The organism is Enterobacter sp. 22499, from assembly GCF_052044815.1.
In the GTDB taxonomy this organism is placed as follows: Bacteria; Pseudomonadota; Gammaproteobacteria; order Enterobacterales; family Enterobacteriaceae; genus Enterobacter; species Enterobacter bugandensis.
Genome location: NZ_JBQENR010000001.1, coordinates 57,028 through 287,713, shown reverse-complemented (window position 1 = coordinate 287,713; position 230,686 = coordinate 57,028). Strand labels below are relative to the sequence as shown.

204 protein-coding genes and 2 pseudogenes (2 of these 206 running past the window's edge) are annotated in these 230,686 nt (G+C 57.0%); 116 read left to right on the top strand and 90 right to left on the bottom strand.

Annotated features, from left to right (window positions below; translation table 11 throughout):
- Positions 1–298: the final stretch of a LysR family transcriptional regulator gene (locus ACTJI7_RS01285; protein WP_063153997.1), read on the top strand. Its footprint begins 635 nt before the window's first position; 298 of the gene's 933 nt are visible here — the last part of the coding sequence; its start codon lies off the left edge, out of view; its stop codon occupies positions 296–298.
- Positions 299–303: 5 nt separating this feature from the next.
- On the opposite strand, the gene ACTJI7_RS01280 is transcribed toward ACTJI7_RS01285, so the two are convergent.
- From ACTJI7_RS01280 to ACTJI7_RS01260, 5 genes and pseudogenes are all read right to left on the bottom strand, one after another.
- Entirely contained in the window at positions 304–1,332 is a 1,029-nt protein-coding gene (locus ACTJI7_RS01280; protein ID WP_041910105.1) for a methionine synthase, read from the bottom strand.
- Between the two features lie 23 nt (positions 1,333–1,355).
- The gene (locus ACTJI7_RS01275) at positions 1,356–2,330 is read right to left on the bottom strand and encodes a DUF1852 domain-containing protein (RefSeq protein WP_048956426.1); all 975 of its coding nucleotides are present in this window, start codon (positions 2,328–2,330) and stop codon (positions 1,356–1,358) included.
- A gap of 196 nt (positions 2,331–2,526) precedes the next feature.
- Positions 2,527–2,625, bottom strand: a pseudogene (locus ACTJI7_RS01270) (type VI secretion system tube protein Hcp); the annotation flags it as partial.
- 18 nt (positions 2,626–2,643) lie between these two features.
- Positions 2,644–2,868 (bottom strand): annotated as a pseudogene (locus ACTJI7_RS01265) (DUF4926 domain-containing protein); the annotation flags it as partial.
- Between the two features lie 10 nt (positions 2,869–2,878).
- On the bottom strand, positions 2,879–3,994 hold the full coding sequence (locus ACTJI7_RS01260; RefSeq protein ID WP_048998486.1) for a DUF6883 domain-containing protein: 1,116 nt from the start codon (positions 3,992–3,994) through the stop codon (positions 2,879–2,881).
- Positions 3,995–4,302: 308 nt separating this feature from the next.
- On the opposite strand from ACTJI7_RS01260, the gene ACTJI7_RS01255 reads away from it, so the two are divergent.
- The gene (locus tag ACTJI7_RS01255) at positions 4,303–4,842 is read left to right on the top strand and encodes a DUF2058 domain-containing protein (protein WP_028013071.1); all 540 of its coding nucleotides are present in this window, start codon (positions 4,303–4,305) and stop codon (positions 4,840–4,842) included.
- A 7-nt stretch (positions 4,843–4,849) separates the two neighbouring features.
- Here the strand turns inward: ACTJI7_RS01255 and ACTJI7_RS01250 are convergent, their stop codons facing one another.
- A complete protein-coding gene (locus ACTJI7_RS01250) occupies positions 4,850–5,536 on the bottom strand; it encodes an RluA family pseudouridine synthase (RefSeq protein ID WP_440669538.1) in 687 nt (228 codons plus the stop codon).
- A gap of 89 nt (positions 5,537–5,625) precedes the next feature.
- Positions 5,626–6,231: an FMN-dependent NADH-azoreductase gene (azoR, locus tag ACTJI7_RS01245; protein ID WP_008502313.1), complete on the bottom strand. Its 606-nt coding sequence runs from the start codon at positions 6,229–6,231 to the stop codon at positions 5,626–5,628.
- Between the two features lie 205 nt (positions 6,232–6,436).
- On the opposite strand from azoR, the gene hrpA reads away from it, so the two are divergent.
- Positions 6,437–10,339: an ATP-dependent RNA helicase HrpA gene (hrpA, locus tag ACTJI7_RS01240; protein ID WP_440669536.1), complete on the top strand. Its 3,903-nt coding sequence runs from the start codon at positions 6,437–6,439 to the stop codon at positions 10,337–10,339.
- 54 nt (positions 10,340–10,393) lie between these two features.
- Here the strand turns inward: hrpA and ACTJI7_RS01235 are convergent, their stop codons facing one another.
- The 4 genes from ACTJI7_RS01235 to ACTJI7_RS01220 all read right to left on the bottom strand — a co-directional run bounded on the left by ACTJI7_RS01235 (position 10,394) and on the right by ACTJI7_RS01220 (position 15,289).
- Positions 10,394–11,053, bottom strand: coding sequence for an O-methyltransferase (locus tag ACTJI7_RS01235; RefSeq protein ID WP_047368505.1), 660 nt, complete (start codon positions 11,051–11,053; stop codon positions 10,394–10,396).
- A 102-nt stretch (positions 11,054–11,155) separates the two neighbouring features.
- Positions 11,156–12,535, bottom strand: coding sequence for an efflux transporter outer membrane subunit (locus ACTJI7_RS01230; protein ID WP_440669534.1), 1,380 nt, complete (start codon positions 12,533–12,535; stop codon positions 11,156–11,158).
- Positions 12,532–13,614, bottom strand: coding sequence for an HlyD family secretion protein (locus ACTJI7_RS01225; RefSeq protein WP_047368507.1), 1,083 nt, complete (start codon positions 13,612–13,614; stop codon positions 12,532–12,534). Before ACTJI7_RS01225 ends, ACTJI7_RS01230 begins: the two co-directional genes overlap by 4 nt.
- A gap of 22 nt (positions 13,615–13,636) precedes the next feature.
- The gene (locus tag ACTJI7_RS01220) at positions 13,637–15,289 is read right to left on the bottom strand and encodes an MFS transporter (RefSeq protein ID WP_048959898.1); all 1,653 of its coding nucleotides are present in this window, start codon (positions 15,287–15,289) and stop codon (positions 13,637–13,639) included.
- A 202-nt stretch (positions 15,290–15,491) separates the two neighbouring features.
- On the opposite strand from ACTJI7_RS01220, the gene ACTJI7_RS01215 reads away from it, so the two are divergent.
- Positions 15,492–16,286: a YdcF family protein gene (locus ACTJI7_RS01215; protein WP_063154009.1), complete on the top strand. Its 795-nt coding sequence runs from the start codon at positions 15,492–15,494 to the stop codon at positions 16,284–16,286.
- 42 nt (positions 16,287–16,328) lie between these two features.
- Here the strand turns inward: ACTJI7_RS01215 and gap are convergent, their stop codons facing one another.
- Complete coding sequence (gap, locus tag ACTJI7_RS01210; protein WP_028013079.1) at positions 16,329–17,330, bottom strand: type I glyceraldehyde-3-phosphate dehydrogenase; 1,002 nt, start codon at positions 17,328–17,330, stop codon at positions 16,329–16,331.
- Positions 17,331–17,519: 189 nt separating this feature from the next.
- On the opposite strand from gap, the gene cybB reads away from it, so the two are divergent.
- On the top strand, positions 17,520–18,050 hold the full coding sequence (gene cybB / locus ACTJI7_RS01205) for a cytochrome b561 (RefSeq protein WP_032644876.1): 531 nt from the start codon (positions 17,520–17,522) through the stop codon (positions 18,048–18,050).
- Positions 18,051–18,094: 44 nt separating this feature from the next.
- Here cybB and ACTJI7_RS01200 read toward each other — a convergent pair whose 3' ends face one another.
- Both ACTJI7_RS01200 and ACTJI7_RS01195 read right to left on the bottom strand, forming a co-directional pair.
- On the bottom strand, positions 18,095–19,162 hold the full coding sequence (locus ACTJI7_RS01200; RefSeq protein ID WP_192979035.1) for an oxidoreductase: 1,068 nt from the start codon (positions 19,160–19,162) through the stop codon (positions 18,095–18,097).
- 13 nt (positions 19,163–19,175) lie between these two features.
- Positions 19,176–19,919, bottom strand: coding sequence for a DeoR/GlpR family DNA-binding transcription regulator (locus ACTJI7_RS01195; protein ID WP_047368512.1), 744 nt, complete (start codon positions 19,917–19,919; stop codon positions 19,176–19,178).
- A gap of 716 nt (positions 19,920–20,635) precedes the next feature.
- Here ACTJI7_RS01195 and ACTJI7_RS01190 point away from each other — a divergent pair.
- From ACTJI7_RS01190 to ACTJI7_RS01170, 5 genes are all read left to right on the top strand, one after another.
- A complete protein-coding gene (locus tag ACTJI7_RS01190; protein ID WP_063154010.1) occupies positions 20,636–21,973 on the top strand; it encodes a TolC family outer membrane protein in 1,338 nt (445 codons plus the stop codon).
- Positions 21,974–22,094: 121 nt separating this feature from the next.
- The gene (locus ACTJI7_RS01185) at positions 22,095–38,960 is read left to right on the top strand and encodes an Ig-like domain-containing protein (protein WP_440669530.1); all 16,866 of its coding nucleotides are present in this window, start codon (positions 22,095–22,097) and stop codon (positions 38,958–38,960) included.
- Between the two features lie 18 nt (positions 38,961–38,978).
- The gene (locus ACTJI7_RS01180; RefSeq protein WP_440669528.1) at positions 38,979–40,100 is read left to right on the top strand and encodes a type I secretion C-terminal target domain-containing protein; all 1,122 of its coding nucleotides are present in this window, start codon (positions 38,979–38,981) and stop codon (positions 40,098–40,100) included.
- 72 nt (positions 40,101–40,172) lie between these two features.
- On the top strand, positions 40,173–42,350 hold the full coding sequence (locus ACTJI7_RS01175; RefSeq protein WP_047368514.1) for a type I secretion system permease/ATPase: 2,178 nt from the start codon (positions 40,173–40,175) through the stop codon (positions 42,348–42,350).
- Positions 42,347–43,522 (top strand): HlyD family type I secretion periplasmic adaptor subunit, encoded by a 1,176-nt coding sequence (locus ACTJI7_RS01170; protein ID WP_440669526.1) that lies wholly within the window; start codon positions 42,347–42,349, stop codon positions 43,520–43,522. The genes ACTJI7_RS01175 and ACTJI7_RS01170 overlap by 4 nt, the downstream gene beginning before the upstream one ends.
- Positions 43,523–43,556: 34 nt before the next feature.
- On the opposite strand, the gene ACTJI7_RS01165 is transcribed toward ACTJI7_RS01170, so the two are convergent.
- A complete protein-coding gene (locus ACTJI7_RS01165) occupies positions 43,557–44,441 on the bottom strand; it encodes a hypothetical protein (protein ID WP_028013087.1) in 885 nt (294 codons plus the stop codon).
- A 281-nt stretch (positions 44,442–44,722) separates the two neighbouring features.
- Between ACTJI7_RS01165 and ACTJI7_RS01160 the strand changes: the two genes are divergently transcribed.
- Complete coding sequence (locus ACTJI7_RS01160) at positions 44,723–46,186, top strand: EAL domain-containing protein (RefSeq protein WP_063154018.1); 1,464 nt, start codon at positions 44,723–44,725, stop codon at positions 46,184–46,186.
- A 25-nt stretch (positions 46,187–46,211) separates the two neighbouring features.
- Here the strand turns inward: ACTJI7_RS01160 and ACTJI7_RS01155 are convergent, their stop codons facing one another.
- The 3 genes from ACTJI7_RS01155 to ACTJI7_RS01145 form a co-directional block, all read right to left on the bottom strand.
- Positions 46,212–46,484, bottom strand: coding sequence for a DUF883 family protein (locus ACTJI7_RS01155; protein WP_028013089.1), 273 nt, complete (start codon positions 46,482–46,484; stop codon positions 46,212–46,214).
- Between the two features lie 119 nt (positions 46,485–46,603).
- Positions 46,604–47,272, bottom strand: a complete 669-nt coding sequence (locus ACTJI7_RS01150) for an epoxyqueuosine reductase QueH (RefSeq protein WP_063154021.1) — start codon at positions 47,270–47,272, stop codon at positions 46,604–46,606.
- A gap of 253 nt (positions 47,273–47,525) precedes the next feature.
- A complete protein-coding gene (locus tag ACTJI7_RS01145) occupies positions 47,526–49,316 on the bottom strand; it encodes an LTA synthase family protein (RefSeq protein WP_063154023.1) in 1,791 nt (596 codons plus the stop codon).
- 204 nt (positions 49,317–49,520) lie between these two features.
- On the opposite strand from ACTJI7_RS01145, the gene ACTJI7_RS01140 reads away from it, so the two are divergent.
- From ACTJI7_RS01140 to ACTJI7_RS01130, 3 genes are all read left to right on the top strand, one after another.
- A complete protein-coding gene (locus ACTJI7_RS01140; protein ID WP_028013093.1) occupies positions 49,521–49,796 on the top strand; it encodes a metal/formaldehyde-sensitive transcriptional repressor in 276 nt (91 codons plus the stop codon).
- Positions 49,797–49,827: 31 nt separating this feature from the next.
- Positions 49,828–50,946, top strand: coding sequence for an S-(hydroxymethyl)glutathione dehydrogenase/class III alcohol dehydrogenase (locus ACTJI7_RS01135; protein ID WP_440670031.1), 1,119 nt, complete (start codon positions 49,828–49,830; stop codon positions 50,944–50,946).
- Positions 50,947–51,106: 160 nt separating this feature from the next.
- Positions 51,107–52,801, top strand: a complete 1,695-nt coding sequence (locus tag ACTJI7_RS01130; RefSeq protein ID WP_192979226.1) for a methyl-accepting chemotaxis protein — start codon at positions 51,107–51,109, stop codon at positions 52,799–52,801.
- Positions 52,802–52,877: 76 nt separating this feature from the next.
- Here the strand turns inward: ACTJI7_RS01130 and ACTJI7_RS01125 are convergent, their stop codons facing one another.
- The 4 genes from ACTJI7_RS01125 to ACTJI7_RS01110 form a co-directional block, all read right to left on the bottom strand.
- The gene (locus ACTJI7_RS01125) at positions 52,878–55,259 is read right to left on the bottom strand and encodes a glucose/quinate/shikimate family membrane-bound PQQ-dependent dehydrogenase (protein WP_440669522.1); all 2,382 of its coding nucleotides are present in this window, start codon (positions 55,257–55,259) and stop codon (positions 52,878–52,880) included.
- 255 nt (positions 55,260–55,514) lie between these two features.
- Entirely contained in the window at positions 55,515–56,438 is a 924-nt protein-coding gene (locus ACTJI7_RS01120) for a LysR substrate-binding domain-containing protein (protein WP_041910066.1), read from the bottom strand.
- A gap of 182 nt (positions 56,439–56,620) precedes the next feature.
- Positions 56,621–57,505 carry an SDR family oxidoreductase gene (locus ACTJI7_RS01115; protein ID WP_063942489.1) on the bottom strand — a complete coding sequence of 295 codons (885 nt, stop codon included), beginning with the start codon at positions 57,503–57,505 and terminating at the stop codon, positions 56,621–56,623.
- A 64-nt stretch (positions 57,506–57,569) separates the two neighbouring features.
- Positions 57,570–57,959 (bottom strand): YdeI family stress tolerance OB fold protein, encoded by a 390-nt coding sequence (locus ACTJI7_RS01110; RefSeq protein WP_008502282.1) that lies wholly within the window; start codon positions 57,957–57,959, stop codon positions 57,570–57,572.
- Between the two features lie 139 nt (positions 57,960–58,098).
- Between ACTJI7_RS01110 and ACTJI7_RS01105 the strand changes: the two genes are divergently transcribed.
- Genes ACTJI7_RS01105 through ACTJI7_RS01090 form a run of 4 tightly spaced genes read left to right on the top strand, consistent with a single transcriptional unit; the run spans position 58,099 to position 60,592 of the window.
- Positions 58,099–58,602, top strand: coding sequence for a hypothetical protein (locus tag ACTJI7_RS01105; RefSeq protein ID WP_041912012.1), 504 nt, complete (start codon positions 58,099–58,101; stop codon positions 58,600–58,602).
- Between the two features lie 9 nt (positions 58,603–58,611).
- Positions 58,612–59,058 (top strand): DUF421 domain-containing protein, encoded by a 447-nt coding sequence (locus tag ACTJI7_RS01100; protein ID WP_028013100.1) that lies wholly within the window; start codon positions 58,612–58,614, stop codon positions 59,056–59,058.
- Between the two features lie 11 nt (positions 59,059–59,069).
- A complete protein-coding gene (locus tag ACTJI7_RS01095) occupies positions 59,070–59,588 on the top strand; it encodes a 2-oxo-tetronate isomerase (RefSeq protein ID WP_047368522.1) in 519 nt (172 codons plus the stop codon).
- Positions 59,589–59,605: 17 nt separating this feature from the next.
- Positions 59,606–60,592: an SDR family oxidoreductase gene (locus tag ACTJI7_RS01090; RefSeq protein ID WP_048999539.1), complete on the top strand. Its 987-nt coding sequence runs from the start codon at positions 59,606–59,608 to the stop codon at positions 60,590–60,592.
- On the opposite strand, the gene ACTJI7_RS01085 is transcribed toward ACTJI7_RS01090, so the two are convergent.
- The 8 genes from ACTJI7_RS01085 to ACTJI7_RS01050 form a co-directional block, all read right to left on the bottom strand.
- Positions 60,593–62,218, bottom strand: coding sequence for an alpha-amylase family protein (locus ACTJI7_RS01085; RefSeq protein WP_182035571.1), 1,626 nt, complete (start codon positions 62,216–62,218; stop codon positions 60,593–60,595).
- Between the two features lie 8 nt (positions 62,219–62,226).
- Positions 62,227–63,237 (bottom strand): cytochrome d ubiquinol oxidase subunit II, encoded by a 1,011-nt coding sequence (cydB, locus tag ACTJI7_RS01080; protein WP_028013104.1) that lies wholly within the window; start codon positions 63,235–63,237, stop codon positions 62,227–62,229.
- On the bottom strand, positions 63,237–64,640 hold the full coding sequence (locus tag ACTJI7_RS01075; protein ID WP_028013105.1) for a cytochrome ubiquinol oxidase subunit I: 1,404 nt from the start codon (positions 64,638–64,640) through the stop codon (positions 63,237–63,239). Before ACTJI7_RS01075 ends, cydB begins: the two co-directional genes overlap by 1 nt.
- 67 nt (positions 64,641–64,707) lie before the next feature.
- Positions 64,708–65,580, bottom strand: coding sequence for a manganese catalase family protein (locus ACTJI7_RS01070; RefSeq protein WP_028013106.1), 873 nt, complete (start codon positions 65,578–65,580; stop codon positions 64,708–64,710).
- Between the two features lie 17 nt (positions 65,581–65,597).
- Entirely contained in the window at positions 65,598–66,104 is a 507-nt protein-coding gene (locus ACTJI7_RS01065; protein ID WP_028013107.1) for a ferritin-like domain-containing protein, read from the bottom strand.
- 25 nt (positions 66,105–66,129) lie between these two features.
- On the bottom strand, positions 66,130–66,333 hold the full coding sequence (locus tag ACTJI7_RS01060) for a hypothetical protein (RefSeq protein WP_008502273.1): 204 nt from the start codon (positions 66,331–66,333) through the stop codon (positions 66,130–66,132).
- A gap of 23 nt (positions 66,334–66,356) precedes the next feature.
- Complete coding sequence (locus tag ACTJI7_RS01055; protein ID WP_008502272.1) at positions 66,357–66,851, bottom strand: YciE/YciF ferroxidase family protein; 495 nt, start codon at positions 66,849–66,851, stop codon at positions 66,357–66,359.
- Between the two features lie 94 nt (positions 66,852–66,945).
- Positions 66,946–67,131, bottom strand: a complete 186-nt coding sequence (locus ACTJI7_RS01050) for a general stress protein (protein WP_004150795.1) — start codon at positions 67,129–67,131, stop codon at positions 66,946–66,948.
- Between the two features lie 506 nt (positions 67,132–67,637).
- Between ACTJI7_RS01050 and hglS the strand changes: the two genes are divergently transcribed.
- Both hglS and ACTJI7_RS01040 read left to right on the top strand, forming a co-directional pair.
- Complete coding sequence (gene hglS / locus ACTJI7_RS01045) at positions 67,638–68,981, top strand: 2-oxoadipate dioxygenase/decarboxylase HglS (protein WP_440669519.1); 1,344 nt, start codon at positions 67,638–67,640, stop codon at positions 68,979–68,981.
- A 43-nt stretch (positions 68,982–69,024) separates the two neighbouring features.
- Positions 69,025–70,530 (top strand): carboxylesterase/lipase family protein, encoded by a 1,506-nt coding sequence (locus ACTJI7_RS01040; RefSeq protein ID WP_100170316.1) that lies wholly within the window; start codon positions 69,025–69,027, stop codon positions 70,528–70,530.
- On the opposite strand, the gene ACTJI7_RS01035 is transcribed toward ACTJI7_RS01040, so the two are convergent.
- Positions 70,517–71,359 (bottom strand): LysR family transcriptional regulator, encoded by an 843-nt coding sequence (locus tag ACTJI7_RS01035; protein WP_063154040.1) that lies wholly within the window; start codon positions 71,357–71,359, stop codon positions 70,517–70,519. The genes ACTJI7_RS01040 and ACTJI7_RS01035 overlap by 14 nt on opposite strands.
- Positions 71,360–71,473: 114 nt before the next feature.
- On the opposite strand from ACTJI7_RS01035, the gene ACTJI7_RS01030 reads away from it, so the two are divergent.
- From ACTJI7_RS01030 to rimL, 4 genes are all read left to right on the top strand, one after another.
- Positions 71,474–72,643, top strand: coding sequence for a pyridoxal phosphate-dependent aminotransferase (locus tag ACTJI7_RS01030; protein ID WP_047368528.1), 1,170 nt, complete (start codon positions 71,474–71,476; stop codon positions 72,641–72,643).
- 10 nt (positions 72,644–72,653) lie between these two features.
- The gene (locus tag ACTJI7_RS01025) at positions 72,654–73,427 is read left to right on the top strand and encodes a transporter substrate-binding domain-containing protein (protein WP_025756391.1); all 774 of its coding nucleotides are present in this window, start codon (positions 72,654–72,656) and stop codon (positions 73,425–73,427) included.
- A gap of 242 nt (positions 73,428–73,669) precedes the next feature.
- Positions 73,670–75,325, top strand: coding sequence for a glucan biosynthesis protein D (locus ACTJI7_RS01020; RefSeq protein ID WP_045260490.1), 1,656 nt, complete (start codon positions 73,670–73,672; stop codon positions 75,323–75,325).
- 45 nt (positions 75,326–75,370) lie between these two features.
- A complete protein-coding gene (gene rimL, locus ACTJI7_RS01015; protein WP_063154044.1) occupies positions 75,371–75,919 on the top strand; it encodes a 50S ribosomal protein L7/L12-serine acetyltransferase in 549 nt (182 codons plus the stop codon).
- Here rimL and ydcK read toward each other — a convergent pair.
- Positions 75,914–76,894 (bottom strand): YdcK family protein, encoded by a 981-nt coding sequence (ydcK, locus tag ACTJI7_RS01010; protein WP_048958177.1) that lies wholly within the window; start codon positions 76,892–76,894, stop codon positions 75,914–75,916. The genes rimL and ydcK overlap by 6 nt on opposite strands.
- Before the next feature lie 122 nt (positions 76,895–77,016).
- On the opposite strand from ydcK, the gene tehA reads away from it, so the two are divergent.
- Both tehA and tehB read left to right on the top strand, forming a co-directional pair.
- Positions 77,017–78,018, top strand: a complete 1,002-nt coding sequence (gene tehA / locus ACTJI7_RS01005; RefSeq protein WP_041910036.1) for a dicarboxylate transporter/tellurite-resistance protein TehA — start codon at positions 77,017–77,019, stop codon at positions 78,016–78,018.
- Entirely contained in the window at positions 78,018–78,611 is a 594-nt protein-coding gene (tehB, locus tag ACTJI7_RS01000; RefSeq protein ID WP_028013116.1) for a tellurite resistance methyltransferase TehB, read from the top strand. The genes tehA and tehB overlap by 1 nt, the downstream gene beginning before the upstream one ends.
- On the opposite strand, the gene pepT is transcribed toward tehB, so the two are convergent.
- Positions 78,608–79,837, bottom strand: a complete 1,230-nt coding sequence (gene pepT / locus ACTJI7_RS00995) for a peptidase T (protein ID WP_088205423.1) — start codon at positions 79,835–79,837, stop codon at positions 78,608–78,610. The two genes, tehB and pepT, sit on opposite strands and share 4 nt — an antisense overlap.
- 111 nt (positions 79,838–79,948) lie before the next feature.
- Between pepT and ACTJI7_RS00990 the strand changes: the two genes are divergently transcribed.
- On the top strand, positions 79,949–81,544 hold the full coding sequence (locus ACTJI7_RS00990) for an ABC transporter substrate-binding protein (RefSeq protein ID WP_236307675.1): 1,596 nt from the start codon (positions 79,949–79,951) through the stop codon (positions 81,542–81,544).
- Between the two features lie 134 nt (positions 81,545–81,678).
- A complete protein-coding gene (locus ACTJI7_RS00985) occupies positions 81,679–82,353 on the top strand; it encodes a DUF3313 domain-containing protein (protein ID WP_028013119.1) in 675 nt (224 codons plus the stop codon).
- A gap of 34 nt (positions 82,354–82,387) precedes the next feature.
- Here the strand turns inward: ACTJI7_RS00985 and ACTJI7_RS00980 are convergent, their stop codons facing one another.
- On the bottom strand, positions 82,388–83,284 hold the full coding sequence (locus ACTJI7_RS00980; protein WP_047365193.1) for a DMT family transporter: 897 nt from the start codon (positions 83,282–83,284) through the stop codon (positions 82,388–82,390).
- 174 nt (positions 83,285–83,458) lie between these two features.
- Here ACTJI7_RS00980 and ACTJI7_RS00975 point away from each other — a divergent pair, with 174 nt between their 5' ends.
- On the top strand, positions 83,459–84,331 hold the full coding sequence (locus tag ACTJI7_RS00975) for a helix-turn-helix transcriptional regulator (RefSeq protein ID WP_047365191.1): 873 nt from the start codon (positions 83,459–83,461) through the stop codon (positions 84,329–84,331).
- Here the strand turns inward: ACTJI7_RS00975 and ACTJI7_RS00970 are convergent.
- A complete protein-coding gene (locus tag ACTJI7_RS00970; RefSeq protein ID WP_236307663.1) occupies positions 84,305–85,477 on the bottom strand; it encodes a benzoate/H(+) symporter BenE family transporter in 1,173 nt (390 codons plus the stop codon). The two genes, ACTJI7_RS00975 and ACTJI7_RS00970, sit on opposite strands and share 27 nt — an antisense overlap.
- Positions 85,478–85,569: 92 nt before the next feature.
- Between ACTJI7_RS00970 and ACTJI7_RS00965 the strand changes: the two genes are divergently transcribed.
- Together ACTJI7_RS00965 and ACTJI7_RS00960 are read left to right on the top strand one after the other, a co-directional pair.
- Positions 85,570–86,097 (top strand): helix-turn-helix domain-containing protein, encoded by a 528-nt coding sequence (locus tag ACTJI7_RS00965; protein ID WP_045260498.1) that lies wholly within the window; start codon positions 85,570–85,572, stop codon positions 86,095–86,097.
- Positions 86,098–86,177: 80 nt separating this feature from the next.
- A complete protein-coding gene (locus tag ACTJI7_RS00960; protein WP_048958188.1) occupies positions 86,178–88,142 on the top strand; it encodes a peptidase U32 family protein in 1,965 nt (654 codons plus the stop codon).
- Here ACTJI7_RS00960 and ACTJI7_RS00955 read toward each other — a convergent pair whose 3' ends face one another.
- Positions 88,143–88,373, bottom strand: coding sequence for a DUF2554 family protein (locus ACTJI7_RS00955; protein WP_047368536.1), 231 nt, complete (start codon positions 88,371–88,373; stop codon positions 88,143–88,145).
- A gap of 246 nt (positions 88,374–88,619) precedes the next feature.
- Here ACTJI7_RS00955 and ACTJI7_RS00950 point away from each other — a divergent pair, with 246 nt between their 5' ends.
- Complete coding sequence (locus ACTJI7_RS00950; RefSeq protein WP_045260501.1) at positions 88,620–88,982, top strand: hypothetical protein; 363 nt, start codon at positions 88,620–88,622, stop codon at positions 88,980–88,982.
- A gap of 155 nt (positions 88,983–89,137) precedes the next feature.
- On the opposite strand, the gene ftrA is transcribed toward ACTJI7_RS00950, so the two are convergent.
- Positions 89,138–90,145, bottom strand: a complete 1,008-nt coding sequence (gene ftrA, locus ACTJI7_RS00945) for a transcriptional regulator FtrA (RefSeq protein WP_063154049.1) — start codon at positions 90,143–90,145, stop codon at positions 89,138–89,140.
- 73 nt (positions 90,146–90,218) lie between these two features.
- Between ftrA and ACTJI7_RS00940 the strand changes: the two genes are divergently transcribed.
- The 8 genes from ACTJI7_RS00940 (at position 90,219) to zinT (ending at position 98,237) form a co-directional block, all read left to right on the top strand.
- Positions 90,219–90,632, top strand: coding sequence for a rhodanese-like domain-containing protein (locus ACTJI7_RS00940; protein ID WP_041910013.1), 414 nt, complete (start codon positions 90,219–90,221; stop codon positions 90,630–90,632).
- Between the two features lie 156 nt (positions 90,633–90,788).
- Positions 90,789–91,892: a cobalamin-independent methionine synthase II family protein gene (locus ACTJI7_RS00935; RefSeq protein WP_063154050.1), complete on the top strand. Its 1,104-nt coding sequence runs from the start codon at positions 90,789–90,791 to the stop codon at positions 91,890–91,892.
- Between the two features lie 202 nt (positions 91,893–92,094).
- Complete coding sequence (gene urtA, locus ACTJI7_RS00930; protein WP_028013130.1) at positions 92,095–93,366, top strand: urea ABC transporter substrate-binding protein; 1,272 nt, start codon at positions 92,095–92,097, stop codon at positions 93,364–93,366.
- Between the two features lie 24 nt (positions 93,367–93,390).
- Positions 93,391–94,965 (top strand): urea ABC transporter permease subunit UrtB, encoded by a 1,575-nt coding sequence (gene urtB, locus ACTJI7_RS00925; protein WP_440669513.1) that lies wholly within the window; start codon positions 93,391–93,393, stop codon positions 94,963–94,965.
- Entirely contained in the window at positions 94,965–96,038 is a 1,074-nt protein-coding gene (gene urtC, locus ACTJI7_RS00920) for an urea ABC transporter permease subunit UrtC (RefSeq protein ID WP_045630411.1), read from the top strand. The genes urtB and urtC overlap by 1 nt, the downstream gene beginning before the upstream one ends.
- Positions 96,038–96,835, top strand: coding sequence for an urea ABC transporter ATP-binding protein UrtD (gene urtD, locus ACTJI7_RS00915; protein ID WP_041910005.1), 798 nt, complete (start codon positions 96,038–96,040; stop codon positions 96,833–96,835). The genes urtC and urtD overlap by 1 nt, the downstream gene beginning before the upstream one ends.
- Before the next feature lie 9 nt (positions 96,836–96,844).
- Positions 96,845–97,543 (top strand): urea ABC transporter ATP-binding subunit UrtE, encoded by a 699-nt coding sequence (gene urtE, locus ACTJI7_RS00910; protein WP_028013134.1) that lies wholly within the window; start codon positions 96,845–96,847, stop codon positions 97,541–97,543.
- Positions 97,544–97,595: 52 nt separating this feature from the next.
- On the top strand, positions 97,596–98,237 hold the full coding sequence (gene zinT, locus ACTJI7_RS00905; protein WP_028013135.1) for a metal-binding protein ZinT: 642 nt from the start codon (positions 97,596–97,598) through the stop codon (positions 98,235–98,237).
- Positions 98,238–98,283: 46 nt separating this feature from the next.
- Here the strand turns inward: zinT and ydeE are convergent, their stop codons facing one another.
- Positions 98,284–99,477, bottom strand: a complete 1,194-nt coding sequence (gene ydeE / locus ACTJI7_RS00900; protein ID WP_028013136.1) for an efflux MFS transporter YdeE — start codon at positions 99,475–99,477, stop codon at positions 98,284–98,286.
- 194 nt (positions 99,478–99,671) lie between these two features.
- Between ydeE and eamA the strand changes: the two genes are divergently transcribed.
- Positions 99,672–100,571, top strand: a complete 900-nt coding sequence (eamA, locus tag ACTJI7_RS00895) for an O-acetylserine/cysteine exporter (RefSeq protein ID WP_028013137.1) — start codon at positions 99,672–99,674, stop codon at positions 100,569–100,571.
- 38 nt (positions 100,572–100,609) lie between these two features.
- On the opposite strand, the gene marB is transcribed toward eamA, so the two are convergent.
- The 3 genes from marB to marR are packed head-to-tail and all read right to left on the bottom strand — an operon-like array spanning position 100,610 to position 101,697.
- Positions 100,610–100,828 carry a multiple antibiotic resistance protein MarB gene (marB, locus tag ACTJI7_RS00890; RefSeq protein WP_028013138.1) on the bottom strand — a complete coding sequence of 73 codons (219 nt, stop codon included), beginning with the start codon at positions 100,826–100,828 and terminating at the stop codon, positions 100,610–100,612.
- 33 nt (positions 100,829–100,861) lie between these two features.
- Positions 100,862–101,242: an MDR efflux pump AcrAB transcriptional activator MarA gene (gene marA / locus ACTJI7_RS00885; protein WP_008502237.1), complete on the bottom strand. Its 381-nt coding sequence runs from the start codon at positions 101,240–101,242 to the stop codon at positions 100,862–100,864.
- Positions 101,243–101,262: 20 nt separating this feature from the next.
- The gene (gene marR, locus ACTJI7_RS00880) at positions 101,263–101,697 is read right to left on the bottom strand and encodes a multiple antibiotic resistance transcriptional regulator MarR (protein WP_063154054.1); all 435 of its coding nucleotides are present in this window, start codon (positions 101,695–101,697) and stop codon (positions 101,263–101,265) included.
- A 256-nt stretch (positions 101,698–101,953) separates the two neighbouring features.
- Here marR and ACTJI7_RS00875 point away from each other — a divergent pair, with 256 nt between their 5' ends.
- Complete coding sequence (locus tag ACTJI7_RS00875) at positions 101,954–102,619, top strand: MarC family NAAT transporter (protein ID WP_323307185.1); 666 nt, start codon at positions 101,954–101,956, stop codon at positions 102,617–102,619.
- 46 nt (positions 102,620–102,665) lie between these two features.
- Here ACTJI7_RS00875 and ACTJI7_RS00870 read toward each other — a convergent pair whose 3' ends face one another.
- Positions 102,666–103,862: a sugar transporter gene (locus tag ACTJI7_RS00870; protein ID WP_192979211.1), complete on the bottom strand. Its 1,197-nt coding sequence runs from the start codon at positions 103,860–103,862 to the stop codon at positions 102,666–102,668.
- 177 nt (positions 103,863–104,039) lie between these two features.
- Here ACTJI7_RS00870 and ACTJI7_RS00865 point away from each other — a divergent pair, with 177 nt between their 5' ends.
- The 3 genes from ACTJI7_RS00865 (at position 104,040) to ACTJI7_RS00855 (ending at position 106,222) form a co-directional block, all read left to right on the top strand.
- The gene (locus ACTJI7_RS00865) at positions 104,040–104,828 is read left to right on the top strand and encodes a PhzF family phenazine biosynthesis protein (RefSeq protein WP_126345557.1); all 789 of its coding nucleotides are present in this window, start codon (positions 104,040–104,042) and stop codon (positions 104,826–104,828) included.
- Positions 104,829–104,854: 26 nt separating this feature from the next.
- On the top strand, positions 104,855–105,649 hold the full coding sequence (locus ACTJI7_RS00860; protein WP_048999560.1) for a PhzF family phenazine biosynthesis protein: 795 nt from the start codon (positions 104,855–104,857) through the stop codon (positions 105,647–105,649).
- A gap of 90 nt (positions 105,650–105,739) precedes the next feature.
- Positions 105,740–106,222, top strand: a complete 483-nt coding sequence (locus ACTJI7_RS00855; RefSeq protein WP_063154056.1) for a GNAT family N-acetyltransferase — start codon at positions 105,740–105,742, stop codon at positions 106,220–106,222.
- Here ACTJI7_RS00855 and ptrR read toward each other — a convergent pair.
- Complete coding sequence (gene ptrR / locus ACTJI7_RS00850; RefSeq protein ID WP_063154058.1) at positions 106,176–107,054, bottom strand: putrescine utilization regulator PtrR; 879 nt, start codon at positions 107,052–107,054, stop codon at positions 106,176–106,178. The genes ACTJI7_RS00855 and ptrR overlap by 47 nt on opposite strands.
- Before the next feature lie 98 nt (positions 107,055–107,152).
- Between ptrR and sad the strand changes: the two genes are divergently transcribed.
- The 8 genes from sad to ACTJI7_RS00810 all read left to right on the top strand — a co-directional run bounded on the left by sad (position 107,153) and on the right by ACTJI7_RS00810 (position 116,018).
- Complete coding sequence (gene sad, locus ACTJI7_RS00845) at positions 107,153–108,541, top strand: succinate-semialdehyde dehydrogenase (protein ID WP_063154060.1); 1,389 nt, start codon at positions 107,153–107,155, stop codon at positions 108,539–108,541.
- Between the two features lie 107 nt (positions 108,542–108,648).
- A complete protein-coding gene (locus ACTJI7_RS00840; protein ID WP_440669507.1) occupies positions 108,649–110,238 on the top strand; it encodes a methyl-accepting chemotaxis protein in 1,590 nt (529 codons plus the stop codon).
- Positions 110,239–110,300: 62 nt separating this feature from the next.
- Positions 110,301–111,227, top strand: coding sequence for a glutaminase B (glsB, locus tag ACTJI7_RS00835; protein WP_028013148.1), 927 nt, complete (start codon positions 110,301–110,303; stop codon positions 111,225–111,227).
- Positions 111,227–111,589 (top strand): DUF4186 domain-containing protein, encoded by a 363-nt coding sequence (locus ACTJI7_RS00830; protein ID WP_045260515.1) that lies wholly within the window; start codon positions 111,227–111,229, stop codon positions 111,587–111,589. Before glsB ends, ACTJI7_RS00830 begins: the two co-directional genes overlap by 1 nt.
- A 170-nt stretch (positions 111,590–111,759) precedes the next feature.
- Positions 111,760–112,725, top strand: a complete 966-nt coding sequence (locus ACTJI7_RS00825; protein ID WP_028013150.1) for a sensor domain-containing diguanylate cyclase — start codon at positions 111,760–111,762, stop codon at positions 112,723–112,725.
- Positions 112,726–112,807: 82 nt separating this feature from the next.
- On the top strand, positions 112,808–113,335 hold the full coding sequence (locus ACTJI7_RS00820) for a GNAT family N-acetyltransferase (RefSeq protein ID WP_045260516.1): 528 nt from the start codon (positions 112,808–112,810) through the stop codon (positions 113,333–113,335).
- Positions 113,336–113,451: 116 nt separating this feature from the next.
- A complete protein-coding gene (locus ACTJI7_RS00815) occupies positions 113,452–114,903 on the top strand; it encodes a tagaturonate reductase (RefSeq protein ID WP_063154066.1) in 1,452 nt (483 codons plus the stop codon).
- Positions 114,904–115,103: 200 nt separating this feature from the next.
- Entirely contained in the window at positions 115,104–116,018 is a 915-nt protein-coding gene (locus ACTJI7_RS00810) for a bestrophin family protein (protein WP_192979209.1), read from the top strand.
- On the opposite strand, the gene ACTJI7_RS00805 is transcribed toward ACTJI7_RS00810, so the two are convergent.
- The gene (locus ACTJI7_RS00805; RefSeq protein WP_028013154.1) at positions 116,006–116,554 is read right to left on the bottom strand and encodes a GNAT family N-acetyltransferase; all 549 of its coding nucleotides are present in this window, start codon (positions 116,552–116,554) and stop codon (positions 116,006–116,008) included. The genes ACTJI7_RS00810 and ACTJI7_RS00805 overlap by 13 nt on opposite strands.
- Positions 116,555–116,698: 144 nt before the next feature.
- Between ACTJI7_RS00805 and ACTJI7_RS00800 the strand changes: the two genes are divergently transcribed.
- The 6 genes from ACTJI7_RS00800 (at position 116,699) to ACTJI7_RS00775 (ending at position 122,170) form a co-directional block, all read left to right on the top strand.
- Positions 116,699–117,169 (top strand): GNAT family N-acetyltransferase, encoded by a 471-nt coding sequence (locus tag ACTJI7_RS00800; RefSeq protein WP_193540215.1) that lies wholly within the window; start codon positions 116,699–116,701, stop codon positions 117,167–117,169.
- A gap of 12 nt (positions 117,170–117,181) precedes the next feature.
- Positions 117,182–117,622 carry a GNAT family N-acetyltransferase gene (locus ACTJI7_RS00795; RefSeq protein WP_192979207.1) on the top strand — a complete coding sequence of 147 codons (441 nt, stop codon included), beginning with the start codon at positions 117,182–117,184 and terminating at the stop codon, positions 117,620–117,622.
- Between the two features lie 145 nt (positions 117,623–117,767).
- Positions 117,768–118,763 carry an alpha/beta fold hydrolase gene (locus ACTJI7_RS00790; protein WP_192979206.1) on the top strand — a complete coding sequence of 332 codons (996 nt, stop codon included), beginning with the start codon at positions 117,768–117,770 and terminating at the stop codon, positions 118,761–118,763.
- A gap of 44 nt (positions 118,764–118,807) precedes the next feature.
- Positions 118,808–119,548, top strand: coding sequence for a response regulator (locus tag ACTJI7_RS00785; protein WP_049137820.1), 741 nt, complete (start codon positions 118,808–118,810; stop codon positions 119,546–119,548).
- Positions 119,545–120,843: an ATP-binding protein gene (locus ACTJI7_RS00780; RefSeq protein WP_440669502.1), complete on the top strand. Its 1,299-nt coding sequence runs from the start codon at positions 119,545–119,547 to the stop codon at positions 120,841–120,843. The genes ACTJI7_RS00785 and ACTJI7_RS00780 overlap by 4 nt, the downstream gene beginning before the upstream one ends.
- Before the next feature lie 136 nt (positions 120,844–120,979).
- Complete coding sequence (locus ACTJI7_RS00775) at positions 120,980–122,170, top strand: cytochrome c biogenesis protein/redoxin (RefSeq protein ID WP_192979203.1); 1,191 nt, start codon at positions 120,980–120,982, stop codon at positions 122,168–122,170.
- 6 nt (positions 122,171–122,176) lie between these two features.
- Here the strand turns inward: ACTJI7_RS00775 and tam are convergent, their stop codons facing one another.
- Positions 122,177–122,935 (bottom strand): trans-aconitate 2-methyltransferase, encoded by a 759-nt coding sequence (gene tam / locus ACTJI7_RS00770; protein ID WP_045260523.1) that lies wholly within the window; start codon positions 122,933–122,935, stop codon positions 122,177–122,179.
- Between the two features lie 83 nt (positions 122,936–123,018).
- The gene (locus ACTJI7_RS00765; RefSeq protein ID WP_192979202.1) at positions 123,019–123,603 is read right to left on the bottom strand and encodes an NUDIX domain-containing protein; all 585 of its coding nucleotides are present in this window, start codon (positions 123,601–123,603) and stop codon (positions 123,019–123,021) included.
- 86 nt (positions 123,604–123,689) lie between these two features.
- Between ACTJI7_RS00765 and ACTJI7_RS00760 the strand changes: the two genes are divergently transcribed.
- A complete protein-coding gene (locus tag ACTJI7_RS00760; RefSeq protein ID WP_192979227.1) occupies positions 123,690–124,445 on the top strand; it encodes a DeoR/GlpR family DNA-binding transcription regulator in 756 nt (251 codons plus the stop codon).
- A 57-nt stretch (positions 124,446–124,502) separates the two neighbouring features.
- Here the strand turns inward: ACTJI7_RS00760 and ACTJI7_RS00755 are convergent, their stop codons facing one another.
- Both ACTJI7_RS00755 and ACTJI7_RS00750 read right to left on the bottom strand, forming a co-directional pair.
- Positions 124,503–124,874, bottom strand: a complete 372-nt coding sequence (locus ACTJI7_RS00755; protein ID WP_028013164.1) for a VOC family protein — start codon at positions 124,872–124,874, stop codon at positions 124,503–124,505.
- 99 nt (positions 124,875–124,973) lie between these two features.
- Entirely contained in the window at positions 124,974–125,417 is a 444-nt protein-coding gene (locus ACTJI7_RS00750; RefSeq protein ID WP_059357553.1) for a PACE efflux transporter, read from the bottom strand.
- A gap of 382 nt (positions 125,418–125,799) precedes the next feature.
- On the opposite strand from ACTJI7_RS00750, the gene ACTJI7_RS00745 reads away from it, so the two are divergent.
- Positions 125,800–126,837, top strand: coding sequence for an aldo/keto reductase (locus ACTJI7_RS00745; protein ID WP_045260527.1), 1,038 nt, complete (start codon positions 125,800–125,802; stop codon positions 126,835–126,837).
- Positions 126,838–126,978: 141 nt separating this feature from the next.
- On the opposite strand, the gene ACTJI7_RS00740 is transcribed toward ACTJI7_RS00745, so the two are convergent.
- Positions 126,979–128,160 carry an aldo/keto reductase gene (locus ACTJI7_RS00740; protein ID WP_045260683.1) on the bottom strand — a complete coding sequence of 394 codons (1,182 nt, stop codon included), beginning with the start codon at positions 128,158–128,160 and terminating at the stop codon, positions 126,979–126,981.
- Positions 128,161–128,206: 46 nt separating this feature from the next.
- A complete protein-coding gene (locus ACTJI7_RS00735) occupies positions 128,207–129,193 on the bottom strand; it encodes an aldo/keto reductase (RefSeq protein ID WP_192979201.1) in 987 nt (328 codons plus the stop codon).
- Positions 129,194–129,405: 212 nt separating this feature from the next.
- Here ACTJI7_RS00735 and ACTJI7_RS00730 point away from each other — a divergent pair, with 212 nt between their 5' ends.
- A complete protein-coding gene (locus tag ACTJI7_RS00730) occupies positions 129,406–130,314 on the top strand; it encodes a LysR family transcriptional regulator (RefSeq protein ID WP_063154086.1) in 909 nt (302 codons plus the stop codon).
- A gap of 36 nt (positions 130,315–130,350) precedes the next feature.
- Here the strand turns inward: ACTJI7_RS00730 and ACTJI7_RS00725 are convergent, their stop codons facing one another.
- Together ACTJI7_RS00725 and ACTJI7_RS00720 are read right to left on the bottom strand one after the other, a co-directional pair.
- Complete coding sequence (locus ACTJI7_RS00725; protein WP_063154088.1) at positions 130,351–131,250, bottom strand: LysR family transcriptional regulator; 900 nt, start codon at positions 131,248–131,250, stop codon at positions 130,351–130,353.
- 204 nt (positions 131,251–131,454) lie between these two features.
- Positions 131,455–132,558 (bottom strand): alkene reductase, encoded by a 1,104-nt coding sequence (locus tag ACTJI7_RS00720; protein ID WP_063154090.1) that lies wholly within the window; start codon positions 132,556–132,558, stop codon positions 131,455–131,457.
- Between the two features lie 97 nt (positions 132,559–132,655).
- Between ACTJI7_RS00720 and ACTJI7_RS00715 the strand changes: the two genes are divergently transcribed.
- From ACTJI7_RS00715 to ACTJI7_RS00675, 9 genes are all read left to right on the top strand, one after another.
- Positions 132,656–133,039, top strand: a complete 384-nt coding sequence (locus ACTJI7_RS00715; RefSeq protein ID WP_072050288.1) for a winged helix-turn-helix transcriptional regulator — start codon at positions 132,656–132,658, stop codon at positions 133,037–133,039.
- Between the two features lie 184 nt (positions 133,040–133,223).
- Entirely contained in the window at positions 133,224–133,532 is a 309-nt protein-coding gene (locus tag ACTJI7_RS00710; RefSeq protein ID WP_014831950.1) for a hypothetical protein, read from the top strand.
- 8 nt (positions 133,533–133,540) lie between these two features.
- Entirely contained in the window at positions 133,541–134,230 is a 690-nt protein-coding gene (locus ACTJI7_RS00705) for a type 1 glutamine amidotransferase domain-containing protein (protein ID WP_047368563.1), read from the top strand.
- Positions 134,231–134,313: 83 nt separating this feature from the next.
- Positions 134,314–135,261 carry an aldo/keto reductase gene (locus ACTJI7_RS00700; RefSeq protein ID WP_048958796.1) on the top strand — a complete coding sequence of 316 codons (948 nt, stop codon included), beginning with the start codon at positions 134,314–134,316 and terminating at the stop codon, positions 135,259–135,261.
- 102 nt (positions 135,262–135,363) lie between these two features.
- A complete protein-coding gene (locus ACTJI7_RS00695) occupies positions 135,364–136,398 on the top strand; it encodes an amidohydrolase family protein (RefSeq protein WP_063154092.1) in 1,035 nt (344 codons plus the stop codon).
- A 150-nt stretch (positions 136,399–136,548) separates the two neighbouring features.
- On the top strand, positions 136,549–137,121 hold the full coding sequence (locus tag ACTJI7_RS00690; RefSeq protein ID WP_063154093.1) for an NAD(P)H-dependent oxidoreductase: 573 nt from the start codon (positions 136,549–136,551) through the stop codon (positions 137,119–137,121).
- A 2-nt stretch (positions 137,122–137,123) separates the two neighbouring features.
- Complete coding sequence (locus ACTJI7_RS00685) at positions 137,124–138,143, top strand: aldo/keto reductase (RefSeq protein WP_440669495.1); 1,020 nt, start codon at positions 137,124–137,126, stop codon at positions 138,141–138,143.
- 59 nt (positions 138,144–138,202) lie between these two features.
- A complete protein-coding gene (locus ACTJI7_RS00680) occupies positions 138,203–138,898 on the top strand; it encodes a putative quinol monooxygenase (RefSeq protein WP_193531922.1) in 696 nt (231 codons plus the stop codon).
- Positions 138,899–138,913: 15 nt separating this feature from the next.
- Positions 138,914–139,717, top strand: coding sequence for a carboxymuconolactone decarboxylase family protein (locus ACTJI7_RS00675; RefSeq protein ID WP_440669493.1), 804 nt, complete (start codon positions 138,914–138,916; stop codon positions 139,715–139,717).
- A 119-nt stretch (positions 139,718–139,836) separates the two neighbouring features.
- Here ACTJI7_RS00675 and ACTJI7_RS00670 read toward each other — a convergent pair whose 3' ends face one another.
- Positions 139,837–140,742, bottom strand: a complete 906-nt coding sequence (locus ACTJI7_RS00670; RefSeq protein WP_045260531.1) for a LysR family transcriptional regulator — start codon at positions 140,740–140,742, stop codon at positions 139,837–139,839.
- A gap of 117 nt (positions 140,743–140,859) precedes the next feature.
- Here ACTJI7_RS00670 and ACTJI7_RS00665 point away from each other — a divergent pair, with 117 nt between their 5' ends.
- Positions 140,860–142,260 carry an MFS transporter gene (locus ACTJI7_RS00665; RefSeq protein WP_440669490.1) on the top strand — a complete coding sequence of 467 codons (1,401 nt, stop codon included), beginning with the start codon at positions 140,860–140,862 and terminating at the stop codon, positions 142,258–142,260.
- 39 nt (positions 142,261–142,299) lie between these two features.
- Here the strand turns inward: ACTJI7_RS00665 and ACTJI7_RS00660 are convergent, their stop codons facing one another.
- The 6 genes from ACTJI7_RS00660 to ACTJI7_RS00635 form a co-directional block, all read right to left on the bottom strand.
- Positions 142,300–142,785 carry an Hcp family type VI secretion system effector gene (locus tag ACTJI7_RS00660; RefSeq protein ID WP_048999579.1) on the bottom strand — a complete coding sequence of 162 codons (486 nt, stop codon included), beginning with the start codon at positions 142,783–142,785 and terminating at the stop codon, positions 142,300–142,302.
- 21 nt (positions 142,786–142,806) lie between these two features.
- Entirely contained in the window at positions 142,807–143,241 is a 435-nt protein-coding gene (locus ACTJI7_RS00655) for a hypothetical protein (RefSeq protein ID WP_048958788.1), read from the bottom strand.
- Positions 143,219–143,611, bottom strand: coding sequence for a polymorphic toxin type 44 domain-containing protein (locus tag ACTJI7_RS00650; protein ID WP_032623152.1), 393 nt, complete (start codon positions 143,609–143,611; stop codon positions 143,219–143,221). Before ACTJI7_RS00650 ends, ACTJI7_RS00655 begins: the two co-directional genes overlap by 23 nt.
- Before the next feature lie 236 nt (positions 143,612–143,847).
- Positions 143,848–144,843 (bottom strand): DUF2891 domain-containing protein, encoded by a 996-nt coding sequence (locus tag ACTJI7_RS00645; protein ID WP_440669488.1) that lies wholly within the window; start codon positions 144,841–144,843, stop codon positions 143,848–143,850.
- Between the two features lie 9 nt (positions 144,844–144,852).
- Complete coding sequence (locus tag ACTJI7_RS00640; protein ID WP_041909955.1) at positions 144,853–145,839, bottom strand: DUF979 domain-containing protein; 987 nt, start codon at positions 145,837–145,839, stop codon at positions 144,853–144,855.
- The gene (locus tag ACTJI7_RS00635) at positions 145,836–146,558 is read right to left on the bottom strand and encodes a DUF969 domain-containing protein (RefSeq protein ID WP_028013182.1); all 723 of its coding nucleotides are present in this window, start codon (positions 146,556–146,558) and stop codon (positions 145,836–145,838) included. Before ACTJI7_RS00635 ends, ACTJI7_RS00640 begins: the two co-directional genes overlap by 4 nt.
- A 199-nt stretch (positions 146,559–146,757) precedes the next feature.
- Between ACTJI7_RS00635 and ACTJI7_RS00630 the strand changes: the two genes are divergently transcribed.
- Positions 146,758–147,303 (top strand): winged helix DNA-binding protein, encoded by a 546-nt coding sequence (locus tag ACTJI7_RS00630; protein ID WP_041909953.1) that lies wholly within the window; start codon positions 146,758–146,760, stop codon positions 147,301–147,303.
- 1 nt (position 147,304) lies between these two features.
- Here ACTJI7_RS00630 and glgX read toward each other — a convergent pair whose 3' ends face one another.
- From glgX to treZ, 3 genes are read right to left on the bottom strand one after another with little or no spacing between them, the layout of a single operon-like run.
- A complete protein-coding gene (gene glgX / locus ACTJI7_RS00625; protein WP_028013184.1) occupies positions 147,305–149,380 on the bottom strand; it encodes a glycogen debranching protein GlgX in 2,076 nt (691 codons plus the stop codon).
- Between the two features lie 15 nt (positions 149,381–149,395).
- The gene (gene treY / locus ACTJI7_RS00620) at positions 149,396–151,864 is read right to left on the bottom strand and encodes a malto-oligosyltrehalose synthase (protein ID WP_440669486.1); all 2,469 of its coding nucleotides are present in this window, start codon (positions 151,862–151,864) and stop codon (positions 149,396–149,398) included.
- Positions 151,861–153,648 carry a malto-oligosyltrehalose trehalohydrolase gene (gene treZ, locus ACTJI7_RS00615; RefSeq protein WP_063154107.1) on the bottom strand — a complete coding sequence of 596 codons (1,788 nt, stop codon included), beginning with the start codon at positions 153,646–153,648 and terminating at the stop codon, positions 151,861–151,863. Before treZ ends, treY begins: the two co-directional genes overlap by 4 nt.
- 132 nt (positions 153,649–153,780) lie before the next feature.
- Between treZ and ACTJI7_RS00610 the strand changes: the two genes are divergently transcribed.
- The 4 genes from ACTJI7_RS00610 to ACTJI7_RS00595 all read left to right on the top strand — a co-directional run bounded on the left by ACTJI7_RS00610 (position 153,781) and on the right by ACTJI7_RS00595 (position 157,182).
- Positions 153,781–154,308, top strand: a complete 528-nt coding sequence (locus tag ACTJI7_RS00610; RefSeq protein WP_041909946.1) for a GNAT family N-acetyltransferase — start codon at positions 153,781–153,783, stop codon at positions 154,306–154,308.
- 86 nt (positions 154,309–154,394) lie between these two features.
- Positions 154,395–155,138 (top strand): 5'-nucleotidase, lipoprotein e(P4) family, encoded by a 744-nt coding sequence (locus tag ACTJI7_RS00605; protein WP_226859191.1) that lies wholly within the window; start codon positions 154,395–154,397, stop codon positions 155,136–155,138.
- 141 nt (positions 155,139–155,279) lie between these two features.
- Positions 155,280–156,266 carry an MBL fold metallo-hydrolase gene (locus ACTJI7_RS00600; RefSeq protein ID WP_063154111.1) on the top strand — a complete coding sequence of 329 codons (987 nt, stop codon included), beginning with the start codon at positions 155,280–155,282 and terminating at the stop codon, positions 156,264–156,266.
- A 4-nt stretch (positions 156,267–156,270) separates the two neighbouring features.
- Complete coding sequence (locus ACTJI7_RS00595; protein WP_047368576.1) at positions 156,271–157,182, top strand: LysR family transcriptional regulator; 912 nt, start codon at positions 156,271–156,273, stop codon at positions 157,180–157,182.
- Here the strand turns inward: ACTJI7_RS00595 and ACTJI7_RS00590 are convergent.
- Positions 157,173–158,057, bottom strand: a complete 885-nt coding sequence (locus ACTJI7_RS00590) for a LysR substrate-binding domain-containing protein (protein WP_063154113.1) — start codon at positions 158,055–158,057, stop codon at positions 157,173–157,175. The genes ACTJI7_RS00595 and ACTJI7_RS00590 overlap by 10 nt on opposite strands.
- Before the next feature lie 113 nt (positions 158,058–158,170).
- On the opposite strand from ACTJI7_RS00590, the gene ACTJI7_RS00585 reads away from it, so the two are divergent.
- Entirely contained in the window at positions 158,171–159,658 is a 1,488-nt protein-coding gene (locus tag ACTJI7_RS00585) for a UbiD family decarboxylase (RefSeq protein WP_063154115.1), read from the top strand.
- Positions 159,659–159,682: 24 nt separating this feature from the next.
- Here ACTJI7_RS00585 and ACTJI7_RS00580 read toward each other — a convergent pair whose 3' ends face one another.
- The 5 genes from ACTJI7_RS00580 to opgC are packed head-to-tail and all read right to left on the bottom strand — an operon-like array spanning position 159,683 to position 163,789.
- Positions 159,683–160,108 carry an ATP-binding protein gene (locus ACTJI7_RS00580; RefSeq protein WP_041909935.1) on the bottom strand — a complete coding sequence of 142 codons (426 nt, stop codon included), beginning with the start codon at positions 160,106–160,108 and terminating at the stop codon, positions 159,683–159,685.
- On the bottom strand, positions 160,109–160,447 hold the full coding sequence (locus ACTJI7_RS00575; protein WP_028013194.1) for an STAS domain-containing protein: 339 nt from the start codon (positions 160,445–160,447) through the stop codon (positions 160,109–160,111).
- On the bottom strand, positions 160,437–161,651 hold the full coding sequence (locus ACTJI7_RS00570) for a PP2C family protein-serine/threonine phosphatase (protein ID WP_048958240.1): 1,215 nt from the start codon (positions 161,649–161,651) through the stop codon (positions 160,437–160,439). The genes ACTJI7_RS00575 and ACTJI7_RS00570 overlap by 11 nt, the downstream gene beginning before the upstream one ends.
- Before the next feature lie 9 nt (positions 161,652–161,660).
- Positions 161,661–162,560 (bottom strand): hypothetical protein, encoded by a 900-nt coding sequence (locus ACTJI7_RS00565; protein ID WP_028013196.1) that lies wholly within the window; start codon positions 162,558–162,560, stop codon positions 161,661–161,663.
- Positions 162,561–162,571: 11 nt separating this feature from the next.
- A complete protein-coding gene (opgC, locus tag ACTJI7_RS00560; protein WP_440669481.1) occupies positions 162,572–163,789 on the bottom strand; it encodes an OpgC domain-containing protein in 1,218 nt (405 codons plus the stop codon).
- A 280-nt stretch (positions 163,790–164,069) separates the two neighbouring features.
- On the opposite strand from opgC, the gene ACTJI7_RS00555 reads away from it, so the two are divergent.
- The 9 genes from ACTJI7_RS00555 (at position 164,070) to ACTJI7_RS00515 (ending at position 177,079) form a co-directional block, all read left to right on the top strand.
- A complete protein-coding gene (locus ACTJI7_RS00555; RefSeq protein WP_063154119.1) occupies positions 164,070–165,887 on the top strand; it encodes a glycosyltransferase family 2 protein in 1,818 nt (605 codons plus the stop codon).
- On the top strand, positions 165,884–167,203 hold the full coding sequence (locus ACTJI7_RS00550) for a DUF3131 domain-containing protein (protein WP_063154121.1): 1,320 nt from the start codon (positions 165,884–165,886) through the stop codon (positions 167,201–167,203). Before ACTJI7_RS00555 ends, ACTJI7_RS00550 begins: the two co-directional genes overlap by 4 nt.
- Positions 167,200–168,747 carry a DUF3131 domain-containing protein gene (locus tag ACTJI7_RS00545; RefSeq protein ID WP_045630442.1) on the top strand — a complete coding sequence of 516 codons (1,548 nt, stop codon included), beginning with the start codon at positions 167,200–167,202 and terminating at the stop codon, positions 168,745–168,747. Before ACTJI7_RS00550 ends, ACTJI7_RS00545 begins: the two co-directional genes overlap by 4 nt.
- Entirely contained in the window at positions 168,732–170,126 is a 1,395-nt protein-coding gene (locus ACTJI7_RS00540; RefSeq protein ID WP_063154123.1) for a DUF3131 domain-containing protein, read from the top strand. Before ACTJI7_RS00545 ends, ACTJI7_RS00540 begins: the two co-directional genes overlap by 16 nt.
- Positions 170,123–170,548: a hypothetical protein gene (locus tag ACTJI7_RS00535; protein ID WP_028013202.1), complete on the top strand. Its 426-nt coding sequence runs from the start codon at positions 170,123–170,125 to the stop codon at positions 170,546–170,548. The genes ACTJI7_RS00540 and ACTJI7_RS00535 overlap by 4 nt, the downstream gene beginning before the upstream one ends.
- A gap of 11 nt (positions 170,549–170,559) precedes the next feature.
- The gene (locus tag ACTJI7_RS00530; protein WP_192979196.1) at positions 170,560–173,226 is read left to right on the top strand and encodes a hybrid sensor histidine kinase/response regulator; all 2,667 of its coding nucleotides are present in this window, start codon (positions 170,560–170,562) and stop codon (positions 173,224–173,226) included.
- On the top strand, positions 173,223–175,397 hold the full coding sequence (locus ACTJI7_RS00525) for a glycoside hydrolase family 2 protein (protein ID WP_192979195.1): 2,175 nt from the start codon (positions 173,223–173,225) through the stop codon (positions 175,395–175,397). Before ACTJI7_RS00530 ends, ACTJI7_RS00525 begins: the two co-directional genes overlap by 4 nt.
- 94 nt (positions 175,398–175,491) lie before the next feature.
- Positions 175,492–175,779 (top strand): VF530 family DNA-binding protein, encoded by a 288-nt coding sequence (locus ACTJI7_RS00520; RefSeq protein WP_041909918.1) that lies wholly within the window; start codon positions 175,492–175,494, stop codon positions 175,777–175,779.
- Positions 175,780–175,786: 7 nt separating this feature from the next.
- Positions 175,787–177,079: a glycoside hydrolase family 10 protein gene (locus ACTJI7_RS00515; protein WP_063154129.1), complete on the top strand. Its 1,293-nt coding sequence runs from the start codon at positions 175,787–175,789 to the stop codon at positions 177,077–177,079.
- Positions 177,080–177,121: 42 nt separating this feature from the next.
- Here ACTJI7_RS00515 and dsbG read toward each other — a convergent pair whose 3' ends face one another.
- The 6 genes from dsbG to ACTJI7_RS00485 all read right to left on the bottom strand — a co-directional run bounded on the left by dsbG (position 177,122) and on the right by ACTJI7_RS00485 (position 182,054).
- Entirely contained in the window at positions 177,122–177,880 is a 759-nt protein-coding gene (dsbG, locus tag ACTJI7_RS00510) for a thiol:disulfide interchange protein DsbG (protein ID WP_063154131.1), read from the bottom strand.
- A 41-nt stretch (positions 177,881–177,921) separates the two neighbouring features.
- Positions 177,922–178,533, bottom strand: coding sequence for a DsbA family protein (locus ACTJI7_RS00505; protein WP_048958256.1), 612 nt, complete (start codon positions 178,531–178,533; stop codon positions 177,922–177,924).
- A gap of 6 nt (positions 178,534–178,539) precedes the next feature.
- A complete protein-coding gene (locus ACTJI7_RS00500; protein WP_063154133.1) occupies positions 178,540–180,564 on the bottom strand; it encodes a protein-disulfide reductase DsbD family protein in 2,025 nt (674 codons plus the stop codon).
- Between the two features lie 48 nt (positions 180,565–180,612).
- Complete coding sequence (locus ACTJI7_RS00495) at positions 180,613–180,981, bottom strand: hypothetical protein (RefSeq protein ID WP_028013210.1); 369 nt, start codon at positions 180,979–180,981, stop codon at positions 180,613–180,615.
- Positions 180,982–181,068: 87 nt separating this feature from the next.
- Positions 181,069–181,629, bottom strand: coding sequence for an RNA polymerase sigma factor (locus ACTJI7_RS00490; RefSeq protein WP_063154475.1), 561 nt, complete (start codon positions 181,627–181,629; stop codon positions 181,069–181,071).
- Between the two features lie 5 nt (positions 181,630–181,634).
- Complete coding sequence (locus ACTJI7_RS00485; RefSeq protein ID WP_047365118.1) at positions 181,635–182,054, bottom strand: hypothetical protein; 420 nt, start codon at positions 182,052–182,054, stop codon at positions 181,635–181,637.
- 388 nt (positions 182,055–182,442) lie between these two features.
- Between ACTJI7_RS00485 and ACTJI7_RS00480 the strand changes: the two genes are divergently transcribed.
- Together ACTJI7_RS00480 and ACTJI7_RS00475 are read left to right on the top strand one after the other, a co-directional pair.
- The gene (locus ACTJI7_RS00480; RefSeq protein ID WP_063154135.1) at positions 182,443–183,681 is read left to right on the top strand and encodes an AAA family ATPase; all 1,239 of its coding nucleotides are present in this window, start codon (positions 182,443–182,445) and stop codon (positions 183,679–183,681) included.
- Positions 183,681–184,337 carry an HNH endonuclease gene (locus ACTJI7_RS00475; protein ID WP_063154137.1) on the top strand — a complete coding sequence of 219 codons (657 nt, stop codon included), beginning with the start codon at positions 183,681–183,683 and terminating at the stop codon, positions 184,335–184,337. Before ACTJI7_RS00480 ends, ACTJI7_RS00475 begins: the two co-directional genes overlap by 1 nt.
- A gap of 76 nt (positions 184,338–184,413) precedes the next feature.
- On the opposite strand, the gene ACTJI7_RS00470 is transcribed toward ACTJI7_RS00475, so the two are convergent.
- The 8 genes from ACTJI7_RS00470 to ACTJI7_RS00435 all read right to left on the bottom strand — a co-directional run bounded on the left by ACTJI7_RS00470 (position 184,414) and on the right by ACTJI7_RS00435 (position 195,399).
- Positions 184,414–185,964 carry a methyl-accepting chemotaxis protein gene (locus tag ACTJI7_RS00470; protein ID WP_063154138.1) on the bottom strand — a complete coding sequence of 517 codons (1,551 nt, stop codon included), beginning with the start codon at positions 185,962–185,964 and terminating at the stop codon, positions 184,414–184,416.
- Positions 185,965–186,053: 89 nt separating this feature from the next.
- Positions 186,054–187,070 carry a LacI family DNA-binding transcriptional regulator gene (locus ACTJI7_RS00465; protein ID WP_063154139.1) on the bottom strand — a complete coding sequence of 339 codons (1,017 nt, stop codon included), beginning with the start codon at positions 187,068–187,070 and terminating at the stop codon, positions 186,054–186,056.
- A 28-nt stretch (positions 187,071–187,098) separates the two neighbouring features.
- Entirely contained in the window at positions 187,099–188,505 is a 1,407-nt protein-coding gene (locus tag ACTJI7_RS00460) for a sucrose-6-phosphate hydrolase (protein WP_440669474.1), read from the bottom strand.
- Positions 188,505–189,875, bottom strand: coding sequence for a sucrose-specific PTS transporter subunit IIBC (locus tag ACTJI7_RS00455; protein ID WP_028013216.1), 1,371 nt, complete (start codon positions 189,873–189,875; stop codon positions 188,505–188,507). Before ACTJI7_RS00455 ends, ACTJI7_RS00460 begins: the two co-directional genes overlap by 1 nt.
- A gap of 66 nt (positions 189,876–189,941) precedes the next feature.
- Positions 189,942–191,459: a carbohydrate porin gene (locus tag ACTJI7_RS00450; RefSeq protein ID WP_063437974.1), complete on the bottom strand. Its 1,518-nt coding sequence runs from the start codon at positions 191,457–191,459 to the stop codon at positions 189,942–189,944.
- Positions 191,460–191,631: 172 nt separating this feature from the next.
- The gene (locus ACTJI7_RS00445; RefSeq protein ID WP_214573932.1) at positions 191,632–192,522 is read right to left on the bottom strand and encodes an aminoimidazole riboside kinase; all 891 of its coding nucleotides are present in this window, start codon (positions 192,520–192,522) and stop codon (positions 191,632–191,634) included.
- Between the two features lie 88 nt (positions 192,523–192,610).
- The gene (locus tag ACTJI7_RS00440) at positions 192,611–193,822 is read right to left on the bottom strand and encodes a diguanylate phosphodiesterase (RefSeq protein WP_440669471.1); all 1,212 of its coding nucleotides are present in this window, start codon (positions 193,820–193,822) and stop codon (positions 192,611–192,613) included.
- 95 nt (positions 193,823–193,917) lie between these two features.
- Positions 193,918–195,399, bottom strand: a complete 1,482-nt coding sequence (locus ACTJI7_RS00435; protein WP_126345514.1) for an alpha/beta hydrolase — start codon at positions 195,397–195,399, stop codon at positions 193,918–193,920.
- 266 nt (positions 195,400–195,665) lie between these two features.
- On the opposite strand from ACTJI7_RS00435, the gene ACTJI7_RS00430 reads away from it, so the two are divergent.
- From ACTJI7_RS00430 to ACTJI7_RS00400, 7 genes are read left to right on the top strand one after another with little or no spacing between them, the layout of a single operon-like run.
- Positions 195,666–196,520: a MurR/RpiR family transcriptional regulator gene (locus ACTJI7_RS00430; RefSeq protein WP_126345513.1), complete on the top strand. Its 855-nt coding sequence runs from the start codon at positions 195,666–195,668 to the stop codon at positions 196,518–196,520.
- Between the two features lie 12 nt (positions 196,521–196,532).
- Positions 196,533–197,108 (top strand): D-alanyl-D-alanine dipeptidase, encoded by a 576-nt coding sequence (gene ddpX / locus ACTJI7_RS00425; protein ID WP_126345512.1) that lies wholly within the window; start codon positions 196,533–196,535, stop codon positions 197,106–197,108.
- Between the two features lie 14 nt (positions 197,109–197,122).
- On the top strand, positions 197,123–198,655 hold the full coding sequence (locus tag ACTJI7_RS00420) for an ABC transporter substrate-binding protein (RefSeq protein WP_041909887.1): 1,533 nt from the start codon (positions 197,123–197,125) through the stop codon (positions 198,653–198,655).
- Positions 198,656–198,678: 23 nt separating this feature from the next.
- Positions 198,679–199,701, top strand: a complete 1,023-nt coding sequence (locus ACTJI7_RS00415; protein WP_041909885.1) for an ABC transporter permease — start codon at positions 198,679–198,681, stop codon at positions 199,699–199,701.
- A complete protein-coding gene (gene ddpC, locus ACTJI7_RS00410; protein ID WP_041909883.1) occupies positions 199,698–200,591 on the top strand; it encodes a D,D-dipeptide ABC transporter permease in 894 nt (297 codons plus the stop codon). The genes ACTJI7_RS00415 and ddpC overlap by 4 nt, the downstream gene beginning before the upstream one ends.
- The gene (locus tag ACTJI7_RS00405; RefSeq protein WP_440669467.1) at positions 200,591–201,577 is read left to right on the top strand and encodes an ABC transporter ATP-binding protein; all 987 of its coding nucleotides are present in this window, start codon (positions 200,591–200,593) and stop codon (positions 201,575–201,577) included. The genes ddpC and ACTJI7_RS00405 overlap by 1 nt, the downstream gene beginning before the upstream one ends.
- Positions 201,570–202,499: an oligopeptide/dipeptide ABC transporter ATP-binding protein gene (locus ACTJI7_RS00400; RefSeq protein ID WP_047368600.1), complete on the top strand. Its 930-nt coding sequence runs from the start codon at positions 201,570–201,572 to the stop codon at positions 202,497–202,499. Before ACTJI7_RS00405 ends, ACTJI7_RS00400 begins: the two co-directional genes overlap by 8 nt.
- Here the strand turns inward: ACTJI7_RS00400 and ACTJI7_RS00395 are convergent.
- Positions 202,496–203,245: an SDR family NAD(P)-dependent oxidoreductase gene (locus tag ACTJI7_RS00395; RefSeq protein WP_047368601.1), complete on the bottom strand. Its 750-nt coding sequence runs from the start codon at positions 203,243–203,245 to the stop codon at positions 202,496–202,498. The genes ACTJI7_RS00400 and ACTJI7_RS00395 overlap by 4 nt on opposite strands.
- Positions 203,246–203,357: 112 nt before the next feature.
- Between ACTJI7_RS00395 and ACTJI7_RS00390 the strand changes: the two genes are divergently transcribed.
- A complete protein-coding gene (locus tag ACTJI7_RS00390) occupies positions 203,358–204,263 on the top strand; it encodes a LysR substrate-binding domain-containing protein (RefSeq protein WP_440669464.1) in 906 nt (301 codons plus the stop codon).
- 23 nt (positions 204,264–204,286) lie between these two features.
- On the opposite strand, the gene ACTJI7_RS00385 is transcribed toward ACTJI7_RS00390, so the two are convergent.
- Positions 204,287–204,715 carry an OsmC family protein gene (locus tag ACTJI7_RS00385; RefSeq protein WP_028013230.1) on the bottom strand — a complete coding sequence of 143 codons (429 nt, stop codon included), beginning with the start codon at positions 204,713–204,715 and terminating at the stop codon, positions 204,287–204,289.
- Positions 204,716–204,830: 115 nt separating this feature from the next.
- On the opposite strand from ACTJI7_RS00385, the gene ACTJI7_RS00380 reads away from it, so the two are divergent.
- Entirely contained in the window at positions 204,831–205,790 is a 960-nt protein-coding gene (locus tag ACTJI7_RS00380; protein WP_193030707.1) for a hypothetical protein, read from the top strand.
- A gap of 7 nt (positions 205,791–205,797) precedes the next feature.
- Here the strand turns inward: ACTJI7_RS00380 and ACTJI7_RS00375 are convergent, their stop codons facing one another.
- Complete coding sequence (locus ACTJI7_RS00375) at positions 205,798–206,673, bottom strand: LysR family transcriptional regulator (RefSeq protein WP_047365094.1); 876 nt, start codon at positions 206,671–206,673, stop codon at positions 205,798–205,800.
- Between the two features lie 110 nt (positions 206,674–206,783).
- Between ACTJI7_RS00375 and ACTJI7_RS00370 the strand changes: the two genes are divergently transcribed.
- The 8 genes from ACTJI7_RS00370 (at position 206,784) to adhP (ending at position 214,846) form a co-directional block, all read left to right on the top strand.
- On the top strand, positions 206,784–207,635 hold the full coding sequence (locus ACTJI7_RS00370) for a Vmh family MBL fold metallo-hydrolase (protein WP_193051996.1): 852 nt from the start codon (positions 206,784–206,786) through the stop codon (positions 207,633–207,635).
- Between the two features lie 232 nt (positions 207,636–207,867).
- A complete protein-coding gene (gene bdm / locus ACTJI7_RS00365) occupies positions 207,868–208,083 on the top strand; it encodes a biofilm-dependent modulation protein (protein ID WP_023335793.1) in 216 nt (71 codons plus the stop codon).
- 95 nt (positions 208,084–208,178) lie between these two features.
- Positions 208,179–208,316 (top strand): stationary-phase-induced ribosome-associated protein, encoded by a 138-nt coding sequence (gene sra / locus ACTJI7_RS00360; RefSeq protein ID WP_008501714.1) that lies wholly within the window; start codon positions 208,179–208,181, stop codon positions 208,314–208,316.
- A 176-nt stretch (positions 208,317–208,492) separates the two neighbouring features.
- On the top strand, positions 208,493–210,190 hold the full coding sequence (locus ACTJI7_RS00355; RefSeq protein WP_028013235.1) for an NAD-dependent malic enzyme: 1,698 nt from the start codon (positions 208,493–208,495) through the stop codon (positions 210,188–210,190).
- A gap of 248 nt (positions 210,191–210,438) precedes the next feature.
- Positions 210,439–210,924 (top strand): Hcp family type VI secretion system effector, encoded by a 486-nt coding sequence (locus tag ACTJI7_RS00350; protein WP_041909869.1) that lies wholly within the window; start codon positions 210,439–210,441, stop codon positions 210,922–210,924.
- On the top strand, positions 210,921–211,403 hold the full coding sequence (locus ACTJI7_RS00345) for a DUF2778 domain-containing protein (RefSeq protein WP_071993720.1): 483 nt from the start codon (positions 210,921–210,923) through the stop codon (positions 211,401–211,403). The genes ACTJI7_RS00350 and ACTJI7_RS00345 overlap by 4 nt, the downstream gene beginning before the upstream one ends.
- Positions 211,404–211,926: 523 nt before the next feature.
- Positions 211,927–213,639 (top strand): ATP-binding cassette domain-containing protein, encoded by a 1,713-nt coding sequence (locus ACTJI7_RS00340; protein WP_440669461.1) that lies wholly within the window; start codon positions 211,927–211,929, stop codon positions 213,637–213,639.
- A 196-nt stretch (positions 213,640–213,835) separates the two neighbouring features.
- Positions 213,836–214,846 (top strand): alcohol dehydrogenase AdhP, encoded by a 1,011-nt coding sequence (gene adhP / locus ACTJI7_RS00335; RefSeq protein ID WP_063154169.1) that lies wholly within the window; start codon positions 213,836–213,838, stop codon positions 214,844–214,846.
- A 43-nt stretch (positions 214,847–214,889) separates the two neighbouring features.
- Here the strand turns inward: adhP and ACTJI7_RS00330 are convergent, their stop codons facing one another.
- On the bottom strand, positions 214,890–215,396 hold the full coding sequence (locus ACTJI7_RS00330) for an RrF2 family transcriptional regulator (protein WP_028013240.1): 507 nt from the start codon (positions 215,394–215,396) through the stop codon (positions 214,890–214,892).
- A 130-nt stretch (positions 215,397–215,526) separates the two neighbouring features.
- On the opposite strand from ACTJI7_RS00330, the gene ACTJI7_RS00325 reads away from it, so the two are divergent.
- The 7 genes from ACTJI7_RS00325 (at position 215,527) to ACTJI7_RS00295 (ending at position 223,984) form a co-directional block, all read left to right on the top strand.
- Complete coding sequence (locus tag ACTJI7_RS00325) at positions 215,527–216,729, top strand: NAD(P)/FAD-dependent oxidoreductase (RefSeq protein WP_048960008.1); 1,203 nt, start codon at positions 215,527–215,529, stop codon at positions 216,727–216,729.
- 140 nt (positions 216,730–216,869) lie between these two features.
- The gene (locus tag ACTJI7_RS00320; protein WP_063154171.1) at positions 216,870–218,489 is read left to right on the top strand and encodes a TIGR04028 family ABC transporter substrate-binding protein; all 1,620 of its coding nucleotides are present in this window, start codon (positions 216,870–216,872) and stop codon (positions 218,487–218,489) included.
- A 10-nt stretch (positions 218,490–218,499) separates the two neighbouring features.
- On the top strand, positions 218,500–219,444 hold the full coding sequence (locus ACTJI7_RS00315) for an ABC transporter permease (RefSeq protein WP_045260582.1): 945 nt from the start codon (positions 218,500–218,502) through the stop codon (positions 219,442–219,444).
- Complete coding sequence (locus ACTJI7_RS00310; RefSeq protein WP_248222608.1) at positions 219,441–220,292, top strand: ABC transporter permease; 852 nt, start codon at positions 219,441–219,443, stop codon at positions 220,290–220,292. The genes ACTJI7_RS00315 and ACTJI7_RS00310 overlap by 4 nt, the downstream gene beginning before the upstream one ends.
- The gene (locus tag ACTJI7_RS00305; protein WP_063154175.1) at positions 220,289–221,896 is read left to right on the top strand and encodes a dipeptide ABC transporter ATP-binding protein; all 1,608 of its coding nucleotides are present in this window, start codon (positions 220,289–220,291) and stop codon (positions 221,894–221,896) included. The genes ACTJI7_RS00310 and ACTJI7_RS00305 overlap by 4 nt, the downstream gene beginning before the upstream one ends.
- On the top strand, positions 221,893–222,882 hold the full coding sequence (locus ACTJI7_RS00300; RefSeq protein WP_248222606.1) for a putative FMN-dependent luciferase-like monooxygenase: 990 nt from the start codon (positions 221,893–221,895) through the stop codon (positions 222,880–222,882). Before ACTJI7_RS00305 ends, ACTJI7_RS00300 begins: the two co-directional genes overlap by 4 nt.
- 10 nt (positions 222,883–222,892) lie before the next feature.
- On the top strand, positions 222,893–223,984 hold the full coding sequence (locus ACTJI7_RS00295; protein ID WP_063154180.1) for an alkylhydroperoxidase domain protein: 1,092 nt from the start codon (positions 222,893–222,895) through the stop codon (positions 223,982–223,984).
- 6 nt (positions 223,985–223,990) lie between these two features.
- On the opposite strand, the gene araJ is transcribed toward ACTJI7_RS00295, so the two are convergent.
- Entirely contained in the window at positions 223,991–225,166 is a 1,176-nt protein-coding gene (gene araJ, locus ACTJI7_RS00290; protein WP_041909850.1) for an MFS transporter AraJ, read from the bottom strand.
- A 164-nt stretch (positions 225,167–225,330) separates the two neighbouring features.
- On the opposite strand from araJ, the gene ppk2 reads away from it, so the two are divergent.
- From ppk2 to ACTJI7_RS00275, 3 genes are all read left to right on the top strand, one after another.
- Positions 225,331–226,149: a polyphosphate kinase 2 gene (gene ppk2, locus ACTJI7_RS00285; RefSeq protein ID WP_045630464.1), complete on the top strand. Its 819-nt coding sequence runs from the start codon at positions 225,331–225,333 to the stop codon at positions 226,147–226,149.
- A gap of 102 nt (positions 226,150–226,251) precedes the next feature.
- Positions 226,252–226,440, top strand: coding sequence for a hypothetical protein (locus ACTJI7_RS00280; RefSeq protein WP_048960001.1), 189 nt, complete (start codon positions 226,252–226,254; stop codon positions 226,438–226,440).
- Positions 226,441–226,505: 65 nt separating this feature from the next.
- Complete coding sequence (locus ACTJI7_RS00275) at positions 226,506–226,763, top strand: CcdB family protein (RefSeq protein ID WP_237764626.1); 258 nt, start codon at positions 226,506–226,508, stop codon at positions 226,761–226,763.
- 51 nt (positions 226,764–226,814) lie between these two features.
- On the opposite strand, the gene fdnI is transcribed toward ACTJI7_RS00275, so the two are convergent.
- The 3 genes in view from fdnI to fdnG are tightly spaced (at most 11 nt apart) and all read right to left on the bottom strand, a layout consistent with a single transcriptional unit that may run on beyond the window.
- Positions 226,815–227,471: a formate dehydrogenase-N subunit gamma gene (fdnI, locus tag ACTJI7_RS00270; RefSeq protein ID WP_063154182.1), complete on the bottom strand. Its 657-nt coding sequence runs from the start codon at positions 227,469–227,471 to the stop codon at positions 226,815–226,817.
- Positions 227,464–228,348, bottom strand: a complete 885-nt coding sequence (gene fdxH, locus ACTJI7_RS00265) for a formate dehydrogenase subunit beta (RefSeq protein WP_047368615.1) — start codon at positions 228,346–228,348, stop codon at positions 227,464–227,466. Before fdxH ends, fdnI begins: the two co-directional genes overlap by 8 nt.
- A gap of 11 nt (positions 228,349–228,359) precedes the next feature.
- On the bottom strand, positions 228,360–230,686 hold the 3' portion of the coding sequence (fdnG, locus tag ACTJI7_RS00260) for a formate dehydrogenase-N subunit alpha (RefSeq protein ID WP_440669454.1). The gene runs 721 nt beyond the window's last position; the window shows 2,327 of its 3,048 coding nt (coding positions 722–3,048); the start codon falls outside the window, past its right edge; its stop codon occupies positions 228,360–228,362.

Below are 230,686 nucleotides of genomic sequence, written 5' to 3'. Positions count from 1 at the left end.
GGAAAATTGGGTGCACTATCCCGTCGCGCCGCTGATGACGTCCAATAATGCGGAATCGCTGCTCATTGCCGCGCTGGGTGGAATGGGGATCGTCCTGTTTCCGGACTGGCTGATTGGCGACAGGCTGCAGCGGGGGGAGCTGGTCGCTCTTATGCCGGAAATGGCGTGCGCTATCAATACGGAGCCGCTGAATATTGCGGCGATCTATCCTCACGCACGTCATCCGCCCCTGAACGTCAGGGCGGTGATTGATTATTACGTGGCGTTTTTCGGCTCGCCGCCGTACTGGCAAACGTAAGGCAATTACGCGCCGAGTTCCTTGCGGATAATTTCTGCGCCGGCGCTGAGCGCTTTCAGCTTACCGTTAGCCACCTGACGGGAAAGGGGAGCCATGCCGCAGTTGGTTGAGGGGTAAAGCTTGTCGGCGTCGACGAACTGCAGCGCTTTACGCAGGGTGTCGGCGACCTCTTCTGGCGTTTCGACGGTGTTGGTTGCCACGTCAATCGCCCCAACCATCACCTTTTTACCGCGAATCAGCTCCAGCAGATCCATCGGTACGCGGGAGTTGTGGCACTCCAGGGAGATGATGTCGATGTTAGAGGTTTGCAGCTTAGGGAAGGCCTCTTCATACTGGCGCCATTCTGAGCCGAGCGTCTTTTTCCAGTCGGTATTGGCCTTGATGCCGTAGCCGTAGCAGATGTGTACCGCGGTTTCGCATTTCAGACCCTCAATGGCGCGCTCGAGCGCGGCGATACCCCAGTCGTTGACCTCATCAAAAAAGACGTTAAACGCCGGCTCGTCGAACTGGATAATATCCACGCCCGCGGCTTCTAATTCACGCGCTTCCTGGTTGAGGATTTTGGCGAATTCCCAGGCCAGCTTTTCGCGGCTTTTATAATGCGCGTCGTAAAGGGTGTCGATCATGGTCATTGGCCCAGGCAGGGCCCATTTGATCGGCTTGTCCGTGAGCTGGCGCAGGTATTTTGCATCGTCCACGAATACCGGCTTCTGACGCGCAACGGCAGAAACCACGGTCGGCACGCTGGCGTCGTAGCGGTTACGAATGCGCACGGTTTGGCGATTTTCAAAATCGACGCCGCTCAGGTGTTCAATAAAGGTGGTGACGAAGTGCTGACGGGTCTGTTCCCCGTCGCTGACAATATCGATTCCCGCACGGATCTGCTCGTCAAGGGACAGGCGCAGTGCATCCTGTTTACCTGCCAGTAATTCCTGATCCTGCAATTTCCACGGAGACCAGAGCGTTTCAGGTTGCGCAAGCCAGGTCGGCTTAGGCAGGCTGCCAGCCGTAGACGTCGGGAGCAATGTTTTCATAATAAAAGACCTTTTTTGATGAATTAAAGCGTGTAGTTATCAGACCACTGCTCGAGAATGTGTTTATAAGGCTTAATGAAATATTCTTCGGTAAATCGACCCTGTTCAATCGCCAACCGGCTTCGCTCTTCGCGGTCATAAACAATTTTGGTTAATGAATGATCCTGCTGGTTCAGGTCCGGGCGATAAAACAGTCCCGCCGCCGAGTTCGCGTTATAAATTTCCGGGCGATAGATTTTCTGGAACGTTTCCATCGTGCTGATGGTGCCGATCAGTTCCAGATCGGTGTAATCGCTCAGCAAGTCTCCGGTAAAGAAGAACGCGAAAGGCGCCACGCTGTTCTCAGGCATGAAGTAGCGGACCTTCAGGCCCATTTTGGCGAAGTACAGTTCCGTTAAAGATTCGCCATCCGGCGCGTACTCAATACCCAGAACAGGGTGCTGGTTACCGGTGCGGCGATAGGTGTCTTTGCTCGAGACGCTCAGGCAGATCACCGGGCCCTTTCTGAAGTTCTCTTTGTATTCCGGCGAGTTCACAAAATGGCGGAAAATATTGCCGTGCAGTTCGCCAAACTTTTCCGGAATACTGAAGTGCTGCTGGTTCTTGTTGTGCTCCAGCAGCAGGACGCTGAAATCATAATCCCGCACGTAAGAGGAGAAGTTATTCCCGACAATGCCTGCGATACGCTGGTTATTTTTTTTGTCGACAATATACGTCTGCAAAATCTCGATGGCCGGGAACGGCTTTTCCGCGCCAATGTTCAAATCGACAGAGATGATTTCAAGCTCAACCGCGTAGCGATCGGCGGTCGGGTTATCCCAACGCGCCAGGGCGTTAAAGCGGTTGTTGATCATCACCAGCGTATTGCGCAGGTTTTCCTGACGTTTTTCCCCACGCGCCAGGTTGGCAAAGTTGGTGGTCGTACGCGTATTTTCTGACGGATTGTAATTCTCATCGAAGCAACTGCGCTTAAGGGTATATGTGAAAGCTTTGCTCATTGTGGTTATGCATCCTAAGTTCATGTTGCTAAGAAGTTACTAATGCATAATTTATGCCTGAGCCCGCGGCGCAGGGGAAGTGACTTAATTTCAATGCAACATGAGGGAAGTTCATGAACAGGGAGACGCTGAGTGGAAACTTCAGATTGCTTCAGGCAGGGAAGTGAAAGAGTAAGGGGCATCGGGCCCCTTTGGGCTATGCTGTAGGACGTTCGTCCCAGGCGTCGCTGTGCATGATGTTCCCAGCGGCGATGCGCCAGGTAATTTTTTCATACTGCAGGCTTACGCTTTCAACCACGCTTTATTCGGGGCGAACCAACCGCGTTTTGAGGGTGCCAGGAATGAAATAACTCTTTAGCTGAGCGGGTAGCAAAGCAGGCATTGCTATTGTTCTTCCTTCCTCGTCGCAAAATTCGACAAGATAGCCCAGTGTCGGGGTATCGAAAACCATAACAATCGTACCAACAGCCCCTTTTACCAGTCCTTCATCAGGTAAATCCTCGTCTAAAACCACAACGTCTAATTCGGCTCTTTTCATTTTTGTTTTCTCATTTAACGAATAGGGTTGTCAGGCGAGGAACTAGCGCGTCAGTTTCATACATCCAGCCTGTACGCACGATCGCTGTTTCACCGTTGACGCCTAAAATGGGCATATCGACAGCCATTGTTTGACCGTAATTGTTGGCCTGCAACACTTTTGCTGGGACCGATAATACGCCTTCCTGAATTCTTGCTGCTAAAACATCTGCATTAGTTGGGTTGTATCCCAGCGCTGACTCAAACACCCTGGCTTTGTGCCCACCTGTAGGATGTGTTGAATCTAAAGCATAGGTGGCGAGCTTTTTCGGATCGATAATGGCGTGTTCAGCGTTCACTAACGTACCGCTTTCAGATGTGAAACCTTTTACATATGGGCTTTCAAACGTTGGTATTTTACTGAGACCCGATATTTCATCTATCTCGCTTAGAGGATTCAACCTGCCCATTGTTAATCCTGCTGCAATAGAGGCACCCGTAATAATTAACCCTTTGTTATTCATCACTTGATCGTAACCCGCTGGAGCATCCCCGCCAAGCTGCTGCGCGGTTTCATGAAACCCTTCAATGTTGCCGTTATATACACCGCCAGCGGCCAGCAGGCGGCCAACGGTTTTACTGTTCAGCGTTTTCCCCGATCGTGCAGTTGTTGGTCCGTAATAATCATAATGTATCCGTTGAGTGGGGGCAGGCTTCCTGCCTTGCCGATCGGCAATAACGTGCCGGTAGGCACTCATGATTTCGTCCTTATACCATGCATGCCAGGATGAGGCTGTTGGAGTAAACATCAGATCGCCGTTGTCGTCGATGTAAAATGGATTCCGGTCGCTGCTCCAGCGCCTGGAGGTATCTACACCAACAAGCCAGCCAATTTGCAGCTCTTGCTCAACTTCATCATAAATCGGATCTGCGTAGCCGCGACCTTTTCGCTCATACGGCCTTTTATATGGGAACACGCTGTATATTTTTTTGGGAAGACCAAAAGAGAGGCTTTGACCGTTCGCTTCATAAGACAGATCATAATGTATACATGCCTCTTTCAGCGAACCTGCTGGCGTGAGAATGTATTGAAAATCTCCAGGGCTTAATTGCCGTGTTAAATCATGTGACCGGTAGAGTCGGAACATGCCGAATCCTTATCGTTAAGCAACATTGTTTCTTTCAAGGGCATATTTTTTCATTCTTTAATAAGAAAAAGCAGCCTACGCCTGAAGCGAACACAGATATTCAACCCACATCATATTTATGAACTGCTCATTTTTTTTAAGAAAATAACCTGGCAATTTTTAACCATTTTTTTAGGCGTTAGCGTGAGTATATGTTGAATCAATAATGAACCAGATTCAGGCAGCTAAACGCCATATCTGCTTCTCTGGTACACCATCCCCAATTCCCGCTATAATCCCCAAAATTTCCAACCGGTTTAGAAACGATCATGACAAAACTCACCTTACAAGAGCAGATGCTGAAAGCGGGCCTGGTCAGCAGCAAGAAAGCGGCGAAAGTGCAGCGCACGGCAAAGAAATCACGCGTTCAGGCACGTGAGGCTCGGGAAGCGGTAGAAGAGAACAAGAAGGCGCAGATCGAGCGTGACAAGCTGCTGAGCGAGCAGCAGAAGCAGGCCGTACTCGCTAAAGAGTTTAAAGCGCAGGTGAAGCAGCTGATCGAGATGAACCGCATCACCGTGGCGAAGGGCAACATCACCTTTAACTTCACCGACGGTAATCTGATCAAAAAAATTGAGGTCGACAAGCAGACGCAAACCCAGCTGATCAACGGCCGTCTGGCCATTGCGCGCCTGGTGCTCAATGCAAACGGCGACTGTGAATACGCGATCATTCCGGCGGTGGTGGCTGATAAAATTGCCCAGCGCGATGCCGACAGCATCGTGTTAAACAGCGCGCTCAGTCAGGAAGAGCAGGACGAAGACGATCCGTACGCGGACTTCAAAATTCCTGACGATTTGATGTGGTAAACCGCGTTCAAAACGGGGCGGCGTGGCGGGCGTTAACCGGCTCTCCGCTCACGGGATGAATAAAATTCAGCTCGCTGGCATGCAGCATCAGCCGGGGCGTTTCCTTAGCCCCCGGCGCGTCAAGACCGCCATACAGATCGCAGCCCAGAATAGGGTGCCCCAGCTGTTGGCAGTGGATGCGCAGCTGGTGGGTTCGCCCGGTTTCCGGCGTCAGTTCCACCCGCGTTAACGGCACTCCTGTCCCCCGAAAAAAACGTTTCACCACCCGATAACGGGAACGGGCGGGTTTACCGTTGATGGCGCAGATCGACATCAGCGGGAACAGCGCCGGGTCTTTGGCAATGGGCGCGTCTATTATTCCCTCGTCGTTTCCCAGATGTCCATAAAGCAGGGCGCTGTAGACTTTCTCCACGCTGCGCTGGCTGAACTGCTGGCAAAGCGCCGCATTGATGGCCTTATTGCGCGCAACCACCATCAGCCCGGACGTGCCGAAATCCAGACGGTGTACCAGCGTGCAGCCGGGGAACGTCTGCACCAGACGATAATGGACAGAATCGAGGTTTTGCGGGTTTTTGCCCGAGAGGCTGAGCAGGCCGGAAGGCTTATTAATCAGCAGCAGATGTTCATCCTGCCAGAGGATCTCAATGTCGTCGTGACACGGTGGGGCAATAAAAGAATCGATAATCGCAGACATCAGGCCGCCCGGCTGGAGAGTGGATGCGGATGATAGCGAAATGCGGGGAAAAGAAAAACCCTCCCACCGGGCGGTGAGAGGGGGAAATCTTACGCGGCTACCAGGCTGTCGATGGCGGCTTTCGCGTCGGTCTGCGCTTTGGTCGCCACTTCCGGACCGTAAGCGATGCCTTCCGCGAACACGAAGTTCACGTCAGTGATGCCGATGAAGCCGAGGAACAGGCTCAGGTACGGCGCAACCAGGTCAGTTGGGGTATCTTTATGGATACCGCCACGGCTGGTCAGGACGATCGCACGCTTGCCTTTTACCAGACCTTCCGGGCCGTTCTCGGTGTAGCGGAAGGTTACGCCAGCGCGCGCCACCAGGTCGAAGTAGTTCTTCAGCTGGGTAGGAATGTTGAAGTTGTACATTGGAGCGTTGATGACGATAACGTCGTGCGCCTGCAGCTCAGCAATCAGCTCGTCGGACAGGGCCAGGGCTTCCTGCTGACGCGGGGACAGCGGCGCATCGCTTGGGCGCAGTGCGCCAACCAGCTCGCCGTCCAGGACAGGAATAGGGTTTGCTGCCAGGTCACGCACGGTGATTTCGTCCGCAGAATGCTGTTCACGCCACTGTTCAACGAAGTAATCAGACAGCTGACCAGACTGAGAGTACCCTGCCAGAATACTGGATTTCAAAACTAATACTTTGCTCATGGGTGATTCCTGTTGTTGCATTTGATTGAAGGGGGGTGCCCCGTTGCTTGTTGACACTTTATTCACAATCCTGCCACAGAGATAGCGCAATATATCGAAGCCTATGTTCGAATTTTTTGAATAAGGCGCTAAAAGCGTCAATGTGGTACTCTATAGCAATCATTAAAAAGAGATTTTATCCGGCAGAGCACTGCCCGTTAACGCTATGACAGAACAACCCAAAATCACCTTCCCGATGCTCCTGCAACAGCTTGATTCCCTGATGCTGCGCGATAAACAGCGGTTTTCCCGCCGGCTGCACGGCGTGAAGAAGGTTAAAAATCCTGATGCACAACAGGCCATTTACCAGGAGATGGCCAAAGAGATTGAACAGGCGGCAGGGAAGGTTGTGCTGCGCGAAGCCGCGCGTCCGGCGATCACCTACCCGGAAAACCTGCCTGTCAGCCAGAAGAAACAGGACATCCTTGAGGCCGTCCGCGACCACCAGGTGGTGATTGTCGCCGGGGAAACCGGTTCAGGCAAAACCACCCAACTGCCGAAAATCTGTATGGAGCTGGGCCGCGGGGTGAAGGGGCTGATTGGCCACACCCAGCCGCGTCGTCTGGCGGCGCGCACCGTGGCGAACCGTATTGCCGAAGAGCTGCAGACGGAGCCGGGCGGCTGCATCGGCTACAAGGTGCGATTCAGCGACCATGTCAGCGACAACACCATGGTCAAGCTGATGACGGACGGTATCCTGCTGGCGGAAATACAGCAGGACCGCCTGCTGATGCAGTACGACACCATCATCATCGATGAAGCGCACGAGCGCAGCCTGAACATCGACTTCCTGCTTGGCTATCTTAAAGAGCTGCTGCCGCGTCGCCCTGATCTGAAAATCATCATTACCTCCGCGACCATCGACCCGGAGCGCTTCTCAAAACACTTCAACAATGCGCCGATTATTGAAGTGTCGGGCCGCACCTATCCGGTGGAAGTGCGCTATCGCCCGATTGTGGAAGAGGCGGACGATACCGAGCGCGACCAGCTGCAGGCCATCTTCGACGCTGTTGACGAGCTGGGCAACGAGAGCGCGGGCGACATCCTGATCTTCATGAGCGGCGAGCGCGAAATTCGCGATACCGCCGATGCGCTCAGCAAGCGCGACCTGCGCCACACCGAGATCCTGCCGCTGTATGCGCGCCTGTCCAACAGCGAACAGAACCGCGTCTTCCAGCCACACAGCGGACGCCGCATCGTGCTGGCGACCAACGTGGCGGAGACCTCGCTGACCGTACCGGGGATTAAATACGTTATCGACCCGGGCACGGCGCGCATCAGCCGCTACAGCTACCGCACCAAGGTTCAGCGCCTGCCGATTGAGCCGGTCTCCCAGGCTTCCGCTAACCAGCGTAAGGGCCGCTGCGGCCGCGTGTCGGAAGGGATCTGTATTCGTCTTTATTCCGAAGACGATTTCCTGTCTCGCCCGGAGTTTACCGACCCGGAAATTCTGCGCACCAACCTGGCATCCGTTATCCTGCAGATGACCGCGCTGGGGCTGGGCGACATCGCGGCATTCCCGTTTGTGGAAGCGCCGGACAAGCGCAACATTCAGGACGGCGTGCGTCTGCTGGAAGAACTCGGGGCGATTACCACCGACGAGCAGGCGAGCATCTATAAGCTGACACCGCTGGGCCGCCAGCTCAGCCAGCTGCCGGTCGACCCGCGCCTGGCGCGCATGGTGCTGGAAGCGCAAAAGCACGGTTGCGTGCGCGAGGCGATGATCATCACCTCGGCGCTCTCCATTCAGGACCCACGCGAGCGTCCGATGGACAAACAGCAGGCGTCGGACGAAAAGCACCGCCGCTTCCACGACAAAGAGTCCGATTTCCTCGCCTTTGTGAACCTGTGGAACTACCTCGGCGAGCAGCAGAAAGCGCTCTCCTCGAACCAGTTCCGCCGCCAGTGCCGCGTGGATTTCCTTAACTACCTGCGCGTGCGTGAATGGCAGGATATCTACACCCAGCTGCGCCAGGTGGTGAAAGAGCTGGGCATTCCGGTGAACAGTGAACCGGCGGAGTACCGCGAAATTCACATCGCGTTGCTGACCGGCCTGCTGTCCCATATCGGGATGAAGGATGCGGATAAGCAGGAATATACCGGCGCGCGTAACGCGCGTTTCTCCATCTTCCCGGGTTCCGGCTTGTTCAAGAAGCCGCCGAAGTGGACCATGGTCGCGGAGCTTGTGGAAACCAGCCGCCTGTGGGGGCGCATTGCCGCGCGCATCGACCCGGAATGGGTTGAGCCGGTGGCTCAGCACCTGCTGAAACGCTCGTACAGCGAGCCGCACTGGGAGCGCGCGCAGGGCGCGGTGATGGCGACCGAAAAAGTGACCGTTTACGGCCTGCCGGTGGTCGCCGCGCGTAAGGTCAACTACAGCCAGATCGATCCGGCGCTCAGCCGCGAGCTGTTTATCCGCCACGCGCTGGTGGAGGGGGACTGGCAGACGCGCCACGCGTTCTTCCGTGAAAACCTGAAGCTGCGCGCCGAGGTGGAAGAGCTTGAGCACAAGTCCCGACGCCGCGACATTCTGGTGGACGATGAGGCGCTGTTTGAGTTTTACGACCAGCGCATCAACCATGATGTGATCTCCGCCCGCCACTTTGACAGCTGGTGGAAGAAGGCCAGCAAAGCGACGCCGGACCTGCTCAACTTCGAAAAGAGCATGCTGATTAAAGAGGGGGCGGAGTCGGTCAGCAAGCTCGACTACCCGAACTTCTGGCATCAGGGCAACCTCAAGTTGCGTCTGACCTACCAGTTTGAACCGGGCACCGACGCGGACGGCGTAACCGTCCACATTCCGCTGCCGCTGTTAAACCAGGTCGACGAGAGCGGGTTTGAGTGGCAAATTCCCGGCCTGCGCCGCGAGCTGGTGATTGCGCTGATCAAATCCCTGCCGAAACCGGTGCGGCGCAATTTTGTGCCAGCGCCAAATTATGCGGAAGCGTTTCTGGGCCGCGTCACGCCGCTGGAACTGCCGCTACTGGACGCGCTGGAGCGTGAGTTCCGCCGCATGACCGGCACCACCATCGACCGCGAAGACTGGAACTGGGATCAGGTGCCCGATCACCTGAAAATCAGCTTCCGCGTGGTGGATGATAAAAACAAAAAGCTGCTGGAAGGGCGTTCCCTCAGCGAGCTGAAAGAGGCGCTGAAAGGCAAAGTTCAGGAGACGCTTTCTGCGGTGGCGGACGACGGCATCGAGCAGAGCGGGCTGCATATCTGGAGCTTTGGCCAGCTTCCGGAAAGCTACGAGCAGAAGCGCGGCAACTATAAGGTCAAAGCCTGGCCGGCGCTGGTGGACGAACGTGACAGCGTGGCGATCAAACTGTTTGATAACCCGCAGGAACAGCAGCAGATGATGTGGCGCGGGCTGCGCCGCCTGCTGCTGCTCAACATCCCGTCGCCGATCAAGTATCTGCACGAGAAGCTGCCGAACAAAGCCAAGCTGGGGCTCTACTTTAACCCGTACGGCAAGGTGCTGGATCTGATTGACGACTGCATCTCCTGCGGCGTGGACAAGCTGATCCACGAGGCGGGCGGCCCGGTCTGGACGGAAGAAGGTTTTGCGAAGCTGCATGACAAGGTTCGCGCCGAGCTGAACGACACAGTGGTGGAGATAGCCAAACAAGTCGAGCAGATCCTCACCGCCGTGTTCAATATCAACAAGCGCCTGAAGGGGCGCGTGGATATGACCATGGCGCTGGGGCTGTCGGACGTGAAGGCGCAGATGGCGGGGCTGGTGTACCGCGGCTTTGTCACAGGCAACGGCTTTAAGCGTCTGGGAGATACGCTGCGCTATCTGCAGGCGATTGAAAAACGTCTGGAGAAAATGGCGATCGATCCGCACCGCGATCGCGCGCAGATGCTGAAGGTCGAAAGCGTGCAGCAGGCGTGGCAGCAGTGGTTAAACAAGCTGCCGCCGGCGCGCCGCGACGATGAAGATGTGCAGGAGATCCGCTGGATGATCGAGGAGCTGCGTGTCAGCTTCTTTGCTCAACAGCTCGGTACGCCGTATCCGATTTCGGATAAGCGTATATTGCAGGCGATGGAGCAGATTTCCGCTTAACGTCCTTGCCCGGTTTTCTCCCTCTCCCACAGGGAGAGGGTCGGGCTGATGCCTTCACCCATTCACAATCGCCAGCGTAAACCCATCCCATCCCTTAACCCCCACCGTTTGCAGCGCGGTGGCGGTTAAGCGCGGGTTATCCCCCGTCATCTCGATAAAACGCCGCACGCCCAGCACGCGCGCGTCGTCGCTTTGCCCGTTAATGACCTCGCCGTCGCGGACCACGTTATCGCCGATGATCACCGTGCCGGGACGGGAATAGTGCAGCGCCCACTCCAGATAGCCGGGATTGTTTGGCTTATCGGCATCAATAAAGATCAGGTCGAACGGCGGAACGTCACCGAAATTCTCCAGCGAGTTCAGCGCCGGGCCTTCTATTAATTCAATACGATCGTTCAGCCCCGCGAGGCGAATATTCTGGCGGGCAACATCGGCATGCGTTGGGTCCGCCTCGAGCGTAATCAGCTTTCCGTCCGGCGGCAGGGCGCGCGCCATCCAGATAGAGCTATAGGCACCCAGCGTACCGATCTCAAGAATGCGTCTTGCCTGCGTCATGCGCACGAACAGCGCCAGCAGCTGTCCCTGATTGGCCGCAACATCGTGTTCGGGTAGCCCGGCGCGTTTGTTGTTTTCAAGAACCTTCTGAAGAACCTCATCCTCAGGGATAAGCGAAGAAATCATGTAATTATCTACTGCAGACCATTGTTGTTGCATAGATTGACTCCTTAAGAGGGATTGCCGGGTGGCGGCTACGCCTTACCCGGCCTACGGGTGCGAAATGCAGGTCCGGTAAGCAAAGCGCCACCGGGCAGGTTTTCAGGCACTGACCCATCCTCCGCCCAGTGCTTTATACAAATCAATCTGCGCCAGCAGCAGGTTATTTTTGACCTGCACCACGTTGGTCTGGACCGAGTACAGCGTGCGCTGCGCGTCCAGCACGTCAAGATAGGATGAATAACCGTTGCGATAGCGGTTCTGCGCAATGCGCAGCGTCTCCCGGGCCACATCCTGCTGGGCAAGCAGTTCCGTCAGCTGTTCCTGATAGCGCGTAATGGCATCAAGGCTGTTGTTCACTTCGGCAAACGCGTTACGCACGGTTTTTTCATACGCATACAGCGCCTGGTTACGCTGGGACTGGGAAATATCCACCTGCGCGTTCAGCGCCTGGCGGTTCAGCAGCGGGGCGAGAATACTGCCGCCTGCGCTCCAGAGCTGGAGCGGGTTATCCAGCAGGCCGGAAAGGGTGCGATCCTGGATCGATCCGGTTGCGGTCAGGTTGATCGACGGCAACAGGCTGGCGCGTGACGCGGCAAGCGAGGCATCAGCCGCGACCAGCTGTCGCTCGGCCTGCACGATATCCGGCCGACGATTCAGGAGCGTGGAGGGCAGCTGTGACGGCAGCGTGAGCGGCGTCAGCGCCGCAAAGCTTTCGCTACGCGCTACCGCACCGGGATTGCTTCCCAGCAGCAGGCTCAGGGCATTCTCCTGCTGCGCAATCTGATGCCGCAGCACGGGCACCTGCGCTCGCGTTGAGCGAAGCTCGGAATCAGACTGCATCAGCTCCAGGCGCGAACTGTAGCCCGTCTCAAGCTGGCGTTTGGCAAGATTAAACGCCTCTTCGCGTGATTTCAGCGTGGATTCGGTCACGCGCAGCTGTTCATCAAGCGAGAGCAGGGTGACGTACCCGGAGGCAACGGACGAGGCGACGGTGAGATCCGCAGCCGCGGCGGCGGCTTTTTGCGCCTCCAGCGAGGCTTCGGCGGCATTGGCCGTGCTGCGGTTGACGCCCCAGATATCAACATCATAGCTCGCCGTCAGGCTGCCTCTGTACAGCGTGCTGTAGACCGGCAACCCGGTGGCGGCGGATTGCGAACGGGCGCGCGTCCCGGTTACGCCCGCGTCGAGCGAAGGAAACAGGCTGCCGTCGGCGGCAAAGACCCGCGCCTGATATTCGTTAATTCGTTCCCGCGCGATCAGCACGTCGCTGTTGTTTTTTAGCGCCTGGTCCACATTGCGGTTGAGGTTGTTGTCATGAAAATTGCGCCACCAGAGCTGTTCCGTCGGGCTGGTTGGCCCTGAGACGGCGCGCCATTGAGCCGGAATTTGCAGGGTCGGCTGCGCCGGCTTGACGTCAACGGACTGGCATCCGGCCAGCATGAGCGCCCCCACCAGCGCGGCTATCGGGCGAAGGATCATGGCTTCGCCTCCCGCGTATCAATCGTCACCTGGACCGACATACCCGGACGCAGCAGCGCAGACTCTTCAGGCTTACCGAGCACCTCAATGCGCACCGGAATACGCTGGGCGATTTTGACAAAGTTGCCGGTGGCGTTGTCCGGCGTGATAGCGCTGAATTCAACCCCGGTCGCCGGCGAGATGCTCTCTACGCGGCCCTGATACGCTTTGTTGTTTAAGGCATCGACGGTAAACTTCACCGGCTGACCGACGCGCAGCTCCGCCAGCTGGGTCTCTTTGATGTTGGCAATCACCCAGTGCTGCGGCGGTACCAGCGTAGTGAGGTGCGTTCCGGCGGTCACGTACGCGCCGAGACGCACGGCAATCTGGCCGAGCTGGCCGTCGCGCGGGGCGATAATGCGGGTGTTTTGCAGGTCAATCTGCGCCAGCTCCAGCGCCGCTTTGGCGTTTTCAACATCTGCCTCCAGCGCGCCGCGGTTCACAATCACCGTCTGCAGATCCTGACGCGACATCTCAAGCGTGGCTTTCGCCTGGTCGATATCCGCGCTGCCCTGAGCCGCACTGGCCAGCGCGGCATCGCGCTCGCGAATGGAAAGCGACCCATCCGCCGTCAGATCCTTCACGCGCTTTAAATCCGCCTGGGTTTTCAGGCTCTGGGCGCGGGCATTTTTCAGCGCGGCTTCATTTTTGGCAATGGTCGCTTCGGCGCTTTTCCGCTGCTGCAGGTTGTTATTCAGCGCGGCAATTTTCATCGCCAGCTGCGCCTCGGCCTGATGCACGCGCTGACGATAGATGCGGTCATCGATCTGCAACAGCAGATCGCCTTTTTTGACCTGCACAAAGTCCTGAACCTTCACCTCGGTGATATAGCCGTTAACCTGGGGGCTGATGAACGTCGTCTGGCCGCGCACGTAGGCGTTGTCGGTAAACTGCGCGTGGCGGGTAAACGGCGGCAGCTGCCAGGCGTAAAGAATGACCAGCACGCCGACAATACCGATGGCAGCGGCGGTGAAAACGGAAACAATGCGCACATTTTTGCGGGTGTTGGCCTGCTCTTTGGCGGCATCCTGCTGACTCATAAACTCTCCAGAAATATTACAATTATTTGTTGCCGGTGGCGTTCTTCAGCGCCATACGGGCAGTAATGCGCAGGCGCAGCAAGCGCCATAAAATCCAGACCAGCGTGGCGGCAGCGATGCTTGCCGTCAGCAGATAAGTATCGTTGTAGGCCAGAATATTTGCCTCAAGGGTGGTCACCGTCTGTAGCTGGGTAATGGCCTGCGTTCCCAGCAGCGTACTGTCGCCAATCAGGCTTTTATACATCTGGGTATAAAGCTGAATCCGCTCGTTGACCAGCGGGTTAAGCGTGGTGAGCTGATCCGCCAGCAGGCTGGAGTGGTATTTCTCGCGCCAGGTCTGGAAGGTGCCGAGAATCGCCGATCCCAGCAGGCCGCCGAGGTTCTGGCTCATGCCAAACATGACCGAAAAGCTGACCAGGTTACGCGGGTCGGCAATTACCCCGCCAATGGCGGCCAGCATGGCGGGCGCCAGGAAGAAGGCGCTGCCGAAGCCCAGCAGGAACTGGCTGACCATCAGCTGATCCGGGCGGGTCAGGTTATTGGACTGGCTGTCCAGCAGCGAGGCAACAATCATCAGCGCCAGAGAGGTGATAATCGGCCACGCCAGCTTTGTGGGCTTGATGGTGAGGCAACTGGTGACGATCCCGCAGACGATCCCGGCGAAAATGGACCACGCCAGATGGGTCATCTGCTCATTCTGTAACCCCACGTACTGCAGCCAGCCGATGACGCCGGTATTTTGCTCCGCCAGCACGATGCGGATCAGCAGCATGATCAGCCCCAGGCGAACGATGCTGCCGCTCGACAGCCAGCGGGTGTTCAGCAGCGGGTTGGCGCGGTTATGTTCAAACACGATGGCGGAAACAATCAGCACCAGCGATAGCGCCAGCGACCAGCCGATCCACGGCGCCTCAAACCACCAGTCAAGACGGCCTAAAGAGAGCACGGCGCAGAGCAGGGCCATTCCGGGAGCCAGTAAAAAGAAGGTGACAAAGTCTTTCTTCTCGAAGACCTTGCGTCGGTCACCCGGCGGCAGTTTTAAGGCGATTACGCAGGCCAGGGAGATCAGCGCCAGCCCCAGTTCAAAGAAATAGAGCCCGCGCCACTCGTCCAGCTGGAGAAGCTCAGTGGAAAACAGACGCGCCAGCGGAATAGCGAGTGACGATCCGGTGATCCCGATGGTAAGCGCCTTCAGGCGATGCTTCGCAGGCCAGGCCTGGATTTGGTAGTAAATCCCCAGCGAGCTGAGCGCGGCGGCCACCATCCCGTGCGCGGCGCGTACCATCAGCGCGGAGCTGAGGTCGTTAACGAACAGGTGGAAAAAGGTGACCAGCACGTACAGTACCAGAAAACCTTCCGTAAAGGCGCGCAGGCCGTACTGTTGACGAAATTTGACCAGCAGCAGGTTAATGGAGATGTTGGTCATCACATAGACTGCGGGCAGCCAGGCGATTTCGGTCGACCAGGCCCCGAAGGTCCCCTGCAGGTTTTGCAGGTTGGCGGTGACCACCGCATTGCCCAGTGCCCCCGTCAGGCAAACCAGCAGCCCAACGACGCCATAGGCGACGCGTTTTGGCGTACTGTGCTCGGGAGTGGAAGGCGAACCCAGCAGGGCGGGTTTCTCATGTGGCTGCCACTCGCGAGGAGCATAAGGGTCGCGTTCGGGCAGGCGCATAACGTCATTACCTTAGAAATAATTGAATAATTAGCGGGCTAGCGATTCTACGTCTGCCGCAAATGATAATTCAAGTGAATATGATTTGCGCATGTTAATCAAATGTACGAGAGAAATTTAAGGAAAAAGAGCGGCCCGATGTCGCCGTTGTGTTGAGAACCTGAACTCGCTACCCTGAAGGGATAGCGAGAAGGAGTTCATCATGGAACAGACCCATTTTCCCATCCTGCCGGATGCCACGCTGGCGGCCATTAATACTGTCGGTGAATGGCTGGCGCAGGACGACCTGAGCGGCAGCCGCCAGCCCCCGGACGTCGATGCGGTAATTCTGGCAGGGAACGCGGTGATCCCGACCATTGAGGCAGCCTGCCGTATTGCCGCGCAGCGAGAAATCCCGCTCCTGATTAGCGGCGGTATTGGTCATTCAACCGCGTTTTTATATTCAGCTATCGGCAATCATCCGCGTTATCACACCTTACAAGTCGAAGGGCGGGCCGAAGCGAGCATTCTCGCCGACATTGCGCGGGCGTTCTGGCAGATCCCCGAGGCGCGCGTGTGGGTTGAAGATCGCTCCACCAACTGCGGTGAAAACGCGCGCTTTAGCTGGAACATGCTAAAAGAGCGTCAGCGGACAAGCGGGCGCGTGCTGGTGGTGCAGGACCCAACGATGCAGCGCCGCACGATGGCGACGTTTGCCCGCGTGTGCTGCGATGAACCCGCATCACCGCAGTGGATCAGCCATCCCGGGTTTACGCCAGCGCTGCAAAACGGCACAGAGGGCGTGGAGTTTAGTGGGGTCAACGCCGGGCTGTGGCCCGTTGACCGTTATCTTTCACTGGTTATGGGGGAACTGCCGCGTCTGTATGATGACGCCAACGGCTATGGCCCGGCCGGGCGGGATTTTATCGCCCACGTTGAATTCCCTGAAACCGTCACCGCCGCATGGAGACAGCTTCAACAGGACCCAGTCCTGAAGGTGGCGCGTAAAATCATCTAATCCCCTCGCCCCATTGGGGAGAGGGTTAGGGTGAGGGGAGAATCACAGCGCCGCAAACTTATCCAGCGTCCGCACCAGCTGCGTCACAAACCCATACTCGTTGTCATACCAGGCAACGGCTTTCACCAGCTGCAGGTCTCCCGCTTCTGACACCTCCGTCTGCGTGGCGTCAAACACCGAACCATAGTGCGAGCCAATCACATCTGACGACACAATCTCGTCATCGGTATACCCGAACGATTTATTCCCCTGGGTCGCCTTTTTCAACGCGGCGTTGATCTCCTCGACCGTCACCTTTTTACCCAGAATCGCTACCAGCTCGGTTACCGATCCGGTTTTCACCGGCACGCGCTGGGCGTGACCCTTTAGTTTGCCGCTGAGCGCGGGGATCACCAGGCCGATGGCTTTCGCCGCACCGGTGGTATGCGGAATAATATTTTCTGCCGCCGCCCGCGAGGCACGCAGATCTTTCCCGCGCGGGCCATCCACCAGCGCCTGGGTGCCGGTATAGGCATGAATGGTGGTCATGGTGCCCACTTTAATTTCAAACGCGTCGTTCAGGGCTTTTGCCAGCGGGGCGAGGCAGTTGGTGGTGCAGGACGCGACGGAAATAATGGTATCACTGGCGTCAATGGTATCGTCATTCACGCTATAGACGATGGTCTTCATCTCACCCGCGGGCGCCGAAATCAGAACTTTCTTCGCACCGGCGTCCAGGTGCGCCCGCGATTTTTCTTCTGAGGTATAAAAGCCGGTGCACTCCACGACGATATCCACGCCCGCGGCTTTCCACGGAATGTGCTTTGCCTCTTTTTCGGCGTACACCGCGATGGTTTTACCGTCGACAATCAGCGCATCCTCGGTGAAGTCCACGCTCCAGGGGAAGCCACCGTAGTTGGAATCATGCCTGAGCAGGTAGGCCAGGACTTTCGGGGAGGTGAGGTCGTTGATGGCGACGACGGTATTACTGTCCTGGGTTTCAAGAAGGCGGCGCAGCACAAGGCGTCCAATGCGTCCAAATCCGTTAATGCCAATTTTACTCATGGTGTTCTCCTGTGAACGTGTCGATACGACAGTTTGAACTCATCCAGGCTTAGACCATCACGGGCAGGGCAGCAATTGAAGATGCTTCATGCGAGGGGAAGTATTTGAAAAACCATACAGAAAAGTTAATGAATTTTTAAGGAAAGGAGATTATGTTGGCGCGGTGACTGTTTTTTTTCAGGAAATCCCATGCGCACTAAATATACAAGCCTGCAAATCACGATTCACTGGCTGGTGTTTTTGTTAATCGTCGTCGCCTACTGCGCGATGGAATTCAGAGGCTTTTTCCCGCGTTCCGATCGACCGCTTATTAACATGATCCACGTCTCCTGCGGCATCTCGGTTCTGGTGCTAATGGTGGCGAGATTGCTGATCCGCCTGAAGTTTCCCGCACCGCCCATTCAGCCTAAACCCAAAGCGATGATTACCGGTATGTCCCACCTTGGGCATCTGATCGTCTATCTGCTGTTTATTGCGCTGCCGCTGATTGGCATTGTAATGATGTATAACCGTGGAAACGACTGGTTCGCCTTTGGTCTGGCGATGCCTCACGCGGCGGAGGGGAATTTTGACCTGGTGGATGTGCTGAAGGAGTGGCACGTTACGCTGGCAAACCTGGGCTATTTCGTGATTGGTCTGCACGCCTTTGCGGCGCTGATGCACCACTATTTCTGGAAAGATAATACTCTTTTGCGCATGATGCCGAATAAGCGTCAGTAGTCTTTAACGCGTGCCGGGCGGCGCAGCGCCACCCGGCTTGTTTTTTAACCCAGAAGAACACGCTCTTCATCAGTTAACGCCAGCGTCTGCGTTGACCCCGTCTCTGACGATTTCACCGCCGCTTCCAGAACAGCCATGACCGCTAACGCCTCGACAGGATGAACGAGATTGGCGATCTTCCCGAGCATCGCATCCCGCACGTTGATGTAGTACTGCCGCTGATCGCCCTTTGGCGTGGCAATCGTTTGGGGTTCACCATCAGCTCCGAAGAACACCATGCTGTCGTCGTCTTCGCCCCAGGCGTCGCTGCCGGGGATTACGCCAGCCAGCAGCTGCGCTTCCTGCTGATCGATTCTGGCTTTCACCACGCTGCCTTTGTCCCCGTGAACGGTAAAGCGCGCCGTACCGCCAGCCACCAGCATGCTGGCGTGCAGAACCACCTTATGAGCCGGGTAATTGAGGACCACGTGCGCCCAGTCGTTAACCTCTGCGCCGTCGCGCAGCGTGGCGATATTTCCCTGAACAGACTCTGGCAGGCCAAACAGCTGAAGCGTCTGGTCGATCAGGTGAGGGCCCAGGTCAAACCACAGACCGCTGCCGGGGACGTTCTGCTCGCGCCAGCGCACGCGCACTTCCGGGCGGAAGCGGTCAATATGCGACTCCAGATGCTTAACCTTGCCAACCGTGCCTTGCTCAATAATCTGCTTAATGCCGAGGAAATCGCTGTCCCAGCGGCGGTTGTGGAAAACGGAGAGCAGAAGCTGCTTTTCATCCGCCAGGGCAATCAGGTCCCGGGCTTCCTGCATATCCAGAGTGAAAGGCTTATCCACGACTACGTGTTTTCCCGAGTTCAGGGCCAGCGTCGCCAGCGGCGCGTGGGTGGCGTTAGGGGAGGCAATGACCACCAGGTCGACATCAGGATGTTGAATGGCTTCTTCGGGCGTGGCTACCACCAGCACATCCGGAAGATCGCGCTTCACTTTTTCTTCATCACGGGAAGAGACCACCGCCAGCTTGAGCCCGTCCACGGACTGGATCAGCGGGGCATGGAAGGTTTTACCGACAAAACCATACCCGATCAGCGCAATGTTGATTGTTTGAACTTTACTCATGACCTTCTCCACGTTATTGCGCGCACACCGTGACCCGTAATGCGCCAGGGTCCCCAAGCTCAGGCCAGGGACGATCTAAAAAGAGTTGATGAATATCGGTTAGCCCGGAGACCAGATACGGCTCGCAGCGGTTAACTTTCAGGTGATCGGCAACAATCCAGTGCGCATGGCTTGCGGCGAGCATCGCGCGTTTCACCTCGGCATCCGCTTCTTTACCGGCACTCAAACCGAGTTCGGCATGAAGGGCGCACGCACCGAGAATGGCGATATCGGCCCGATAGCGTGACAGCAGGGACAACGTGGCGCTGCCGGCAAACAGGCGCTGCTTCGGGTCCCATTTTCCACCGAGCAGAATAAGCTCAATGTCTTCCCGGTCGCTAAAATGCTGGGCGATATCCAGCGAGGTAGTGATCACGGTGTGAGGTCCCTGCAGATAAGTGGCGACGGCCATCACCGTACTGCCGGCATCCAGAAACAGGGTGGAACCCGGCGGAACCGCCTGCGCAACCTGTTTCCCCAGGCGCTGCTTGGTTTCCGGCAGCAGGGTATTGCGGCCCTGACGATTCATGGCCGAAAGATTCAGAGCAATAGCCCCGCCGTGATTCTTCTGGGCAAGCCCCTGATTTTCCAGATCGGTCAGATCCCGACGAACGGTATCCGCCGAAACCTGCAGCTTTTCTGCCAGTTCGGTGATGCTGGCCTGACCTTGTTCACTGAGAATATCAAGGACATAGCGTTGACGTGCGGTTTTGTGCATGGGCAGCAATCCTGCAAAATGTCGCAATAAATCGCATAATACAGCATTTTGACGCAGAAGGAAGGGGCATCATAAACCAGGTTGATGTTTGATTATTGGAATTATATTAAGCGGATATCATTAAGCCGTTCTGAATGTTAACCACAGTGTTAATGTTATGTTTTAATCAACGATTTGGGTTATGTAACCAACGCATTGTCATTAATTGGTGGAATGTGCTGGTATGAAATTAAAATAAAGCATTTAATGTCTGATTTATGTTTTTTATTAGAATTATTTTTCAACAAATCGATGGCTCTTACTTAAGTTGACACTTCTTTGAAAATCTTTGTGTCTGACCCGCTCAGAAATTAACGCAAAAATGTGCGCAGAGGAGATTAAGAATTTTCCTTAAATTACAGTGTGTTTTGATGTTTCATCTGAAAGGCTACTTTCGGAGTTTTGTCCAGAAACCCCATGTTTTTTCTTATATGTAACACCGCATTAACATTGCGGGTGTAGTGGCCTATACCACATTTTGTTATGCTGCAAATCAACTTATGAAATAAGTAATTTCTTAAATTTAATAAGACAAAGGCGGATCTCATCTCCATCGGAAATGGGTATGGGGAGCTTTACCTGAAATTTAGCGAGGAAGCTAAATAAGATATTTGTCTAATTATCTGTACCTCTTTTTGGGTAATTGCTTGAGTATCACTCAGAGTCAGGGAGATAAAATGACGATATTACGCAAGCCTGTTTCACGCCAATTTATAGCTACGCTGGCGTTAATTTCATTAGCCCTAAATACGGCTTATGCCAATAGTGGCGCGGTAGGTATTGCCCCGATGGCAACGACGACCTTAAAGGAAAGTATTCTTTTCGCTATCGATCGCGATCCGTCAATTAGCCAGCAGGCCGCGCAGTTAGGTATTGGTCAGGCGCAAATAGACGAGGCGCGCAGCGGCTGGATGCCGCAAATAGCGTTGAACGGGAGTACGGGGCATAGCCAGACTACCGATTCCAGCGGTTCGCTGAAGAACTCTGCGGCCTGGGGAGTGAGCCTGACCCAGCTGATATACGATTTTGGCAAGACCAACAATAGCATCAGTCAGTCTTCCGCCCAGCGCGATAGCTACCGCTACCAGCTGATGAGCACGCTTTCTGACGTGGCGGAAAAAACGGCGCTCGGCTACGTGGAGGTCAAACGTTATTCCGACCTGCTACAGGCGGCAAAAGAGAATGTTCAGGCACTGAAAAGCGTGGAGCAGCTGGCCAAGCTGCGCGCCGATGCGGGCGTGAGTTCCACCTCCGATGAACTCCAGACCCGCACGCGTATTGCCGGCATGCAGGCGACGGTGGCGCAGTATAACGCCGCATTGAACAGCGCCCGCGCAAGGCTCGCGGTATTAACCGGAATGCAGGCAGATCATTATTCGCCGGTACCCGCAAACCTCGCCGTTGAGCCGGATTCGCTTAACCGCATTGATTATTCGTTAATACCGGCGGTAATGGCCGCGCAGAATATGGAACGTTCGGCCCAGTATGGCGTTGAAACGGCGAAGTCCCAGCACTGGCCAACCCTGAGCCTGAAGGGGGGACGCACGCGTTACGAGTCGGACAACCGCTCATACTGGGACGACCAGATCCAGCTCAATATTGACGCACCGCTTTATCAGGGCGGCGCGGTATCCGCACGCGTGCGTCAGGCTGAGGGTGCACGGGCGATGGCGTCCTCTCAGGTCGATCAGGCGCGTTTCGACGTGCTGCAAAAGGCCTCCGTCGCGCAAGCTGACTGGACCGGCGCACGGGGAAGAATGGAGGCCGGGAAGCGGCAGCTGGAAAATGCGCTGCGGGCCCGCGAGGTTTATAAAAATGAATACACCCTGAGCAAGCGGAGCATTAATGATTTGCTCAGCGTTGAGCAGGATGTCTGGCAGGCCACGTCGGCGAAAATAATCGCCGAGTATGATGGCTGGAGTTCGGCAATTAATTATGCTTCCGCGGTTGATAATTTAATGCCGCTTATTGGAATAGAGAAAAACGCTGCCGCAAAATTACCCGATTTGAGTTAACAAAAGCCACGCATAGCTGCACGAAATAAGTCTGAAAATAATGGGTGTTTTTTCCCAGGGATAGCTACATCCGTCTGGTGGATATATCCACAGGGATCCGTACACCTGCAAGGAGAGGAATATGAGTAACGTAAAGGTTGTTGATGTCATCATTCGCAAAACGGCGGAGAAAACGAAATTAACCGGCGAAGGAAATCTGTCGGTCTCTATTTCATCGCCGAGCGTGATTGAAATTCAGGGCTCTGCTCAGGACGTGGTGCGTTATGTCCGCCAGGGTAAAGACCTTCTCATTTATATGAAGGACGGCAGCGTTATTCGCTGCAATAACTATTTTGTTGAAGATCCTGAAACCCAACATCAGTCAGAGCTGGTGTTCAACGACGGGCAGGAACTGACTCATCTCTCTTTTGCCGATGCCGGGGAAGCGTCAGGCGTTGCCGCTACTGAATTAACCGCGCAGGCCACACCCATTAGCAGCATTGAACCTTTCCTGGAGCAGGGAAGCGTCTTAAGCGATGCCCCGTGGGGCTGGATTGCAGGGGCGGCGTTAGGCGGCGGTGCTATCGGCGCACTGCTGGCCCACGGCGGTGACGGCGAAACCAAAACGAAAGTCATTGATAACACCAAAGAAGTGGAAAGCGCCACGCCGACCTTCCTGCTGTCGGACAAGGTTGGCGACAAGCAGGGAGTGCTGAGCGCAAACGCCCTCACGGACGATAACGCGCCGACCTTCAGTGGTACCGGTCAGCCGGGCGCGACCATCCAGATTAAAGACGGCAGCGGCAGCACCATCGCCAGCGCGATGGTCGGTAAAGACGGCACCTGGACGGTAAAACTCCCGACCCAGGCCGACGGAGAGCACACCTGGTCGGTGGTGCAGATCGACGGCAGTAAAACCACGTCAGCGGGCAACATCACCGTGACCGTTTCTACGTCCGAGGCCACGCTTACGCTGGTGACAACGGCGGGTGACAACGTGATTAACGCCAGCGAACAGTCCGCAGGCTTTACGCTGTCCGGCAGCAGCCAGCATCTGGCGCAGGGAACCGACGTTTCCGTAACGCTGAACGGCAAAGCCTACACCGCTCAGGTGGGAGCAGACGGCGCGTGGAGCGTTAACGTGCCTGCGGCAGACGCGCAGGCGCTCAGCGACGGTACCTGGACCGTCAGCGTCAGCGGCAAAGACGCGGCGGGTAACACCGTGAGCGGAAGCCAGACGATTGGCGTGGATACCGCTGCGCCAACGCTCTCCGTCGATACGCTCGCGCAGGACAACATCATTAATGCCGCTGAGCACAACCAGCCGCTGACGCTGAGTGGTAAAACCAACGCGGAAGCCGGGCAGATTGTGACGGTGACGCTGAACGGCAAAAATTATAACGCCACGGTGGGCAGCGACGGCACCTGGTCCGTCACGCTGGCGGCCAGCGAGGTGCAGGCCCTTAATGAGGGTCACCACACCCTGACGGTGAACGTCAGCGACAAAGCAGGCAACGGCTCGTCCGTAACCGCGGATTTCACGGTAGATACCAACGCGCCGGTCGTCACCATCAACACCGTCGCGGGCGACGATATCCTCAACACCAGCGAGCAGGGACAGGCGCAGATTATTTCCGGGCAGGCGAGCGGCGCGGCGGCAGGCGATGTCGTCACCGTGACCGTTGGCGGCCAGACCTTCACCGGCGTCGTACAGGCAGACGGCAGCTGGAGCGTGGGCGTTCCTGCCTCCGTCGTCGGCGCGCTGGGTGAGGGCAACCACACCCTTGCCGTCTCCGTCACCGACGCAGCGGGGAACACCGGTAGCGCCACGCACGGCATTGCGCTGAGCGGCAACCCGCCGGAATTTACGATTGACGCCATCAGCCAGGACAACGTGCTGAATGCACGGGAGGCGATGCAGCCGCTGAGCCTGAGCGGCACCAGCAACCTGACGGACGGCAGCGCCGTTACCGTGACGCTGAATAACGTCAGCTATCAGGCGACCGTCGAAAACGGTATCTGGGCGGTTCAGGTGCCGGTATCCGACGTCCTGAATCTGGCGAACACCCTTTATAGCGTCAGCGTCAGCGGCACCGACAGCGTGGGTAACAGCGGCTCCGCAGAGGCGAATCTGCTGGTCGATACCGTGCTGCCGAAGGTGATCATTAACACCTTTGCGGGAGATAACCTGGTTAATAACGCCGAAGCGGGCGTTGACCAAACCCTCAGTGGCCGCGTTACCGGCGCGGCGGCGGGCGATACGGTGTCTGTTACCGTTGGCGGTAAGAGTTACAGCGCCACGGTGGGCAGCGATCTGACCTGGAACGTCACAATCCCTTCAGCGGATCTTCAGGCGTTTGGCGACGGGGATTTGACCTTTACCGCCTCCGTGACCAACGGGCACGGTAATACCGGCACCGGCGAGCGCGATATCAATATCAACGCGGAACTGCCGGGTCTGCGCGTAAACACCATTTCCGGCGATGACGTAATCAACGCCATCGAGCAACAGCAGGATCTGACCGTCACCGGCGCCAGCACCCATCTGGCCGCAGGTACGCCGATTGTCGTCACCATTAACAGCGTCGACTATCACGCCGTGGTGACCGCCAGCGGCGGCTGGAGCATTGGCGTTCCTGCTGCGGATCTGCAGGCCTGGACGGCCGGAGGTATGACGGTCAGCGTCAGCGCGGAAGATGCCTGGGGCAACACCGTTGCGGCTGAACACCCGATTGAACTCGATCTCAACGCCGTGGCGGTCACCATTGATACCGTCTCCGGCGATGACCTGCTGAACGCGGCAGAAAAAGGGAGCGATTTAACCCTTTCCGGCCAGACGCAGGGCGTGGAGGCGGGGCAAACCGTGGTGGTGAAATTTGCCGACCAGACTTTTACCGCGCAGGTGCAGCAGGACGGTTCCTGGAGCCTGACCGTGCCTGCCAGCGCTATGGAAACGCTGATTGACGGGCGGGCGCAGGTAAGCGTCAGCGTGACCAACGTCAGCGGCAACAGCGCGGACGCCTCACGCGTGGTGGCCGTCGATACGCAGCCGCCAGCCATTACGCTCGATAATCTGACCGACAACAACATCATCAATGCGGCAGAAGCGCAGCAGGATCTGGTGCTCAGCGGCAGCACAACCGCTGAAGCGGGCCAGACGGTCACCGTGACGCTGAACGGCAAAAACTATCAAACTACCGTGCAAGCTGACGGCACCTGGACGCTGAACGTGCCTGCCGCCGACGTTGGCGCGCTGGCAGACGGCACTGTCACCGTGACGGCCTCCGTCAGCGACGTGGCAGGTAACAGCAGCAGTGCGGACCGCGTTGGTCTGGTGGATGCCACCGTGCCGCAGGTGACCATTAATGACTTTGTCACCGACACCAACACCGTTAACCAGCTGGCCCATTCTCAGGCGCAGATCCTGAGCGGCTCCGTCACTGGCGCTGCGGCGGGCGATTTGGTCACCATCACTATTAATAACGTGGACTACACCACCGCGGTGGACGCGGCGGGCAACTGGAGCCTCGGCCTGCCTGCATCCGTCGTTCAGGGGCTGACGGACGGCACATGGACCATTAACGTCTCCGTGACCGATCGGTCCGGCAACACCGGCAGCAGTTCTCTGGATGTGGTGGTGAATACCGTGACGCCTGTTATCGGTATTAACACCCTGGCCGTAGATGACGTGATCAATGCGGCAGAGAAGGGCAAAGATCTGCTGCTTTCCGGTACCAGCAACCAGCCGGAAGGGACCACCATCACCGTAAACCTGAACGGTATCAACTACACCACCACCACTAACGCCAGCGGCAGCTGGAGCGTCACCGTGCCCGCCTCTGCGGTGAGCGCGCTGGGCGAAGCCAATTACACCGTGACGGCGAGCGTTACCGATAATGTGGGCAACAGCGCCTCAACCTCGCACGATGTGCTGGTGGACAGCGCGTTGCCGGTCGTCACTATCAACACTTTCGCGACAGACAATATCGTCAACGCGGCGGAAGTCACCGCAGGGCAAACCCTGACCGGGAAGGTCTCTAACGCGGCATCGGGCGATACCGTCACGATTATCCTCGGCGGGCAGACATACACCGCTACCGTGCAGGACGATCTCTCATGGAGCCTGCCGTTAACCGAGAGCCAGTTAACCGCGCTCGGCAACGGCGAACTGACCGTATCGGCCAGCGTTACCAACGCGCACGGTAATACCGGTTCGTCTTCGCTGGACTTCACCATCGACGCCCAACTGCCGGGCCTGCGTATTGATACCGTGGCGGGTGATGACGTCATTAACGTCATTGAGCACGCTCAGAACCTGATTGTTTCCGGTTCAAGCACCGATCTGGCAGCGGGCAGCACCGTCACGGTGACCATTAACGGCAAGATCTATTCCGCAACCGTACTGGCGGACGGTACCTGGCAGGCGGCGGTTCCGGCAGCGGACGTGTCCCAGTGGGCGGACGGTTCGCTGGATATCAAGGCAAGCGCGCAGGATCCTTCCGGCAACCCGGTGACTATCGGCACCATCGTGGACGTCGATCTCGCGCCGGTCGCCGTCAGCATCAACAGCGTGACCGCGGACAACGTGCTCAACGCGGCAGAAAAAGGTCAGGATCTGGTGCTTTCCGGCTCCTCCGCGAACGTAGAAGCGGGCCAGACCGTCACCATCACCTTTGCGGGTAAAACCTACACCACGACGGTGAACGCCAACGGCGACTGGACGTACACCGTACCGGCAGCCGATTTGAGCGGCCTGAAGGACGGCGACGCCAGCGTGAAGGTCAGCGTGAGCAATCTGAACGGCAACGCGGCGTCGTCTGCGCAGGAGTTCAGCGTCGATACCGCCGCGCCAACGGTGACCATCAATACCATCAGCGGCGACAACATGCTGAATGCGGCTGAGGCAGCGCAGGATCTGACCCTGAGCGGGACGTCCACTGCCGAAGCAGGCCAGACGGTCAGCGTAACCTTCAACGGCAACCAGTACACCGCGCAGGTGCAGGCTGACGGTAGCTGGACGCTGGACGTGCCGGCAGCCGATCTGGCGGGCATTACCGACGGTAACGCCACGGTCACGGCTTCCGTATCCGACAAAGCCGGCAACCCGGCCAGCGCGGATGCCTCCGTGCTGGTGGATACCACCGTGCCGCAGATTAGTTTTAACATCGTTGCGGGCGACGACATCGTGAATATTGCCGAGCACGGCCAGGCGCTGATCGTCTCCGGCAAGGTCACGGGCGCGCAGGCGGGTGACGTCATTACCGTCACCCTGAACGGCAAAGACTACACCGCGATGCTGGACGCGTCCGGAAGCTGGAGCGTGGGCGTTCCGGCGGCAGACGTGGGCGCGCTGGCTAACGGCGAGCAGACGATTTCCGCGACCCTCACCGACAAAGCGGGTAACAGCACCACCGCCACGCATGAATTTGACGTCTCCCTGGCTGCGCCGGAGATTGCCATCAATACCCTGGCGCTTGACGACGTGATTAACGCGGTCGAGAAAGGCCAGGACCTGCTGATTTCGGGCACCAGCAACCAGCCGGAAGGTACAGCCATTACGGTGATCCTGAACGGCATCAGCTACGCCGCGAACACCAACGCCAGCGGCGGCTGGAGCGTGACCGTTCCGGCGGCGAACGTCTCTGCGCTGGGCGAAGCGAGCTATACCGTCACGGCAAGCGTGACCGATAGCGCAGGCAACGGCGCGAACGCCAGCCATAGCGTGCTGGTCGACAGCGCGTTGCCGCAGGTCACCATTAACGCAATCGCCATCGATGACGTGATTAACGCGGCGGAAGTCGCTTCCGGACAAACCCTGAGCGGGAAGGTGAGCGGCGCGGCGAGCGGTGACACTGTCACCCTTTCAATCGGCGGCAATACGTATACCGCGACGGTTCAGGACGATCTGAGTTGGTCGGTCAACGTGCCGTCCACGGTCTTAACCGCCATCGGTAACGGCGAACTGACGGTGTCAGCCAGCGTCACCAACGGCCACGGCAACACCGGAACCGGCGAGCGCGAAATCGTTATAGACGCCAACCTGCCGGGCCTGCGCGTCGATGCCGTGGCGGGCGACGATGTGATCAACAGCATTGAGCACGCGCAAAACCTGATTATTACCGGCTCCAGCGACGGCCTGGCAGCGGGCGCGGCGCTGAGCGTGATCGTCAACGGCAAAACCTACGCGGCCACTGTGCTGGCAGACGGTACCTGGACGGCGGCCATTCCGGCGGCAGACGTCAGCGCGCTCGGCGCAGGCACGGTCACCGTGAAGGTCGAGGGAAATAGCGCGGCAGGCAACCCGGTCTCCATCAGCCACGACGTGAAGGTCGATCTGGCGACGGTTGCTATCAGCATTGACGCGATTGCGACCGACGACGTGATTAATGCGGCAGAAAAAGGCGCAGATCTGGTGCTTTCAGGTTCCACCAGCAACGTGGAAGAGAACCAGACGGTTTACATCACGTTCGGCGGCAAGTCCTACACGGCGAAAGTGGATGCCAGCGGCAACTGGACGGCGACCGTGCCGTCGGCAGATCTGGCTGGCCTGAAGGATGGCGACGCCAGCGTGCAGGTGAGCGTCACCAACGTGAACGGCAACAGCGCCTCGGCGGGACGCGAGTACGGCGTGGACGCCACCGCGCCGACGGTCTCCATCGAAATCGTCAGCGACAACAACATCATCAATGCCGCCGAAGCGCAGCAGGATCTGGTCGTCAACGGCGTCTCTAACGCCGAAGCGGGCCAGACCGTGACCGTCACGCTGAACGGCGTGGATTACACCACCACCGTGCAGGCAAACGGCAGCTGGAGCGTGACCGTGCCTTCTGCGGATCTGGGCGCGATTACCGACGGGAACTATACCATCAGCGCCGCCGTGTCGGACAAAGCGGGCAACCCGGCCTCTGCGGCTCGCGATGTGCTGGTCGATACCACCGTGCCACAGCTGACCATCAACACCGTTTCCGATGACGACGTGATCAACAGCGCCGAGCACGGGCAGGCTCTGATCGTTACCGGCTCAGTGACCGGCGCGGCGGCGGGCGACGTGGTGACCGTCACCATCAATAACAAAGATTACACGGCGACGCTGGATGCTTCCGGCAACTGGAGCGTGGGCGTGCCTGCGGCGGACGTCGGTGCCCTGACCGCCGGGGATTACACCATCACCGCGGCGCTGACCGACAAAGCCGGAAACAGCAACAGCGCGACGCGCGAGGTGGAAGTCAACCTGAGCGCGCCGGTGCTGACCATTGACACCGTCTCCGGTGACGATGTGATCAACAGCAGCGAGAAAACGCAGGATCTGACCATCAACGGTACGGCTTCCGGACTGGCGGCGGGCGCGGTGGTGACCGTGATGCTCAACGGCAAAGCCTACAGCGCCACGGTTGAGGCCAACGGTAAATGGTCCACGACCGTTCCGGCGAGCGAAGTAGGTCAACTGGGTGAAGCGCTTTACACCGTCACTGCCTCCGCAACGGACAGCGTCGGCAACAGCACCAGCACCTCGCACACCGTCAACGTGGAGTCCGTTCTGCCGGGCGTCACGATCAACACCGTGGCAGGCGATGACGTCATCAACGCGGCAGAAGTGGCCGCAGGCCAGACTATTAGCGGCACCGTGGTGAATGCCGAAGCGGGCAACACCGTGACCGTAACGATTGGCGGCAACAGCTACACCGCAACGGTACAGAGCGATCTGACCTGGTCCGTCGATGTACCGGAATCGGTCCTGACGGCGCTGGGCAACGGCGATCTGACTGTAACCGCCAGCGTGACGAACGGCGTAGGCAACAGCGGCAGCGGCGAGCGTGAGATCGCGATAGACGCCAGCCTGCCGGGTCTGCGCGTGGACACCGTGGCGGGCGACGACGTGATCAACAGCATCGAGCACGGACAGAACCTGATTATTACCGGTTCCAGCAATGGCCTGAGCGCAGGCACGGCGCTGACCGTTACCGTCAACGGCAAAACCTATCCCGCGACGGTACTGGCGGACGGTACATGGAGCGCGGCTCTCCCTTCTGCGGACGTAAGTGCCCTGGCAGCGGGCACGGTCACCGTGACCGTTGAAGGCCAGAGCAGCGCGGGCAATCCGGTTTCCATCAGCCACGATGTGACGGTGGATCTGGCGAACGTCGCTATCAGCATCGACGCCATTGCCACCGACGACGTGATTAACGCGGCGGAGAAAGGGGCGGATCTGGTGCTCTCCGGCACCACCTCAAACGTGGAGGAAAATCAAACCGTCACCATCACCTTCGGCGGCAAGAACTACACCGCCACGGTGGACGCTGAGGGTAAATGGACCGCCACGGTGCCAGCGGCAGATCTGGCGGGCCTGAAGGACGGTGACGCCAGCGTGCAGGTAAGCGTCACCAACGTGAACGGCAACAGCGCCTCGGCGGGCCGCGAGTACAGCGTGGATGCCACCGCGCCATCCGTCACCATTAATACGATTGCGACTGACGACATCCTGAACGCCACGGAAGCGCAGTCTGACCTGACGATTTCCGGCAGCAGCACCGCCGAAGCGGGCCAGACCGTGACCGTGTCGCTGAACGGCAAAGACTACACCACAACCGTCAGCGCGGACGGCAGCTGGACGCTGAACGTTCCGGCGGCGGATCTGGCGGCGCTCAGCGACGGCAGCGTGACCGTAACCGCGAGCGTGAGCGACAAGGCGGGCAACCCGGCATCCGTAAACCATAACCTGACGGTGGACGTGACCGTCCCTGCGGTCACCATCAACACCGTGGCGGGCGACGACGTGATTAACGTCGCCGAGCACGGTCAGGCGCAGATTATCAGCGGCACCGCCACCGGCGCGGCAGCGGGCGATAAGGTCACCGTTACCATCGGCGGCCAGACTTACACCACCGTGCTGGACGCGGCAGGTAACTGGAGCGTGGGCGTCCCGGCCAGCGTGATTTCCGGCCTCAGCGACGGCACCGTGACCGTCACTGCGTCTGTTACCGACGCGGCGGGCAACACCGGCAGCGGCACCCATAACGTGACCGTTGATACCGGGCTGCCGTCCGTGGGCTTTAACGCCATCAGCGGCGATAACGTTCTGAATGCGGTGGAAAAAGGTCAGGATCTGAGCGTCAGCGGCACCAGCGCCAACCTGGCGGAAGGCACCGTGGTAACCGTGACCCTCAACGGTAAAAACTACACCGCAACGACCGCTGCGGACGGCACCTGGAGCCTGACGGTTCCGGCTGCGGATCTGGCCGGTCTCGGTCAGGCCAGTTACACCCTCAATGTGGCCGCCACCAACGGCGTGGGCAACAGCGTGAGCAGCGCTGCGAACCTGCTGGTCGACACCGCGCTGCCGACCGTCACCATCAACACCGTGGCGGGCGATAACGTTATCAACGCGGCGGAAGTGGCGGCAGGCCAGACCCTGAGCGGTACCGTGGCGAATGCCGAAGCGGGCAACACCGTAACCGTGACCATTGGCGGCAACAGCTATACCGCAACGGTGCAGAACGATCTGAGCTGGTCCGTGAACGTGCCGTCTGATGTGCTGACCGCACTCGGCAACGGCAGCCTGAGCGTGACGGCAACCGTCACCAACGGCCACGGCAACACCGGCAGCGGCGAGCGTGAGATCGCGATCGACGCTAACCTGCCGGGCCTGCGCGTGAACACCGTGGCGGGCGACGACGTGGTCAACAGCATTGAGCATGCGCAGAACCTGATCGTTTCCGGCTCCAGCGACGGGCTGGCGGCGGGCACGGCGCTGACCGTTACCGTGAACGGCAAAGACTATGCGGCGACGGTGCTGGCGGACGGCACCTGGAGCGCGGCGGTTCCGTCTGCGGACGTGAGCGCGTGGCCGGAAGGCACAGTAAAAATCAGCGTCACCGGCGACAGCGCGGCGGGTAATGCGATTACCATCAGCCACGACGTGACCGTGGATCTGGCTACCGTTGCCATCAGCATCAACGCCATTGCCACCGACGACGTGATCAACGCGGCGGAGAAAGGGGCGGATCTGGTGCTGTCCGGCGCGACCACCAACGTGGAAGCCGGGCAGACCGTCACCCTGAGCCTGAACGGTAAAATCTACACCACTACCGTAGAAGCAGACGGCAACTGGACCTATACCGTGCCGGCTGCGGATCTGGCGAGCCTCAAGGACGGCGACGCCCGCCTGCAGGTGAGCGTCACCAACGTGAACGGCAACAGCGCTTCGGCGGGCCGCGAGTACAGCGTGGATGCCACTGCGCCGTCCGTCACCATCAATACGATGGCGACTGACGACATCCTGAACGCCACGGAAGCGCAGTCTGACCTGACGGTTTCCGGCACCAGCACCGCCGAAGCGGGCCAGACCGTGACCGTGTCGCTGAACGGCAAGGACTACACCACAACCGTCAGCGCTAACGGCAGCTGGACGCTGGACGTTCCGGCGGCGGATCTGGCGTCGCTCAGCGACGGCAGCGTCGCCGTGACCGCGAGCGTAAGCGACAAGGCGGGCAACCCGGCATCCGTAAACCATAACCTGACGGTGGACGTGACCGTGCCTGCGGTGACCATCAACACCGTGGCGGGCGACGACGTGATTAACCTCGCTGAGCACGCGCAGGCGCAAATCATTAGCGGCACCGCCACCGGCGCAGCAGCGGGCGATAAGGTCACCGTGACCATCGGCGGCCAGACTTACACCACCGTGCTGGACGCGGCGGGGAACTGGAGCGTGGGCGTTCCGGCGAGCGTGATTTCCGGCCTCAGCGACGGCACCGTGACCGTCATTGCGTCTGTTACCGACGCGGCGGGCAACACCGGCAGCGGCAGCCATAACGTCACCGTGGACACCGGGCTGCCGTCCGTGGGCTTTAACGCCATCAGCGGCGATAATGTCCTGAACGCGGTGGAAAAAGGTCAGGATCTGAGCGTCAGCGGCACCAGCGCCAACCTCGCGGAAGGCACCCTGGTGACCGTGACCCTCAACGGAAAAAACTACACTGCAACTACCGCCGCAGACGGCACCTGGAGCCTGACGGTTCCGGCGGTGGATCTGGCGGGTCTGGGCGAAGCGAATTACACCCTGAGCGCAGCCGCGACCAACGGCGTGGGCAATAGCGTCAGCAATACGGCGAACCTGCTGGTCGACACCGCGCTGCCGACCGTCACCATCAACACCGTGGCGGGTGATAACGTCATCAACGCGGCAGAAGTGGCGGCAGGCCAGACCATCACCGGTAAGGTGGCGAACGCGGAAGCCGGTAACACGGTGACGGTGAACATCGGCGGCAACAGCTACACCGCGACGGTGCAGAGCGATCTGACCTGGTCCGTGAGCGTGCCGGAGTCCGTCCTGACGGCCTTGGGCAACGGCGATTTGACCGTGTCGGCGACCGTCACCAACGGCCACGGCAATACCGGCGCGGGCGAGCGCGAAATCGTTATAGACGCCAGCCTGCCGGGTCTGCGTATCAATACCGTGGCGGGCGATGATGTGATCAACAGCATCGAGCACGGACAGAACCTGATCGTCACCGGCTCCAGCGACGGGCTGGCGGCGGGCACCACGCTCACCGTGACCGTTAACGGCAAAACCTATGCGGCCTCCGTGCTGGCGAACGGTACCTGGAGCGCGGCGATCCCGGCCGCAGACGTGGGTGCCCTGGCAGCAGGCGCGGTGACCGTCACCGTGGCAGGCCAGAGCAGCGCGGGCAACCCGGTCTCCATCAGTCACGACGTCACCGTCGATCTGGCGGCTGTGGCTATCAGCATCGATGCGATCGCCACCGACGACGTGATTAACGCGGCGGAGAAAGGCGCGGATCTGGTGCTCTCGGGCAGCACCTCGAACGTGGAGGAAAACCAGACCGTCACAATCGCCTTCGGCGGAAAAACCTACACCGCGAAAGTGGATGCCGACGGCAACTGGACGGCCACCGTGCCTTCCGCGGATCTCGCGGGCCTGAAGGACGGCGACGCCAGCGTGCAGGTGAGCGTCACCAACGTGCACGGCAACAGCGCGACGGCAGGCCGCGAGTACAGCGTGGATGCGACCGCGCCGACCGTGACGATTGATACGGTGGCAGGTGATAACGTGATTAACGGCAGCGAAGCGGCTGCGGGCGTGACCATCTCCGGCACCACCACAGCGGAAGCCGGGCAGACGGTCACCGTGACGCTGGGCGGCAAGAGCTATAGCGCTCAGGTGCAGCAGGGCGGTATCTGGAGCGTCAACGTGCCGGGCACTGACCTCTCCGCACTGGCCGATAACGGCTACACCGTGCAGGTCAGCGTGAGCGACGCCGCGGGTAACCCGGGCAGCGCGGGCAAAGCGATTACGCTTGATACCACACCGCCGTCCGTCAGCTTTAAGGCTGTGGCGGGCGATGACGTCATCAACAGCGTGGAGCACGGGCAGGCGCAGATCGTGAGCGGCACGGCAACCGGCGCGAGCGTCGGCGATAAGCTGGTCATCACCATCGGTTCAAACCAGTACACCACCACCGTTGACGCCAGCGGCAACTGGAGCGTGGGCGTTCCGGCCAGCGTGATTTCTGCCCTGACCGACGGCACCGTGACCATTAGCGCGACCATTACCGACAGCGCGGGCAACAGCAGCACCCAGACTCACGATGTGGTGGTGAATACGGCTTCCGTGGCGCTGACGGTGAACACCCTCAGCGGTGACGACGTCATCAACGCGGCAGAAGCGGGTAGTTCGCTGGTGATTAACGGCTCCAGCGCCCAGTTCGCCAGCGGGACGCAGGTCACCGTGACGCTGAACGGCAAGACCTATACGGCCACCATCCAGAACGACGGCAGCTGGACGACCACCGTTCCGGCCGCAGACGTGGGTGCCCTGGCCGATGGCGCGAGCTATCAGGTATCCGTGTCGGCGCAGGACAGCGCGGGCAACAGCGCCTCGGCGACGCACGGCATCAGCGTGGATACCACCGCGCCTGTCGTGAGCATTGCGACACTGTCGGGTGACGACATGCTGAACGCGCTGGAAGCGCAGCAGCCGCTGACGGTACACGGATCGTCCAGCGCGGAGGCGGGCCAGACCGTCACCGTGACGCTGGGCGGCAAAACCTACACTGCGCTTGTGGGCAGCGACGGCACCTGGACGCTCGATGTGCCGGCGGCAGATCTGGCTACTCTGAGCCAGGGGGCGCTGACGGTCACCGCGTCGGTCAACGACAAAGCCGGTAACGGCGGCCAGACCACGCACACCTTAACGGTGGATACCGCTGCGCCGACCGTGACCATCAGCACCGTGGCGGATGACGATATCGTCAACAACGCGGAGCAGCTGGCGGGTCAGACCATCCGCGGCACCACCACGGCAGAACAGGGCCAGACGGTAACCGTTTCCTTCAGCGGGCACAGCTATCAGGCGACCGTCGGGGCGGACGGAACGTGGTCGGTCTTCGTGCCGGGGCGTGATTTCCTCGGCCTGAGCGACGGGGATTACACCATTACCGCGTCGGTAAGCGACAGGGCGGGCAACCCGGGTAGCGCAACCCATGACGTGACGCTGAACGGCGATGTCCCAACCATCACCATTAACACCTTTGCGCAGGACGATATCGTCAATGCGGCCGAACACGGCACGCCGCTGGTTGTCAGCGGCACCACCGACGCGCCTGCGGGCCAGACGGTGACCATCACCCTGAACGGCAAAACCTACGCGGCGACCGTGCAGAATGACGGCACCTGGAGCTACACGGTGGGCAGCGCAGACGTCACCGCGCTGGCAGACGGCGGTTCGTACGTGATTAAGGCGCAGGTCAGCAACGCCATCGGCAACAGCGCCAGCGATAACCACACCGTCACCGTCGATCTCACCGCGCCGTCGATGGGCATCAGCATTGATTCGCTGCAAAACGACACCGGCCTGAGCGCGACGGATTTCATCACCAACGATAAGCAGGTAGTGGTCAACGGCTCCCTGACCGCGCAGCTCGGCAATAACGAGAAGGCGCAGATCAGCCTCGACGGCGGCACCACCTGGATTGACCTGACGGTGACCGGCACCACGTGGCGCTACACCGATGGTCGCACCCTGACGGACGGTACGTATCAGTACCAGGTGCGGGTGATCGATAGCGCGGGCAACGTGGGGGCAACGGACAGCCAGGACGTGGTGATTGACCTGACGAAGCCTGCGGCAACGACCATTACCGTGGATTCCGTTACCCAGGATACCGGCCTGTCCGGCAGCGACTTTATCACCAGCGACAACCAGATCAGCCTGAAAGGGACGCTCGGCGCGGCGCTGGGCAGCGGCGACCACGCGCAGATCAGCCTCGACGGCGGCGTCACCTGGACCGACGTCAGCGTGAGCGGCCTGACCTGGACCTACGTGGACGGTCGTACGCTGGCCGACGGGGATTACAACTACCAGCTGCGCGTGATTGACGACGCAGGCAACATCAGCGCCACCGCCAGCCAGGTCGTGACGATTGATACGGTTGCGCCGGACGCCAGCAAAACGATCGCTATCGACAGCATCAGCGACGATACCGGCCTGAGCAGCAGCGACTTTATCACCAACGATACGTCCCTGACGCTGCACGGCTCGCTCGGCGCGACGCTGGCCGACGGCGAGTATGCCCAGATCAGCATCGACGGCGGCGTCACCTGGCAGAACGTGATTGTCACCGGCAACAGCTGGTACTACGTGGACGGACGTACGCTGGGTAACCAGACCTATGACTACTACGTGCGCGTGGTGGATGCGGCGGGCAACGTGGGCGCCAGCGCCCATCAGCAGGTGACCGTCGATACGGTCGCCCCGGATGCGGCGATTACGGTGACGGTGGATAACATCACCGTGGATACCGGCTTCGACAATAACGACTTCCTGACCAGTTCGACCTCGTACACCCTGCATGGCACGCTTGGCGCAGAGTTAGGGGCGGGTGAGTACGTGCAGGTGAGCATGGACGGCGGCAGCACCTGGGTGTATGCCACGGTAAGCGGTACCCAGTGGCGCTATAACGACACGCGCACCCTGGCCGACGGCGATTACAGCTATCAGGTGCGGGTAGTCGATCAGGCGGGCAACGTCGGTGCCACTACCACCCAGACCGTGACGGTGGATACCCAGGCGCCGCAGTACGGCATCACCATCGACAGCATCAGCGATGATACCGGGCAGTCCGGGAGTGATTTCATCACTATGGACACCACCCTGACCATCAACGGCTCGCTGGGCAGCGCGCTGGCGAGCGACGAACGGGTGCAGATCAGCCTCGACGGCGGAAACACCTGGGTTGATGCCACGGTCATCAACCAGCGCTGGAGCTACACCGATACCCGTGTTCTGCCTGACGGAGACTACACCTGGCAGGTGCGGATTATCGACCAGGCGGGCAACGTCGGCTCCACCGCCTCTCAGGTGGTGACGGTGGACACCACGCCGCCAGCTACGGTAGGCACGGTAGTGAGCTATACCGACGGTGAAGGCGAGCGTCAGGGCACCTTTGGCAGTGCGGTAGCCACGGACGATAACGCGCCGCTGATCAACGGTACGCTCAACCGCGCTCCTGAAGACGGCGAGATCGTCCAGCTATACCGCGACGGCGTTCTGCTCGGTCAGGTGACCATGAACGGCAGCGCAAGCTGGTCCTTCCAGGATAACGGCCTGAGCGATGGCAACCACACGTACATCGTGCGCGTGACCGACAAAGCCGGTAACTACACGGAATCGGACGGCTTCGTGCTGAACGTTGATACCAGTATCCCGACCACCACGGCGGCGATTACCGCCCAGACCACGTCGGATACCACCCCAATCGTCAGCGGTACCGTCTCCGCCGACCTGGTGAACGGTGAATACCTGGTGGTGACGGTGAACGGGAAAACCTACACCTCCCAGACGGGTGGTGCCGTGGTAGTCGACCCGGATCACAATACCTGGTACCTGCAGATCCCGGACGGCGATGCCCTGAGCGTGGCGGGCTACAGCGTGACGGCGCAGGTGAAGAGCAGCGCGGGGAACGGCAATACCACCGGTACGGCGACCGGCAGCCTGGTGATTGATACCACCACGGTGAATACCGACTGGGCGACCACGGCGGGGAACAGCAACAACTCCACCATGACCTTCGGCATGAACAGCAGCGGTCTGTGGAATATCATTGCGAACACTCAGGCTTACTCCAGCAGCGATAGCTCGACCTATGCCGGCAATACGCTGACCAACACCCGCGGCTACTACGTGGTGAGCCAGACTGCCGCCGACTTTGACCGTAACGGCACGCAGGATATCTTCGCGACCGAGAATACCTACGCCGGGTCTACTCAGGTGATGTGGACCTACGATGGCAGCACCTATAACGCCAGCCAGCTGGCGATGGGGACCACCATCTGGTACGGCGGCGTGATTGCGTACGATAAAACCGGCGATGGCTATCTGGATCTGGCGTACGGCGATGCCGGTATGGACTCACTGACCTACCTGGTGAACAACAACGGCGTTCTGTCGCCGGACGGCACCGGCGGGGAGGGCGGTTTCTACGGTCAGTTCGATTCCGGACGTGAAATCTCCGGCGTCGACCTGAACAACGACGGTACGGTGGATATCGTTCAGCACACCAACCGCAGTGGCGCGTACTCGTTAACCGTGATCAACAACAACGGCAACGGCACGCTCTCCATCGGCCAGAACCTGACCAACGTGTTTGTGGTAAACGCCGCGAATACCACCACGGCGGCGTCTATGACGTGGGCGGATTTCAACGGTGATGGCTACATGGATCTGTACCTGGGCAGCAGCTACAACAACAACGGCGGGGTGATCTACTACAACGACGGTACCGGGAAGCTCTCGACCACCAAGAGCGCGGTGGAAGCCTCTAACGCCACGGCGGGGTATCTCTCGGTGGCGGTGGACTGGAACGGGGACGGGCAGATGGACATCATCAAGCTCAGCACCTACGGCGGTTCACAGACGGCGACGCTGTTCACCAACAACGGTTACGGTTCCAGCTGGACCGCCAGCCAGCTTAAGACTGGTCTGGCCTAAGCCACCGGCGTGGCGGCAGTGGACTACAACTGGGACGGCGCGAAGGATCTGCTGGTGTCGCAGCAGAACGGCAAGGTGGTGCTGGTGCAAAACAGCGCCAAAATTGCTGACGGTACCGCGATGCACCTGCACATTGTCGACAGCGAGGGCATCAACGCCTTCTACGGCAACACGGTCAATCTGTACAACGCCGCGGGCGTGTTGGTGGCTTCGCAGATCATCAACGCCCAGTCTGGTATTGGTTCGAACGATACCTCTGCGCTGGTGAGCTTCTACGGGCTGGATCCGAATGAAACCTATTCGGCCGAGATCCTGAAGATCACCAACGGCGTGTCGGATAACGTCACCTGGAGCGGTCTGGAGGCGGGCAACGGCAAAGAGGGCTACGTCCTGACGGCCGAAGCAGCTACAGGCGGCCACAGCGGGACCCTCACCGGGACCGGGTATAACGACACCTTTATCGCAGAGGATGGCACCTATACCTACAACGGCTCCGGCGGCTGGAATACCCATTCCGACTACGACACCTGGAGCAACACCGGCGGGATGGACGTGGTGGATTACCGCAATGCGACCTCCGGCGTAACCGTTGATTTGCGTCTCTCTACCGCGCAGGACACCGGGTTCGGTACGTCACGACTGCTCAACATTGAGGGCATCAACGGCTCGAACTTCGACGACGTCATTACCGGCAACAGCGGTGATAACCAGTTCGAAGGCCGCGGCGGGAACGACACCTTCAACATCGGCAGCGGCGGTCACGATACGTTGCTCTACAAGCTGATCAACGCGTCGGACGCGACGGGCGGTAACGGTCACGACGTGGTGAACGGCTTCACCGTCGGCACCTGGGAAGGGACTGCGGACACGGATCGTATTGACCTGCGCGATCTGCTCTCTGGCAGCGGCTATACCGGCACGGGCTCGGCGAGCTACGTGAACGGCGTGGCCACGCTGGACAGCAGCGCGGGCAACATCACCGATTACGTCCGCGTGGTGCAGAACGGCAGCAATACCGAAATCCAGGTGGATCTGGACGGTACCGGCGGCCAGTTCTCGCCAACCACCCTGGTGACGCTGAACGGCGTGCAGACGGACCTGGCGACGCTGCTGGCGAATCATCAGCTGTTAATTGCGTAAACCAACGCCGCGGGGAGCAATCCTCGCGGCCTTTTGGCGTTTCTTTACACGAATGGCGTTAACCCGGAGATTATGAAGACACATCCACAGTACGAACCCTGGCTGCAGGGCATGCTCATCATCGCGAAGCACTACCGGCTGGACTTTTCGGTGGAGCACGTTCGGGTCACGATTAACCATGAAAGTCAGTCTCCGCGCCAGCTGGTGCTGGAGGAGATGGCGCGCCAGCTAGGGCTGGGAATGCGCGTGGCGACGGATGCAACATCTCTCGATCCGTGGCGCCTGCCGCTGCTGGCGGAATTCACTGGCGGTCAAATCGCGGTCATTAACCGCATGGACAACGAAGGCAACGTCAGCCTGCAGTTCAGCGGCGACGGCGGGCTGGAGACGACGCTAACGCGGGACGCGCTCGGCTCACGGTTGAAAACGCTGCTGGTGCTGCGCCCGCTTGAGTCTACGCCGGATGCCCGCGTGGACGACTACATCAAACCGTATGAGAAAAACTGGTTCTGGCAGCTGGCGCTGAAGGACTGGCGCCGCTACAGCGACATCATGCTGGTGGCGCTGGTCGCTAACGTGCTGGCGCTCTCCGGCATGGTCTTCTCCATGCAGGTGTACGACAGGGTGGTACCGTCGCAGTCGGAGGCCACGCTGTGGGTGCTGTTTGGCGGCGTCATGCTCGCCATCGTGTTTGAATTCATCATGCGCATGCTGCGCGTGCATATTTCGGACGTGGTGGGGAAACGCGCCGACCTGCGCATCTCAGAACGCGTCTTTGCCCACGCGCTGCGAATTAAAAACGGGGCGCGCTCCAAATCAACCGGATCGTTTATCGCCCAGATCCGCGAGCTGGAGTCGGTGCGCGAGCTCATCACCTCGACCACCATTGCGGCGATCTCCGACCTGCCGTTCTTCCTTCTGTTCGTCTTTATTCTGTGGATGATTGGCGGCCCACTGGTGCTGGTAGTCCTGCTCGCCGTGCCGCTGCTGCTTATTCCGGGCCTGCTGGTGCAGCGCCCGCTGGGGAAACTCTCCAGCGAAGGGATGCGTGAATCCGCCATTCGTAACGCGACGCTGGTGGAGGCGGTGCAGGGCATTGAAGACATCAAGCTGATGCGCGCCGAGCAGCGTTTCCAGAACCAGTGGAACAACACCAACGACGTGGCCGCCAGCGTCGGCATGAAGCAGCGCTGGCTGACGGGGCTGCTGTTGACCTGGACCCAGGAGGTGCAGTCCATCGTCTATGCGGTGGTCCTGCTGGTGGGCTGTTACCTGGTCATCAGCGGCGACATGACCACCGGTGCGCTGGTGGGAACCTCGATTCTGGCATCGCGTACCATCGCGCCGCTGTCGCAGATCTCTGGCGTGCTCTCGCGCTGGCAGTCGGCAAAAGTGGCCCGCAAGGGGCTGGACGACCTGATGCAGCGCCCGATTGACGATCCGCAGCACGGCAAGAAGGTGCACAAAGCGCACCTGCGCGGGGATTACCGGCTGGAAGACGTCGGCTTCTACTATGACGAGGAAGAGAAACTCACCGTGCTGAACATCAGCAAACTGCAGATTCGCGCCGGTGAGCGCGTGGCGGTGCTCGGGCGTAACGGCTCCGGTAAAAGCACGCTGCTGCAGCTTCTGGCGGGCATGCAGGAGCCGCAGCAGGGGAGCATTCTGCTGGACGATATTGCTCTCAATCATCTGGACCCGGCCGACCTGCGTCGCGACATGCAGCTGCTTAGCCAGCAGGCGCGGCTGTTCTTTGGCTCCGTGCGGGACAATATCCTGATGGGGAACCCGCTCGCCACCGACGATGAAATTCATCAGGCGCTGGTCAATAGCGGCGCGCTGGAGTACGTGCGTAAGCAGAAAATGGGGCTGAACACCATCATCAACGAGGGCGGAACGGGCCTCTCCGGCGGACAGCGTCAGGCGCTGCTGCTGGCGCGCGCGCTGATCACTGCCCCGAATATCCTGCTGCTGGATGAGCCTACCGCCTGGCTGGACGAGATGAGCGAGAAGCAGTTTATTCAGCATCTTCACAAATGGCTGGGCAAGCGCCGGACGCTGGTGGTAGCAACCCATCGCCTGCCGATTCTGGATTTGGTCGACCGCATTATTGTACTGGAAAACGGCAAGGTGGTGATGGACGGTCCGCGCGACGCGATCCTGCATCAGCACGGGCTGGCGCCGCAAAAGGCGGCACAGCGCACCGTGACCATGAAGCCGGCGGCTGTAGCAGAGGAGGGTGCGGCATGAACGATTTCTCCCGTTATAACAGCCGTCTGAAAGAGCCGCGCCTGCCGCGATCCTCGCTGGTGGCATGGTCGCTGTTCGCCCTGCTGGCGGTGTTTATCGCATGGGCGAGCCTGTTCCAGCTGGACGAAGTCACGACCGGCAGCGGCAAGGTGATACCGTCCTCCCATGAGCAGGTGATTCAGTCCCTGGAAGGGGGGATTATCCACAGCCTGCTGGTTCGCGAAGGCGATATCGTTGAGCGCGGTCAGCAGTTGGCACAGCTTGACCGGACTAAAACCGAGTCCAGCGTGCTGGAGAGCGAGTCTCGTCTGAACGCGGCGCTGGCAACGGCTGCGCGACTGAAGGCCGAAGTTAACGACACGGAACTCGCGTTTCCCGAGGAACTGGACGATGACGTTGAGCTGGTCAAACAGGAAACGGCGCTCTATCAGTCCCATCGCGAGAGCCTTGAAAAAGGGCTGGCCGGCTTACGTCAGGGCGCCGAGCTGGTGCAGCGCGAGCTGTCGTTGACCCGTCCGCTGGTGACCCAAGGGGCGGCCAGCAAGGTTGAGGTGTTACGTCTTGAGCGTCAAAAAAATGAGCTTGAGAATAAAATCACCGAGATGAAAAATCAGTATTACGTCCGCGCCCGTGAAGAGCTGGCGAAAGCCAACGCGGAGATTGAAGCCCAGCGTTCGGTGATGAAAGGGCGTGAGGACTCCCTGACCCGGCTGACCTTCAACGCGCCGGTGCGTGGGATTGTGAAGGATATTGACGTGACGACCGTGGGCGGCGTTATTCCCCCGAACGGCAAGCTGATGAGCCTGGTCCCGCTGGACGACCAGATGGTGGTTGAGGCGAAAATCTCGCCGCGCGATGTCGCGTTTATCCACCCCGGCCAGAAAGCGCTGGTGAAAATTACGGCCTATGACTACTCCATCTATGGCGGGCTGGAGGGCGAGGTGACCATGATTTCGCCGGACACCCTGCAGGACGAGGTGAAAAGAGATGTCTACTACTACCGCGTCTATATCCGCACCGACAGTAACCACCTGACCAATAAGCAGGGCAAAGACTTTCCGGTCTTTCCAGGGATGATTGCAACGGTAGATATTAAAACCGGCAGCAAAACCATCCTGGATTATCTGTTGAAACCGCTGAACAAGGCAAAAGAGGCGCTGCGCGAAAGATAAAGATTGGCGTTCGGGATACCGAACGCCATTTGTATTATACCGTTGACGTTACGTTGTTTGGGTGGCGTCGCTCCTTCGGCACCACGTTAATGTAATGAGTAACATAGGCGAAATATAATCCGGCATAGTTTTCGACCAGTTCGAAAAACGCCGGATACACCGACAGACGACCGTCACCGCGATCTTTAAGATAACCTGCCTCATGCGCTGATTTGATAATCCGGTTGACGTGGATCCGGGAGACAAAGAATTCTTTAGCGAGCGTGCTGGCGGAATATTGAATAACCGCGCCATGGGCGGATTTGTTTTTTATGGCCTGCAGGTAAAGATACAGCATAATCATGCGGCCTCCATCCTTATCAATAAATAACCCTACTTCCGGTAAAACTTTTCTGAACGTTAATCCCCGGAAAAGATATTCTGCCGCGCGGCGGAAGAAATTATTTCTCAATGTGTCATTATCCAGCAGATTTACATCAATATTAAACGTCGGGTAAAGAATGCTGACGGGTAAAAATGCACCGGACATATAGCGTTTGAGTTCATTCAATCCTTTTTCGGTTGGGGCAATTCTCGTTTTTCGCCGGTCTTCCGTACAGCGCCAGGTCCTGATGCGTCCCGTGGTTCTGAGTAACGTAATGATCGCAATAACGCTGTTGGGGCTGGCTATTTTATAGCGGGAACATAACTCTTTTATCTCTGAGACGGATTCGGCCTGATTGCCAAATATAAAACAACACATGGAAAGAATAATGTTAAACCGTGATTCCTGAAGCATTGTCTTGTAGAACAAAGGTTGTTTTTTGTAGATGGCGTCATTGATTGTGTAGTGCTCTAATATTGCCTCACTAAACCGCGGGTTGCTTTTTATAACATCCCTTCGATGTAGCAAGGCCCTGGATGAGATGTGATTATCCATAGCATTTTTCTCGTATTTGATGAGCCGATAGATGAAGTATCCAGCCTTCTTTTTCGGAATTTTCATTATACCTGAGAAAAAGTGGCTTGCGGTCGGTATTTTAAAAGAAATATAGAGTTATATTTATGCATGGGAAAAGGGTGATTAACGCAAAGATGTTACAGTGCATGGCGTTGATAACAGTATCTTAACCTGATGGTGTATAGTAAAATTATTATAGACACCGCTGTTGGTTTACATACTCATAATAATAATGGCGCTTTCGTGCCCAGGAGCAGGTTATGACCCACCCAATTTCTCTCAGGAATGATGCGCGCAACGAGCAAAGATTTGTTATTTCAACCTGCGGCTTTACGTTTCAGGGATATCACCTGCTGCTCAAAAAGTACGGCATAGAGACTGCGCATATTCACTTTGATGGAGATGAGTTATCTGATCCTGACAAGGAAAATATCCTTATTCATCAAAACGCTCACATCGTAGTGTTCCTGGGAAAAGGTACGGTAGCTCTCCTGGAGAGCCTGACGCGACTGGCATCCGTACTCAATTCACTTCCTGTTATTCGTCGTGTTACCCTGTATGGTGATATACCGGACAGCTGGCTGTATCGAACCCTGGGTAGTCTTCTAAATAATAGTCATCAATTATCATTGATTCGCATAGCCAGCGTATCTGATGTAATAACCTGTTTCCACACCCACAATAATGGCTTTAAAGACCGCTCGCGCTTATTACGCGATTACTATCTGGACTGTTCTTCGTCAGAAAAGCTCAAATGGCTGACAAGAAGAGAAGTTGATGTTTTATTGAACTTCTATCGCGGCATGTCTATAAAAGACCAGTGCGACAAACTGAGGCTTTCTAATAAAACGGTTTACACCCATCGTAAAGAAGGTCTGCAGAAATTACATTGTATCAAGCGATGGTTGAATGAACCGCGCAATGTAAAAGTGGAAAGGCGGATTAAAAGCCAAAATCAAAGAGTGGACTTCACGGATAAAGAAGCGGAAGTTTTTAATGCGCTGGTGAAAAGGGAGATATTTCCCGCCTACCAGATCATTACCGATCGTGATAAGAAAGGGGTGGGGTTTGAGATACTTATTCGCTGGAATAAGAACGGTAAAATAGTAAAGCCAGCGCGTTTTCTGAATGATATCGCTAATTATGAAGTATGGCTAAAGATTACGGCTATGGTGATCCACGCCGCCGTGTCCGGGATTAATAAATATAACGGTAAATTCTATTTTTCCGTTAATATTCCGCCTCGCCTGGCGTCCGGGAACGCGCTGCCAGAGATGGCCAGGAAAGCCATCGGCATGCTGCTTAACCCCCAGTGGGCGGAAAAGCTGGTCTTTGAATTCGCGGAAGATATTGATGTAACGAAAGATAAAAGCATCCCAGAAACCATGCGGCACCTGCGTAATACGGGGTGCAAACTGTTTCTTGACGACTGCTTCTCAAGCCATCATGCCATGTTCCCCGTGAGGCAGGTGCATTTTGATGGGCTGAAACTGGATCGGGACATCGTCGATCATTTTGTGGCGAACGACAACGATTATAATCTGATTAAAGCGATACAGATTTACAGCGACATGACCGGAACAGCTTGTATTGCAGAGGGCGTTGACAGTGAGGAGAAGTTTGAAAAATTAGTCGAGCTGGGTGTGAAAAACTTTCAGGGATATTATCTCTCGCGCGCCGTGAAAGAGGAGGAATTAGACCGCATGGTGAGATTGTTCAGCTAAAAAATAAAGCCCCGAAGGGCCTTGTTTATTTGCGTCCCAGCAACAGGCCAAGCACAATACCAACCGCACCCGCGGCGATAAGACCGGTGAGCGGGTTATTTCTGACCGCTTCAGTCACGTCAGAGACAGCATCGCTGGCCTGTGCGGCATATTTTTTCGCAGCACCTTTTACCTGATGCTTCGGTGAATCAACGAATTCACCGAACTGCTGCTGGGCTGAACCTGAAAGTTCATCAAATTTATTTTTTGCTTTGTCTTCAGCAAACTGGGTGTTTTTATCAGTACCGAAATCAGACATTTTTGCCTCCTTTTGTTGATAGTTAAAGGATAGCCTCTCTTTGAAAAGATGAGAGGCGGAACGCTAAATTTCGGAGAGAATTGGCCGGTTTTCAGATATATCTACACCAGAAGAGGGCGTTATTTTTCGTTCTCATCCTGGCCGTAATACAGTTTGCCAATGCGGATAAGCGGGCGGCCCTGAGACTTGCGGTGCAGGTTGCTGTCCCGAAGGGAATACACGCAGCCGCAATATTCCTGCTGGTAAAACTGTTCCCGCTTGCTGATCTCAATCATGCGTGATGAGCCGCCCTGTTTGCGCCAGTTGTAGTCCCAGTAGACCATCCCCGGATAGCGCGCTGCCGCACGCTGGCCGCAGTCATTGATCTGCTGCATATTCTTCCAGCGAGAGATCCCCAGCGAGCTGCTGATAACGCTGAAACCATTTTCCGCCGCGAAGAGCGCCGTACGCTCGAAGCGCATATCGAAGCACATGGTGCAGCGGACGCCGCGCTCGGGCTCCCACTCCATGCCTTTGGCACGCTCGAACCAGTTATCAGTGTCGTAATCGGCATCAACAAACGGCACGCCGTGTTTTTCTGCAAAACGAATGTTTTCTTCCTTACGGATGAGGTATTCCTTTTGCGGATGGATGTTGGGGTTATAGAAGAAAATGGTGTAGTCAATGCCCGAGGCCTGGATAGCTTCCATGACTTCACCGGAGCAGGGGGCGCAGCAGGAGTGGAGCAGAAGTTTATCGGCGCCGTTTGGCAGGGTGAGCTGCGGGCGGATGAAGGGGGTTGTACTCATGTTGTTCTACAATATGTTAATGAAATTTATATGATTGTAACACAACTTTTAACGCGCTTCAGACGGTACTGGCGGGAACGGGGGTTAGCGCGCGGGCTTGACTTCGTACTGAGTGGCGCCGTTAATCAGTAAGTTGCTGTGCAGTAATAGCCCGATGGAACTGAGTGAATTCCACCGGGACGTTGCTGAGAAGCTAAGGCTGTAAAACCTGTTTGATATCAGTATGCCGGTATATTCATTGCCACTTTAAACATCATTTTTCATCGCCTTCGAATAGTGCCATCGAATATACCCATGATGGCATCGCATTGATTTTTTCTTCATACGAATGACTTGTGTCAAAACAACGATTTTTAACGTTATATCTGAAGCTTGTTAGTCCGGAATTAATTAAATATTTATCAATAAGAGATGAAACGCAAAAATAGGGTTGATTATTCGCTTCCTGAGCAAGTTTTTCTAAGTTTTTATCATTGCCCGCAGCGACAAACACCGGGACATCGCCGTAATCTGTCGGTTTGATATCCCATTTAAATACAAAATCATTGTCATTTTCACCTGTTTTGCTGAAAAGATTGGGTGGCAGAACATTCCTGTTCATGAAAAATTTATTCAGTGCAGGCTTATGATCGCCATAAACAACAACAACGGCATTCGGATCTATTTCTTTTACTTCCTTGTAGAAGTCAACAAAGCGGTCAACTGCTTGTTTCAATTCGAAGGTATAGATGTACTCGCCTGAGTCGTTCTCATGAGGGTACGGGCCATGTGTTGACATGGTAATTAAATTCATGAAAATGTTCTTTCCGTCAGCTTTTTTTAAATGTTCAATGGCTGACTTGTAAAGCAGGTAATCATCGGGTTGCCATTGCCATTTTTTTCTGCCTGCCACAATTTGGTCAGGCAGGCTTATAGTCGACATTTCATAAAGGCCATCGAAGCGTTCAAAGCCAAATTTTTTATAAACAGTATCCCTGTGCCAAAACTCTTTTAAATAATTGTGTGCGGCATAGGTGATAAAGCCTTTATCGCCCAGAGCGCTGGCAATGGAATCGGTATGCGATTTGAACTGTGTCGCATATTCTTGATAAATTATGCCAGATAATACCCTTGAATTACTGGGGAAGCCGGTGAGCATTTCAAATTCAACATTCGCAGTACCTCCGCCATAAACGGGTGAAGTTGCTCGAAACGTAACAAAACCTTCATTTAATATTGGGGTGATAATTTCTTTGAAGTTGGCATTGTCATACCAGCATGATTCGCACAGGACGTAAATAACTGTTTTATGTTTTGGTAATTCCGCACTCCCTGCGCGCTTTTCAAGATTGTACGTATCTTTATTGTTTTTACTGGCTAAAGGTGCAGATTTTCGAGAACTGGTCATCACGACATGCATTGCCATTCCATTATCCTGCAGGTTTTCAGGCCAATTCCAGGATTTATAAGTGACATTCATTTCCTTAGCTAATAATATCATTTTCCGGGAGAAAATGCTATCTTCGCCAAAGAGAGAGCTGAAGTGAGTATAAAAGGAAAATGGTAATATGATGATAAAACTGATGGCAAGTACAATGGTGTTTTTCTTTGTTGTGTAAAATGTCCTACTGATAAAATATAAAATAACACACAATGAAATTGCGAGGAAAAGCAAGAGTACTGGCCAGGCTGTCAGGTAATGTTTTGCAATGGTTATGTTGGATTGAGAAAACAAATCATTCCAGGACAGCACTTCACCCGTGAGTGATAGCTTGATGCCACTGATGTATTCAAGCAGTTTTAAGAGTAAAAAAACAACATAGGCTGAAACGAATGATGGTAGTTTTACCAATCGGAGAAAGATATAGGCTAAAGGCAGTGGACTGGCAAGCCATAGATAATGTATTAAAGAATATAAATAATTTGGTAATGGTGCGGGGTTTTTAATTTCAGCGATAGCTAATATGAAAAAAACAATAATGAAAAAGAAATCGAGTAATGATGACGTGAATTTTTTGCGATAGTTATTTGAGATGAGAGACGTAGTTTTAAAGAGCACGTTCATGCTGGGGCCTTAAAATGAATAATTCTGATTATATCATGCAATTCTTAGATGTGTCATTACCTGGCGGGGGGGACCGTATGGGGAGTTAACGTCGCTTTATGTCCAACACAGCCTGTTGAACATGTTTATCACCCTTGTAAACATAATGTTTACAGATTAAGAATAAAAATGTTACTATACCCCCCTACAGTATCAGGAGGGCATATGCCGCACTCACCCGAAGATAAAAAACGTATTCTGACGCGCGTCCGCCGCATTCGGGGCCAGGTTGATGCCCTTGAACGCGCGCTGGAGTCGGGCGACCCCTGTCTGGCCATCCTGCAGCAAATTGCCGCCGTGCGCGGCGCTGCCAATGGCCTGATGGGCGAAATGGTTGAAATACATCTCAAAGACGAGCTGGTGACGGGAGACACAACGCCGGATCAGCGAGCCGTACGCATGGCGGAAGTCGGCCATTTGCTGCGCTCTTATCTAAAATAAATCCACACACCTGACAAAAAGGGAAGACATGATGAAATCTCGCGCAGCTGTTGCATTTGGCCCCGGCCAGCCGCTGAAAATCGTCGACATCGACGTCGCACCGCCGAAAAAAGGCGAAGTGCTGATCAAAATCACCCATACCGGCGTGTGCCATACCGATGCATTTACTCTCTCCGGTGACGATCCGGAAGGCGTCTTCCCGGCGGTGCTGGGTCATGAAGGCGGCGGGATTGTGGTGGAAGTGGGCGAGGGCGTGACCAGCCTGAAGCCAGGCGATCACGTTATCCCGCTGTACACGGCGGAATGCGGCGAGTGTAAGTTCTGTAAATCCGGCAAAACTAACCTCTGCCAGGCCGTGCGCGCCACTCAGGGGAAAGGGCTGATGCCGGACGGCACCACCCGTTTCTCCTACAACGGTGAGCCAATCTATCACTACATGGGTACCAGTACCTTCAGCGAATACACCGTTTGCGCGGAGATCTCGCTGGCGAAGGTCAACCCGCAGGCGCCGCTGGATAAAGTCTGCCTGCTGGGCTGCGGCGTAACCACCGGCATTGGCGCGGTGCATAACACGGCAAAAGTCAAAGAGGGCGACACCGTGGCGGTGTTTGGTCTCGGCGGCATTGGTCTGGCAGTGATTCAGGGTGCGGTGCAGGCGAAGGCCGGGCGTATCATCGCGGTCGATACCAACCCGGAAAAATTCAAGCTGGCGGGTGAAATGGGCGTGACCGATTTCGTGAACCCGAAAGATCACGAGAAACCGATTCAGGACGTCATCGTTGAGATGACCGACGGCGGCGTGGACTTCAGCTTCGAGTGTATCGGCAACGTCAACGTAATGCGTTCTGCGCTGGAATGCTGCCACAAGGGCTGGGGTGAGAGCATCATCATCGGCGTGGCCGGGGCAGGACAGGAGATCAAAACCCGTCCATTCCAGCTGGTGACCGGACGCGTCTGGCGCGGCTCCGCGTTTGGCGGCGTGAAGGGGCGTACCCAGCTTCCCGGCATGGTGGAAGACGCGATGGTCGGTAAAATACAGCTCGACCCGTTCATTACCCACCGTTTGCCACTGGAGCAGATCAACGAGGCGTTCGATCTGATGCACGAAGGAAAATCCATCCGCACCGTCATTCATTTCGGCGACAAGTAACTCTTCTGCCAGCGGTTTTTAGCCGCTGGCATTTCTTTAATAATCTTCTCTAAAGTGTGACCAGTGCGGCGTTTTTAGCCGTAATCTAAATCTCTGCCGTGCCGATGACTATCTAACAGGCGTGTTTTTGCGCATCTTACCTATAAGAGAGTCGACGGTCATGGACAACACTTCTTCGATGCAGGCGCAGCGCAAGCTGAGCTTCCTGCATCACATCAGGCTGGTTCCGCTGTTTTCCTCCATTCTCGGTGGCATTATTCTGCTGTTTGCCTTGAGTTCGGGTCTGGCGGGGTATTTCCTGCTACAGGCCGACAACGATCAGCAGGACGTTACGTCCGAAATTCAGGTGCGTATGGGGCTGTCGAACAGCTCAAACCATCTGCGCACCGCGCGTATAAATATGATCCACGCCGGCGCGGCAAGCCGTATCGCGGAGATGGAGGCCATGAAGCAGAACATCCGTGAGGCGGAAACGCGCATTAAGCAGTCCCAGGATAGCTTTACCGCCTATATGCATCGTTCCGTCCGTAGCGCTGCGGACGAAGCGCTGGATGCAGACCTGAAGGCACGCTACGACGCCTATATCGCGGGCCTCCAGCCGATGGTCAAATTTGCCAAAAACGGCATGTTCGAGGCGATCATCAACCACGAAAATGAGACCGCGCGCCCGCTGGACGACGCTTACAACACCGTTCTGCTGAAGGCGATTAAGATCCGCACCGACCGCGCCAATGCGCTGACGGCGCAGGCGCACAGCCGCACGCAGCTGGGCCTGATGTTTATGGTGGGCGCGTTTGCGCTGGCGCTGGTGCTGACCGCGATGACCTTCGTCGTGCTCCGCCGCACGGTCATTAATCCGCTGCAGCGTGCAGCGAAACGTATCGAGAATATCGCCAAAGGCGACCTGACGATGCCGGACGACTTGGCCGGACGCAGCGAAATTGGCCGCCTGACGCGCGATCTGCAAACCATGCAGCACTCCCTTGAAACAACGGTCGGCACCGTCCGTCAGGGAGCGGAGGAGATCTACCGGGGTACAAGCGAGATCTCTGCCGGTAACACCGATCTCTCATCACGCACCGAGCAGCAGGCCGCGGCGATTGAGCAGACTGCCGCCAGCATGGAGCAGCTGACCGCGACGGTGAAGCAGAACGCCGATAACGCCCATCATGCCAGCAAGCTGGCGGAAGATGCCTCCGGGAAAGCCAGCCGCGGCGGCCAGATGGTCTCCGGTGTGGTCAAAACTATGGGCAATATCTCAAGCAGTTCGAAGAAAATCTCTGAGATTACCGCGGTGATCAACAGCATCGCCTTCCAGACCAACATCCTGGCGCTTAACGCGGCGGTAGAAGCGGCGCGGGCGGGCGAGCAGGGACGCGGGTTCGCCGTGGTGGCCAGTGAAGTTCGTACCCTTGCAAGCCGCAGCGCCAACGCCGCAAAAGAGATCGAAAGCCTGATCAACGAATCGGTCTCGCTGATAGACCAGGGTTCCGGTGAAGTCGTTGCCGCAGGCAATACCATGAATGAGATCGTCGAGGCGGTGAAGCGCGTCACCGACATTATGCTGGAGATTGCCGCTGCGTCTGACGAGCAGAGCCGCGGTATCGTGCAGGTCAGCCAGGCTATTTCGGAGATGGATAAAGTGACCCAGCAGAACGCCTCGCTGGTGGAAGAGGCCTCCGCGGCGGCCGCGTCGCTGGAGGAACAGGGCGCGCGTCTGACAGAGGCGGTCGGGGCGTTTCGTCTGAGCGGTAAGGCTCAGGGGCGTACTCAACAGCAGAACTCTGCGGCAGTAAAACCTGCTGCACTACGTCCGGCGGTAGCGAATAACGGTGATAACTGGGAAACGTTCTGAGTCGCCGGCCGTGTCGGGTGGCGCTTCGCTTACCCGACCGACAAAAAAGGGACCTTTCGGTCCCTTTTTTCATCCGTTACTGCTTATCGGGTAACGCGTACGCGATAACGTAATCACCGCGATCCGGCGACTGGCGAGCGCCCCCGGCGTTAATGACGATGTACTGCTTACCGGTTTTCGGCGAGACGTAGGTCATCGGGCCGGACTGGCTGCCGACCGGCAGGCGGTCCTTCCAGATCTCTTTCCCGGTGGCGGTATCATACGCGCGCAGGTAGAAATCCTGGGTGCCGGCGAAGAACAGCAGGCCGGACTGGGTTGACAACGACGCGCCCAGCGTTGGCATCCCGATTGGGATTGGCATGTGCATGCGAATGCCCAGCGGGCCGGTATCTTCCACGGTACCAACCGGTACCTGCCACACCAGCTTGCCGGTTTTCAGGTCAACGGCCGACATGGTTCCGAACGGCGGCTTCTGGCACGGAATGCCCAGCGGCGACAGGAAGCGCTCGCGCATTGCGCCGAACGGCGTGCCGTCCATCGGGACAATCCCCATCTCAATGCCGCTGGCGTTTTTCGCGACGTTCGCGCGCGGCACCATGTAGTTTGCCAGCCCCAGACGCATATCGTTGACGAACATCAGGCTGTTGTTCGGGTCAACGGAGACGCTGCCCCAGTTCATCCCGCCGAGCGAGCCGGGGAACTGCAGGGAACGGTCGAGACCCGGCGGGGTGAAGACGCCCTGATGACGCATCTCTTTAAACTGAATGCGGCACAGAAGCAGGTCGACAGGCGTCGCCCCCCACATGTCGGACTCGGTTAACGTCTGGTTGCCAATCATCGGCATGCCCACGGAGTACGGCTGGGTCGGAGAGTAGCGTTCACCTTCAACGTTACCCGCCGGAACTGGACGTTCCTCGACCTTCGCCACCGGCTTGCCGGTTTCACGGTTGAGCATAAAGATCATGCCCTGCTTGCTGGTCTGCACCAGTACAGGCGTGGTGCCGCCTTTGCCGTCCGGCAGGTCGTACAGCAGTGGCTGGGAAGGCAGGTCGAAGTCCCACAGGTCGTGGTGGGTGGTCTGGAAATGCCAGCGCACCTGTCCGGTGGCGGCGTCGACGGCGACGATGGAGGAGCTGTATTTATCGTCCAGTAGGGTACGCTCGCCCGCCCAGAAGTCGGGGGTGGCGTTGCCGGTTGGCAGGTAGATCAGGTTCAGCTTAGCGTCGTAAGACATCGCAGACCAGACGTTCGGCGTGCCGCGCGTGTAGGTCTGACCTTCCGGCGGCAGGCCGGTCAGGTTCGGGTTACCCGGATCCCACGCCCAGGCGAGCTTACCGGTATGAACGTCGTAGGCGCGCACCACGCCCGGCGGCTCGCCGGTAGAGTAGTTATCCGCGACGCGACCGCCGACGACAACAACGTTTCCGGCCACCAGCGGCGTGGAGGTCTGCTGATAATAGCCCGGCTTGATCTCACCCATGCCGATGCTCAGGTCAACGGTGCCATGGTCGCCAAAGTCGTCGCAGAGCTTGCCATTATCCGCATTAATGGCAATCAGACGGGCATCGGTGGTCGGCAGGAACAGGCGGCGAGGGCATGCCGCTGGCGACGTCCCGGTCTGTGACGCTGTCACGTTTGCATGATCTTCAAAGTAGCCCAGACCACGGCAACGCTGCCAGTTCGGGGCGGTGGCTTTCGAATCATAACGCCATTTTTCTTTCCCGGAATCCACGTCCAGCGCCAGCACTTTACTGTACGGCGTGCAGACATAGAGCGTGTCGCCAATCTGCAATGGCGTGTTCTGATCTTCTGCACCGGAGCCATTGCTCTGCGGAATATCCCCGGTGTGCGCCACCCAGGCGACTTTCAGATCGCTGATGTTTTGCTTGTTAATCTGGTCCAGCGCGGCGAAGCGGTCGCCGTGGGTGGTGTTGCCCCAGTGTTCCCAGTTTTTCTGCTGTTCGCCGGGAGCAACGGGTTTCACCGGAACGGGCTCGTTCGCCGCCACGAGGGTTTGCGGCTTAAACATCCAGCCGAGGCTGACCAGCATCGCCAGTGCGAGAACCGCCGCAACGCCATAAGCCGGGGCTTTATTCGCTGCGCCGCGGTTGGCCGCGCGCAGGAACGGCCAGACGATGGCGCAGAGGAAGGCCAGTACGGCAAAGGTGAACAGGCGCGAGAAGAGCGGCCAGAAATCCCAGCCCGCATCGCTTACCGCCCAGAACAGCGAGGCAATAAACGCGATGCCGTAAAGCACGATCCCGCTGCTGCGATTGAGGAAAATCAGTAGCGCGGCAATGACCATCACCACGCCCATTATCACGAAGTAAAAACTTCCGCCTACGGCGGCGAGCTTGAAGCCCAACCCGCCGACCGCCAGACCGATGAGCAACATCAGTCCGGCAAGGAGCCACTGCAAAATACGAGGTATCCCGCGCGGCGCGCTGCCAAATGCCATTTCTGTCTCCTTTGAATCTCTCCGCATTGCCGGGTGTGTACCATCTGGATAATAAATGCGGGGAGAGCAATGATTAAAACGAGTGAATTCTTGTTTATATAACGATTCGCGAACCAAATGGTGAATCCGCCGTTATGATAAAACTGTTAATTTGTTTTACGCAATTGTTAATGGATCATTCCGCATTATTTGATTAACGCACAGCCCAGTTCCCTCTCCCACAGGGAGAGGGAACTGGGTGAGGGTTGAAGGGAATCAGACAGGCATAGATTTACGGATAGCGCTCAGCAGCGTTTGTGCGCCCGTGGAAAGGGGAGTATCTACCCGGGTCAAAATACCGATGGGTTCACCCGCCCCCGGGGAGGCGATCGGCAGGGCGGTCAGCGTGCCCTGACGCAAATCATCTTTTACCGCACCGGAGGGGACGAACCAGACGTAGTCATAATCCAGGGTAAGCTGGCGCGAAAGAGAAGCCGAAAGCGTTTCGATGCACCCTGAGGGTAGCGTACACCCCTGCATCTGCAGCAAGGTTTCGGCGGCCTGGCGCGGGACGGTCCCTTTCGGGCAAACCACCACCGGCCACTCCATCACCCGGCTTAACGTCACCGTGTCCTGCAGCAGGGGATGATCGGGTCGAACCACCAGCTTCAGGGATTCCAGGAACAGCAGTTCATAATTGAGACCGCCCATCAGCTCGGGGTCGGACATTCGACCGATACCGAGATCAAGCTCACCCGATTTCAGCCCCGCGAGCAGCATGGTGTTATTCATGGTGGCAACCTGAATAGTGGTATTTCGCTGCTGCTTGTGGAACTGACCAATAACGGGCGGTAGGATCCCCAGCGCCGCGGTTGGCAGGGCGCCGACGCGCACCACCTCGCTGGTGTGCTCTTCTTTTCGGTGCAGGGACTGGCCTGCGGTGTTGAGCGCATCAAGAACCTTCACGGCGTGCGTCAGGAACTGTTCGCCCACCAGAGTCAGCTGTGCCCCCAGCCGACCGCGGTCAAATAGACGGGCGCCGGTCAGCTGTTCCAGCTCGTTAAGGGTTTTTGAGAGCGCGGGCTGGCTCAGGTTAAGAGTTTCAGCCGCGCGCCCCAGCGTTCCCTGTTGAGCGACGGCCACAAATGTATGCAAATGGCGCAAGCGTATGCGCTGACTGAACAGACCATTTTTTTCCATAGGCGATGTTAAAAACAGAGCGATGCGGGTGACAAGTTAAGTTGTTTAATTTTGATAACTTGATAGCAAAATATTTTTAACATTTGATCTGTTTGAGTTACAACATGTTTTTCAGGCGAGGTGGGTGATGAACGTCCTTGTTCATTTATTGCTCACTGCGGAGGGATAAACTTCAAACCGGTTTAGATCACGCCGTCGCCGCCGTCAGAACACCATACCTGACCGGAGGTAAAGGAACACTCATTCGAGGCCAGCGTGACGTACAGCGGGGCAATCTCGACGGGCTGTCCCGGACGACCCAGCGGGGTATCCCCCCCGAACTCCTTCACTTTCTCCATCGGCTGGCCGCCGCTGGACTGGAGTACCGTCCAGTACGGGCCGGGGGCGACCGCGTTGACGCGAATGCCTTTCGGACCCAACTGTTTGGCTAAGGATTTGGTAAACACCGCCAGACAGGCCTTCGTCTGGGCGTAGTCCAGCAGTACGGGGCTGGGCTTCACCGCCTGAACGGAGGAAGTGTTAATGATCACGGACGACGCTTTCAGGTGGCGCAGGGCGGCCTTGGTGATCCAGAAGGGGGCGTAAACGTTGGTTTTAAACGTCGCGTCAAAATCTTCGGTGGTCAGCTCTTCAAGGGATTCCCGGAACTGCTGACGGCCTGCGTTGTTGACCAGAATATCCAGTCCGCCCAGCTTCGAAACGGCTTCTTCGACCAGATTCTGGCAAAAGGTTTCGTCCCGGACGTCTCCGGGCAGCGCGATGGCCTTGCGGCCTTCCGCTTTGATCAGGTCGATGACCTCGGCGGCATCTTTCTCTTCTTCAGGCAGATAGTTGATGGCGACGTCTGCCCCTTCACGGGCGTAGGCGATAGCCACTGCGCGACCAATCCCGGAGTCACCACCGGTGATCAGCGCTTTTTTGCCGGCAAGGCGGCCATGCCCTTTATAGCTTGTTTCACCGTGGTCGGGTACAGGCTGCATTTCAGACGCCAGTCCCGGCGGCGTTTGCGGCTGTTCCGGGAACGGAGGTTTCGGGTAAGCGTTCGTACGTTGTGTAGTATCACTCATAGCTGACTCCTTAAGCCAAGGGGTGAGATTTGATGGATAGTTGCAGCGTTAACGCTTCGCTGAATTATTTCTGCAAACGATCAACACGAACGACGGCAGGCGATGATTTTTTATCAAGCGAACCGTTGATACTGATCATCTGATCGGGTTTTACCGTTCTGCCGTCGAAGACTGCCTGGGGAATAATAACGTCGATTTTTCCGGTTTTATCCTGGAATACAAACTTATCGCCGCTACCGTCAATAAGATTACCGCGCAATGAAATTGTCGCGCCATCGTGCAATTGTTTTGCCTGATCGATGGTCATAATACGCGCGTCGTCGGTTCCACGATATCCGCTGTCCAGCGCGTGGGGCGGTGGCGGTGCTTCACCTTTTTGTAACCCGCCGTTATTATCTGCCCATGCAGCTGGAACCAGAAATATCAAAAAAGCGGAAATAAGTGATAATTTCATCTGATATCCTTCATTTTGGAGTGTCTTGACATATTAAGTATTGTTGCTATTCCTTTATGTGGCAAATGTGATAAGTCTTAAAAACATTCTCTTTGGAAATCAAAACTATCTTGAAATAAGCGAAACGGTGACAACGACTATGAAGCATGAAAATGAAAAGTTACCCGGGATAGATGAGAGTTATCGCTTGTTGAGGTTTGAATATTCATTTCGCCAGGTGGGTTTTGTGGTCCTCCTGGCTATTATCATCGCAGCGGTTGCTGGTCTGTTTTCCAGCGGGATGGTGAGCGATACGGCCAAAACCAATTCCGCTAACTCATTGAGCATAAACTATGAACGCTTCGGCCGGCGGGAGACGGAGTCAAGAATGCAGGTCACCTTCCCGGTGAAGACGGAGGGCAGCTATACCCTCAGCCTGACCACCGACAGCAGCGACGTGTACGAGCCCGGCAGCGTCTGGCCGCAGCCAGACAAAATGTATAGCCACGGCAAAACCCTCTATTTGGTCTATGACGACCTGCAAAAATCAGACAACTTCTCTGTTTTATACTTCACGACACCTTCCAGAGCCGGTAAATGGAACACCGTCATCCGCGTCAACAACGAGCCGGAGATTAACCTTTGGCAATTTATTTATCCCTAGGAGGCTGATATGGATATGGTCTTTCGCGCGCTGGCGATTTATCTGTTTCTCGTGGTGGTATTTAAAGTGGCAGGGCGACGGGCGCTGCTGCAGATGACCAGCTTTGATCTCATCCTCCTCTTAATTATTAGTGAGGCGACGCAACAGGCGCTTTTGGGGCAGGATTTCTCCGTTACCGGTGCAATGATTACCATTACCACGCTGGTGGTCGTTGACATTATATTTGGCCTGATGAAGAAATATTTTTCCCCGGTGGAGAATATTCTTGATGGGACCCCTGTGATTCTGGTTGAGAATGGCGTTCCATTAGCGGATAAGCTAAAAAAAGTCGACGTATCTTGTGATGATATTCTGGTGTCAGCGCGTCAAAATAATGGCATTACAGAACTTAGCGAAATTAAATATGCCATACTTGAGCGCAATGGACATATTTCAATCATTCCTGTTGAAAAATAAGAGGCGGCAAGATGAGCAATCTTTTACACGACAGTCATTATACCGTGAGTGAACTCACCAAAAAGCTGGCGAGTAAATTAACCGATGCCGGGCTGCGCTTAACCACCGCGGAATCCTGCACGGGAGGAAAGCTCTCGGTGGCGCTGTGTGCAGAGGAAAACACGGCCGATTTTTATGACGTCGGGCTGGTTGTGTTCAGCGATGAAGCCAAATCGCGGATCCTCGGCGTGCGTCAGGAGACGCTGGCGCGCTATACCGCCGTCAGTGAACAGACGGTGACCGAGATGGCCGCCAGCATCCGCGACATTGCCCAGGCGGATATCAGCATCGCCATCAGCGGCTACGCGGGCCCGGAAGGAGGCGATGACGGCACGGCGGCGGGAACGGTCTGCTTTGCCTGGAATATCTGCGGTGAGACGAAAACCCGCACCGTCCTTTTCTCCGGCGACTGCCAGGATGTGGTGGAAAAAGCGGTGCAATTTTCGCTCGCTGAACTGGTGACAACATTGTCGGACGGCAATAACGGCTAAATTCACGCGGAGGTTCTATGGCGGTCATAGTGATTACCGGCGGGACGGCGGGCGTGGGAAAAGCCACGGCGCTGAAATTTGCAAAGGCAGGTTACGATGTGGGGCTTATCGCCCGCGATGAAGCCAGCCTGCACTCCACCCAGGAAGAGCTGCGCCGCTTCGGCGTTAATGCCCACGCGGTGCAGGCGGACGTCGCCGACAGCCAGGCGGTGGTGGATGCGGCTAACGAGATCGAGTATCGCCTCGGGGCGATTGATGTCTGGGTCAACAATGCGATGGGGGCCGTGCTGGCGCCGTTTCGTACCCTGACGCCGGATGAGTTTCGTCGCGTGACAGATGTTACCTATCTCGGATTTGTTAACGGCACCCGCGCCGCGCTGGAGCTGATGGTACCCCGCGACAGGGGGGTGATTATTCAGGTGGGGTCCGCACTGGCCTACCGTTCCATCCCTTTGCAGTCGGCCTACTGCGGGGCCAAAGCGGCGATCCGCGGATTCACCGATGCGGTGCGCACGGAGCTGATGCACGAGAACAGCCGGGTTCAGCTTTCCATGGTGCAGATGCCGGGACTCAATACGCCGCAGTTCGAATGGGCAAGGAATAAGTTCGCCTGGGCGATGCGACCGGTGCCGCCGGTCTTTGAGCCTGAAGTGGCCGCCAGCGCCATCTTTAAGGTTGCGCAGAAACCGGTGCGCGAGCTGTGGGTGGGCAGCAGCACTATCCAGTCCATCGTTGGGCAATTCTTCTTTCCGGGCTACCTTGACCGTCTGATGGTAAAAAAAGCCTGGGAAGGCCAGATGACCGACGATCTGAACGCAGCGGATCGGCGGGACTATCTCGACCAGCCGATTGACGACCTGCACAAAATCCATGGTCGTTTTACCGACGAAGCGAAGAACCGCGCTACTTCCGTCACCTCAGGTATGCCGGGCAAGGTGGCGCTGGGGGCCCTCGCGGTGGCGGGGATTATGCTGACGCGTCTGATAACCTGCCGGAAACGCTAATCAGCGCAGCGCGCTGCGGTGCGTCCAGAACCAGCGGTAGCCGTAGGCGCCAATACTGAGTTCGACGGTTTTGCCGCAAACCAGCGCGTCGTCGTAGCGTTTGTCCGCGAGGCAGGCGGTCCAGGTGGCGTTGCGGATCCCTCTGGCGGTGAACTGCACCGGCTGGTCGCTGAAGTTTACGAAGGTCAGAATGCTGCGCTCGTCGGTCTCGTAATAGATCCCCAGCACCGCGTCATGATTGAGGGTGATGAGGCGAAAGGGCGCCACGGCAATTTCGGGGAACTCCGAGCGGGTATTGGCAATATCAATAATCCGGTGCAGGAGTGAGTTGCGGTGGAGCAGCGAATCGGCGACGTTGATTTTCTGATAGCGGTAGGGCCCGTGGTCGATTATCGGCGCAATAAATTTTTCAGGATCGGCCGCCGAAAAACCACCGCCCTGTGAACCCGCCCACTGCATTGGGGTGCGAACGGCGTAGCGCTCCTCCAGTTCAAGGTCATCACCCATGCCGATCTCATCCCCGTAGCGCATCACCGGGACGCCCGGCAGGGAAAAGAGCACCGCGTGGCAGAACGCCAGCCGCTTTGGATCGCCATTCAGCATCGGGGCCAGACGTCGGCGGATCCCACGCTGATAGACGTTCATCTCCTCGTCAGGGGCGAAGGTGTCGAGCACGAACTGTTTATCTTTCTGGCTAATCCCTTCCAGATCCAGCTCGTCATGGTTGCGCAGCCAGTTGGCAAAACAGCATGAATCTGGCGGGACGATCATCTTCTTCACCGCGTTGCGCAGCGGGCGGGCGCTTTTTCTGGCCAGGCTGACGTAGAAATACTTGTTGAGCCAGAAGTTGAGCACCAGATGCAGGCGGTCGTTATTGCCGAAATAGTCTTTATAAACCTCAACGTCTACGTCCACTTCGCCGAGCAGGATCGCGTCCGGATTACGCTGTTCGATAAGACGGCGCATGTGCTCCAGGATCCACAGGCCCTTTTTCTCGTCACCGCTGCCCGCCTGCTTCGTGAGGTGTGATGCGGCATCCAGCCGAAATCCCGATACCCCCAGCTTGAGCCAGAAGAGGATAATATTCTCAATCTCCTTAAGCACGGCGGGCGAGGTCAGGTTCAGGTCCGGCTCGTGGCGGTAGAACATGTGTCGGTAATACTGTCCCGCCTCGTCGTCCCAGCTCCAGACGCTCTTTTCCACGCCGGGAAACATGGGGGGCGTATCGTCGTCGTCGTTATCCGACCAGATATAGTAATCGCGATAGGGCGAGGCGGGGCTGCGGCGGGCCTGCTGGAACCAGGGATGGGCGTCCGAGGTGTGCTGGATCAGCAGCTCAATAATAACCTGCATGCCCAGCTCCCGGGCCTGTTCGATAAAGGCGATGATATCGGCCAGTTTTCCGAAGCGGGGATCCACCTGCAGATGGTCGCTGACGTCGTAGCCCTCATCGAGAAAGGGCGTGAGGTAAAACGGGGTGATCCAGATAACCGTCGCCCCCATGCGACGAATATAGCGCAGCTTGGACGCGATCCCGGCGATGTCCCCGCAGCCATCGCCGTTCATATCGTAAAAAAGCGCGGTATCAATCTGGTAGATAATGGCCCGTGTATGCCAGTCCGTCATAGCGTTCCTCAGTGATAGCCTTCAGTATCCGAAACCTTGCCCCGGAAGACGTAGTAGCTCCAGGCGGTGTACACCAGAATCACCGGAATTATCAGCAGGGTCCCGACCAGCATAAACAGCTGGCTGGCGGGGGGCGCCGCGGCTTCCCACAGGGTGATGCGCGGCGGAATAATGTTTGGCCACAGGCTGATACCCAGGCCGCTAAATCCGAGGAAGATCAGCCCCAGCGTCAGCAGGAAGGGGCGCGAGTGGCTGGCCGGGTTGCGGGTCAGCCGCCAGATCAGCACGCTAAACAGGCCTACCAGCAGGGGAACCGGCAGGAACCAGAAGAAGTTGGGCAGGGTAAACCAACGGTCGGCCACGTACTGCCAGCCGAGCGGCGTCCAGACGCTGACAACCGCGATCACCACCATCAGGGCCAGCAGCACGTGGCGGGTTAGCTCGCGCATGCGGCGTTGCAGGGCGCCTTCACTTTTCATGATAAGCCAGGTGGTGCCCAGCAGCGTGTAGGCGACCACCAGGCCGATACCGCAGAAAAGGTTAAAGGGCGTCAGCCAGTCAAGCGGCGAGCCCACAAAGCGTCTGCCCTCAACCTCAAAGCCGTTGATCACCGCCCCCACGACGATCCCCTGGCTGAAGGTGGCGAGCAGAGAGCCACCGGCGAAGGAGTAGTCCCAGAACTTGCGGTGCGAAGGCGTCGCTTTAAAACGAAACTCAAAGGCGACGCCGCGAAAGATGAGACCGATCAGCATCGCGGTAAGGGGGATAGTGAGCGCATCAATGATCACCGCGTAAGCCAGCGGGAACGCGCCGAACAGCCCCGCGCCGCCGAGCACCAGCCAGGTCTCGTTGCCGTCCCATACGGGCGCTACGCTGTTGACCATCACATCGCGCTCTTTCGCATCGCCCACGAAGTTAAACAGCAGGCCGATGCCCAAATCAAAGCCATCCATAATGATGTACATCAGCGTGGCAAAGACGATGATGGCAAACCAGATAACAGAGATATCGACGCCCATCAGTTTCTCTCCTGTTCCGGAACAGACTCCGCGGCAGACAGTGGACGGGCGGGGGTGCCCGACGTGTTTGACGTCAGCGTATCGACGGGCTGCGGGCCTTTCTTAATCAGCCGGATGAGGTACACATAGCCCACGCCAAACACCGACGAGTAGACAACGAAGAACGCCAGCAGGCTGATGCTCATCTGCAGGGTGCTGTGCAGGGAGACCGCGTCAATCGTGCGCAGATAACCGTAAACCACCCACGGCTGGCGGCCCACTTCGGTGGTCACCCAACCGGCGAGCAGCGCCACCAGACCCGCGGGCCCCATGCAGAGGGCAAACCACTGAAACGGACGCGAGTGGTAGAGCCGGTGGCGATAGCGTAGCCAGAGGCTGACCAGACCGAGGGTAATCATCAGCAGGCCCATTCCGACCATGATGCGAAACGACCAGAAGACGATGGTCGAGTTTGGGCGATCCTCTTTCGGGAAGTCCTTCAGCGCCGGGACCTGCTTATCGAGGCTGTGCGTCAGGATAAGGCTGCCGAGCGCGGGAATTTCAAGACCGTATTTGGTGCGCTCCTCGTCCATATCGGGCAGGCCAAACAGCAGCAGCGGCGTGGCCTCGCCGGGCGGATTTTCCCAGTGCCCCTCTATGGCGGCAATTTTGGCTGGCTGATGCTCAAGCGTGTTCAGACCGTGCATATCGCCCACGACGGCCTGAATGGGGGCAACCAGCAGCGCCATCCACATCGCCATGGAGAACATGGTGCGTATGGCAGGGGTATCGTTACCGCGCAGCAGGTGCCATGCGCCCGACGCGCCGACAAACAGCGCGCTGCTCAGAAATGCGGCGATGGCCATATGAATCAGGCGGTAAGGGAAGGAGGGGTTAAAGATAATCGCCAGCCAGTCCTGCGGAATGACCTGCCCGTTCTCGATAGTAAAACCCTGCGGGGTGTGCATCCAGCTGTTTGAGGCGAGGATCCAGAAGGTCGACATCAGCGTGCCGAGCGCCACCATGCAGGTTGAAAAGAAGTGCAGCCCAGGGCCGACCTTGTTCCAGCCGAACATCATTACGCCAAGAAAGCCAGCTTCCAGGAAGAAGGCGGTTAACACCTCGTAGGTCAGCAGGGGACCGGTAATACTGCCTGCGAACTGGGAGAACCCGCTCCAGTTGGTGCCGAACTGATACGCCATGACCAGCCCGGAAACGACACCCATCCCGAAGTTAACGGCAAATATCTTGAGCCAGAAGTGGTACAGCGAGCGCCAGACGTCGTTTTTGGTGCGCAGCCACATGCCTTCAAGCACGACCAGATAGCTGGCAAGACCGATGGTGATCGCCGGGAAAAGAATGTGAAACGAGACGGTAAATGCGAACTGAATTCTGGCGAGATGAAATGCATCAAGTTCGAACATGGTCCGTACCTCTGAAGCGATGGGGCACGAGAATTGCCGGGCAGGTCAGGATGCCCGGCAAAACCGATTACGGTTTACTCTTTCCGGCACCCAGCTCGGCACCGGTCAGCGGGTCGGAATGGGGATCGGACTTGGTGCGGGCAGACATCGCCTTAACCAGGGTTGCCTGTTCAGCTGTGAGCGTCACGCTGGCGCTACCGTCTCCGCCATCAACCGCAGGCTGGGGGGACTCAACGTAATCAAAGTGCTTATCGCTGTTCCAGCTTCCGCGAACCTCTCCACCTTCAGACATATTGTAGTACTTGTTGGTGAATTCCTCGATTGGCGGCAGTTTTCCCGGCGGGAAATTGTTACGAATGGACTGCAGCGCCTTCTCAAAGGAGAGCTGATGCGCCGCCTCACGCGTCATCAGAAACGCCAGCGCGTCCTTCACTCCGGGATCGTCAGTGACGTTAATCAGCCGTTCATAGATGATTTTCGCCCTGGCCTCTGCCGCCACGTTCGAGCGCAGATCCGCCGTCGGCTCGCCGATGGTATCGACGTAGGCTGCCGTCCAGGGCACGCCCGCCGAGTTAGTGAGCGGGGTACCGCCGCCGTAGAGCAGGGAGGTGATGTGGCTGTCGTTACCGTTTTCGGTCATGGACCGATACAGTTCAGCCTCATTTTCCACCCCTTCCGCCAGCGCGCCTTTGGCACCTTTGTTCAGCATACCAACCAGCGTACCGATGATTTCGAGGTGGCTTAGCTCCTCGGTGGCGATATCCATCAGCATATCCTTGCGGCCCGGATCGTCATCGCTCAGGCCCTGAGTGAAGTAACGGCAGGCGGCAGCCAGTTCGCCCTGCGGCCCGCCAAACTGTTCCAGTAAAAGGTTAGCAAGACCGGGGTTGGGTTCGGCGACGCGAACCGTATATTGCAGCTGTTTGACGTGTCGAAACATAGGCACTCTCCTGTGGATTATTTTTTCGCTTCGACACCGTCTGCGTCTGAACGCAGCAGGAACTGTTCCGTCGTTTGCGGGATATGGCGAATCAGCCAGTCGGCCATTTCGCGCTCTTCTGCGAGGATCGTCTCAATGGCAGGCACAGAGGCGGTATCGCCCGCTTTTTTCGCCGCAGCGAGCAGGGAGGTGTAGCAGGCGATTTCAAACTGTTCGAAGACATAGCCGCTGATCGAGCCCTTAACGATCTCATCGGACGGGAACATACCGCCGATAGATTGACCCAGGGCCGCCATTTTGCTCATCGAGTCTTTTAAGACCGAACGAGAAATATCATTACGGTCGAGGATTTCCTCCAGCAATGTAATTTGCCGTTTTGTCTCATTAATATGTTGCTCAATTCTGGCGCGAACATCAGGATAATTATCAATACGGCTGGCCATGGACTCCAGCATAGATTCGGCTTGCTTTTCCATTGCATGGGCATCGCGTAGCCAGTCATGGTAGTGTTCTACGTGATTCATCATTGTATCCTCATTAGGGGTTCGCTTATTTGGTCTCACTTTCAGCAGCCTGATCGGCACGTGCGGCACTGTAGCCAGATAAGTGGCCGACAATATTGGCGTAAATGCTGATGATAATGACCCATAGTACGCTATTCTTCCACCATATTACGGAAGGGATAGCGAGAATGAACCATATTATTGCTGCCGCTAAATGGCACCGTTTAATTGTCCTGGGACTGATGCTCATTTTATTTAACCTGTCTTATCGCGTCATTTCTGCGCTTTTTGGTTAATATTGCCAACGGCCAGGTCGGTGAGTTTAAGGTCGGTCTCTTTCTCTTCTTCCAGCGTTTCGGCAAGAAGTTTAACGGCTTTTTTGTAGCCCAGTTGTTCTGCGAGGGTCGCAAGGGTACCGTAGCTGGCTATTTCGTAATGCTCCACTTTTTGCGCAGCGGCAATTAACGCGGCATCACGCACTTCATTTTTTTCCGTACTTTCGATAACTTCGTTGGCTTCTTCAATTAAGCCTTCCATTGCCACGCACTTCATGCGCTTGAGCTTAATACCGTCTTCCTGTTCGACGATCTGGTCAATACGTTCAATCTGACCCTGCGTCTCCTCCAGGTGCGCGGTGAAGGCGGCGCTCAGCTTCTCGCTGGAGGCGGCACGAGCGAGTTTGCTTAACGCTCGGGTAAGTTGTTTTTCAGCGCTGTAGGTATCGGACAGAAGATGAATAAATACATCCTCAACACTTTTCATATTCATAATAATTACGCTCCGGTAAAATAAGGAAAGGGTACTGCGAGCTTTTCAGCCCGCAGCATGCTCTCAGGTTTTATTAAAAGAGTACTAAATAAGATCAGGAGTTATCAGATTTACGGCCTCCGCCGTGACTGTTCTGTCCCCCTTTCTTACCCGCTTCAGATGCGCGTTGCGGATCGTTTTTGAAATTACCACCGCTGTGCTGGCCGCCTTTACGTCCAGCTTCTGATGCTTTTTCACGGTCTTCAGCGAAATTACCGGAACCACCACGATGCTCTGCCATATTAAACCTCATAGTCATATATTGGTTATGTCAGTACGATACGAAAATATTCCGTATCACTCGTCGTTCGAGTAATAACTCTAGTCGCTGTGAGGCATACGTCAAATTCGTTTCGCCATTAGCGGTTGCGTTATATTTAATTATTGCTGCGTTTGCGCTTCGCTTGGTTTGGAAATATGGAAGTGTGGGAAGGACTTGTAAACAAATGATCGGATTAGTCCTAAGTTTCATTTAAAAAGCGGAAGGTTGATGCCAATAATAATGGCTTAGCAAAAACGAATAATTTGCAAGCGGTGATTAGGAGAAAATTACCCCTTAAGGGCTAGAAAAAATAGCCGATACGAATCATAAGGAAAATCCTGGAAAAAGATGACGAGGCGGCTGACAGGGGGCGGTAGCACACGGTTTAACCACTGGCGTCTTAAGATCACAAATCAGAAATTCTTCCCCCCGGAAGGAACGGCCTTCTCTACACTCCAGGTAATATTCACTGGAGGCATGACATCATGGCGAACACCATCACGGCTGATGATATTCGGGAACATTTTTCGCAGGCTATGTCGGCGATGTACCAGCAGGAAGTTCCGCAGTACGGCACCTTGCTTGAGCTGGTCGCGGACGTAAACCTGGCGGTTCTGGAAAATAATCCACTATTACATGAACAACTGGCGAACGCCGACGAGCTGGCGCGCCTGAACGTGGAGCGTCACGGGGCGATCCGCGTCGGTACGGCACAAGAGCTTTCCACCCTGCGTCGTATGTTTGCCATCATGGGCATGTTCCCGGTCAGCTATTACGATCTTTCTCAGGCGGGGGTACCGGTCCACTCAACGGCGTTTCGTCCGGTTGACGATGCGGCGCTGTGCCGCAATCCGTTTCGTATCTTTACCTCACTGCTGCGCCTTGAGCTGATTGAAAACGTGGCGTTACGCGAGCGGGCGGCAGAAATTCTCTCTCAGCGGAACATCTTTACGCCGCGCTGTCTGGAACTTATTGACCTCTATGAGTCGGAAGGGCACTTTACCGAAGCGCAGGCGCACGAGTTTGTGCAGGAAGCGTTAGAAACATTCCGCTGGCACCGTCATGCAACGGTCGACCAGGAGACCTACCTGGCGTTGAGTAACGAGCACCGCCTGATAGCTGACGTGGTCTGCTTCCCGGGGTGCCATATCAACCACCTCACGCCGCGCACGCTGGACATTGACCGGGTGCAGGAGCTGATGCCGAAGTACGGGATTGAGCCCAAAATTCTGATCGAAGGGCCGCCGCGTCGTGAAGTGCCGATCCTGCTGCGTCAGACCAGCTTTAAAGCCCTCGAAGAGCCGGTGCTTTTCGCCGGGGAACATAAAGGCACCCACACCGCGCGCTTCGGTGAAATTGAACAGCGCGGCGTGGCACTGACCCCGAAAGGCCGTGAACTGTACGATAGCCTGCTGGCCCAGGCCGGAACCGGAAAAGATAACCTCACGCACCAGCTGCATTTGCGGGAGATTTTCAGCGCCTTCCCGGACAGCGAAATGTTCCTGCGCCGTCAGGAGCTGGCGTATTTTCGCTATCGCCTGACCCCGGCGGGAGAGGCCCATCGTCACGCGTTTCGTCCGGGGGATGACGCGCAGCCGCTGATCGAGCGCGGGTGGGTGGTGGCCCAGCCGATAATTTACGAAGATTTCCTTCCGGTCAGCGCGGCGGGGATTTTCCAGTCCAATCTCGGGAATGAAACCCAGGCGCGCAGCCACGGGAATGCCAGCCGCAATGCGTTTGAAGCCGCGCTCGGCTGCCCGGTGTATGACGAATTTACGCTCTACGAGGAGGCGGAAAAGCGCAGCAAACAGCGTTGCGGTTTGCTCTGAAATCGTTACTCTTCAGGGGTGTGATGGAAAAAATAAGGTCGTTATGCAAAATCCTTCCGCCCCTGTGGTTGAAACGCGCCAGGGCGCACTGTCTGGTTTAACCGATGAAAACGTTCACCTCTGGCGCGGTATTCCCTATGCCGCACCGCCCGTTGGCGACTGGCGCTGGCGCTCACCCCGGCCGCCGGAACGCTGGGATGGCGTGCGTGCAGCTACCGACTTTTCGCCCTCAAGCTGGCAAAGCAGTGAATATTGTCAGGAGCTGGGCGGGGGCGATCCCGGCCAGTTTTCTGAAGACTGCCTCTATCTGAACGTCTGGTCCCCTATCGACCGTACCGGGCCGCTGCCGGTCATGGTCTGGCTGCACGGGGGTGGGTTTACGATCGGTGCCGGAAGCCTGCCGCCGTATAACGGCAAAGCCCTGGCATCCCGCGGGGTGGTTGTCGTCACGATTAACTACCGTCTCGGCCATCTCGGCTTCTTCGCCCATCCCGCTCTGGAAGGGGAAGAGGAGCGGGTGGTGCATAATTTTGCCCTGCTGGACCAGATCGCCGCGCTCGAATGGGTGCGGGATAATATTGCCGCGTTTGGTGGCGACCCGAATAACGTGACCCTGTTTGGTGAATCCGCCGGCGCGCGCAGCGTGCTGTCGCTGCTGGCCTCGCCGCTGGCGAAAGGACTATTCCATAAGGCGATAGTGCAAAGCGGGTACACTTTGCCGGATACGCCGCGCGCGCAGGCCCTGCAAAAAGGGGAAGCGCTGGCCGCCCACTTCGGGTTGGAAAATGCGACGGCAGAGCAGCTGCGCGCGATCCCGCCCGAGGCGTTCTGGCCGCTGACCGCGCCGCTGAACGTCGCCCCGGCCCCTATCGTTGGGGATTGCGTTCTGCCGGAGGCGATGCTGGACGTCTTTTTCGCCGCCCGCCAGCATCCCGTGCCGGTGATGATTGGCTCCAACAGCGATGAAGCCAGCGTGATGGCGGTGTTTGGTGTCGATCTCGCCGGGCAGATCCAGAAGCTTCGCCGGGAGCGCCGCTTCGGGCTGGGGCTCATCAAGCTGCTTTATCCGGGCGTGAAGGGCGACGAGGAGCTCGGCAGGCAGGTGTGCCGCGACATGGCCTTCACCACTATGGGCTACGTGGTGATGCAGGCCCAGCAGCGCGTCGGCGGGCTTTGCTGGCGCTACTGGTTCGACTATGTGGCCGAAGCGGAACACGCCACCTATATCAACGGTGCCTGGCACGGCAATGAGGTGCCGTACGCGTTCGATACCCTCGGGCAGGTAGAGCCTTCGCGCCAGTACGTTAACGAACGGGATCTGGCGTTTGCCGCCCAGGTGGCTGATTACTGGGTGAGCTTTGCGCGCGATGCCGGAACGCATGACAGCCTTCACGGGCCGACGCGCTGGCCCGCCTGCCGCAAAGGGCGGGACGTGCTGTTACGTATTGGTGTGAATAAACATGCAGGTTTCAGGCTTGAAAACCGCTTTATGCGCGCCCGCATGAGCCTCTTCAAGCGCGTAATGAAGCACCACGTCAGCCTCGATTAAGCAAACAGGCGCGAAACGCCGCCAGACCATTCTCCTGACAAGGCGTTTCGCGCAGCACCAGCCGGTAGCTCGCGCCGGTTTTAATGCTGGTCTCATAGGGCCGCATTAGCCTTCCGGCGCGGATATCTTCTGCCACCAGCGTTTCGTCGGCAATGGCTATGCCCAGCCCCTGAATGGCGGCGGTAATGGCGAGATCCATCGTATCGAAGTGTTGATTTTTGTGCATAGCAAAGCCCGAACCTTCCTGATTTGCCAGCCACAGTGACCAGTCTGTCTTATCCCTTGTCGGATGAAGAAACGTCAGCGAACCCAGCGCGGCACCCGCTCGCACGGGGCTGAACACCGGCGTCAGCGCCTCTTCGAACAGCAGATCGCCTGCGCTCATGTGCGTGCCGAAGACGATGGCGGCATCGTAAGATTCGGTTTTGAAATTGACGTTATGATCGGTCGTGGTGGTGAGCGCGATCTGCAGATCCGGCTGCTCGCGCTCCACTTCCAGCAGGCGTGGCACCAGCCAGCGCATCGCGCAGGTGGGGGCCTTGAGGCGGATCACCGTGTGCTGGCTGCGGGCCTGGTCGGCCACGCTCAGCAGCTGTTCGAAGGAGGACTGCAGTTCGGGAAGCAGGGCGCTGCCCTGCGGGGAGAGGCGCAACCCGCGCGCGTGGCGCTCAAACAGCGGAAAGCCAAACCAGGCTTCAAGGGAGGCAATCTTACGGCTCACGGCCCCCTGCGTCAGGCAGAGTTCCGCTGCGGCATGGGTAAGATTCAGATGACGCGCGGTGACTAAAAATGCGTCGATGGCATTGAGCGGGAGCGAACGGCGTGACATTGAAACACCTCAGCTATGCATTTTTCTCATGGCTATTATGACAACAATTCGATTGTCCCGGCAACGGAGTTGTTGTTTGAATAGTTATGCAATATCCATGAGAAGGGAAAGAGGATGACTTTACGAACGCCGGTGCAAACGCGCTCCAAGCTGCCAGACGTGGGGACCACCATTTTTACCGTTATCGGCCAGCTTTCGGCCCAGCATAACGCCATCAACCTTTCTCAGGGGGCACCGAATTTTTCCTGCGACCCGAAGCTGATCGCCGGCGTTACCCGTGCGATGGAAGCAGGGCATAACCAGTATGCGTCGATGACCGGCCTGCAGCCGCTCAAAGAACGCATCGCCGATAAGATTGCCGCGCTATACGGCACGCAGTATAACCCTGCCAGCGAGGTGCTGGTCACCGCCAGCGCCAGCGAAGGGCTCTATTCGGCGATAAGCGGGCTGGTGCACCCTGGCGATGAGGTGATCTACTTTGAGCCGTCGTTTGACAGCTACGCGCCGATTGTTCGTCTGCAGGGGGCAACGCCTGTCGCCATCAAGCTCACGGTGCCGGATTTTGCCGTCAACTGGGATGAGGTCCGTGCGGCAATCACCCCGCGCACGCGCATGATCATCATCAATACGCCGCACAACCCGAGCGGCCAGGTCTTCTCCGCTAATGACCTGCAGCATCTGGCGGCGCTGACGCGCAATACCGACATCATTATTTTGTCTGACGAAGTGTATGAACACGTCGTGTTTGATGGGGAACCGCACCACGGGATGGCCACGCACCCGCAGCTGGCGGAACGTAGCGTGATTATTTCTTCTTTCGGAAAAACCTATCACGTCACCGGCTGGCGCGTGGGTTATTGTGTGGCGCCCGCAGAGCTGATGGACGAGATATGTAAAGTCCATCAATTTTTGATGTTCTCTGCCGATACGCCAATGCAATACGCGTTTGCAGAACACATGACCGATCCGCAAACCTGGCTGTCGCTGTCGGCGTTTTACCAGCGTAAGCGCGATCTGCTGCACGGCCTGCTGGCCGATTCGCCGTTTACCCTGCTGCCGAGCGCCGGGTCGTTCTTTATGCTGGCGGACTACAGCCAGTTTAGCGACGAGCGCGACAGCGAGCTGGTGAAGCGGCTGATTGTTGAGTACGGTGTTGCCACCATTCCGCTGTCGGCGTTTTATGCCGACGGCACGGATAATAAATTGATTCGCCTCTCTTTTGCGAAAGATGAGGCGACGTTACGGGCAGGTGCCCAGGCCCTGTGTCGGGTTAAACCACGCTAAGGAGTATGAAATGAAATTACGCGCGTTAGTTGTCGGCATGGGATTGCTGTGTACCTTTTCCTCCTTCGCGGCCACCGAGCTGCGCTACGGTCTGGAAGCGGAATATCCGCCGTTTGAAAGCCGTAATGCGGCAGGCGAACTGGAAGGGTTTGACGTTGAGCTGGGAAATGCCATCTGCAAAGCGGCAGCGCTGAAGTGCAGCTGGGTCGAAACCTCGTTTGACGCGCTGATCCCGGGGCTGGTGGCGAAGAAGTTTGACGCCATCAATTCGGCGATGAACATTACCGAGCAGCGCCGCAAGAGCATCGATTTTACCCAGCCGATCTACCGCATTCCGTCTCAGCTGGTCGGCAAGGCCGGTACGGCGGTCGAAGCGACGCCTGAAGGGCTGAAGGGGAAAACCATCGGCGTGCTGCAGGGGTCGATTCAGGAAACCTATGCCAAAGAGCACTGGGAAAAGCAGGGTGTCACCGTGGTGTCCTATAAAGATCAGAATATGGCCTGGGGTGACCTGCTGAATGGCCGCATTGACGCCTCGCTGGTCATGTCCGCGGCCGGGCAGGCGGGTTTCCTCAGCAAGCCGCAGGGAAAAGGGTTTGGCTTCATCGGCAAACCGGTGTCTGACGACACAATCCTCGGCAGTGGGATCGGCTTTGGGTTGCGCAAAGGTGACGAGGCCACCAAAAAGCAGCTTGATGCCGCCATTGATAAAGTACGTGCCGACGGCACGATCGCCAAACTCGCTGATAAGTACTTCCCGGGTATCGATGTCAGCGTAAAATAACCGCCTCATTGGCCCCGTCAGCTGATGTCCTGACGGGGCATTTTTCTACACATTTTCCAGGCTTTCTTTACACCACTTTCGGGCCGTTCTGGTCGACAGAAAATATTTCTCACTTTGTTCAGATAATCACCGGCCAACAATTGGATTCTTAACCATTTTTGTTTAGGCTGTGCGTTCTTTCTTGCCGTCATTTCGCCGAGCGCGAAACACATTCACACGACCATAAGGACGTTTTTCCAGGCATGAATCGCAGACGTTTTCTAAAAGGCTCGCTGGCTGTGGCAGCCCTGAGCGGCACCTCCGGCCTTGCTTCCCTGTTTTCCAAAGCGGCATATGCGGCTGACTCTGACATCGCTGACGGTCAGAGCCGTCGGTTTGACTTCTCCGTACTGCAATCCATGGCGCATGACCTGGCGAAAACCCCGTGGGGTGGCGCGCCGCGTCCGCTGCCGGAGACGCTGGCGACCATGACGCCGCAGGCGTATAACGCCATCCGCTACGATGAAAAACAGTCTCTGTGGAACAACATTGAAGGGCGTCAGCTGGACGTGCAGTTCTTCCATATGGGAATGGGGTTCCGCCGCCGCGTGCGGATGTTCTCGCTGGACCAGTCTACTTCTATGGCGCGCGAGATCCACTTCCGCCCTGAGCTGTTCAGCTACGGTGACACGGGTGTCGATACCAAACAGCTGGAAGGGCAAAGCGATCTCGGCTTCGCGGGCTTCCGCGCCTTTAAAGCGCCTGAGCTGGCGCGCCGCGATATTGTCTCTTTCCTCGGGGCGAGCTATTTCCGCGCGGTGGACGACACCTACCAGTACGGGCTTTCCGCGCGCGGTCTGGCGGTAGATACCTTTACCGACACCCCGGAAGAGTTCCCGGACTTCACCTCCTTCTGGTTTGAAACCGTCAAGCCTGGCGATACCACCTTTACCGTCTATACGCTGCTGGACAGCCCGAGCGTCACCGGTGCCTATAAATTCGTGATCCACTGCGAGAAGAGCCAGGTGATCATGGAGGTGGAAAACCACCTCTACGCACGTAAGGACATTAAGCAGCTGGGCATCGCGCCGATGACCAGCATGTTCAGTTGCGGCAACAACGAACGCCGCATGTGCGACACCATTCACCCGCAAATCCACGACTCCGACCGCCTGGCAATGTGGCGCGGCAACGGGGAGTGGATCTGCCGTCCGCTCAATAACCCGCAGAAGCTGCAGTTTAATGCCTATCTGGACAAAAACCCGAAAGGGTTCGGCCTGCTGCAGCTCGATCGCGATTTCTCCCACTATCAGGACGTGATGGGCTGGTATAACAAGCGCCCGAGCCTGTGGGTTGAGCCGCGCAACGACTGGGGGAAAGGATCTATCGCGCTGATGGAGATCCCAACCACTGGTGAAACGCTGGATAACGTGGTCTGCTTCTGGCAGCCGGAAAAACCGGTGAAAGCGGGCGACGAACTGGACTTTAAATATCGTCTCTACTGGAGCGCGCAGCCGCCGGTGCGTTCCCCGCTGGCCAACGTTTACGCGACCCGCACCGGCATGGGCGGATTCCCGGAGGGCTGGGCGCCGGGCGAACACTATCCGAAAGTGTGGGCCCGTCGCTTTGCGATTGATTTCGTCGGCGGCGACCTGAAGGCCGCTGCGCCAAAAGGCATTGAGCCGGTGATTACGCTCTCCAGCGGTGAAGCGAAGCAGGTTGAGATCCTTTATGTTGAGCCGTTTGACGGGTATCGCATTCTGTTTGACTGGTACCCAACGTCGGATTCGACGGAGCCGGTGGATATGCGCCTGTTCCTGCGCTGCCAGGGCGATGCCATCAGCGAAACCTGGCTGTATCAGTATTTCCCGCCAGCGCCGGATAAACGTCATTACGTTGATGACCGGGTAATGCGTTAACGATCGATTCCCTCTCCCTGTGGGAGAGGGTTAGGGTGAGGGGCAATGACCGCAACACAATCCGAAACTATTCCCGTATCTGACGCGCTCGAGCTTCGCGCCGTCGAAGAGCGTTACACCGCCGAACTGCATAACCTCGTCGTCAAAAACAGAGCCTATCTGCAAACCGCCTTTGACTGGGCGCAGCACGTGGGCAGCGAGGACGATACCCGACGCAACGTGCAGAGTAACCAGATGCTGCACCAGCGCGGCTACGCCAAAATGTTTTTGATCTTCAGGGAGGATGCGCTGGTCGGCGTACTGTCGTTTAATGCGATTGAGCCTGCCAACAAAGCCGCGTACATCGGCTACTGGCTGGATGAAGCACACCAGGGGCAGGGGATCCTCTCGCAGTCGCTGCAGGCGTTTATGCGCTACTACGCTGAGAGCGGTGAGATCCGCCGTTTTGTGATCAAGTGTCGGGTGGCGAATCAGCACAGCAACAGCGTGGCCCTGCGCAACGGTTTTACGCTGGAAGGGTGCCTGCGGGAAGCGGAATACCTCAATGGCGTCTATGACGATGTGAACATCTACGGCAAAATTTATACCCTATAGCGCCCCCAGCAGCGGCGTGCGGGTGATGCGCTGGTCGCCGTTGATCACCTTTTCACCGCGCAGGTGAATGCTCTCACCAGCAAAGGCCTCTATCACCGCATCGTCGGTGATTTCTACCCGATGCTCAATCAGCACGTCGCCGCTGATCCGCGCGCGTCCCTGAATCACCACTTTATCATCCAGCATGATCGGCCCGCCGCGCAGCCATGCCTGACCGCCGATCAGGACGTGGTGCTTGATGATGCAGTTTCCTTCCACCACGGCGTTCTCGGCAATCTGAGAGCTGTAGCGCAGGGTAGGGATGGCGTCATCGTCGAAACCGGCTATCACGCGGGCGTTGCCGTACACTTTGGCGCAGTCGCACACCCAGACGTTGTTGAGTTCGTTACCTTCGAGGATCGCGCAGTCGAACACTTCGGCGCGGTGCTCAACAAACGCGTTATTCACCATCGCCTCGCCGTATATTTGTGCCTGATGCACAATGCGCGATCGGCTTACCGTCGCCTTGCCGTAGATTTGCAGGATCTGGTCGTGGTCCGGCGTGAGTCCTTTAGCGGCAATGATGACGCTGTTGTGCAGCACGCGCGCATCGCCGTAGAGATGGCACTCACCCCGCACGCAGGAGTGCTGAATAGTGACGTTGTCACTTATTCGCGCCCCGTGGCTGACCTCTGCGGCGTCAAGCCAGCAGTTATCGCCGATATGCGCGTCATGGCTGACGGTGCACGGCAGGGTCAGGCGCGCGTTCCCGGACACGGTTGCGCCAGCGAATACCACGCTGTTTTCATCGTAGATCCAGCAGTCTCCGTCCTGCGCAAGGGCGCGCTCATCGTCAATCCAGCCGCCTTTCGTGCCGGCCTTCACATCGTTAAAGTCCACCGTAGCGATAATCTGCCGCAGCGTCGTTGAGTGGGATGTTTCGCCATTTTTCCATTGCCAGAGCCGGGTTTCATCGCTGAGCCGATACTTATTCATCGTGGGGTCCCTGATATGCGTCTTCACTAAACGTAGCAAACTTTCGGCTTTCCGTTGTGCTGGCATCCGTTGCTGAAACCCCTTAAAATGGCATTTAAAATACATTTTAAAAATTCAAATTAATGGATAAATTAAACAAACCTGAACAGGCGCTTAACCTTCCCGCAGGCTATTTTGGCATGGTGCTGGGCATCATCGGCATGGGTTTCGCCTGGCGATACGCCAGCACCCTGTGGCCGGTGACGCGCTGGCCGGGTGAGATTCTGGTCGCTCTCGCAGTTGCCTGCTGGTTTTTACTGACGACGGCGTTTATTACCCGTGCGATCCGTTTCCCGCACAGCGTGCTGGCAGAGATGCGCCACCCGGTAATGAGCAGCTTCGTCAGCCTTTTTCCGGCTACCACCATGCTGGTCGCCATCGGTTTTGTGCCCTGGTTCCGCCCGGTATCGCTGGCGCTGTTCGGCGTGGGCGTGGTGTTACAGCTTGCTTATTCCGCCTGGCAAAGCGCCGGGCTCTGGCGAGGCAGGCACCCGCAGGAGGCTACCACGCCCGGATTGTATCTGCCGACGGTGGCGAATAATTTCATCAGCGCGATGGCGTGCGGTGCTCTGGGGTTCAACGATGCAGGGCTCGTTTTTCTCGGCGCGGGCGTCTTTTCCTGGCTCAGCCTGGAGCCGGTGATCCTCCAGCGTCTTCGCAGCGCCGGGGAGCTTCCCACCGCGCAGCGCACCGCTTTAGGCATTCAGCTGGCGCCCGCGCTGGTGGCGTGCAGCGCCTGGTTTAGCGTCAACGGTGGGGAAGCCGACACCTTCGCCAAAATGCTGTTCGGCTACGGCCTGTTGCAGTTGCTCTTTATGCTGCGCCTGCTGCCGTGGTATGTGTCTCAGCCGTTTAATGCCTCCTTCTGGAGTTTCTCGTTTGGCGTGTCGGCTCTGGCTACCACCGGGCTGCATCTGGGTCACGGCAGTTCGTCTGGATTCTTCCACGCCATTGCCGTGCCGCTGTTTATCTTTACCAATCTCATCATTGGGATGCTGTTGGTCCGTACGTTTATTCTGCTGATTCAGGGCAAACTTCTGGTGCGCACTGATAAGGCACTGCTTATGCAATCTGAGGAAAAATAATGGCTGTCGATGAAAATTACTTTACAGAGAAATATGGCTTAACCCGTACGCATTCAGAGGTGCTGTACAGCGCGGGGATCGTAAAGCCCGGCAAGACATTGGATCTGGGCTGCGGAAATGGCCGCAACAGCCTTTACCTGGCGGCCAACGGCCACGAGGTGACCGCCTGGGATAAAAACCCGATGAGCGTTGATAACATTGAGCGTATCAAGGCGGCAGAAGGGATTGAGAATCTGCACACTGCCGTCAAAGATCTTAACAGCCTGAGCTTTGACGGCGAGTACGACTTTATTCTCTCCACCGTGGTGCTGATGTTCCTGGAGGCGAAAACCATCCCGGGCCTTATCGCCAACATGCAGCGCTGCACCAAACCCGGCGGCTACAACCTGATCGTTGCCGCGATGGACACGGCGGATTACCCGTGCACCGTCGGCTTCCCGTTTGCGTTCAAAAGCGGTGAGCTGAGCAGCTACTACGAAGGCTGGGAGCTGCTCAAATACAACGAAGAGGTTGGCGAACTGCATCGCACCGATGAAAACGGCAACCGCATCAAGCTGCGCTTTGCCACCATGCTGGCGCGCAAGCCCGCTTAACGGGCGGCCAGCAGGCAGATCTGCAGGGCAGTCTTGTAAGACGCCTCGAACGACGACAGCGGCAGGAACTCAAACTTCGAGTGGAAATTATGCGCGCCGGTGAAGAAGTTCGGGGTGAGTAGCCCTTTTGCCGACAGCGCCGCACCGTCCGTGCCGCCGCGCATAGGGATCGGTTTTGGGGTGATGCCGAGCGATTCCATCGCCTCAAACATCAGGTCGATGGCGCGCCGGTCTTCACCAATCGCATTGCTGATGTTGCTGTAGGTATCTTCAATGCGATAGTCGACCTTCGCCGTCGGGTGTTGGGCGGCAATCAGCGCGGCGACGTCCGCAATCTGCTGCTTGCGGGCGTCAAAGCTGGCTTTATCAAAATCGCGAATATTAGCCTTTAGCACGGCGTCGTTCTGTCCGGCCTGAATGCCGTTAAACCAGATATAGCCCTCGCGGCCCTCGGTGCACTCCGGGGTTTGCTGGCGGTCGAAATGGCTGATGAAGTCGGTCGCCATCAATAACGGGTTCACCAGTACCCCTTTGGCGGACATCGGGTGCGCCGTCACGCCGGTGAAGTGGATCTCTGCCGCTGCCGCGTTAAAATTCTCGTAAACAATTTCTCCCAGCTCACAGCAGTCGATGGTCCAGGCAAAGTCCACGTCGAAGCGTTTCAGATCCAACGCCTTGGCGCCGTTCAGGCCAATCTCTTCGTCGGGCACAAACGCGACCACAATGTCGCCATGCTGATGCGCAGCGGTGAGGTTTTCCAGTACGGTCATTACCACCGTCACCGCCGCTTTATTGTCTGCGCCCAATACGCTGGTACCGTCGCTGAAAATAATCTCCTCATTCGGATAAGCCAAAATTTCCGGGTGTTCGTTCACGCGCAGCCAGATGTCTTTTTCCTTATTCAGACAGAGATCTTCACCATTAAACGTTAATATTTGTGGATGAATATTCGGTGATAAACCGACGTCTACCGTATCAATGTGGGTAATAAAGCCGATGCGCGGTGCGCCGGGCACGTTGCCCTTTTTCACTGCCGTCACGGTCGCGAATTCGTCAATCACGATGTCGTCTAAACCCAGCTGCGCCAGCTCCTGCGCCAGCTCTCGCGCCATGTCGTGCTGGCCCGGCGTCGAGGGCAGAGTTTTTACTTTCGGATCGCTCTGGCTGGTAATCGCAAGATAGCGGAAAAAACGGTGCGTTAATTGTCTGGAAAGCGGCGAGCCCATAGTGTTTTCTTCCTTATTTATTTTTCGGGTGTTTGCCACTTCACTTTAATGTTATTTATGAAATGGCAAAAGAATTAATTAGCCGTCGAATTAAAAAGACAGGAATAAATGATGACAAGCAAACGCACAACGTTAACGCTGGCACTCGCTGCGCTCACGGTCAGTTCCACCGTAGCCGCGAAAACGCTGGTGTATTGCTCCGAAGGGTCACCGGAAAACTTTAATCCCCAGTTATACACCTCGGGCACCAGCGTGGATGCCAGCGCAGTGCCGGTTTACAACCGGCTGGTCGATTTCAAACCCGGCACCACGGAGCTGGTGCCGAGCCTGGCAGAGCGCTGGGAGGTGAGCGACGACGGCAAGGTTTATACCTTCCATCTGCGTAAAGGGGTGAAGTTTCAGAGCAATAAATTCTTCACGCCGACCCGCGATTTTAACGCAGATGACGTGATCTTCTCGTTTATGCGCCAGAAGGACGTGAACCATCCCTATCACAACGTCTCAAACGGCAGCTATTCCAACTTCGAAAGCCTGGAGTTTGGCAGCCTGATTACCGCTATTGATAAAGTCGATGACCATACGGTGCGCTTTACCCTGGCGCACCCTGAAGCGCCGTTTGTTGCGGATCTGGCATGGTATTTTGCCTCGATCCTCTCCGCGGAGTATGCCGATGCAATGTTGAAAGCGGGCACGCCGGAGAAGGTGGATATGCAGCCCATTGGCACCGGGCCGTTTAAGCTGGCGCAGTATCAGAAGGATTCCCGCATTCTGTTCACGGCGTTTGCCGACTACTGGCAGGGGAAATCAAAGCTGGACAGGCTTGTCTTTACCATCACCCCGGATCCTTCCGTGCGTTTTGCCAAAATTGAGAAAAACGAATGCCAGGTGATGCCGTTCCCGAACCCGGCGGATCTGCCGCGTATGAAGGCTAATAATGATATTACGCTGATGAGCAAGGCCGGGCTGAACACGGGTTTCCTGGCGTTTAATACCCAAAAACCGCCGCTGGATAACGTGAAGGTTCGCCAGGCGCTGGCGATGGCGATCAATAAGCCGGCCATTATCGACGCGGTGTTCCACGGCACCGGCACCGCGGCGAAAAACCTGCTGCCGCCGGGCGTCTGGAGCGCTGACAGCGAGCTGAAGGATTACGATTACGATCCTGAAAAAGCGAAAGCGTTGCTGAAAGAGGCCGGTTTAGCCGGCGGCATGAGTATTGACCTGTGGGCGATGCCCGTCCAGCGGCCCTATAACCCGAACGCCAGACGGATGGCGGAGATGATTCAGGCTGACTGGGCGAAGGTGGGGGTGCAGACCAAAATTGTTACCTACGAATGGGGCGAATATCTCAAGCGCGTGAAGGACGGTGAACATCAGGCTGCCCTGATGGGCTGGACGACCGCAACGGGCGACCCGGATAACTTCTTTGGCCCGCTGTTTACCTGCACCTCGGCCAACGGCGGTTCGAATTCGGCGAAGTGGTGCTATAAGCCGTTTGATAAAATTATCGCGGAAGCAAAATCAACTACCGATCGCGACAAGCGCGTGGCGCTGTATAAAGAGGCGCAGCAGATCATGCATGACCAGATGCCGGCGGTTATGATTGCGCATTCAACGATCTTCGAACCGGTGCGCAAAGAGGTGACAGGTTACGAAATCGATCCGTTTGGTAAACATTTGTTCTGGCAGGTGGATATTAATCAGTAATTTTCTCTGCCCGGTACGCTGCCGGGCATTCTTTTCGCAATTTGTGCTCCCCACGTCATTTTTTGTCACAACAAACCCGCCGAACTTTTGCTATAACTTCAAATGCATACTTGCAGATTACATGGAAAACTATCATGCGTACTCAAACTTTTTTTAAAGTTGCAGTGCTTACGGGTTTATTGGCAGTGGCGGGCTGTTCTTCAAAAGTCGCGGCTCCAGAACAATATTCAGGCTTTTTAAAAGATTATTCCGGCTTGCAGCAGACGACGTCTGCAACGGGTAAACCAACGCTGCGTTGGGTTGACCCTTCCTATAACGAAGCCAACTATGACAGCATTATCTGGACGCCAATCACCTATTATCCAACGCCAAAACCGACGACTCAGATCGGGAAACAAACCCTTGATGAGCTGCTGAATTACACCAATAACAAAATGAAAACGGCTATTGGTACCCGTAAGCCGATTGTGACCACGCCGGGTAAACACAGCCTGATTTTCCGCGGTGCTATCACCGGGGTGAGTTCGCAGAAAGAAGGCCTGCAGTTCTATGAAGTGGTGCCGGTCGCGCTGGTGGTAGCAGGTACGCAGATGGCTACCGGCCATCGCACCATGGATACCCATCTCTACTTTGAAGGTGAGCTGATCGACGCGGCCACCAATAAACCGGTGATGAAGGTGGTTCGTAAAGGTGAAGGCAAAGAGCTGAATAACGAAAGTACGCCGATGACCTTTGCGACGCTGAAGCAGGTTGTTGACGACATGGCGACGGACGCCACCATGTTTGACGTGCATAAAACAGCGAAATAACGTTAAGCGGCCTGCATTGCGCAGGCCGTTTTTTTTACGCCGTACGCAGGCGCCTGAACCAGGTCTCTGGTTTCGTGAACATCACCATATTCCCGCCAAGAATCAGCAGCAAACCGACGATACCGTTAATGTGCCAGACGTAGCCTTCATACACCGTTGAGATAGAGAGCGCCACCAGCGGGAAGAGCAGCGTACTGTAGGCCGCTTTCCCGGGGCCGATACGTCCCACCAGCGTGAAGTAGGCACCAAAGGCAATCACCGAGCCGAAGAGGGCCAGATAGAGCAGCGCGCCCATATAGGTGACCGTCCATTCCGGGGTAAAACTGTCGCCTCTGAAGAGCGCAATACCCCCCATCACCAGCGTGCCGTAAAGCATAGCCCAGGCGTTGGTGGTCATGGTTTCCAGACCTCTGCGCTGATGGCGCATGCTGATCATATTGCCCAGCGAGAAGCCGTACGTGCCGAGCGCGGAAAGGCCAATGCCCGTCAGGAGCGATACGCTCCAGCCGCTGGCCAGCAGGTCGTCCCAGAAAAGGGTCACGATCCCCACAAGACCCAGCGCCGCCGCCGTCCAGAAACGCGCGGGCGGGCGCTGTCCAAAGAAAATAAAACAGTTAATAGCGTTGTAGAGCACCGCCATGGAGAAGATCACCGATTCCAGCCCGGTGTTGATGTGTGCCGCCGCGGTATAAAAACACCAGAAGTTAAAGCAGAAGACGCAGCATCCCTGAAGCATGCAGAACAGATGATCCCGCAGCGCCAGCTTACGCAACCGGCGCAGGGCAAGTAACACCACCATCATCGTGGCGCTGGCCACCGCGAAACGCCAGAAAATAGAGACGGGGGCGGGTACGGGACCCTGCTGCAGGAAAATGGCAATCCAGGTGGTTCCCCAGATGATCACCACCAGTCCGTATAATAACGCGTTCATATTTTTTCTCTTCTCAAACCACGGAAGCCCGCAGTATGGCGCTGTCATCGCTCTGGGGCTTTCACCGGCTTGCGGTAGACTTGCAAAATCTTGCGCTTTTTTCTTTTCCGGGGGCTGGCAACGGGGAACAACAGTTCTTAGACTGACAGTTCACTCAATAACGCGCTAACGGTTATGTCTCACGCTTACGATACCTTTGAAACGCTTCGCCAGCAGAATGCGGTCCTGCGGGAAACGGTCGCGCTCAATTCCGGCATTCAGCTGGCGGCGTGGTACAACAAGCACGATACGATAACGGTCAAAAGCAATCATCATACCCTTAGTCTGTACGTCGCCGACGGTTACGAGAGCTATCAAAAGACGCCGGGCGGCTGGAAGAACGGCGGGGGACCGGACCGTTTCTGTCTGATGCCGAAAGAGAGCGAATCGACGTGGGATATCCGCGATGACCTGTCGTTTGTCCATCTCTACTGCACCGATGAACACCTGCGCGATGTGGGCGAAAAAATCTGGGACAAGCGGCCCCTGTCGCTGACTCTGGACGAGCGCATTTTTGGCAGCGACCCGAAGATCACCGCGCTGTACCGCCAGTTTCTGCTCGGCTGCGACTGGCAGCAGCAGGCCAACCAACTCACCCTGAGCACGGCCTCTACGCTGCTGTTGACCCACCTGCTGCAAAACTACGCCAACGTTCAGTGGAAGCTCCCGGTCGTTACCGGCGGGCTATCGCCGTTTGTTCTGCGCAACGTGCTGGCTTTTATTGAAGAAAACCTCGGACAGCCCCTGACGCTGGCCGATCTGGCGGCGCAGGCCGCACTCAGCGAATACCATTTTGCCCGCATGTTCCGCCAGTCGACGGGGCTGGCGCCGCATCAGTACGTTATGCAACGGCGCATGGAAAAAGCGAAAAACCTGGTGCAGCATACCTCGACGCCGCTGACGGATATCGCGCTGGCCTGCGGGTTTAACTCCGCCAGCCACTTCAGTAACCGTTTTCGCAGCGTCATGGGCATCACGCCGTCACAGCTGCGCGCGGCGAGCGCGTGAAAACAGGGCATAGCTTACACCGCCCAGCACCAGCCCCCAGAATGCCGAGCCGATGCCCAGGATCGTGACGCCGCTTGCGGTCATCAGAAACGTGACGATAGCCGCGTCGCGCTCCGCTTCATGATTCAGCGCCTGATATAAACTCCCGCTGATGGTACCCAGCAGCGCCAGACCGGCCAGCGTCTGGATCCAGCTGAGCGGCAGCGCTGCCATTATCCCGGTGATGGATCCGCCGAACACTCCCGCCAGCAGATAAAACCCGCCGGCCGCGATGGCCGCCAGCCAGCGTTTACCGGCATCGGGATGGGCATCCGGGCTTTGACAGATAGCGGCGGTAATGGCGGCTATGCAGATGGAAAAGACGCCGAAGGGGGACAACAGCAGCGCCAGCCCGCCGGTTAAAATAATGAGCGGTGAGACCGCCAGCGGATAGCCGGACGCTTTCATGGTCGCGAAACCGGGCGCATTTTGCGAGGCCATGGTCACCAGGAAGAAGGGCAAGCCGATGCTCACCAGGCTGGTGAAGGTGAACGTGGGCGCAATAAACTCAGGTATCACGAAGGAAATGGTGATTTTATCGGTGACAACGTCACCTCCCGCCCACGCCACGATCCCGCCCACCAGCAGCGTAACGACGATTGCATAGCGCGGTGCCAGCGCTTTCGCCAGCAGCCACGCGGCAATCATGCTGCCGCACAGCAGAAAGTGCCCGTCCAGATGGGCAAACGCATGCAGCCCAAACTGCAGGAGTACGCCTGCCAGCATGGCCGCAGCCAGTGAATGTGGGATCAGCTTCATCAGGCGGGCGAAAAGCCCGGTCATGCCGCAGAGTAAAATGAGCGCGTTGGCGAAGATAAACACGCCGATTGTCTCGGCCAGCGTCACGCCGTGCAGGCTGGTGGCGAGTAGCGCCGCGCCGGGCGTAGACCAGGCGGTCAGCACCGGAGCTTTATACCACCAGGAGAGCGCCAGCGTGCTGACGCCCATCCCAACCCCCAGCGCGGTCATCCAGCCCGCAATCTGCTGCGCGCTGGCGCCTGCCGCCGCGGCGGCCTGCCAGATGATGGCTGCCGAACTGGCGTAACCGACCAGAACGGCGACAAATCCAGCCAGTACGACTGGAACGAGATGAGAGGTAGGGCGCATAGAAACTCCGCTGTGCGTTATAACGTCCGCGATAAGGTAACACTGTGCGCTATAGCGTACAAGTGGTATGCTCAGGGCCATCAGGAGGGAGCATGGACATTACACAACATCTTGCAGCAACGCTGAAAACGCTGCGCCAGGCGCGCGGCTGGAGTTTGTCGAAGCTGGCGGACGAAACGGGCGTGTCGAAAGCGATGCTCGGGCAAATCGAGCGCAATGAGTCCAGCCCGACGGTGTCGACGCTGTGGAAAATTGCCACCGGGCTGAACGTCCCGTTTTCCGCTTTCATTACGCCAGAGGCGGACAGGCCAGCTGTGTTTGATTCACAGCAGCAGGCGATGGTGGTCAAACCGCTCTTTCCCTGGGATGAGACGCTCCGGTTCGATCATTTCTCCATCACGCTGGCACCGGGGGCCCTGAGCGAGTCCACGCCGCATGAGGCAGGCGTGATTGAACATGTGGTGGTCATCAGCGGCGAGCTGGAGATGAACATCAACGACGAGTGGCAGACGGTTCATGCCGATTCTGGCGTCCGTTTTGCCGGCGATAAACCGCACGCCTACCGCAACAGCAGCGACAGGCCGGTGCATTTTCACTCTCTGATCCATTATCCCCGCTGAGGCTACGCAAAACTGTTTCGCTGGCGCATACTTCTGACTACAATAGCCGCCATTTTGACCATAACGGATAACGACGAAGTATGCGCCTGCAATCCCATCATCTTGAACTTTTAAGCCCGGCCCGCGACGCCGCCATTGCCCGTGAAGCGATCCTTCATGGCGCTGACGCCGTCTACATCGGCGGCCCTGGCTTCGGTGCCCGCCATAACGCCAGCAACAGCCTGCGCGATATTGCCGATCTGGTGCCGTTCGCCCACCGTTTCGGGGCGAAAGTGTTCGTGACCCTGAACACCATTCTTCATGATGATGAGCTGGAGCCCGCGCAGCGTCTGATTACCGATCTCTACCAGACCGGCGTCGATGCCCTGATTGTTCAGGATATGGGCGTGCTTGAGCTGGATATTCCGCCTATCGAACTGCATGCCAGCACCCAGTGCGATATCCGCACGGTTGAGAAGGCGAAGTTTCTCTCCGACGTGGGCTTTTCGCAGATCGTTCTGGCCCGCGAGCTGAACCTCAATCAGATCCGCGATATTCACCAGGCAACCGACGCGACGATCGAATTCTTTATCCACGGCGCGCTGTGCGTGGCCTATTCCGGCCAGTGCAACATTTCCCACGCCCAGACGGGCCGCAGCGCCAACCGCGGCGACTGCTCGCAGGCCTGCCGTCTGCCGTATACCCTGAAAGACGACCAGGGTCGCGTGGTGGCGTTCGAAAAACACCTGCTTTCCATGAAGGATAACGATCAGACCGCCAACCTGGGCGCGCTGATCGACGCGGGCGTGCGTTCCTTTAAGATTGAAGGGCGCTACAAAGATATGAGCTACGTGAAGAACATCACCGCGCACTATCGCCAGATGCTGGACGCCATCATCGAAGATCGCGGTGACCTGGCGCGCGCCTCGGCCGGTCGTACCGAACATTTCTTTATTCCGTCAACGGACAAAACCTTCCACCGCGGCAGCACGGACTATTTCGTGAACGCCCGCAAAGGGGATATCGGCGCGTTTGACTCACCGAAGTTTATCGGTTTACCGGTCGGTGAAGTGTTGAAAGTGGCGAAAGATCATCTGGACGTTGAAGTGACCGAGCCGCTGGCGAACGGCGACGGCCTGAACGTGATGATTAAGCGTGAAGTGGTGGGCTTCCGCGCCAACACGGTCGAAAAAACCGGCGAGAACCGCTACCGCGTCTGGCCGAATGAAATGCCTGCCGATCTCTACAAGGCAAGGCCGAACGCGCCGCTCAACCGTAACCTGGATCATAACTGGCAGCAGGCGTTGCTGAAAACCTCCAGCGAGCGTCGCATCGCGGTGGACATTGAGCTGGGCGGCTGGGAAGAGCAGCTGATCCTGACCATGACCTGCGAAGACGGCATCAGCGTAACGCATACGCTTGATGGTCTGTTCGAGGTGGCAAACAACGCGGATAAAGCGCTTAACAGCCTGAAGGACGGCGTAGCGAAGCTGGGCCAGACGATTTACTACGCGCGCGCCATCGAGGTTAATCTGCCGGACGCGCTGTTCGTGCCGAATAGCCTGCTGAACCAGTTCCGCCGCGAAACGGCAGAGATGCTGGATGCCGCACGCCTGGCGCAGTATCCGCGCGGCAGCCGTAAGGCCGAATCCGTTCCTGCGCCTGTGTATCCGGACACCCATTTATCGTTCCTGGCCAACGTTTACAACCATAAAGCGCGTGAATTTTATCATCGCCACGGCGTGCAGCTTATCGACGCGGCCTATGAAGCGCACGAAGAGAAGGGCGATGTGCCGGTGATGATCACCAAGCACTGCCTGCGCTTTGCTTTTAACCTGTGCCCGAAACAGGCGAAAGGGAATATTAAAAGCTGGAAGGCCACCCCCATGCAGCTGGTCAACGGTGACGAAGTTCTGACCCTGAAGTTTGACTGCCGTCCTTGCGAAATGCATGTTATCGGAAAAATGAAAAACCACATTTTCAAAATGCCACCGCCGGGCAGCATCGTTGCGTCCGTGAGCCCCGACGATCTGATGAAAACCCTTCCGAAACGCAAGGGCAGTTAATTACCTTACGTGCGTGTCCGGTTTGCGCGATTTCTGCCACAGGTGGTGTTCGCGCAAACCCTCCGCTGACTCTTCCGCTACACTGCGTAACTCGTCACTGTCGGCCTCATGCCGCAGCTGATGCTCCACATTCTTTACCCAAACATATTCATGGCCTTTGTGCCCGGCCATCAGCTGGCCGGAAAAGAGGGCACAAATAAGCATGATAAAAGATAGCCCTTTTTTGAACATAAATTCACCGAATAAGAACAGCGCGGGGAAATCATGCCAATTATTGTTTAGGGTTATTATTCAAAATTTCAAAATAGCGCAAAGAAAATGTCAAATAACGTGGGTTCATAATACCGATTAGGATTTTTCTTAAAATATATGTGCGTTTTTGTAAACCTCCTATTTCTGGTCCATAGTTGGATGTTCGCTTTAAGGATAAATCCTATATAATAGTGAATCTCTGGCTAAGGAATGGGTCATTCATAAATGAAAAAAATAATAGCGTTTTCGCTTCTGGCTGTTGCGGTAGGTGCCGTTGCAGCGATTCGTTATGCAGGTAATGACGAACCAGAATATATTCAGTCCGCTGAAATTCGCGTTGGTTCCTATTTAACCAGCGACTATGGACGCGTAGCCTGCACTAGTAAAAGAGTAAATGAACAGCGCTGGGAATTAGACTGCACCCATCCGGCACGGGGAAAAACATTCCAGTTTGCGGTATATCCCTCTGAAAAGGCTCCCTATGGCGTATCGCGATCGTTTTATCTCGAGGCCCTTAACGATGATGCCAGGCAGAGCGCTGAGCAGGGCCTGATGCGCTATTTACAAATCAACACCAGCGCGAGTTAATCAGGCTGTTTAGCTTTCGTTGAGACAGCCAGTGTTAGTTTGTATGAGATCCGCTGCCCGACCATGGAGCGTCGGGGACGTAGAGACCAAAATACAAATCTATCCATGCAAGCATTTACCGCCAGATAATGGCGGTTTTTTTTGCGCTTTTGCCGCTAGCGGGCAGTATCAGAACGTGAAAATTGTTTGCGATACTGAGCCGGGGAAAGCGCAAACTGCTGACGAAAATGATGACGCAGCGTCGACGCCTGACCAAACCCGGTCTGTTCCGCGATGCTGTCGATGCTTAAACGGCTGCTCTCCAGATAATCTTTTGCTCTCAGCAGGCGTTCATTAAGCAGCCAGCGTGCGGGCGTCGTGCCCGTTGCCGCCTCGAAGCGACGAAGAAAGGTGCGCTGGCTCATGCCGACCCGACGCGCCAGCGAGTCGACGCTGTGCGGCTCGACAAGGTGCGTGTGCAGAAAATCAAACAGCTGGCCCAGGCGCTGACTCTCACGCAGCTGCGCCACCGGGCGGCTCAACTGCTGCGGCTGTGAACCATCCCGGTGAGGGGGGATCACCAGCCGACGCGCCACGCTGTTGGCGGTTTCCATGCCATAGTCCCGCCGGACGATGTGCAGACAGAGATCGATTCCCGCCGCGCTGCCCGCGGAGGTCAGGATATCGCCCTCGTCCTGGTAGAGCACATCCTCAACCACCTCGATGTCAGGGTAGCGAACCTTAAGCGCGTCAATGTAGCGCCAGTGCGTCGTGGCTTTACGTCCGTTCAGCAGCCCCGTAGCGGCCAGCACGAACACGCCCGAGCAGATGGACAGAAGCTGACATCCGCGCGCGCTGGCCTGGCGCAGCGCCTCGCAGAGCGCCGGAGGAACCGGTGAGTCCAGCCCCCGCCAGCCGGGAACCACGATCAGGTCCGCCGACGCAAGCAGGCTCAAGTCCCCATCGGTAACGATGCGGATCCCGCCGGTCGCCCGCAGTTCTCCGCTATCCACGCTCGCCACCGCAAAACGATACCAGTCGTCGCCCAGCTCCGGACGCGGCAGGCCAAAAATCTCAACCGCCACGCCAAACTCAAAGGTACATAGCCCGTCATACGCCAGCACCACCACCTGCGGGCGGGTAACCTGTCTTAAGTTTGTCATCTTTTTGCTGTTTTCTGGCATAAGCGAGCGCATTCACGGGCTGAATTTGTGGATAGAGTAGTGTTAACACAAACGCCAAAGATGAGGAAGGATCATGAGCTATGTTACTGAATTTCCGGCTGCCGAGCCGCAGGAAGCCGTTACCCATTTTCTGCGTCGCCTGAGCGTCGAAACCGACTGCGCCGACGTGCATCACGCCATCGCCAATAATGAGCAGGACTTCGTGCTGCTGCACGTGGTGGGGAGCCCGGAACAGTTTGCCCGCCGCCATGTGCCGGGCGCACTGCATATGCCGTGGAGCCAGATGACCGCTGAGCGCATGGCCCAATGGCCGGAAGGGACGCTGTTTGTCGTCTACTGCGCCGGACCGCACTGTAACGGCGCTGACAGAGCCGCGCTGAAGCTGGCGCGTCTCGGGCTGCCGGTCAAAATCATGCTCGGCGGCATCACCGGCTGGGAAGATGAACGCTACGCCTTTGCCAGCCAGGCGCACGCTGACGCGCTGTGAAGATGAATTTTTTTCAACACCCGTGAAATTTTCTCGTTTGCCGGAAACGGTAAGGTATGACATCTTTTTTGGACATTTAGACATCCAGAAGTCTAAAGATTTGAATAATGAATTATCACTGCGGGCAATTAATACCGGCAGACTGAGGAGATTTCCATGCAACGACAGCACGCCCCATACCGCGCCGACGTAGTCGGCAGCTTTTTACGCCCGGATACCATCAAGCAGGCTCGCCTGAAGTTCGCCAGCGGCGAGATTGATGCCGGACAGCTTCGCGCGGTGGAGGACGAGGCTATTCGCCACGTCGTCGAGCAGCAGTGCGCGTGCGGCCTGCATGTGGTGACCGACGGTGAATTTCGCCGTGCCTGGTGGCACTTCGATTTCTTCGACGGTCTTCAGGGCGTTGAGCGTTACGATTCACAGCAGGGGATTCAGTTCAACGGAGTACAAACCAAAGCCCACGGCGTGCGCGTGACCGGCAAGCTGGGCTTTGGCGATCACCCGATGCTGGAAGACTTCCGCTATCTGAAAAGCATCAGCGGCAATGCCCAGCCGAAGATGACCATTCCCAGCCCAAGCGTGCTCCATTTCCGCGGCGGGCGCAAAGACATCGACGCGACGGTGTACCCGGATCTGAACGACTATTTCGACGATCTGGCAACCACCTGGCGCGACGCCATCCGCGCATTCTACGACGCGGGCTGCCGTTATCTGCAGTTGGACGACACCGTCTGGGCCTACCTCTGCTCGGACGACCAGCGCCGTCAGATCCGCGAGCGCGGCGACGATGCCGATGAGCTGGCGCAAATCTATGCCCGCGTACTGAACAAGGCCCTGGAAGGCAAGCCGGAGGATCTGACCATCGGGCTGCACGTCTGCCGCGGTAACTTCCGTTCAACCTGGATTTCCGAAGGCGGCTACGAGCCGGTGGCGGAAGTGCTGTTCGGGACGGTCAACGTTGACGCATTCTTCCTGGAATACGATAACGACCGCAGCGGGGATTTCGCGCCGCTGCGCTTCGTTCGCCCGGGCAAGCAGCAGGTGGTGCTGGGCCTGATCACCACGAAAAACGGTGAGCTGGAGAACCCGGAAGGCGTGAAGGCCCGTCTGGAAGAGGCGGCGAAATACGTGGCGAAAGAGCAAATCTGCCTCAGCCCGCAGTGCGGTTTTGCCTCCACCGAAGAGGGCAACAGCCTGAGCGAGTCCCAGCAGTGGGATAAGGTCCGTCTGGTGACGCAGATCGCCAGCGAAGTCTGGTAAAAGCGCTTCCTCAGCGCTGCATTATAAAAGTGCAGCGCTGTGCCATTCTGAGTCGTTCTCTTTACATCCTGCCGTCTGTCTCCTGCAATAGCGCTTCCTCCATTCTGGCATCCTTTTTGCTCCTGCTTCGCTGACACCTTTATTTCCGCGTCCATGCCGTAACGGACGTTTTCGCACAGCGTTCTTTTTCAGGAGTGAAAATATGCAGCGTCGTACCTTATTAAAAGCCTTTGCGTTATCCGCGTCCGTCGTGGCGATGGGAATGAGTTTTGGCGTGCAGGCGGCCGACACCATCAAAGTGGGGATCATGCACTCTCTGTCCGGCACGATGGCCATCTCCGAAACCCCGCTGAAGGACGTCGCCCTGATGACCATCGACGAGATCAACGCCAAAGGCGGCGTGCTGGGTAAGAAACTGGAGCCTGTGGTGGTGGATCCAGCCTCAAACTGGCCGCTGTTTGCCGAGAAGGCACGCCAGCTGCTGAGCCAGGATAAAGTGGCGGTGGTGTTCGGCTGCTGGACGTCGGTTTCGCGCAAATCCGTGCTGCCGGTGTTTGAGGAGCTGAACGGCCTGCTGTTCTATCCGGTGCAGTATGAAGGCGAAGAGATGTCGCCAAACGTCTTCTATACCGGCGCGGCGCCGAACCAGCAGGCCATCCCGGCGGTGGAATACCTGATGAGCGAGGACGGCGGCGGGGCGAAGCGCTTCTTCCTGCTGGGTACCGACTACGTTTACCCGCGCACCACCAACAAGATCCTGCGCGCGTTCCTGCATTCGAAAGGGGTGGAGGATAAGGACATCGAAGAGGTTTACACCCCGTTTGGTCACAGCGACTACCAGACCATCGTCGCCAGCATCAAGAAATTCTCCGCCGGCGGCAAAACCGCCGTGGTGTCGACCATCAACGGCGACTCCAACGTGCCGTTCTACAAAGAGCTGGCTAACCAGGGGCTGAAGGCCACCGACGTGCCGGTGGTGGCATTCTCCGTCGGCGAAGAAGAGCTACGCGGAATCGACACCAAACCGCTGGTGGGTAACCTGGCGGCGTGGAACTACTTTGAGTCCGTGGATAATCCAACCAACCAGGCGTTCGTCGCGGATTACAAAGCCTATGCGAAGGCGCACAAGCTGCCGAATGCCGATACCGTGGTGACCAACGACCCGATGGAGGCGACTTACGTGGGGATCCATATGTGGGCACAGGCGGTGGAAAAAGCAGGCACCACCGACGTGGATAAGGTGCGCGCGGCGATGGCCGGTCAGTCATTTAAGGCGCCGTCTGGCTTTACGCTCACCATGGATGCTACCAACCATCATCTGCATAAGCCGGTCATGATCGGTGAAATTGAAGGCAACGGCCAGTTCAACGTGGTCTGGCAGACGGAACAGCCGGTGCGCGCCCAGCCGTGGAGTCCGTTCATCGCCGGGAATGACAAAAAGCCCGACCAGCCGATGAAAACCGCCAGCAACTAGGCCATTGCCTCAGGGAGAAACGTCATGAACGCCATGCGCATGTTCATCGCTCTTGTATGGCTTTCCGGACTGCTGCCAGGGATGGCGCAGGCATCGGATGCCGATCGTTTTGTTGCCGCCAGCCGCGGCCAGCAGGCGGAGCTCCTCACGCAGTGGGCCGCCGCGCCGGATGCCGCCAGGCTTCCGCTGCTTCAGTCCCTGCAAAAGGAAAACCTGTATACCGACAGCCAAAAGCACGCCTTTGCGAAGCGTAATGGCGAAATGGTTTCGCTCGGTGACGCCCGCGCGGCAGTAGGGCAAACCAAAGCCGTACGCCTGACGAACCGGCTGCGCGTGCTGGCTGCAACGGCCATTGCCACGCATCAGCTTGTTAGTGACAGTGTCACCGAAAGGCGGGCTGCAGCCCGTCAGCTCCAGCGGGATGCTCAGCTCGACATGCTCGCTTTTCTGGAAAAGCGCGCCGGGGATGAAGCGGACGCTGTGGCGCGGCAGGCGCTCCTGCTGGCGGTAGCGAATCTCCAGCTGGCGAGCCCGCAGCCGGAGGTGCGCCGCAGGGCCGTCGAACTGCTGGGCCAGTCAGACGATCCGGACGTACAGTCCAGACTCACGCCGTTTACCCAGGCGCAGACCGAGCCGGACGCCGGCGTGCGCGCGGCCGCAGAAGAGAGCCTTAGCCAGATTACGCATCGCCTGATGTGGGGCGATCTGCTGGGCCAGGCGTTTATGGGGCTTTCTCTGGGGTCGGTGTTGCTGCTGGCCGCGCTGGGGCTCGCGATCACCTACGGCCTGCTGGGCGTCATTAACATGGCCCACGGCGAGATGCTGATGCTGGGGGCGTACGCCACGTGGATGGTGCAGCAGGCAATGACCGGGCTTGCGCCTCAGTGGCTGGCGCTCTATCCCGTTATCGCCTTGCCGGTAGCGTTCTGCCTGACGGCGGGCATTGGAATGGTGCTGGAGCGCACCGTGATCCGTCACCTGTACGGTCGTCCGCTGGAAACGCTGCTGGCGACCTGGGGGATCAGCCTGATGCTCATCCAGCTGGTGCGCATGACCTTTGGTGCCCAGAACCTCGAGGTGGCAAACCCGGCATGGCTTTCCGGCGGGGTACAGGTTTTTGCTAACCTTACCCTGCCGTGGAACCGCATTGTGGTGCTGGGCTTCGTGCTGCTGGTGCTGTTCTTCACCTGGCTGATTCTGAATAAAACCCGTCTTGGTCTGAACGTGCGCGCGGTGACGCAAAACCGCAGCATGGCCGCCTGCTGCGGGGTACCGACCGGGCGCGTCGATATGCTGGCGTTTGGGCTGGGCTCAGGGATCGCCGGGTTAGGCGGCGTGGCGTTATCCCAGCTGGGTAACGTCGGGCCGGAGCTTGGTCAGGGGTACATCATCGACTCGTTCCTCGTAGTCGTTCTCGGTGGCGTAGGCCAGCTGGCAGGCAGCGTGGCTGCCGCGTTCGGGCTGGGCATTTTCAATAAAATCCTTGAGCCGCAGATGGGGGCGGTGCTGGGCAAGATCGTGATTCTGGTGGCGATCGTCCTGTTTATCCAGAAGCGCCCTCAGGGGCTGTTTGCGCTGAAAGGGAGGGTGATTGACTGATGAGCCAGCCGCTGACCTTAACGCTGGCGCGTAAAGCGCCGCGCACGACACAGATTGCAGGCAGCCTGCTGGTGGCGTGTCTGCTGATTTTACCGTTTTTCGCCTTGCTGCCCGCCACGCATCCGCTGGCGCTGTCGACCTGGATGCTGACGCTCATCGGCAAGATCCTCTGCTATGCCATCGTTGCGGTGGCGCTGGATCTGGTGTGGGGCTACGCCGGCATGCTCTCTCTTGGACACGGCATCTTCTTCGCCCTGGGCGGCTATGCGATGGGCATGTACCTGATGCGCCAGGCGTCAGGCGACGGCCTGCCCGCGTTTATGTCGTTTCTCTCCTGGAGCGAGCTGCCGTGGTTCTGGTGGGGCACCCAGCACTTTGCCTGGGCACTGGTGCTGATCGTGATGGTGCCGGGTTTGCTGGCGCTGGTGTTTGGCTGGTTTGCCTTCCGCTCGAAGATCAAAGGGGTTTACTTCTCGATTATGACCCAGGCGCTGACCTACGCGGGCATGCTGCTGTTCTTTCGCAACGAAACCGGCTTCGGCGGCAATAACGGCTTTACCGGCTTCACCACGCTGCTCGGGTTTTCGGTGACGGAAACGACCACCCGCATCGCGCTGTTCCTGGCGACGGTGCTGTTGCTGCTTCTGGCGTTGGGCACCGGATTTGCGCTGGCGAAGAGCAAGTTTGGCCGCATCCTGACCGCCGTGCGCGACGCGGAAAACCGCCTGACGTTCTGCGGGTACGATCCGCGCGGGTTCAAGCTGCTGGTGTGGACGCTCTCCGCCGTGCTGTGCGGCCTGGCGGGGGCGCTGTACGTTCCGCAGGTGGGCATTATTAACCCCGGTGAAATGTCGCCGACCAACTCGATAGAAGCCGCCATCTGGGTGGCGCTGGGCGGGCGCGGCACCCTGGTGGGGCCGGTGATTGGCGCGGCGCTGGTGAACGGGGCGAAAAGCTTCTTTACCGTTGCCATGCCGGAGTACTGGCAGCTGTTTCTGGGGCTGATTTTTATCGCCGTCACGCTGTTCCTGCCGCGCGGCGTCTACGGTCTGTTGCGTAAGGGAGAGAAATAATGCAGCCAACGGAAGAGTTATTTACCCGCCAGTTGCCCGGCGATCGCTACCGGGACCAGACTGACCCGGTGCTTCAGCTTGAGGCCATTAACGTCAGTTTCGACGGCTTCCAGGCGCTGACCGATCTCTCCCTGAATATCGGCGTGGGCGAGTTGCGCTGCGTGATTGGCCCCAACGGGGCGGGTAAAACCACGCTGATGGACGTGATCACCGGCAAAACCCGACCCAAAAGCGGGAGAGCGATTTACGACCAGTCCATCGACCTGACCGGGCTGGAGCCTGCGGCCATTGCCCGTCAGGGGATTGGCCGAAAATTCCAGAAACCCACGGTCTTTGAAGCGCTGACGGTGTGGGAGAACCTTGAGATCGCCATGAAAACCGATAAATCCGTCTGGGCGAGCCTGCGGGCAAAACTCAACGGCGAGCAGCGGGACCGCATTGACGAGATGCTGGTTCTTCTGCGCCTTGGCAGCGAGCGGGACCGTCGCGCCGGGCTGCTTTCGCACGGGCAGAAACAGTTCCTGGAGATCGGCATGCTGCTGGTGCAGGACCCGCACCTGCTGCTGCTGGATGAACCCGCCGCCGGGATGACCGATGCGGAAACGGAATACACCGCCGAGCTGTTCAAAACCCTGGCGGGCAAGCATTCCCTGATGGTGGTGGAGCACGACATGGGCTTTGTTGAAACGATTGCCGACCACGTCACGGTGCTGCATCAGGGGCGCGTGCTGGCGGAAGGCTCGCTTCGCGAGGTGCAGGCCAACGAGCAGGTGATTGAGGTCTATCTGGGCCGCTAAGGAGCGATGATGTTACAGGTTAACGAACTGAATCAGTACTACGGCGGCAGCCATATCCTGCGCGGCGTGAGCTTCGAAGCCGCTCCCGGTGAAGTCACCTGTCTGCTGGGACGCAACGGCGTCGGGAAAACCACGCTGCTGAAGTGCCTGATGGGGTTGATCCCGGCGAAAACCGGGGAGGTCATCTGGCAGGGTAAAACGATCACCCACAGCAGGCCGCACCAGCGGGTGCAGTCCGGCGTGGCGTATGTCCCGCAGGGCCGCGAGATTTTCCCGCGCCTGACCGTGGAAGAGAACCTTTTGCTTGGGCTGTCGCGTTTTTCCGCCCGCGAGGCAAAGCAGGTTCCTGACGAGATCTGGCAGCTGTTTCCGGTTCTCAAAGAGATGAAGCACCGCCGCGGGGGCGATCTCTCCGGCGGGCAGCAGCAGCAGCTGGCGATTGGTCGCGCGCTGGCGAGCCGTCCGCAGCTGCTGATTCTGGACGAACCGACGGAAGGCATACAGCCTTCCGTCATCAAAGAGATTGGCCAGGTGATCCGCACCCTGGCAAACAGAGGCGATATGGCAATCCTGCTCGTCGAGCAGTTTTACGACTTTGCCGCCGAGCTGGCCGACAGCTATCTCCTGATGTCCCGCGGCACTATCATTCAGCGCGGGAGGGGCGAAAATATGGAGCAGGAGGGCGTTCGCGGGCTGGTTGCGATCTGAAATGTTATAATATAACATCCTCATTCTTATAAAACGGAATGAGGGCGTTACTTTGGCTGCACATATTGGAAAATTTGCCATGACTCTGGGGGCGCTGCTGGTCAGTGGCCAGCTGTTTGCTCACTCGCACGGCCATCAGATGACCGAAGCAGAACAGAAAGCGGCGAACGGCGTGTTTGAGGATAAAGACGTGAAGGACAGAACGCTGTCCGACTGGGACGGCACCTGGCAGTCGGTGTATCCGTTCCTGCTGGACGGTTCGCTGGATCCGGTCTTCAAACAGAAAGCGCAGAAGGATAAAAGCAAAACCTTTGACGAGGTGAAAGCGTACTACCGCAAGGGATATGCCACGGACGTGGATGCCATCGGCATTGAAAATAACGTAATGGAATTCCACAGAGGCAAGGCGGTCAGCAGCTGTCAGTATGACTACAGTGGCTACAAAATTCTGACCTACGCATCGGGCAAAAAAGGCGTTCGCTATCTGTTTGAGTGTAAGGATGCCGACAGCAAGGCGCCGAAGTTCGTGCAGTTCAGCGACCATATCATCGGACCGAAAGCCTCATCGCACTTCCATATTTTTATGGGCAATACCTCCCACGAGGCGCTGCTGAAAGAGATGGACAACTGGCCGACCTATTATCCAAACGAGATGTACAAAGAGCAGGTGGTCGAGGAGATGCTGCACCACTGATGCGTTATTGCCGGGGGGCGGCTTCGCCTTACCCGGCCACTATTTTTTACGCCGCTTTGGGGGATTCGTTCCACGCCTTCACGCTCATTCCCCGCAAAATCATCAGCCAGGCAACGACGATGGCAACCATCATGATTGCAAACAGCGACCAGTGTGGCAGGTTGGTCAGGATAATGCCGGTGATCATCGGGTTTGCCGCCGCGCCGAGCCAGCCCAGCGCCTGCGCGGAAAAATAGCTCGCCTTCATCCCCGGCGGGGCGATGTTGTCGATCAGCATGTATTCACCCGGTGCGTAGATAATCTCACCCAGCGTAAAGATGGCGGCGGCGATGCCCCAGTAAATCAGGTTCTCCCCGGAGAGCATAAAGCCTCCCAGACCCAGGATAAAAAACAGCGTTGCGGCGGTCATTAAAGGCCGAATATTGCTGGCGGAGATCTTCCGCCCCAGCGCGTACTGCAGCGTCACCACCACGGCGGCGTTAACGGGCAGCACCACGGCGACCACCTTCTGGGCAAAATCGCTGTCGGCATTGGCGGCCAGTACGTATTGCGAAATGCAGCTGGCGAACGATCCGCCCACGTAAGACGCGAGCAGGCCGGAGAGGGTGAACCAGAACAGGGCGCGATCTTTCAGCAGCACCGACGGCTGCCAGGGCATCTTCTCCTCGGCGGTATCCAGCGCGACGCTTTTTTGCACGAAGAAATGAATAAACCCGAGCGGCAGCGCAGCGCAGAAGGCCGCCAGCCAGAACGGCAGCTGCAGGCTGTACATCACCAGCAGGGTGCCAATCGGCGGCCCAATCGTCCAGCCAATGTTCAGAAAGCTGTAGTTGAGCGAGAAGACGCGCGCTTTCTGGCTGGAGGTCAGCACGTCCGAGAACCAGGCTTTCAGCACCGTCGAAAAGACGGAATAAGCGCAGTTAATCAGGGAAAAGAACAGCACTACCAGGGTGACGTTATCCACCAGCGGAATCGCGACAAAACCGGCGATAAAAGCCACGATCGCGATCAGCATATAGCGTTTTTTATCAAACTTATCGGCCAGAATACCAAATCCCAGGCTGAACACCACGCCAACGGTCAGCGCAATCGTCAGGGCATAACCAATATTCTCGACGCTCATATTAAACACGCGCGTGAGATAAATGGTCATGAACGGCAGCGTTGCCCCCCGACCGATGGTTAATAACAATGACGATGCCAGCAGCGCTGCGGTTGAGCGCCTGAGAGATGGTTTCATATTCCTTCCCGACGGTTGCTTATGCTTTTTTTAGACGAGTGTTAACAGGATTACCATGACATAAGGGGCTTGTATAGCACCCGATTTATCCCTAAGTGCTTCAGCTGCCTGCCAGAAATAATGATCTTCTCGCGGCACACTTTTTTCTGTTACCTTGAAGTGTTAACAAATTATTAATAATTCAGGGGCAGGGTATGACGCGTAAAGACGGACTGCTGGCGTTGCTGGTGGTCGTGGTATGGGGACTCAATTTTGTGGTCATCAAGCTGGGATTGCACAACATGCCCCCGCTGATGCTGGCCGGTTTGCGTTTTATGCTGGTGGCGTTCCCGGCGCTCTTTTTCGTCGCCCGTCCGAAAATCCCGTTAAAACTGCTGCTGGGCTACGGTCTGACCATCAGCTTTGGCCAGTTCGCGTTTCTCTTCTGCGCCATCAAGTTCGGCATGCCGGCCGGTCTGGCCTCGCTGGTTTTACAGGCGCAGGCGTTCTTTACCATTATTCTCGGCGCGTTCGTGTTTGGCGAACGCCTGCAGGGCAAGCAGCTGGCGGGGATAACGCTGGCGGTATTTGGCGTGCTGGTGCTGATTGAAGCCAGCCTGAACGGTCAGGATGTGGCGCTGCTCGGGTTTATGCTCACGCTGGCGGCGGGGCTGAGCTGGGCGTGCGGCAATATTTTCAACAAGCTGATTATGCAGCACGAGGCGAGGCCTCAGGTGATGTCCCTGGTGGTCTGGAGCGCATTGATTCCGATAATCCCGTTTCTGGTGGCGTCGTTTATTCTGGATGGCCCGGAGGTGATGCTGAACAGCCTGGTCGAGATCGATCTGACCACGATCCTTTCTCTTATCTATCTGGCGTTTGTCGCCACCATCGTGGGCTACGGGATCTGGGGTTCGCTGCTGGGGCGCTATGAGACCTGGCGCGTCGCGCCGCTGTCTTTGCTGGTTCCGGTAGTGGGGCTTGCCAGTGCGGCGATACTGCTGGATGAAACGCTGAGCGCGCTGCAGCTGCTCGGTGCCGTGCTGATCATGGCCGGGCTGTACATCAACGTGTTTGGCCTGCGGGTTCGCCGGGCGGCGCGGGTAAGGGGATAGGGCATAAAAAAGCCCCGCGGCTGCGGGGCAAAAACGAATCAGAGGCCGTGCTGATTATAATAAGGCACGCCTAATTCGTCGGATTTGTCGCTACCAGCACCCATGTGGTTGAAATCATAAGGCGACTGGTCATGTGCTGACGGCAAAATCATCGTGTCATGATTATTTTGCTGCGTTGCACCTGGGGTTTGCTCCGCGAAGGTCTGGCTGGAAAACAGCACCAGCAAGGCGAGGGCGGCGGAGGCGGTAACTTTCATTTTTTCCTCGGTTACGTCTTTTACAGGCGATGATTAACTACAGTGTTTTAACGGATACAGGTAACGGGATTCACCCGGCACACTGGTAATTCGGTACTTATGAGGCGGCACGTCAAAATAGTTCTTGAACGTACGCGTGAGGGTTTGCTGTGATTCAAATCCGTAACGCTCCGCCAGATAAAGGATCGGTTCATTGCTTTCTTTCAGTTTCTGGGCAATTTCCGTCAGCTTGCGGCTGCGAATATATTGACCTAATGAATGACCGGTCTCTTTTTTGAACATCCGTTGCAGGTGCCATTTGGAGTAACCTGAACGCTCAGACACTTTTTCAAGGGAGAGCGGCGATTCCAGGTTATCTTCGATCCAGTCCAAAATGCTATGAATAGTGATAGCGTCAGTATTGCGTCTGGACATCGTCATACCTCTTTTTCTGTTTACGGCAGTATTTTCTTCAGCAAAAGCTCAAGGGTAGCCACTTCATCTGCCGTTAAGTTTTTTGTTAATTCCTGATGCAGTGTTTGTCCTACTAATTGATGACATTGCTCGCACATAGCCGCACCATCGCTGGTGAGCCTGACCAGTACGCCGCGTTTGTCATTCGGGTTAGGGCTTCGTTCTACCCATCCTTTGCAGACGAGACGATCGAGCATGCGGGTTAACGCACCCAGATCGACAGAGAGCACCTTTTTCAGCTCAACCGGCGTGATACACACTTCGCAGCGAATGGAACACAGCACTTTGAACTGTGTTGCGGTGATATCCAGCGGTGACAGGTAGTCATTGAGCAGGCGATCTTTTTTCTGGTTAACCATATGAATAAGACGACCCAGCGGAACAATGTCGTTAAAGATATCACTGGTGCTTTTCACAATGGTTGCCCTGGCAAGTAGTTTAATCACGGCAGATATTATTGCTCAGGCAAGTATAAGTCAACTGAATGAATCAGCCGATGCCACGAATTGCTAAAACGTTTCATGAACGATTTTTGCAACCTTTCAAATCAGGAAGATAACAAACGGGTATCGTTCCCAAAGGAAAACTATCGTTACGTTGTGCCGATGGCTGAACGTCACACTTTCACCCTATAATTGCGATGTTAAATGTGGATAAGGACAATGACGCACTATGTTGGATTTGGTTAAAGCAATTGGTCTCGGGCTGGTGGTACTGCTGCCGTTAGCTAACCCGTTAACGACGGTGGCGCTGTTCCTGGGGCTGGCAGGGAATATGAACAGCGCCGAGCGCAACCATCAGTCGATGATGGCTTCGGTGTATGTGTTTGCCATTATGATGGTGGCCTACTACGCCGGACAGCTGGTGATGAACACCTTCGGGATTTCAATTCCCGGGCTGCGTATAGCGGGCGGGCTGATTGTGGCCTTTATTGGCTTCCGCATGCTGTTCCCGGCGCAGAAAGCGCACGAGTCTCCGGAGGCAACCAGCAAATCTGAAGAGCTGGAGTCCGAACCGAGCGCGAATATTGCTTTTGTACCGCTGGCCATGCCGAGTACGGCCGGGCCGGGTACCATCGCGATGATCATCAGTTCTGCATCGACGGTGCGCGACAGCTCTACCTTCCCGGACTGGGTACTGACCGTTGCGCCACCGCTAATTTTTGCGCTTATTGGGGTTATCGTGTGGGCGTCTCTGCGCAGTTCCGGTGCGATCATGCGCTGGGTGGGCAAGGGCGGTATCGAGGCGATTTCCCGTCTGATGGGCTTCTTACTGGTCTGTATGGGCGTGCAGTTTATTATTAACGGCGTGCTGGAGATTATTAAGACCTACCACTGATGTCAGTGCCGGGTGGCGGCTACGCCTTGCCCGGCACAAACGCACCTCACCCGTGCTGCCCCTGTTCCTCCAGCGCCACCGGCCACTTACGGAAGATGAGTACCGACCAGACGAGCGCGACGAGCGCCGGAATCGCCCCCAGATAGCCAATCGCCGACATCGATACGTGCAGGCTAATCTGATTGCCCACCAGCGCCCCTGCACCAATCCCCAGATTGAATATCCCCGAGAACAGCGACATCGCCACGTCCGTGGCATCCGGCGCCAGGGCCAGGACTTTCACCTGCATGCCGAGACCAATAATCATGATCGCCACGCCCCAGAACAGGCTCAGGATCGCCAGCTGGCTTTCGCTGCCTGACGCAGGCAGCAGCAGCACCAGGCACGCCAGCAGCAGGCCGATGGCGCTGCTCACCAGCAAGGAGGCATGCTGGTTACCCAGTTTACCAAACAGCACGCTGCCAATAATGCCCGCGCCGCCGAGAATGAGCAGTAAGAGGGTGGCAAAGTTTGCGCTAAAGCCCGCGACCACCTGCACAAACGGTTCAATGTAGCTGTACGCCGTGTAATGCGCGGTGACCACGATAACGGTAAGCAGGTAGATACTCAGCAGCGCCGGGCGACGCATCAGCAGCGGCAGGCTTTTCAGCGAGCCGGAGTGTTCGCTTGGCAGCGCGGGCAGCAGCTTAATCAGACACACCAGCGTCACCAGCGCGCCCATGCTGATGGCAAAGAAGGTGGTACGCCAGCCGAAGTACTGTCCTACGATGCGGCCAATGGGCAGCCCCAGCACCATCGCCAGCGCGGTACCGGTGGCAATCAGGCTCAAGGCCTGGGCGCGTTTACCCGCCGGCGCGAGCCGAATAGCCAGCGACGCGGTGATCGACCAGAATACCGCGTGGGCAAAGGCAATGCCGATGCGGCTAATGACCAGCACCGTAAAATTCCACGCCATAAACGACAGGACATGGCTGGCAATGAACAGGGCAAACAGGCCGATCAACAGCCTGCGCCGCTCCATCTGGCTGGTCAGCAACATAAACGGCAAAGACATCAGCGCCACCACCCAGGCGTAGATAGTTAACATAATCCCCACCTGCGCCGTTTCCATCTGGAAGCTTTCTGCTATGTCAGACAACAGCCCAACCGGAACAAATTCTGTGGTGTTAAAAATAAATGCGGCAATGGCCAGCGTGACCACGCGTAGCCACGCGACCCTGCGGGAAACTGTGTTCGTTGTCATAGGGATGTCGGAGATTCGTTGCTGGAAAGATGAGAAGGCGATCTTAAAACGTCATACGGCGAAAACTCAACCATTATGTGACGCAGATCTCAATATTTACCTTATGAAAGCGGTAGCCGGGGGCGTTGTTTTCATTGAATATAAAAGTACGACACAGCAAAAACAGGCGGTAAGACAATGCAGGAGATTGATTTTTATCTGGTAGATGCATTCAGCAATACCTCGTTCGGCGGCAATCCGGCAGCGGTTTGCCCGCTGAACGAATGGCTGCCGGATGAAACGTTACTGAAAATGGCGCAGCAGCATAATCAGTCGGAAACCGCATTTTTCGTCTGCACTAAGGGCGGCATTGAGCTACGCTGGTTTACCACGCTCACTGAAGTCAATCTCTGCGGTCACGCCACTCTGGCCGCCGCGTACGTTCTGTTTAATGAACTCGATTACCCCGACTCGCGGATCCACTTTGATACCGCCTCTGGCCGACTGACGGTCAGCCGGGAGGGCGAGTGGATGACGCTGGACTTCCCGGCGTGCCCGACCCGTGAAGAGACGCCGCCGCCGGAGCTGCTCGCGGCGCTCGGTATCCGCCATTACGTTGAAGCCCGTAAAGGCCGCGCCTGGGTGATTGTGCTGGAAAATCCACGGCAGGTTGAAGCGCTTGCGCCGCGCTTTTCGGCGATGACGCCGGGCGAGCATAAAGTGAGCGTGACGGCACCGGGTGAAGGGGAATATGACTTTGTCAGCCGCTTCTTCTCACCGGGCGTTGCCGTTCCGGAAGATCCGGTGACTGGATCCGCGCACACGATGCTGATCCCCTACTGGAGCGAAAAGCTGGGGAAAACGGCAATGTTTGCCCGTCAGGTTTCGGCGCGCGGCGGGGATGTGCGCTGCGAGCTGAAAGGGGAGCGCGTATTGATGAGCGGTCAGGCGTCGTGCTACCTGAAAGGCACTGTGTATCTGCGCTAAAACTGATAACAAAAGAGGAAGAGACAATGCGGGAAATTGATTTTTATCTGGTGGATGCCTTCAGCGACAAAACCTTTGGCGGCAACGCGGCAGCGGTATGTCCTCTGGAAGAGTGGCTGCCGGACGAGACGCTTCTCAAAATGGCACAGCAGCATAACCAGTCGGAAACCGCGTTTTTTGTGCGTACCGACGGCGGATTTGAACTGCGCTGGTTCACCACGCTGCATGAAATTAATCTCTGCGGCCATGCGACCCTCGCGGCATCACACGTCATTTTTGAGTATCTGGACTATCCGCATACGGAAATCCACTTTACCACGCGCTTCGTAGGGGAGCTGACGGTCAAACGCAGCGGCGACTGGCTGACGCTGAATTTCCCCGCATGGTCCACGGAGGTCGTCGATAACCCACCGCCTGCACTGTTTAGCGCGCTGGGCATCCCGGCGGCAAAAGAGGTGCGCGTCGGGCGAGACTACCTCGTGGTGCTGGAGAGCCAGCAGCAGGTGGAGGCATTAATGCCGGATATTGGCGCGATGGTTCCGCTGGGCAAAATGGTCTGCGTAACCGCGCCGGGCGAAGGGGAATATGACTTCGTCAGCCGCTTTTTCTGCCCGGGCGAAGGGGTGCCGGAAGATCCGGTTACCGGGTCCACGCACAGCATGCTGATCCCCTACTGGAGTGAAAGGCTGGGTAAGACGTCGCTCAACGCCCGCCAGGTGTCGTACCGCGGCGGGGATCTTCGCTGCGAGCTGAAGGGCGACCGCGTACTCATTGCTGGTCAGGCCACCCTGTACCTGAAAGGGCGGATCTTTTTACGCTAGCGGCTGCGCGATAAGTTAATACTATGAAGCAGCCTGGCAGGCCTGCGCTATGTTGACATTGAGTTTCACAAATAAAGCAAGGAGCCTGCCATGTATTCCATTACCTCTGAATCTGCACGTCACCCGGACATTCTTATGCTGATTGCGGCCCTCGACCGTTATCAGAGCGAACTCTATCCCGCCGAAAGCAACCATCTGCTCGATCTTTCAGAACTGCCCGCGACATCCCTTATCCTGATGATCGTCCGCGACCCGCAGCTTCAGGCCGTTGGCTGTGGAGCTATCGTGCTCAATGGCGACGGAACGGGGGAGATGAAGCGGGTTTATATCGATCCGGCCCATCGCGGGCAACATCTGGCTGAGAAGCTGCTGGCCGCGCTGGAAGATGAGGCCCTGAGCCGTCACTGCCATACCGTACGGCTGGAAACGGGCATCAAACAGCATGCCGCGATTCGTCTTTATGAACGAAGCGGCTACGATCGGCGTCCGGCGTTTGCCCCGTATGTGGGCGATCCGCTCAGCCTGTTTATGGAGAAGGCGCTGGTTGAAGACGTTCGTTTAGCAGCGCTATAAACGCTTCCAGCTGGCGGGTCATCGCCCCGCGTCGCCACACCAGCCAGGTAGTGAGCCAGCGCCAGTTTTCCGCCAGCGGCCAGGCTTCAACCTGATGGTGTCCCGGCATACTTTCCAGCATTGAGCGCGGCATCAGCGCGATGCCCGCGCCCGCGATGACGCAGGCGAGCATGCCGTGATAGGACTCCATCTCATGAATGCGTCCCGGCGCGGCTCTGTCTGCATGAAACCAGCTCTCCAGGTGTCGGCGATACGAGCAGTTTGCGCGAAAGGCATAAACATCTCTGCCGCTCACCTGCGCAGCGCGCGTTACCTCCGTCTGCCCGGCAGGGGTGACCAGCATCATCTCTTCCCGGTAGACCGGCATCCCCTCCAGCTCCGGGTGCGACAGCGGCCCGTCGACAAAGGCGGCGCTCAGGGTTCCCTCCAGTACGCCATCAATCATCGTCCCGGACGGTCCGGTAGAAAGGGCAAACTGGATGCGCGGATAGCGCTGGTTAAACTGCGCCAGCGTCTCAGGGATGCGTACGGCGGCGGTGCTCTCCAGCGCGCCGAGGGCAAATAGCCCCTGCGGCTCATCGCCCGCGACGACCATGCGCGCTTCATCCACCAGCGCCAGGATCTGCCTGCTGTAGCGCAGGAAGTTATGCCCGGCGGGAGATAAGCGCAAACGCTGGTTCTCACGGATAAACAGCTCCACGCCAAGATCGGCCTCCAGCTGGCGGATGCGGGTCGTCAGATTCGAAGGTACGCGATGCACCTTCTGCGCCGCCTGGGTGATGCTGCCCGTCAGCGCGACGGCGTTAAACATTTCAAGCTGGGTTAAGTCCATAGCATTCTCGTTTCGTGAATAAGGTGGTCAGTATTATTCATTTTTAAGAAATAGCAGAGTGAGCCACACTTAATCAACCGAAATGCGTGGAGAACATCATGAAATATTCATCTGCTACACATGCTCTGTCCGTTAACCCTGCAACGGGCGAAACGCTCGCCTCGTATCCGTGGGCGACGCAGGAAGAGGTTGAACGTGCCATCGCGCTGGCTGATGCGGGCTTTCGTCACTGGCGGTGCGAAAGCGTAGCCCACCGGGCGCAGAAGCTGCGCGATCTCGGCACCGCGCTGCGCGGTCGCGCGGAAGAGATGGCCCGGATGATGTCCCGCGAGATGGGAAAACCCATTCAGCAGGCGCGTGCGGAAGTGGCGAAATCAGCGGGCCTCTGCGACTGGTATGCCGAACATGGCCCGGCGATGCTGAATGCTGAACCCACGCAGGTCGAGAATAACAACGCGGTCATCGAGTATCGTCCGCTGGGGCCAATTCTGGCGGTGATGCCGTGGAACTTCCCGCTCTGGCAGGTGCTGCGCGGCGCGGTGCCGATCCTGCTGGCAGGTAACAGCTATCTGCTCAAACACGCGCCCAATGTGCTCGGCTCGGCGGAACTTATCGCGCAGATTTTTGCGGACGCCGGCTTCCCTGAAGGGGTATTCGGCTGGGTGAACGCCACCAATGACGGCGTAAGCCAGGCGATTAACGATCGTCGCATTGCGGCGGTAACCGTCACCGGCAGCGTGCGCGCCGGGGCAGCCATTGGCGCGCAGGCGGGGGCGGCGCTGAAAAAATGCGTTCTTGAGCTGGGGGGGTCTGACCCGTTCATCGTTCTCAACGATGCCGACCTGGATCTTGCCGTGAAGGCGGCGGTAGCAGGGCGCTACCAGAATACCGGGCAGGTGTGCGCGGCGGCCAAACGGTTCATTGTGGAAGAGGGTATTGCAGACACCTTTACCCGACGCTTCGTTGACGCCGTCTCCGCGTTAAAGATGGGCTCGCCGGATGAAGAAGAGAACTACCTTGGCCCGATGGCGCGCTATGATCTGCGCGATGAACTGCATCAGCAGGTGCAGGCGAGCCTGGCAGAAGGGGCAACGCTGCTGCTGGGGGGAGAGAAAATCAGCGGTGAGGGGAATTATTACGCGCCAACCGTGCTGGCGAACGTCACCCCGTCGATGACGGCCTTCCGCCAGGAGCTGTTTGGTCCGGTCGCGGCCATTACCGTTGCGAAAGACGCGGCGCACGCCCTGACGCTTGCCAATGACAGCGACTTTGGCCTGTCTGCCACGGTCTTCACCGCCGACGCAGCGCTTGCGGATAAATTCTCTCGCGAGCTGGAGTGCGGTGGGGTGTTTATCAACGGATACAGCGCCAGCGACGCGCGCGTGGCCTTTGGTGGCGTGAAGAAAAGTGGCTTTGGCCGCGAGCTCTCCCATTTTGGTTTGCACGAGTTCTGTAATGTGCAGACGGTGTGGAAGGATCGCGTGTAATTTATTTGGCCCTCATCACGAGGGCCGTTGTCATTTATCTGCAATGGTTCTGTCATTTTCGTTTCGTAGACTCGCACGCGTCTAACGTCTTGTTACTGAAGAAAATTATGAACCTAACGCAAATTTTTCGCCGTATTGCGCAGCGTCTTATCCCTCGCCAGTTTGGCCTGCTGACGGGTATCTTTTGTATTATTGGCCTTTTCTCCGCGCTGCAGCTCTCCTCATCCTTTCTGCTGAACGCCTCCCTGAAGGAAGCTCAGCGCAATGAACGGCAAAACCTGCTGGCGTATCAGCAGCAGAGCAAGCTGGATCTGGCGCGCGTCTCCCTGCTGGCGGCGAGCGATCTGCTCAACCGCTCCGGCGTCTGGTTTATGCAGGATAAAGAAACCGGCTCGGAAGGAAGCTGGCACAGCCTGATGGACGACGCACAAAAGTCGCTGGCGGTTTCTCAGCAGGCATGGAAGGCCTGGCTGGCGCTCAGCCCGCCAAAAGATGAGGCGCTGATTAACAGTTACCAGCTTTTCTACGATGCCATTAAGGAGCAATCGGAAGCGCTTGTCAGAACCAACTCGATTGATGCCTTTTTTGCCGTGCCAGCACAGGCTTTTCAGACCGACTTTAACGACAACTACGCGCGCTATCAGCAGGCCAGCGAGAAGCAGGCCATGCAGGGGCGTCAGGCTTTAATGGCGCAGCTCTCCGGTCTGCAAACGTTGTTCCTGCTGGCGCCGGTTCTGCTGCTCGCCATCGCCGCAGCCGTCTGGTTCGGCATGTCCAGGTGGGTGATTACGCCGTTGCGTCGGCTTATTACACATATTAACCGGCTGGCCGCAGGAGATCTCTCCGGCACGCCGCCAAACGTGATGCGCTTTAACCGGGAGACGGGGCAGCTTAGCGACAGCGTTGCCACCATGCAGCGCGGCCTGCAGCAGCTGGTGACGCAGGTCAGCCACGCCACAGCCACGATGGTAGAGAACATTGGCTCCCTCGCGGAGGGAAACCAGAAGCTGTACCAGCAGTCGGCGCGTCAGGCAAAGGAGCTGGAGGAGGTCACAGCGCATATCGCGACGCTGGAAACCCACGTGGAAGGGAATACCGGCTATGCCCGCCTCGCCAGCTCGCGCGCGGATGAAGCGCGTCAGGCTGCCGTAGGAGGCGACCAGATGATGTCGACCGTGAATGCCTCCATGCAGGCGATCGTCGAGCGATCGTCCGAGATGCGCGGGATCGTGGCGATGATCGACAGCGTGGCGTTTCAGACTAACATTCTGGCGCTCAACGCCGCCATTGAGGCCGCCCATGCAGGAAACCAGGGGCGCGGGTTTGCCGTCGTCGCCCGGGAAGTCGGGCTCCTGGCGCGAAAGAGCAGCCACTCGACGCAGACCATTCAGGAGTTGATCAACCGCTCCGTGCAGGGCATTGAAGACGGCTCCCGCGCCGTGAATCTGATGGAAGAGAACCTGCAGCAGGTCACCGGTCTGGTGGGCAATTTAAGCAGTTTGCTGAATGAAATCTCGACCGCCACGCTCAGTCAGGGAGAAAGTATTCACCAGATGACGCGCCAGCTACAGGCGCTGAATCAGGTTTCACGCCAGACGGATATGCTGGTTTCTGACGCCTCGGAGGCCTCTGAACGCCTGCAAAAGCAGTCCGATCTTTTATTGCTGGCCGTTTCGCGTTTTCGTCTTAGCGCCTGACGCAATACATTAGCCTCTGTTATACTCGCAGCCCGTTTTAGCCTGAGGGCAAGGAGCAAAGAGTGGCTGCGGTCATCCATAATGAGATGCTGGACGAGATTCTGGCGCAGGTTCGTCCGTTATTGGGAAAGGGGAAGGTGGCCGACTACATTCCGGCCCTTGCCTCGGTGAGCGGGAATAAGCTGGGCATCGCTATCTGTACCATAGACGGACAGCGATACCAGGCAGGCGATGCCACTGAACGCTTTTCTATTCAGTCTATTTCTAAAGTGCTGAGTCTGGTCGCGGCGATGCGCCAGTATGAGGAAGAAGAGATCTGGCAGCGCGTGGGAAAAGATCCGTCCGGCCAGCCCTTTAACTCACTGCTTCAGCTCGAAATCGAACAGGGTAAACCGCGTAACCCCTTTATCAACGCCGGGGCGCTGGTGGTCTGCGATATGCTGCAAAGCCGCCTCAGCGCACCGCGTCAGCGAATGCTTGAGATTGTTCGTCAGCTTTCTGGCGTGGACGACATTGCCTATGATTCAGTGGTGGCGCGCTCGGAGTTTGAACACTCCGCCCGCAACGCGGCTATCGCCTGGCTGATGAAATCCTTTGGTAACTTCCACAACGACGTGGCGACCGTGCTGCAAAACTACTTCCATTATTGCGCCCTGAAGATGAACTGCGTTGAGCTGGCTCAGACGTTTCTGTTCCTTGCGCACCAGGGGCACGCGCCGCATCTCGATCAGGAGGTGGTTTCCCCGCTTCAGGCCCGTCAGGTTAACGCCCTGATGGCTACCAGCGGCATGTATCAGAACGCCGGGGAGTTTGCCTGGCGGGTTGGCCTTCCGGCCAAATCGGGCGTTGGCGGCGGGGTGGTGGCGATTGTGCCACATGAAATGGCGATTGCCGTCTGGAGCCCGGAGCTGGATGAAACGGGAAATTCACTTGCCGGCGTGGCGGTTCTGGAGAAGCTGACCCAGCGCCTGGGACGTTCTGTATACTGATGTCTGACCTGGATCCCCTTTTTTCCCGCCTGGCGCGATCGACGTTTCGCTCGCGCTTCCGCTTAGGCAATAAGGAACGACAGTACTGCTGGGACAAAGGCCCCGAAACCATTGACCAGCATGCCGCCGATTTTGTCGCTAAACGCCTTGCACCCGCGCAACCCGCAAACGACGGCAAGCAGACGCCCATGCGTGGCCACCCGGTGTTTATCGCCCAGCATGCCACCGCGACCTGCTGCCGGGGCTGTCTGGCAAAATGGCATAACATTCCCCAGGGCGTGCAGCTGAGCGCGCAGCAGCAACATTATATCGTCAGCGTGATCCACCGCTGGCTGGTGATACAGATGAACGCCCAAAAATGATATTTAATGCGTTCTGCGCTTACCGCCTGCAGCCTCGTACCCGGCTGGCGGACGAGCAAATCGTCATAACGCATTGACGTGAAATGGATAGCGGCTTAACAGGACGTCGAACGCTGACAATGTCTCGGTTTAAGCTACGCTTTGAGTAACGCTTTACGTCAGGAGACATTATGAAAGCACCTGCAACACCTGAAAATGAAATTGACAGACTTAACGCGCTGCGCGAATCGGGTCTGCTTGAGATTGACAGTTCCCCGGCGTTTGACCGCTTAACGCGTCTGGCAAAACGCTTTTTCCAGGTACCGCTGGCCATGGTCAACCTTATTGATGAGCATACGCTGATCGTTAAGTCGGCGGATGGGCAGGCCCCCGATTCCGTTCCGCGCAACATCTCTTTTTGTGGCCATACCATCCTCACCGAAGCACCGCTGATCGTCGGGGATATGCTTCAGGACGATCGTTTTGCGGATAACCCGCTGGTGGCCGGCGAACCTCGCGTGCGGTTTTACGCAGGCTTTCCGCTGCGCTTACGTAACGGCGCAAGCGTTGGCTCGCTTTGCCTGATTGACTACGCACCGCGGGAGTTCTCAGCGACCGATCTCGCCGTGTTGGGGGATTTGGGCGCGCTGGCTGAAGATGAGTTTGCGGCAATCAGCGCGGCGACCACGGATGAATTGACCGGATTATTCAACCGACGGGGCTTTAACCAGCTCGTGCGGTTCACGCTCTCCATCGCCCGTCGCCGGGCGGAGCCGTTAACGCTCGGCTGGCTGGATCTGGATCGTTTCAAGGAGATTAACGATCGCTACGGGCACGAAGAGGGGGATAAGGCGTTAAAGACCATGGCGCAGCTGATGCGCGCCTCTTTCCGCGAAGCGGATATGCTGGTTCGTTTTGGTGGCGATGAGTTTGCCGTGCTGTTTGCTGATACGGATGAGAAGGGCGCGTGGATTGCCATGCAGTATCTCGCCGAGCAGGTCGAAAACTACAATGCACGCAAGCTACATCCGTGGTCGCTTCTGTTCTCCTGGGGGCTGAGCGAATTCGATCATAACGGCAACGACCTGCAGCAGTGGCTCAAAGATGCCGATGAAAAAATGTATGCCATGAAGCAGCAGCGGCAGCGGGCCAGATGACATAACAAAAGCGTATGACCGTTCCGTTTGCGTTAATGAAATGTTAAATGCAAAGTGAGGGTATTCAACGTAAGGACAAAAAATGAATACCTCACTGCAAATCAAAAACCTCACCCGCGACGACATTCTCACCCATCTTGATGCGCTGGCCGGGATCCTCGAAAACTGCGTAAACGGCGGCGCATCCGTCAGCTTTATGCTGCCCTTTAACCTGGAGAAGGCCCGTTCATTCTGGCTCGGCATAGCTGACAGCGTAGGGCGCAACGAGCGCGTGGTGCTGGCCAGTATTGATCCGCAGGAGGGCGTCATCGGCACGGTGCAACTGATTACCGACCAGCCGGAAAACCAGCCGCACCGTGCGGACGTGGCAAAGCTGCTGGTTCATGAAAAAGCGCGTCGAAAAGGGGCCGCAATGGCGCTGATGGAAGCGCTGGAAGCTGAGGCCCGGGCCAGAAACATTTCGGTTCTGGTGCTCGATACCTCCACCGGCAGCGGCGCCGAAACCTTCTACCAGCGTGCCGGCTGGCAAAAGGTCGGTGAGATCCCGCGCTACGCCCTGATGCCGGACGGCGCTATGACGGCCACGTCGGTGTTCTATAAATTCTTATAATTTTTTCACAACCACGCCGGGGATTGATCGAAACAGGGTATCTGGTCGTAAAGTTTTGATAAGTTATCGTACCAATCTTATCAGGCTGTATGACTAATCATAAAAGGAACCCTCTTGTGAACACGCTCAACCGTCGTGATTTTCCCGGTGCGCAGTATCCCGAACGCATTATTCAGTTTGGCGAAGGCAATTTCCTGCGTGCGTTTGTCGACTGGCAAATTGACCTTTTGAATGAACATACCGATCTCAACGCCGGTGTGGTTATCGTTCGTCCTATTCAGAGCGACTTCCCGCCGTCGCTGAACACGCAGGATGGGTTGTACACCACCATCATTCGTGGCCTGAATGAGCAGGACGAAGAGGTGAGTGAAGCCCGACTTATCCGCTCTGTTAACCGTGAAATCAGCGTCTACGACGATTACGACGCCTTTCTGAAACTGGCACACAGTCCGGATATGCGCTTTGTTTTCTCGAACACCACCGAAGCCGGAATCAGCTATCACGCGGGGGATAAATTCGACGATGCGCCAGCCGTCAGCTACCCGGCGAAGCTAACGCGCCTGCTGTTTGAGCGCTTTAGCCACTTTAACGGCGCGCCTGACAAGGGCTGGGTTATCATTCCGTGTGAACTGATTGACTACAACGGTGACGCATTGCGTGAACTTGTGTTGCGCTATGCCCAGGAGTGGGCGCTGCCTGCCGCCTTTATCCAGTGGCTGAACGAGGCAAACCACTTCTGCTCAACGCTGGTTGACCGTATCGTAACCGGTTACCCGCGCGATGAAGTGGACACGCTTGAGGCCGAGCTGGGTTATCACGATGGGTTCCTGGACACGGCTGAACACTTTTATCTGTTTGTCATTCAGGGGCCAGCCTCGCTGGCTGGTGAACTGCGCCTGGATAAGTACCCGTTAAACGTGTTGATTGTCGACGACATCAAGCCCTATAAAGAGCGTAAAGTCGCCATTCTTAACGGTGCGCACACGGCGCTGGTACCGGTGGCCTATCAGGCCGGGCTGGACACGGTTGGCGAGGCGATGAATGATGAAGACGTGTGCGCTTTCGTCGAAAAAGCAATTTATGAGGAAATTATTCCGGTTCTCGATTTGCCCCGCGACGAACTGGAGTCGTTCGCCAGCGCGGTAACAGGGCGTTTTCGAAATCCCTACATCAGACACCAGCTGCTTTCCATCGCGCTCAACGGCATGACCAAGTATCGCACGCGTATTCTTCCGCAGCTGCTGGCAGGGCAGAAGGCCTCAGGTCAACTGCCAGCGCGTCTGACGTTTGCGTTAGCGGCACTGATCGCATTTTATCGCGCGGAGCGTAACGGAGAGAACTATCCGGTTCAGGATGATGCGTTCTGGCTGGAACGTTATCAACAGCTATGTGCGCAGCATCGTGATAATCAGCTCGCTACCCGCGAACTGGTGCACGCCGTGCTGAGCGTAGAAGCGCACTGGGAGCAGGACCTGACGAAGGTGGACGGTCTGGTTGACCAGGTGACGCGGGATCTTGATGCCATTCTGCTGAAGGGCATACGCGCAGCGGTGAAGCCGCTTTGCTAATTACGTGACCCGGCTTCGGCCGGGTTTAAACAGGCATTATTTTAGTTACAACATACTATTTACCCTGTTTTTAAAATCAAATGCAGCACCGTGCGGTTTTCATTCTTCAGGTGAGAGAATGCAATGTTCCGTTAACATGCTTGCAACCGTGATGGGGATCACGTTTAATAGCCACGCTCTTTTCTTGCCTGAAACTCACTATGATTGTTCGTCCTAAACAGCACTGGCTACAACTGATTTTTGTCTGGCACGGTTCGGTACTCCCCAAAATCTATACCCGACTGCTGCTCAACTTCCTGCTTTCTATCGCCGTTATCCTGATGCTGCCGTGGTATACCTCGCTGGGCATCAAATTTACCGTGGCGCCATTTAGCATTCTCGGCGTGGCGATCGCAATCTTTCTTGGTTTCAGAAACAACGCCTGCTATTCACGCTACGTTGAAGCTCGCCAGCTGTGGGGGCAACTGATGATAGCGGCACGCTCGCTGTTTCGCGAGGTAAAAAACACCTTGCCGGACGATAAGCACCTGGGGGAATTTGTCCGCCTGCAGATCGCCTTTGCCAACTGCCTGCGCATGACCCTGCGCCGGGAAATGAACGCTGACCAGCTCTCTCGCTATCTTGCCCCGGACGTTTTAGCTCAGATAATGGGCGCCAACTCGCCGGCGAACCGTATTTTGCTGGTCATGGGGGAGTGGCTGGCCGTGCGGCGGCGTAACGGGCAGCTTTCGGACATCCTGTTCCACAGCCTTAACAACCGCCTGAACGATATGTCCATCGTCCTTTCCGGCTGTGAACGGATTGCGACAACGCCAGTGCCGTTTGCCTATACGCTGATTTTGCACCGCACGGTGTATCTGTTCTGCATCATGCTGCCGTTCGCGCTGGTTGTGGATCTGCACTACATGACGCCGTTTGTCTCGGCGCTGATCTCATACACCTTTATCTCGCTGGACACCCTGGCGGAAGAGCTGGAAGACCCGTTTGGCACAGAAGATAACGACCTTCCGCTGGACGCCATCTGCAACATGATGGAACGCGATCTGCTGCAGATGAACGATGAAGAGAACATTCCGGAGAGGCTGATGCCGGATAAGTACTATCAGCTGACCTGATGGGCGTTCCACTCGTCGCGGGTGATCTCCCACAGTTCGGAGTCCAATATCCCGCTGACGTAGGCTTTCTTTTCTGTTCTGATGAGCCGCATGCCGCTGCTGTCTGAAATACGACGGGAGCGGCTGTTCGCGGCGGCCTTCGGCGCCCGCAAAACGGGTTTGTTGAGCGTATTAAACCAGTAATCCGTCGCTGCAATGCTGGCCTCACGCATATATCCCTGTCCCTGAAACTCCGGCGCCAGCCAGAATCCGCGGTTATTATCGTCAACATCGTACAGACAGATAATCCCCATCAACGCATCCGGCACCTCACGACGGCGGATGCTCCAGATCCAGGCTATCCCTTTTGCCATATCCGGCAGCGCGACGTTATTCACATAGTTTTCCGCGCCATTATCCGGGTAGGGCCAGGGCACGGAAGAAACCAAATAGCGGACGATCTCCCAGCGCGGATACAGCTTTTGAATCTGAACCGCATCTTCGGCGACCAGCGGTTTCAGCAGGAGACGTTCTGTCGTGAGGGTCGGTATTGTCATCTGCGGATCTCCTTATTTAAGCGTTATGTTTTTGTTTGCGTTCTGGTATTTTCATCTCTATCACATTCTGGTGAGGCGTGCTGTGGTTATTCACTACCAAAAATGGGCAACGTCTCTTTCATGGCGAAATATTGAAGAGGTGATATGACGTTACGAACTGCTCATGCACAGGAAGCCGAAATACTCTGGAATATACGCAATCAGGCGATTCGTCACGGCTGCAAAACCAGCTACGACGCTGACGTGATTGCACGCTGGACGCCGGATCTTATGCCCGAGCATTACCGTCAAATGGTCATTGATTACCCTTTTTACGTGGTGGAAGACGAGAAGGGCGTCATTGCGGCTACCGGCTATCTGGATCTCGATACCCATTGCCTGGAGGCCATATTCACCTTGCCTTCAGCCACCGGAAAAGGTATGGCGACCCGAATTATCGAGGCGCTTACACACGAGGCGCGCAGCCGGGGGATACCCCGCCTGAGGCTGGATGCAACACCTAACGCCCACGCCTTTTATCAGAAGCTGGGGTTTGTGACGTTGCGCGAAAACTATCATCACTCGCGTATGGCGGGGGCTGATTTACGCTGTTTTGAAATGGCAATCGACTTGTAATGTGAGGAACGCATGGCTGTCACGGTAAGACCTCTACGCGAAGAAGACTATCCCCAGTGGCGACCGCTGTGGGATGGCTATACCCATTTTTATGATTGCTACCTCGAGGAGTCCGTTACCGCATCGACATGGGAAAGGGCGCTTTCAGCGCATTCACCGATGTTCTGCCGCGTGGTAGAGAAAGACGCAAAGGTCATCGGTTTCGCAATGTGTGTTCTGCACGAAGGAACCTGGTCAACCGCGCCCATCTGCTACCTGGAAGATCTGTTTGTTGATGCAGCCGAGCGCGGCGCGGGAGCGGGTAAGGCGCTTATTGATGCCTTGATAGCGGAAGGCAAGCGCGAAGGGTGGTCAAAGCTCTACTGGGTTACCCGGGAGAACAATCCGGCACGTAAACTCTACGATCGATACGGTGATGCTGACGATTATGTCCGCTATCGTCTCTCCCTTTAAGGCAAAAACGCCTGTGTTTGTATCACACTGTATCCGTGTTCCAGATACATACACAGGCTTGCAATAAACGCGTTTCCGCACATATCCGCTATACATTGAACTGTTGTTATATCCCCGTGAATTGTACTCAACCGGAGATACCAACATGTTCAGCAAACTCGCTTATTCAACGCTTGCTCTCACCGTTTCCCTTGGCACCGTCATGTCATGTCAGGCCGAAGTCACCGGCACTAACTTAGCGGCGGCTTTCGATCGTCCACAGCAAATTAACGCCGGCGATCTTAACGTCGGGTATGTCGACATTGGTCCTAAAGACGGCCAACCGGTCATTCTGTTACACGGCTGGCCCTACGATATTCACAGCTACGCTGAAGTCGCGCCTGCGCTGGCGGCAAAAGGCTATCGCGTGATTGTGCCTTCTCTGCGCGGCTACGGCACTACGCGCTTCCTGTCGGCAAAAACGCCGCGCAACGGCCAGCCTTCCGCGATGGCGAAAGATATCGTGAATCTGATGGACGCCCTGAATATCAAGCAGGCGGTGTTTGCAGGCTATGACTGGGGTGCCCGTACGGCCGATATCGTTGCGGCGCTGTGGCCAGAGCGCGTTAAGTCGCTCGTTTCGGTAAGCGGTTATCTCATCAGCAGCCAGCAGATTGGTAAACAGCCGTTGCCGCCAAAAGCGGAGCAGCAATGGTGGTATCAGTTCTATTTCGCTACCGAGCGCGGCGCTGAAGGCTATGCCAAAAACACGCATGACTTCGCTCGTTTGATCTGGTCTCAGGCCTCACCTGACTGGAAATTTAGCGACGCTGTCTTTAACGCCAGCGCCAAATCCCTTGATAACCCGGATCACGTTGCGGTAACGCTCAGCAACTATCGCTGGCGCTTAGGTCTGGAAAAAGGCGAGCGCAAATACGACGCCTACGAGCAAAAACTGGCCACGCTGCCGAATATCACCGTTCCGACGATCACCATCGAAGGCGGAAACAACGGGGCGCCGCATCTGGCACCGCAGACCTACGCGGGTAAATTCACCGGTAAGTATGAACACCGTACCTTCGGCGCAACCGTGGGGCACAATCCGCCTCAGGAAGATCCGCAGGATTTCGTCAAGGCAGTTGTTGACGCTGACAAACTCTGAAATGTGCTATTTTCAGTACGTTACCCTTCGGTCTGGAGATTTCGGTGGAGCATATTGATCATATCCTTGTCGTCGATGACGACAGGGATATTCGTGAACTGATTATCGACTATCTCGTTAAGTCCGGTTATCGCGCCTCTGGCGCGGCAAACGGCAAAGAGATGCGCGTCGTGCTGGACAAGCAGCATATCGACCTGGTGGTGCTGGACGTTATGATGCCCGGCGACGACGGGCTTACGCTGTGCCGGCAATTACGCGTCGGGAAATATAAAGATCTGCCCATCCTGATGCTGACGGCGCGCAACGAGGAGACGGACAGGATCCTGGGTCTGGAGATGGGAGCCGACGATTACGTCGTAAAGCCTTTCGTCGCGCGAGAATTGCTGGCGCGTATCAAAGCGATTTTACGCCGTTTTCGCACGATGCCGCCCAATTTACAGGTGACGGAAGCAGGGCGGCTGGTGACGTTCGGCGAATGGCAGCTCGATACCGTTGCCCGCCACCTGATCGACCCGGAAGGGGTGATTGTGGCGCTCAGCGGGGCGGAGTATCGCCTGCTGCGCGTTTTCCTTGACCACCCGCAGCGGGTGCTGACCCGCGATCAGCTGCTGAACCTGACGCAGGGGCGTGACGCCGAGCTTTTTGAACGCTCAATCGACCTGCTGGTTAGCCGGGTTCGCCAGCGTCTGAATGAAGATGCCCGTACGCCCGCGTATATTAAAACCGTGCGCAGCGAGGGCTATGTGTTTACCATGCCGGTCACCATCATAGAGGCTAACGAATGACGCTCTGGCCTCGCTCGCTGCTGGCCCGCTTGCTGGTCGTCGTGCTGCCCGGCCTGTTGCTCGCCAATGCCCTGAGCCTGACGCTGGTCATGATAGAGCGAATGCACAGCGCCCGAACGGTGATGCTCGGTAATCTGGAATACGATGTCGCGACCAGCGTGGCTATTTTAGACCGCTTACCCGCCAGCGAGCGCGCGGCCTGGCTGCCGCGACTTGAACGGGGTAACTATCGCTATATTCTGGGGCCGGGAGAGCCCGGGAACGCGCCGACGGACAAGCGCTCCCGGGACGCCATCCGAACCTTAAAAGCGACGCTTGCGGAACAGTACCCGCTCAGCTTCACCGCCGTTCCCGGCGCCATTTCACATATCCAGGCGCATCTCACGCTACATGATGGCGCACCGCTGACCATTGACCTGATCCCTCGGATGCCGCCGGTCGCCAGCTGGCTGCCCGTTGTTCTTATTCTGCAGTTGCTCGTGCTGGCTGCCTGCTCCTGGATCGCCGTACGCCAGGTGATACGGCCTTTTTCACAGTTTACCCGCGCGGTAGACTCCCTGGACCCGGCTGCCAATTCGCCAATGACGGAAAAGGGGCCGATCGAGGTGCAGCGGGCAGCACATGCCTTCAACGCGATGCAGGCGCGCATTCAGTCCTATCTCAGGGAGCGGGCGCAGATCCTGGCATCCATATCGCACGATCTCCAGACGCCCATTACCCGCATGAAGCTTCGTGTTGAAATGGCGGATCAGCCTGACCTGCGCGACAAGCTCTTAAACGACCTTGATAACATGTCGCGTCTGGTGCGGGAGGGTATTGCATATGCCCGGTCATCAGAATCACTGGAAGAGACCTCGCTGAAGCTGGAGCTGAACGCCTGGATAAACAGCATCGCCTGCGATTATCAGGACATCGGTAAAAACGTGCAGTTTCAGGCAGGCGAAAACCGTTTGCCCATCGTCACGCGTCCACAGGCGCTGCGCCGGGTGATGACCAACCTGCTGGATAACGCCCTGAAATTTGGCGACTACGCCACCATTAGCATTGATGACTCAGCTGCCGGAGAGGTGGTGATTCACATCATGGACGGCGGGCCGGGGATACCGGATGCCGAGCTGGAGGCGGTATTACAGCCGTTTTATCGGGTAGAAACATCACGCAACCGTGACACCGGCGGGACAGGACTCGGCCTGGCGATCGCAGCGCAGCTCACCGCTCAGCTGGACGGAAAGCTAAAGCTGGAGAACCGCGCAGAGGGAGGGCTGGACGTTTCGATTACTCTCCCGCGCCTTTAATTGTACGGTTCTGTATCTCCCCGCGAGGCCGATACAGAGCCAGACAAAAACCCACGCTTTTACACATATCCTGAACACAACCGCACGATGAAATAGCCTCACTGCAGCATCGCAGGACTTGTATTGTGAGGTGTCTATGTTTCTGATAATTGCTTTCCTGGGCGGGATGATAAGCTTGCTCAGTCCATGTACGCTCCCGGTAATTCCTCTCCTGTTCGCCGGTTTTCAGGGGCAGCGGCGACATATTCTGGCGCTGCTCGCGGGGATGATCGTCATGTTCACCCTGGTGGCGATGGTCGTCACCGTCGCCAGCGAGTGGATAGCAGAGGCAACTATCGTCGGGCGCTGGATCGCGCTTATCGTCCTGGCTACGGCCGCGCTGGCCTTAATTTTTCCGGCCTTTGCCCAGCGTATCGCCGGGCCGGCAGTCAGCGCGGGAAATGTCCTTAACACCCGAAGCGGGCAAACGCGTGGAATGGCATCGGCTTTTCTGGCCGGTCTTGCCGTCGGGCTGCTCTGGTCTCCCTGCGCGGGACCGATTCTGGGCGCCATTTTCAGCATCAATATTGCCGGACACTCGGCCATTGCCACAGGAGCCTTGCTGGCCGCCTATGGTAGCGGCTGCGCGCTGATGCTGGGCCTGCTCGTTTTCGGAGGCCGCACGCTGATGACGCCGCTGAGAGCAAGATCGGCGCTGATGGAAAAATTACGTCAGGGGGCAGGCGTGGTGATGTTAGCGGCAGTCGTCTTCAACGCAACGGGGATGACGTCTGTTCTGCAAGGCGCAAACGGCGTCGCGAATCGTCTTGAAACCGCGCTGCTGAATCTGGCAAAGCCCGCCGCGCAACCGGCGAAGCTTCAACCGGTCGTCATGACCGAGCCCAGCAGCCAGCTGCCTTCATTAAGCGGTGGGACAGGGTGGGTAAATGGTGACACTGTCACGTCTGAATCGTTGCGCGGGAAGGTGGTTCTGATCGATTTCTGGACCTGGGACTGCATTAACTGCCAGCATACGCTTCCGCACGTGCGCGACTGGGCAACAAAATACCAGTCTCAGGGCCTGGTCGTCATAGGGGTACACACGCCTGAATACCCCTGGGAGAAACCGATCGCCTCGGTGAAAAACGCGGTAAATAAATGGCAACTGCCGTACCGGGTTGTGACGGACAACAACTATCAGATCTGGAACGCTTTCGGCAACCAGTACTGGCCCGCGCACTACTATTTCGATGCTAAAGGTCAGCTACGCTATACCTCGTTTGGCGAAGGGAATTATGAGCAGCAGGAAAAGGTTATCCAGCAGCTGCTCAAAGAGGCCCGTTCATAGCGCCGTTCAGGGCTGACGCTGGGCAACCATAAACAGTCGAGGAAACGCCAGCAGTATCTGCCCGTTTTCCTGGAGCGGATACTGCTCTTCCAGCAGTTCATGGTAGCGTTTCAGGAAACGTTGCTGCTCGCTCTCGTTCAGTTCCTGGAGCCACGGGCGCAAACCGGTCGCGCTGACCCAGTCAATAATAGCCTGGTGCGAACTCATTTTATGGAAATAGGTTGTCCGCCAGATATCCACATCGCAGCCGGCCTCCGACAGGATATCGTAATACGCATGCACGCCAGGCAGCGGCTCGCGGCCACGGTCCGGGTAGCCTTGCTCCAGCGCCACTTCACGCATCGCTACATGCGTGGGCTCAAGCCAGTTATCCGGCATCTGGATCGCCAGCACGCCATTGAGCGCGAGCAGTGACGCCAGATGCGGCAGGAGATCGTAATGGTCAGGTATCCACTGTAGGGATGCGTTCGCATAGATGAGGTTCAACGGCTGGCCTGGCCTGAACTGGCGGATATCGGCCTCAACGAACTGACAGTCGGGCAGTGCGCTGCGCGCCTCTTCCAGCATAGCCGGTGAGTTATCGACGCCGACAATCTGCGCTTTTGGCCAGCGATGCTGCAACAGCGCGGTGCTGTTTCCCGGCCCGCAGCCCAAATCGGCAATGGTGGCAACGTCACTCAGGGGAATTCTGGCAAGCAGCTCGGCGGCAGGGCGCGTTCGTTCAGCGCCGTATTGCAGATAAAGCGAAGGGTTCCAGTCGGCCATCTTCAGATCTCCGTTTTGCGTGTTTCAGCAAGGATAGCACAGGCCGACACCTGCACCGGGACAGGCGTCGGGCGAGCGGCAGGTTACAGAATGCCTTTCAGTGCAATATGGTAGAGCAGCATGATGGTTTTTCCGTCGACGATTTTGCCCGTATCAATTCCCCGCAAGGCCTCTTCAAAGGGCATTTCCAACACGTCGATATCTTCTCCCTCCGCTTTGATACCGCCGCCTGCGCTGGTTTTGTCCTTCGGCTGATACTCGGCAATATAGAAATAGAGTTTCTCCGTGACGGAGCCTGGGCTCATGTAGGCTTCAAAGATTTTCTGCACGCTCGACACGTTAAACCCGGTCTCTTCTTCCGCCTCTGCTCTAATGCGTCTTTCCGGATCCATGTTATCAAGCAGGCCGGCCGCCGCCTCAATCAGATTGTCCTCATGGCCATTAATAAAGACCGGGAAGCGGAACTGGCGGGTCAGAATCACCGTTTTTTGGTCACGGTTGTAGAGCAGGATCGTGGCGCCGTTCCCCCGGTCATATACTTCACGCGTTTGCCGCTGCCATTCGCCATCGCGTCTTTGCAGGTCAAAGGTATATTTTTTAAGTAAGTACCAGTTATCGGACAGGGTTTCACTGTCAATGATGCGCACATCTGCACGTTTTGATTGCACGTTTCGTCCTCCTTACGTAGAGTAACTATCAATACCAGCATTATCGTGCATTATCAAGATTAAACATGCAACATCAGGAATACATCATGCTCACCAGCCAGCGAAAACAGTTGATCCTTGAAAAGCTCGGCGCCGAAGGACAGGTCCAGTCAAAAGCGCTTAGCGTTCTCTTCGACGTCTCTGAAGACACCATCCGACGCGATTTGCGCGAGCTGGCGGCAGAAGGGCGTTTACAGCGGGTTCACGGCGGCGCGCTGCCGTCGTCTTCCGCTACTGTGCCTTTCGCGGAACGACAGTCCGTTAAAATGGATGCCAAAAGAAAGGTGGCGCAGAAGGGGGCGCAGCTTATTTCTTCGGGCCAGGTGGTGATCGTTGACGGTGGAACGACCACCTCAGAATTGATCGCCTTTGTACCGCGTGACCTGCGTATTACCGTGGTGACGCACAGTCCGAGCATTGCCCTGGGGCTTGTTAATCATCCTTCCATCGAGGTGATTCTGATCGGCGGCCGTTTGTATAAACACTCGATTGTCGCCGTCGGCGCGGCGGCCATCGAAGGTATCGAAAACATTCATGCGGATCTGTTCTTTATGGGCGTGACCGGTATCCATCCGGAAGCAGGGCTGACGACCGGAGATTTCGAAGAGGCGTGCATCAAACGTGCATTTTCCGGCAGAGCCGCCGAGACGGTTGTCCTGGCGTCGCCGGAAAAAATAAATACGGCGTCATCATTTGTTATTGGCGATGTGGCGCTGGCGAATACGATTGTCGTCGAAGGCGATACCGACCGCGACTGGGTCAATGCGGTATCGGAAAAAGGGGTATCGGTCGTATTGGCCTGAGCGTGAGCCAGCCAGAAAACTGGCTGGCGCGGGTACTCGCAAGCGGGTGAAATTAAGTTATCTTTCTTCGGGGGCATGGCATACCGCTTCGATATTATGACCATCAGGGGCAATGACAAATGCGGCATAGTAATTTTTACCGTAGGAGCGCAATCCCGGTGCGCCATTGTCGCGTCCGCCTGCGCGCAGCGCGGCATGGTAAAAGTCATCAACCTGTTGGCGTGTCGTGGCCACAAAGGCCAGATGAAGCGGAGCGGGTTTATCATTCGACTGAAAAAGGCAAAGAGAAACATCGCCGGAACTCATTTCGACGCCATAGTCAGGAGAGCCTTCATCGACGAGTTCGACACCGAGCGGTTGAAGCGACATGAGGAAGAAGGTTTTACTTTTCTCATAATCGCTGACGCCGAATTTTACATGATCAAACATTATGGACTCCTCAAAAGTGATGGTGAAATGAGAAGTATAGAAAGAGAGTGGAGTCCAATACGATCAAGGGGTTGTGAATGTGACCGATATCAATACTCGCTACACAGCAGACCGTTTACTCCCTACGAATGTCCAACGCAGATAATCATAGAGCCAGTTAAAAAGCATCGTGTATGGCAGGAAAAACAGTACAAGGCCAATCTCAACAAAAAATGCCTCCGCGATCGTTAAATTCAGCATAAACATGGCCACAGGGATTAAGGAGATGATAAGGCCCGTTTCAAACCCAACTGCATGGATGGCGCGAACGAGAAACGTTCGTTGAAACTGATGTTTTTTCTGCAGGGCGTCAAAGAACTTATTGAAGACAAAATTCCAGACCGTTGCGGTAAGCGCAGATATCACCGACAACGAACCCGACTGGAGTACCGAAACGTTCATCAGCCACGCAAGAGACAGAGCGATGATAACGTTGGCCGTCACTTCAAAAATGACAGCGTGGAAAATCCTTTCTTTAAAGCTTTTATTGAGTTCGATTTCCATAAGTCTACAGCAGCGGTGGTCAAAGCCAGGAGTATATCAAACGTCTTTTAACATTGGATAAACGTAGAGGTTGGGATTTCACAAGCTATCAATGACCAGGGGCAATCACGACCGTAGAAAGGCAGATTTTGACTGGTATTACGTTGGTGCGCATAATGTATATTATGTTAAATAAGAATATTGCCGTGCCTCAGGAGGTATCCCTCCTCAGTCTTGAGGATTCACCGTTGGCCACGCAGTTTGTATGTAAAACCCACTGACGATTACGCCCATCTGTGAAAAAAACTCACAACACCATTCGATGGCGCATGCTGGTTCCCTTCATGTCAGTGCAATACCCTTTCACATACAGAATTGCTGGCAATAAAAGAAGGAACACAGAATGAAGTATGTGAATCTGGGTCGTAGCGGTTTGCAAGTCTCCCGTCTTTGTCTCGGTTGTATGAGCTATGGTGAACCTGAACGCTTGCCTCAACCCTGGTCCCTGGATGAAAAGGCGTCACGTCCGCTCATTCGTCAGGCGCTTGAAGCGGGCATTAATTTTTTTGATACCGCGAATATCTACTCGGGCGGAAGTTCTGAAGAGATCACTGGAAAAGCGCTGAGAGAAATGGCCAGACGCGATGAGATCGTTGTGGCGACAAAGACCTTCTTTCCGTGGCGCAACTCACCCAATACCGGGTTTCTTTCCCGCAAGGCCATTTTTCAATCTATTGACGATAGCCTGATGCGCTTAGGCATGGATTACGTGGATCTCTTTCAGATTCACCGCTTTGACCACTCCACGCCTGTTGAAGAGACCATGGAGGCTCTGCATGACCTCGTTAAATCAGGAAAAGTACGTTACATCGGCGCATCATCTATGGAAGCCTGGCGCTTTGCAAAAATGCAGCATACGGCAGAGCGTAACGGCTGGACCCGATTTATTACGATGCAACCGCAATACAACCTGCTTTACCGGGAAGAAGAGCGCGAGATGCTGCCCCTGTGTGAAGACCAGGGCGTTGGTGTGATCCCCTGGAGTCCGATGGCACGCGGCAGGCTCACGCGCGACTGGAGTGTCACGTCCCGACGAACGCAAAACGATGCCTTTGCGTTAAAAATGTATGAGAACGCAGCCCTTCTGGATAAGCCCGTTATTGATGTTGTTGCCAGCATTGCTGAAAAGCACCATGTGCCAAGAGCCCATGTTGCAATTGCCTGGTTGCTATCAAAAACGGTCATCACAGCACCGATCATCGGCGCGACGAAACCAGAACATCTTTCCACGGCTATCAGCGCGCTGGACTTTTCACTTAGCGATGCCGAAATCATGGAACTCGAGGCACGCTATCTGCCGCACCCCGTCGACGGGATCATTCCCCCGCTACCGGATACGCCACCTTCACTCACGCCGCCTTCAGCAATACAGGACTGTTAATGCCCTACCCTGGCCCGGCGTTGGTTCGGTTCCGCTGTTGGTGACAATGAACAACTCTTGATGTCCGGGTCGGATCACCAGACAGGGAGACTTTACCTACAGTCTCCCTGTGACAGTAAGTATAAAGGTGGCCATCACCGTTTAACTTTTATCAAACTGACTTTCGGTAAACGGATCTGCGCGACCGCCCTGCAATGGGATCCTGGCAAGCGCCGCATCGATTTCGCGTAACTCGCTGTCCGTCAACCGGACTTGCGGTGCACCGCTATTTTCTATCAGGTGCGGATATTGCGTCGTACCCGGGATGGGGACAATCCATGGCCGTTGTGCCATAACCCAGGCCAGCGCGAACTGAACCGGAGTGGTGTTTTTGCGGCGGGCCCACGATTGCGCAAATTCAAGCAGTACCATGTTTTTGGCCAGGGCATCGGGCTGGAAACGTGGCAGGTTATGCCGCCGATCTGTGCTGTCGAACCGCTGATCTGGATTGACTGCCCCGGCAAGGAAACTCCGGGCGGTCGGGCAGTAAGGTACAAAGCCGATACCCAGCTCTTCGAGCGTTGGAAATATCCGCGTCTCCGGTTCACGCCACCACATGGCATACTCACTCTGTACTGCAGTCACAGGGAGTACCGCATGTGCGCGGCGGATTGTCCTGGCACTCGCTTCCGACAATCCCCAGTGTTTCACTTTACCCTCCTGGATCAACGCCTTCACGGTTTCCGCCACATCCTCGATCGGCACATTCGGATCGGGGCGATGTTGATAAAGAAGATCGATGTGGTCCGTTTTCAGACGCTTTAGCGAGCCCTCTACGGCGCGGCGGATATGGTCAGGATGGCTGTTGAGGGAGGTTGGCTTCCCCTCCTCCACGCCGAAACCGAACTTAGTGGCAATCACCACACGATCGCGAACGGGGGCCAGTGCTTCCCCGACAAATTCTTCACTGAGATGGGGACCATACACCTCGGCAGTATCAAAGAACGTAATGCCTTGTTCGAAGGCGGCCCGGATGAGCGAAACCATGGCTTTGCGATCGCGCGGACCACCGCCGTAATACCCCACCATGGGCAGACACCCCAGTCCCATGCTGGAAACCTCCAGCGAGCCGAGTTTACGCGTGGTTAAGGTCTCCTTCTGGACGGGAACAGCATCCGAAGGGGCGTTCGACGAGTCCTGACCAGCCGGGTTCGCCATCACTGCACCGCTCCTGCCAAGGGTGGTAGCGGCCAACGCCAGACCGGCGCCGGCGATCAGAAAATTGCGACGATCCCGGGAAGCGGGTACGGAAGCAGAATGCTGGTCATGCATCATCTTGCTCATAAACTGGAACTCCCTATAGCGAAGAAAGGATTCATTAATTTGGTCATTACCAGGCATAAGCCTGGGGCGCTTCTCCCCCGGGTCCGGGCCAGATTTCGTCGAGACAGCTCATGGTGTCGTCTGATAGCGTGATTGTCGTTGCGTGAAGCGCCTCCCGGAGTTGTTCGACCGTACGAGGCCCGATAAGTGGAGCAGTAACCACAGGATTCTGCAGGAGCCAGGCAAGCGCCACATCGGAAGGGGTTTCGCCGAGGTCCTCACATAATCCTTCGTAGGCTTCCAGCTGCGGACGATACTGTTCGATTAGACGGGCAAACGCAGGCCTTGCACGGCGCCCGCTTGCCATCTTTTTCAGTACGCCGCCAAGCAACCCTCCGGCAAGTGGGCTCCAGGGAATCAGTCCCAGGCCAAAATGACGGCATGCGGGAATGACCTCCAGCTCAACGGTTCGGGCAGTCAAATTGTAGAGACTTTGCTCAGCAACCAGGCCCAGGGAATGACGGGTCGTGGCAACTGACTGCGCAGTCGCAATGTCCCAGCCTGCGAAATTGCTGCTACCGATATAAAGCACTTTTCCCTGCTGAACAAGGAGTTCCATGGCCTGCCAGACCTCTTCCCATGGTGTATAACGATCGATGTGATGCATCTGATAGACGTCAATATGGTCGGTCTTAAGCCGTCGCAAACTGTCCTCGCAGGCCTTGCGAATATGGTAAGCAGAAAGACGGCGATCGTTCGGACCCGGTCCCATAGGCTGATAGGCTTTCGTCGCCAGAACGATACGGTCACGGCGGCCACCCTGCTGGAGCCAGCGACCAATAATCTCTTCAGACAGCCCCGAACCTTGCTGGATATCGGGTGATTGCTCGGTGCCATACACGTCTGCTGTATCAATGAAATTGATACCCGCCTCAAGCGCTTCATCCAGAATGCTGGCGCTGGTTTTCTCGTCGGTGACGTCACCAAAATTCATGGTTCCGAGACAAAGGCGGCTGACTTTCAGGCCGGTGCGGCCAAGATGCGTATAGTTCATACACGGCTCCGTTAGGTGAATGTTCCGCCCTGACCGACGGCCAGAGCGCATAATTTTCAAGAATAACGAAGCACAATGTGTTCAGTGAGAGGCGATGGGTGGATGGACTTGTGAAAAAAATTCAGCAACGGATTAGCCCTGGTCAGTCTATGGTGTATATCATTTCCGTATCAACGCATTCGGTCCTTAACGCACAAGGAAAACGATTCTGTATGCAAATAAACAGAGCTGATGTCGCCGATCTCATTTATTTCATGGCTATTGCACGTCATCGCAGTTTCAGCCGTGCGGCGATTGAATTAGGTGTCAGTGCATCAGCGCTTAGTCATGCCCTGAAGGGACTGGAAACCCGGCTCGGGGTTCGCCTGCTTAATCGCACGACCAAGAGCGTTACCCCTACGGCTGCAGGTGAAGAACTGGTTCAGTCTGTCCTTCAGCCTTTCGACAAGATAGAAGGCGCGCTTGAATCGCTTAACCGGTATCGTAATACGCCTACCGGGCGTATCCGCATCAATGCTGCCGTTGAAGCGGCCAATCTTTTGCTTGCGCCGGTTATGCCCGCGTTTATGGATCGCTATCCTGATATTGAAATCGATATTGTGGCCAGTAACCGTATGGTTGACGTCACTGATGCGGGCTTCGATGCCGGTATCCGCTATGGTGGCACCGTCCCGGAAGACATGGTTGCCCGGCGTTTATCTGCCGATATTCGCTGGGTTATCGCAGCATCCCCCGACTACCTGGAACGTTACGGAACGCCTGAACATCCGGATGATTTGTTACACCATCGCTGTATAAGCAATCGTCTCGGCGACGATCGGATTTATCGCTGGGAACTTGAGCGAGATGGCGAAACGTACCAAATCACTGTGCCTGGCTCAGTGACGGTCAACCAGGCTGAAACGGGTCTTGTGGCCGTATTAGGCGGGGCCGGCCTGATGTATTTTCCGGAGCCTCTTGTTGCACCCTATGTGAAGGATGGAGGGCTCCGCCTGGTGCTTACGGAATGGTCCCCGCTGGAGGAAGGTTTTTATATCTATTATTCAAGCCGCCGGCAACTGCCGACCGGGCTTCGCCTTCTGATTGAGTTCATACAGGAGGCCAGGCCGCTGGGGTTGTGAAATAGCGCTTCCATACGGGACGAGGCGTTATCGTCTTTATCGCCCCGTAGCGGATATCAGAAAATCAATCAGGGCCTTCACTCTTTTCGTTTTGCCCGCGTTTTTGGGGTAATAGAGATACACTGGCGGGTAGGTTTTCCAGTAGCTCTCCATCACGGGTATAAAGCGCTCCCTGTCCGGCTGTAACTGCCAGATGGGTTCAAACAAACGTCCAATTCCCAGGCCGTTACGTATCCCGTCTGCCATAACGTCAATATCGTTGCTGATTAACTGTCCGGGCATCTCAACCGTCAACTGCTCTCCGCGATCGTTCAGAATCAACGGAAGGATGCGGTTGTTAGTAATAAAACGGTAGCCAATCAGCTTGTGTTGACTGAGATCTGACGGCACCTCAGGCGTTCCATGCTCGCGGAGATAGGCTGAGGATGCATATAACCCTTCACGAAAGGGTTTCATTAACGGCCGCGCTACCACCCCACCCTCGAGGATATCGCCAAAACGGATCCCAAGATCAAAACGCTCTTCGATAACATTCACAGTACCGTCGTAAACCGAAATTTCCAGCTGTATACCCGGATATTGCTGACAGAATTTCGCCATTGCAGGCTTAAGAATTAACAGATAGGCAAAACGCGAGAGCGTGATTCGCACGATACCAGAGGGCTCCTGATTCTGGTCGCGAATGCTTTCAAGCGAATTTTCCAGCGACTCCACCGCCGCAGCGGTCTGTTCCAGCAACAGTTGCCCGGTTTCCGTCAGCTCAATACGGCGGGTCGTACGCACAAAAAGCGGATGGCCAATATGATCTTCCAGCAGCTTAAGCGCATTGCTGACGGAGGGGGGCGTAATTTCCAGTTTTCTTGCGGCTGCCGAAATATTGCCCTCACGTGCAATGCTCTGAAAGATCCGTATCTGGTTATACAGGGCGTTATTCATAATGTGTTCCTTAAGCAATCACTGCTTAATTGTTAACTACAGCCTAAAGATGCTTAAGTCAATAATATCCCTTTAGTTCGTTTTTACTGATGCTGCGATCCACTGTTAACCACGTATTTTGAAATACACCTGTACTCATTCAGATGACATTCACTGCACAGAATGGATGCCAATAGGCGTAAGACATTAAGGTATTGATGTTTTTTAACTATTGTTTAGTGCGGGATAGTCAGTGTAGCCCACCGCATCGTTCTGTCCCGGCGCATAGAAGGTTGCAGGGTCCGGAACGTTGAGATCGCTGCCGCACGCAAATCTTGCGGGTAAATCGGGATTGGCAATAAATGGAACACCATAGGCGATGAGATCGGCCTCACCCTTGTTAATTGCATCCTCACCGGTCTGAGCATCATATCCACCATTCAGAATAAAAGTTCGCGAGAAACACTGACGAAGATAAGGTGCAATCCGCTGTGAACCTGCGACCGGAGCATCGGGCCCGGCAATACCTTCGGTAACGTGAAGGTAGGCGATGCCAATAGCGTCGAGTTGAGTCGCTAAATAACTGAATGTTTCAACCGGCGAAGAATCAGACATACCATGTAGCGACATGTTTGGACCAACCCTGAAACCAACGCGATCGGCGCCGAGCACTTCGCTCACAGCACTGACGACCTCCAGAGGAAAACGTGCACGGTTTATAATAGTCCCACCATAATGATCTTCTCGTTTGTTAGAACCGTCACGAAGGAACTGGTCAAGGAGATATCCTGAACTACCATGTATTTCTACTCCATCGAAACCGGCTTCAGAAGCTTTTTCAGCACCCTGACGAAACTGTGAGACGACATCGGCGATTTCACTTGTTAAAAGCGCGCGAGGGACAGGTGTTTGTGCTATTCCATTAGACGTAAAAACGTCTGCCTCTGCATTAATTGCAGATGGGGCAACCGGAAGGACACCATCATGGAACTCAGGATGCGAAACGCGTCCGACATGCCACAGTTGCGCAAAAATAATTCCCCCGGCTTCATGAACTGCATCTGTTACGCGACGCCATGCCTCAACCTGAGCGAGGGAATATATTCCCGGTGTTCTTATATATCCGGTACCTTGACGGCTAACCTGCGTAGCTTCAGATATTATCAACCCTGCCTGCGCCCGCTGCGCATAGTAAACAGGAGCCAGAGGGTTAGGTACATTACCGGTAACGGCCCGACTGCGGGTCATTGGGGCCATTACCATTCTATTTTTTAGTGTCAATTCCCCGATGTTATATGGGGATAAAAGCGTAAGGGGTGCATTTTTCAAGGAGCAGTACCTTTATTCTCAGTAAGAAACGAGTCGTTTTGTTTTGTAACCAGGGCTATATTACATACCGTTATTTTACCCGCAAGAAGGCACATTCATGATACCGTCAGATAAACGGACAGCACCCACCTGCAATATTTTCACCCGCGAATTGCTCAGTCGGATTGGTGATAAGTGGAGTATCTTAATCATTGCTCATCTTTCCGAGGGACCTTTGCGGTTTAATATACTCAGACGTACCATCGGTCAGGTCTCTCAGAGAATGCTGACGTTAACACTGAGAAGTCTTGAACGAGACGGGTTAGTATCGCGGACGGTATTCCCTTCGATCCCGCCACGTGTTGAATATGAGCTAACTCCACTTGGACGGACATTAATGGGGCCAGTTATGACACTTATAGACTGGTCCTTGATTCATCAGGGCGAGGTTGAAAAGGCACGTTCTGAATATGAAAGCCAGCCCGAGTTTTCGACTGATTAAGCCAGACTATTCATATACAGATGCAGGAACAGACATGTCTGGCATAGATTTACCCTGTCGCACTCCTCACCTGATTATTAAGTACAGACTAAATATGCTTAAGCCAATGGCCACCTAATCTTCTCAAAATGGCGCTCATATACTCTTCTCTCTTTCCCTTTAAACCTGAGAACAAGAGACACTTATGCGAATTTTATGTCTGGATATCCCCGCACCTGGAGCATCGCTGGAAAAGTATGCTCCACACCTTAACGCTGAAGCACTGCACGCCTGGGGATTGTATAAATCCGGCTTCATCCGCGACATCTACTTCCGTCAGGACAGACCTGGCGTCGCTATTTTTCTTGAATGTGACTCTGTCGATGAAGCGATGAACGTAATGGCCGAATTCCCGCTGGCAAAAGCAGGCTTATTAAGCTTTGAGTGCATTCCGCTTGGCTCCTTTATTAACTGGGAAAATCTCTTTGCCGCTGAATTTAAAAATAAAGAGTGAGGCCCGATATGAAACCTGCAGATAAACCCGTGCTGTGTGTCGTTTCCAGTCATCCGATTAAAGGCGCATCCGGTGTACCAACCGGTTTTTTCCTGGCCGAGCTGACGCATCCGCTGAAAGTACTGGAAGATGCCGGACTAAAAACGATGATCGCCAGCATTCGCGGGGGACAGCCGCCGGTGGATGGATTTGACCTCAGCGATCCTGTCAACGCCTGGTACTGGAACGAAACCGATTTTCAGCAGCGCCTGGCAACAACACCAGCGTTATCCGAGCTGAACGGTACCGATTACAGCGCCGTTTTCTTTGCGGGCGGCCATGGAACCATGTGGGATTTCCGCGACAGCCAGGATGCCCAGCGTATTATCCGCGAAGTGTATGAAAGTGATGGGATTGTCTCAGCCGTCTGCCACGGACCTGCGGCATTGGTTGACGCAAAGCTCAGCAGCGGCGAATACCTGGTGAAAGGCAAAAACGTGGCGGCCTTTACCAACAAGGAAGAGGAAGAAGTTCACGCCACAGATGTGGTTCCCTACCTGCTTGAGACTGCACTCCGCGAGCATGGCGCGCTTCATCATGAAGCCCCGAACTGGTCTGAAAATGTGGTTACTGACGGTCGCCTTATCACGGGGCAGAATCCCGCTTCAGCGCACGGTGTCGGTGTGGCGCTGTTAAATGCCCTCCGCCAGCCAACTTAATTCATTCATCTGTCTTTCATCTTTACTCACCCTCTTTGGCCGGTTTACGTCAGCAACGTTCCGGCTTTTTTCAGGAGCTGAATATGAAAACTCTTCCTCCAGTCGCGCTCGGCACATGGTCCTGGGGCACAGGCTTTGCCGGTGGCGACACCGTCTTCGGCAATCATCTTTCTGATACTCAGATGGCAGACGTGTTCACCACGGCCATGAGTAAGGGTCTGAATCTCTGGGATACCGCAGCAGTATATGGCATGGGGAGTTCCGAGGCAGCGCTGGGAGCATTAGTCCGTCAGTTCCCCCGCGAGGATATGATTTTATCCACCAAATTCACGCCGCAGATTGCGAACGAACAGTCAGCACAGCCTGTCAGCGATATGCTTGAGGCCAGCCTCGGACGCCTGGGTGTGGACGCGATTGATATCTACTGGATCCACAATCCCCTCGACGTTGAGAAATGGACGCCAGGACTGATCCCACTTTTACAAAGCGGTAAGGTCAAACGCGTCGGGGTTTCCAACCACAATCTCGCACAAATCAGACGCGCCAACGAAATCCTTAACGCTTCCGGTTATTCCCTCAGTGCAGTACAGAATCACTACAGCCTGCTTTATCGCGCCTCTGAAGAGGCCGGGATCCTTGATTATTGCCGACAAAATAACATCACGTTCTTTGCTTACATGGTCCTGGAGCAAGGCGCGCTCAGTGGTCGTTATGATTCAAATCATCCCATGCCTGCCGGGAGTGGCCGGGCCGAAAGTTATAACGCAGTACTGCCGCAGATAGAAAGATTAACCGCCGCCATGAAAAAAATGGGAGCCGAAAGGAATGCCAGCGTTGCACAGATAGCCATCGCATGGGCTATTGCAAAAGGTACCCTTCCCCTCGTTGGTGCGACTAAAGTCCATCACGTTCTGGACGCCGCATACGCTTCAGACATCCAGTTACGCGATGAGGAAATCATCCTGCTGGAACAACTCGCCACAGAGACCAGAGTGGATACACGAGGCGCCTGGGAAAAACCGATGGTGTAAACCCTGTCCGGGACAGACTGTCATGAATGACACTCACGAACGGGCTGTTCCGGGCGATCCTAATCTGCATCACTTTTACTGCTTTGTATGAAGGGTGAGAATATGAAAATCATTTGCCTCGAAGAACATTATCTCGACAGCGAGTTAGGGCGAGCGTGTATGCCTGTTGCGCTTGAGCAGGCACCTTTCCTTGGCGACTGGGGGAAAACCGTCGCTGATGGTCATAATCCTGACCGAAGCCGGCCGCAGATAGAAAAGAATGCTCTGATAAACGCGAAAGGCGCTGATTTGGAAAGCCGCCGCCTCAGGGATATGGATGAAGCTGGAATTACCCTGCAGATCCTCTCTGTGGGCGGATTTCCCCAGCTGGCACCCGGGGATGAAGCGGTAACATTAAATACGGCGGCAAACGACCGCCTTGCCGGGGCGGTAAGAAATCACCCGGATCGCTTCGCGGCATTTGCCACACTTCCCTGGGCACAGCCGGAAGAGGCTGAAAAAGAGCTTGCTCGCGCAGTTGAAAAACTGGGGTTTAAGGGGGCACTTCTGAATGGCCGACCCTCTTCATGCTTTCTCGATCATCCTGACTATGACTCCCTGCTTTCCCGCTTTAATAAACTGAATGTGCCACTCTATCTTCATCCCGGATTACCGGTTAAAAGCGTGCAACAGGCCTACTTCACGGGCTTCAGCGCAGAGGTCAACGCCCGGCTCTCTATGTTTGGCTGGGGCTGGCATCACGAAGCCGGGATCCATTTGTTACGGCTGATGTTATCGGGCGCATTTGATAAATATCCCCACCTGCAGGTAATCAGTGGCCACTGGGGGGAGATGCTGCCCTTCTGGCTGCAGCGTCTTGATGACAGCCTTCCGCTGGCTGCAACGGGTCTGTCACGCACGCTAACGAGAACCTTCCAGGAACACGTTTACGTTACCCCGTCAGGTATGCTGACACTGCCGCACTTCCAGTTTATCTACGCGTTAATGGGGGCAGACAGGATCCTGTTCTCCGTTGATTACCCCTATCAGACCCTGGACGGTGTAAAAACATTTATCGACAGTCTGCCCGTCAACAAGGCTGAAAAAGAGGCCATCGCGTTTCGCAATGCAGAACGTTTACTGGGCATCATGGCGTAGTTCACGGGTTCATGATGACCGGGCACAATGAGAACAGTCGACCATTATTAGTTTTTGTCTAAAAGTGAATGAGCCTTTACTGCTCTAAAAAAAATAATGGTGTCACTTTATACTGGGTTAAAAATTCACCAGCCTCTTTAACGTATTGAAATGAAAAATATCCTTGTTATTTCAGGTCATCCTGAGCTGAACCATTCCGTCGCCAACGCCACTATCCTTGATGAAGTGGCGACCGCCCTGCCCGATGCTGAAATTCGTCGTCTGGACTGGCTCTATCCGGACGGCAAATTCAATATCGCTGCGGAGCAGGAAAGCCTGCTCAGGGCCGATGTGATTGTCTGGCAGTTTCCTTTTTCCTGGTATGGGCTGCCCGGGTTAATGAAACAATGGCTGGACGAGGTCTTTGTCCACGGCTTCGCGCATGGCTCAACGGCGAAACTGGGCGGTAAAAAGCTGATCCTCTCCTTCACTACAGGGGCGCCACAGGCGCTCTATACCGCTGACGGTTTCTTTGGCCATGCCATTGAAGAGTATCTTATTCCGTTCGAGACCACGGCAAAACTGTGCAATCTTGAGCTGCTGGCGCCGGTTTATACCTGCGGTATCAGCTATGCCGACCGGGATGCCGACAAAATCGCGCAGCAAAAAACGCTTGCCCGGGAACACGCTTCAAGGCTTGTCGATCTGCTCAATTCCGTCGTGAATAATCCAGAGGGAGAATAACGATGCAGTATACCCGGCTCGGTAAAAGTGACTTACTGGTCTCCCGCATCTGTATGGGATGTATGGGGTTTGGCGACCCGTTAACGGGCCAGCATCGCTGGACGCTGGACGAAACAGCAAGCCGGGACATCATCCGCTACGGTCTCGAAAAGGGTATCAATTTTTACGATACCGCCATCGCCTATCAGAACGGCTCCAGCGAGCGATACGTTGGCCGGGCGCTGCGGGAGATGGCAAAACGCGAGGACGTGGTGCTGGCCACCAAGTTTCTGCCGCGAACCGCCGCGCAAATTGCCGCGGGGATCGACGGAAAAGAGGCAATAGCCCGATCGCTCGACCAGAGTCTGCAGAATCTGGGGATGGACTACATCGACCTCTACATCTACCACATCTGGGATTACAACACGCCCGTTATTGAGGTGCTTGAAGCGCTTCATGCCGCCGTTACTGCGGGCAAAGTGCGCGCTATTGGTATTTCCAATTGCTATGCCTGGCAGCTTGCGAAAGCGAACGCCCTTGCCGAACGCGAAGGGCTGACGCCCTTTGTTTCCGTGCAAAGCCACTACAACCTGATTATGCGTGAAGATGAACGAGAGCTCTTCGGTCTGTGCGCTGAAGATGATATCGCCATGACCCCCTATAGCGCGCTGGCCAGCGGTCGTCTCTCCCGGAAAGAAGGCCACACGCGGCGAGCCACGGAGGATGATTATGCGCGCGGGAAATATGACAGCACGGCTGAACAGGATCGGCTCATTATTGAGCGTGTCGCCGAACTTGCCGAACGGCATCAGGTGTCCATGACGGAAATCTCACTCGCCTGGCAGCTGACAAAAGTCACGTCACCTGTCGTAGGGGCCACAAAAAAAGATCACGTTGATGGCGCGGTAAACGCCGTAAATCTTCAACTGAGCCTTGAGGAAATCCGGTTTCTGGAAGAAACCTACCAGCCGCACGTTCTGACGGGGATTATGGCGCAAAACACGCCGCAAACGAAAGACGTTAAGCAGGTCTGGACGCGGTAGCAAACAGTCATTTCAGTAAAAGGATCAACGTGAAAAAGCCCCTTATGCTTTTAATTTGCATGCTAATAAGCACCTCTGTCTTTGCAACAAAACCGGACGCACCGGATAAGGTAGTGATGAATATCTTTGAGCTCGGCGTCAGACCCGATCGGGACAAAGAGTTTGCAGACGTAGCCAGACAGACGATTTCCGCTTCGGTTGATCATGAAGCAGGTACGCTGGCGATGTACGCCCTGCAACGAAGCGACAATCCACGTAAGGCATTCATGGTCGAACTCTATGAAAACGAGAGTGCTTACCGCAAACATCTGAATGCCGAACCATACAAGGCATTCGCTGCCCGGGCACCTGACATTATCGATCGGAAAAATAAAATCACTCTGAAGCCACAGTTTCTGGGCGACAAACACATCATACCGAATGAGCGAACCATTAATAATCTGGTGATCGTCGAGGTAAAGCCTGAATTTCAGACCGAATTTAAAAACATCGTCCTTCCTGAAATGGCCGAGTCGCTCAAAGTAGAGAAAGGCGTGTTAGCCATGTATGCCGCTACAGACTCACAGAGTCCGAACCGCTGGTATTTCTATGAGATTTACGCCAGTGAGGAGGATTATCAACTGCACCGACAAACGCCGCACTTCCTGGACTATCTCAGGCAAACGGCGCATATGAGCGCCAGGAAGGACGCTATCCCGGTAAAACCGGTATTTCTTCGTAACAAAGGCGGAATCAAACAGGATCCGCACCGTTGACCAGTGAGGATTAACATGAAAAGCGTGATTGCAGCGGCGGCCATGTCGCTTGTTATTTCTGATTTTGCTAATGCTGAGGAAACAAGAGGTAAAGCTATGATGAAAATTGAACCTTCAGCGATTCCTGAAGCTGATATTCGTTCTGTCTCACCGGCTCTTGCGCGCTTTGGTCGAGAAGCGATTACTGAAGATCTGTGGACACGCGATGCCCTCTCGCCCAGGGATCGTAGTATGGTGACCGTCGCCATGCTGATTGCCCGTAACCAGCCTGCCGAGCTTAAGCACTATATTGACGTCGCTCTCGATAGCGGCGTTACGCCAGCAGAATTGTCAGATATCATTACCCATCTGGCGTTCTACTCAGGTTGGCCAAATGCAATGTCAGCCGTCAGCGTGACCAAAGCAGTATTTGAAACTCGTGGCGTCACGGCAGATGCACTTCCTGAAGCTTCTCCGGACCTGCTTCCTCTCAATCAGGAAGCAGAAAAGCAGCGTTCAGAGACAGTGGAAAAAAATGTAGGCCCAATATCTCCAGGCCTGGTTAAATTTACTGCTGACCCCCTGTTACTGGATCTCTGGCAAAGACCCGCGCTGAAACCCCGCGACAGAAGCCTGATTACGGTCAGCGCGTTAATCGCATCTGGACAGAGCGCGCAGATTGGCTATCACCTCAACAGAGCGATGGATAATGGACTTTCTGCTGAGGAAGCTGGGGAGATCGTTACCCAAGCCGCGTTTTACGCTGGCTGGCCAAACGCATTTACCGCTGCTCCTGTTGTCGGAGAGGTATTAAGCAATCGCTCATCGAGTAAAAGGTAATATTACTGAACACTAAAACCTGACGCACATCACAAAATTAGAACGAACGTTCGCGTTGAATCGGATGCGGTATCGACGCGCTTCATTCTCTCCGTGCCGAAAAAAAGTGGCCTGAGCCGTCAGCGTACAGCGCGGCACACCTCCAGCACCTTTTCTCTGAGCCAGCGATGCGCCGGGTCCTTTTCCATGCGCGGATGCCACATCTGTGACACCGTAATGCTCCGGGTTTTAAACGGCAGTTCAAAGACGTGCACGCGCTCGGTCATCGGCTGATTGAGCAGATAGAGCGCCGGCACCATGGCAACGAGATCGGAGACCATCGCCACCGATAACGCCGTCGGGAACCCTGGCACCACGCTGGCAATTTTGCGCTTCATCCCGCGTTCCGCCAGCGCCTCATCGACAAATCCGTGTAACGAGCCGTCGGGCGAGGCCACCACGTGCCCCCAGGCGACATAATCCTCAAGGCTGACTGACGACAGCGAGGCCAGCGGATGCCCCTGGCGTACCGCGCCCACAAACCGGTCCTGAAAGAGCCGTTGCAGACGAATTTCAGGCCCCATATTGCTCTGCACGCCGATCTCGAGGTCAACCAGCCCCTCACGCAGATAGCGCGACGTTTTCTCAGGTTTCGGCGAAAAGCGAATGCAGACGTCGGGCGCCACCGCCGCCACTGCGGCAATGAGCAGTGGCCCAAACGCCACCACAAAGCCGTCGTTGGCTCGGATGGTGAACAGGCGCTCCATACGCTCAACATTCAGCGTTTCCGTGGAGGGTTGCAGTACCGCCCTTGCCTCATGCACAGCGCTTCTGGCCCGGTCCCGGGTGGCTTCGGCCCAGGGCGTCAGCACCATCTGCCGACCGGCCCGCACCAGGATAGGATCGCCTGTCACCTCCCGCAGCCTGCTCAGGGTGCGGCTCATGGCGGAGGTGCTCAGGTTTAAGCGCCGCGCCGCGCCAGCCACGCTGGCTTCGGCCAGCAGAACGTCGAGCGCAACCAGAAGGTTAAAGTCAGGATCGGACACGATAGCTCCTCAGATAAGGCGTTATATGCAACGATTAAGTGCAAGCGCTGCGTCTTCCGCCCTGTATACCCCATGATTATAGTTTCGTCATCACTATTCTTATGCGGAGTAACGACGATGACGCTCTTTTCAAACCAGCCCGGCGATGAAGGCTTACCCGGTCATGAACGCGCCCGTGTGATGGCCGCCGTCATGACCACCACGCTGATGGGCGTATTTGACGGCACCATGATCAACATCGCGCTGCCCTCCATGGCAAGGGCGATGCAGGTCCCCGCGAACGTTGCGGTGTGGTTTGCCAACGGTTATCTACTATCGGCGGCAATGACGCTGGCCATCTTCGCGGCGCTGGCGGCGCGCGTGGGCTTTCGACCGGTTTTTCTTGCCGGGCTTGCCACCTTTACGTTCACCTCGCTCGGCTGCGCGCTGGCGAAAACGCCCGACATGCTGATCGGGATGCGTATTCTGCAGGGCATCGGCGGTGCGGCTACCCTGAGTATCGCCCCGGCGATCCTGCGTTCCGTTTTTCCGGGTCGACTGCTTGGGCGCATTCTGGGGCTGCACGCCCTGCTTATCGCCGCCAGCACGGCAATTGCCCCCGTGCTGGGCGGGACGATACTGGACGCGCTGAGCTGGCAGTGGCTGTTCGCCATTAACCTTGTTCCGGGCAGTATTGCCCTGTTGCTGGCATGGCGGGCGTTGCCGCGCCAGTCGGACGTTGACGGCTCCCCCTTTGATGCGCCGGGCGCCGCGCTCTCCGCCGTGCTGTTAGGTTCTGCAATCATGCTGGCCGACAGCCTTCAGCACATAACGCAAGGCATTAACCCGGCAGCCGCTGGCTGGGGGCTTCTCACGCTGGTCAGCGCTATCGCCTTCGTCTGGCGTATTCGGTGCGCGCGCAGTCCCATACTGCCGCCCGTTATGTTCAGAAACGGACGCTTCACCCTCGCCGCCCTGACCTCGCTGGCCTCGTTTGTCAGCCAGGGCATCACCTTTGTCGCGCTGCCGTTCCTGTTTCAGAGCGTGTATGGCTTCAGCCCGGTGGTTTCGGCGCTGCTGTTCACCCCGTGGCCAATTGGCATTGTGCTGATCGCACCGCACGCGGGGCGCTGGGCAGATACCCTTTCCGCGCCGCTGATCTCGACTATCGGCCTGATGATTTTTGTCGGTGGGCTGGTCCTGCTGGCGACGTTGCCGGAAAATCCGTCCGTATGGAATATCTGCCTGCGCAGTCTGGTTTGCGGGATTGGGTTTGGCTGCTTCCAGAGCCCCAATAACCGGGAAATGCTCTCTAATGTGGCACGGGAATATGCCAGCTATGCCTCAGGGGTGTTGTCTATCGTCAGGACGTTCGGGCAATGTCTGGGGGCCGCCACCGTGGGGGTGCTGCTTGCGACGACCGGATCAGACCACGATCGGGCCGTGCATCTGGCATTGTGGATCGCCGTCATCGCCTCGACGGGATCGGTTTTGTTTAGCCTGAGCAGACTGCGCCCTGGGGTTCGGGCATCAGCGTAACGCTGTGCAGCGCCTCTCGGCGCTGCTTGTTTATAACAACTACGCTGTAGGACGTTCGTTCCACGCATCAGTGTACTGTATATTTCCGTCCAGAATTTTCCATGTGATTTTTGCATATCGTAAAGATACATTTTCCATGTGACCAGTACCGGGACAATCTCTTGTATCATGCATTATTGGAGTTATTGAAATGACTTTCACGCCTTCCATCAGGATGTTGAAGTATTCCACTTCCTGACCAGCATCATTGATGTGATAGAACTTTAATTCGGCACTTTGAAGCGTCTGACCTGTAGCCACTGCTTTGTATAGATAGGGTGAAGATGAGTCAATTGCCTTTGTTAAACTGAAGGCTGAATGTTGCCTTGTACCTGTAAGTTTACCTGTTGCCTCATCTGTTGGAATGCTCAGGTTATGGATCAGATCTCTAAGCTCTATGCTTCCTTCACGGTTTGCAACATCAGAACCACCACGGATCATTGCTCCGCCATCGTCTTTCAAAAAGAGGTGTACTGGTACAGCCATTTTTAAAACTCCTTATGTTAATTAATTTCTTATTCCATTGGCTATGAGATTAATTACAGGCATGATCGCTACACCATCGGCATAGAACAGATCAGAATTAGTGAATGAATAAACCTTGCCCGTGATTTTTACATTTACCGTGTTCCCATAAGCTGAAGCTGTGACATTGCTTGTATCGGCTTCCAGGAAGGGTGATCGTTCTTCAAGGGCTTTCATAATGTTCCCACTGTTGTCTTTATCTAAATAGAAGCGGTAAACATCCGACACCGTAGCGTCTCCATCATCATACTTAGTTATGTACAGTGTGACGGTATCAGAGAGTTTCTGTTTGCTGACAAAGCTATCGTGAGGAGATGCATTAAAATAGTATTGATATGTCAGAAACCCACAAACAACGAGCAACAGAATCGTTGTGAGTAAGCAATGGAGCCGTTTAATAACCGTATTTCTTTGCATATTCTATACCTTGCCTTATCCAAAACTGATCGTGTGGATCATCCCCATAAGGCGGTTTTTGATACCAGTGCCCCCATTTCTTTTTGGAGGTTTTAGCTCTTTCCTGCGCCCATCCAGCACCCATCAATAGCGTTTCTGATGGTATCCCGGCAGCATAGCCAGCCGAACCATAATTGAAGTTCCCAAAATTTGCTAACTCCGGGTGTCCTTGCTTGTAATCCCACGGTCCCTTATTTCTTACTTTTTGATAAAACCAAAGATAGGTTGTAGGGATAGCCATGTTTCTGCTCATACCATGCGCTCTTGCAATCCTCATGTTTGCCAACACAAGAGCGATTCCTTCTTTGGGTAACAAAGGTATAACAGCCATATTAACCACCTACTTCATGTGGGTATATGGCCGCATATCGTACACCTTTGCGATGGTAAAAAAGATATCTGTTTCCAGAGAAATGACGGAAAAATATCCGACTAAGGTATTAACCGCATTAAAAATCAAAAAAATTTAGGCGGCGCTACGCTTGCGCGGGCCTACAGGAATTGTGCATTTCACAATGTAGGGCAAATAAGCGCAGCGCCACCCGACAGGAAAGACGGCGTATTTGTTTATTCCAGCGCCAGTAGCGCAAAGCTCGCCAGCCAGTGCCCGCCGCTGTAGTGGCTGCCCACCACGTGCCCGACGCTTGCCGCCAGGTGTTTCGCCACGGCATCACGCAAGGCCTGCTGGGCCGGGTGGTTTACCGGAAGCGCCCTGGCGATATGCTTCATACACCAGGCGCGGCTGAGGTTTAACCCATCCAGGTGGGCAATTTTCGGGTCGGTACGGTCGCTCACTTCCGCCGGGTTCATCAGCGCCGCAATGGAGCCGAAATTCGGCAGAAACGCGTCAAACCAGGCCGGGAAATTCTCTACGACCTTGCTCATCAGCAGCGCTTCCGTCAGCGCACCAGAGATGTACTCATCGCCACCCGGCTCGTAATGGGCCGGGTAGCGCGTGTCGGCGAGATAAAACCGCTCCGCCGCCGTCACAATCGCCTGCTCAAGCGCGGTATCTTCCACGGCTCGGGCGTAGTCCAGCCCCAGCGCGAGGGCAAACGCCGTGTTGTAGTGCGTTCCGACGCGGATCGGATAGGTTAGCTTGCGGAGGTAATCCACCAGCCGGTTGCGAATATCCTGGGTGAGCGGCTCCAGCGTCTGGTACCAGCCTGCGGCCTGCGGCAGCGACGATTGTTTCAGCTCCTGGGCCAGCGCCAGCAGCCATCCGTAGCCATACGGCCGCTCAAACGAGGCGCGGAACGGCGCGGTGAAATAGGCCAGCTCCTTCGCCACATTCTCGTCGGTCAGATGCTCGTCGAAAAGCGCGACGATGTCATTCCGACACGGTAGATCAGGATAGAGGCGCACGCAGCGCAGCAGCAGCCAGTAGCCGTGCACCGCCGAGTGCCAGTCGAAACAGCCGTAGAAAATCGGGTGCAGCTCGCGAGGCGGCAGAACGTCACCGTCATCATTCAGCAGATGCATGATGTGGTTCGGGTATTCCTGGCGCAAATAGGTTAAAGGCATGCGGGCAAACGCGTCAGCCTGATGTTGCGTCAATTCCATAACAGCTCCTTAGCGAAACACGAGGAAATACATGAGGAACACGTTCACCACCAGCAGGGTTAACGCGGTCGGGATCTGGATCTTGATCACCTGATATTTGTCTTTCAGCTCCAGCAGCGCGGCGGGAACGATATTGAAGTTCGCGGCCATCGGCGTCATCAGCGTGCCGCAGTAGCCCGCGTACATGCCGATCGCCAGCAGCGGCGCCGGGTTGCCGTGATGCACGTTGATCAGGAACGGTAAGGCGATCCCCGCGCTCAGCACCGGGAAGGCCGCAAAGGCGTTCCCCATGATCATGGTAAACAGCGCCATCCCCACGCAGTAAATGACCACCAGCATGAAGCGGCTGTCCGGGTTCACGAACAGGCTCACCACCTTCTGCACCGAATCACCGGTATTGGCCGCCACGAACACGCCGCCGAGCATGGCCAGCATCTGCGGCAGGATCACCGCCCAGCCGATGGTATCGACAAGACGACGGGACTGGCGAATGGCGTGCAGCGGCGTGCCTTTGGTCAGCCACCAGCCGGTGAGGATCGCCGCGACGCAGGCCACGCACAGCGCCGCCAGAGTGAGCTGTTTCTGGTCGAGAAGGTAAACGCCGCCAATCGACACCCCCTTCAGGAACAGCGTCCCGATTACCGTCACCACCGGGATCATCAGCGCGGGCAGGAACAGCCAGTTTTTAAGGCGGTTTGACGAGGCAATGCGCTCCTCGTCGGAGGCCATTTTATAGTGGCCTTTCCCGACCAGGCCAAAACCCGCCAGCAGCGCGATTGCGATAACGCAACCGCCAACGATCCGGTATGCCAGCGATTTGCCCAGCTCCTGAACCATCAGGTCACCGAACAGGAAGATACCGCCGAATAAAAACCAAAACAGCGCGGTGGTAAAACGCTTCGGATTAGCGCGGTCGCGCAGGGTCATGACAACCAGCAGCATCACAACAAAACCGATCAGGTAATACACCCGATTAATGGTGATAAGCGTCATCATTGCGCGGCCCCCTGCGTACCCTGCTCTGCACGCCAGGCCATGACGTCGCGGCGGATGCTGGCATCCAGGCGCAGCAGGCGCGTCATATGAATAATCAATGCCGCAATGGCGGTAGGAATGGCCCACAGGCCGATGTGCAGCGGCTCGATCCCTTCGATCCCGTTTTCCTTCAGAAACGCGTCAATCAACAGCACCGCACCGAAGGCGATAAAGATATCTTCCCCAAAGAAGACCGCGATGTTGTCACACGCCGCGGCATGGGCCTTGATTTTGTCGCGAATGTGCTGCGGCAGTTCGCCGTATTCGTTCAGCGCTGCCCCTTCGGCCATCGGAGCCAGCAGCGGGCGTACCGTCTGGGCATGGCCGCCCAGCGACATCAGCCCCAGCGCGGCGGTGCCTTCACGCGCCACGAAGTAGAGCATCAGAATACGCGCCGAGGTGGCGCTGGCGATCTTCGCCACCCAGGCCTGGGCGCGCTCTTTAAGCCCATAATATTCCAGCAGACCAATTACCGGCAGGATCAGGATGAAGGTCGCCAGCGATCGGCTATTGACGAACTTCTCGCCAAAGGTCTCCAGCAGCATCCCGAAATCCATCCCGACCAGCAGGCCCGTCGCCAGACCCGCCACCACGACGACCAGCAGCGGGTTGAAGCGCAGTGCAAAACCAATGACCACGATCGGTATCCCGATCAGCGGCAACAGCGTAGTACCGTCCATAACGTTTACCCTATCGAAAGTGAGCGTTGCGCGCCGACGGCTATTTTTTTAATTTGCGGCGAGCGATGTTGTGTTTTTCGTCAGGCTTCACAAAACCTGCGCTAAAAAGCTATATCTGAACCTCAAAAACATGTAAACAAATTATCAATAAAATGTTCTTATTTTATCGACGAGTTTACATTTCTGGCTAAGGAACGTTATGACCTCGAAAAAGAGTGCTTCACCCGATTGCAACGATATCAACGATGGCCGGATCGTCTCCTCCCGCCATCTGGTGTCGGAGCGCTGCGCGGAACTGTCAGAGCTGGAGTACGCGCTGATCATGACCGGCAACGCGTTTAACAAGTGGATGGTGCGCTGCATGGCCGCAGCCGGAGAGCCGGATATGGGCGCTTTTGACGTCTCGCTGCTGCATCACGTGAACCACCGCGACCGCAAGAAAAAGCTGGCCGATATCTGCTTTGTTCTCAACGTGGAAGATACGCATGTAGTGACCTATGCCCTGAAAAAGCTGGTCAAAGCGGGCTACGTGACGAGCGAAAAAGCGGGTAAAGAGCTCTTTTTCTCCACCACGGAGGAAGGGAAAGCGTTGTGCATGAAGTACCGGGACGTGCGCGAAGCGTGTCTGATCGCCATTCATGCGGAGAGCGGCATTTCCGGGAAATCCATCGGCGAAACCGCGCAGCTGCTACGCGCGATCTCCTCCCTGTATGACACCGCCGCCCGCGCGGCGGCATCACTCTGAATTACGGACGTCTGAACAGGGTAATGCTGCGTCCGGCCAGTTCGTACTCTACGGTTTCGGTGAACGCTGTCCCGGCGGCAGCGTCATCCGCCGTAGAAAGCTCCAGCACCCATCCCCCTTCGCCAAACTGCGGGATCTGGAACGGCACGGTGCCTTCAAACGGATTGAACAGCATCAGCACGTCGTGCCAGATGCCGTCCTCCTGCTGAAGATCCGGCCTGCTGATGGAGACCCCGAGCGTTGAGCCTTCATCCCACTGCTCGGCCTGCTGCGGACCGCCTCCGGCATTGAACCAGCGGATCTCGAGCCCGTCGCGCCAGCTCTCACGACGCAGCAGCGGCTGCTGCGCGCGCAGGGCAATGAGCCGGCGGGTGAACTCGCGCAGCGCCGCGTCGTTTTCGGACAGCCCCTTCCAGTCGATCCATGAGATCTCGCTGTCCTGGCAGTAGCCGTTGTTGTTGCCCTTCTGCGTACGGCCAAACTCGTCCCCCGCCAGCAGCATCGGCGTACCGTGGGAGAAAAGCAGCGTGGTCAGGAAATTACGCTTCTGCCGTTCGCGGGTGGCGATAATGTCCGGGTTCTCCGTCGGCCCTTCTTCGCCATAGTTGTACGACCGGTTATCGTTATGCCCGTCGTTATTGTCCTCGCCGTTGTCGGCGTTGTGCTTCTCGTTGTACGACACCAGGTCATTCAGCGTAAAGCCGTCATGGGCGGTGATAAAGTTGACGCTGGCCCACGGGCGACGCCCGCGCAGGTCGTACAGATCCCCGGAGCCCAGCAAACGCGCGGCAAAGTCCGTCGAGACGTTGTCCCCCTTCCAGTACTCGCGCACGGTATCGCGGTATTTGTCGTTCCACTCTCCCCAGCCTGGCGGGAAGCCACCGACCTGATAGCCGCCGGGGCCAATATCCCAGGGCTCGCCAATCAGCTTGAGCTTAGAGAGCACCGGATCCTGGGTAACGGCGTCGAAAAAGCCCCCGCGCGGGTCGAACCCCTCAGGCTCGCGGCCCAGAATCGTCCCCAGGTCGAAACGAAAACCGTCAATGTGCATAGATTCGGCCCAGTAGCGCAAGGAATCCATCACCATCTGCAGCACGCGCGGGTGCGAGGTATTCACCGTGTTCCCCGTCCCGGTGTCGTTAATGTAATACCGGTGCTGGTCCGGCAGCGTGCGGTAGTAGCTGTAGTTATCAATGCCCTTGAATGAAAGCGTTGGCCCCAGCTCGTTACCTTCCGCCGTGTGGTTGTAGACCACGTCCAGAATCACCTCGATGCCCGCGTCATGATAGGCGCGCACCATGTCGCGAAATCCCTGGATCCCCGCCGGGCCATAGTAGCGCGACGCCGGAGCAAAAAAGCCGAGCGTGTTATAGCCCCAGAAGTTCTTCAGGCCACGGTCGAGCAGATGCTGGTCGTCCGGGAACCAGTGAACGGGTAGCAGCTCCACCGAGGTAATGCCGAGGCTTTTGATGTAGTCGACCGAGGCTTTGTGTCCCATCCCCTCGAACGTCCCGCGCAGCTCGGGCGGAATGGCCGGGTTCATCTGGGTGAAACCCTTCACGTGGCTCTCATAGACGACGGTATGCGGCCAGGGCACGTTTGGCCGGTTGTTGTCCTGCCAGTCGAAAGCGTTCGGGTCGATAACCTTGCATTTCGGCGTGAACGGCGCGCTGTCTCGCGTATCGAAGCTAAGATCCAGTTCGTCATGCCCCAGCTCATAGCCGAAATGGGCGTCGTTCCAGTCGATATCGCCCACCAGTTCACGGGCATACGGGTCAATAAGCAGCTTATGCGGGTTAAAGCGGTGACCGTTTTCCGGATCGTAGGGGCCGTAGACGCGATAGCCGTACAGCGCACCGGGTTTCAGGTCAGGCACATAGCCGTGCCAGACCTCATGGGTATACTCCGGCAGCTCCAGCCGGGCGATTTCTGTTTTCCCGGACGGGTCAAACAGACAGAGCTCCACCCGCTCCGCGTGCGCGGAGAACAGCGCGAAGTTAACGCCCTTCCCGTCATAATTCGCCCCCAACTGCTGGCCATGACCGGCCCGAATTTCAAACGTAGTTTCCTTTGCCATTTTCGTTCTCCACGATTATTCGCAGGTAAGCAGAACCAGTACACATCCCTTTTCTGACGTTAAATCCAGCGTCTCTTGCAGAATGCGGCTTTCACCGCTGAACAGATCCCGATAGCGCTTCCCGGCCAGTTCGTCGGGTATCGCTACCGTGGTATTGCCCCACAGCTGATGATTATCGGTGATGCCAAAAACCAGACGCGGCACGGCAACGATCAGCGCCTCCTCGTCTTTAACGCGCGCATAGACAATCAGGTTCTCCTCGCGCTCACCGGAAACCTTGAGCGGCAGCCAGTCGCCGTAGCGGAAAAGCGCGTCGTAATGCGGTCGAAGCCGCAGCAGCGTGGCGGTGACAAACTGCTTTACCCTGCCGTCCCGCCAGCACGCCGGGTGTTCAAACACTGAAGCATCCGCCGCGCTGAGGTTTTGCACCAGCGCGTTGAAGTCCGGCTCCCGCCGGTTATCCGGGTCGACGAGGCTAAAGTTGAGCGCCTCGCTGCCCTGATAGATATCCGGCACGCCGGGCGCCGTCAGCTTGATGACCGTCTGGCTGAGGCTGTTCATCAGCCCGGCGCGGATAAAGGGCTGCATCGCCTCGCTGAAATCGTGCAGGAACGGGGCGTTATCCGGGGAAAGCAGATGCCGCGCATAGCTCAGCACCACGCTCTCATAGCTCTCGTTGCTGTCGATCCAGTCGGTGCGCTGCTTCGCCTCGCGAAGCGCTTTCTCAAGGAAGCCGAGGAAACGCGTCTCCAGCGATGCAAGCCCTTCGGCATCGTCAGGCGACAGCGTGGCGGGCCAGACGCCCGCCAGCGCCTGATAGATCATCCAGGTATCGGCGGCGTTCGGCGCGGTGCCGTCGTTGAGAAAACGCACCTGGGTCTGGTTCATCTGCCGCCAGCGGGCGAGATTTTCTCCCCAGCGTTCCGGCGCCTCCGTCAGGGTGTAGAGCCGCGCCCGGGCGTCTTCTCCGCGCTTGGTATCGTGCGTGGAGGTGCCCAGCAGCGCGTCGGGCTGACGGGCGAGACGAATGCGCATCTCCTGGTGAAAGCGGGATAACGAGAACGCGCGCGGCGTCGGGTCAGCGCCCACTTCATTGAGCGCAAGCTCAAGGTTAAGACGGAAAAACAGCGTATCTTCCACCGACTTCGCCATCAGCGGCCCGGTCAGCTGCTGGAAGCGGGTTCTGAAAAGCGCGGCGCAGTCGCGGCAATCTTCCGGCAGATCGCCGGTAAGAATGCGCACAATCAGGCTGAGCGCCGCTTCCGACGTCTCCACGCTGGCGACTACGCGGTTAAGCAGCGCCACGTCAGGCGGGGTTAGTCCCTCGCGAGTGCCGTAGGTGCGGTACACCGGAAAAGCGATAAGCAACTCGCGCAGCGCGTGGCGGATCTCCTCGCGCGGCAGCGCAACGTCATTGCGGCGGGCCAGATCGTCCGCAAGGTTTAGCAGCGTGGTGAACTCGCCCTCAAAATTACGATCGGTCATCAGACCCTTGGCATCGCGCAGTTCGGCGTGGCGATCGACCGTGATGCCCAGCGTCTCGTCGTGGATTGTCTCCAGGCGCGAGAGGTTATCGTCGTCGACCAGCACCTCCGCCAGCGAGGCGATAAACTCGTAGCCGGTGGTGCCGGAAACCGGCCAGTCGGTGGGGAGCTGCTCTCCCTTCGCGAGAATTTTTTCGACCGTGATGTAACAGTCAGGTCCGGCTGCCTGCCGCAGCTTCTGCAAATAACCCAGCGGATCGGCCAGGCCGTCAATATGGTCAATGCGCAGGCCGTCAACCACGCCCGCGTGAACCAGCTCAAGAATGAGACGGTGCGTATCGTCGAAGACCGCCTCGTCTTCAACCCGTACGCCTACAAGACCGGTGATCTCGAAGAAGCGCCGCCATGAGAGCTGCTTCGGCGCTTCCCGCCAGGACATCAGCCGCCAGCTCTGCGCCTCATGCAGTTCGGCGATACTTTTATCCTCGCTGTACGTGCCCGGATTAAGCGGGTACGCCGTGTCGTAATAGACCAGAGAGGCTTTATTCGTGACAGGGTCACTTTTTAACGTAATGGCACCCTTCTCCAGCTCCGCCTCAAAGGTGTCGCCGAGAAACGGCAGCGTAAGCGGGCGCGACGCGTCGATATCGAAATAGCGGAAATAGCGGCTCCGCTGGCCGTATTCAATCACGTCCCGCCACCAGGCGTTTTCCAGCGAGGTGGACATATGGTTCGGGACAATATCCAGAATCAGCCCCATGCCGGCCTGCCTTAGCGCCGCGGCCATGCGGTCAAACCCTTCCTGACCGCCAATCGCGGGGTCAATTTCATTCGGGTTGGTCACGTCATAGCCGTGGGTGGAACCCGTTGTGGCGGTAAACACGGGCGAGGCGTAGAGGTGGCTGATGCCGAGGTCTTTCAGATACGGCACCAGCTCGACAGCGCGGTCAAACGTCATGCCGTTGCGGAACTGAATACGGTACGTGGCGGAAGGGATCATAACGATGCGTCTCCATCAGCAAAGCGAACGACAATACTGTTCGGCGGCAAAACGTCGTTTACCTCCGGCCAGGCGAAGCGCGTCTCCCCTGCGAGCGCGGGCACGTCGACAGGCTTAGGGCCGATATTGAGCGCCAGAGAGAGCGTCCCGGACGGGAAGCGCCAGCTCACCGCCACCATGCCGGGTGCGGTCTCGATCGCCTTGCCTTCAACGATGCCGCCCTGATGCAGAAGCGGAACGATATAGCGATGGCGCAACGTCAGCAGGTGGCGGGTGAAGCGCAGCCACGTTTTCCCTTCGTCGGTAGCAATCTTATGCCAGTCGAGCTTTGAGCGAACGAAGGTGTTAACGTCGTTCGGGTCCGGGACGGCTTCATCGTGCCCGGCGTGGCCGGTAAACTCTTTCGCGCGCCCTTCCCGCACCGCTTTTGCCAGGTCGCCGTGAAAATCGGTGAAGAACAGGAACGGATGCGTTTCACCGAACTCCTCGCCCATAAACAGCAGCGGGATATGGGGAGAGAGCAGCAGCGCGGCAAGCAGCACCCGCGTCCTGTCGGCCCCCGCGAGGGTGATGAGCCGCTCCCCCTGGGCGCGATTCCCGGTCTGATCGTGATTTTGAATGAAATCGACGAAGAACTGCGGCGGCTGGGTACGGCACTCCACCCCGCGAGATTCCCCGGTTTGCAGCGAAATCTCGCCCTGGTAGACAAACCCTTCCGCCAGCGCACGGGCGAACTTTTTCTCCGGCTCACACGCAAAATCCTGGTAGTAGGCGTGCGTTTCGCCGGTGGCAAACACGTGGGCAGCATTGTGGAAGTCATCATTCCACTCGGCGGTGAACAGCGGCGTGTTGCCCTGTTCATCGCGCGGATGCAGGAAAATCACGTTGCGGCTGTCTTCCGTGGTCAGGTGAACGTGACGGTGCGGGATCGCCTCGCGGATCTTCGCGGCAATCTCCTCCAGAATGTGCGTCCCGGAGCTGTCTTTAATCTGGTCGATGGCATCAAAGCGCAGGCCGTCCAGACGGTACTCCGTCAGCCAGTAGAGCGGTGCGTCGGTGATGTACTGCCTCACCGGCTCGCGCTCGTAAGCGATGCCGTTGCCCCACGGCGTCATTCGATCCGCATCAAAAAACGCGGGCGACAGCAGAGGGAGATAATTCCCCTCCGGGCCGAAGTGGTTGAGCACGATATCCAGCACCACGGAAAGCCCGAGCCCGTGCGCGGCGTCGATAAACGCGTGAAAATCCTCCGGCGTACCGTAGGCAGCGTGCGGGGCATACAGCAGCACGCCGTCGTAGCCCCAGCCGCGGGTTCCGCCAAACTGGGAAACGGGCATCACTTCAAGCTGGGTGATACCGAGCTCCGCCAGATAGGGCAGCTTGTCGATGGCCGCCCGGAAGGTGCCCTCCGGGGTAAAGGTGCCGACGTGCAGCTCGTAAATGACCGTCTCTTCCCACGGCCGCCCTGCCCAGTCCCGGTTAACCGGCTGATAGCGTCGGGGATTGATAACAACCGATGGCCCATTAACGTCGCCCTTTTGCGCGCGCGATGCCGGGTCGGGTACCGCCATGCCGTCCTGCAGGACAAACTGATACTCTGCACCGTGCATGACGCCGGGGACGTCCGCCTGAAACCAGCCGTTGCCGGTTGCCGTCATCGGCACGTCGGTGGCGGCCAGACGTAGCGTAAGTTCTTTCTGTCCTTCTGCCCAGACGCGAAAACGTACCACGTCATCGGAAATAAACTCAGCACCCCACTGCTTTTGAAATGTCCTGAATTCCATTCATTGTCCTCGAATGACCCACATTTTACGCGGAACGAAGTACAAGCTTAGTTCAGGATCACAAGTGCGTGAGATCAGCGGATTTAACCGCGTCGTCTATTCTTTATGAAATAACTCACTATCGGGAATACTATGCAGATTCGAAAAGGATTAAATACGGACCTCGTCCGTCTTGAATGTTGTGACTTTTCTTTCACCATTAGCCACATTGCGCGAGAGCCCTTTATCCATTGTGATTTGCATATTGAAGCCGTCGCCGAGCCCTGGATAAAAACCTACGAACTCGACATCCAAACGCTTGAAAACCATTGCGTTAATCCGGACGCCATATTTCTTGTTGCGGAAACCGATGACGGTGAATTAGCCGGATTTATTACCGCATCAATCGGCTGGAATAAATTTATTTCAGTGGATTATATTGCCGTTGATCGCACCAGACGCAGAACCGGCGCTGCGCAAAAATTAATGGCTGCCGCGCACGTGTGGGCCCGCAGCGTAAACGCGCCGGGATTACGGCTTGAAACACAAAATGTGAACGTCTCTGCCTGTCTGTTTTACCGTAACTACGGGTTCACCCTGGGCGGGTACGATCGGTATCTCTACAACGCCTTACCGGAAAAAGACGAGGTCGCCCTGTTCTGGTATTACATGCTGGTGTAGCGCCGCTGCCTTCATATTTCTGTCATTGAACTTCATTACGCTTTCGGGATTTTAACCACGGTGTTGAGGAAAGAAGTGTGAATTCAATGGCTAAGGCATTACTGCTGGCATTACCCGTTTTGAGTGCAGCGGCGACGGCCGCTGAGCGCGAGCTGTGTGAACCCAAAGCGTACGAAATGGCGCTGCGCTATCAGCAGAAATCGGCAGAGATTCTGGCCCTTCAGCTGCAGACGTATCGGTTTGCCACCGAGCGTTTCAACGAAAAATTAAAAGATCTGAAAACTCCTGAAAATTACGCCGTGGTGATGGACCTGGATGAAACGGTGCTGGATAACACCCCTCTGCTGGTGCGCGACATGGCGCAGTGTCACGACTATACGAAATGGGATACCTGGAGCGACTGGGAAAAACAGGGAAAACCCGGCTTAATTCCGGGAGCGAAGGCGTTTCTTGACCATGTGAATCAAAGCAAGGTCCGCATCTATTATGTTTCGGACCGTATGCAGGAAAACAAAGCCGACACGCTGAAGACGTTAAACGCTCTCGGCCTGCCGCAGGTGTCTGACGAAAGCGTGCTGCTGGATACGGTCAGCAAGGAAGAGCGCCGTCAGAGCATCCTCAAAAAGCAGCAGATCGTGATGCTGTTCGGCGACAGCCTGCCGGACTTCGCCGTACAGTTCAAAAACAAAAAACCGAGCGAGCAGCAGCGTGAGCTGGTTGAAGCCAGCGCCGAACACTTCGGCAACGACTGGATTGTGCTCCCAAATGCCGCTTATGGTGCCTGGTCCAGGACCACGCTGGATAGCTGGAACGCACCGCTGAAAAAATAACGCTTTACGGGCCGGGAAAGGCTTCACCACCACCCGGCTGTTGCGCTGTGCTATTTATCTCGTTTATAGGTCCTATCATTTCTGAGCAGGTTCTTATAATTTTACGGAGCAGTAAGATGAGCACTTTCAAAGGAGACTCGTATGCTTACCGTGAAAAAACTTGCTCTTTCCACGCTGATTTCCAGTTCATTGCTGTTCTACCCTGCGCTGCAGGCCTCGGCAGAAACGCCGCAGCACGTCGTTAAACAACCGGCGGGCGGTTACAGCGTGCAGGTCGGCGACGTTCTGGTTACGTCGTTTACGGACGGGACCGTTGCGCAGGATCTGCACAAGCTGCTGCGCCGGACAACGCCGCAAAACATTGATGCACTGCTCGCGAAAAACTTTCAGACCAACCCGGCGGAAGTGTCCATCAACGCCTTCCTGATTGCGATGCCCGGACACAAAATCCTGGTGGATACCGGTTCCGGCCAGCTCTTTGGCCCCGGCAACGGCGGACGTCTGATTGAGAGCCTCGCCACCCAGGGGATCAAACCCGAGGACATCACTGAAGTTCTCCTGACCCACGCCCACTCCGACCACGCGGGTGGCCTGGTGAAAGACGGCAAGCTGGTGTTCAGCAACTCGCGCGTTTACGTTGGCAAACCGGACATCGACTTTTTCTTTAACGACGACAATCAGAAGAAAACCGGCTACGGCAAGAACTACTTCGATGTCGCACAGAAGACCTTAAAACCCTATCTTGACGCGGGTAAAGTGGTGCCGTTTAGCGGCACATCGGAGATTCTTCCGGGGCTGACCGGCACGGTTCACCCCGGACACACGCCGGGATCGGCCTTCTACACGCTGACAAGTAAAGGCGAGAAGATCACCTTTGTCGGCGACATCATTCACGCAGCGGCGGTCCAGTTCCCGCAGCCTGCGGTGACCATCACCTACGATGAAGATGAGAACAAAGCGGCAAGCGTACGCGAGCATGCGTTCGCTGACTTTGTGAAAAATAAAGACCTTATTGCCGCGCCCCATCTGCCTTTCCCGGGCATCGGCTATGTGACGAAAGGTGAGAAAGGCGGCTATGCCTGGGTCCCTGTTACCTATACCAACCGGGACGCCAGCGGCGCGAAGTAGAGTGATGTCGCGTATATCTGACATGGACATCGACCTGCTCCTGGCGCTGGACGCCCTGCTTCAGGACAGGAACATCACTCATGCGGCCACGCGGCTGGGCATCAGCCAGCCCGCGCTGTCTGCCCGCCTGGCGCGTCTGCGCACGCTGTTTGGCGAGCCGCTGTTTATTCCCTCCCCACATGGACGTGGGGTATTACCCACGCCGAGAGCGGAGGCGTTGAGGCCACAAGTTGAAAGCGTGCTACGCGGCATCCGCGCGATGTTTGCCCCCACCGCGTTTGAGGCGCACACCAGCAGCCGGACATTTGTTATCGCGCTGCATGAAAACCCGGCGCTGATGCTCGGCACCGCGCTGCTTAACCAGGTGAGTACCGATGCCCCCGGCATCCGCCTGCGCTTCGCCCTGCCGGAGATGGTAGACCTGCCGCAGCAGCTGGAAAACGGTGATGTGGATATCTACATCGGCGTGAGCGCGGGCGCCCATGACGGATGGGTGAGGCGCAAACTTCTCGACGACGCGTTTGCCACCGCCCAGCGCAAAGCTCATCCGCGTGGAACAGGTCCGTTAGATTTGGAAAGCTACTGCGCGCTTTCCCATCTGGTGGTGTCGTCGGCGGGAGATCCCTTTACCGGATTTGTCGACCAAACCCTCGCCGGGCTGGGCTATCAGCGACACGTTGCCATGTCCACCCAGAGCTACGCTATGGCGCCTGCGCTGGTTGCCGGTACCGACCTGGTATGTACCCTGCCGGAACGGATGCTGAAGCAGTTTGCCAGCACGCTGGATATTTTCCCACCGCCGCTGCCGCTCCAGCCGATTACCATCAACATGTACTGGCACCCGAAAAACAGCCAGGATCCGGCGAACGCCTGGCTGCGCGGGCAGCTGCTGCGGGCTGCCGGACGTCAGGTGTGATCGAGCGTGACCAGAAACTTTTTAAGCACTTCTGAACGAATAATCCGGTGGCAAACCAGGGTGAGTTCGCTCCCCCGCAGCCGGTCGAGGATGTCCACGTAGACGACATTCTCAACGCTCACTGCCTTTGCCGACGCGGGCAGCAGCGCCAGCCCAAATCCGGCCGCAACAAGGCTTATCACCGTGGGCACGTCGGTCGCATTTTGCACCACGTCCGGCTGAAAGCCCGCCCCGCTGCAGGCGTCATAGAAGTACTGCTCCAGCCCCATTCCCTCCGGATCGCGCAGCGAGATCCATTTTTCGTCTTTCACCGACGAAAGCGTCAGCGCGGACGATCCGGCGAGCGGATGCTGACGAGAGAGTGCCAGCACCGTTTTCTCCGAGGTGAACGGCCGGCTTTGCAGATCGTCAGGCAGCGACGGCAGCGGCGCGCGGATGATGGCCACGTCCAGCTGGTTGCTCTGCACGGCGGCGTAGAGCGTCTGCACATTTCCCGTCATCAGGGACATGGTAATGGCCGGCCAGCGGCTGTGCATCTGGCGCAGCGCGGCGGGCAGCCTGCCGTCAAACATCGCACTCGACACGCACCCCAGGTTTAACTCCCCCTGCTCGCCCCGTGCCGTTTGTCTGGCATCCAGCACCGCCTGCTCGGTCAACGAGATGGCAAGCCGGGCTTTGACCAGAAACGCTTCGCCCGCGGGCGTCAGGGTTAAGCGGCGGTTCGCCCGGCTGAAAAGCGTGACGCCTAAACGTTCTTCCAGCGCCTTTATCTGCTGGCTCAGCGCCGGTTGGGCGATGTTCAGACGCTCGGCGGCCCGGTGCATGTGGAGCTCTTCGGCTACGACAATGAAGTGGCGCATCTGACGAAACTGCACGAGACGTCTCCTTGTATTGATATAAATTTACTTATCAATTTAACAGAAATGATGAAATTGATGCTATTGGTCTTTGCCATAAAAATGGAGGTATTCAACCGAGGGAGAAAAATATGGAAAACCAAGTCAACGATCTCCGCAGCGCCATCGCCTTACTGCAGCGCCACGAAGGCCAGTATATTGAAACCGATCATCCGGTCGATCCCAACGCGGAACTGGCGGGTGTCTACCGCCATATCGGCGCAGGCGGCACGGTCAAACGTCCGACCCGCACGGGTCCGGCCATGATGTTCAACAGCGTTAAGGGCTATCCGGGCTCCCGCATTCTGGTGGGCATGCACGCCAGCCGCGAGCGCGCGGCGCTGCTGTTAGGCTGCGAACCGTCTGATCTGGCAAAACACGTTGGCCATGCGGTGAAAAAGCCGATAGCCCCCGTCGTCGTCCCGGCCTCGCAGGCGCCGTGTCAGGAGCAGGTTTTCTACGCTGACGATCCTGACTTCGATCTTCGCAAATTGCTTCCGGCACCGACCAATACGCCAATTGATGCCGGTCCGTTTTTCTGCCTGGGGCTGGTGCTGGCAAGCGATCCGGAAGACAGCTCGCTGACGGATGTCACCATTCACCGCCTCTGCGTGCAGGAGCGCGACGAGCTTTCCATGTTCCTTGCCGCCGGGCGACATATCGAAGTCTTCCGTAAAAAAGCGGAGGATGCCGGAAAACCGCTGCCGGTGACGATCAACATGGGTCTCGACCCCGCCATCTATATCGGCGCATGCTTTGAGGCCCCTACCACGCCGTTTGGCTACAACGAGCTGGGCGTCTCCGGGGCGCTGCGCCAGCAGCCGGTCGAGCTGGTGCAGGGCGTGGCGGTCAAAGAGAAAGCCATCGCACGGGCGGAAATCATCATCGAAGGCGAACTGCTTCCGGGCGTGCGCGTAAGAGAGGATCAGCATACCAACACTGGCCACGCGATGCCGGAATTCCCGGGCTACTGCGGTGAGGCGAATCCCTCCCTGCCGGTGATCAAAGTGAAAGCCGTGACCATGCGCAACCACGCGATCCTGCAGACGCTGGTGGGACCGGGGGAAGAACATACCACGCTGGCCGGACTGCCGACCGAGGCCAGCATCCGTAATGCCGTTGAAGAGGCAATTCCGGGCTTCCTGCAAAACGTCTATGCCCATACCGCGGGCGGCGGTAAGTTCCTCGGCATATTGCAGGTGAAAAAACGCCAGCCGTCAGACGAAGGACGCCAGGGCCAGGCGGCGCTCATCGCCTTAGCCACCTATTCGGAGCTGAAAAACATTATTCTTGTCGACGAAGATGTGGATATTTTCGACAGCGACGACATCCTGTGGGCGATGACGACGCGCATGCAGGGCGATGTGAGCATCACCAATATTCCGGGGATCCGCGGCCACCAGCTGGATCCGTCCCAGTCGCCGGATTACAGCACCTCGATTCGCGGCAACGGCATTTCCTGCAAGACGATCTTCGACTGCACGGTGCCGTGGGCGCTGAAGGACCGCTTCGAGCGCGCGCCATTTATGGAAGTGGATCCACGTCCGTGGGCGCCGGAGCTGTTTGCCGATAAGAAATAAAATCACGCGCGTATGGCCCGCAGATCATACGCGTATTTTCTTTTCAAGCGTGGCGATATTTTCACCCGCCACGCGTTCAACAGTGAAACGATCGACGCTCAGCAATATAAGCATCAGCCCCCTGCCGCTCTCCAGCAGCGGCGACATTTCGCAGAAACGGTCTCGCCGGGCGATCTCAAGACGCTCCTGCGGGAAGGCGTCACCCGCGTCAGTAAAAACAAGGCAGACGTCATTGCCGCGGATGGCGAACTGTACGCTAAAGACGCACGAATTATCCTCATGAAGCGCGTAGCGGATGATATTCGTTGCCACTTCACAAACGGCGAGATCGAAGGCGAAACGCCACTCGTCATCGACGGGAAGCGCGCTCAGCCTGTCTCTCAGCCAGTCGGACAGCGGCGTCAGGGACGCGATCGCCGCCGGAAATTCAGCATGCTCTGGCCTCTGCATCTACTGCCCCAGCTGCGCAAGCGCGCTATGTTTATCCGGATAGATACGGAAGATACGATCCATTCGGGTCAGGGTGAACATGTTCATGATCCCGGGGTTCAGAGAGCACAGCGCCATGTCGCCTTTCCCGTTCATCAGCTTAAACAACGACACCAGCATCCCCAGCCCGCTGCTGTCGATGAAATCCACTTTGCTAAAGTCGACGATTAAGGCTTTACGATCGCTGCCGATTTCCTCCGTCACGGACGCTTTAAACGTCGCAGCAACGGAGGCGTCCAGCCGTCGGACCGCGGGCGTGAGAATGTTGGCATGCGGTAATCGTTCGGTGTTAATTATCATTCTGTTCTCCCTGACGCTCAATCACGAGCAGTGACACGTCATCGGTTAAGGCGATCGGTTCATCACGATTTGCATTGCGCCAGCCGGTCAGGTGGTCACCGAACCGTGGCAGGAGCTGGTCAACGGGGAGCCGGGCATGCTCATGAAGCCAGCGTTCGAGACGTTGCGTGCCAAACTGCTCGCCGCTGACGTTCTCACACTCGGTAATACCGTCACTGAATAAGCATAAGCGATCCCCCGGATGGAGGGTAAACGCGACGTCTTCCCAGCTCAGATCCGGGATTAGCCCGACCGGCGGTCCGCCATCGCCCACGGACGTGACGGCGCTGTCCGCGTTCACAATGAAGGGAGTAGGATGCCCGGCCTGGCACAGCCACCCTTCACCAGTCTCTGGATCGATCACGCCGTAAATGAGCGTGAAATAACTGGTGATGTCGCTCTCTTCACTGCAAAAGCGGCTGTTCAACATCCTGACAACCTCCGCAGGTGACTGAATCCCCCCCTCTTCGGTAAACAGAAAGCGATCCACCACCCGGCCATGTAAAAACTGGCGAGCCACCGCGAGGGACATCATCGCGGCCCCCACGCCGTGACCCGATACATCAACGCAATAGAATCCCAGATGTGAATCCAGAGGGAAAATATTGAACACATCGCCCGAAACCCAGGCTGACGGCAGGAAAAGCCAGTCGGAGAAGTAGTCGCCATAGCGTAAGCGGCGTGAAGGCAGCACCGAGTGCTGGACGCGCGCAGCCAGTTCCAGATCTTTTTCAATCTGATGCAACGCTTCACTCAGGCGCTTGTTGTGCGCCGCGAGGGTCGCCTCCAGCGTCAGAATACGGACCCCGGCATGGAGCCGCGCCCGCAGTTCAGCCTGCTCAACGGGCTTACTCAAAAAATCATCCGCTCCGGCATCAAACCCCTGCGTCACGTCCCCGGCATTCTCGCGGGCCGTCAACAGGATGATATACACGTAGCGGCCAAACTGACGGTTGCGGATGGTCTGACACAGCGTCAGTCCGTCCATTTCCGGCATTTCCCAGTCGCTTATCACCATGCTGACCGGCTGGCTGGACAAGATTTCCAGCGCGTCGACACCATTTTCCGCCTCGCTCACGATATATCCCCACTGGGTGAGCATTCGGGAGAGTAACCGACGATAAATCAGCGAATCTTCAACGATTAACACGTGCAGCGCCGACATACATCCCTCCTAAAGCGGTAAGAACCAGATGAGGCTCACGGTCCCTTCCCTGAATTTTGCATTCCCGTTGCCGTGCCCCGGATAGCGCGTTCCCGCATAGTTCGCGTACTGGATGGAGAACGAACCCGGCGTATAGCCGGCATAACCGAAGCTGTAGCTGTAATCGCCGTTCCAGGGCTGCTGCTGGCTGCTGTCCGGGAACCAGAATGCCGTCGCGCGAACGAAGAAATGTTGTTTGAAGGTGTAGCCGCAGCCGCCGAGCATGACGTTTTTATTTTTGCGGATGTCATCGCTGCTGAGGTCGTAGTAGCGCGGTACCCAGCTGTACCCGACCTGGCAAATGATGGAATCCCCTTTATTAATCAGGAGCGTGTTTTCAACCGGTTTCGGTAGCGAAAACTTATAGGCCAGCGTGAAGGCGCCCTGTTCGAAATAGGTGTGTCGTCGGCTGCCCGATGTCCAGAAATGGTTATCGCCGTAGTTGCTGTAAACCAGACTCACGGTGTTGGCGTGCCAGTCATCGTAGCCGAAGCTGTAGCGAAAATCGGCGGTGTAGCGGCTGGTGTCTCTGACCGGCAGTCTGGACGTAATGTTGGCAAACCAGAAGCTGTAGGGGGAATATTGAAGGCTGAGATTCAGCGTCTGGTTAATCTTTTTCTTTTCCGTGGCGGTGTCTGAACTGTTAGGAATGCTCATCCACTGCTCTTTCAGTCCCGAGCTAAAGCTCAGCGCACCTGAGAATTTCTTGTCGTTACCCGAGAACAGGCGCCCCCAACGGCTGGTAAAAACGCCTGCCTGAACGGGTTCACCGTTCTTATCGCGCAGGGTTTCTTTATCACTGCTTTGCGCCGCCTCCGCGGCGGGTATCGCGGCGAGCAGCACGCCCGCCAGAAGCCATTTTTCGCGCATAACCGCCATCCTTAGTTAGGTATCCAGCGTGCGCCGACGTCGTATTTTGCCATCAGCCACAAAATACCCAGTGCCGCCGCATGCACTAACGTGTTCTCTATCCAGGCGTGACGCCATAAATCGAAGGTGATGAACTGACTCACCAGCAGCACCACGTAAACATGCAAAATAAAGGTATAGAGCGAGTGCTGCCCTAGCGGGATGAAGAACCATCCCAGCAGGCGGTTGAGCGGCGTCCAGCAATACGTCAGCACCAGGTAGACGGTGACCATCAGGGCGATATCGTTCAATACCCGCACCGGGCCCAGCCCATTCTTCGCCGCCCAGGTGTGATAAAACGAATTGAAGCTGTCAGGCGGGATGACGTGCATCAGCAGCGCGGGCGGCATAAACGGGTTGGTATGGTTCTGGGCGACAAATCCCAGCACCAGCGACACCATGACCAGCGCCACCACCACCCCTTTCCCCGGGGGCGTCCGGGCGAACGAGAGCAGTTCGGCTTTATACCAGCCGCTGGCCATGCCCAGCACAAAGATGAACTGCCAGGCGAGCAGCGGGAAGGCAAATTCGAATTCCGACGGCGTCAGCCGAAGCGGCCACCGCTGCCACAGGCTGTACACCAGCAGCGACAGCCCTAACAGCCACCAGACTTTTCCTTTCTGCAGCATCCCTAAAAATAGCGGACTGAGTAGCAGCAAAAAGATATACAGTCCGAGAATTTGCGTCTGGTGGGGACCGATCTGCAAATAGAGAATAATGTTGAACCAGGTCTCTTTAATTTGCGGCGTTACAGGATAAAGCGACCAGCTTTGACCCGAAAAGCGGTCGGTAAAATGGGTGACCTCAAAAACGTTAATATATGGGATATAGGCCAGCAGAATAAACGACACTATGATAATGATATTTACGCGATATATTTTCCATGCCCTGAGATAAAGCCCCCAAGAAACCGTGAGCAAAACCACTTTCTGCAGACGCGCGCGATTCAGCATACCCAGCATAAACCCCGAGAGAATGACAAAGCCTTCTGCACCTGTTGTTAACCCAAATCGTTCCCAGGAGAATATATTAAATATCGACATCACCTCCGTATGCGCCACGACCATCATGACGAGGGCAATGCCGCGCATAAAGTCAATTCTCAGGTCACGGGCACCTGCAACGGAATACCTCCATGTTATTGATTTAGCGTCATCTTCTTGCGCGATCGACGGCGCAACATGGCTCATAGGGTGTCCTTTGCCTGAAAACGAAAATTAAGGTCTAAATAAAGTAGATAGTCTAAAGGAATAGTAACTGCAATTTATCACCGGCAGATGAAACATATTAAGCATAATTAAATACAAATTAACCACCACTTCATATTAATAAAAACGACGCTGGACACTTTTATTCGGCGTTCTACACTTATCTTAAATCTTGTTTACTCGCTATTTTCATTCGCTTTTGGGCAACTGTCTGCGCAGCAGAATGGGTCTGCATTTTCACGGAATCAGGAACGCCGGAACTATGGATTTTTATTTTTCCCGTTTTGAACATCGTCGTCCTCCGGAACCGTTAACCACACCGCGTTGGGTCATGATGACCTGGCAGGTATTAGCGGTCGCGGCGCTTATTCTGGGTGCAAATTATATTTACTGGCGCTGGACCGCCTCCCTGAATACTGACGCACTATGGTATGCCATACCGCTGGTCCTCGCCGAAACGCTGGCGTGGATAGGGACCGTGCTGTTTACCATCAACTTATGGAAAGAACAGGATCCCCCCCAGTGTCCGCCCCCCGGCGAAATTAACGAATGCCTGTTTCCGGAAGAGGCCGTAGAACCTCGTCCTGTTAAAGTGGATTTGTTCATTGCCACCTACTCGGAAGACACCGAGCTGGTCAGGCTGTCCATTCGCGACGCCCTGAAGATGGCCTACCCGTACCCGATTGACTACCGGATCCACGTGCTTGATGACGGCCGCCGCCCGGAGATGAAAGCCGTCTGCGACGAGGAAGGCGTTAACTATATCAGCCGCCAGACCAACATCGGCTTTAAGGCCGGCAACCTGCGCAACGGTCTTGAGCAAACCGACGGTGATTTCATTGTTATCTGCGACGCCGATACCCGCGTATTTCCCACCCTGCTCAGCCATACGCTGGGCTATTTTCGCGATCCGGACGTGGCCTGGGTGCAGACGCCGCAGTGGTTCTTCGACCTTCCGGAAGGAGAAAATCTTTCACGCTGGGGCCAGCGAAAAGCCGGAAAAGTGGGCTACGGTCTGGGCTGGCTGATTCAAAAGTGTGTTGGCCCGGTGACCGTAGGCCGCGACCCGTTTTTTAACGATCCGCGCATGTTCTATGACGTGATCCTGCGGCGGCGCAACTGGGCGAACGCGGCTTTCTGCTGCGGCGCGGCCTCCATCCACCGGCGCGAGGCAGTCATGCAGGCCGCGCTGAGAAGCTACGTCTGGTCCGTCGAAGAGGAGATCCATCGCCACACCCGCGACATCCGCGATGACGAAACCCGCGAAGCGCTGCAGGAGGCGATGCGCCCGCACGTGGCGTTTGACACCGAGCTCACCCCCTACAAATTTCACGTCTCCGAAGATATTTACACCTCGGTGCTGCTGCACGGTGACGCCGCGCGACGCTGGCGCTCGGTCATGCATCCGCGGGTGGAGTCGAAGATGCTCTCTCCGCAGGATATGCTGACCTGGATGATCCAGCGCTTTAAATACGCCGCCGGCTCGCTGGATATTTTGTTCCATGACAATATCTTCAGCCGTCGCCGCTTCCGGCTTTCCCTCCCCCAGACGCTAATGTATGCCACTACCTTCTGGTCTTACATGGCCTGCGTGTGGAACACGGTATTTTTGATTTCGCCCATTATCTATCTGTTCACCGGCATTCCGCCGGTATCCGCATGGTCGACGCCGTTCTATCTCCACTTTCTCCCCTTTTTTATCTTCTCTGAACTGGCGTTTATGTTCGGGACATGGGGGATCTCGGCCTGGGACGGCAGGGCCTCTTACCTCTCCTTCTTTTCCATGAACCTGCGCGCGCTCAATACCGTGCTGCGGGGCGAGCAGATCAAATTTCACGTCACGCCAAAAGAGCGGCAGACGGGCCGTTTTCTCTACCTGGTGAAGCCGCAGATTGCCATTGTGGTGCTGACCCTCGCAGGGCTTATCTGGGGCGGTATTCAGGTGGCGCGTGGACAGGTGGACGACCCCTCCGGCTACGTCATCAATATTTTCTGGGGAGGGGTGAACATCGCCGCCATGCTGCCGCTGATTTTCGCGGCCATGTGGACGCCCGCCGAAGAGGATGAGGTCACCCAATGAGGATACGTGATGCCCTGCTGCCCGCGCGCAGCTACCTCACCATTTTGCTCGGGTTCCTGCTCGGCTTTGCCATTGTGGTCTGGGTGGAGAAACAGATGCCCACGCGCGTGGAAAGCAGCGGCGGCATCGCGCTCAGCAAAGACTTCCCGCCGCTGCCTGCGAAACGCGCCCTGACCTATGACGAAGCCATCTGGGCGCGGGTCGCCTGGCAATACTACGTGAATAATACCCAGCCAAACGGGCTGGCGAATGCCAGCGACGGTGAACCCTGGCTGAGCCTCTGGAGCGTGGGAAGCTACCTGTTGGCGACCGCTGCCGCAGAGCAGCTCAACATTATTTCCGCCGATGAGTTCGACGAGAGGATCGGTACGGCCCTGTTCGCGCTGGGGCAGCTGCCGCTCAACGAGCGAGGCCTCCCAGCCGCGTATTACCATGCCGACACCCTGAAAATCCTCGGCAAACCCGACGCCTCGGCAATTGGGCTGAGCCGCCTGCTGACGGCGCTTCAGACCCTCCTGTGGCGCTATCCTCAGCACGCGGCGGCTATCCACGATCTCTTCAGCCTCTGGAACACCGGCGCTCTGATTGAACATAACGTCCAAAGCCAGGCGGCCGTGCCGCTCCATCACTGGACGCTGACCGATGACGAACAGCGGGACAGCTTTGGCTACCGTCTCTATGCCAGCCATACGCTGCGCCTGATTGACAGCACGGCAGGCCTCGCGGTAACCAACCCGCCTGAAGGGCAAAAGATGATCGATCTGGACGGCGTGATGGTGCCGGATGAAGGGCTACGCACGCCCTGGGGCAAGCAAACCTCCCTGATCAGTCTCCCCTACCTATTAACCGGCCTTGAGCTGGGCTTTGACGCGCAGAGCGCTGAGATTGCGTGGCGGATTATGCAGATCCAGCAGCGACGTCATAGCCTGCGCAGCCCAAAACCCCCTGTCAGCACGGATTACGCCGAACCGGCGCCGGATTACGTCAACGATCTGCCGAACAGGCAGCCGGTACAGGCGCGCAACCTGCGCGACGAGGTGCCGGAGAAAGTGGCGATAACCTCCACCCGCACCGCGTTTGCCTGGTATGCCCTGTTCCGCAACAGCTGGAGCGAAGCGCTGCGCCAGCAGGTTCTGCCGCTTCAGGTACCGGGTAAAGGCTGGCAGCGCGGGTTAAATCTCAACAACAGCGTCAATGCCGTCGTGGACGCCGATACCAATGCCATTGTGCTGGAAAGTCTGTCTTACATCGCGCATGGTCAGATGCTCTGTCTGGCCTGCCTCTACACTTCCCCCTCAGCAGGAGCAACGCCATGAAGCCACGATCCCCGATCCTTTTCCACCTGCTCACGGGAATAACGATCTGCTGGCTGGCGTTATCGACCGTGCGTGCGGACACCGAGCTTCCTGCATCAGGTTACTCCCCGCGCAGCGGCGAGCTGACGGCCCGAGAGATGACCATCGCGAAAAACGCCTGGCAGTATTTCGTCACCAACTATCAGCCCACGACGGGCCTGGTGAATGCGGTCAACAAATTTCCCTCCACCACCATGTGGGACAGCGCCTCCTATCTGGCCGCCCTGACGGCGGCGCGCGAGCTCGGGATCATTGATAAAGCGGAATTTGACCGCCGGATGCTGAAATTTCTCGCCACGTTAAACACCCTGGTACTGTTCCGCAACGAGCTGCCCAACAAGGCCTATAACACCATCAGCGCCCAGAAGGTGGACTACACCAACAAGCCCGGCGAAATTGGCTTCTCGGCGCTGGATATCGGGCGAATGCTGGTCTGGCTGAAAATCGTCAAAGAGCGCTATCCGGAATACGGCAACAGCATTGATAACGTGGTGCTCGGCTGGGATTTCAGCCACGCGATCGACCCCTGCGGCACGCTGTACGGGGCCTATCTCGAGAACGGCCAGCCGAAGTACGTTCAGGAAGGTCGGCTGGGCTATGAAGAGTACGGCGCGGCCGGGTTCCAGCTTTGGGGGTTTAATACCTGTAAAGCCAGCCGTCCGCAGCCTTATGAGCTGGCCGAAATCTACTGCGTGCTGGTCCCGTACGATACGCGCGACCCGCGCAACACGTCGCAGCATAACTACGTGGTGACGGAATCCTACCTGCTCTACGGGCTGGAGTTCGGCTTTGATAAACCGACCGACCGGGATAACGCCCCGCGCGACTACTCCCTGACGTGGATGAAAAACTTTGCTGACCGCGTTTATCAGGCTCAGGAGAATCGCTATACCATTACCGGCGTCCTCACCGCGCGCTCCGAGCACCAGCTCGATAAGGCTCCTTACTTCGTCTATGACACCGTCTTCAGCGACGGATACAACTGGAACACCATTACCGATAAAGGCCAGTTCGTCCCCAACGCTGCCGCAATATCGCTGAAGGCGGCGCTGGGCATGTGGGTGCTGTGGAACTCCCCCTATACCGACCGCCTGCTGAATACCATTGAGAATGCCAACGAAGAGGGAAAAGGCTACTACGAAGGGCTGTATGAAAACGGTGACGGCCCGATCAAAGAGTTCACCGCGAACAATAACGGCATTATGCTGGAAGCCCTGCTGTTCAAGAAAGAGGGAAAACTGCTGGCCTTCAACACCGACAACCCAAAGAGCAAGGATTTTGCCCCCTCGCTGTGGGATCGCAAGCTGCTCGATCAGTTTGAAGAGAACAACGCGCTGCGCAGCCGTCCGTTCCTTAGCAGCACACCGGCCATAAAAAGCTGGTGCGACCGGACGGGCGTCACGCAGCGTACCAAACCCGCCTGTCAGGCCTGTCAGTGCGCGTCATGCAGCGTGGACGAGCCCGTTAAACTGCCTCCGGTGACTGCGCAATGCTTAAAACCTTAGCCAGAGGGCTCGCGGGATTACTCCTTGCAGGCGGGGTCATTTTTGCCCTGTTTGGCCATCAGGGCGCAGGCTGGCGCTGGCTAATCCACGGCGGCTGGCACTCCAGCGCGCGTATCGCCGCCCTGACGCCGGAAGAGCAGACGTGGGCGACGATCGCCTGGCGCTATTTCGTCAATAATACCCAGCCGCAAACGGGCCTGGTCAACGGGAGCGACAAACAGCCCCGCGTCACGCTCTGGCAAATGGGCGATACGCTTATCGCCCTGCTGGCGGCAAAAGAGCTGGGGCTGATTGAGGACGCCGAGTATGACGCTCGCTTAACCCGTCTCATGGGCACCCTTAACCGCCTGATGCTGACCGATGCCCGAACGCCGGGTCGACTCTATTCCAGCCAGACGGCGACGCCAGTCGACTTTAGCGGCAAGCCCAGCAAAAACGGCTGGTCCGCGCGCGACATGGCGCGTCTGATGCTCGCCCTGCGCCTTACCGCAGAGCGGGAGCCGCAGTACAGCGAATACCTGGATAAAATTATCCTGCGCTGGAATTTCTGCCCGGTCATCGATAGCGAAGGCGAGCTATGGTCCTCTTCCCTGCAAAACGGTCAGCCGGTCGTGCGGGAGGAACTGCGGCTGGGCGAAAGTGAATATGCCGCGACGGCGTTTCAGCTGTGGGGATTTTCCCCGGATAAAGCGTTTACGCCCCCGGCGCACCACGTCATCATCGCCCAGCGGCGTCTGGCCGTCGATGCCCGCGATCCGCGCACCACGTGGCAGCCCTCTCTGATTACCACCCTTCCCTATATGCTGCCGGGCCTGGAGTTTGGCTGGGAGCCAGAAGGCGTTGCGGCCGATCTGCAACAGCGTCTGCGCAAGCAGGCCGAAAACGTCTGGCTGAGCCAGAAGACCCGCTGGGAGACCGATAAAATCCTGACGGCCAGGGCAGATTTCACGCTCTCTCAGGCGCCCTGGCATATCCAGGATACCGTCTGGGGAAATGGCTATGCCTGGAACTCTGTCGGAGACGATGGCCGGGACTACACCCGTTTCGCACAGGTATCGACTAAAGCGGTTTTTGCCCTGTGGGCCCTGTGGGACACCCCGTACACCGACGTGCTGATGACGGTCACCCAACACCTTAACGATCCGCAGAAAGGCTGGTATGAAGGCCGTCAGGAAGCCACGGGCGATACCAACGCTGCCTTAACCCTCTCGACCAACGCCACGGTGCTGGAAGCCCTTTTCTTTAAACACAACGCCGGGCCTCTGTTTGACGTGCGTCGGTCGAAGAAAGAGAGCTACTTCTCACGCCGTCTGGCAGAGCAATACACGCCCATCGGGCACTGTCTGCCGGGCGAAAGCACCATAAGGAGGACGCCGTGAAGTTCTATCGCGATCTGTTTGAATCCAGTCTGAACCGCGTCTTTCCGAATAATGAAAAAACCGCGTTTTTTCAGACGTTCTATGACGCCTTCGTCCATATGTCACCCGAAACCGAGGCGCATTTTTCTCGTCTGCCGGATCGGGAGGGCCAGCAGACCCTGTTTAAAAGCTTCTTCGCCATGCTTGCGGTCGACGGCGCCCTGATCGTCCCTGATTTTCTCGAGCGCCTGGCGCGGGAGCAAAGCGACGACGGCCTCCACCTTCCCCCGCGGTTTTTTGCCCTTTGGCGCGAAGCGATGTTGAACGCGGTGAGCCTGCGCGATCCGCAGTGCGACGATGAGATCCTCACCGCCTGGGCCATGGCGATCGCGCCCGGGCTGGAATACCTTCGCCGACAGGCAGAACTGCACTACCGCGCGTAGGGGGAATCACGATGAGTTCATTCACGTACGATCTTAACGCGCTGCCGGCCGCCGTCATGATTTATGACCGCGAGGAACGCCTGCAGGCCTGGAATCACAACGTGGCCCTGTTTTATCCGGTCATAACCCCGTGGCTGACGGTGGGAACGACACTTGAGGCGCTGGCGGAACGCTTTATCGATGCCGTTTACAACGTCGACCCCGGCCTGCGGCAGACGCTGCGCGAGTCGATCGTGCGCAACTGTCGGCAGGATAAACACTGCGAGGTGCGCCAGGCGGGCCAGCGGCGGATCTTCGTCCAGCATCAGCGGCTTGCGGACGGTGGTATTGTCAGCCTGCACAGCGATGTTACGGAGCTGGATGAAGCGCAGCGCGCGCGCCACCAGTTGCATGACGACTTTCTGCTGACGGCGGAATCCATTCATATCGGGATCTGGGACTGGCAGGTTTCCGGCGACACGCTCCAGGTCAACGATACCCTGCTTGCCATGCTGGGCCAGTCGCGCACACAGTGGCGATATCCGGTGCGTTTTCTCCTCAATCAGGTCCACGAGGATGATCGCGCAGCGCTACGCAAGGCGCTGCACGCTTCGAAGCAGGATCATCGTCCGGTCTTTGAATGTGAAATTCGCGTGCATCACCCTACCGAAGGACTGCGCTGGATGCTGCTGTCCGGCCAGGTGGTTACGCTCTCCATTGAGGGAAACGCAGAGCGCGTTATTGGCACGCTGCAGGATATTACGCGGCGCAAAGAGGCTGAAATTCAGGCGTTCGCCTCGGCCATTGAGGCACAAAAAGCCAATGAGGCAAAAAGCGCGTTTCTGGCGAATATGAGCCATGAAATTCGTACCCCGATGAACGGCATTATTGGCATGACCCAGCTGTGCCTGGATACGTCTCTGAGTGCCGATCAGCGTGACTATCTGACCCTGGTGATGAGCTCCGCCCAGTCGCTTCTGCATATCATCAACGATATTCTCGACTTTTCCCGAATTGAAGCCGGCAAAGTGGAGCTGGAGACGGAACCCGTACCTGTCCGCCCCTTTATTCAGTCGCTCATTCGCCCGCACATGCCGGGGGCGAGCGAAAAAGGCATCGAGCTGCTGGTTGATATTGCGCCCGACGTTCCCGACGTGCTGCTGGTTGACGGCGCGCGGCTGCGGCAAATCCTGACCAATTTGCTGGGCAACGCGCTGAAATTTACCCATCAGGGAGAAGTGATCCTGGTGGTTGAGCCCGGCGATAGCGCGAATCGATGGCGTTTTCGCGTGCGCGACAGCGGCATTGGCATACCGGCAGATAAGCAGAAGGCCATTTTTGAAGCCTTCAGCCAGGCGGATAACTCAACCACCCGCCGCTATGGCGGTACGGGGCTCGGACTAACCATCTCGGCAAGACTGGTTGCGGCCATGGGGGGCGAATTAACGGTCTCCAGCGAGCCGGGAAAAGGAAGCGAATTTTCGTTCTCGCTGCCGCTGGCGGCGCAGACCCTTGCGCCCGGAGAGCGCCCACATAGCCAGCGCTTTAACGGTGAACCCGTACTGGTGGTTGATGATAACGCGACCAACCTGCGGCTGCTGTCCGCGATGCTCAGCCAGATGGGACTGAAACCCACCTGCGTTAACAACGCCAGCGAGGCCATTGATCGGGTTAGAACGGGAACAGCGTGGCCCCTGATCCTGCTGGACGCGCAGATGCCGGATATGGACGGCGTGTCTCTGGCCCTTGAGCTTTCGGTTCTGCCGCAGGTTGCTGAAAGTCATATCATCATGCTGAGCTCCATGAGCCGACATTTTGATATCAATATGCTGAAGCGGATCGGAATCAAGAACTATCTGCATAAGCCTATCGCCCAGGATGAATTACATCAGGCGATTGCCGCCGCGTTTGAACGTTCGCCAGCACCCGTGGGTGAAAGCACGCCCACGCCTGTCGCCTCGCCTGCAGCCACGGGACTGCGGATCCTGCTGGCTGAAGATAATCTGGTCAACCAGAAGGTCGCCGCGCGCCTGCTCGAGCGGCTCGGCCATAGCTGTCAGATCGTCGACAATGGCGTCGCGCTGCTGGAACGCTGGCGCGCGGATACGTGGGACGTTTTACTGATCGACCTTCAGATGCCAGAGATGGACGGTGAGACCGCCATTCGCCTGCTTCGTGAAGAAGAGCAGTCCCGGCCCGGACCGCCTCAACCCACCGTCGCCATGACCGCACACGCCATGCAGGGGGATAAAGAGCGCTGCCTGAACATGGGGTTCGACGGCTATATTGCCAAACCCATTAGCCAGGAGCGTCTCGCTGAAGAGATTGCCCGCGTGCTCCAGCACCACGAAGACGCCTCCGGTTTTCCGGATGAAGCACGCCTGCTGAAGCAGTGCGCTGACGATCCCACCCTGGTACAGGAGCTGCTGGCCCTGTTTGGCGAAGGGCTAAATGAAGCAATCAAAACCATTACCCAGGCGATCGACAGCAACGACCGCGAGGCGCTGCGACGAGCGGCCCACAAGCTGCGCGGAGAAGCCGTCACCCTGGACTTCAGCACGCTCGCACAGCAGCTGCAGGTGCTGGAAAGCGACGCGCATACGCTGGATGGGCGCCAGCTTGCGGCCCTGAAAGAAAATCTTCGCCAGGAATCGCTGCGCCTGATGGCGTGGCTCAACGCGCGCGGGGTAAACAAATGAACGCTCGCAACTGCACGCTGCTCGTTGCCCTGTTGACCACCCACGCGGTGGCGAACTCTGCGCCGGTCAGTTGGTCTCTGGCCGGAGAATGGCAGGTTCAGGATGCCAATGACAGCGCACGTCCTGCCGCATCAGGCTGGCACCCGCTTCAGGTTCCTGCCAACTGGTACAGTGCCGGGTACGATCATCAGGGCGCGCTGTGGTACAAGCACGCGTTTTCCCTGCCCGTGCAGCCCCCCGACGTGATGAGTACCCTGGTGTTTGACGGCGTCGATTACCTGGCCGAGGTGACCCTGAACGGCCAGCCGCTGGGCAAGCATGAGGGCTACTTTCAGCGTTTTTCGCTGGACGCCAGCCCGGCGTTACAACGTCACAATCGGCTCATCGTCAGGGTAGACAGCCCCTACGAAGATCCGCACAAGATCTGGCCTTTGCATAAAACGGCCATGAAGGGGGTTCTGAATCAGCATGACACGCGTCCCGGTGGCGCCTGGTCGCCGGAAGGACAGGACGCTAACTCGGGCGGCATTTGGGCACCGGTCCGGCTGCACCTTAGCCGGGGAGCTACCCTTGATGAGACCATCCTGCGGCCCGACTGGTCGCAGGGGCTGACTCGCCCGACGCTAAAAGCGGAGATTCGCTATCGCGCGCTCGATCGGGGCCCGGCGACCGTGCGGCTCACCGCCACGCCCGCCAACTTCAGCGGCAGGCCCTATCAGGCTGACTTTCCGGTTACTCTCGAAAGCGGTGCCCATTCCGTGCAGGTGACGCTGCCCATGCCGAAGGCAAAGCTGTGGTGGCCCGTCGGTACCGGAAAACCCCACCTGTATAACGTTCGCGTGGCGTTGCGGGATGCAAACGGCTTAATGGACACGGCGGTAACCCGCACCGGGCTGCGCAAAATCGTCGAGCAGCCCGACAATAAGGGCTGGCTCATAAACGACAGGCGCCTTTTTATTAAGGGCAGCAATTACATCGGTTCCCCCTGGCTCGGTACCATGACGCGAAAAAAATACCGACGCGATCTTCGTCTGGTGGAAGCCATGAACGCCAACGCCATACGCGTGCACGGACACGTTGCCGGGCGCGCGCTGTATGGCGTGGCCGATGAGATGGGCATGATGATCTGGCAGGATGTTCCGCTGCAGTGGGGCTACAACAACAGTGCGTCTTTCACGGAAAATGCGGTTCGACAGACCCGGGAGATGATCGAACAGTTTGGCAATTCCCCCGCCATCATCGTCTGGGGCGGGCATAACGAACCGCCGTGGAACTCGCCGTGGATGGAAAAACGCTTCCCGGACTGGAATAAAGATCTGAATCGCGAGCTCACGCAAAAGGTGGCGGATACGCTTGCCGAAGATACCTCCCGCATCGTGCACCGCTTCTCCGCCGTTGAGGAGCATTACTGGGCGGGCTGGTACTTCGGCACCGTGCGCGACCTGCTGGCCCCAGCCAAAACGGGGATCATTACCGAGTTCGGCGCGCAGGCGCTTCCCCGCCTGTCAACGCTAAAAACCATCATCCCGGCGGCGTCGCTCTGGCCAAAAACGACTGCCGCCGACGATCCCGGCTGGACCGTCTGGAAATACCATAATTTTCAGCCCTTCCAGACCTTTAAGTTCGCCGGTATTTCGCGCGGGAAGAATATTCAGGCGATGATTCGCAATACCCAGGCGTACCAGTCTCAGCTGGTGGCCACGGCGGCCGAAAGCTATCGCCGACAGCGATACCAGCCGGTGACGGCCCTGTTCCACTTTATGTTTGTGGAAACCTGGCCCTCCATCAACTGGGGCGTAGTGGACTACCTTCGTAAACCTAAAGCCGGGTTTTACGCGCTCAAGCGCGCGTATCAGCCTGTTTTGCCGTCTATCGAACCGGTCACCGCGCAGTGGCAATCCGGCGCGGCGGCGACCGTGCGCCTCTGGGCCATCAACGACACCTGGAAACCGTGCAGCGAATGCCGCCTGACCTGGCGTATCACGCAGCGCGACAAGGTGCTGGCTAAAGGCACAACGACGATGACGATCGCAGCAGACTCGGGAACGATGGTCAAAACGCTGACGGCTACGCCCGTGGGCCAGGACGACGTGTCGATTCGGTTTACGATTGAAAACAGCGCGGGAAAAATTGTCGGTGAAAATCAGCGCACGGAGTCCGTCATAAAGTGAGCGAGGGGAAAAGGAAAATTGCCGCTTCCCCTGCTTTCTTGTACCCTTTCAGCGTTTACCCCAATCCCCAAAAAATCGAGACATCCGGACGCCTATGACTGCACATATTTCCAAAGATCCTTTACATGGCGTAACGCTGGAGATGATGGTCAACGCCCTGGTGGCGAAGTATGGCTGGAGCGAATTGGGCGACCGCATCAAAATTAACTGTTTCAGAAAAGATCCCAGCGTTAAATCGAGCCTGAAATTCCTGCGCCGCACCCCGTGGGCGCGCGCGGAAGTTGAAGCCCTGTATCTGGATTCCCTCAACGATGAGGAAAGCGCAGAACAGGCGGCGCCCGCCTTTAATCCCTGGGCTAACAGTCGGATTATCAAGAGCTAATACGCAAATGACGCGACACGTAAAACGGATCGGTGCGCTGGCTGCCTGCGCGCTTTTACTTGTAAGCTGCTCCTCAAAACCACCTAAATCACTGGTTACCCCTCTTCCCACCGCCAGCAAACCGACACAGCAGGCAAACGAGCCGATGCGCGGGGTCTGGCTGGCGACCGTCTCTCGTCTCGACTGGCCGCCGGTAGCCTCGGTGAACGGCCGCAGCGCCGACCAGCGCATCACCATGCAAAAGCAGGCGCTGATCGGCAAGCTCGACAACCTTAAGCGCCTCGGGATAAACACCGTATTTTTCCAGGTGAAGCCGGACAGCACCGCGCTCTGGTCATCAAAAATTCTGCCGTGGTCAGATATGCTGACGGGCAACATCGGCGAATATCCGGGTTACGACCCGCTGCAATTTATGCTGGATGAAGCGCACAAGCGCGGCATGAAGGTCCATGCCTGGTTTAACCCATACCGCGTGTCGACCAACACGAAGCCATCAACCATCGCCGCCCTGAACCGGACTTCATATCTGACCCCGTCCAGCGTCTATGTTCAGCACCCGGAATGGGTACGCGTCTCCGGCGATCGTTTTGTTCTCGACCCGGGCATTCCCGAAGTGCGTGACTGGATAACCAAAGTGGTGACCGAAGTGGTGGCGAACTACCCGGTAGACGGCGTGCAGTTTGATGATTACTTTTACGCTGAATCGCCGGGATCCGCGCTCAACGACGCGCAAACCTGGCGGCAGTACGGCCAGGGATATGCCTCAAAAGCCGACTGGCGCAGACACAATACGCAGCAGCTGATCGTGCAGGTGTCCCGCGCGATCAAGCAGACCAGGCCCAACGTGGAGTTTGGCGTCAGCCCGGCGGGCGTGTGGCGAAACCGCTCCTTTGACCCGGCGGGTTCGGACACGCGCGGCGCCGCGGCCTACGATGAATCCTACGCCGATACGCGTCAGTGGGTGCAGCAGGGCCTGCTGGACTACATTGCCCCGCAGATATACTGGCCCTTCTCCCGGGACGCCGCGCGCTACGACGTGCTGACCAAGTGGTGGGCCGACGTCGTCAAGCCGACCCACACCCGTCTGTATATCGGTATCGCGTTTTACAAGGTGGGCGAACCGTCGAAAAATGAGCCGGACTGGACGGTACAGGGCGGCGTGCCGGAGCTAAAAAAACAGCTCGACCTTAACGATTCGCTGCCCAACGTGAACGGCACCATCCTGTTCCGGGAAGATTACCTGAACCAGCCGCAGACCCAGCAGGCGGTGAACTACCTCAAAGGACGCTGGGGTAGCTAAGTGACTATCAGGCAGAAACACCCCGTTTCTGCCTGATTTTTTTTACGGCTTCGGCCCGAACATTGCCTCAAGCTGCTGCGCGTCCGGCATACCGACCACCTGCTGCAGCTCGTTTTCCGCATTCAGATAGTAAATGGCCGGCGTGGCGTTTGCGCCCAGGCTGTCCATCAGCGCTTGGTGTTTCTGCAGGATCGCTACCGTTTCGCGGGAAGCGTCCCCTTCAGGTTTTGGCAATTTTTTCCCACCGGAAAGCTCGTATTCGCGCCAGGCCGAAACCGGATCTTTCGCCTTCAGGATCGCAGAGGCGTTGCGCCCGCTGTTGGGGTTAAGAAACGCCACCAGCAGCGTGTTGAGCTGAACCTTGCCCGCCTTCACCCACGGCTGCGCTTCAGCCCAGAACTGCTTGCAGTACGGGCAGAACGGATCGGCGAAGACGAAGACCTTACGCGGGGCGCTATCCGCCCCTTCCTTCAGGGGATGCGCCGCGTTGAGATTCTTCCACATCTCGCGTCCCATCGGAGCGTAGATCTCTTTCTGGAAATAGCCTTCGCTGAGGTTTTTTCCTTTTTCATCGTACAGATAGCCCGAAATGACGTGCTTGCCGTCCGGCGTTAAAAACAGCGTCACGCCCATGTCCTGATATTGCCCCAGCCAGGCCGGTGCGCCGCCTGGGGCATCCAGTTTCTTAATGATTTTGATCTGCTGCTGCTCGCTGAACTGCTTCACCACATCCGGTATGGCATCAGCGGCCTGGGCCAGTCCTGAGGTCGCCAGCGCCGAAAGTAACAGTAATTTTTTCATTTCCCTCTCCGGTTTGTCGGGGGCATTCCGCCCCCTTCAGGTTAGCGGTTTTTCAGTGCGTCACTGACCATTTCGTCGAACTGTTCAAAAGGAACCCAGCCGGGCAGCAGCCCTTCGCCGATAAGCGTGGCGGGCGTGCCCTGAATTCCCATTTTTTCCGCGACGATCAGGCTGCGTTTGATCGACACCATGCTCTCATCATCCGGCGCGGTGACGCTCACCCCGGCGCGCTTTTGCGCCTCCTGAATGCTGGCGTCATCGTGGTATCCCTTTTTGGCCATCAGGGTATGGTTAAATTTCATAAACTGCTCGGGATGCGCGCGCCAGACGGTTAACGCGTCGCGCGCGGCGGTCAGCGAACTTTCCGAGCGGAAAGGTAAAAACTTAAAGACCACCGCCACATCAGGGTGTTTTTCGACGATCTTCTCCAGGTAAGGATCGAATTTCTTACAGTACGGGCAGTTATAGTCGGTAAACACCACCAGGGTAAGCTTTGGATTTTTCGCGCCAATACGCGGGGAATCCGGATCGTTAAACAGGAAATCAGCGATCATCTTCTGCGCACGCTGTTCCTGGTCCGGCGTCAGCGGCTGGGCTGCCATCACCTGAGTCGAGGCCAGCAGGAGCATAAGCGTAATAAAGAATTTTTTCATAATGCATTAGCCTTTTGCGTTGTTCAGGGTGGTGACCAGGGTGCGCTTGTCCAGCAGCGGCGAGAGGATCTCTCCGTCAGGCGTGCCGGGGCCATAGACCTCATTAAAGGGAATGGCGTAGCGGTTTCGCTTCGCGAGAAACTCCGCGATAAGCGCGGAGGGCTGGCTCCAGTCTCCGCGCAGGGCCACCACGTCCGGCTGGCTCAGCGCGGCAATAACGTCCGGCTGACGCAGTACCCGGTGCTCGTTAACTTTGCAGGTCACGCACCAGTCCGCCGAGATATCCACAAACACCCGTTTCCCCTGCGCCAGCGCCTGCTCAATGGCCTCCTCGCTGAGCGGCTGCCACGGGATGGTCTGTGCGACGCTTTGCGTGGTGGCATCTGACTGTGAGTTGAGCAACCCGCGCAGCTGATACCCGCCGAACACCGACAGCGCGATGACCACGACCCAGAATAACGGCGAGGAGGTTTGCCCCTTCTTCGCGAACAGCGCCAGCGCGATAACGATCAGCACCAGCATCACGACCTGGCTGACCGCCTCGCCGAGATGCAGGCTCAGCAGCGTGACCAGCCAGAGGCTGGAGGCCAGCATCATCAGGCCCAGGATCATTTTGAGCGTGTTCATCCAGCGGCCGGGTTTTGGCAGCAGCATGGCCGTTTTCGGCACCAGGGCCACAAACAGCCACGGCAGGCTCATGCCCACGCCCAGCATCAGGAAGATAAGCCACAGGGTGTGCAGCGGCGCGCCAAGGGCAAAGGCAACCGCCGTACCGAGAAACGGTGCGGAGCACGGCGTGGCAAGCAGCGTGGCGAACATCCCTTCGCAGAAACTGCCGCCAAGCCCTGTGCCCCCTGCCGTTGCCAGCCGCCCGGCGGCGGCAGAAGGAAGCAGCATCTCAAACGCCCCAAACAGGTTCAGCGCAAACAGGAAGGTGACGGCGACCATCAGGCCGATAAACCACGGGTTCTGGAACTGAATGCCCCACCCCAGCGACGCCCCGGTCAGCTTAAGCGCGGTCACCATCGCGGCGAGCAGCGCAAAGGAGGTGAGGATCCCGACGCTGGTGGCCAGGAAGCGCAGCCTGATGGCGCGCCTGTCGGATCCCGCCTGCAGGATGCTGTTAAGCTTCATGCCCATTACCGGCAGCACGCAGGGCATCAGGTTCAGGATCAATCCGCCAAGCAGGGCAAAAAGTATCATTTTACCCGTTCCTTCAGGCGCGGAAGGCTCTGCGGGCGTTGCCCCAACGGTCATGGTGGTTTGCTGCGCGTTACCGCCATTGGTCAGCACAAACGACAGCCTCTTGCCTTCCAGCGAGGCGGGTTTATCGCCCCATTCGTCGGTCACGGGTACCGTCACCCGAAGCGTGTTGCCGTCGTGCTTAATGGCCGGCTCGCCGGGGAGAATGTCACCCTCCAGCGGGTCAAAGTAGATCCCCGGATTGTCCCACTTCCCGTCCGTCGTGCCGGTAATCACCAGCTTGTCACCAGAGAGCCAGGCGGAGAGATCCGTGGATACGCCAGACGTACCGGGAACGGCGCGCATCGCTTGCTCGAAGGCGGCCTGGAAGCTCTCATCCACCGGCTGGGTAAAATCGAGATGCAGCGGGTAGTCCGTCAGCAGGCAGACGTTGCTGCAGGTGGAGAGCGTGAGCGTTCCATTGAGCGCGTCGCTCTTCACCCCGTCGAGAACGATCGGAATCGTGACCTTATCGTGATACCCCTGCGTGGTCATGCCGGAGATATCGAAGCGCGACGGAACCGGCCAGGACCAGCTGTCCGTTACGCCTTCCGGCCAGCTTATTTTTGGCGCGACGCCACCCTCGCCCGGCGATCGCCAGTAGGTTTTCCAGCCGGGCTTTAGCTCAACGGTGAGCAGGCCTTTAATGTGCGTTTGTTCCCTCTCCGCCTGAAAGCGGATGCGGGCGTGATCGTTTTGTGGGGAGACCTGCCAGCCGGTGTCTGCCGCATGGGCAACGCCGATGCAGGACAGCCACAGGAAGACGAATCCCCTGAAGAGATTAACCATGTATTACTCCGTGAACAGTGAAAAATTATCGTGTGGTGACGATGATTTTCATTCACGGAAAACGCAGTTTTTAAGGTGTATCCGGGGAGGCGGTGCCTGAACGGGCTGTTCCGCGGGAGCAAAGGCCCGCCCTTGCGTCAGCAGCTGTAACAGCGCGAAGAAGATAATGATAGCCGGCAGCGCGCCGTCGAAGAACAGAGGCTGGGCACAAAGAAGCGACTGGGCGCCCAGCTGGCAGGGCGATGGCCCGGACTGCTCGGTGCTGCTTTGGGTTGGGGCATCTGCACTCAGTGAAATCTGCGGATCCAGTCCCTGTAAAAAATGGTTGAGCATCACCGCACGCTGCACGAGGCAAATCGCCATCGCGAGACAGGTAATGATCAAAAGCCATTTTCCGAGGAGCTGACGGTTGCGCATAATATTCCAGAGTAACAAGACGCCCCGATCATAAACGATAGTGATGAATCTACAAGTGCCGGAAGTGTAAGGTTTTGTCTGTCGCCGCTATTCACCCGTCAGCGCGTCGTAGATATCCCGCAGCCGCGTGCGCAGAAACAGCACCGCCTTGTGCTTGCGGGATAGAAGCGCATGCTCGCTGGCCCCCGTCTCCTCTGCCAGCATTTTAATGCTGTAGCCGTGGAGTTCGGTCTTTTCAAACACCTCCCGCTGCGGCGGCGACAGTTCAGACAGCGCCTGCCCCAGCTCTTCCCACAGCAGCGTTTTGAGATACTCTTCCTCCGGCGTTTGCGGTACGCCGAACAGGGTTTCGGCCAGCTCGTCCTCGGGAAAACCCTCTTCGTCTTCGCCCGTAAAATAGCCGGAGAGCGGCACCTCGCGCTTTTTGCGCGCCCGGTCTGTCATCTCGTTACGCGCCGCGCGGAACAGCCAGGCCGCGACGTTTTCGACCGGCTGCTCCACTTTCATCAGCTGATACGTGACTTCCTGCAAAATGTCGTCGGCATCATCGCGAACGGACGTCCGTCCGCGAATGAAGGCTTTCAGCCGGGCGCGGCAGGCGTTGAGCGCCGACATCAGCATGGATCCGCCCGCCTCCCCGGCTTTCATTTCGCTCACTCTGCTTCCGGGGTTTTGGGCGCGGCGTCATCGCGCTTATCATCACGATGGCCGTGCCAGCCGCAGTGACCGCGACCGTGACGACCAAAGCCTTCGCGACGTTGCTGAATAAACGCCTCGCGCTGCTCGGGCGTCATGTTCATCCAGCGCTCGTGCATCCGCCGGTGCGCGCCAAACATCCCCGGGCGGAAACCTAATCCGCCAAACAGAATGCGGCTCAGCACCAGAATGCCCAGCGCCTGCCAGAATCCGATGGCCTTCACGCCCAGGATCGCCGGGAGCAAGGCGTTCCACAGGGACATCACCAACAGGCCGAGCACGATGAAAATGACCGCGCCGATGATTAAACCCTTGCCCATACGGTGGCGCCCGAATCCGCGCCCGTGACCTCTGCCGTGCATTTCAAAATCTCTCATGGTGTTTACCTTGTTTACCGTAACTGATTATGGCTTGTGATGAGGTAGACGGATGAGGGAGGGAAATATTGCTGGGAAAATGAAGAAAGTATTGAGAGCTACAATTCTGCTGCTTTTAACGGTGGTGCAGTGAAAACCGCAGTTATGAGCGAAGTTATGAATAAAAATAGATCTATGTAACAAATTTACATTCTACGTATCGCGAACAATACCGGCCATTACTTCCTCATCCATTTTGCTGCAAGTGTATACATGGTTTTGCATTTTAATCGGTATCGTATTTTTTTGTTAAAATAGTACTCGCAAGTATTCCATTAGAGAATAAATGCTTATAAAATACAAGGCTAAGCATACCTTTCGATGAATTAACATATAATAAGGACGCATAATGAGTAAATTCTTGACCGTTATAAGTCGCAAATCAGAAATCATAAGCGAAAATGATAGTATTGATGTTGACCAAAAAAACTTGATCATCACTGGTGGCAATGGTTGTGGAAAAACAACATTACTTAACGATATATATAGCAAATTATCGACACACCTACTACAGCGGAATCACCAACCTAAAAGTCAAATTGAAAACAACATAAACTATTTTTTTAATAGAAAAGAAAACGCAGTTAAAGGTTCTCATGAATATCATCAAGCAAACGAACAATTACGGCATTATCAGGCGGAACTTGCAAGGGTGTGGGGTGGCATTCAATTAGAATTTGAAGATGTTAACAAATTATCCCTATTACTCTCAGAAGGAAAAGGTATTATTGCTTTTTTTCGAGCTGATAGACAAGCATCAATTCAGGCTGCAACAGGAGCCAATAAAATAATAAGCACTGACGAATCCAATTACTTGTCAATCAGCAAAAAAGAACTAGGTAATACATTTGAACAACACCTTGCTAATTTAAAAACAAGACAATCATTTGCCAAGACTCATGACAATAATCTTGAACTATTCAATTCTATTGATAATTGGTTTTCAGAATTAGAAAAAAACATCGCATACCTAATGGAAGATACCACATTTGAACTTAAATTCAATCCCGATGAATTTAAATTCTTTTTAACACAAGAAGGTAAAAAACCCTACACATTCCAAACTCTGTCTTCAGGATATTCATCTATATTTAATATTATCTCTGATTTGATAATGAAAACCGAGGCTTTTAAAATCTCTCCGAGCGAACTGCAGGGGATCGTGATGATCGATGAAATAGATGCACATTTGCATGTATCGCTTCAAAGGAAAATTTTGCCGTTCCTGACTAAAACGTATCCATCGATACAGTTCATTGTAACAACACACTCTCCTTTTGTTATCGGTTCATTAGAAGACTCCATTATCTATGATTTGAGTTCTAAACAGCATTTCAAAGATCTCTCCAGTTATTCATATGAAACTATCATCGAAGGCTTACTTGGAGTGCCTGTAGTTTCAGTCTCTTTGGAAAAAGATATTAAACGCCTTTCATTACTCATCAATGAGGATAATCATGATATAGAAGCCATAGATGAGATTGTACAGAAACTTCTTCCTTATAGGGATAAACTTGATGATGAATCAGCTATCTTCTTGATAAAAGGAATGAATTTGCTTAAATGCAAAGCAAGAGGAGATAAATAATGTTTCCTGTTTCGAAAAATTCAGTTGCTCCTATATCGTTAGAAAGGAGAACATCGTACTCTGAAAAAGATGTCATAGAAACATTATCAAAGGACTTTCATAATAAATGCTATATATGTGAGGTCAAAGACCCTCTAGTTCTAAACGTTGAGCATTTCAAACCTCACGAAGGTGATGAAAATAAAAAATATGATTGGAATAATCTTTTCTTTGCTTGCGGGCGCTGTAACAATATTAAAAGAAATCATTTTGAAAATATTCTTGATTGTACTGACCCAAGTGTTGATGTATTAAGGTCTATCAAGCATGTTTTCCCCACGACAGCCTACGCTGAACATGTCGATATAGTGCCAATGAACGACGACCCAAAGACGATAGAAACTGCTACATTAATTTCAAAAGTTTTCAATGACGATCACACAGGCAATAAAGATCTCACGCGCATATATTTAAAAAAGCGGCTAATGAGACAGTATAGAAAATTTCTTGACCTAGTTTTTGATTACGACGATGATGATACCCTTCCAGAAGACAAAGAAATAATAGGTAGAAAAATCAAAAACATGCTTCGTGTAGAATATGAATTTTCAGCATTTCTAAGATGGACTATATTAGATGCTCCTCTGCTTCATCATTTTAAGAATGATGTTTTCTAAAAGTCATGCATGTAAGCAAAAATTTTCACGTCAGATCACACTTCAAGAGGCTCCTTGCGGAGCCTCCCTCATAAAATCAAGCCTGTACCGGCAACCTAAAACTCGAAATACTCCGCGAAAGCTGCTGCGCCTGCTCTTCCAGCGAGGCCGCTGCCGCCGCGGACTGCTGCACCAGCGCGGCGTTCTGCTGGGTCACGCCATCCATCTCGGTTACCGCCTGCCCGACCTGGCCGATCCCGCGGCTCTGCTCTTCGGAGGCGACGGAGATTTGCTCCATCAGCGTATTCACCTTATTCACCGACGAAATAATCGCGTCAATCACCTCGCCCGAGCGGCTCACCAGCTCCGCACCGTTTTTGACGCTGGAGACAGACTGCGCAATCAGGCTCTCGATGTCTTTAGCCGCCACCGCGCTTTTCTGCGCGAGAGTGCGCACTTCGCTGGCCACCACTGCAAAGCCGCGGCCCTGCGTTCCGGCGCGCGCCGCTTCAACCGCCGCGTTCAGCGCCAGGATGTTGGTCTGGAAGGCGATGCTGTTAATCACGCTGGTGATGTCTTCGATGCGCTTCGAGTTCGCCGCGATGGTGTTCATCGTGTCGATGACTTCGCGGGTCACCGCTTCCCCGGTGTGGGCATTGTTCACCGCGTCCTGCACCAGTTTTCCGGCCTGATAGACATTATCGGTATTGTTCGCCACCGTCGCGCTCAGCTCCTCCATGCTCGCCGCCGTCTGGGTCAACGCGGAAGCCTGCTGCTCGGTACGCGAAGCCAGATCGATATTCCCGGCGGCAATCTCCTGCGCCGCGTGCGTCACGGTATGGCTCGCATCGCGCACCTGGGCGATGGTCGCCAGCAGTGCCTGACGCATCTGCTCCATCGAACCCATCAGGTGGTCGATTTCGTTGCTTGAACTCCCCTTCACCGGCACCGGAACGTCCAGCTTGCCAGCTGCAATCTGGCTGCAGTGCTCGCGCGCCAGGTTGACCGGGGCAAAGACAAAGCGCTTCATGAAGATGCTGACTGCAACGATCACCACCACAAACAGGCAGGCAATAACGGCAATCATCACCAGGCCGGAGACGAAATTGCTGCTCGCATCCTCGTTCAGGCTTTTAGCGTATTTCTGGTGGACCGAAAGCACCTGGTCGAGCACGATTTCGTACTGACGATCGAGACGGGAAACTTCCGGGATCAGCGCGTCAAATTTGGCGACATCGTGCGCCGCAGCGGCATCGATCAGCGGCGCCAGCCCCTGGTTGCGGTAGTTTTGCCAGGCGTCCTGATAGGCACTCACCAGCGGCGCTTCATCCGTCAGACGCGGCGAAGCCATAAACGCCGCAAAGGCATTGTCCGCTTTGGTCAGCGCCTCTTTCACTGCGGCAAGCTTTGCAGACTCGTCCGCCGCGTTGCCCGCTTCCACCATCTTCACGTACTCCATCACCCGCACGCGCAGCGTACGGCTGTGGTTGATGGGGTCAATAATCGACAGCACCACCTGGATCTCTTTGTTTACGTTATCCAGCGAGTTATTACTTTTAATGATGAGGCCAACGCTCGTCACGGTGCTGACGATAAAGAACAAAAGCAGCGAGAACAGGACAATCAGGGACGACTTTTTCAACGACATAAACCAATACCTCAAGGAGAATTATTCCTTATGGTTATCGGCGCTTCCAAAACTTAAATTAATTAAAGTTATTGATATATCGCCTGGGGCTATACCGCTGACTTATAGCGCCGCTGCAGGGTGGCATCCAGCTTGCGCTGCAATGGCTGCGGCGTCTCCCCTTCGATCAATTTGCCAATCAGATCAAAGCAGTGCCACGCTAGCTGACGGTTATCCTGGCGAATGGTATCCACCGGGATCGTCAGTGAATCGTAGAGATAGTGATCGTCAAAGCTGGCTAATCTGATATCGCTTTGCAACAGGTTATGCTGGCCCATATAGCGCAGCACCCCTTCCAGCAGCCCGCAGGCGGCGGTGAAAAGCGCTTTTGGCGGACGCCCCAGGCGGGCGCAGAGTTCGGCAAACATCTCGTATCCGGAGCTCGGGTGATAGTTGCCATGAATGATCCACTCGGGGCGAAGCTCCACGCCGGCGTCTCGCAGACCTTGCTTAAAACCGTCAAGACGGTCGCGCGTCGGAGACAGGCGCGGCTGGCCGCCGAGGAAGTAGAATTCATTCGGATGCTGGCGCGCAATGTCCGCTACCAGCGCCGCTGTCGGGGAAATGGAGTCGGTGATCACCAGCGGCAACGCGCTGTCGTTCATGTGCCGGTCAAAAAGCACCACGGGCAGCTGCTCGCTGAGCTTCAGGTAGTCCGCATCGGTCAGCATGCTGGAGGCCACAATCAGCCCGTCCACCTGACGCGCCACCATATTGTTCACCACCACCGTCTCCTGCCCCGGATTTTCATCGCTGCAGGAGATAAGCAGCTGAACACCCGCCTCGCGGCACAGCGTCTCCAACTCGTGAGAAAAGACGGCGAAACCGTAGTTAGTGATCTCGGGAACGACAAGACCAATGGTGTGGCTGCGGTTATCGCGCAGCGAGCGGGCGTGAATGCTGGGCTGATAGTGGTGCTCTTTTGCAATCGCCAGCACGCGCTCGCGCGTCTCTTCCGCCACGCGAAGCTCTTTGCTGCGCCCGTTCAGGACCAGGCTGGCGGTGGCTTTTGACACACCCGCCAGCTCCGCGATGTCTTTTATGGTGACGCGTTTTGTTTTTCTCACAACGACTTAGATCCGGCTGCCAAAACCCTCATTCTATCATGCAGGCGCGCAGCGACCAGTAGCGTAATGTGATGGCGGACGCACCTTCGAATCGCACCCGGGCCGGATGGTCAGGAAAATAGCGGCTGCTCATCACCCCTTCACCGTGATTGATGAAAATTTCAATGCTGGAGCAGTCGCACAGAACGCGTAAATGACGAACCTCATCCTGCCAGTAGCGGGTCAATGTTTCACCGGTTTTCAGGCTCGCGCGTTCAAGGCGTAAACCCTGCTCATCGACCGTGAGGCGCAGCGCGCCTGCGAAATCGACATTCACCTGCGATGCGCCCAGTTCAAACTCAAGGCGCGTCGCGTCCAGTTCCGGCGCCTCGCTGGCGCGCCCCTGCCAGCGCTGCTCATCTTCACGCAGCGCCGCCATCTCGCGCGCCGGGGTCTGCCAGAGCCTGCCGTCACGATAGCGTAATTCACGCGGGCAGGTCATCTGGTGCATCCAGCCGTGCGCCCGGGTTGGCTGAAGCATCTCCTCCCCGTCCGGTACGCCCATCCAGCCGATCAGAATGCGGCGTCCGTCTTCTGCTAACGTGGTTTGCGGGGCGTAGAATTCAAAGCCCGCGTCCAGCTCGTGAAGCTCGCCGTGATCGAATGCGGCGCTGGCATAGTCAAACGCCCCGCTCATCCAGGTGGCCGGATAGGTATTGAGGTAGCGATGCGGCTCGCGCGCCAGCCCCTGCGGGCAGCAGATCAGGACGTGCGTTCCGTCAAGGGCGAACAGGTCCGGGCACTCCCACATATACCCCGCTTCCGTCAGGCCGTTGACGCCGTGACCAGCGATCTCCCCGCAGGACGTCCAGGCATGCAAATCGGCTGATTTAAACAGCAGCACTTTGCCGCGCTTTTGCACATCCTGCGCACCCAGCACCATGTACCACTCCCCGTCGTGCTGCCATACCTTCGGGTCACGCACGTGGCCGGTGTAGCCTTCCGGCAGCGCCAGCACCGGCCCCAGCTTCGTAAAGGTTCCGTCCGGCTGCTCCACGGCGAGGCACTGCCAGGCGGTGCGGCTGCCGTCATCAAACTTAACGTTGCCGGTGTAGCACAAGGTGAGGACACCGTGGTTGTCCACGGCGCTACCGGAGTAGCAGCCGTTACGGTCATACTCTTCGTCGGGCATCAGCGCCAGCGGCTCATGCCGCCAGTGCACCAGGTCCGCAGAGCTCCAGTGCCCCCAGCATTTGAAGCGATGCTCGCAGGCCAGCGGGTTCCACTGATAAAACAGATGGTAGCGTCCGGCAAACCAGATAAACCCGTTCGGGTCGTTCATCAGCCCCGTCACCGGCGCGGGGTGCCACTGCGGGTAATGGCTATCCGCCAGCGCCCGCGGCTGCCCTTTCAGAACGGCCTGCAGGATCGCAGGCCAGCGGGAAAGTTGCGTCATTATTCAGAGTCCGTTTTATATTTCAGCAGCAGCGAGACGGTAAACGCCACGCCGAAGGCAATCACCATGCCGATAATATAGTTAAGGAGCGAGCTCGCCTGAACGATAGCCATGCCCGGAATGGCGGTCAGCCCGACGGCGGTCATGTAGACATGCACTGACACCACCCAGGCCCCGCCCGCCGCGCCGCCGATCAGCGCCGCGATAAACGGCTTCACGAAGCGCAGGTTTATACCAAAAATGGCCGCTTCGGTAATGCCCAGCATCGCAGAAAACGCCGACGGTAAGGTTATGGCTTTGATTTTCGCGTCTTTGGTTTTGAACCACACCGCCAGACAGGCGCCGCCCTGCGCCACGTTCGCCATGGCCCAGATCGGCAGCAGGAAGTTCACGCCAATGGACGGGTTACCCAGTAGCCCGGCTTCAATCGCGTGGAAGCTGTGGTGAATACCGGTGATCACAATCACTGAATACAGCCCGCCGAACAGCAGCCCGGCCAGCCAGCCCGCGTGTTCAATCAGCGTGCTCAGAATAAAGGAGATGCCGTCGCCCAGCGCGCGTCCTGCCGGGCCGATAATCAGCAAGGCGATGAAGCCAGAGATAACGACGGTGAGGAACGGCGTCAAAATCAGATCCAGGGCATCCGGGATAGCGCGGCGCAGGTTTTTCTCGACGATGCTCATAAACCAGACGGCCAGCAGCACCGGGAATACCGTGCCCTGGTAGCCAATCATCGCGATCTCAAGGCCGAAGAAGTTCATGGTGTGGAAGCCGGAGGCCACGCCCCAGGCGTTGGTCAGCGCCGGGTGGGTCAGAATGCCGCCCAGCGTCGCGCCCAGATACGGGTTCCCGCCAAATTCCCGCGCCGCGGTAAAGCCGATCAGGATTGGCAGAATGATAAACGCCGCCGAACTGCACATGTCCAGCATGATGTAGAGGGCGTTATCCGCATTGACCCAGCCGTAGGTTTTCACCATGCCGAGCAGGCCCATCAGCAGGCCGGACGCCACAATGGCGGGAATGATCGGGACAAAGATATTCGAGAGCAGACGCGCAATGCGCTGGAACGGGTTCAGCTTGCGCGCGGCGATATCCGCCGCTTCAGACTTGCTGGACTCACTAATCCCCGCCGCCTGAATAAACGCGGCGTAGACCTTATTCACCACGCCCGTGCCGAAAATGACCTGCATCTGCCCGGCGTTATGAAAACAGCCCTTCACGCCCTCGACCTTGCCAATCGCCTGCCGATCGGCAAGCGCGTCGTCGACCAGCACCAGACGAAGACGCGTAGCGCAGTGCGCGGCGCTGGCGATATTTTCCTTGCCGCCCAGCAGCGGAATAAGCTCGCGGGCGATTTGATTAACATCCATAGATACCTCTGCCTGACTTCTTTTTATGATGTGCGAAACGCCCCCGCCAGGCGGGAGCGTGATGGGTTAAAACCAGGTTTCCATCTGGACCCCAAAGTTCCATTCCCCGCCGGCGTTGAAGCCGCTGCTGCCAAAGGCATCATCGCTGGCGTAATTATCCAGTTTGCTGCTCCAGTCCATCCAGGTGGCAAACAGGCGCAGCTCCGGGCGGCTGAAGAAATCGCCGATTTTGCTCGCTTTTAACGTTGGCGCAAAGGTCAGCTTGTAGAAACTGCCGTTAACGGCGTTCCGGTCCTTATAGCCTTCCGGATGTAAGTCCATGTACTGATAGCTTCCCTCAAACGCCAGCGCGAAGTTCTGGGTCACCTCTTTAATCAGGCGGGTGTTGAGCGTCACCCACTCATAGCTGTCGCCCTTGACGTAGCGATCTTTGCTGCTCTGCGCCAGCACGGCAGGCGCGATACTCCAGCCACCGCCAACAGGCGTGACACCGTAACTTGCGAAGCGCCAGGTATCGGCATCAGACAGCAGCGCCCCGTCGGAACCGATGCTCTTAACTTCTGCGCCCAGGCCGTGACCGTACAGCAGCGCCGTTTTGGCACTCCCTTCCCGCAGGCCATAGAAGCTCTCGTTGTGCAGCCCCACCAGGGCATGAACGCCGTTATTGGCCGCGTCGGTTTTGATGAGATCGCCGTTAGCGTCTTTACGGTCGTCGTTATCCTTCGCCCGCAGGCCGCTCACCATCACCTGCAGCGGCCCGGCGAAGTGGTTCATGCTGAGGATGTAGTTCTGAACGTTATTGTCGGTCTGCTCCACGCTGCCGAAGTTGCGGCCGTAGATCGAGAAGTTGCTGCGCAGCGAGTCGTTCCACTTCACGTCGTAGACGCCGCCGCCGGTACCGGCCAGGAATACCACGTCGGAATCCAGCCAGTGAATGTCAAAGTTGTCGCGGTCGAAGCGTTTACCCGCCCAAAAGGTGCTGCCCTTCAGCGCGCCGGTAAAATCAGGCAGGTTACCCAGCTCCGCAAAGGCCTGGCGAATATTGAGATCGCTGGTATCGGCTGACCAGTCGTTATAGGTTCGCTGACCGTCGGCCAGCATCGCCTTGAAGCGCGTGGTCGCCCCGTTATCCAGGGTTTGCTTGTGCTCCAGGTTCAGCTCGACGTAGGTGTCGGCTTCGTTACCCAGACGCCCTACCGCACCGCCGGTTTCCCCGGCTGGCGTCAGGTACGGGCCGCTTTTGCTGCTGGAGGCCGCGTCGTTCATCAGCAGGCCGGAGCGGGCGTAGCCGTGGAACTCAAATCCGCTGCTCTGATCCGCTTTTTTCTCCAGCGCGGCGGTACGCTGCGCCACCGCCTGGGTTGTGGTTTGCGTCTGCTGCTGGGCGGCGACCAGTTGCTGCGTTTTTTGTTCGGCTTCGCTGGCGCGTTTTTCGGCGACCTGCGCACGCGCTTCAGCAGCCTGAAGGCGCTGCTCCATCGCGGCAAGGCGCGCTTCGATACTTGTCATATCCGTCTGGGCAAAAACAGAGGTACTGCCGGCCAGCATGCCTATCATCACGGCAAGTCTGCGTTTTTTATACATTTTGTCGCATCCCTAAAAGTATTAATCGAACGAGCTAAATTGCTAAACCGGTTTAGGTTGCTGATACTAAACCCGGGAATTTTGGATCGGCAATCTTTTTTGCTAAACCGATTTAGTAAGTGTGATCGAGGCGACAATTCAGGCCGCCGGACGGCGGCCAGTGAAGGAAGGATTACAGGTCGTGCTGCCAGGGCAACGCGGTCATCGCCCCCTTTGCCGTGGTGGCTAACGCGCCACAGCGCTGGGCTAAGGCGATTGCCGGGACCAGCTCCTGACTGGCGGCCAGCCCGTAGAGCAGCCCGGCGACGAAGGCATCGCCCGCGCCAGTGGTATCGACACATTGCACAGGAGTAGCCGGATAGTGTTTCACCGCGCCCTGATACCAGGCGATAACGCCCTCTTTTCCCTGGGTGACCAGCACCATGCGCGCCGGGCAGCGCTGCATCAGCGTGTTCAGACCTTCTTGTACATCCGCATCGCCGGTTAAAAATGCCAGTTCCTCAACGGAGAGCTTGACCACGTCGGCGCTCTGCAGGGCCTGTTCCAGGCAGCGACGCAGCGCGTTCTCATCCGGCCAGAGATCCGGGCGAATATTGGGGTCGAAGCTCACGTAGCCTCCCGCTTCCCGAATGTCGGCCATCGCCTGAAAGGTCGCCGAGCGGCTCGGCTCTGCGCTTAGCGCGATGGAACAGACGTGGAGCCACTCGCCCGCGCTGAACGTCGGCAGGTCGGCGGGTTCAAGAAACAGATCGGCGCTCGGGCGCACCATGAAGGTAAACGAGCGTTCGCCGTGGTCGTCCAGATCCACCACCACCGTAGAGGTGCGGTGCGCCGGGTCAAGGCGCATATGCTTCACGTCGACCCGCTCGTCAGCGAGCGTTTTCGCCATAAAGCGCCCGAAAGGATCGTCGCCAACCCTGCCGATAAACGCGCTTTTGCCCCCCAGCCGGGCAATGCCCACCGCGACGTTTGCCGGTGCGCCACCGGGGCACTGCAGTAATTTCCCTTCGCCATCGGGCAATAAATCCACCACCGCATCGCCAAGTACCCAGATTTTTTCCATGTGATCCTCTCAGCTAAACTATGTTAAACCGTTTTAGCTATTTAAGCACAGGCAGGGAAAAGGGGAAATAACGCGGGAGGAAAATTGCCTAACGCTTCAGATGCGGCCAGCGAATATCGCCAACGCCGTTAAGCTGCGGACGGGCAAACAGGAAGCCCTGGAAGCGGCGGATCCCGGCAGATTTTAGCCAGCACCACTCCTCGATTTTCTCGATCCCTTCGGCCACCAGGGTAATTTCAAGATCGGAGCAGCAACTGATGATGGATCGCACAATCGCCTGCTTCGGGCCGCTGAGGTGGATATCGCTGATGATTTCGCGGTCGATTTTGATTTTATCCGGCTGGAAGCGGGTCAACAGCGAAAGCCCGGCATAGCCCGAGCCAAAATCATCGATCGCCAGGCCTACCCCTTCACCGCGAAGCCGCTTGATGGCGCTGTTAAACTGGTTGAACCCGGAGATCATCTCGTTTTCAGTAACTTCAATGACCACCTGCTCCGGCTGAAGGCCATGCTTTTTAATCTCATCGACCAGAAATTCCACCGCGCCAGGGACATTCACCAGCGACATGGGCAGCAGGTTTACCGCGATTTTATGGCTCCCAATGCCCAGCTTTTCCGCCAGCGCGAAGGCATACGCTTTCGTCTGGAGATCGACTTCATAGATTTTCGCCGGATCCAGGGAGCTGAAGAAATGTTCCGGGCTGCCGCCGTCATTGCTACGGATAAGCGCCTCAAGGGAGCTGATTTTCCCTTCCGAGGGCTCGACAATTGGCTGCAGCGCAAACTGACAGGTTTGCCCGGCAATCAGGCCCAGATGTTCGCCAAAGGGTAGCGCTTCGGTCGAGAGCGTCCATTTGTCCGAGGTGTAACGCGTCCCCGACGGGGCCGGACGTTTACCGGTTATAAAGGTCTGAATAAATTTGAACACCCGGTCATCAGATGTCAGATAGCTGTCCAGCTTGCTGTAGCGCAGCACCGACTGCAGCACCTCTTTCGGCGACTGCGTTTGCAGGTCGAACAGCAGCATACCGACGTTTTCGAAGCGTCTGCGCGGACCGTAATCCCGCAGCAGTTCAACCACCCCGCTGTGACGCTTGTCCTCACGGATGGTGTGGAACAGTTTGACCACACTCTCTTCCGAACCTTCGAGGATCTGCAGAACGTCATTCCCTTTTGCCAGGAGGACGCCGGTAATATCCAGTTTTGTGTTGCGGCCCCTGGCGCGCTCCACCAGCTCCCGCAGTTCGGTGGACGGGCGGGATAAATTCAACTGGCTTTGGTAGATCAGCGTCGTCAGCACAAAAAGGGGTTCCAATGATAAAGAGAGGTGCCTTGAAGCTACTATGTAACATACTTAATCAATGCGACCTAACATATTCACGCCACAAGGGAACGTTACTTTTCCCCATCGCCAATCCTGCTGTCGATCCTCTCCTGCATATAGTCGTAAAACGGGTTCGAGGTGACACGCATCAGCGCCTCTTTACCGACGCTCAATACGGACGTTTCTCCCCACAGCGCAATCGTCCCCAGGCTTATCCCGTAGCGGTTTTTCACCCCAGGCTCACGGCCATAGAGATCGTCATCCGGCGGGAACGGCACGGCGATATGCGACAAGGAATAGACATCCTGCGGCCAGGTCTGCACAAGCGGCACAACCGTCTCCCGCGTGCTGCCTGCTGGCGTTGTTTTCGCCACCGTCGAGAAGCTGTGTGCGTCCGCATTGGTAATAATCGTGACACCGTAACTTCTCTGCGCAACCGGCAGCAGCGCCGAGGTTGCCGTCCACGAGGACGGTTTGAACAGCGGACGGAAGCTGGCCGCCTGATTGATATCAAACACCACCAGCTCGCTGCCGTTTTCCGGAAGCTGGTCAAACAGGCCGGTCACCACCGCGCGGGTGCTGACCGTAGAATCCATCACCGACTGGAACGCCAGGATCGGCGGCAAATTCGCCAGCCTGTTCTCCCGCGCCTCGCGGCCAATCTGCTCCTGCAGGGCCTTCGTCAGCAGCCACGACTGGCGGGCGGCGTTCACCGGGAACGAGTTGTATTTATACGGATTATATTCCGGAGAGATATTCAGCCACGCCGCTTTGGCAAACGGCGGCAGCAGCGCCGGTAGCCCCGCAAAACCGGCAAAGCGCGCAAAGGCCGTCACGCCGATCATTGGTGAGAGCAGGATTACCTGCTGCGGTCGACGAAGCGCAGAGGAATCCAGCGCATCGAGAGCATATTTCATCGCCAGCGCCCCGCCGTTGGAGTACCCCACCAGATGCAGCGGCACGTTATCCCCCGTCAGGCGCGTGGCTTCCCGCACGGCAAGACGCGTCGCCGCGAGCCACATCTCCCAGTCAACGTCGGTCAGCGCGCCGGGCGCGGTGCCGTGTCCGGGCAGGCGCGGAACCACGGCCACGAAGCCATGCTGTTGATAATTTTCGGCAAGGTGCCTGACGCTATAAGGCGAGTCCGTCAGTCCGTGCAGCAATACCACCGCGCCACGGGGTTTTCCTGCTGGCATCAGCACAAACGAACGGTTGGCATCGGGCGTGAACTGTCCCGGCCAAACCAGGCTCTGGCGATAATAGCGGTTTAGCGGCGTTTGTTCCTCGCCCGCTGTTTTCGCCGTCACCGCCCTATCAAGCTCGGCGAAAATGGCGTTTTCCCGGGCAACATACCCGGCAAAGTTGGTGTTATCGAGTTCACGCACGGACATCTCGTCCGCCCGCCAGGTGTGCCAGAGGTGCAGGTCCGGCCCCTGCTGCGAGAGATAGACCCGCACCGCCAACAGGACGACCAGGACGATCCCCACGACCATCCCTGTTTTCTTTGCCAGCGCCGCCAGGCGCACGCTGATTCGCCAGGGCAAATTCGCCATGCCGGGATCCCTTTTATGTTCACTGTCCTTTTATCTTATCAAAAATGTGAACGGACTGACGTATTCATCAAATTCATACCTGCCGCGTCAGCCGCTGCACCAAAAGTGAACTACGCTGCACAAATGTTGATCATTGGTTAACTAAATATTGCGTGAAATTAACAGCACGGCGGGTTTTTACCTCACCGTGAACATGGCACGCGTCGTGCATTGTTAACCCGGTAACACAAATCCAGCTTTTGACAGCCAGTTAACAGCGAGGCGGTATGACGACGAAACCCGAGATGTTGAGCCGTATCGAAGCGACGTTCAGCCAGCTCACTCCCAGCGAAAAGCGGGTCGGGAGCTGGCTGCTGGCGCACGCCGCGCAAATCCCGTTTGAGACCGCGGAAAGCGTCGGTCTGGCGAGCGGGACCAGCGGGATCACCGTCGGACGCTTCCTGCGCAAGCTGGGGTATCGCAACCTGGAAGATGTCAAAAAGAGCCTGCGCGATCCGTATCAGCCCTGGGGCATGAACGAGCGGCTGGACTCCTGGCAGCAGCAGCGTCCCCTCCCCAACCGCCTTCAGCATGCCCTCTCGCTGGAGGTGGACGCCATTACGCAGGTGTATCAGCTGGCGCAAACGGACGCCTTCCGTCAGGTGGTGCACAACCTGGCCCACGCCGACGCGGTGTTTGTGCTGGGGATCCAGTCCACGCGCGGGATCGCCAACGCCTTCTTCAGCCACCTCGAGTACCTTCGCCCGCGCGTGAGCTATTCCGAAGGCGCGTCCGGCAGCTGGGTGGAATCACTCAACTCCGGGTTTTCGCACCCTTACGTTGTGCTGACCGATACGCGCACCTACTCCACGATGGCCCGCCAGTACTGCCGCGTGGCGAGCGAAAAAGGGATCCCGCTGGCCTTAATCACCGACATCTGGTGCCCGTGGGCACGAGATTACCCGATGGATTTACTGCAGGTGAAAACCGATACCGGTCATTTCTGGGATTCGCTTGCCCCCGTGAGCTGTCTGTTCAACCTGCTGCTGTCGGGCGTGGTGGAAGTGCTGGGTGATACGCTCCCGGCGCGTCTGGCGGTAAACCGACAATTACAACAAGAGTTTGGTCAATTCGAACGCTAAAGGAGCGGAGCTATGCCCGATGAGAGTGAACTGATTAACGTGGCGAAGACGTTTCCCTCGCTGCATATCGATCTGAAGTACGCCACCGCCGACAACATCACCGGCAGGCCGATCTATCAGGAGGCGCTGTGCCTGCTGCATACCGACGCCGCCACCGCGCTGGCAAAAGCCATCAGCATTGCCGCCCTGGCCGGGCTGAAGCTGGTGGTGTATGACGCCTACCGGCCGCAGCAGGCGCAGGCCCAGCTGTGGGACGCCTGCCCGAACCCGGAGTATGTGGTCGACGTGGCAATTGGCTCCAATCACAGCCGCGGTACGGCCATCGACGTCACGCTGATGGACGAGCATAACAGCGTGCTGGATATGGGCGCCGGTTTTGACGAAATGCATGACCGTTCGCATCCCTATCACCCTTCCGTACCCCCGCACGCCCAGCGTAACCGTCTGCTGCTGAACGCCATCATGTTCGGCGGCGGTTTCGTGGGGATTAGCAGCGAATGGTGGCACTTCGAACTGCCGAACGCCGCCAGCTACCCGCTGCTTGATGACCGTTTTGCCTGTTTTCCCCTGACGCACACCTCTCTTTAACCTGGAGCACTGCCATGAAAACATCGCTTCTCACGACTCTGATTGCCGCCACGCTGGCGTTGAGCGCCCCGCTGGCGCTGGCCGCCGTCCCGAAAGACATGCTGGCGATCGGTAAAGCCGCCGACCCGCAAACGCTCGACCCTGCCATCACCATCGATAACAACGACTGGACCGTCACCTATCCGTCCTACCAGCGTCTGGTCAAGTACAAGCCCGGCTCAACCGAGGTGGAGGGCGATCTGTCGACGGGCTGGAAGGCGTCCGACGACCAGAAAGAGTGGACCTTTACCCTGGCGGATAACGCCAAATTCTCCGACGGCACGCCGGTCACCGCCGAAGCGGTCAAACTCTCCTTTGAGCGCCTGCTGAAGCTCGGCCAGGGGCCGTCTGAAGCCTTTCCGAAAGATCTGAAAATTGATGCCGTCGATGACCACACGGTGAAATTCACCCTCAGCCAGCCGTTCGCGCCTTTCCTCTACACGCTGGCAAACGACGGGGCGTCCATCATTAACCCGGCGGTGCTGAAGGCCAATGCCGCGGACGACGCGCGCGGTTTTCTGGCGCAAAACACCGCCGGTTCCGGGCCGTTTATGCTGAAGAGCTGGCAGAAAGGCCAGCAGCTGATCCTGGTGCCGAACCCTCACTGGCCGGGCGACAAGCCGCACTTTAAGCGCGTCTCGGTGAAAATTATCGGCGAGAGCGCTTCGCGCCGACTGCAGCTTTCCCGCGGCGATCTGGACATTGCCGACTCCCTGCCGGTCGATCAGCTTGCGGCCCTGAAGCAGGAAGGCAAAGTCGCCGTCGCGGAATACCCCTCCCTGCGCGTGACCTATCTCTATCTCAACAACAGCAAAGCGCCGCTCAATCAGGTGGATTTACGCCGGGCCATCTCCTGGGCGACGGACTATCAGGGAATGGTAAAAGGCATCCTGAGCGGCAACGGCAAGCAGATGCGCGGCCCGATCCCGGAAGGCATGTGGGGCTTTGACGCCGCGGCAATGCAGTACAGCTTCGACGAGGCCAAAGCCAAAGCGGCGCTGGAGAAGGTCAAAGACAAACCCGCCAGCCTGACCTTCCTTTACTCGGACAACGATCCGAACTGGGAGCCTATCGCCCTCTCCACTCAGGCGAGCCTTGGCAAGATCGGCATTAACGTCAAGCTGGAAAAACTGGCCAATGCCACCATGCGCGACCGCGTCGGCAAAGGCGATTACGACATTGCCATCGGCAACTGGAGCCCGGACTTTGCCGACCCGTACATGTTCATGAACTACTGGTTCGAATCGGACAAAAAAGGGCTGCCGGGCAACCGCTCGTTCTATGAGAACAAAGAGGTGGATTCGCTGCTGCAGGCCGCGCTGAAAACCACCGACCAGGCGGAACGCACCAAAGATTACCAGCAGGCGCAAAAGGTGGTGATTGACGAAGCGGCCTACGTCTATCTGTTCCAGAAGAACTACCAGCTGGCGATGAACAAAGAGGTCAAAGGCTTCACCTTTAATCCGATGCTCGAGCAGGTGTTCAACATCGCCACCATGAGTAAATAACGGTTCTCGCCGGGGGAAAGCGTATGACGTTCTGGAGCATCGTGCGCCAGCGCTGCTGGGGGTTACTCCTGGTGGTGGCCGGTGTCTGTATTATTACCTTTATTATTTCACACATGATCCCCGGCGACCCGGCGCGTTTGCTGGCGGGCGATCGCGCCAGCGACGAAATCGTGCAGAACATTCGCCAGCAGCTGGGGCTGGATCGGCCGCTGTATGTGCAGTTTGGCCGCTACGTGGACGCCCTGGCCCACGGTGATTTAGGCACATCCATCCGTACCGGACGCCCGGTTGCGGAAGACCTGAAGGCCTTTTTCCCCGCCACGCTGGAGCTGGCCTTTTGTTCTTTGCTGCTGGCGCTGGTTATCGGCGTGCCGCTGGGGATTTTGTCGGCGGTGTACCGCAACCGCTGGCTGGATCACCTGGTGCGTTTAATGGCGATGACCGGGATTTCCACGCCTGCATTCTGGCTTGGGCTGGGCGTGATTGTCCTGTTCTACGGGCATCTGCAGATTCTGCCGGGCGGCGGCAGGCTGGACGACTGGCTCGATCCGCCGACGCACGTCACCGGGTTTTATCTGCTGGACGCCCTGCTGGAAGGCAACGGTGAAGTCTTTTTCAACGCGCTGCAGCACCTGATTTTACCCTCGCTGACGCTGGCGTTTGTTCACCTGGGCATCGTGGCGCGCCAGGTGCGCTCGGCGATGCTGGAGCAGCTTAGCGAGGACTACATCCGCACCGCACGCGCCAGCGGGCTGCCCGGCTGGTACATCGTCCTGCGCTACGCCCTGCCGAATGCGATGATCCCGTCCATTACCGTGCTCGGACTGGCGCTGGGCGACCTGCTTTACGGCGCCGTCCTGACCGAAACCGTCTTTGCCTGGCCGGGTATGGGCGCCTGGGTGGTGACGTCCATTCAGGCTCTGGACTTCCCGGCGGTGATGGGCTTTGCCGTCGTCGTTTCGCTGGCCTACGTGCTGGTTAATCTGGTGGTCGATCTGCTTTACCTGTGGATTGACCCGCGAATCGGGCGCGGAGGTGCCGAATGATGTTAACGCAGGAAACACCCGTCCCGGTGAAAACCGCCAGACAACGCATCAACTGGGCAAAGCTGTTCTGGATGCTGCGCCAAAGCCCGCTCACGATTGTCGGCGGCGTCATTATGATCGCGATGCTTTTGCTGATGGTGACCTCGCCGTGGATAGTGCCGCATGACCCGAACGCGCTGGATCTCACCGCCCGCCTGCAGGCCCCTTCTGCGCAACACTGGTTTGGCACCGATGAGGTGGGACGCGACCTGTTCAGCCGCGTGCTGACGGGCAGCCAGCAGTCGATTACCGCCGGGCTGGCGGTGGTGGTGATTGCGGGCGGCATTGGCTCGCTCCTGGGCTGTTTGTCCGGCGTCCTGGGCGGGCGCGGCGACGCCGTCATCATGCGGGTGATGGACATTATGCTCTCCATTCCTTCTCTGGTGCTGACCATGGCGCTGGCCGCCGCGCTCGGTCCGAGCCTGTTTAACGCCATGCTGGCGATTGCGATTGTCCGCATACCGTTCTACGTGCGGCTGGCGCGCGGGCAAACCCTGGTGGTGCGTCAGTTCACCTACGTGCAGGCCGCCCGCACCTTTGGCGCCTCCCGCTGGCATTTGATCCGCTGGCATATCCTGCGCAACGCCCTGCCGCCACTGATCGTGCAGGCATCGCTGGATATCGGCAGCGCCATTCTGATGGCCGCCACGCTGGGGTTTATTGGCCTGGGCGCGCAGCAGCCCACCGCCGAATGGGGCGCGATGGTGGCCGTGGGCCGTAACTACGTCCTGGACCAGTGGTGGTACTGCGCCTTTCCCGGTGCGGCAATTTTGATTACCGCCGTGGGCTTTAATCTGTTTGGCGACGGTATCCGCGATCTGCTGGATCCGAAGTCAGGAGGCAAACAGTAATGACCGAACCGGTACTCAATATTGAAGACCTGCACCTGAGCTTCCCGGTTTTTCGCGGGGAGGTTCATGCGCTGAACCACGTTTCGCTGGAGATCGGCAGGGGCGAAATTGTCGGCGTGGTGGGCGAATCAGGGTCGGGCAAATCCGTTACCGCCATGCTCGCCATGCGCCTGCTGCCAGAGGGCAGCTACCGTATTCATCACGGTCAGGTGAGATTACTCGGTGAAAACGTCCTGACGGCGTCCGAGAAACAGCTTCGCCAGTGGCGCGGCGCTAGAGTGGCGATGATTTTTCAGGAGCCCATGACCGCCCTCAACCCGACGCGGCGGATTGGCAAACAGATGGTGGAGGTGATCCGCCAGCATCAGCCGCTTTCCCGGCGCGAGGCGCAGCAGAAGGCGATCGCCCTGCTGGAAGAGATGCAAATACCGGACGCGAAGGAGGTCATGGCGCGTTATCCGTTTGAACTCTCCGGCGGCATGCGCCAGCGGGTGATGATCGCCCTTGCCTTCTCCTGCGAGCCGGAGCTGATCATCGCCGACGAACCGACCACCGCGCTGGACGTGACCGTTCAGCTCCAGGTGCTGCGGTTGCTGAAGCATAAGGCGAAGGCCAGCGGCACCTCGGTGCTGTTTATCAGCCATGATATGGCCGTAGTGTCCCAGCTCTGTGACAGAATGTACGTAATGTATGCGGGCAGCGTGATAGAGAGCGGTGCCACGCAAACGCTGATCCACCGCCCTGTGCATCCCTATTCTATCGGCCTGCTGCGGTGCGCGCCGGAAAACGGCCAGCCGCGCGATCTGCTTCCCGCCATCCCCGGCACTGTGCCCAACCTCAGCCATCTTCCGCAGGGGTGCGCGTTCCGCGAGCGCTGCTTTGCCGCGGGGGCGAAATGCAGCGAAACGCCGCGCCTGCAGCCCCAAGGCGCAGAGGGCCAACAGGCTGCCTGCTGGTATCCACAACGGGAGAAACACCATGTCTGATGTACTGCTGGAACTGGATAGCGTGCACGTGAACTTTGCGGCGCGCAAAAACTGGCTGGGCCGCGTGACGGAACGGGTCCATGCGCTCAACGGGCTGGATCTCCAGATCCGTCGGGGCGAAACGCTGGGCGTTGTCGGGGAATCCGGCTGTGGGAAAAGCACGCTGGCGCAGCTGCTGATGGGGATGCTTAAACCCAGCACCGGCGCATGCCAGCGTGCGCACCACGCGGGCGGCATGCAGATGGTGTTTCAGGATCCGCTCTCCTCGCTCGACCCGCGATTGCCGGTCTGGCGCATCATTACCGAGCCGGTGTGGGTGCAAAAACGCAGCAGCGAGCGCGAACGCCGCCAGCTGGCGGCTGATCTGGCGCTGCAGGTGGGCATTCGCCCGGAATATCTCGACCGCCTTCCACACGCCTTCTCCGGCGGGCAGCGCCAGCGCATTGCCATCGCCCGGGCACTTTCGTCCGACCCGGATATCATCGTGCTCGATGAACCCACCAGCGCGCTGGATATCTCCGTGCAGGCGCAAATCCTCAACCTGCTGGTGACGCTACAGCAGCAGCGTAATCTGACCTACGTACTGATCTCGCATAACGTCTCGGTGGTCAGACACATGAGCGACCGCGTGGCGGTGATGTATCTCGGACAGATTGTGGAGCTGGGCAGCGCCGCGCAGGTACTTGGCGAGCCGCGCCACCCCTATACCCGCCTGCTGCTCGATTCGGTTCCCCGCACCGGAGAGCCGCTGGATGAAACGCTGGCGTTACGCAAAACGGAGCTTCCCGGCAACCGTCATCTGCCCGAAGGCTGTTTTTTCCGCGACCGCTGCCCGATGGCCGCGCAGGGGTGCGAACGTCCTCAGCCGCTACAGCCCTCTCGCGAGGGCCGTCACGTTCGCTGCTGGCGCAGCCTGGGCTAAATTTGCGCCATCCCGCCGTCCACAAACAGCTCGGTGGCGTTGATAAAGCTGGCCGCGTCGGAGGCCAGAAACGCCACCGCTTTACCCACCTCGCCCGGCGCACCTAAACGTCCGAGCGGCACCTGCGCGGCCAGCGCGTCGTACAGCCCCTGGCGGTGTTCTTCCGGCACCAGATCCCCTAAACCAGGCGTTTTGATCGGGCCCGGGCTTACGACATTGACGCGGATCCCACGGCCCTGCAAATCCAGCGCCCAGGAGCGGGCAAAGTTACGCACCGCGGCCTTACTGGCGCTGTAGACGCTGAAGTTGGCCGTCCCCTTAATCGACACCGTCGAGCCGGTCAGAATGATCGACGAGCCGGTTGATAACAGCGGCAGCGCCTTCTGCACCGTGAACAGCACCCCGCGAACGTTGGTGCCAAAAATCCGGTCAAACTGTTCTTCGGTGATCGCGCCCAGCGGCAGCATATCGCCGCCACCCGCATTGGCGAACAGAATATCGAGACGGCCTTCTTCTTTTGCTATCCGGGCATAAACCGCATCCAGATCGGCAAGCTTAGAGACGTCCGCGCGAATGCCCACTGCGTCAGAAGCAATCTCTGCTACCGCGGCGTCAAGTTCGGCCTGACGACGCCCGGTGATGTACACCTTCGCGCCCTGTGCCGCCAGCTCCTGCGCCGTGGCAAGACCAATACCGGTGCTGCCGCCGGTGACCAGTGCAATTTTTCCTGAGAGAGTCGTGTTCATGTCATTTACCTTTTTGTGTTTGCGTTGGACAGACTTTATCCCTTGCGACATTTATGAAAAATGGGCAAAAATGAAAATGACTATTCACCTATGGAAATAATCAGAGGTCATCATGGATCAGCTAATGGCGATGCGCGCCTTCACGCGGGTGGTGGAATCCGGCAGTTTTACCCGCGCGGCGGACTCGCTGAATATGCCGATCGCCACGCTGAGCAAACTGGTTAAATCCCTTGAGGCGCACCTGGCGATACGTCTCCTTCACCGGACGACTCGTCGGGTGGTCACGACGCCTGAAGGGCTGGAATACTATGAAAAAGCGCGCCGGGTGCTGATTGATATCGAAGATATCGACACCTCGTTTCGCGTTTCCGGCGCGACGCCCAAGGGACATTTGCGGGTTGACGTGGGCGGTTCCACCGCACGGGACGTGCTCATCCCCCTGCTGCCGGATTTTATGCAGCGCTACCCGGATATCCGTATCGATCTTGGCGTGGCCGATCGTCCGGTCGATCTTATCAGCGGTAACGTAGACTGCGTGATCCGCGGCGGCCCGCTGAACGATTCAACGCTTATCGCTCGTCATCTCGGTGACGCTCAAATGGTCACCTGCGCGACGCCGGGTTACCTTAAAAACCACGGCGTTCCGGCCTATCCGCAGGAGCTGCGCAACGGCCACAAGCTTGTTAGTTATCTCTCTCCCGTCACCGGGCGGCCGTTTCCGTTTCGCTTCCGACAGAACGGCGAGGCGCTGGAAATCACTCTTCCGCATTATCTCGGCGTCAATGAAAGTAACGCTCATCTGGCGGCTGCCGCGGCGGGTCTGGGGATCGTTCAAACCTTTGAGTATTCAGCAAAGACCTATTTGCAGGCGGGAGCGCTGGTGGCGATTCTGGGTGACTGGCAGCCTGCCGCGTACCCGTTTCACGTGGTCTACCCGCAGAACCGGCATTTAACGCACAGACTGAAGGTGTTTATCGCCTGGCTGGCGGAGGTGTTCCCCGCCGCGCTGAAGGGATAGCCGGGCGCAAACCCGGCTGTGATTTAGTTAAGCTTATAGTCCAGGGTAATTTCGGCCTTGAGCAACTGCGACACCGGACAGCCCGCTTTGGCTTTCTGAATAATGCCGTCAAACTGCTGTGGCGCAATGCCCGGTACGGTGACCTTACTTTGCAGCGCAACCTTAGTGATGGCAAAGCCGCCGTCGGTTTTATCCAGAGAGACGTCCGCGGTCGTATCAATCGAATCAGCGGTATAGCCCGCTTCACCCAGCATCAGCGACAGCGCCATGGAAAAACAAGCCGCATGTGCCGCGCCGATCAGTTCTTCCGGGTTGGTCCCCTTTTCACCCTCAAAGCGGGTGTTAAAGCCGTAAGGCTGTTGGTTGAGAACGCCGCTCTCGGTGGAAACCGTTCCTTTCCCGCGCTTAATGTCGCCAGACCAGTGTGCCGAACCGTGCTTATGAATCGTCATTCTTGCTCTCCTTTTGGCTTACAAAGGGTTAAGTATAGACTACGCATCTGACACGCCCTGGAACACAGACGATTCCGTGTCTTTCACCTGCTGTACCGACAACAAGGATAATGATATGACGCTAAAAATCAGGATGGCCGTCGCGGTAGCCACGCTGGCTCTCTCTCTTTCTTCACTGGCCAAAACGCCGGAAAACTATATCTATACCAGCTCAGGCGATCTCGACGCGGCGTTCCCGCTGGTTGCGCGTGGCGACATCGGCGGCGTGCAGATCGTGTACAACTGGCGCCAGCTTGAACCCGAGAAGGACAGCTATGACTTCTCGCGGATTGAGCAGGATCTGGCGCGTCTTAAGGCCGCCCGGAAAAAACTCTTTATTCAGATCCAGGATCGTTTCTTTGAGCCGGACGCCCGCTACGTTCCGGACTATCTGATGCACGATAAGCAATACAGCGGCGGGATTGCGCCGCAGTTTGATAACCCCGGCGAGGGCAAGCCTGTCGGCGCAGGATGGGTAGCGCGTCAGTGGGACCCCACGGTGCGCCAGCGCTACCAGGCACTGCTGGCAGCGCTCGCAAAACGCTTTGATGGCGAGGTATATGGCGTAAACCTGCCTGAAACCGCGATTGATATTGACGAGAAAAATCCGCCAGCGGGCTTCACCTGCGACAGCTATTTCGCGGGTGAGATGGAAAATCTGGCCTTTGCGCGCAAGGTTTTTCAGAAATCACATGTGGTGCAGTACGTGAACTTCTGGCCGTGCGAGTGGGATAACGACCACAACTATATGGGGCGTCTTTTTGCGTATGCCAGCGCCAACAATATCGGCCTGGGCGGGCCGGACATTGTGCCCAACCGCAAGGCGCACATGAAGAATGCCTATCCCTTCTTCCATAAAAATAAACAGGCGCTGCCGCTCATCGCCATGGCGGTTCAGGAGCCGACTCTGACCTATAAGGATCCTCAGACCGGAAAACCGTTCACCAAAGCCGAGTTTGTCCGCTTCGGCGAAAATTATCTCGGGGCCGATATTATTTTCTGGAGCACGGCCTCTCCCTGGCTAAAGGCAAAATAATCGCCCCTCAGGCAAGGTGGCGGGACAGTTCGTCAAGAAACACGCGCAGCGCGGCAGGCTGGTATTCCCGTGACTGATAAATGCCGTGAATGGCAAGCGGTTTCGGCTCCAGCGACGCCAGTACCGGCACCAGTAATCCCTGCTCAAGCGCGGCGCGCGCTTCGCGCTCCGGCAGCATGGCGATGCCGCAGTGCTCGATCGCCGCGTTCATTAGCAGTGAAGAGATACTGGCGCTCAGGTTGCCGCTGACGGCCACGCTCAGGCTTTCGCCTTCCGGCGTCAGGAAGTGCCAGGACTGCCCCGCAAAAAAGCTGTAGTGCAGGCAGTTATGCTGCGCCAGTTCTTCGGGGCTGACGGGCGTGCCGTGCTGTGCCAGATACGCCGGCGAGGCGCAGAGCACCGATCGACACTCCCCCAGCCGGCGGGCGATCATGCCGGGCTCCGGGTTATCGGTAATGCGCACGGCGACGTCAATGCGCTCTCCCACCAGGCTGACCGGATGGTTGTTCACGTCCAGCTCGATGCGCAGCTGCGGATAGCGCGAGAGCAGGCCGGGCAGGACCGGCGCAATCAGGTGCATGGCGGTAAAGTGCGCGCAGGCTACCCGCAGCGTGCCGGACGGCAGATCTTTTTCCGACTGACCTTCGATTTCCTGCGAGATCTGCGAGAGCGTCCGCGTTTTTTGCAGCACCTTTTCCCCTGCCGCCGTCAGCGTCAGCTTGCGCGTGGAGCGGTTTACCAGCCGCGTCCCCGCCCACTTCTCCATTTGTTCAAGGTAACGGCTCACCATCGGCCGGGAAATGCCCAGCGCGCGGGCCGCCGCGCTCAGGCTTCCCAGCTCGCATATCCGGTTATAGACCTGAGCGGCAATAACGCGATCCATATAAGCTCCATCTGCTCGATTTATGAAACTAAGCATGTCTTGTTTCAGGAATTCTGGCAAATGAGAATATCCGTACAATAGAGACATTCCTGAACAACAGAGACAACAGCATGAAACTCACTCATATTGCCCTGCTTTCCACCCTTTTCGCTCCGGCCGTTTTTGCTGCGCCGTTGACGATTGATACCTATAACCCGCAGGAAAAAGGCATTTTCGCGGTCTCCTCCACGCTCGTTTCCGGCCCGAAAGAGGCGGTGCTGTTTGACGCGCAGTTCAGCGTGAAGGATGGCGAAGCGCTGGTAGAGAAAATTCGCCGCAGCGGTAAAACGCTGAATAAGATTGTGATCACCTCCGGCGATCCGGATTTCTATTTTGGCCTGCAGCCGCTGGTGAAGGCCTTCCCGAATGCCAAAGTGGTGGCCACGCAGCAGGTGGTTGACCATATTAAGGCCACCAAAGACGCCAAGCTCGCCTTCTGGGGCCCGCAGATGAAAGACGGCGCGCCAACGGAACTGGTGGTGCCGCAGGTGCTCGCCTCCACCACCTTTATGATTGACGGGGAAAAGGTCGATATCGAGCAGCCGGACAGCTATGCGGCCTATGTGTGGATCCCGTCCGTGAAAACCATCCTCGGCGGCACCGGGATCTCTTGGGGGATTCACGTCTGGACGGCTGATACCCAGACGCCGGCTCGCCGTCAGCAGTGGCAGCAGACCCTGGACAACATGGCCGCGCACAGGCCGGAACGCGTGATACCGGGCCACTACCTGGGCACGCCACCGTCCGGAACCGGGGCTATTGATTTTACCCGTGGCTATCTGCAGCATTTTGAACAGGCGTTGTCGGCACATAAAAACTCTGCGGGCGTCATCGGTGCACTGAAAAAACAGTATCCGGGCCTGGCCGAAGAGAGCTCTCTGGAATTAAGCGCCAAAGTGAATACCGGCGAAATGAAGTGGTAATTTAAAAACGGCTCCTGCTATATTCCCGCGATAGCAGGAGCACCGCCATAATATCCGCACTGCCTCACGCCAATATATCCCTCCGTTTTAAAAGCGCATAAAAGCATGCACTTATGTCATTTTTATTTCTAAGATGAATCTGAGACACAACCGGGGAAATATTTGCCATTCTGTTTATGAATTAAATTTTTTGCGAGCCGTACCAATAAACAGACAACGACACGGAGGCAGCATGTTTACTTATTACCCGGCTAATACCACAGCAGCACAACCTGAGCTCGTTAACGCGATTGCGCAGGGTCTTCACGCCGAGCATGGTGCTGTGACTGAAGATGACATTTTAATGGAACTGACCAAGTGGGTGGAATCCACGGATAATGACATCCTCAGTGACATCTACCAGCAGACCATTAACTACGTCGTCAGCGGGCAAAACGCACCTTTGTAAAAACCTGCTAAGCTGGATCTGCAACCTAAGGGGTTACATTTCGTTTGCGAAAGCAAACTGGTCCTTAAAACTATCAACAGGATTGAGGAGTTAACATGAAATCGAACCGTCAGGCACGCCACATTCTGGGACTGAACTACAAGCTTTCTAATCAGCGTAAAGTGGTGATTGAAGGCGACCACGAAACGCAAGTCACTCACGCCACCGGCAGAAAACGCCACGCGGGCAAGTAAGTTCCCGACTGAGATCCAGAACACCATCGGCAAAACCGATGGTGTTTTTGTTTATGTGTTGCGGTAATTAATATTTAGCTCCTTTATAATACCGCCCGACCGCACCCCGTAGCACAGGCCAGAAAGATGACAAACAGCAGTGTCAGGGACGGATCTTCAAAAAAAGAGTGAGTGACATGGACAACAAACTGAAAAAACATCGTTCCTTATATATCCCTTATGCCGGCCCGGTTTTACTCGAATTCCCCCTGCTCAACAAAGGCAGCGCCTTCAGCATGGAAGAGCGCAGCAGCTTTAACCTGCTTGGCCTGCTGCCGGAAGTGGTTGAAACCATTGAAGAGCAGGCGGAGCGCGCGTGGATCCAGTATCAGGGCTTCAAAACCGAGATCGACAAACACATCTATCTGCGCAACATCCAGGACACCAACGAAACCCTCTTCTATCGCCTGGTGCAAAACCATCTCGAAGAGATGATGCCGGTGATCTACACCCCAACGGTGGGTGCGGCGTGCGAACGCTTCTCTGAGATCTACCGTCGCTCACGCGGCGTCTTTATCTCTTATCAGAACCGTCACAACATGGACGACATTCTGCAGAACGTGCCGAACCACAATATTAAAGTGATTGTGGTGACGGACGGGGAACGTATTCTCGGCCTCGGCGACCAGGGCATTGGCGGGATGGGGATCCCAATCGGTAAACTCTCTCTCTACACCGCCTGCGGCGGCATCAGCCCGGCGTACACCCTGCCGGTGGTGCTGGATGTCGGCACCAACAACCAGCAACTGTTGAACGATCCGCTGTACATGGGCTGGCGTCATCCGCGCATTACCGACGACGAGTACTATCAGTTTGTCGACGATTTCATCCAGGCCGTGAAGCACCGCTGGCCGGACGTTCTGCTGCAGTTTGAAGACTTTGCGCAGAAAAACGCGATGCCGCTGCTGAACCGCTATCGCGATGAGATCTGCTCCTTTAACGACGACATCCAGGGCACCGCAGCGGTGACCGTGGGCACGCTTATCGCCGCCAGCCGCGCGGCCGGCAGCCAGCTGAGCTACCAGAAAATCGTCTTCCTGGGCGCAGGCTCTGCGGGCTGCGGCATCGCCGAGCAGATTATTGCCCAGACGCAGCGCGAAGGCTTAAGCGAAGAGCTGGCCCGCTCCCGCGTCTTTATGGTTGACCGTTTCGGCCTGCTGACCGACGGTATGCCGAACCTGCTGCCGTTCCAGACCAAGCTGGTGCAGAAGCGCGAGAACCTGAAGAACTGGGACACCGACAACGAAGTGCTCTCCCTGCTGGACGTGGTGCGCAACGTGAAGCCGGATATTCTGATCGGTGTTTCCGGGCAAACAGGTCTCTTCACCGAAGAGATTATTCGCGAGATGCACAAGCATTGCGAGCGCCCTATCGTGATGCCGCTGTCTAACCCGACTTCCCGCGTGGAAGCGACGCCGCAGGACATCATCGCCTGGACCGAAGGTAACGCACTGGTTGCCACCGGCAGCCCGTTCGATCCGGTGGTGTGGAAGGATAAAACCTATCCGATCGCCCAGTGCAACAACTCCTATATCTTCCCGGGCATTGGTCTGGGCGTGATCGCCTCCGGCGCGTCCCGCATTACCGATGAGATGCTGATGTCAGCGAGCGAAACCCTTGCGGGCTATTCGCCGCTGGTCAACAACGGAGAAGGGCTGGTGCTGCCGGAACTGAAGGACATTCACAAGGTGTCGCGCGCTATCGCGTTTGCGGTGGGTAAAATGGCGCAGCAGCAGGGCGTGGCGGTGAAAACCTCTGCCGACGCACTGCAGCAGGCTATTGATGATAACTTCTGGATGCCTGAATACCGCAGCTATCGCCGTACCTCGATTTAATTAGCTCCGACCCTTCCCTCTCCTCAAAAGGGAGAGGGAACGTGAACACCCTCCTCCCTTTATTTTCTTTGCCACTTCTACAGTATTCCCCTGACCATTATTTAAAAAATCAATATTCCGACAACAATTCATATCTCATTGAAATATAAATATTTTGCATAACATTTTTTGCCTATTAAACAGTTTCTTTTAAAGGTTTAGTAACGTTCCGCATCACTAAATTCATTAATTGAAAAAGGAGTTTTGAAATGGCAATTCCGGCTTACCTTTGGCTTAAAGATGACGGCGGCGCAGATATCAAAGGCGCTGTTGATGTACAAGATCGCGAGGGAAGTATCGAGATATTAGGGTTCGGTCATGGACTGTATCTGCCAACAGATAACATGACAGGAAAAATAACGGGTACGCGCGTTCATAGTGCGCTGGTATTTGAAAAGGAGTTTGACAGTTCTAGCCCTTACTTATACAAGGCCGTGGCAAAAGGCCAAACGCTGAAAAGTGCCGAGTTTAAGTGGTACAAGATCGACGACGCGGGTCAGGAAGTCGAATACTTCAACATGTACCTTGAGAACGTAAAAGTTGTCTCAATATGCCCCTTGATGCATGACGTAAAAAACTCGGCAATGGAAAAACATAATCATCTAGAAAATGTTTCCCTGCGTTATGAGAAAATCACGTGGCAACATTGCGACGGTAATATCATCTTTGCAGACTCATGGAATGACCGTTCATGAATCTCCTGCAATGCTATTTCCACCTCAACGGCGGTAAGTACGCAACACTGTCTGTGCCCGGAGTGGGTTTTTTCCCAGCATTTTCGGGGAATGGCAATGCAACAAATCGTCCCGAAAGCGCGTCTTTACCCGACATAGGCCCTCTCCCTCCGGGCCGATATTACATACTATTACGTGGATTAGGTGGTTGGTATACTCAAACAAAGGACAGTGTAAATGCATTTTTCACGGGTTCCAATCGGAGCGAGTGGTTTGCTTTATATCGCGATGACGGATTGATAAATGATGAGACTTTTGTGAACGGTATAAGGCGAGGAGAATTCAGATTGCACCCTATCGGACCATCTGGATTAAGTAAGGGATGTATCACGCTTTACAGTCAGAGCGATTTTAAGGTTCTGGCATCAGCCTTGCTACGAACGGGAGGGCTGCAACTGGGAAACTATATGATTGCTCATGGCGTTGTGCAGGTTTATTAATGAAAGTGATACTACTGGCACTGCTATGGTGTACGGCAGTGTTTCTTTCGTTACTCACACTATATAAAGTTATTCCACCGGAAGTGCAGTACTCTTTTGCGGAGCATTTTAAAATATATGGCGACGAATTGATCATGGATTTCGTTCTGTACCTTTTTTTAGGTGTTTCCGCATTCAGTGCGTCAGTTCTCACACTAGCCCTGTATGTTCTTATACGGAAAAAATAATTCTGGGCAGCACTGCTGCCCCTCTGTTTGGTATATGCAGGAAAACGTTGTATAGTGATAGTCACCTACAAACTCATAACATATAAGGAGGCTAATTATGCTGTATCGTGAAATTTTCAATGTTTCACATACATTTGGTGATCGCACCAGCTCAAGCGTTATCGGTATCGTGCTGCGATAACTTCTGCTTGAGCGAAGACACCAACCCCTGAAATCCCTTCTCTCGGGCTTACTGAGTTATCGTCAGCGATGTTTGACGAGGCATAAACATGCCTGTAACTCTTGGGTAAGCAACAATGAGCACTTTACTCACTGCACAATCTTTACGCGTTGATACGGCGTTTGGCACGCTCTTCGACTCACTCTCCTTTACGCTGAAAAAAGGCGACCGCATCGGCCTGCTGGGCGACAACGGCTGCGGCAAAAGTACGCTTTTAAAGGTGCTGGACGGAACAGATATCCCAGCCGCCGGAACGGTAGCGCTGGCCGGACACTGCCTGATGGCGCGCGTGGAGCAACATCTCCCGGACGCCATTTTCCCGCTGACCATGCTGGATGCCGTACTCGCGCAACTGCCTTTAGCTGAGCACGACAGCCTGCGCTGGAAAGCTGAAACGCTGCTGGCGAGCATGGGCTTCACGCCGCAGGATATGACGCTGCAATCGGCCACCCTGAGCGGCGGACAGCACACCCGCCTGCTGCTGGCGCGGGCGTTGATTCACGAGCCGGATCTGCTCCTGCTGGATGAACCCAGCAACCACCTCGATTTGCCGACCATGCTCTGGCTGGAACACTTTTTACAGAACTGGTCAGGCAGCTTCGTGCTGGTTTCGCACGACAGGCAGCTGCTGGATGCCGTCACAAACGGCAGCTGGATCCTGCGTGATAAGACGCTGCACTACTTTGCCCTTCCCTGCACGGCGGCACGTCAGGCACTGGACGCAAAAGATGAAAGCGATGCGCAGCGCCACAAGGCGGAGCAAAAGGAGATCGACCGCGTGACCGCCAGCGCAAAGCGGCTGGCGACCTGGGGTAAGGTTTACGACAACGAAGACCTGGCCCGCAAAGCCAAGCAGATGGAAAAACAGGTCGAACGACTCAAAGATAGCCAGACCGCGCTCACGGCGGGCAGTCCATGGACGCTAACCCTGCGCGGCGACGCGCTGCGGGCGGACCGTCTGCTGGAGATGGAAAACCTAAGCGTCCCGCCTGCGCCCGGGCTACCGCCGCTGTTTAACATCGAAACGGCGCGGCTGAAAAGCGGCGATCGCGTAGCAATTGTCGGTCGTAACGGCTGTGGTAAATCGTCGCTGATGAAGCTTATCTGGCGACATTTTGTGGATGAACCGACGGACAGCGGGCTGAAAATCCATCCGCGCGTCTCGCCGGGCTACTACGACCAGACGCTGCATCAGCTGCCGGATGACGCCACGCTGCTCGACGCGCTGGCACCTTTCGCTCCCGACCCGCAAAACAGGAAGATGGCGCTCATCAGCGCCGGGTTCCCGTGGGCGCGCCACGGGCAAAAAGTCAGCACGCTCAGCGGCGGCGAGCGCTCTCGCCTGCTGTTCGTCGGGCTGACGCTTGCCCGCTACAGCCTGCTGATGCTGGATGAGCCCACCAACCATCTCGACATGGAAGGCAAAGAGGCACTGGCGGAAACGCTGCAACAGTTCGAAGGCGGCGTGCTGCTGGTCAGCCACGATCGCCAGTTAATTAGCCAAAGCTGTAACCGTTTCTGGCTGATTGAGGACGGCTGGCTGAGCGAGTGGCACGATGCTGAATCCGTGTTTGAGCGGCTGCGTGAAAGCGCAGGGCTGGGGACATCCGCCGGGCCCGTCGTCACCGCTGGGGAAGTTCAACCCTCGCCGTACGACGATCTGCTGGAGCGGCTGATCGCGCTGGAAACGCTCCTGGAAGACGATCTGGCGCGTAAGCCGAAACATCAGAAGCCGCAGCTGCAGGCGCAATGGCGAAGAGAAATTGAGGAGATTGAAGCCCAGCTGTAAATCTGCGCCCGGCGAGCACCTCGCCGGGCCAGCATTTTCCCCCTTAATTATTAGAGGATCGCCGTATTCTTAATCCGAAATCGAATCAGATGATGACATTATGTTGCCGCAGCCTTGCATTACCAGGCTAATGTATTAATCCTTAAGGGGTACTACACCTGCTATGCAGATTCTTATCATGAACAAGGAGATACACATGAAGGCTGCTGTTGTTACTCAGGATCATCAGGTCAATGTCACTGAAAAAACCTTACGCCCGCTTAAGCATGGGGAAGCCCTGCTGAAAATGGAGTGCTGTGGTGTATGCCATACCGACCTCCACGTGAAGAACGGTGATTTTGGCGATAAAACCGGGGTAATCCTGGGCCATGAAGGTATTGGTATCGTGAAAGAAGTCGGCCCTGGCGTGACGTCGCTGAAAGTTGGCGACCGCGCAAGCGTGGCCTGGTTCTTTGAAGGCTGCGGACACTGCGAATACTGTAATTCCGGCAACGAAACCCTGTGCCGTGACGTGAAAAACGCCGGTTACTCCGTTGACGGCGGCATGGCGGAAGAGTGCATCGTCACCGCGGATTACGCGGTAAAAGTGCCGGACGGTCTGGATTCGGCGGCGGCCAGCAGCATTACCTGCGCTGGCGTGACCACCTACAAAGCGGTGAAGGTGTCGGGTATTAAGCCGGGCCAGTGGATTGCGATTTACGGTCTGGGCGGGCTGGGCAACCTTGCGCTGCAGTACGCCAAAAACGTCTTTAACGCCAAAGTCATCGCCCTGGACGTTAACGATGAACAGCTGAAGCTGGCCGCGAGCATGGGTGCAGATTTAACCATCAACTCCCGCAGCGAAGATGCCGCTAAGATTGTGCAGGAAAAAACCGGCGGCGCGCATGCCGCAGTCGTCACCGCCGTCGCAAAAGCGGCCTTCAACTCGGCGGTAGATGCCGTGCGTGCCGGTGGCCGCGTGGTCGCCGTTGGCCTGCCGCCGGAAGCGATGAGCCTGGACATTCCGCGCCTGGTGCTGGACGGTATTCAGGTGGTAGGTTCGCTGGTTGGCACCCGTCAGGATCTGCAGGAGGCCTTCCAGTTTGCGGCCGAGGGCAAAGTAGTACCGAAAGTGACGATGCGTCCTATCGAGGACATCAACGCCATCTTTAAAGAGATGGAACAGGGCCAGATCCGTGGCCGTATGGTGATCGACTTACGCTCGTAAACACCTTTTGCCGGGTAGTGGCTACGCCTTACCCGGCTCATTGCTACGACGAACGACGAACTGAAATCCACTCCTGAACCTCAATCTGGAAGGTGTCCGGCGCTTTTCGGTACATTTTACGCGCCAGGTCGAGAATAGTATGACGCGCGAGCTCCTCTTCCATCCGCTGCTGCGCGCTATCCATGACTGAACGTACTCCGCACGGGCCGTCGCAGACCCAGGCAGGCGGTGCTTCATCAAACACGGCCAGCCGCTGGCGCACTTCACGACATTCGAACATGTTTTTCTCGCCGTCAATGGCATGCGCCACATCCAGCACGCTGATCAGCTCCGCCGGACGCGCCAGCTTAAAGCCCCCGCCCTTGCCTTCCGTACTGATGACCAGCCCGGCACGTGACAGGCGTGTGAAGATTTTGCCGAGGTAGTCATACGGCACGCCCTGCAAGGCAGCCATCTCACGGACGCTCATCTCACGCTCGTTGCCCTTCGCATCCACCATACACATCAGGCTGTGAATGCCGTATTCCACACCGGAACTGTAAAACGCCATGGTTAACTCCGAATTAGTGTTCGGAGCATTATAACGATTTTTAACTCAGAAAGAAGTTGTCGGAGTTAACTCCGACAAGTATAGTGGCAGTTATGTCAGGCATGAAGCCTGGCGGGAGAAAGGATCGAATATGAAAAAGCAGATTTTAATCGTAGGCAGTGGTTTTGCGGGTATGTGGGCAGCCGTGAGCGCGGCACGTCTCTCTGAGCAGCAGGGTAATAACAGTCTGGAAATTGCGGTTCTGGCCCCCTTACCCGAACTGCGCGTTCGGCCACGCTTCTATGAGGAGAAGGTTTCAACGCTGGTCGCCCCGTTGACTGACCTGTTTGCCGAGCTTGATATCACATTCATCGCCGGACACGTGGAACAAATTGATACCACGGCAAAAACCGTTTTATACCGGATGTCCAATGGCGCGCATGCTACGGCTTCCTACGATAGGCTGATCCTCGCTACGGGCAGCCAGACCAAACGCCCACCGATTGCCGGCCTGGCTGACTACGCCTTTGACATCGACCAGCTGGAATCCGCACAGGTATTTGAGCGCCACCTTGATTCACTGGCGTTACGTCCCTCCACGCCCGAGCGCAACACCGTGGTAGTCTGCGGAGGCGGCTTTACCGGCATCGAGCTGGCAACGGAGCTACCTGCCCGACTGCGTGCCCGTTTTGGTGACAATACGGAGATTAAAATAGTCGTAGTTGAGAGAGGGCCAGTCATTGGCGGCCGTTATAGCGACGCATTGCGTAAAACAATTGCAGAGGCGAGTGAGGCGCTGGGCGTTGAATGGCGGCTGAAGAGTGAAGTTGAAGCCATTGATGCTCACGGCGTAACGCTGAAAAACGGTGAACGTATTGCTGCTGCGACCGTCGTCTGGACCGCAGGCGTCGAGGCAAATCCTCTCAGCCTGCAGATAGGCGGTGAACGCGATAGCCAGGGCCGCCTGGTTGTGACAGAAACGTTGCAGGTCCCCGCACATCCTGACGTCTATGCCACCGGCGATATGGCTCACGCCAAAACAGACGATGCGGGCAACACGGCGCTGATGACCTGCCAGCACGCGATCCAGCTAGGGAAATTTGCCGGTCATAACGCTGCCGCCAGCCTGCTGAACGTTACTCCTTACCCTTATCGTCAGGTGAACTATGTTACCTGTCTGGATTTAGGCGCGTGGGGCGCGGTCTATACCGAGGGCTGGGAACAGGCCGTCAAATCCGTCCGCGACGAGGCGAAGAAGATCAAAATCGCCATCACGAATGAGCTGATCTATCCGCCATTAGCAGACAAAACGGTCGCCTTTGCCGCCGCCGACCCGCTGGCGAAATTCGTTTAGGTCCCCGCCATCGCCCCGCTAACGGGGCGTTTTTATTTTCAGTTTCCGGCAATCCTTATCTTAATTCCTTTGTTCCCTTGTTTTCCCCCGCGCCCGATGATGAATCCGACGCTAACAAGAAGATAACAAAGGAATTCACCATGCAAACCCCATTTCGTCTGCCGCTGCTGACGGCGCTGATTCTGACGACAACCGCAGCCTGGTCCGCCGATGCGCCGGTCAAAGGCGGCACGCTGATTTATCTGGAACAACAGGCGCACACCAACCTCTATCCGCCTGCCGGCGGCTTCTACCCGAACGGCGGCATTCTGAACCAGATCACCGACAAACTGACGTGGCAAAATCCAAAGACGCTGCAGGTCGAACCGTGGGTGGCCGAAAGCTGGACCACCAACGCCGATAAAACCGAATACACCTTCAAAATTCGCCCGGGGATCACTTTCTCCGACGGCACGCCGCTGGACGCCAACGCCGTAGCAAAAAACTTTGATACCTACGGTTTGGGCAATAAGGCGCAGCGCCTGCCGGTGTCAGAAGTGATCAATAACTACGATCGCAGCGAAGTGGTCGACCCGCTGACCGTGAAGTTCTACTTCAAAAAACCGTCGCCGGGGTTCCTGCAGGGCACCGCCACGATTGGCTCGGGTCTGGTCTCGCTCAGCACGCTGAAGCGCAACTTTGAAGAGCTGGGAGACGCCCGGCATATCATCGGCTCCGGCCCGTTTGTGGTGAAGGACGAGAAGCTCGGCCGCGAAGTGACGCTCGAAGCCCGTAAGGACTACCAGTGGGGGCCCAAAAGCCTGACGCAACAGGGTCCAGCCAATCTGGATGGCATCAAGTTTATCGTCACCCAGGAAGACAGCGTGCGCGTCGGCGCCCTGCTGGCAGGTCAGGCCGACTTTATTCGCCAGGTGCAGGCCTATGACGAAAAGCAGGCGACAGACCAGGGCTATAAAATCTACGCTGCCCCAACGCGCGGGGTGAACGACAGTATCAGCTTCCGCCCGGATAACCCGCTGGTCTCCGATATTCGCGTGCGCCAGGCGCTGCTGCATGCCACGAATGCAAAGCAGGTGGTCGAGACCCTCTTCTCGGCCAACTATCCGCAGGCGAAGTCGGTGATTGCCAATTCCGCCGCGGGCTTTATCGATCTCAGCGACAAATTGACCTTTGATCCGGCAAAAGCCAACCAGCTGCTGGACGAGGCGGGCTGGAAAGCGGGCAGCGACGGGATCCGCGCCAAAGACGGCCAGCGGCTGGCGCTGACGGTATATGAATCCCTGCCGCAGCCGCAAAATAAAGAGGTGCTGCAGTTGGTTGCCCAGCAGTGGCGTCAGGTGGGCGTGGCGCTGAGCGTGAAAGCCGGTGATGCAGGCAGCCGCACGCTGGATAACCTTGATCCACAGAAAACCCCGTTAACCGTCTCCGAAGTGGGCCGCGCCGATCCGGACGTGGTGAAAAGCATGTTCTACCCGGCTAACCGCGACGCGCTGCTGCAAAAAGGCGGCTCCAGCGACAAGGTCAAAAGCTTCCGTGACGACAAGCTGAATGCGCTGCTGGTTAATATCTCCTCAGAGGTCGATCCGCAAAAACGCCTGCAGCTGACCGGCGATGCCCAGCGCTACCTGCTGGATAACGCCTACGTCATTCCGATTTTCGAGGAGCCGCAGGTCTTTGCCGGTGCGCCGTGGCTAAAAGGCGTCAATTTTGAAGCGGTTGGCCGCCCGTCGTTCTACGGCGCGTGGATTGAGAAACACTGAGGAGCTGACGATGCGCCACGCACTTCTTCAACGTCTTGGGCACGGGCTGCTGGTGCTGTGGGCCGCCTTTACCCTCTCGTTCGTGTTGCTCCAGGTGCTGCCTGGCGACGCGGTGCTGATTAAATTTCAGAACCCGGACCTGGGCCTAAGCCCGGCGCAAATCGAGGAGATGCGCGTGGCCTACGGCGCGGACAGCCCGCTGTGGCAGCAATACGGCCACACGCTGCTGGCGATGCTGCGCGGAGATTTCGGCTACTCGTTACAGGCCGGGGTGCCGGTCAGCGAGCTGATTGCCAGCAATCTGCCGGATACCCTGAGCCTCGCCCTGCCCGCGTTTGTACTCGCGGTCCTGCTGGCGTTTGCGCTGGCCTTTGCATCGCGTCTGCCGGGTCTGCGCTGGCTGAGTAATACCCTCCAGTCTCTGCCGGTCCTGTTTATCTCCTTACCCACGTTCTGGCTGGGGATTGCCCTTATCCAGCTCTTTTCTTTCCAGCTGCGGCTGATCCCGGTGATTAACCCGACGCCGCTGCAGGGGTTGATCCTGCCGATCGTCACCGTCGCGATCCCGATCTCCGCCCCGCTGGCACAAATTCTGATGCGCAGCCTGGACCAGGTGGCGACGCAGCCGTTTGTCGCCGTTGCCCGCGCCAAAGGACTGAGTGAAACCGCCGTCCTGTGGCGCCACGTCACCGGCAACGCGCTGCTGCCGGTACTCAATATTGCCGGGCTGCTGCTGGGCGAACTGATTGCCGGAGCGCTGATCACCGAAACCGTATTTGGCCGCAGCGGGCTCGGGCAGCTGACCCAGCAGGCGGTGAACAACCAGGACATCGCCGTGCTTCAGGCGGTGGTCATGATTTCCGCTCTCGGCTTTGTCCTGATCAATCTGCTGGTGGACCTGCTGATGCCGCTGCTGGATCCCCGTCTGCAAACCGTTACCGGAGGTGCATCATGAGCCTGGTCGATTACGCTGCCGCCGCGCGAAAACGCGTTCCCGGCTGGCAGGGCGTCGCGTGGCAGCCGGGACTGTGGCTGGCGTGGGCGGTGATTATTCTCGCGATTTTTGCTGCCGTAGCCCCCGGCCTGTTAACCCAATACAGCCCGATTGAGGGCATCGCCGGAGCGCAACGTCTGGCACCGCAGGCGGGCCACTGGCTCGGCACCGATCAGCTTGGCCGCGATGTTTACACCCGCATTGTGTATGGTGCGTCCCATTCCCTGAGCGCAGCGCTCGCTGCCGTCACGATGGGGCTGGTGGTGGGCACCGGTCTGGGGGTGATCGCCGGCGCGTTCGCGGGACGCGTCGAGTCTTTCCTGATGCGTTTTGTCGACGTGCTGTTGTCCATTCCGTCTCTGCTGCTCTCGCTGACGGTCATTATTCTGCTCGGGTTTGGCACCGTTAACGCCGCCATTGCCGTCGGCGTGGCCTCCATCGCCAGCTTCGCCCGCCTCGCGCGGGGTGAAGTGGTGCGCATCCGCCATACGGATTATGTCGAGGCGGCGTTTGGCAGCGGCGGGACGTTCCTGGCGGTCCTGTGGCGACACATCCTGCCCAACGCGTTAACCGCCGTCCTCGCCTTTGCCACGCTGCAGTTTGGTCAGGCCATTCTGGCGCTTTCCACGCTGAGCTTTCTCGGCTACGGCACCCCGCCGCCTGTTCCGGAATGGGGCTTATTGATTGCCGAAGGTCGTAACTATCTCTCTACCGCCTGGTGGTTAACTACCTTCCCCGGCGTGGTCGTCATCGCCGTCGTGCTTGCCACCAACCGTATCAGCCAGCAGTTCAGCGGAGGCCTGAAATGACCGTACTCTCGGTAGAAAACCTGACCATCAGCTATCGTACCGCGCGCCAGTGGCGCGAGGTGGTGCATAACGTCAGCTTCACCCTCCGACGGGGGGAAATGCTGGCCTTTGTCGGCGAATCCGGCTCCGGCAAAACAACCACAGCACAGGCGATCATCGGTCTGCTGGCGGATAACGCCCGACGCGATGCCGGGAAAATCGTGCTCAACGGCGAGGAGATTAGCCGGTGGTCAGCGAAGCGTCTCGATACCCTTCGCGGCGCGCGAATCAGCCTGGTTCCGCAGGATCCGGGTAATTCACTCAACCCGGTGAAGACGATCGGCGTACAGGTCGGGGAAATTATTCAGCAGCACCAAAAGGTAACGGCACTCCAGCGCGACGAGCAGGTGCTCACCCTGCTGACAAAGGTCGGACTGAGCCACCCCGAAAAGCGCATGAAGCAGTATCCGCATCAGCTCTCCGGCGGGATGAAACAGCGCGTGCTGATTGCCATCGCCATTGCCCTGCGCCCGGACGTGATCGTTGCCGATGAGCCCACCAGCGCGCTGGACGTGACGGTGCAAAAACGCATTCTCGATCTGCTGGATATCCTGCGCCGGGAATCGGGTACTGCGGTTCTGTTTGTCACTCACGATCTGGCGCTGGCCGCGCAGCGCGCGGACAGGCTGCTGGTGTTTCGCAACGGTGAGGTTCAGGAGCACGGCGACACCGCCGACATTGTCCGCACCCCGCAGCACGCCTACACCCGCCAGCTGTTGAGCGATCTCCTGGGCCAGCGCCTGACCATCGCCCCGGTAGCTGGCCTTCCGCTGGCGTCACCGGCCATTCGCGCCCGCGCCATCAGCAAACGGTTCTCGCTGGGCAAAGGTCATCACCTTCAGGCGCTGGATCGGGTGACGTTTGACGTCAGGCGCGGCAGCACGCATACGCTGGTCGGGGAATCCGGCTCCGGGAAAACCACCCTCGCCCGTATTTTGCTGGGTTTTGAACAGGCGGACAGCGGACAGGTCATTATTGATGATATTGATGCCACCGACCTCAGCCGCGAGGCCCGCCGCCAGCTGCGCCAGAAGATCCAGTTTGTCTACCAGAACCCGTTCGCCTCTCTCGACCCGCGTCAAACCCTGTTTGACATCATCGAAGAGCCGCTGAAGAACTTTGCTCGCCTCAGCAAGGCGGAGCGAAAGGTCCGTGTAGAGACCGTGGCGCAGCGGGTTGCCCTGCCCGTTGAACTCCTGACCCGCACCGCAAGGGAGCTTTCAGGCGGGCAGCGCCAGCGCGTAGCCATCGCCCGGGCGCTGATCCTGGAGCCGACTATTCTGGTGCTGGACGAGGCCACCTCCGCGCTGGACGTCACCGTACAAGCGCAGATTCTGGCACTGCTTCAGCAGCTGCAGCAGCAACTGGGATTGACCTACCTCTTTATCACGCACGATCTCTCTACCGTCCGCCGGATCGCCCACAGCGTCACGGTGCTGCGCAGCGGTGAGGTGGTCGAACACGGTGACGTCGAGACCTTATTCACGTCACCACAGAACGACTATACCCGCGAGCTGATTGCCGCCATTCCCCATTTTTCACCCGCTACGGAGGAGTTCGCATGACGCGAAAACGACTGGGATTTTTCACCCGCCTGCTTGACGACGCCACGCCAAAGGAGCGCTATCGTCTGGCAACCGAACAGATCCGCCACGCCGAACGCCACGGTTTTGACAGCGCCTGGATTGCCCAGCACCACTTCCACGAAAGTGAAGGCGGCCTGCCGTCGCCGCTGCTGTTCCTGGCCCACGTTGCGGCGCATACCGAAACCATTCGGCTGGGGACGGCCATCATTACCCTGCCGATGGAAAACCCGCTGCGCGTGGCGGAAGATGCGGCGGTGCTGGATTTACTCGCCGATGGTCGTCTCGAAGTCGGTTTTGGCTCGGGCGGCACGCCGACCTCTTTCCTGCCGTTCGGACTGACGTTTGAACAGCGCGGCGCGGCCTTTGCTGACCATTTGCATGTGATCCAGAGCGCCTGGCGCGGGGATTCGCTCACCCATCCGGATAATCACCTTTATCCGCCAGCGCCACAGCTGGCTGAACGGATCTGGATTGCCACCTTTTCCGTCGACGGTGCCGTTCGCGCCGCGCGGGCCGGACACGGTTTGATGCTCTCCCGCACGCAGCCGCGCCCGGCAGACCAGTTGGATTTGACGCTCGACGCGATCCAGAACCCGATTGTGGATGCCTACCTTGAGGCACTGCCCGCCGGTATCGCACCGCGCATTCTGGCCTCCCGTACGGCATTCGTCGCCGACAGCGATGACTACGCGCTGAAGGTCGCCACGCCGGGTCTCACCAGGCAGGCCCAGCAACATCGCGCTGCCGGACATGCGATTAAAGGTGACACTGTCACAGATTTTCGTCACCAGTTCGACGCCCATATCGGTTCGCCAGAGACGGTGCTGCATTCGCTGCAGGCTGATTCCGTTCTCAGGCGCGCCACGGACATCTCATTCCAGGTCCATTCGGTTGAGCCTACCCATCGCGACACGCTGCGATCCATCGAACTGATCGCCGAACATATTGCCCCCTATATACGTTGAGGAGATACCTATGTCATTAAGTAAGGACATTCTCGCCGAGCTGGCGGAAATTAAACCCGGTTCCCCTCTGGCATTGGCGCGCGCCACGCGGGATGCCGCCACGCGCCACGCACAGGGCAGCTACGAAATCTTATTTACCCAGCAGGATAGCGATTTTGCGCTCGACGAGCGCTTCGCCGTCGCGGCAAAAGTCGCCAGGTGGCACAACGCGGAGGCGCTGGCCGCGCACTATGCGGGGTTTGGCCTGGCCGACCCAACATCCGAACGCCTGACCCCTGCGCTGCACTTCGCGCGCCTGCTGACGTTCTCTCCCGTCGAAGCCACGCCGTCCGCGTTGACGGCGCTGACCCGGGCGGGCTGGAGCAAGGAAGGCATTGTTACCCTGGCGCAGCTTGTTGCGTTTGTCAGCTTTCAGAGCCGACTCGTCGCCGGGCTGCGGCTGCTAAATGACAAGCCGGTGGTGGCAAGCGATGCGCCGGTGGCGGCAGGCATCTGGCATACAACCGCAACCACGGTCTCCGGGAAGACGGCTCCCGTCGCGTTCACCCAGCAGGAGCTGGGCTGGGAGCCGTGGATCGACGCCAAACCGCTGGCGGACTTCCATGATGACGAGGTTGCCGTTCTGGCAAAATTTGGCCATACCGATTCCGACTACTTCCGCCTGCTGGGGCGCAACCTGCCGGTGCTTGAACAGCGCACGCTAACGGATAAAGGAATTTTTTATACGCCGGGGGGATTGCCGCGCGCCGAGCGCGAGCTGGCCGCAACGGTAACCAGTAAAATTAACGGCTGCATCTACTGCGCCTCTGTCCATGCGCGCAAAGCCAGCCAGCTGTCAAAGGATGACGCGGCGGTAGAGGCCCTGCTGGCCGTGCGTCCGGGACGCTCCCTGAGCGAGGGGCAATCTGCGCGCTGGCAGGCGGAAATTAATTTTGCGGCAGCGCTGTCGGTTACCCCGCCTGCCGCCACGCCGCTGCACCTCGCCGCTCTGGAAAAAGAGGGGCTGGACACCTTAGCCCAGCTGGACCTGGTGCAGTCCGCTGCGTTCTTCGCCTGGGCCAACCGCCTGATGCTGACGCTGGGTGAGCCCTGGCTTGCCTGAATGCAATCAGGCTAGCGCGCGAGCGTTAGCCTGAGCCTGTCTGGCCCGCAGGTAACCGTAGATCAACAGCGCGCTCATGGCCGAGAACGAGAGGAACGCCGCAGGCAGCGTGACGTAGCGCCAGCTAAAGCCGAGGGTAATCATCATCCCACCAAAGTACGCCCCGATCGCGCTGCCGAGATTAAACGCCATCTGCCCTCCGGCCGCCCCCAGCATCTCACCGCCCTTCGCATTTTGCAGAAGCAAAATTTGCAGCGGTGCAGAGAGCGCAAACAGCCCGGCACAGCAGATAAAGCCCATCACCAGCGAGGCCGTTTTCAGTTCGCCCAGGGCGAAAAGCAGCAGCAGCGAGGCGACAATCACCATATCGGTGATGGCCGCAATGCGCAGCGGGCTAAAGCGCCCCGAGAGTTTGCCACTCAGCAGATTGCCCAACACCATGCCAAGGCCCATCAGCATCATGATGGCCGTCATCATCCCTTCGGAAAAGCCAGAAACGTTGACCATAAACGGCTTAACGAAGCTGAACCACGCGAACACGCCAGCATTGCCAAACATGGTGGCGGCAAAAATCAGCCAGGGTTCTGGTTTCTTCAGGAAGTGGAACTGCTCGGACAATTTGATTTCTGATTTGTCATGGATATCCGGCACCCAGAGCAGAACCGAGAGGATAACCAGCGCGTCGAACGCAGCAATCAGGAAAAAGGTATAGCGCCAGCTGAACTGGTGCCCCAGCCAGGTGCCGAGCGGGACGCCCACCAGGTTGGCCACGGTCATCCCGGCGATCATCCCGGCCACCGCGACCGTCACCTTCCCGGGTGGCGCAATTTTAGAGAGGATAATCGCCCCGACGCCAAAAATGGCCCCGTGCGGAAAACCGGAGATCAAACGCCCCAGCGCCAGCCAGAAATACGACGTAGAAAACGTAAACAGGGCATTTCCGACTGCGCACATGGCAACCAGAAACAGCAGCGTCGTTTTTAACGAGAACTTGCCGGAGAACAGCGCCACAATCGGCGCGCCAATCACCACGCCGAACGCATAAAACGAGATCATATTCCCGGCGGAGGGAATCGAAATACCGGTGTCGTGCGCCAGCTCGGTTAACACCCCCATAATGCCAAATTCAGCCATACCCAGGCCAAATGTGCCAAGCGCCAACGAAAATATTGTCTTTTTCATGCCTCAACCACCGGTTAATCATTCGCGAGGGCATTATTAAATAATCTTGTATGGTGAGCCAGTTCAAATCAGCTGGCTGACACGTTAATCCATTAATTCAGGTGGATTACACTTCATAGTGCGGCCTCGCTTTTTCCACGCCGGACAACCTGAGGATTACAATCATGGGAAGCAAAAAGAAAACCCCTGTCGCTGTTGATGTCGTATCGAATGCCCCCCTTAAGACCAAAGAGTATGAAAAAGAGCTCCGCCGCCTGCACGTCGAACTGGTTAAGCTCCAGCAGTGGGTCGTCGCCAAAGGATTGAAGGTGTGCATTGTTTTTGAGGGACGCGACGGCGCCGGCAAAGGCGGCACCATTAAAGCGATCACCGAGCGCGTCAGCCCCCGCGTGTTTCGCGTTGTAGCGCTTCCTGCCCCAACGGATAAAGAGAAAAGCCAGCTCTACTTCCAGCGCTATGTGCCTCACCTGCCCTCGGCGGGTGAAATCGTGATCTTCGATCGCAGCTGGTATAACCGCGCGGGCGTGGAGCGGGTGATGGGGTTCTGCACGGAGGAACAGGCGGAGAAATTTTTAGACGGCGCGCCGGTTATGGAAAAAGCGATGGTCGATGCCGGAATTATCCTGCTGAAGTACTGGCTGGAGGTGACGCCGAAAGAGCAGGAGCGGCGCCTGCGCGACCGCATCAACGATGGGCGTAAGATCTGGAAGCTGTCGCCGATGGATATTAAATCCTTTAACCTTTGGGACGAGTACACCCGCGCGCGCGACGCCATGTTTGAAGCCACTGACACCGCCTGGGCACCGTGGTTTGTCGCGCGTTCTGAAGATAAAAAACGCGTCCGTCTGAATATTATTTCGCATCTGCTTTCGCAGATCCCGTATAAAGAAATTCACGTCGACAAGGTGGATTTACCGAAGCGCAAAATCGGCAAAGTTAAACCCACGAAATACCCGTTCCGCTATGTGGAAGAGCGGTTTTGATATAACTGGAAGGCGGCTCGCAGAATATAGATTACCAGGGGATACAGTATTGTTTTTTGTTGGCGGCGGTTGATAATGGCCGCACCAACAAAGGAGATAGTGATGAAACCAAATCGAAGCAAAGACTATGGCAGAAGGGAGAGCGTGCCGAGTGGCGCCTCCCGAAAAGCCCAGACACCAGCGGCGCAAAGACGACAGCATCAGCAAGATAAAGAGTTCATAAGAGCCATGAATGATTTTACGGCCAAAGCGGGACTATTATCAGACGATCCTTTCTTTGGAGGGATTTAATGTGCTTTCAGTTTGACGTTTACCGTAACCCTTCAGAGAGAACACGGGACTAGCAGCCTTATTTTATGATAATTCAACATGACTATTATGATGATTTATCAACAAGACTGATTATTCCATTAAGTTATCACAACTATTTACGTGGCCATGTCAACGCCGCGGCACCGTTAATAAATATTGATTTTCAGCGATATTTTCTTAATACCGCTGGCATAACACACGTGGAGAAAAAGAAACTACATAATAAAAATTTTGTATGCAACCTTCGCTGCGCGAGAAGTACTGTTATCGCGGCGATAGATGCGCTAGTGACAAATACATAACGTAGGCCCGCGCAAGCGCAGCGCCGCCGGGCAGAGCCGACGGCGCAGGTCTTACTTCATCCCTTCCGTACTTTCCTGTTTCGCCTCCAGCCGTTCCACATCACGATACCAGCGCGGGTGATGTTTCTGCGCCCAGCGGCGGCTCACCTTCCCTTCAATCATCCCTTTGATCGACCCTTTTACCCAGAACGCCATATACATATGGATCAGGATGGCATGAATCAGGATGATGGCAGACGTCGCGTGAATTAGCAGCGCGTAACGCACCACCTGGATCGGGAAGTACTGTGCAAAATACGGACGCCAGATAATCACCCCGGTCACCAGCAGCACAAAAATCATGCTCATGATGGTCCAGAACATCATCTTCTGTCCGGCATTGTATTTCCCAACCTTAGCGACTTTATGCTCGTTACCCTTCAGGACTTCGACAATTCCTTTCACCCACGGGATGTCCTGCTTGTCCGGGATGTTGTGGTGCACGAAGCGCACGAACATAAACATCAGCACCAGGAAAATCAGCACGCCGAAGAACGGGTGCAGAATGCGCCCCATCTGCGGCGTACCGAAGGTTTCCGTAAGCCACTGTAGCGTCGGGAAAAAGAACGAAATGCCGGATACCGCCACCAGGAAGAAGCAAATGACCACCGTCCAGTGACAGGCGCGATCGACAAATTTGGTGCGCACTATCATTTTCGACTTACTCATGATGCTCCTCCTCGTCGTCATCCACCTCTTTATTCGGCCCGATACCGATGTAGTGATAAATCAACCCCGCAAAGGTGGCGATAAAGCCCGCCGCTGAGAGCGGTTTAAGCGCCCCTTTCCACAGGTTGATGGAGGTATCGATCGCCGGCTCTTTCGGCAGGTTGTGATACAGCTCCGGCTGGTCGTTGTGATGCAGCACATACATCACGTGCGTGCCGCCCACGCCCTGCGGGTTGTAAATGCCTGCCTTATCGTAGCCGCGCGCTTTCAGCTTGTCCACGCGCTCTTGCGCCACGTCGAGCATCTCTTTTTTGGTGCCGAAGTGGATCGCACCGGTCGGACAGGTCTTCACGCAGGCAGGCTCCTGCCCGACGCTGACGCGGTCCACGCACAGCGTGCATTTGTATACCCGGTTATCCTCTTTATTGAGGCGCGGGATATTAAATGGACAGCCCGCGATGCAGTAGCCGCAGCCGATGCAGTTGTCCTGCTGGAAGTCGACGATCCCGTTGGCGTACTGAATTATCGCCCCGGCAGACGGACACGCCTTCAGGCAACCCGGATCTTCACAGTGCATACAGCCGTCCTTGCGGATCAGCCACTCCAGCCTGCCGTTCTGGTCGGTTTCGCTAAAGCGCATCACCGTCCAGGATTTGGCGCTCAGATCCGCCGGGTTATCGTAAACCCCGACGCAGTGTCCCACCTCGTCGCGGATGTCGTTCCACTCTGAGCAGGCCACCTGGCAGGCCTTACAGCCCACGCAGGAGGAGACGTCGATAAGCTTGGCGACCTCTGCCTTATAGTCCCGCGCGCGAGGCGCGGGGGTGATCGGGTTGGTCGCGGAGCGTTTAATAATGTCTTGTGTTTCCATCGCCATTTAATCGCTCCTTACGCTTTCTCGATGTTGACCAGAAACGCTTTGTACTCCGGCGTTTGCGAGTTGGAATCGCCGACGTTTGGCGTCAGGGTGTTGGCGATATAGCCTTTCTGCGCCACCCCTTCAAAGCCCCAGTGCAGCGGAATACCGACAGTTTCCACCTGCTGGCCGTGCACGTTCAGACTTTGCAAACGACGGGTCACCACCGCCACGGCGCGAATAAAGCCGCGCTTGCTGCTCACCTTGACGCGATCGCCGTTGGCAATGCCTTTCGCCTTCGCCAGCGTTTCGCTTATCTCCACAAACTGTTCCGGCTGCGCGATGGCATTAAGCCGCGCGTGCTTGGTCCAGGTGTGGAAATGCTCGGTCAGGCGGTAGGTCGTCCCCACGTACGGGAATTTGTCCTTTTTGCCTAAGCGCAGCACGTCCTCTTCGTAGATGCGCACCACCGGGCTTGAGACCACGTTCGGGTGCAGCGGGTTGGTCCCCAGCGGCGTTTCCATCGGCTCGTAGTGTTCCGGGAACGGCCCTTCTGCCAGCTTGTTGAGGGCGAACAGGCGCCCCAGCCCTTCCGGCTGCATGATGAATGGCCCGGTGTTGCTGCCCGGCGCGGCGGTGTTGTAGTCCGGAATGTCGTTCCCCGTCCACTTCGCCCCGTTCCACTGGATCAGCATCCGTTTCGGATCCCACGGCTTGCCGTTCACGTCGGCGGACGCACGGTTGTACAGCACGCGACGGTTCAGCGGCCACGCCCAGGCCCAGCCCAGGGTATTGCCCAGGCCTGACGGGTCAGCGTTATCGCGGTTAGCCATCTGGTTACCCTGCTCCGTCCAGCTGCCGGTGTAGATCCAGCAGGAAGAGGCGGTAGTACCGTCGTCACGCAGCAGCGCGAAGCTGTTCAGCAGCTGGCCTTTCTTCGCCACCAGGTTGCCCTTGGCGTCGTAGAGATCCGCCAGCGCCACGCCGTTGTTCTCTTTCGCGACTTCCTCAGACTCAGGACGATCCGGCTGCTTGTAGTGCCAGCTCATCTTCAGCAGCGGCTCAGCGCCTTTGCCGCCTTCGGTGCGGTACATTTCGCGCAGACGATGATAAATGCCGGCCAGGATTTCGCCGTCGTTACGCGCTTCGCCCGGTGCGTCCTGCCCTTTCCAGTGCCATTGCAGCCAGCGGCCGGAGTTGGCAATAGAGCCGTCCTCTTCCGCAAAGCAGGTGGATGGCAGGCGGAACACTTCGGTCTGAATCGACGCCGGATCGACATCGTTGGATTCCCCGTGGTTCTGCCAGAAGGTGGAGGTCTCGGTCACCAGCGGATCGATAACCACCATGTACTTCAGCTTGCTGAGGCTGCGAACGACTTTGTTTTTATCCGGGAATGACGCCACCGGGTTAAAGCCCTGGCAGATATAACCGGTGACGTCGCCCTTATCCATCATGTTGAAATACTTAATGACGTCGTAAGCCTGGTCCCACTTGGGCAGCCACTCAAAGCCCCAGTCGTTCTCCTTCTGCGCCGCGTCGCCGTAGAAGGATTTCATCAGGCTGACGTAGAACTTCGGATAGTTGCTCCAGTAGTTCACCTGGTCCGGCAGCGTTGCTTTTGGCGTATTAGCTTCAAGATACGCTTGCAGACTGGCCTGCTTTTCCGACGGCAGCGTCAGGTAGCCCGGCAGGCTGGTGGAGAGCAGGCCGAGATCGGTTAAGCCCTGAATGTTAGAGTGGCCGCGAAGGGCGTTCACGCCGCCACCGGCCATCCCCATGTTGCCGAGCAGCAGCTGGATCATCGCCATGGTACGGATGTTCTGCGCGCCCACGGTGTGCTGCGTCCAGCCCAGCGCGTACAGGAACGTGGTGGTTCTGTCAGCGGCGCTGGTGGAGGCCAGCACCTCGCACACCTTCAGGAAGTCCGCTTTCGGCGTGCCGCAGATGTTCTCCACCACGTCCGGCGTATAGCGGGAAACGTGCTGCTTCAGCAGGTTCCACACGCAGCGCGGATGCGTCAGCGTTTCATCCCGCATCGCATAGCCGTTTTCATCGAACTGATAGTTCCAGGACGTTTTGTCGTACTGGCGTTTTTCAGCGTCATAGCCGCTGAACAGCCCGTCATCGAAGGCAAAATCATCCCGCACCAGCAGGTTCGCGTTGGTGTAATGCTTAACGTAGTCCGCGTTAATTTTGTTGTTTTCGATCAGGTACAGCAGAACCCCGGAGAGGAACGTAATGTCCGTACCGGAGCGGATCGGCGCATAGATATCGGCCACCGATGCCGTACGCGTAAAGCGCGGATCGACGACGATAAGCGTCGCATCGTTGTTGTTTTTCGCTTCCATCGCCCAGCGGA

What these genes read in the sequence shown, in the direction of transcription:
- ACTJI7_RS01035 (WP_063154040.1), bottom strand. Translation starts at nt 71,359, where the DNA reads ATGTCACGCCGTTCGCTCCCGCTCAATGCCATCGACGCATTTTTAGTC.
- ACTJI7_RS00455 (WP_028013216.1), bottom strand. Translation starts at nt 189,875, where the DNA reads ATGGATGTTAATCAAATCGCCCGCGAGCTTATTCCGCTGCTGGGCGGC.
- ptrR (WP_063154058.1), bottom strand. Translation starts at nt 107,054, where the DNA reads ATGGACTTAACCCAGCTTGAAATGTTTAACGCCGTCGCGCTGACGGGC.
- urtD (WP_041910005.1), top strand. Translation starts at nt 96,038, where the DNA reads ATGCAGCCAACGGAAGAGTTATTTACCCGCCAGTTGCCCGGCGATCGC.
- tehB (WP_028013116.1), top strand. Translation starts at nt 78,018, where the DNA reads ATGGCTGTCGATGAAAATTACTTTACAGAGAAATATGGCTTAACCCGT.
- ACTJI7_RS00755 (WP_028013164.1), bottom strand. Translation starts at nt 124,874, where the DNA reads ATGTTTGATCATGTAAAATTCGGCGTCAGCGATTATGAGAAAAGTAAA.
- urtA (WP_028013130.1), top strand. Translation starts at nt 92,095, where the DNA reads ATGCAGCGTCGTACCTTATTAAAAGCCTTTGCGTTATCCGCGTCCGTC.
- ACTJI7_RS00495 (WP_028013210.1), bottom strand. Translation starts at nt 180,981, where the DNA reads ATGCGCAACCGTCAGCTCCTCGGAAAATGGCTTTTGATCATTACCTGT.
- ACTJI7_RS00320 (WP_063154171.1), top strand. Translation starts at nt 216,870, where the DNA reads ATGCAAACCCCATTTCGTCTGCCGCTGCTGACGGCGCTGATTCTGACG.
- ACTJI7_RS00305 (WP_063154175.1), top strand. Translation starts at nt 220,289, where the DNA reads ATGACCGTACTCTCGGTAGAAAACCTGACCATCAGCTATCGTACCGCG.
- ACTJI7_RS00825 (WP_028013150.1), top strand. Translation starts at nt 111,760, where the DNA reads ATGAAAGCACCTGCAACACCTGAAAATGAAATTGACAGACTTAACGCG.
- ACTJI7_RS00855 (WP_063154056.1), top strand. Translation starts at nt 105,740, where the DNA reads ATGTATTCCATTACCTCTGAATCTGCACGTCACCCGGACATTCTTATG.
- ACTJI7_RS00630 (WP_041909953.1), top strand. Translation starts at nt 146,758, where the DNA reads ATGACCTCGAAAAAGAGTGCTTCACCCGATTGCAACGATATCAACGAT.
- ACTJI7_RS00960 (WP_048958188.1), top strand. Translation starts at nt 86,178, where the DNA reads ATGCGCCTGCAATCCCATCATCTTGAACTTTTAAGCCCGGCCCGCGAC.
- ACTJI7_RS00740 (WP_045260683.1), bottom strand. Translation starts at nt 128,160, where the DNA reads ATGAGCAAGATGATGCATGACCAGCATTCTGCTTCCGTACCCGCTTCC.
- ACTJI7_RS00725 (WP_063154088.1), bottom strand. Translation starts at nt 131,250, where the DNA reads ATGAATAACGCCCTGTATAACCAGATACGGATCTTTCAGAGCATTGCA.
- ACTJI7_RS00530 (WP_192979196.1), top strand. Translation starts at nt 170,560, where the DNA reads ATGAGTTCATTCACGTACGATCTTAACGCGCTGCCGGCCGCCGTCATG.
- ACTJI7_RS00655 (WP_048958788.1), bottom strand. Translation starts at nt 143,241, where the DNA reads ATGCAAAGAAATACGGTTATTAAACGGCTCCATTGCTTACTCACAACG.
- ACTJI7_RS00660 (WP_048999579.1), bottom strand. Translation starts at nt 142,785, where the DNA reads ATGGCTGTACCAGTACACCTCTTTTTGAAAGACGATGGCGGAGCAATG.
- ACTJI7_RS00540 (WP_063154123.1), top strand. Translation starts at nt 168,732, where the DNA reads ATGCTTAAAACCTTAGCCAGAGGGCTCGCGGGATTACTCCTTGCAGGC.
- ACTJI7_RS00790 (WP_192979206.1), top strand. Translation starts at nt 117,768, where the DNA reads ATGTTCAGCAAACTCGCTTATTCAACGCTTGCTCTCACCGTTTCCCTT.
- cybB (WP_032644876.1), top strand. Translation starts at nt 17,520, where the DNA reads ATGCGCACTAAATATACAAGCCTGCAAATCACGATTCACTGGCTGGTG.
- ACTJI7_RS00395 (WP_047368601.1), bottom strand. Translation starts at nt 203,245, where the DNA reads ATGAACACGACTCTCTCAGGAAAAATTGCACTGGTCACCGGCGGCAGC.
- ACTJI7_RS00385 (WP_028013230.1), bottom strand. Translation starts at nt 204,715, where the DNA reads ATGACGATTCATAAGCACGGTTCGGCACACTGGTCTGGCGACATTAAG.
- ACTJI7_RS00985 (WP_028013119.1), top strand. Translation starts at nt 81,679, where the DNA reads ATGCGTACTCAAACTTTTTTTAAAGTTGCAGTGCTTACGGGTTTATTG.
- ACTJI7_RS00475 (WP_063154137.1), top strand. Translation starts at nt 183,681, where the DNA reads ATGTTTCCTGTTTCGAAAAATTCAGTTGCTCCTATATCGTTAGAAAGG.
- tam (WP_045260523.1), bottom strand. Translation starts at nt 122,935, where the DNA reads ATGGCCGACTGGAACCCTTCGCTTTATCTGCAATACGGCGCTGAACGA.
- ACTJI7_RS00865 (WP_126345557.1), top strand. Translation starts at nt 104,040, where the DNA reads ATGCAGGAGATTGATTTTTATCTGGTAGATGCATTCAGCAATACCTCG.
- ACTJI7_RS01040 (WP_100170316.1), top strand. Translation starts at nt 69,025, where the DNA reads ATGCAAAATCCTTCCGCCCCTGTGGTTGAAACGCGCCAGGGCGCACTG.
- ddpX (WP_126345512.1), top strand. Translation starts at nt 196,533, where the DNA reads ATGCCCGATGAGAGTGAACTGATTAACGTGGCGAAGACGTTTCCCTCG.
- ACTJI7_RS00730 (WP_063154086.1), top strand. Translation starts at nt 129,406, where the DNA reads ATGCAAATAAACAGAGCTGATGTCGCCGATCTCATTTATTTCATGGCT.
- ACTJI7_RS00520 (WP_041909918.1), top strand. Translation starts at nt 175,492, where the DNA reads ATGACTGCACATATTTCCAAAGATCCTTTACATGGCGTAACGCTGGAG.
- ACTJI7_RS01160 (WP_063154018.1), top strand. Translation starts at nt 44,723, where the DNA reads ATGACCCACCCAATTTCTCTCAGGAATGATGCGCGCAACGAGCAAAGA.
- ACTJI7_RS00350 (WP_041909869.1), top strand. Translation starts at nt 210,439, where the DNA reads ATGGCAATTCCGGCTTACCTTTGGCTTAAAGATGACGGCGGCGCAGAT.
- ACTJI7_RS01020 (WP_045260490.1), top strand. Translation starts at nt 73,670, where the DNA reads ATGAATCGCAGACGTTTTCTAAAAGGCTCGCTGGCTGTGGCAGCCCTG.
- ACTJI7_RS00800 (WP_193540215.1), top strand. Translation starts at nt 116,699, where the DNA reads ATGACGTTACGAACTGCTCATGCACAGGAAGCCGAAATACTCTGGAAT.
- ACTJI7_RS01055 (WP_008502272.1), bottom strand. Translation starts at nt 66,851, where the DNA reads ATGAATATGAAAAGTGTTGAGGATGTATTTATTCATCTTCTGTCCGAT.
- ACTJI7_RS00300 (WP_248222606.1), top strand. Translation starts at nt 221,893, where the DNA reads ATGACGCGAAAACGACTGGGATTTTTCACCCGCCTGCTTGACGACGCC.
- urtC (WP_045630411.1), top strand. Translation starts at nt 94,965, where the DNA reads ATGAGCCAGCCGCTGACCTTAACGCTGGCGCGTAAAGCGCCGCGCACG.
- ACTJI7_RS01095 (WP_047368522.1), top strand. Translation starts at nt 59,070, where the DNA reads ATGAGCAATCTTTTACACGACAGTCATTATACCGTGAGTGAACTCACC.
- ACTJI7_RS01070 (WP_028013106.1), bottom strand. Translation starts at nt 65,580, where the DNA reads ATGTTTCGACACGTCAAACAGCTGCAATATACGGTTCGCGTCGCCGAA.
- ACTJI7_RS00645 (WP_440669488.1), bottom strand. Translation starts at nt 144,843, where the DNA reads ATGGAATTGACGCAACATCAGGCTGACGCGTTTGCCCGCATGCCTTTA.
- ACTJI7_RS00570 (WP_048958240.1), bottom strand. Translation starts at nt 161,651, where the DNA reads ATGTCGGCGCTGCACGTGTTAATCGTTGAAGATTCGCTGATTTATCGT.
- ACTJI7_RS01235 (WP_047368505.1), bottom strand. Translation starts at nt 11,053, where the DNA reads ATGCAACAACAATGGTCTGCAGTAGATAATTACATGATTTCTTCGCTT.
- ACTJI7_RS01175 (WP_047368514.1), top strand. Translation starts at nt 40,173, where the DNA reads ATGAAGACACATCCACAGTACGAACCCTGGCTGCAGGGCATGCTCATC.
- ftrA (WP_063154049.1), bottom strand. Translation starts at nt 90,145, where the DNA reads ATGCCAGAAAACAGCAAAAAGATGACAAACTTAAGACAGGTTACCCGC.
- ACTJI7_RS00330 (WP_028013240.1), bottom strand. Translation starts at nt 215,396, where the DNA reads ATGGCGTTTTACAGTTCCGGTGTGGAATACGGCATTCACAGCCTGATG.
- ACTJI7_RS01065 (WP_028013107.1), bottom strand. Translation starts at nt 66,104, where the DNA reads ATGAATCACGTAGAACACTACCATGACTGGCTACGCGATGCCCATGCA.
- ACTJI7_RS01085 (WP_182035571.1), bottom strand. Translation starts at nt 62,218, where the DNA reads ATGACGGACTGGCATACACGGGCCATTATCTACCAGATTGATACCGCG.
- ACTJI7_RS00555 (WP_063154119.1), top strand. Translation starts at nt 164,070, where the DNA reads ATGGATTTTTATTTTTCCCGTTTTGAACATCGTCGTCCTCCGGAACCG.
- ACTJI7_RS01190 (WP_063154010.1), top strand. Translation starts at nt 20,636, where the DNA reads ATGACGATATTACGCAAGCCTGTTTCACGCCAATTTATAGCTACGCTG.
- bdm (WP_023335793.1), top strand. Translation starts at nt 207,868, where the DNA reads ATGTTTACTTATTACCCGGCTAATACCACAGCAGCACAACCTGAGCTC.
- dsbG (WP_063154131.1), bottom strand. Translation starts at nt 177,880, where the DNA reads ATGAAAAAATTACTGTTACTTTCGGCGCTGGCGACCTCAGGACTGGCC.
- ACTJI7_RS01050 (WP_004150795.1), bottom strand. Translation starts at nt 67,131, where the DNA reads ATGGCAGAGCATCGTGGTGGTTCCGGTAATTTCGCTGAAGACCGTGAA.
- ACTJI7_RS00965 (WP_045260498.1), top strand. Translation starts at nt 85,570, where the DNA reads ATGGACATTACACAACATCTTGCAGCAACGCTGAAAACGCTGCGCCAG.
- ACTJI7_RS01100 (WP_028013100.1), top strand. Translation starts at nt 58,612, where the DNA reads ATGGATATGGTCTTTCGCGCGCTGGCGATTTATCTGTTTCTCGTGGTG.
- ACTJI7_RS00445 (WP_214573932.1), bottom strand. Translation starts at nt 192,522, where the DNA reads ATGGAAAAAATCTGGGTACTTGGCGATGCGGTGGTGGATTTATTGCCC.
- ACTJI7_RS00505 (WP_048958256.1), bottom strand. Translation starts at nt 178,533, where the DNA reads ATGAAAAAATTCTTTATTACGCTTATGCTCCTGCTGGCCTCGACTCAG.
- ACTJI7_RS01145 (WP_063154023.1), bottom strand. Translation starts at nt 49,316, where the DNA reads ATGAACGTGCTCTTTAAAACTACGTCTCTCATCTCAAATAACTATCGC.
- azoR (WP_008502313.1), bottom strand. Translation starts at nt 6,231, where the DNA reads ATGAGCAAAGTATTAGTTTTGAAATCCAGTATTCTGGCAGGGTACTCT.
- ACTJI7_RS00955 (WP_047368536.1), bottom strand. Translation starts at nt 88,373, where the DNA reads ATGTTCAAAAAAGGGCTATCTTTTATCATGCTTATTTGTGCCCTCTTT.
- ACTJI7_RS01125 (WP_440669522.1), bottom strand. Translation starts at nt 55,259, where the DNA reads ATGGCATTTGGCAGCGCGCCGCGCGGGATACCTCGTATTTTGCAGTGG.
- ACTJI7_RS00690 (WP_063154093.1), top strand. Translation starts at nt 136,549, where the DNA reads ATGAAAAATATCCTTGTTATTTCAGGTCATCCTGAGCTGAACCATTCC.
- ACTJI7_RS01025 (WP_025756391.1), top strand. Translation starts at nt 72,654, where the DNA reads ATGAAATTACGCGCGTTAGTTGTCGGCATGGGATTGCTGTGTACCTTT.
- ACTJI7_RS00470 (WP_063154138.1), bottom strand. Translation starts at nt 185,964, where the DNA reads ATGTCGTTGAAAAAGTCGTCCCTGATTGTCCTGTTCTCGCTGCTTTTG.
- ACTJI7_RS01220 (WP_048959898.1), bottom strand. Translation starts at nt 15,289, where the DNA reads ATGCGCCTGCCCGAACGCGACCCTTATGCTCCTCGCGAGTGGCAGCCA.
- ACTJI7_RS00435 (WP_126345514.1), bottom strand. Translation starts at nt 195,399, where the DNA reads ATGGCGAATTTGCCCTGGCGAATCAGCGTGCGCCTGGCGGCGCTGGCA.
- ACTJI7_RS01165 (WP_028013087.1), bottom strand. Translation starts at nt 44,441, where the DNA reads ATGGATAATCACATCTCATCCAGGGCCTTGCTACATCGAAGGGATGTT.
- ydeE (WP_028013136.1), bottom strand. Translation starts at nt 99,477, where the DNA reads ATGAAACCATCTCTCAGGCGCTCAACCGCAGCGCTGCTGGCATCGTCA.
- gap (WP_028013079.1), bottom strand. Translation starts at nt 17,330, where the DNA reads ATGAGTAAAATTGGCATTAACGGATTTGGACGCATTGGACGCCTTGTG.
- ACTJI7_RS00705 (WP_047368563.1), top strand. Translation starts at nt 133,541, where the DNA reads ATGAAACCTGCAGATAAACCCGTGCTGTGTGTCGTTTCCAGTCATCCG.
- ppk2 (WP_045630464.1), top strand. Translation starts at nt 225,331, where the DNA reads ATGGGAAGCAAAAAGAAAACCCCTGTCGCTGTTGATGTCGTATCGAAT.
- ACTJI7_RS00315 (WP_045260582.1), top strand. Translation starts at nt 218,500, where the DNA reads ATGCGCCACGCACTTCTTCAACGTCTTGGGCACGGGCTGCTGGTGCTG.
- ACTJI7_RS01200 (WP_192979035.1), bottom strand. Translation starts at nt 19,162, where the DNA reads ATGAGTAAAGTTCAAACAATCAACATTGCGCTGATCGGGTATGGTTTT.
- ACTJI7_RS01225 (WP_047368507.1), bottom strand. Translation starts at nt 13,614, where the DNA reads ATGAGTCAGCAGGATGCCGCCAAAGAGCAGGCCAACACCCGCAAAAAT.
- ACTJI7_RS01140 (WP_028013093.1), top strand. Translation starts at nt 49,521, where the DNA reads ATGCCGCACTCACCCGAAGATAAAAAACGTATTCTGACGCGCGTCCGC.
- ACTJI7_RS00340 (WP_440669461.1), top strand. Translation starts at nt 211,927, where the DNA reads ATGAGCACTTTACTCACTGCACAATCTTTACGCGTTGATACGGCGTTT.
- ACTJI7_RS01075 (WP_028013105.1), bottom strand. Translation starts at nt 64,640, where the DNA reads ATGTTCGAACTTGATGCATTTCATCTCGCCAGAATTCAGTTCGCATTT.
- ACTJI7_RS00700 (WP_048958796.1), top strand. Translation starts at nt 134,314, where the DNA reads ATGAAAACTCTTCCTCCAGTCGCGCTCGGCACATGGTCCTGGGGCACA.
- hglS (WP_440669519.1), top strand. Translation starts at nt 67,638, where the DNA reads ATGGCGAACACCATCACGGCTGATGATATTCGGGAACATTTTTCGCAG.
- ACTJI7_RS00580 (WP_041909935.1), bottom strand. Translation starts at nt 160,108, where the DNA reads ATGCAGAGGCCAGAGCATGCTGAATTTCCGGCGGCGATCGCGTCCCTG.
- ACTJI7_RS01215 (WP_063154009.1), top strand. Translation starts at nt 15,492, where the DNA reads ATGGAACAGACCCATTTTCCCATCCTGCCGGATGCCACGCTGGCGGCC.
- ACTJI7_RS00990 (WP_236307675.1), top strand. Translation starts at nt 79,949, where the DNA reads ATGACAAGCAAACGCACAACGTTAACGCTGGCACTCGCTGCGCTCACG.
- ACTJI7_RS00810 (WP_192979209.1), top strand. Translation starts at nt 115,104, where the DNA reads ATGATTGTTCGTCCTAAACAGCACTGGCTACAACTGATTTTTGTCTGG.
- ACTJI7_RS00420 (WP_041909887.1), top strand. Translation starts at nt 197,123, where the DNA reads ATGAAAACATCGCTTCTCACGACTCTGATTGCCGCCACGCTGGCGTTG.
- ACTJI7_RS01170 (WP_440669526.1), top strand. Translation starts at nt 42,347, where the DNA reads ATGAACGATTTCTCCCGTTATAACAGCCGTCTGAAAGAGCCGCGCCTG.
- ACTJI7_RS00795 (WP_192979207.1), top strand. Translation starts at nt 117,182, where the DNA reads ATGGCTGTCACGGTAAGACCTCTACGCGAAGAAGACTATCCCCAGTGG.
- araJ (WP_041909850.1), bottom strand. Translation starts at nt 225,166, where the DNA reads ATGAAAAAGACAATATTTTCGTTGGCGCTTGGCACATTTGGCCTGGGT.
- ACTJI7_RS00310 (WP_248222608.1), top strand. Translation starts at nt 219,441, where the DNA reads ATGAGCCTGGTCGATTACGCTGCCGCCGCGCGAAAACGCGTTCCCGGC.
- ACTJI7_RS00935 (WP_063154050.1), top strand. Translation starts at nt 90,789, where the DNA reads ATGCAACGACAGCACGCCCCATACCGCGCCGACGTAGTCGGCAGCTTT.
- ACTJI7_RS00380 (WP_193030707.1), top strand. Translation starts at nt 204,831, where the DNA reads ATGACGCTAAAAATCAGGATGGCCGTCGCGGTAGCCACGCTGGCTCTC.
- eamA (WP_028013137.1), top strand. Translation starts at nt 99,672, where the DNA reads ATGACGCGTAAAGACGGACTGCTGGCGTTGCTGGTGGTCGTGGTATGG.
- ACTJI7_RS01110 (WP_008502282.1), bottom strand. Translation starts at nt 57,959, where the DNA reads ATGAAATTATCACTTATTTCCGCTTTTTTGATATTTCTGGTTCCAGCT.
- ACTJI7_RS00450 (WP_063437974.1), bottom strand. Translation starts at nt 191,459, where the DNA reads ATGTATAAAAAACGCAGACTTGCCGTGATGATAGGCATGCTGGCCGGC.
- marB (WP_028013138.1), bottom strand. Translation starts at nt 100,828, where the DNA reads ATGAAAGTTACCGCCTCCGCCGCCCTCGCCTTGCTGGTGCTGTTTTCC.
- glgX (WP_028013184.1), bottom strand. Translation starts at nt 149,380, where the DNA reads ATGGCAAAGGAAACTACGTTTGAAATTCGGGCCGGTCATGGCCAGCAG.
- pepT (WP_088205423.1), bottom strand. Translation starts at nt 79,837, where the DNA reads ATGGGCTCGCCGCTTTCCAGACAATTAACGCACCGTTTTTTCCGCTAT.
- ACTJI7_RS00760 (WP_192979227.1), top strand. Translation starts at nt 123,690, where the DNA reads ATGCTCACCAGCCAGCGAAAACAGTTGATCCTTGAAAAGCTCGGCGCC.
- ACTJI7_RS01150 (WP_063154021.1), bottom strand. Translation starts at nt 47,272, where the DNA reads ATGAGTACAACCCCCTTCATCCGCCCGCAGCTCACCCTGCCAAACGGC.
- ACTJI7_RS00745 (WP_045260527.1), top strand. Translation starts at nt 125,800, where the DNA reads ATGAAGTATGTGAATCTGGGTCGTAGCGGTTTGCAAGTCTCCCGTCTT.
- ACTJI7_RS00400 (WP_047368600.1), top strand. Translation starts at nt 201,570, where the DNA reads ATGTCTGATGTACTGCTGGAACTGGATAGCGTGCACGTGAACTTTGCG.
- ACTJI7_RS00545 (WP_045630442.1), top strand. Translation starts at nt 167,200, where the DNA reads ATGAAGCCACGATCCCCGATCCTTTTCCACCTGCTCACGGGAATAACG.
- sad (WP_063154060.1), top strand. Translation starts at nt 107,153, where the DNA reads ATGAAATATTCATCTGCTACACATGCTCTGTCCGTTAACCCTGCAACG.
- ACTJI7_RS01105 (WP_041912012.1), top strand. Translation starts at nt 58,099, where the DNA reads ATGAAGCATGAAAATGAAAAGTTACCCGGGATAGATGAGAGTTATCGC.
- marA (WP_008502237.1), bottom strand. Translation starts at nt 101,242, where the DNA reads ATGTCCAGACGCAATACTGACGCTATCACTATTCATAGCATTTTGGAC.
- urtE (WP_028013134.1), top strand. Translation starts at nt 96,845, where the DNA reads ATGTTACAGGTTAACGAACTGAATCAGTACTACGGCGGCAGCCATATC.
- ACTJI7_RS00550 (WP_063154121.1), top strand. Translation starts at nt 165,884, where the DNA reads ATGAGGATACGTGATGCCCTGCTGCCCGCGCGCAGCTACCTCACCATT.
- ACTJI7_RS00675 (WP_440669493.1), top strand. Translation starts at nt 138,914, where the DNA reads ATGAAAAGCGTGATTGCAGCGGCGGCCATGTCGCTTGTTATTTCTGAT.
- ACTJI7_RS01230 (WP_440669534.1), bottom strand. Translation starts at nt 12,535, where the DNA reads ATGATCCTTCGCCCGATAGCCGCGCTGGTGGGGGCGCTCATGCTGGCC.
- ACTJI7_RS00975 (WP_047365191.1), top strand. Translation starts at nt 83,459, where the DNA reads ATGTCTCACGCTTACGATACCTTTGAAACGCTTCGCCAGCAGAATGCG.
- ACTJI7_RS00775 (WP_192979203.1), top strand. Translation starts at nt 120,980, where the DNA reads ATGTTTCTGATAATTGCTTTCCTGGGCGGGATGATAAGCTTGCTCAGT.
- ACTJI7_RS00295 (WP_063154180.1), top strand. Translation starts at nt 222,893, where the DNA reads ATGTCATTAAGTAAGGACATTCTCGCCGAGCTGGCGGAAATTAAACCC.
- ACTJI7_RS00460 (WP_440669474.1), bottom strand. Translation starts at nt 188,505, where the DNA reads ATGACGCAACTTTCCCGCTGGCCTGCGATCCTGCAGGCCGTTCTGAAA.
- ACTJI7_RS00390 (WP_440669464.1), top strand. Translation starts at nt 203,358, where the DNA reads ATGGATCAGCTAATGGCGATGCGCGCCTTCACGCGGGTGGTGGAATCC.
- ACTJI7_RS00280 (WP_048960001.1), top strand. Translation starts at nt 226,252, where the DNA reads ATGAAACCAAATCGAAGCAAAGACTATGGCAGAAGGGAGAGCGTGCCG.
- ACTJI7_RS00575 (WP_028013194.1), bottom strand. Translation starts at nt 160,447, where the DNA reads ATGATAATTAACACCGAACGATTACCGCATGCCAACATTCTCACGCCC.
- ACTJI7_RS00525 (WP_192979195.1), top strand. Translation starts at nt 173,223, where the DNA reads ATGAACGCTCGCAACTGCACGCTGCTCGTTGCCCTGTTGACCACCCAC.
- urtB (WP_440669513.1), top strand. Translation starts at nt 93,391, where the DNA reads ATGAACGCCATGCGCATGTTCATCGCTCTTGTATGGCTTTCCGGACTG.
- ACTJI7_RS00940 (WP_041910013.1), top strand. Translation starts at nt 90,219, where the DNA reads ATGAGCTATGTTACTGAATTTCCGGCTGCCGAGCCGCAGGAAGCCGTT.
- ACTJI7_RS00585 (WP_063154115.1), top strand. Translation starts at nt 158,171, where the DNA reads ATGGAAAACCAAGTCAACGATCTCCGCAGCGCCATCGCCTTACTGCAG.
- ACTJI7_RS00490 (WP_063154475.1), bottom strand. Translation starts at nt 181,629, where the DNA reads ATGAAAGCCGGGGAGGCGGGCGGATCCATGCTGATGTCGGCGCTCAAC.
- ddpC (WP_041909883.1), top strand. Translation starts at nt 199,698, where the DNA reads ATGATGTTAACGCAGGAAACACCCGTCCCGGTGAAAACCGCCAGACAA.
- ACTJI7_RS00605 (WP_226859191.1), top strand. Translation starts at nt 154,395, where the DNA reads ATGGCTAAGGCATTACTGCTGGCATTACCCGTTTTGAGTGCAGCGGCG.
- fdnI (WP_063154182.1), bottom strand. Translation starts at nt 227,471, where the DNA reads ATGAGTAAGTCGAAAATGATAGTGCGCACCAAATTTGTCGATCGCGCC.
- ACTJI7_RS00830 (WP_045260515.1), top strand. Translation starts at nt 111,227, where the DNA reads ATGTCTGACCTGGATCCCCTTTTTTCCCGCCTGGCGCGATCGACGTTT.
- ACTJI7_RS01115 (WP_063942489.1), bottom strand. Translation starts at nt 57,505, where the DNA reads ATGAGTGATACTACACAACGTACGAACGCTTACCCGAAACCTCCGTTC.
- sra (WP_008501714.1), top strand. Translation starts at nt 208,179, where the DNA reads ATGAAATCGAACCGTCAGGCACGCCACATTCTGGGACTGAACTACAAG.
- treZ (WP_063154107.1), bottom strand. Translation starts at nt 153,648, where the DNA reads ATGGAATTCAGGACATTTCAAAAGCAGTGGGGTGCTGAGTTTATTTCC.
- ACTJI7_RS00750 (WP_059357553.1), bottom strand. Translation starts at nt 125,417, where the DNA reads ATGGAAATCGAACTCAATAAAAGCTTTAAAGAAAGGATTTTCCACGCT.
- ACTJI7_RS00680 (WP_193531922.1), top strand. Translation starts at nt 138,203, where the DNA reads ATGCTAATAAGCACCTCTGTCTTTGCAACAAAACCGGACGCACCGGAT.
- ACTJI7_RS00735 (WP_192979201.1), bottom strand. Translation starts at nt 129,193, where the DNA reads ATGAACTATACGCATCTTGGCCGCACCGGCCTGAAAGTCAGCCGCCTT.
- ACTJI7_RS01250 (WP_440669538.1), bottom strand. Translation starts at nt 5,536, where the DNA reads ATGTCTGCGATTATCGATTCTTTTATTGCCCCACCGTGTCACGACGAC.
- ACTJI7_RS00695 (WP_063154092.1), top strand. Translation starts at nt 135,364, where the DNA reads ATGAAAATCATTTGCCTCGAAGAACATTATCTCGACAGCGAGTTAGGG.
- ACTJI7_RS00640 (WP_041909955.1), bottom strand. Translation starts at nt 145,839, where the DNA reads ATGATGACGCTTATCACCATTAATCGGGTGTATTACCTGATCGGTTTT.
- ACTJI7_RS00275 (WP_237764626.1), top strand. Translation starts at nt 226,506, where the DNA reads ATGATAATTCAACATGACTATTATGATGATTTATCAACAAGACTGATT.
- ACTJI7_RS00405 (WP_440669467.1), top strand. Translation starts at nt 200,591, where the DNA reads ATGACCGAACCGGTACTCAATATTGAAGACCTGCACCTGAGCTTCCCG.
- ACTJI7_RS01195 (WP_047368512.1), bottom strand. Translation starts at nt 19,919, where the DNA reads ATGCACAAAACCGCACGTCAACGCTATGTCCTTGATATTCTCAGTGAA.
- ACTJI7_RS00325 (WP_048960008.1), top strand. Translation starts at nt 215,527, where the DNA reads ATGAAAAAGCAGATTTTAATCGTAGGCAGTGGTTTTGCGGGTATGTGG.
- ACTJI7_RS00565 (WP_028013196.1), bottom strand. Translation starts at nt 162,560, where the DNA reads ATGCGCGAAAAATGGCTTCTGGCGGGCGTGCTGCTCGCCGCGATACCC.
- ACTJI7_RS00485 (WP_047365118.1), bottom strand. Translation starts at nt 182,054, where the DNA reads ATGAGAGATTTTGAAATGCACGGCAGAGGTCACGGGCGCGGATTCGGG.
- ACTJI7_RS00355 (WP_028013235.1), top strand. Translation starts at nt 208,493, where the DNA reads ATGGACAACAAACTGAAAAAACATCGTTCCTTATATATCCCTTATGCC.
- tehA (WP_041910036.1), top strand. Translation starts at nt 77,017, where the DNA reads ATGGATAAATTAAACAAACCTGAACAGGCGCTTAACCTTCCCGCAGGC.
- ACTJI7_RS00710 (WP_014831950.1), top strand. Translation starts at nt 133,224, where the DNA reads ATGCGAATTTTATGTCTGGATATCCCCGCACCTGGAGCATCGCTGGAA.
- ACTJI7_RS00875 (WP_323307185.1), top strand. Translation starts at nt 101,954, where the DNA reads ATGTTGGATTTGGTTAAAGCAATTGGTCTCGGGCTGGTGGTACTGCTG.
- ACTJI7_RS00970 (WP_236307663.1), bottom strand. Translation starts at nt 85,477, where the DNA reads ATGCGCCCTACCTCTCATCTCGTTCCAGTCGTACTGGCTGGATTTGTC.
- ACTJI7_RS00870 (WP_192979211.1), bottom strand. Translation starts at nt 103,862, where the DNA reads ATGACAACGAACACAGTTTCCCGCAGGGTCGCGTGGCTACGCGTGGTC.
- ACTJI7_RS00515 (WP_063154129.1), top strand. Translation starts at nt 175,787, where the DNA reads ATGACGCGACACGTAAAACGGATCGGTGCGCTGGCTGCCTGCGCGCTT.
- ACTJI7_RS00480 (WP_063154135.1), top strand. Translation starts at nt 182,443, where the DNA reads ATGAGTAAATTCTTGACCGTTATAAGTCGCAAATCAGAAATCATAAGC.
- ACTJI7_RS00780 (WP_440669502.1), top strand. Translation starts at nt 119,545, where the DNA reads ATGACGCTCTGGCCTCGCTCGCTGCTGGCCCGCTTGCTGGTCGTCGTG.
- ACTJI7_RS01135 (WP_440670031.1), top strand. Translation starts at nt 49,828, where the DNA reads ATGAAATCTCGCGCAGCTGTTGCATTTGGCCCCGGCCAGCCGCTGAAA.
- ACTJI7_RS01120 (WP_041910066.1), bottom strand. Translation starts at nt 56,438, where the DNA reads ATGGAAAAAAATGGTCTGTTCAGTCAGCGCATACGCTTGCGCCATTTG.
- ACTJI7_RS00370 (WP_193051996.1), top strand. Translation starts at nt 206,784, where the DNA reads ATGAAACTCACTCATATTGCCCTGCTTTCCACCCTTTTCGCTCCGGCC.
- ACTJI7_RS00375 (WP_047365094.1), bottom strand. Translation starts at nt 206,673, where the DNA reads ATGGATCGCGTTATTGCCGCTCAGGTCTATAACCGGATATGCGAGCTG.
- ACTJI7_RS00600 (WP_063154111.1), top strand. Translation starts at nt 155,280, where the DNA reads ATGCTTACCGTGAAAAAACTTGCTCTTTCCACGCTGATTTCCAGTTCA.
- ACTJI7_RS01030 (WP_047368528.1), top strand. Translation starts at nt 71,474, where the DNA reads ATGACTTTACGAACGCCGGTGCAAACGCGCTCCAAGCTGCCAGACGTG.
- ACTJI7_RS00860 (WP_048999560.1), top strand. Translation starts at nt 104,855, where the DNA reads ATGCGGGAAATTGATTTTTATCTGGTGGATGCCTTCAGCGACAAAACC.
- ACTJI7_RS00500 (WP_063154133.1), bottom strand. Translation starts at nt 180,564, where the DNA reads ATGGTTAATCTCTTCAGGGGATTCGTCTTCCTGTGGCTGTCCTGCATC.
- ACTJI7_RS01255 (WP_028013071.1), top strand. Translation starts at nt 4,303, where the DNA reads ATGACAAAACTCACCTTACAAGAGCAGATGCTGAAAGCGGGCCTGGTC.
- opgC (WP_440669481.1), bottom strand. Translation starts at nt 163,789, where the DNA reads ATGAGCCATGTTGCGCCGTCGATCGCGCAAGAAGATGACGCTAAATCA.
- ACTJI7_RS00950 (WP_045260501.1), top strand. Translation starts at nt 88,620, where the DNA reads ATGAAAAAAATAATAGCGTTTTCGCTTCTGGCTGTTGCGGTAGGTGCC.
- ACTJI7_RS01280 (WP_041910105.1), bottom strand. Translation starts at nt 1,332, where the DNA reads ATGAAAACATTGCTCCCGACGTCTACGGCTGGCAGCCTGCCTAAGCCG.
- ACTJI7_RS00805 (WP_028013154.1), bottom strand. Translation starts at nt 116,554, where the DNA reads ATGACAATACCGACCCTCACGACAGAACGTCTCCTGCTGAAACCGCTG.
- ACTJI7_RS01185 (WP_440669530.1), top strand. Translation starts at nt 22,095, where the DNA reads ATGAGTAACGTAAAGGTTGTTGATGTCATCATTCGCAAAACGGCGGAG.
- ydcK (WP_048958177.1), bottom strand. Translation starts at nt 76,894, where the DNA reads ATGAATAAGTATCGGCTCAGCGATGAAACCCGGCTCTGGCAATGGAAA.
- hrpA (WP_440669536.1), top strand. Translation starts at nt 6,437, where the DNA reads ATGACAGAACAACCCAAAATCACCTTCCCGATGCTCCTGCAACAGCTT.
- treY (WP_440669486.1), bottom strand. Translation starts at nt 151,864, where the DNA reads ATGATCCCTTCCGCCACGTACCGTATTCAGTTCCGCAACGGCATGACG.
- ACTJI7_RS00430 (WP_126345513.1), top strand. Translation starts at nt 195,666, where the DNA reads ATGACGACGAAACCCGAGATGTTGAGCCGTATCGAAGCGACGTTCAGC.
- ACTJI7_RS00840 (WP_440669507.1), top strand. Translation starts at nt 108,649, where the DNA reads ATGAACCTAACGCAAATTTTTCGCCGTATTGCGCAGCGTCTTATCCCT.
- ACTJI7_RS01060 (WP_008502273.1), bottom strand. Translation starts at nt 66,333, where the DNA reads ATGAGCATCAGTCCCAGGACAATTAAACGGTGCCATTTAGCGGCAGCA.
- ACTJI7_RS00415 (WP_041909885.1), top strand. Translation starts at nt 198,679, where the DNA reads ATGACGTTCTGGAGCATCGTGCGCCAGCGCTGCTGGGGGTTACTCCTG.
- ACTJI7_RS00715 (WP_072050288.1), top strand. Translation starts at nt 132,656, where the DNA reads ATGATACCGTCAGATAAACGGACAGCACCCACCTGCAATATTTTCACC.
- ACTJI7_RS01155 (WP_028013089.1), bottom strand. Translation starts at nt 46,484, where the DNA reads ATGTCTGATTTCGGTACTGATAAAAACACCCAGTTTGCTGAAGACAAA.
- ACTJI7_RS00595 (WP_047368576.1), top strand. Translation starts at nt 156,271, where the DNA reads ATGTCGCGTATATCTGACATGGACATCGACCTGCTCCTGGCGCTGGAC.
- ACTJI7_RS01090 (WP_048999539.1), top strand. Translation starts at nt 59,606, where the DNA reads ATGGCGGTCATAGTGATTACCGGCGGGACGGCGGGCGTGGGAAAAGCC.
- cydB (WP_028013104.1), bottom strand. Translation starts at nt 63,237, where the DNA reads ATGGGCGTCGATATCTCTGTTATCTGGTTTGCCATCATCGTCTTTGCC.
- ACTJI7_RS00665 (WP_440669490.1), top strand. Translation starts at nt 140,860, where the DNA reads ATGACGCTCTTTTCAAACCAGCCCGGCGATGAAGGCTTACCCGGTCAT.
- ACTJI7_RS00345 (WP_071993720.1), top strand. Translation starts at nt 210,921, where the DNA reads ATGAATCTCCTGCAATGCTATTTCCACCTCAACGGCGGTAAGTACGCA.
- ACTJI7_RS01130 (WP_192979226.1), top strand. Translation starts at nt 51,107, where the DNA reads ATGGACAACACTTCTTCGATGCAGGCGCAGCGCAAGCTGAGCTTCCTG.
- ACTJI7_RS00610 (WP_041909946.1), top strand. Translation starts at nt 153,781, where the DNA reads ATGCAGATTCGAAAAGGATTAAATACGGACCTCGTCCGTCTTGAATGT.
- ACTJI7_RS00685 (WP_440669495.1), top strand. Translation starts at nt 137,124, where the DNA reads ATGCAGTATACCCGGCTCGGTAAAAGTGACTTACTGGTCTCCCGCATC.
- rimL (WP_063154044.1), top strand. Translation starts at nt 75,371, where the DNA reads ATGACCGCAACACAATCCGAAACTATTCCCGTATCTGACGCGCTCGAG.
- ACTJI7_RS01260 (WP_048998486.1), bottom strand. Translation starts at nt 3,994, where the DNA reads ATGTTCCGACTCTACCGGTCACATGATTTAACACGGCAATTAAGCCCT.
- adhP (WP_063154169.1), top strand. Translation starts at nt 213,836, where the DNA reads ATGAAGGCTGCTGTTGTTACTCAGGATCATCAGGTCAATGTCACTGAA.
- fdxH (WP_047368615.1), bottom strand. Translation starts at nt 228,348, where the DNA reads ATGGCGATGGAAACACAAGACATTATTAAACGCTCCGCGACCAACCCG.
- ACTJI7_RS00980 (WP_047365193.1), bottom strand. Translation starts at nt 83,284, where the DNA reads ATGAACGCGTTATTATACGGACTGGTGGTGATCATCTGGGGAACCACC.
- ACTJI7_RS00820 (WP_045260516.1), top strand. Translation starts at nt 112,808, where the DNA reads ATGAATACCTCACTGCAAATCAAAAACCTCACCCGCGACGACATTCTC.
- ACTJI7_RS00650 (WP_032623152.1), bottom strand. Translation starts at nt 143,611, where the DNA reads ATGGCTGTTATACCTTTGTTACCCAAAGAAGGAATCGCTCTTGTGTTG.
- ACTJI7_RS00635 (WP_028013182.1), bottom strand. Translation starts at nt 146,558, where the DNA reads ATGGACGGTACTACGCTGTTGCCGCTGATCGGGATACCGATCGTGGTC.
- ACTJI7_RS01275 (WP_048956426.1), bottom strand. Translation starts at nt 2,330, where the DNA reads ATGAGCAAAGCTTTCACATATACCCTTAAGCGCAGTTGCTTCGATGAG.